Annotated in this window: 212 protein-coding genes, 1 tRNA gene, 4 pseudogenes and 2 riboswitches (1 of these 219 cut by a window edge); of the genes and pseudogenes, 104 read left to right on the top strand and 113 right to left on the bottom strand. The window is 66.6% G+C overall.

Features of this window, described 5'->3' with window-relative positions; translation table 11 throughout:
- From QF040_RS03480 to QF040_RS03430, 11 genes are all read left to right on the top strand, one after another.
- A protein-coding gene (locus QF040_RS03480) for an HlyD family efflux transporter periplasmic adaptor subunit (protein WP_429609863.1) crosses the window boundary here: on the top strand, positions 1–1,099 show its 3' portion. Its footprint begins 38 nt before the window's first position; only the last 1,099 of its 1,137 coding nucleotides appear in the window; the start codon falls outside the window, past its left edge; its stop codon occupies positions 1,097–1,099.
- A 22-nt stretch (positions 1,100–1,121) separates the two neighbouring features.
- Positions 1,122–2,453 carry a hypothetical protein gene (locus QF040_RS03475; RefSeq protein WP_429609862.1) on the top strand — a complete coding sequence of 444 codons (1,332 nt, stop codon included), beginning with the start codon at positions 1,122–1,124 and terminating at the stop codon, positions 2,451–2,453.
- Complete coding sequence (locus QF040_RS03470) at positions 2,441–5,842, top strand: efflux transporter outer membrane subunit (RefSeq protein ID WP_429609861.1); 3,402 nt, start codon at positions 2,441–2,443, stop codon at positions 5,840–5,842. Before QF040_RS03475 ends, QF040_RS03470 begins: the two co-directional genes overlap by 13 nt.
- Before the next feature lie 350 nt (positions 5,843–6,192).
- Positions 6,193–6,597, top strand: a complete 405-nt coding sequence (locus QF040_RS03465; RefSeq protein ID WP_429609860.1) for a type IV pilin protein — start codon at positions 6,193–6,195, stop codon at positions 6,595–6,597.
- Complete coding sequence (locus QF040_RS03460; RefSeq protein WP_429609859.1) at positions 6,591–7,163, top strand: type IV pilus modification PilV family protein; 573 nt, start codon at positions 6,591–6,593, stop codon at positions 7,161–7,163. Before QF040_RS03465 ends, QF040_RS03460 begins: the two co-directional genes overlap by 7 nt.
- Positions 7,160–8,299, top strand: a complete 1,140-nt coding sequence (locus QF040_RS03455; RefSeq protein WP_429609858.1) for a PilW family protein — start codon at positions 7,160–7,162, stop codon at positions 8,297–8,299. Before QF040_RS03460 ends, QF040_RS03455 begins: the two co-directional genes overlap by 4 nt.
- Positions 8,296–8,853 carry a pilus assembly PilX family protein gene (locus tag QF040_RS03450; RefSeq protein WP_429609857.1) on the top strand — a complete coding sequence of 186 codons (558 nt, stop codon included), beginning with the start codon at positions 8,296–8,298 and terminating at the stop codon, positions 8,851–8,853. Before QF040_RS03455 ends, QF040_RS03450 begins: the two co-directional genes overlap by 4 nt.
- Before the next feature lie 47 nt (positions 8,854–8,900).
- Positions 8,901–11,978: a pilus assembly protein gene (locus QF040_RS03445; RefSeq protein ID WP_429609856.1), complete on the top strand. Its 3,078-nt coding sequence runs from the start codon at positions 8,901–8,903 to the stop codon at positions 11,976–11,978.
- A gap of 7 nt (positions 11,979–11,985) precedes the next feature.
- Positions 11,986–12,519: a GspH/FimT family pseudopilin gene (locus QF040_RS03440; RefSeq protein WP_429609855.1), complete on the top strand. Its 534-nt coding sequence runs from the start codon at positions 11,986–11,988 to the stop codon at positions 12,517–12,519.
- Between the two features lie 126 nt (positions 12,520–12,645).
- Positions 12,646–13,488 (top strand): DUF6502 family protein, encoded by an 843-nt coding sequence (locus tag QF040_RS03435; RefSeq protein WP_429609854.1) that lies wholly within the window; start codon positions 12,646–12,648, stop codon positions 13,486–13,488.
- The gene (locus QF040_RS03430) at positions 13,485–14,846 is read left to right on the top strand and encodes a DUF5666 domain-containing protein (protein ID WP_429609853.1); all 1,362 of its coding nucleotides are present in this window, start codon (positions 13,485–13,487) and stop codon (positions 14,844–14,846) included. The genes QF040_RS03435 and QF040_RS03430 overlap by 4 nt, the downstream gene beginning before the upstream one ends.
- Before the next feature lie 220 nt (positions 14,847–15,066).
- Here the strand turns inward: QF040_RS03430 and arr are convergent, their stop codons facing one another.
- Together arr and QF040_RS03420 are read right to left on the bottom strand one after the other, a co-directional pair.
- A complete protein-coding gene (gene arr, locus QF040_RS03425) occupies positions 15,067–15,462 on the bottom strand; it encodes an NAD(+)--rifampin ADP-ribosyltransferase (protein ID WP_429609852.1) in 396 nt (131 codons plus the stop codon).
- 297 nt (positions 15,463–15,759) lie between these two features.
- Positions 15,760–15,833: transfer RNA gene (locus QF040_RS03420), tRNA-Gly, on the bottom strand.
- Positions 15,834–16,054: 221 nt separating this feature from the next.
- Between QF040_RS03420 and QF040_RS03415 the strand changes: the two genes are divergently transcribed.
- A complete protein-coding gene (locus QF040_RS03415) occupies positions 16,055–16,588 on the top strand; it encodes an integrase arm-type DNA-binding domain-containing protein (protein WP_429609851.1) in 534 nt (177 codons plus the stop codon).
- Here QF040_RS03415 and QF040_RS03410 read toward each other — a convergent pair.
- Positions 16,585–17,031, bottom strand: a complete 447-nt coding sequence (locus tag QF040_RS03410) for a hypothetical protein (protein ID WP_429609850.1) — start codon at positions 17,029–17,031, stop codon at positions 16,585–16,587. The genes QF040_RS03415 and QF040_RS03410 overlap by 4 nt on opposite strands.
- A 71-nt stretch (positions 17,032–17,102) precedes the next feature.
- Here QF040_RS03410 and QF040_RS03405 point away from each other — a divergent pair, with 71 nt between their 5' ends.
- The 3 genes from QF040_RS03405 to QF040_RS03395 all read left to right on the top strand — a co-directional run bounded on the left by QF040_RS03405 (position 17,103) and on the right by QF040_RS03395 (position 19,506).
- Positions 17,103–17,336, top strand: a complete 234-nt coding sequence (locus QF040_RS03405; RefSeq protein ID WP_429609849.1) for a hypothetical protein — start codon at positions 17,103–17,105, stop codon at positions 17,334–17,336.
- A gap of 119 nt (positions 17,337–17,455) precedes the next feature.
- On the top strand, positions 17,456–18,526 hold the full coding sequence (locus QF040_RS03400; RefSeq protein WP_429609848.1) for a nucleoid-associated protein: 1,071 nt from the start codon (positions 17,456–17,458) through the stop codon (positions 18,524–18,526).
- Complete coding sequence (locus QF040_RS03395) at positions 18,523–19,506, top strand: GTP pyrophosphokinase (protein WP_429609847.1); 984 nt, start codon at positions 18,523–18,525, stop codon at positions 19,504–19,506. Before QF040_RS03400 ends, QF040_RS03395 begins: the two co-directional genes overlap by 4 nt.
- 40 nt (positions 19,507–19,546) lie before the next feature.
- Here QF040_RS03395 and QF040_RS03390 read toward each other — a convergent pair.
- Positions 19,547–19,958: pseudogene (locus QF040_RS03390) on the bottom strand (SOS response-associated peptidase family protein); the annotation flags it as partial.
- 1 nt (position 19,959) lies between these two features.
- On the opposite strand from QF040_RS03390, the gene QF040_RS03385 reads away from it, so the two are divergent.
- Positions 19,960–20,529, top strand: a complete 570-nt coding sequence (locus QF040_RS03385) for a DUF4113 domain-containing protein (protein WP_429614607.1) — start codon at positions 19,960–19,962, stop codon at positions 20,527–20,529.
- A gap of 142 nt (positions 20,530–20,671) precedes the next feature.
- Positions 20,672–21,457 carry a hypothetical protein gene (locus QF040_RS03380; protein ID WP_429609846.1) on the top strand — a complete coding sequence of 262 codons (786 nt, stop codon included), beginning with the start codon at positions 20,672–20,674 and terminating at the stop codon, positions 21,455–21,457.
- A gap of 74 nt (positions 21,458–21,531) precedes the next feature.
- Here the strand turns inward: QF040_RS03380 and QF040_RS03375 are convergent, their stop codons facing one another.
- Positions 21,532–22,116, bottom strand: coding sequence for a DUF2441 domain-containing protein (locus QF040_RS03375; protein WP_429609845.1), 585 nt, complete (start codon positions 22,114–22,116; stop codon positions 21,532–21,534).
- A gap of 348 nt (positions 22,117–22,464) precedes the next feature.
- Between QF040_RS03375 and QF040_RS03370 the strand changes: the two genes are divergently transcribed.
- Positions 22,465–22,764: a hypothetical protein gene (locus tag QF040_RS03370; RefSeq protein ID WP_429609844.1), complete on the top strand. Its 300-nt coding sequence runs from the start codon at positions 22,465–22,467 to the stop codon at positions 22,762–22,764.
- Positions 22,765–22,819: 55 nt separating this feature from the next.
- Here the strand turns inward: QF040_RS03370 and QF040_RS03365 are convergent, their stop codons facing one another.
- Genes QF040_RS03365 through nirB form a run of 4 tightly spaced genes read right to left on the bottom strand, consistent with a single transcriptional unit; the run spans position 22,820 to position 28,345 of the window.
- Positions 22,820–24,568 (bottom strand): protein kinase domain-containing protein, encoded by a 1,749-nt coding sequence (locus QF040_RS03365; RefSeq protein WP_429609843.1) that lies wholly within the window; start codon positions 24,566–24,568, stop codon positions 22,820–22,822.
- 22 nt (positions 24,569–24,590) lie between these two features.
- A complete protein-coding gene (locus QF040_RS03360) occupies positions 24,591–25,403 on the bottom strand; it encodes a formate/nitrite transporter family protein (protein ID WP_307600534.1) in 813 nt (270 codons plus the stop codon).
- Between the two features lie 50 nt (positions 25,404–25,453).
- Positions 25,454–25,795: a nitrite reductase small subunit NirD gene (gene nirD / locus QF040_RS03355; RefSeq protein WP_429609842.1), complete on the bottom strand. Its 342-nt coding sequence runs from the start codon at positions 25,793–25,795 to the stop codon at positions 25,454–25,456.
- A gap of 21 nt (positions 25,796–25,816) precedes the next feature.
- Entirely contained in the window at positions 25,817–28,345 is a 2,529-nt protein-coding gene (gene nirB, locus QF040_RS03350) for a nitrite reductase large subunit NirB (RefSeq protein WP_429609841.1), read from the bottom strand.
- Positions 28,346–28,768: 423 nt separating this feature from the next.
- Here nirB and QF040_RS03345 point away from each other — a divergent pair, with 423 nt between their 5' ends.
- Positions 28,769–29,185: a MarR family winged helix-turn-helix transcriptional regulator gene (locus QF040_RS03345; protein ID WP_307508077.1), complete on the top strand. Its 417-nt coding sequence runs from the start codon at positions 28,769–28,771 to the stop codon at positions 29,183–29,185.
- A gap of 62 nt (positions 29,186–29,247) precedes the next feature.
- On the opposite strand, the gene QF040_RS03340 is transcribed toward QF040_RS03345, so the two are convergent.
- From QF040_RS03340 to QF040_RS03295, 10 genes and pseudogenes are all read right to left on the bottom strand, one after another.
- The gene (locus QF040_RS03340; protein WP_429609840.1) at positions 29,248–30,144 is read right to left on the bottom strand and encodes an OmpA family protein; all 897 of its coding nucleotides are present in this window, start codon (positions 30,142–30,144) and stop codon (positions 29,248–29,250) included.
- Between the two features lie 31 nt (positions 30,145–30,175).
- Complete coding sequence (locus QF040_RS03335) at positions 30,176–36,262, bottom strand: ESPR-type extended signal peptide-containing protein (RefSeq protein WP_429609838.1); 6,087 nt, start codon at positions 36,260–36,262, stop codon at positions 30,176–30,178.
- 410 nt (positions 36,263–36,672) lie between these two features.
- Positions 36,673–37,524: an alpha/beta fold hydrolase gene (locus tag QF040_RS03330; protein ID WP_429609837.1), complete on the bottom strand. Its 852-nt coding sequence runs from the start codon at positions 37,522–37,524 to the stop codon at positions 36,673–36,675.
- Complete coding sequence (locus QF040_RS03325) at positions 37,521–38,198, bottom strand: SDR family oxidoreductase (RefSeq protein ID WP_429609836.1); 678 nt, start codon at positions 38,196–38,198, stop codon at positions 37,521–37,523. Before QF040_RS03325 ends, QF040_RS03330 begins: the two co-directional genes overlap by 4 nt.
- A gap of 37 nt (positions 38,199–38,235) precedes the next feature.
- Positions 38,236–39,237 (bottom strand): NADP-dependent oxidoreductase, encoded by a 1,002-nt coding sequence (locus QF040_RS03320; protein WP_429609835.1) that lies wholly within the window; start codon positions 39,235–39,237, stop codon positions 38,236–38,238.
- A 102-nt stretch (positions 39,238–39,339) separates the two neighbouring features.
- The gene (locus QF040_RS03315) at positions 39,340–39,945 is read right to left on the bottom strand and encodes a TetR/AcrR family transcriptional regulator (protein ID WP_429609834.1); all 606 of its coding nucleotides are present in this window, start codon (positions 39,943–39,945) and stop codon (positions 39,340–39,342) included.
- Between the two features lie 81 nt (positions 39,946–40,026).
- Positions 40,027–40,464, bottom strand: a complete 438-nt coding sequence (locus QF040_RS03310; RefSeq protein ID WP_013540892.1) for a CBS domain-containing protein — start codon at positions 40,462–40,464, stop codon at positions 40,027–40,029.
- A 46-nt stretch (positions 40,465–40,510) separates the two neighbouring features.
- Positions 40,511–41,566, bottom strand: a complete 1,056-nt coding sequence (locus QF040_RS03305) for a 2-oxoacid:ferredoxin oxidoreductase subunit beta (RefSeq protein WP_013540891.1) — start codon at positions 41,564–41,566, stop codon at positions 40,511–40,513.
- Positions 41,563–43,421 (bottom strand): annotated as a pseudogene (locus QF040_RS03300) (2-oxoacid:acceptor oxidoreductase subunit alpha). The gene QF040_RS03305 and the pseudogene QF040_RS03300 overlap by 4 nt, the downstream one beginning before the upstream one ends.
- Positions 43,418–45,223, bottom strand: coding sequence for an FAD-dependent oxidoreductase (locus QF040_RS03295; protein ID WP_429609833.1), 1,806 nt, complete (start codon positions 45,221–45,223; stop codon positions 43,418–43,420). Before QF040_RS03295 ends, QF040_RS03300 begins: the two are co-directional and overlap by 4 nt.
- A gap of 296 nt (positions 45,224–45,519) precedes the next feature.
- Here QF040_RS03295 and QF040_RS03290 point away from each other — a divergent pair, with 296 nt between their 5' ends.
- On the top strand, positions 45,520–47,301 hold the full coding sequence (locus QF040_RS03290) for a carboxylesterase/lipase family protein (RefSeq protein WP_429609832.1): 1,782 nt from the start codon (positions 45,520–45,522) through the stop codon (positions 47,299–47,301).
- Positions 47,302–47,321: 20 nt separating this feature from the next.
- Here the strand turns inward: QF040_RS03290 and QF040_RS03285 are convergent, their stop codons facing one another.
- From QF040_RS03285 to QF040_RS03270, 4 genes are read right to left on the bottom strand one after another with little or no spacing between them, the layout of a single operon-like run.
- Positions 47,322–47,939, bottom strand: a complete 618-nt coding sequence (locus QF040_RS03285) for a hypothetical protein (protein ID WP_429609831.1) — start codon at positions 47,937–47,939, stop codon at positions 47,322–47,324.
- Complete coding sequence (locus QF040_RS03280; RefSeq protein ID WP_429609830.1) at positions 47,939–48,922, bottom strand: Bug family tripartite tricarboxylate transporter substrate binding protein; 984 nt, start codon at positions 48,920–48,922, stop codon at positions 47,939–47,941. Before QF040_RS03280 ends, QF040_RS03285 begins: the two co-directional genes overlap by 1 nt.
- Positions 48,923–48,945: 23 nt before the next feature.
- Positions 48,946–49,803, bottom strand: a complete 858-nt coding sequence (locus tag QF040_RS03275) for an SDR family NAD(P)-dependent oxidoreductase (RefSeq protein WP_429609829.1) — start codon at positions 49,801–49,803, stop codon at positions 48,946–48,948.
- The gene (locus QF040_RS03270; RefSeq protein ID WP_429609828.1) at positions 49,800–50,663 is read right to left on the bottom strand and encodes an amidohydrolase family protein; all 864 of its coding nucleotides are present in this window, start codon (positions 50,661–50,663) and stop codon (positions 49,800–49,802) included. Before QF040_RS03270 ends, QF040_RS03275 begins: the two co-directional genes overlap by 4 nt.
- Before the next feature lie 89 nt (positions 50,664–50,752).
- Here QF040_RS03270 and QF040_RS03265 point away from each other — a divergent pair, with 89 nt between their 5' ends.
- Positions 50,753–51,652 carry a LysR family transcriptional regulator gene (locus tag QF040_RS03265; RefSeq protein ID WP_429609827.1) on the top strand — a complete coding sequence of 300 codons (900 nt, stop codon included), beginning with the start codon at positions 50,753–50,755 and terminating at the stop codon, positions 51,650–51,652.
- A 7-nt stretch (positions 51,653–51,659) separates the two neighbouring features.
- Here the strand turns inward: QF040_RS03265 and QF040_RS03260 are convergent, their stop codons facing one another.
- From QF040_RS03260 to QF040_RS03220, 9 genes are all read right to left on the bottom strand, one after another.
- Entirely contained in the window at positions 51,660–52,175 is a 516-nt protein-coding gene (locus QF040_RS03260; protein ID WP_429609826.1) for a carboxymuconolactone decarboxylase family protein, read from the bottom strand.
- A gap of 45 nt (positions 52,176–52,220) precedes the next feature.
- Positions 52,221–53,006: an SDR family NAD(P)-dependent oxidoreductase gene (locus QF040_RS03255; protein ID WP_429609825.1), complete on the bottom strand. Its 786-nt coding sequence runs from the start codon at positions 53,004–53,006 to the stop codon at positions 52,221–52,223.
- Between the two features lie 4 nt (positions 53,007–53,010).
- Positions 53,011–53,811, bottom strand: a complete 801-nt coding sequence (locus QF040_RS03250; RefSeq protein WP_429609824.1) for an SDR family NAD(P)-dependent oxidoreductase — start codon at positions 53,809–53,811, stop codon at positions 53,011–53,013.
- Positions 53,812–53,856: 45 nt separating this feature from the next.
- Positions 53,857–54,852 (bottom strand): Bug family tripartite tricarboxylate transporter substrate binding protein, encoded by a 996-nt coding sequence (locus tag QF040_RS03245; protein ID WP_429609823.1) that lies wholly within the window; start codon positions 54,850–54,852, stop codon positions 53,857–53,859.
- Between the two features lie 133 nt (positions 54,853–54,985).
- On the bottom strand, positions 54,986–55,870 hold the full coding sequence (locus QF040_RS03240; protein WP_429609822.1) for a LysR family transcriptional regulator: 885 nt from the start codon (positions 55,868–55,870) through the stop codon (positions 54,986–54,988).
- A gap of 56 nt (positions 55,871–55,926) precedes the next feature.
- Positions 55,927–56,895 carry a Bug family tripartite tricarboxylate transporter substrate binding protein gene (locus QF040_RS03235; RefSeq protein WP_429609821.1) on the bottom strand — a complete coding sequence of 323 codons (969 nt, stop codon included), beginning with the start codon at positions 56,893–56,895 and terminating at the stop codon, positions 55,927–55,929.
- Positions 56,896–56,965: 70 nt separating this feature from the next.
- Complete coding sequence (locus QF040_RS03230) at positions 56,966–57,958, bottom strand: hydroxymethylglutaryl-CoA lyase (protein WP_429609820.1); 993 nt, start codon at positions 57,956–57,958, stop codon at positions 56,966–56,968.
- Entirely contained in the window at positions 57,955–59,163 is a 1,209-nt protein-coding gene (locus QF040_RS03225) for a CaiB/BaiF CoA transferase family protein (protein ID WP_429609819.1), read from the bottom strand. Before QF040_RS03225 ends, QF040_RS03230 begins: the two co-directional genes overlap by 4 nt.
- 129 nt (positions 59,164–59,292) lie before the next feature.
- Complete coding sequence (locus QF040_RS03220) at positions 59,293–60,186, bottom strand: LysR substrate-binding domain-containing protein (protein WP_429609818.1); 894 nt, start codon at positions 60,184–60,186, stop codon at positions 59,293–59,295.
- An 86-nt stretch (positions 60,187–60,272) separates the two neighbouring features.
- Here QF040_RS03220 and QF040_RS03215 point away from each other — a divergent pair, with 86 nt between their 5' ends.
- Positions 60,273–60,557, top strand: a complete 285-nt coding sequence (locus QF040_RS03215) for a hypothetical protein (protein WP_429609817.1) — start codon at positions 60,273–60,275, stop codon at positions 60,555–60,557.
- Positions 60,558–60,575: 18 nt separating this feature from the next.
- Here QF040_RS03215 and QF040_RS03210 read toward each other — a convergent pair whose 3' ends face one another.
- Positions 60,576–61,274 carry a Crp/Fnr family transcriptional regulator gene (locus tag QF040_RS03210; protein ID WP_429609816.1) on the bottom strand — a complete coding sequence of 233 codons (699 nt, stop codon included), beginning with the start codon at positions 61,272–61,274 and terminating at the stop codon, positions 60,576–60,578.
- A 133-nt stretch (positions 61,275–61,407) separates the two neighbouring features.
- On the opposite strand from QF040_RS03210, the gene QF040_RS03205 reads away from it, so the two are divergent.
- Positions 61,408–63,651 carry a DUF6351 family protein gene (locus tag QF040_RS03205; RefSeq protein ID WP_429609815.1) on the top strand — a complete coding sequence of 748 codons (2,244 nt, stop codon included), beginning with the start codon at positions 61,408–61,410 and terminating at the stop codon, positions 63,649–63,651.
- On the opposite strand, the gene QF040_RS03200 is transcribed toward QF040_RS03205, so the two are convergent.
- The gene (locus tag QF040_RS03200) at positions 63,627–64,553 is read right to left on the bottom strand and encodes a LysR substrate-binding domain-containing protein (protein ID WP_429609814.1); all 927 of its coding nucleotides are present in this window, start codon (positions 64,551–64,553) and stop codon (positions 63,627–63,629) included. The genes QF040_RS03205 and QF040_RS03200 overlap by 25 nt on opposite strands.
- A 104-nt stretch (positions 64,554–64,657) precedes the next feature.
- On the opposite strand from QF040_RS03200, the gene QF040_RS03195 reads away from it, so the two are divergent.
- From QF040_RS03195 to QF040_RS03180, 4 genes are all read left to right on the top strand, one after another.
- The gene (locus QF040_RS03195) at positions 64,658–65,941 is read left to right on the top strand and encodes an SGNH/GDSL hydrolase family protein (RefSeq protein ID WP_429609813.1); all 1,284 of its coding nucleotides are present in this window, start codon (positions 64,658–64,660) and stop codon (positions 65,939–65,941) included.
- A 78-nt stretch (positions 65,942–66,019) separates the two neighbouring features.
- Positions 66,020–66,256, top strand: a complete 237-nt coding sequence (locus QF040_RS03190; RefSeq protein ID WP_429609812.1) for a hypothetical protein — start codon at positions 66,020–66,022, stop codon at positions 66,254–66,256.
- 38 nt (positions 66,257–66,294) lie between these two features.
- Complete coding sequence (gene thpR / locus QF040_RS03185; RefSeq protein WP_429609811.1) at positions 66,295–66,900, top strand: RNA 2',3'-cyclic phosphodiesterase; 606 nt, start codon at positions 66,295–66,297, stop codon at positions 66,898–66,900.
- 79 nt (positions 66,901–66,979) lie between these two features.
- Positions 66,980–67,993, top strand: coding sequence for a phosphotransferase enzyme family protein (locus QF040_RS03180; protein WP_429609810.1), 1,014 nt, complete (start codon positions 66,980–66,982; stop codon positions 67,991–67,993).
- Between the two features lie 21 nt (positions 67,994–68,014).
- Here QF040_RS03180 and QF040_RS03175 read toward each other — a convergent pair whose 3' ends face one another.
- The 5 genes and pseudogenes from QF040_RS03175 to imuA all read right to left on the bottom strand — a co-directional run bounded on the left by QF040_RS03175 (position 68,015) and on the right by imuA (position 74,576).
- Complete coding sequence (locus tag QF040_RS03175; protein ID WP_429609809.1) at positions 68,015–68,749, bottom strand: hypothetical protein; 735 nt, start codon at positions 68,747–68,749, stop codon at positions 68,015–68,017.
- Position 68,750: 1 nt separating this feature from the next.
- Positions 68,751–69,008 carry a hypothetical protein gene (locus QF040_RS03170; RefSeq protein WP_429609808.1) on the bottom strand — a complete coding sequence of 86 codons (258 nt, stop codon included), beginning with the start codon at positions 69,006–69,008 and terminating at the stop codon, positions 68,751–68,753.
- A gap of 78 nt (positions 69,009–69,086) precedes the next feature.
- Positions 69,087–72,459, bottom strand: a pseudogene (locus QF040_RS03165) (error-prone DNA polymerase).
- Positions 72,452–73,801 (bottom strand): Y-family DNA polymerase, encoded by a 1,350-nt coding sequence (locus tag QF040_RS03160; RefSeq protein WP_429609807.1) that lies wholly within the window; start codon positions 73,799–73,801, stop codon positions 72,452–72,454. The pseudogene QF040_RS03165 and the gene QF040_RS03160 overlap by 8 nt, the downstream one beginning before the upstream one ends.
- Positions 73,770–74,576: a translesion DNA synthesis-associated protein ImuA gene (gene imuA, locus QF040_RS03155; RefSeq protein ID WP_429609806.1), complete on the bottom strand. Its 807-nt coding sequence runs from the start codon at positions 74,574–74,576 to the stop codon at positions 73,770–73,772. The genes QF040_RS03160 and imuA overlap by 32 nt, the downstream gene beginning before the upstream one ends.
- A 109-nt stretch (positions 74,577–74,685) precedes the next feature.
- Between imuA and QF040_RS03150 the strand changes: the two genes are divergently transcribed.
- The gene (locus QF040_RS03150; RefSeq protein WP_429609805.1) at positions 74,686–75,816 is read left to right on the top strand and encodes an ABC transporter substrate-binding protein; all 1,131 of its coding nucleotides are present in this window, start codon (positions 74,686–74,688) and stop codon (positions 75,814–75,816) included.
- 80 nt (positions 75,817–75,896) lie between these two features.
- Complete coding sequence (locus QF040_RS03145; protein ID WP_429614606.1) at positions 75,897–76,817, top strand: aldo/keto reductase; 921 nt, start codon at positions 75,897–75,899, stop codon at positions 76,815–76,817.
- On the opposite strand, the gene QF040_RS03140 is transcribed toward QF040_RS03145, so the two are convergent.
- From QF040_RS03140 to QF040_RS03110, 7 genes are all read right to left on the bottom strand, one after another.
- On the bottom strand, positions 76,804–77,775 hold the full coding sequence (locus QF040_RS03140) for a Bug family tripartite tricarboxylate transporter substrate binding protein (protein WP_307685481.1): 972 nt from the start codon (positions 77,773–77,775) through the stop codon (positions 76,804–76,806). The genes QF040_RS03145 and QF040_RS03140 overlap by 14 nt on opposite strands.
- 23 nt (positions 77,776–77,798) lie before the next feature.
- Positions 77,799–78,926, bottom strand: a complete 1,128-nt coding sequence (locus QF040_RS03135; RefSeq protein ID WP_429609804.1) for a porin — start codon at positions 78,924–78,926, stop codon at positions 77,799–77,801.
- A 127-nt stretch (positions 78,927–79,053) separates the two neighbouring features.
- Positions 79,054–80,754, bottom strand: a complete 1,701-nt coding sequence (locus tag QF040_RS03130; protein ID WP_429609803.1) for a dihydroxy-acid dehydratase — start codon at positions 80,752–80,754, stop codon at positions 79,054–79,056.
- Positions 80,751–81,206, bottom strand: coding sequence for an aconitase X swivel domain-containing protein (locus QF040_RS03125; RefSeq protein ID WP_429609802.1), 456 nt, complete (start codon positions 81,204–81,206; stop codon positions 80,751–80,753). The genes QF040_RS03130 and QF040_RS03125 overlap by 4 nt, the downstream gene beginning before the upstream one ends.
- A gap of 130 nt (positions 81,207–81,336) precedes the next feature.
- Positions 81,337–82,632, bottom strand: a complete 1,296-nt coding sequence (locus tag QF040_RS03120) for an aconitase X (protein WP_429609801.1) — start codon at positions 82,630–82,632, stop codon at positions 81,337–81,339.
- Positions 82,633–82,686: 54 nt separating this feature from the next.
- The gene (locus tag QF040_RS03115; protein WP_429609800.1) at positions 82,687–83,532 is read right to left on the bottom strand and encodes an IclR family transcriptional regulator; all 846 of its coding nucleotides are present in this window, start codon (positions 83,530–83,532) and stop codon (positions 82,687–82,689) included.
- An 82-nt stretch (positions 83,533–83,614) separates the two neighbouring features.
- Positions 83,615–85,072, bottom strand: a complete 1,458-nt coding sequence (locus QF040_RS03110) for an FAD-dependent oxidoreductase (RefSeq protein WP_429609799.1) — start codon at positions 85,070–85,072, stop codon at positions 83,615–83,617.
- Positions 85,073–85,237: 165 nt separating this feature from the next.
- Between QF040_RS03110 and QF040_RS03105 the strand changes: the two genes are divergently transcribed.
- Positions 85,238–86,233, top strand: coding sequence for a Bug family tripartite tricarboxylate transporter substrate binding protein (locus QF040_RS03105; protein ID WP_429609798.1), 996 nt, complete (start codon positions 85,238–85,240; stop codon positions 86,231–86,233).
- Positions 86,230–87,234 (top strand): Bug family tripartite tricarboxylate transporter substrate binding protein, encoded by a 1,005-nt coding sequence (locus QF040_RS03100; RefSeq protein ID WP_429609797.1) that lies wholly within the window; start codon positions 86,230–86,232, stop codon positions 87,232–87,234. Before QF040_RS03105 ends, QF040_RS03100 begins: the two co-directional genes overlap by 4 nt.
- 19 nt (positions 87,235–87,253) lie before the next feature.
- Here QF040_RS03100 and QF040_RS03095 read toward each other — a convergent pair whose 3' ends face one another.
- Positions 87,254–88,126: an alpha/beta fold hydrolase gene (locus tag QF040_RS03095; protein ID WP_429609796.1), complete on the bottom strand. Its 873-nt coding sequence runs from the start codon at positions 88,124–88,126 to the stop codon at positions 87,254–87,256.
- Positions 88,127–88,171: 45 nt separating this feature from the next.
- Positions 88,172–88,999, bottom strand: coding sequence for a DODA-type extradiol aromatic ring-opening family dioxygenase (locus QF040_RS03090; RefSeq protein ID WP_429609795.1), 828 nt, complete (start codon positions 88,997–88,999; stop codon positions 88,172–88,174).
- 100 nt (positions 89,000–89,099) lie between these two features.
- Here QF040_RS03090 and QF040_RS03085 point away from each other — a divergent pair, with 100 nt between their 5' ends.
- The gene (locus QF040_RS03085) at positions 89,100–90,035 is read left to right on the top strand and encodes a LysR substrate-binding domain-containing protein (RefSeq protein WP_429609794.1); all 936 of its coding nucleotides are present in this window, start codon (positions 89,100–89,102) and stop codon (positions 90,033–90,035) included.
- Between the two features lie 71 nt (positions 90,036–90,106).
- Positions 90,107–91,963: an ABC transporter ATP-binding protein gene (locus tag QF040_RS03080; RefSeq protein ID WP_429609793.1), complete on the top strand. Its 1,857-nt coding sequence runs from the start codon at positions 90,107–90,109 to the stop codon at positions 91,961–91,963.
- A gap of 13 nt (positions 91,964–91,976) precedes the next feature.
- Here the strand turns inward: QF040_RS03080 and QF040_RS03075 are convergent, their stop codons facing one another.
- The gene (locus QF040_RS03075) at positions 91,977–92,405 is read right to left on the bottom strand and encodes a VOC family protein (protein ID WP_429614605.1); all 429 of its coding nucleotides are present in this window, start codon (positions 92,403–92,405) and stop codon (positions 91,977–91,979) included.
- A gap of 92 nt (positions 92,406–92,497) precedes the next feature.
- On the opposite strand from QF040_RS03075, the gene QF040_RS03070 reads away from it, so the two are divergent.
- Entirely contained in the window at positions 92,498–93,079 is a 582-nt protein-coding gene (locus QF040_RS03070) for a TetR/AcrR family transcriptional regulator (protein WP_429609792.1), read from the top strand.
- Positions 93,080–93,202: 123 nt separating this feature from the next.
- On the opposite strand, the gene tssF is transcribed toward QF040_RS03070, so the two are convergent.
- Entirely contained in the window at positions 93,203–95,083 is a 1,881-nt protein-coding gene (gene tssF, locus QF040_RS03065) for a type VI secretion system baseplate subunit TssF (RefSeq protein WP_429609791.1), read from the bottom strand.
- 73 nt (positions 95,084–95,156) lie between these two features.
- Positions 95,157–95,747, bottom strand: coding sequence for a type VI secretion system baseplate subunit TssE (gene tssE, locus QF040_RS03060; protein WP_429609790.1), 591 nt, complete (start codon positions 95,745–95,747; stop codon positions 95,157–95,159).
- Between the two features lie 439 nt (positions 95,748–96,186).
- Between tssE and QF040_RS03055 the strand changes: the two genes are divergently transcribed.
- From QF040_RS03055 to QF040_RS03030, 6 genes are all read left to right on the top strand, one after another.
- Positions 96,187–97,578, top strand: a complete 1,392-nt coding sequence (locus QF040_RS03055) for a DUF2868 domain-containing protein (protein WP_429609789.1) — start codon at positions 96,187–96,189, stop codon at positions 97,576–97,578.
- A complete protein-coding gene (locus QF040_RS03050) occupies positions 97,575–98,987 on the top strand; it encodes a GTPase/DUF3482 domain-containing protein (RefSeq protein ID WP_429609788.1) in 1,413 nt (470 codons plus the stop codon). The genes QF040_RS03055 and QF040_RS03050 overlap by 4 nt, the downstream gene beginning before the upstream one ends.
- A gap of 105 nt (positions 98,988–99,092) precedes the next feature.
- Positions 99,093–99,452, top strand: a complete 360-nt coding sequence (locus QF040_RS03045) for a hypothetical protein (protein WP_429609787.1) — start codon at positions 99,093–99,095, stop codon at positions 99,450–99,452.
- A gap of 168 nt (positions 99,453–99,620) precedes the next feature.
- Positions 99,621–100,052 carry a VOC family protein gene (locus tag QF040_RS03040; RefSeq protein ID WP_429609786.1) on the top strand — a complete coding sequence of 144 codons (432 nt, stop codon included), beginning with the start codon at positions 99,621–99,623 and terminating at the stop codon, positions 100,050–100,052.
- A gap of 8 nt (positions 100,053–100,060) precedes the next feature.
- Positions 100,061–100,960, top strand: a complete 900-nt coding sequence (locus tag QF040_RS03035) for an amino acid ABC transporter substrate-binding protein (RefSeq protein ID WP_429609785.1) — start codon at positions 100,061–100,063, stop codon at positions 100,958–100,960.
- Between the two features lie 99 nt (positions 100,961–101,059).
- Positions 101,060–101,443: a nuclear transport factor 2 family protein gene (locus QF040_RS03030; RefSeq protein ID WP_429609784.1), complete on the top strand. Its 384-nt coding sequence runs from the start codon at positions 101,060–101,062 to the stop codon at positions 101,441–101,443.
- Between the two features lie 145 nt (positions 101,444–101,588).
- Here QF040_RS03030 and QF040_RS03025 read toward each other — a convergent pair whose 3' ends face one another.
- Positions 101,589–102,593 (bottom strand): sialic acid TRAP transporter substrate-binding protein SiaP, encoded by a 1,005-nt coding sequence (locus QF040_RS03025; protein ID WP_429609783.1) that lies wholly within the window; start codon positions 102,591–102,593, stop codon positions 101,589–101,591.
- Between the two features lie 177 nt (positions 102,594–102,770).
- Between QF040_RS03025 and QF040_RS03020 the strand changes: the two genes are divergently transcribed.
- Positions 102,771–103,292, top strand: a complete 522-nt coding sequence (locus QF040_RS03020; RefSeq protein WP_429609782.1) for an O-acetyl-ADP-ribose deacetylase — start codon at positions 102,771–102,773, stop codon at positions 103,290–103,292.
- Between the two features lie 47 nt (positions 103,293–103,339).
- Positions 103,340–105,094, top strand: a complete 1,755-nt coding sequence (locus QF040_RS03015; protein WP_429609781.1) for an IlvD/Edd family dehydratase — start codon at positions 103,340–103,342, stop codon at positions 105,092–105,094.
- Here the strand turns inward: QF040_RS03015 and QF040_RS03010 are convergent.
- Positions 105,091–105,705, bottom strand: a complete 615-nt coding sequence (locus tag QF040_RS03010) for a DJ-1/PfpI family protein (protein WP_429609780.1) — start codon at positions 105,703–105,705, stop codon at positions 105,091–105,093. The two genes, QF040_RS03015 and QF040_RS03010, sit on opposite strands and share 4 nt — an antisense overlap.
- Before the next feature lie 61 nt (positions 105,706–105,766).
- Here QF040_RS03010 and QF040_RS03005 point away from each other — a divergent pair.
- The 3 genes and pseudogenes from QF040_RS03005 to trhA all read left to right on the top strand — a co-directional run bounded on the left by QF040_RS03005 (position 105,767) and on the right by trhA (position 109,296).
- Positions 105,767–107,103: pseudogene (locus QF040_RS03005) on the top strand (PLP-dependent aminotransferase family protein).
- Positions 107,104–107,192: 89 nt separating this feature from the next.
- A complete protein-coding gene (locus QF040_RS03000; RefSeq protein ID WP_429609779.1) occupies positions 107,193–108,635 on the top strand; it encodes a glycerophosphodiester phosphodiesterase family protein in 1,443 nt (480 codons plus the stop codon).
- Positions 108,636–108,663: 28 nt separating this feature from the next.
- Complete coding sequence (gene trhA / locus QF040_RS02995; protein ID WP_429609778.1) at positions 108,664–109,296, top strand: PAQR family membrane homeostasis protein TrhA; 633 nt, start codon at positions 108,664–108,666, stop codon at positions 109,294–109,296.
- Positions 109,297–109,308: 12 nt separating this feature from the next.
- Here the strand turns inward: trhA and bla are convergent, their stop codons facing one another.
- Positions 109,309–110,193 (bottom strand): class A beta-lactamase, encoded by an 885-nt coding sequence (gene bla, locus QF040_RS02990; protein ID WP_429609777.1) that lies wholly within the window; start codon positions 110,191–110,193, stop codon positions 109,309–109,311.
- A gap of 169 nt (positions 110,194–110,362) precedes the next feature.
- Between bla and QF040_RS02985 the strand changes: the two genes are divergently transcribed.
- Positions 110,363–110,701, top strand: coding sequence for an ArsR/SmtB family transcription factor (locus tag QF040_RS02985; protein WP_013540849.1), 339 nt, complete (start codon positions 110,363–110,365; stop codon positions 110,699–110,701).
- 33 nt (positions 110,702–110,734) lie between these two features.
- Complete coding sequence (locus QF040_RS02980; RefSeq protein ID WP_429609776.1) at positions 110,735–111,271, top strand: SRPBCC family protein; 537 nt, start codon at positions 110,735–110,737, stop codon at positions 111,269–111,271.
- A 14-nt stretch (positions 111,272–111,285) separates the two neighbouring features.
- On the opposite strand, the gene QF040_RS02975 is transcribed toward QF040_RS02980, so the two are convergent.
- A complete protein-coding gene (locus tag QF040_RS02975; RefSeq protein WP_429609775.1) occupies positions 111,286–111,519 on the bottom strand; it encodes a DUF3606 domain-containing protein in 234 nt (77 codons plus the stop codon).
- Between the two features lie 162 nt (positions 111,520–111,681).
- Between QF040_RS02975 and QF040_RS02970 the strand changes: the two genes are divergently transcribed.
- The 8 genes from QF040_RS02970 (at position 111,682) to QF040_RS02935 (ending at position 117,342) form a co-directional block, all read left to right on the top strand.
- Positions 111,682–112,422, top strand: a complete 741-nt coding sequence (locus tag QF040_RS02970) for a glutamine amidotransferase (RefSeq protein WP_429609774.1) — start codon at positions 111,682–111,684, stop codon at positions 112,420–112,422.
- Entirely contained in the window at positions 112,415–113,347 is a 933-nt protein-coding gene (locus QF040_RS02965) for an alpha/beta fold hydrolase (protein ID WP_429609773.1), read from the top strand. Before QF040_RS02970 ends, QF040_RS02965 begins: the two co-directional genes overlap by 8 nt.
- A 103-nt stretch (positions 113,348–113,450) precedes the next feature.
- Positions 113,451–114,089 (top strand): CDP-alcohol phosphatidyltransferase family protein, encoded by a 639-nt coding sequence (locus QF040_RS02960; RefSeq protein ID WP_307642770.1) that lies wholly within the window; start codon positions 113,451–113,453, stop codon positions 114,087–114,089.
- A 26-nt stretch (positions 114,090–114,115) separates the two neighbouring features.
- Positions 114,116–114,697, top strand: a complete 582-nt coding sequence (locus QF040_RS02955) for a glutathione S-transferase family protein (protein ID WP_429609772.1) — start codon at positions 114,116–114,118, stop codon at positions 114,695–114,697.
- Positions 114,698–114,718: 21 nt separating this feature from the next.
- Positions 114,719–115,366, top strand: a complete 648-nt coding sequence (locus QF040_RS02950) for a histidine phosphatase family protein (RefSeq protein ID WP_429609771.1) — start codon at positions 114,719–114,721, stop codon at positions 115,364–115,366.
- Between the two features lie 52 nt (positions 115,367–115,418).
- Positions 115,419–116,381 carry a DnaJ C-terminal domain-containing protein gene (locus QF040_RS02945; RefSeq protein WP_429609770.1) on the top strand — a complete coding sequence of 321 codons (963 nt, stop codon included), beginning with the start codon at positions 115,419–115,421 and terminating at the stop codon, positions 116,379–116,381.
- A gap of 2 nt (positions 116,382–116,383) precedes the next feature.
- Positions 116,384–116,701, top strand: a complete 318-nt coding sequence (locus QF040_RS02940; protein ID WP_429609769.1) for a chaperone modulator CbpM — start codon at positions 116,384–116,386, stop codon at positions 116,699–116,701.
- A gap of 119 nt (positions 116,702–116,820) precedes the next feature.
- Entirely contained in the window at positions 116,821–117,342 is a 522-nt protein-coding gene (locus tag QF040_RS02935) for a MerR family DNA-binding protein (protein ID WP_429609768.1), read from the top strand.
- Here QF040_RS02935 and QF040_RS02930 read toward each other — a convergent pair.
- The gene (locus QF040_RS02930; protein ID WP_429609767.1) at positions 117,296–119,041 is read right to left on the bottom strand and encodes a dipeptidase; all 1,746 of its coding nucleotides are present in this window, start codon (positions 119,039–119,041) and stop codon (positions 117,296–117,298) included. The two genes, QF040_RS02935 and QF040_RS02930, sit on opposite strands and share 47 nt — an antisense overlap.
- A 138-nt stretch (positions 119,042–119,179) precedes the next feature.
- Positions 119,180–120,931, bottom strand: coding sequence for a dipeptidase (locus QF040_RS02925; protein ID WP_429609766.1), 1,752 nt, complete (start codon positions 120,929–120,931; stop codon positions 119,180–119,182).
- Between the two features lie 60 nt (positions 120,932–120,991).
- Between QF040_RS02925 and QF040_RS02920 the strand changes: the two genes are divergently transcribed.
- Positions 120,992–121,576: a DNA-3-methyladenine glycosylase I gene (locus tag QF040_RS02920; protein WP_429609765.1), complete on the top strand. Its 585-nt coding sequence runs from the start codon at positions 120,992–120,994 to the stop codon at positions 121,574–121,576.
- Positions 121,577–121,671: 95 nt separating this feature from the next.
- On the opposite strand, the gene QF040_RS02915 is transcribed toward QF040_RS02920, so the two are convergent.
- Positions 121,672–122,022: an alpha/beta hydrolase gene (locus tag QF040_RS02915; protein ID WP_306877190.1), complete on the bottom strand. Its 351-nt coding sequence runs from the start codon at positions 122,020–122,022 to the stop codon at positions 121,672–121,674.
- 481 nt (positions 122,023–122,503) lie between these two features.
- Here QF040_RS02915 and QF040_RS02910 point away from each other — a divergent pair, with 481 nt between their 5' ends.
- Entirely contained in the window at positions 122,504–124,015 is a 1,512-nt protein-coding gene (locus QF040_RS02910) for a short-chain fatty acyl-CoA regulator family protein (RefSeq protein WP_429609764.1), read from the top strand.
- Here QF040_RS02910 and QF040_RS02905 read toward each other — a convergent pair.
- A complete protein-coding gene (locus tag QF040_RS02905) occupies positions 123,957–124,808 on the bottom strand; it encodes a hypothetical protein (protein ID WP_429609763.1) in 852 nt (283 codons plus the stop codon). The genes QF040_RS02910 and QF040_RS02905 overlap by 59 nt on opposite strands.
- Before the next feature lie 37 nt (positions 124,809–124,845).
- A complete protein-coding gene (gene metE, locus QF040_RS02900) occupies positions 124,846–127,191 on the bottom strand; it encodes a 5-methyltetrahydropteroyltriglutamate--homocysteine S-methyltransferase (RefSeq protein WP_429609762.1) in 2,346 nt (781 codons plus the stop codon).
- Positions 127,192–127,293: 102 nt separating this feature from the next.
- Here metE and QF040_RS02895 point away from each other — a divergent pair, with 102 nt between their 5' ends.
- On the top strand, positions 127,294–128,220 hold the full coding sequence (locus QF040_RS02895) for a LysR family transcriptional regulator (protein WP_429609761.1): 927 nt from the start codon (positions 127,294–127,296) through the stop codon (positions 128,218–128,220).
- Between the two features lie 25 nt (positions 128,221–128,245).
- Here QF040_RS02895 and QF040_RS02890 read toward each other — a convergent pair whose 3' ends face one another.
- From QF040_RS02890 to gcvA, 3 genes are read right to left on the bottom strand one after another with little or no spacing between them, the layout of a single operon-like run.
- Positions 128,246–128,989, bottom strand: coding sequence for a hypothetical protein (locus tag QF040_RS02890; protein WP_429609760.1), 744 nt, complete (start codon positions 128,987–128,989; stop codon positions 128,246–128,248).
- A 5-nt stretch (positions 128,990–128,994) separates the two neighbouring features.
- On the bottom strand, positions 128,995–129,663 hold the full coding sequence (locus tag QF040_RS02885; protein WP_429609759.1) for a DUF1345 domain-containing protein: 669 nt from the start codon (positions 129,661–129,663) through the stop codon (positions 128,995–128,997).
- Positions 129,664–129,686: 23 nt separating this feature from the next.
- Positions 129,687–130,679 carry a transcriptional regulator GcvA gene (gcvA, locus tag QF040_RS02880; RefSeq protein WP_429609758.1) on the bottom strand — a complete coding sequence of 331 codons (993 nt, stop codon included), beginning with the start codon at positions 130,677–130,679 and terminating at the stop codon, positions 129,687–129,689.
- A 137-nt stretch (positions 130,680–130,816) separates the two neighbouring features.
- Here gcvA and QF040_RS02875 point away from each other — a divergent pair, with 137 nt between their 5' ends.
- The gene (locus QF040_RS02875) at positions 130,817–132,133 is read left to right on the top strand and encodes an MCT family MFS transporter (protein WP_429609757.1); all 1,317 of its coding nucleotides are present in this window, start codon (positions 130,817–130,819) and stop codon (positions 132,131–132,133) included.
- A 150-nt stretch (positions 132,134–132,283) separates the two neighbouring features.
- Here QF040_RS02875 and mmsB read toward each other — a convergent pair whose 3' ends face one another.
- The 4 genes from mmsB to QF040_RS02855 are packed head-to-tail and all read right to left on the bottom strand — an operon-like array spanning position 132,284 to position 137,048.
- The gene (gene mmsB / locus QF040_RS02870; protein ID WP_429609756.1) at positions 132,284–133,180 is read right to left on the bottom strand and encodes a 3-hydroxyisobutyrate dehydrogenase; all 897 of its coding nucleotides are present in this window, start codon (positions 133,178–133,180) and stop codon (positions 132,284–132,286) included.
- Positions 133,181–133,215: 35 nt separating this feature from the next.
- On the bottom strand, positions 133,216–134,331 hold the full coding sequence (locus QF040_RS02865; protein WP_429609755.1) for an enoyl-CoA hydratase/isomerase family protein: 1,116 nt from the start codon (positions 134,329–134,331) through the stop codon (positions 133,216–133,218).
- Positions 134,332–134,359: 28 nt separating this feature from the next.
- Positions 134,360–135,514 (bottom strand): acyl-CoA dehydrogenase family protein, encoded by a 1,155-nt coding sequence (locus QF040_RS02860; RefSeq protein ID WP_429609754.1) that lies wholly within the window; start codon positions 135,512–135,514, stop codon positions 134,360–134,362.
- 10 nt (positions 135,515–135,524) lie between these two features.
- The gene (locus QF040_RS02855) at positions 135,525–137,048 is read right to left on the bottom strand and encodes a CoA-acylating methylmalonate-semialdehyde dehydrogenase (RefSeq protein WP_429609753.1); all 1,524 of its coding nucleotides are present in this window, start codon (positions 137,046–137,048) and stop codon (positions 135,525–135,527) included.
- Between the two features lie 181 nt (positions 137,049–137,229).
- On the opposite strand from QF040_RS02855, the gene QF040_RS02850 reads away from it, so the two are divergent.
- Entirely contained in the window at positions 137,230–138,189 is a 960-nt protein-coding gene (locus QF040_RS02850) for a LysR family transcriptional regulator (protein WP_429609752.1), read from the top strand.
- A gap of 20 nt (positions 138,190–138,209) precedes the next feature.
- On the top strand, positions 138,210–139,376 hold the full coding sequence (locus QF040_RS02845; RefSeq protein ID WP_429609751.1) for a pyridoxal phosphate-dependent aminotransferase: 1,167 nt from the start codon (positions 138,210–138,212) through the stop codon (positions 139,374–139,376).
- A gap of 12 nt (positions 139,377–139,388) precedes the next feature.
- Here the strand turns inward: QF040_RS02845 and QF040_RS02840 are convergent, their stop codons facing one another.
- From QF040_RS02840 to QF040_RS02830, 3 genes are all read right to left on the bottom strand, one after another.
- Positions 139,389–140,444 (bottom strand): DUF4241 domain-containing protein, encoded by a 1,056-nt coding sequence (locus tag QF040_RS02840; protein ID WP_429609750.1) that lies wholly within the window; start codon positions 140,442–140,444, stop codon positions 139,389–139,391.
- Positions 140,445–140,517: 73 nt separating this feature from the next.
- Positions 140,518–141,156 carry a 3-oxoacid CoA-transferase subunit B gene (locus QF040_RS02835; protein ID WP_013540817.1) on the bottom strand — a complete coding sequence of 213 codons (639 nt, stop codon included), beginning with the start codon at positions 141,154–141,156 and terminating at the stop codon, positions 140,518–140,520.
- A 1-nt stretch (position 141,157) separates the two neighbouring features.
- Entirely contained in the window at positions 141,158–141,964 is an 807-nt protein-coding gene (locus QF040_RS02830; protein ID WP_429609749.1) for a CoA transferase subunit A, read from the bottom strand.
- Positions 141,965–142,068: 104 nt separating this feature from the next.
- On the opposite strand from QF040_RS02830, the gene QF040_RS02825 reads away from it, so the two are divergent.
- The 3 genes from QF040_RS02825 (at position 142,069) to QF040_RS02815 (ending at position 143,850) form a co-directional block, all read left to right on the top strand.
- Positions 142,069–142,635, top strand: a complete 567-nt coding sequence (locus tag QF040_RS02825; RefSeq protein ID WP_013540815.1) for a LuxR C-terminal-related transcriptional regulator — start codon at positions 142,069–142,071, stop codon at positions 142,633–142,635.
- Positions 142,636–142,806: 171 nt separating this feature from the next.
- Entirely contained in the window at positions 142,807–143,580 is a 774-nt protein-coding gene (locus QF040_RS02820; protein WP_307508225.1) for an alpha/beta fold hydrolase, read from the top strand.
- Positions 143,581–143,703: 123 nt separating this feature from the next.
- The gene (locus QF040_RS02815) at positions 143,704–143,850 is read left to right on the top strand and encodes a hypothetical protein (RefSeq protein WP_176658197.1); all 147 of its coding nucleotides are present in this window, start codon (positions 143,704–143,706) and stop codon (positions 143,848–143,850) included.
- Between the two features lie 29 nt (positions 143,851–143,879).
- Here the strand turns inward: QF040_RS02815 and QF040_RS02810 are convergent, their stop codons facing one another.
- The 11 genes from QF040_RS02810 to QF040_RS02760 all read right to left on the bottom strand — a co-directional run bounded on the left by QF040_RS02810 (position 143,880) and on the right by QF040_RS02760 (position 156,100).
- Complete coding sequence (locus tag QF040_RS02810) at positions 143,880–144,260, bottom strand: VOC family protein (protein WP_429609748.1); 381 nt, start codon at positions 144,258–144,260, stop codon at positions 143,880–143,882.
- Positions 144,261–144,376: 116 nt separating this feature from the next.
- On the bottom strand, positions 144,377–145,150 hold the full coding sequence (locus QF040_RS02805) for a hypothetical protein (RefSeq protein WP_429609747.1): 774 nt from the start codon (positions 145,148–145,150) through the stop codon (positions 144,377–144,379).
- Positions 145,150–145,848: a phospholipase D-like domain-containing protein gene (locus tag QF040_RS02800; RefSeq protein ID WP_307600449.1), complete on the bottom strand. Its 699-nt coding sequence runs from the start codon at positions 145,846–145,848 to the stop codon at positions 145,150–145,152. Before QF040_RS02800 ends, QF040_RS02805 begins: the two co-directional genes overlap by 1 nt.
- Positions 145,848–151,112, bottom strand: coding sequence for a DNA repair ATPase (locus QF040_RS02795; RefSeq protein WP_429609746.1), 5,265 nt, complete (start codon positions 151,110–151,112; stop codon positions 145,848–145,850). Before QF040_RS02795 ends, QF040_RS02800 begins: the two co-directional genes overlap by 1 nt.
- Positions 151,113–151,124: 12 nt before the next feature.
- Positions 151,125–151,670, bottom strand: a complete 546-nt coding sequence (locus tag QF040_RS02790; RefSeq protein ID WP_429609745.1) for a zf-TFIIB domain-containing protein — start codon at positions 151,668–151,670, stop codon at positions 151,125–151,127.
- On the bottom strand, positions 151,667–153,853 hold the full coding sequence (locus QF040_RS02785; RefSeq protein WP_429609744.1) for a hypothetical protein: 2,187 nt from the start codon (positions 153,851–153,853) through the stop codon (positions 151,667–151,669). Before QF040_RS02785 ends, QF040_RS02790 begins: the two co-directional genes overlap by 4 nt.
- Before the next feature lie 52 nt (positions 153,854–153,905).
- Positions 153,906–154,550, bottom strand: coding sequence for a ubiquinone biosynthesis protein (locus tag QF040_RS02780; protein WP_429609743.1), 645 nt, complete (start codon positions 154,548–154,550; stop codon positions 153,906–153,908).
- A gap of 35 nt (positions 154,551–154,585) precedes the next feature.
- Complete coding sequence (locus tag QF040_RS02775) at positions 154,586–154,744, bottom strand: hypothetical protein (RefSeq protein WP_429609742.1); 159 nt, start codon at positions 154,742–154,744, stop codon at positions 154,586–154,588.
- Complete coding sequence (locus QF040_RS02770; protein WP_429609741.1) at positions 154,734–154,961, bottom strand: hypothetical protein; 228 nt, start codon at positions 154,959–154,961, stop codon at positions 154,734–154,736. The genes QF040_RS02775 and QF040_RS02770 overlap by 11 nt, the downstream gene beginning before the upstream one ends.
- A complete protein-coding gene (locus QF040_RS02765; protein WP_429609740.1) occupies positions 154,958–155,671 on the bottom strand; it encodes a PspA/IM30 family protein in 714 nt (237 codons plus the stop codon). The genes QF040_RS02770 and QF040_RS02765 overlap by 4 nt, the downstream gene beginning before the upstream one ends.
- Before the next feature lie 12 nt (positions 155,672–155,683).
- Entirely contained in the window at positions 155,684–156,100 is a 417-nt protein-coding gene (locus tag QF040_RS02760) for a YjfI family protein (protein ID WP_013540803.1), read from the bottom strand.
- Between the two features lie 140 nt (positions 156,101–156,240).
- Between QF040_RS02760 and QF040_RS02755 the strand changes: the two genes are divergently transcribed.
- Positions 156,241–156,672: a GNAT family N-acetyltransferase gene (locus tag QF040_RS02755; RefSeq protein ID WP_429609739.1), complete on the top strand. Its 432-nt coding sequence runs from the start codon at positions 156,241–156,243 to the stop codon at positions 156,670–156,672.
- Between the two features lie 33 nt (positions 156,673–156,705).
- Here the strand turns inward: QF040_RS02755 and QF040_RS02750 are convergent, their stop codons facing one another.
- The 3 genes from QF040_RS02750 to iolG are packed head-to-tail and all read right to left on the bottom strand — an operon-like array spanning position 156,706 to position 159,683.
- Positions 156,706–157,581, bottom strand: coding sequence for a MurR/RpiR family transcriptional regulator (locus QF040_RS02750; RefSeq protein WP_429609738.1), 876 nt, complete (start codon positions 157,579–157,581; stop codon positions 156,706–156,708).
- 46 nt (positions 157,582–157,627) lie between these two features.
- A complete protein-coding gene (locus tag QF040_RS02745) occupies positions 157,628–158,665 on the bottom strand; it encodes a Gfo/Idh/MocA family oxidoreductase (RefSeq protein WP_429609737.1) in 1,038 nt (345 codons plus the stop codon).
- 13 nt (positions 158,666–158,678) lie between these two features.
- The gene (gene iolG, locus QF040_RS02740; RefSeq protein ID WP_429609736.1) at positions 158,679–159,683 is read right to left on the bottom strand and encodes an inositol 2-dehydrogenase; all 1,005 of its coding nucleotides are present in this window, start codon (positions 159,681–159,683) and stop codon (positions 158,679–158,681) included.
- A 158-nt stretch (positions 159,684–159,841) separates the two neighbouring features.
- On the opposite strand from iolG, the gene QF040_RS02735 reads away from it, so the two are divergent.
- The 11 genes from QF040_RS02735 to QF040_RS02685 all read left to right on the top strand — a co-directional run bounded on the left by QF040_RS02735 (position 159,842) and on the right by QF040_RS02685 (position 174,374).
- Positions 159,842–160,825 carry a sugar ABC transporter substrate-binding protein gene (locus QF040_RS02735; RefSeq protein ID WP_429609735.1) on the top strand — a complete coding sequence of 328 codons (984 nt, stop codon included), beginning with the start codon at positions 159,842–159,844 and terminating at the stop codon, positions 160,823–160,825.
- Entirely contained in the window at positions 160,822–162,378 is a 1,557-nt protein-coding gene (locus tag QF040_RS02730) for a sugar ABC transporter ATP-binding protein (RefSeq protein WP_429609734.1), read from the top strand. Before QF040_RS02735 ends, QF040_RS02730 begins: the two co-directional genes overlap by 4 nt.
- Positions 162,379–162,423: 45 nt before the next feature.
- Positions 162,424–163,437 (top strand): ABC transporter permease, encoded by a 1,014-nt coding sequence (locus tag QF040_RS02725; protein WP_429609732.1) that lies wholly within the window; start codon positions 162,424–162,426, stop codon positions 163,435–163,437.
- A gap of 59 nt (positions 163,438–163,496) precedes the next feature.
- Positions 163,497–165,440 (top strand): bifunctional 5-dehydro-2-deoxygluconokinase/5-dehydro-2-deoxyphosphogluconate aldolase, encoded by a 1,944-nt coding sequence (locus tag QF040_RS02720; RefSeq protein WP_429609731.1) that lies wholly within the window; start codon positions 163,497–163,499, stop codon positions 165,438–165,440.
- Between the two features lie 70 nt (positions 165,441–165,510).
- Complete coding sequence (iolD, locus tag QF040_RS02715) at positions 165,511–167,373, top strand: 3D-(3,5/4)-trihydroxycyclohexane-1,2-dione acylhydrolase (decyclizing) (RefSeq protein ID WP_429609730.1); 1,863 nt, start codon at positions 165,511–165,513, stop codon at positions 167,371–167,373.
- A 24-nt stretch (positions 167,374–167,397) separates the two neighbouring features.
- Positions 167,398–168,324, top strand: coding sequence for a myo-inosose-2 dehydratase (iolE, locus tag QF040_RS02710; protein ID WP_429609729.1), 927 nt, complete (start codon positions 167,398–167,400; stop codon positions 168,322–168,324).
- Between the two features lies 1 nt (position 168,325).
- On the top strand, positions 168,326–169,168 hold the full coding sequence (iolB, locus tag QF040_RS02705) for a 5-deoxy-glucuronate isomerase (protein WP_429609728.1): 843 nt from the start codon (positions 168,326–168,328) through the stop codon (positions 169,166–169,168).
- A gap of 128 nt (positions 169,169–169,296) precedes the next feature.
- Positions 169,297–170,646: a carbohydrate porin gene (locus QF040_RS02700; protein WP_429609727.1), complete on the top strand. Its 1,350-nt coding sequence runs from the start codon at positions 169,297–169,299 to the stop codon at positions 170,644–170,646.
- Positions 170,647–170,752: 106 nt separating this feature from the next.
- Complete coding sequence (locus QF040_RS02695) at positions 170,753–171,604, top strand: class I SAM-dependent methyltransferase (protein WP_429609726.1); 852 nt, start codon at positions 170,753–170,755, stop codon at positions 171,602–171,604.
- A gap of 168 nt (positions 171,605–171,772) precedes the next feature.
- A complete protein-coding gene (locus QF040_RS02690; protein ID WP_429609725.1) occupies positions 171,773–173,371 on the top strand; it encodes a glucan biosynthesis protein in 1,599 nt (532 codons plus the stop codon).
- Positions 173,372–173,618: 247 nt separating this feature from the next.
- Positions 173,619–174,374: a glucose 1-dehydrogenase gene (locus tag QF040_RS02685; protein WP_429609724.1), complete on the top strand. Its 756-nt coding sequence runs from the start codon at positions 173,619–173,621 to the stop codon at positions 174,372–174,374.
- A 4-nt stretch (positions 174,375–174,378) separates the two neighbouring features.
- On the opposite strand, the gene QF040_RS02680 is transcribed toward QF040_RS02685, so the two are convergent.
- The gene (locus tag QF040_RS02680; protein ID WP_429609723.1) at positions 174,379–174,789 is read right to left on the bottom strand and encodes an FKBP-type peptidyl-prolyl cis-trans isomerase; all 411 of its coding nucleotides are present in this window, start codon (positions 174,787–174,789) and stop codon (positions 174,379–174,381) included.
- A gap of 145 nt (positions 174,790–174,934) precedes the next feature.
- Here QF040_RS02680 and eat point away from each other — a divergent pair, with 145 nt between their 5' ends.
- From eat to QF040_RS02640, 8 genes are all read left to right on the top strand, one after another.
- Complete coding sequence (gene eat, locus QF040_RS02675) at positions 174,935–176,356, top strand: ethanolamine permease (RefSeq protein WP_429609722.1); 1,422 nt, start codon at positions 174,935–174,937, stop codon at positions 176,354–176,356.
- A gap of 15 nt (positions 176,357–176,371) precedes the next feature.
- On the top strand, positions 176,372–177,766 hold the full coding sequence (locus QF040_RS02670) for an ethanolamine ammonia-lyase subunit EutB (protein ID WP_429609721.1): 1,395 nt from the start codon (positions 176,372–176,374) through the stop codon (positions 177,764–177,766).
- 55 nt (positions 177,767–177,821) lie between these two features.
- The gene (eutC, locus tag QF040_RS02665; protein WP_429609720.1) at positions 177,822–178,607 is read left to right on the top strand and encodes an ethanolamine ammonia-lyase subunit EutC; all 786 of its coding nucleotides are present in this window, start codon (positions 177,822–177,824) and stop codon (positions 178,605–178,607) included.
- Positions 178,608–178,676: 69 nt separating this feature from the next.
- Positions 178,677–179,024 (top strand): helix-turn-helix domain-containing protein, encoded by a 348-nt coding sequence (locus tag QF040_RS02660; protein WP_429609719.1) that lies wholly within the window; start codon positions 178,677–178,679, stop codon positions 179,022–179,024.
- On the top strand, positions 179,014–180,276 hold the full coding sequence (locus QF040_RS02655) for a type II toxin-antitoxin system HipA family toxin (RefSeq protein WP_429609718.1): 1,263 nt from the start codon (positions 179,014–179,016) through the stop codon (positions 180,274–180,276). Before QF040_RS02660 ends, QF040_RS02655 begins: the two co-directional genes overlap by 11 nt.
- Positions 180,277–180,444: 168 nt before the next feature.
- Positions 180,445–180,735: a DUF1330 domain-containing protein gene (locus tag QF040_RS02650; protein ID WP_306877244.1), complete on the top strand. Its 291-nt coding sequence runs from the start codon at positions 180,445–180,447 to the stop codon at positions 180,733–180,735.
- A 46-nt stretch (positions 180,736–180,781) separates the two neighbouring features.
- Complete coding sequence (locus QF040_RS02645) at positions 180,782–181,471, top strand: glutathione S-transferase family protein (protein ID WP_429609717.1); 690 nt, start codon at positions 180,782–180,784, stop codon at positions 181,469–181,471.
- On the top strand, positions 181,468–181,809 hold the full coding sequence (locus tag QF040_RS02640; protein WP_013540790.1) for a nuclear transport factor 2 family protein: 342 nt from the start codon (positions 181,468–181,470) through the stop codon (positions 181,807–181,809). The genes QF040_RS02645 and QF040_RS02640 overlap by 4 nt, the downstream gene beginning before the upstream one ends.
- A gap of 666 nt (positions 181,810–182,475) precedes the next feature.
- Here QF040_RS02640 and QF040_RS02635 read toward each other — a convergent pair.
- The 3 genes from QF040_RS02635 to QF040_RS02625 all read right to left on the bottom strand — a co-directional run bounded on the left by QF040_RS02635 (position 182,476) and on the right by QF040_RS02625 (position 183,589).
- Positions 182,476–182,760, bottom strand: a complete 285-nt coding sequence (locus QF040_RS02635; protein WP_429609716.1) for a hypothetical protein — start codon at positions 182,758–182,760, stop codon at positions 182,476–182,478.
- A gap of 49 nt (positions 182,761–182,809) precedes the next feature.
- A complete protein-coding gene (locus tag QF040_RS02630) occupies positions 182,810–183,220 on the bottom strand; it encodes an Imm70 family immunity protein (protein WP_429609715.1) in 411 nt (136 codons plus the stop codon).
- A gap of 99 nt (positions 183,221–183,319) precedes the next feature.
- On the bottom strand, positions 183,320–183,589 hold the full coding sequence (locus tag QF040_RS02625) for a hypothetical protein (protein WP_429609714.1): 270 nt from the start codon (positions 183,587–183,589) through the stop codon (positions 183,320–183,322).
- 443 nt (positions 183,590–184,032) lie between these two features.
- Between QF040_RS02625 and QF040_RS02620 the strand changes: the two genes are divergently transcribed.
- Entirely contained in the window at positions 184,033–185,295 is a 1,263-nt protein-coding gene (locus QF040_RS02620) for a haloacid dehalogenase-like hydrolase (RefSeq protein WP_429609713.1), read from the top strand.
- 67 nt (positions 185,296–185,362) lie between these two features.
- The gene (locus QF040_RS02615) at positions 185,363–185,941 is read left to right on the top strand and encodes a peroxidase-related enzyme (protein WP_042577136.1); all 579 of its coding nucleotides are present in this window, start codon (positions 185,363–185,365) and stop codon (positions 185,939–185,941) included.
- Between the two features lie 60 nt (positions 185,942–186,001).
- Here the strand turns inward: QF040_RS02615 and QF040_RS02610 are convergent, their stop codons facing one another.
- Genes QF040_RS02610 through QF040_RS02595 form a run of 4 tightly spaced genes read right to left on the bottom strand, consistent with a single transcriptional unit; the run spans position 186,002 to position 189,538 of the window.
- Positions 186,002–186,478, bottom strand: coding sequence for a hypothetical protein (locus QF040_RS02610; protein WP_429609712.1), 477 nt, complete (start codon positions 186,476–186,478; stop codon positions 186,002–186,004).
- Positions 186,465–188,216 (bottom strand): phosphoethanolamine transferase, encoded by a 1,752-nt coding sequence (locus tag QF040_RS02605; protein ID WP_429609711.1) that lies wholly within the window; start codon positions 188,214–188,216, stop codon positions 186,465–186,467. The genes QF040_RS02610 and QF040_RS02605 overlap by 14 nt, the downstream gene beginning before the upstream one ends.
- A gap of 46 nt (positions 188,217–188,262) precedes the next feature.
- Positions 188,263–188,847: a phosphatase PAP2 family protein gene (locus QF040_RS02600; RefSeq protein WP_429609710.1), complete on the bottom strand. Its 585-nt coding sequence runs from the start codon at positions 188,845–188,847 to the stop codon at positions 188,263–188,265.
- Positions 188,834–189,538, bottom strand: a complete 705-nt coding sequence (locus tag QF040_RS02595) for a phosphatase PAP2 family protein (protein ID WP_429609709.1) — start codon at positions 189,536–189,538, stop codon at positions 188,834–188,836. The genes QF040_RS02600 and QF040_RS02595 overlap by 14 nt, the downstream gene beginning before the upstream one ends.
- 145 nt (positions 189,539–189,683) lie before the next feature.
- On the opposite strand from QF040_RS02595, the gene QF040_RS02590 reads away from it, so the two are divergent.
- The gene (locus tag QF040_RS02590; RefSeq protein WP_013540781.1) at positions 189,684–190,358 is read left to right on the top strand and encodes a winged helix-turn-helix domain-containing protein; all 675 of its coding nucleotides are present in this window, start codon (positions 189,684–189,686) and stop codon (positions 190,356–190,358) included.
- Positions 190,355–191,710, top strand: a complete 1,356-nt coding sequence (locus QF040_RS02585) for a sensor histidine kinase (RefSeq protein ID WP_429609708.1) — start codon at positions 190,355–190,357, stop codon at positions 191,708–191,710. The genes QF040_RS02590 and QF040_RS02585 overlap by 4 nt, the downstream gene beginning before the upstream one ends.
- Here QF040_RS02585 and QF040_RS02580 read toward each other — a convergent pair.
- The 4 genes from QF040_RS02580 to QF040_RS02565 all read right to left on the bottom strand — a co-directional run bounded on the left by QF040_RS02580 (position 191,707) and on the right by QF040_RS02565 (position 194,543).
- Entirely contained in the window at positions 191,707–192,432 is a 726-nt protein-coding gene (locus tag QF040_RS02580; RefSeq protein ID WP_429609707.1) for a M949_RS01915 family surface polysaccharide biosynthesis protein, read from the bottom strand. The two genes, QF040_RS02585 and QF040_RS02580, sit on opposite strands and share 4 nt — an antisense overlap.
- A gap of 7 nt (positions 192,433–192,439) precedes the next feature.
- Positions 192,440–192,862: an acyl-CoA thioesterase gene (locus tag QF040_RS02575; RefSeq protein ID WP_429609706.1), complete on the bottom strand. Its 423-nt coding sequence runs from the start codon at positions 192,860–192,862 to the stop codon at positions 192,440–192,442.
- Positions 192,859–193,683, bottom strand: coding sequence for a DMT family transporter (locus QF040_RS02570; RefSeq protein WP_307600424.1), 825 nt, complete (start codon positions 193,681–193,683; stop codon positions 192,859–192,861). The genes QF040_RS02575 and QF040_RS02570 overlap by 4 nt, the downstream gene beginning before the upstream one ends.
- A 77-nt stretch (positions 193,684–193,760) precedes the next feature.
- Positions 193,761–194,543 (bottom strand): SDR family oxidoreductase, encoded by a 783-nt coding sequence (locus QF040_RS02565; RefSeq protein WP_429609705.1) that lies wholly within the window; start codon positions 194,541–194,543, stop codon positions 193,761–193,763.
- 106 nt (positions 194,544–194,649) lie between these two features.
- Here QF040_RS02565 and QF040_RS02560 point away from each other — a divergent pair, with 106 nt between their 5' ends.
- The 6 genes from QF040_RS02560 to QF040_RS02535 all read left to right on the top strand — a co-directional run bounded on the left by QF040_RS02560 (position 194,650) and on the right by QF040_RS02535 (position 200,737).
- A complete protein-coding gene (locus tag QF040_RS02560; RefSeq protein WP_307685549.1) occupies positions 194,650–196,347 on the top strand; it encodes an electron transfer flavoprotein-ubiquinone oxidoreductase in 1,698 nt (565 codons plus the stop codon).
- 171 nt (positions 196,348–196,518) lie between these two features.
- Positions 196,519–197,493 (top strand): TRAP transporter substrate-binding protein, encoded by a 975-nt coding sequence (locus QF040_RS02555; protein WP_429609704.1) that lies wholly within the window; start codon positions 196,519–196,521, stop codon positions 197,491–197,493.
- 163 nt (positions 197,494–197,656) lie between these two features.
- Positions 197,657–198,169: a TRAP transporter small permease gene (locus tag QF040_RS02550; protein ID WP_429609703.1), complete on the top strand. Its 513-nt coding sequence runs from the start codon at positions 197,657–197,659 to the stop codon at positions 198,167–198,169.
- A gap of 11 nt (positions 198,170–198,180) precedes the next feature.
- The gene (locus QF040_RS02545) at positions 198,181–199,473 is read left to right on the top strand and encodes a TRAP transporter large permease (RefSeq protein ID WP_429609702.1); all 1,293 of its coding nucleotides are present in this window, start codon (positions 198,181–198,183) and stop codon (positions 199,471–199,473) included.
- A 76-nt stretch (positions 199,474–199,549) separates the two neighbouring features.
- Positions 199,550–200,071, top strand: a complete 522-nt coding sequence (locus QF040_RS02540) for a YybH family protein (protein ID WP_429609701.1) — start codon at positions 199,550–199,552, stop codon at positions 200,069–200,071.
- A 117-nt stretch (positions 200,072–200,188) separates the two neighbouring features.
- Positions 200,189–200,737, top strand: coding sequence for a hypothetical protein (locus tag QF040_RS02535; RefSeq protein ID WP_429609700.1), 549 nt, complete (start codon positions 200,189–200,191; stop codon positions 200,735–200,737).
- Between the two features lie 258 nt (positions 200,738–200,995).
- Here QF040_RS02535 and QF040_RS02530 read toward each other — a convergent pair whose 3' ends face one another.
- Complete coding sequence (locus tag QF040_RS02530; protein ID WP_429609699.1) at positions 200,996–201,424, bottom strand: hypothetical protein; 429 nt, start codon at positions 201,422–201,424, stop codon at positions 200,996–200,998.
- Positions 201,425–201,605: 181 nt separating this feature from the next.
- Positions 201,606–201,680, top strand: a riboswitch (glycine riboswitch).
- 20 nt (positions 201,681–201,700) lie between these two features.
- Positions 201,701–201,808, top strand: a riboswitch (glycine riboswitch).
- Positions 201,809–201,855: 47 nt separating this feature from the next.
- Here QF040_RS02530 and gcvT point away from each other — a divergent pair.
- The 3 genes from gcvT (at position 201,856) to gcvP (ending at position 206,424) form a co-directional block, all read left to right on the top strand.
- Complete coding sequence (gcvT, locus tag QF040_RS02525; RefSeq protein WP_429609698.1) at positions 201,856–203,028, top strand: glycine cleavage system aminomethyltransferase GcvT; 1,173 nt, start codon at positions 201,856–201,858, stop codon at positions 203,026–203,028.
- Between the two features lie 62 nt (positions 203,029–203,090).
- On the top strand, positions 203,091–203,462 hold the full coding sequence (gene gcvH / locus QF040_RS02520) for a glycine cleavage system protein GcvH (protein ID WP_429609697.1): 372 nt from the start codon (positions 203,091–203,093) through the stop codon (positions 203,460–203,462).
- Between the two features lie 49 nt (positions 203,463–203,511).
- Positions 203,512–206,424 (top strand): aminomethyl-transferring glycine dehydrogenase, encoded by a 2,913-nt coding sequence (gene gcvP / locus QF040_RS02515; RefSeq protein ID WP_429609696.1) that lies wholly within the window; start codon positions 203,512–203,514, stop codon positions 206,422–206,424.
- Between the two features lie 38 nt (positions 206,425–206,462).
- On the opposite strand, the gene QF040_RS02510 is transcribed toward gcvP, so the two are convergent.
- The 4 genes from QF040_RS02510 to QF040_RS02495 form a co-directional block, all read right to left on the bottom strand.
- The gene (locus tag QF040_RS02510) at positions 206,463–206,711 is read right to left on the bottom strand and encodes a hypothetical protein (protein WP_013540765.1); all 249 of its coding nucleotides are present in this window, start codon (positions 206,709–206,711) and stop codon (positions 206,463–206,465) included.
- Positions 206,712–206,817: 106 nt separating this feature from the next.
- Positions 206,818–207,732, bottom strand: coding sequence for a DUF3014 domain-containing protein (locus QF040_RS02505; RefSeq protein ID WP_429609695.1), 915 nt, complete (start codon positions 207,730–207,732; stop codon positions 206,818–206,820).
- Positions 207,733–207,862: 130 nt separating this feature from the next.
- A complete protein-coding gene (locus QF040_RS02500) occupies positions 207,863–208,540 on the bottom strand; it encodes an alpha/beta hydrolase (protein WP_013540763.1) in 678 nt (225 codons plus the stop codon).
- Positions 208,541–208,552: 12 nt separating this feature from the next.
- Complete coding sequence (locus QF040_RS02495) at positions 208,553–209,608, bottom strand: NAD(P)H-dependent flavin oxidoreductase (RefSeq protein WP_429609694.1); 1,056 nt, start codon at positions 209,606–209,608, stop codon at positions 208,553–208,555.
- Positions 209,609–209,709: 101 nt separating this feature from the next.
- Between QF040_RS02495 and QF040_RS02490 the strand changes: the two genes are divergently transcribed.
- Complete coding sequence (locus QF040_RS02490) at positions 209,710–210,726, top strand: hypothetical protein (protein WP_429609693.1); 1,017 nt, start codon at positions 209,710–209,712, stop codon at positions 210,724–210,726.
- A 33-nt stretch (positions 210,727–210,759) separates the two neighbouring features.
- Here QF040_RS02490 and QF040_RS02485 read toward each other — a convergent pair whose 3' ends face one another.
- Together QF040_RS02485 and QF040_RS02480 are read right to left on the bottom strand one after the other, a co-directional pair.
- Entirely contained in the window at positions 210,760–211,044 is a 285-nt protein-coding gene (locus QF040_RS02485) for a hypothetical protein (RefSeq protein WP_429609692.1), read from the bottom strand.
- Complete coding sequence (locus tag QF040_RS02480) at positions 211,041–212,342, bottom strand: UDP-N-acetylglucosamine 1-carboxyvinyltransferase (protein ID WP_429609691.1); 1,302 nt, start codon at positions 212,340–212,342, stop codon at positions 211,041–211,043. Before QF040_RS02480 ends, QF040_RS02485 begins: the two co-directional genes overlap by 4 nt.
- 249 nt (positions 212,343–212,591) lie before the next feature.
- Between QF040_RS02480 and QF040_RS02475 the strand changes: the two genes are divergently transcribed.
- Positions 212,592–212,993 (top strand): RidA family protein, encoded by a 402-nt coding sequence (locus tag QF040_RS02475; RefSeq protein WP_429609690.1) that lies wholly within the window; start codon positions 212,592–212,594, stop codon positions 212,991–212,993.
- On the opposite strand, the gene QF040_RS02470 is transcribed toward QF040_RS02475, so the two are convergent.
- The gene (locus tag QF040_RS02470; protein ID WP_429609689.1) at positions 212,983–213,888 is read right to left on the bottom strand and encodes a LysR substrate-binding domain-containing protein; all 906 of its coding nucleotides are present in this window, start codon (positions 213,886–213,888) and stop codon (positions 212,983–212,985) included. The genes QF040_RS02475 and QF040_RS02470 overlap by 11 nt on opposite strands.
- Positions 213,889–214,010: 122 nt before the next feature.
- Between QF040_RS02470 and QF040_RS02465 the strand changes: the two genes are divergently transcribed.
- Together QF040_RS02465 and QF040_RS02460 are read left to right on the top strand one after the other, a co-directional pair.
- The gene (locus QF040_RS02465; RefSeq protein ID WP_429609688.1) at positions 214,011–214,994 is read left to right on the top strand and encodes a Bug family tripartite tricarboxylate transporter substrate binding protein; all 984 of its coding nucleotides are present in this window, start codon (positions 214,011–214,013) and stop codon (positions 214,992–214,994) included.
- 88 nt (positions 214,995–215,082) lie between these two features.
- Positions 215,083–216,063, top strand: a complete 981-nt coding sequence (locus tag QF040_RS02460) for a Bug family tripartite tricarboxylate transporter substrate binding protein (protein ID WP_429609687.1) — start codon at positions 215,083–215,085, stop codon at positions 216,061–216,063.
- Here QF040_RS02460 and QF040_RS02455 read toward each other — a convergent pair.
- From QF040_RS02455 to QF040_RS02440, 4 genes are all read right to left on the bottom strand, one after another.
- A complete protein-coding gene (locus tag QF040_RS02455; RefSeq protein WP_429609686.1) occupies positions 216,053–216,262 on the bottom strand; it encodes a hypothetical protein in 210 nt (69 codons plus the stop codon). The genes QF040_RS02460 and QF040_RS02455 overlap by 11 nt on opposite strands.
- Before the next feature lie 242 nt (positions 216,263–216,504).
- Positions 216,505–216,822: a hypothetical protein gene (locus QF040_RS02450; protein WP_429609685.1), complete on the bottom strand. Its 318-nt coding sequence runs from the start codon at positions 216,820–216,822 to the stop codon at positions 216,505–216,507.
- Between the two features lie 350 nt (positions 216,823–217,172).
- On the bottom strand, positions 217,173–217,763 hold the full coding sequence (locus QF040_RS02445) for a GNAT family N-acetyltransferase (RefSeq protein ID WP_429609684.1): 591 nt from the start codon (positions 217,761–217,763) through the stop codon (positions 217,173–217,175).
- Positions 217,764–217,828: 65 nt separating this feature from the next.
- The gene (locus tag QF040_RS02440) at positions 217,829–219,100 is read right to left on the bottom strand and encodes an acyl-CoA thioesterase/bile acid-CoA:amino acid N-acyltransferase family protein (protein ID WP_429609683.1); all 1,272 of its coding nucleotides are present in this window, start codon (positions 219,098–219,100) and stop codon (positions 217,829–217,831) included.
- Positions 219,101–219,326: 226 nt separating this feature from the next.
- Between QF040_RS02440 and QF040_RS02435 the strand changes: the two genes are divergently transcribed.
- Positions 219,327–219,911, top strand: a complete 585-nt coding sequence (locus QF040_RS02435) for a class I SAM-dependent methyltransferase (protein WP_429609682.1) — start codon at positions 219,327–219,329, stop codon at positions 219,909–219,911.
- Positions 219,912–219,942: 31 nt separating this feature from the next.
- On the opposite strand, the gene QF040_RS02430 is transcribed toward QF040_RS02435, so the two are convergent.
- From QF040_RS02430 to QF040_RS02420, 3 genes are read right to left on the bottom strand one after another with little or no spacing between them, the layout of a single operon-like run.
- Positions 219,943–220,398, bottom strand: a complete 456-nt coding sequence (locus QF040_RS02430; protein ID WP_429609681.1) for a GNAT family N-acetyltransferase — start codon at positions 220,396–220,398, stop codon at positions 219,943–219,945.
- Entirely contained in the window at positions 220,358–220,534 is a 177-nt protein-coding gene (locus tag QF040_RS02425; protein WP_429609680.1) for a hypothetical protein, read from the bottom strand. Before QF040_RS02425 ends, QF040_RS02430 begins: the two co-directional genes overlap by 41 nt.
- A gap of 57 nt (positions 220,535–220,591) precedes the next feature.
- On the bottom strand, positions 220,592–221,107 hold the full coding sequence (locus QF040_RS02420; RefSeq protein WP_429609679.1) for an N-acetyltransferase family protein: 516 nt from the start codon (positions 221,105–221,107) through the stop codon (positions 220,592–220,594).
- Between the two features lie 110 nt (positions 221,108–221,217).
- On the opposite strand from QF040_RS02420, the gene QF040_RS02415 reads away from it, so the two are divergent.
- Positions 221,218–222,888, top strand: coding sequence for an AAA family ATPase (locus tag QF040_RS02415; RefSeq protein WP_429609678.1), 1,671 nt, complete (start codon positions 221,218–221,220; stop codon positions 222,886–222,888).
- Positions 222,885–223,595 carry an alpha/beta hydrolase gene (locus tag QF040_RS02410; protein ID WP_429609677.1) on the top strand — a complete coding sequence of 237 codons (711 nt, stop codon included), beginning with the start codon at positions 222,885–222,887 and terminating at the stop codon, positions 223,593–223,595. The genes QF040_RS02415 and QF040_RS02410 overlap by 4 nt, the downstream gene beginning before the upstream one ends.
- Here the strand turns inward: QF040_RS02410 and QF040_RS02405 are convergent.
- Both QF040_RS02405 and QF040_RS02400 read right to left on the bottom strand, forming a co-directional pair.
- A complete protein-coding gene (locus QF040_RS02405; RefSeq protein ID WP_429609676.1) occupies positions 223,573–224,346 on the bottom strand; it encodes a tRNA-uridine aminocarboxypropyltransferase in 774 nt (257 codons plus the stop codon). The genes QF040_RS02410 and QF040_RS02405 overlap by 23 nt on opposite strands.
- Before the next feature lie 53 nt (positions 224,347–224,399).
- Positions 224,400–224,810, bottom strand: coding sequence for a cupin domain-containing protein (locus QF040_RS02400; protein ID WP_429609675.1), 411 nt, complete (start codon positions 224,808–224,810; stop codon positions 224,400–224,402).
- Positions 224,811–225,006: the final 196 nt, after the last annotated feature.

Below are 225,006 nucleotides of genomic sequence, written 5' to 3'. Positions count from 1 at the left end.
GGCCACGCGCGCCGTCCTGCAGGCGCCGGTCGGGCTCATTACGTCGCCGATCAGCGGCGTGGTCACGCAGATGGCGGTGCGCTCGCGCGACGCCGTGGCTCCCGGGACGCTGGTGGCGACGGTGCGCAATCCCACCGTCAGCCAGGAGATCCTCACCACGCTCACCACGCAGCGCCTTGCCTTGCAAAGCCAGCTGTCCCAGTTGAGCAACCAGTACAAGTCCGACAGCCAGGAGATGCGCGCCGTCGGTCAGCAGGCCCAGGTGCACCGGCAGGCCTCGCTCGCGCAGAGCTGGGAAGCCTGGGAAATCGCCCAGCGCCAACGCGAGGTGGCGCACAGCGTCGTGGCCGAGCAGGAGAACAAGGTGCGCACCAATGAGGCGCTGCTGAAGGAAGGCGCCATCAGCGAGCAGGTGATGAATGCGGCCGAAGCCCAGCTGAGCACCGCGCGCGCCAATGCGGCGGTGGCCGAGCAGGCGTTCGTCGGGCAGGCGCAGACAGTGGTGAGTGCGGGGCAAGGCGCCTTCGTGGGCACGGGGGGCAACAACCTGTTCCAGACGCTTGCGAGCCGGCGCGAGGCTCTGCGCAACAGCACCGAGCGCGCGCGCCAGGACGGCACCGCGATCTACCAGCAGCTCAAGCAGATCGCCCAGCTCGAAGCGGACGAGCGCCGCCGCGTCGACAAGCTTGCCGCCTACGAGGTCAAGGCGAGCCAGCCAGGCATGGTGCATACGGTGCTGGCGCCCGAAGGCGCGTACGTCACCGCGGGCGCGTCGCTGGTGCGCGTGACCGACTGCAGCCGGATCGGCGTTGTCGCCGTGTTTCCCGCGCGGCTGGCCAAACGCCTGAGCATCGGCTCGGTGCTCGACGTGACGGTGGCGGACAACGTCACGGTGCCGGCGCGCGTCGAGCAGTTGCTCCCCGTGGCTTCCGATGCGCTGCAGAGCACCTACAGCGTGCCCTTCCCCTATGCCGAGCAGGGCTCCATCTATGCCGTGGCGCGCATCGAGAACGCCGAGCCGCCGCAGTCCGCGGACGGCAGCCGACAGACCCTGTGCGTGCCCGGCAAGGTGGTGTCGGCCAGCCTGGCCAAGGCCTGAGCCGCAAGCAGGCGAGAACGCCATGCCGATCCCTGTTTCGCTCATCCGGGGCGCACGCTGCGCCGCTGCATCGGTCGCGCTGGTCGGCGCCGCGGCCGCCGCGCCTGCGCCCGGCGCCACGCAGCAGGCCCTGGCGCGCGACAGCTGCGAGGGGCTGCGCCGCGCCGTTGCGCACGACCAGGGAAGCGCGGCGTCGGGACCGCTGTTCCTGGCCAGCTACCGCCTGGCGAATGCGCCCGGCGAACCGCCGTTCGAGCCCGCGCTGGCGGACGCCGCCTTCACCTACGACAACGCGCTGGCCGGCATCGCGCTGCTGGCATGCGGCGAGGGTGCCGCCGCGCGGCGCATCGGCGACGCCGTGGTGCAGGCGGTGGCGCACGACCAGACCATGCCCGACGGGCGCGTGCGCAACGCCTACCGCGCCGGGCCGGTCACCGAGGAAAAGCCCGCGCTGCCCGGGCGCTGGGACGCGGGGCGCAAGCAGTGGATCGCCGATGCATACCAGGTCAGCACCGCCACCGGCAACGTGGCCTGGGCCGCGCTGCTGCTGCTGAACCTGCACAGCGCCGAGCCGACGCCCGCCTACCTGGCGACCGCGCGCCGGCTGCTGGGCTGGACCGAGCAGAACACGCGCGCAAGGAATGCGCCGAACGGCCCCGACGGCTACAACGGCGGGCGCCACGGCTGGGACAACGCGCAGCGCGCGCAGACCTGGAAGTCGACCGAGCACAACCTGGACATCGCCATGGCGGCGGCGTGGGCTGCGCGGGCCGTGCGCGCCGACGGCCAGCCCGACGCGGCCGAGCAAAGGCAGGCGCGCACCGCGCTCGATTTCGTACGCCGCATGTGGAACCCGTCGGAGCAGCGCTTCCACATCGGCACCAAGGAGGACGGCGCCACCGTCTCCACCGAAGGCTCGGGCCTGGACGCGCAGCTGTGGCCGGTGCTCGCAGCGCCCGAGGGCTCCTGCGCCTGGGTGCGCAGCCTCGACTGGGTGGAAAAGCACCACCGCTCCGGCGCGGGCTACGGCTTCTCGCGCGAGCCCGACGGCATCTGGACCGAAGGCAGCGCGCAGGCCGCGGCCACGCTGGTGGCCCGCAAGGGCGCGGCGCCCGAGGCGCTGTGGCAACTGCTCGCCTCGCAGCGCGCCGGCAACGGCCTGTACTACGCCACGCCGAGCGCGCGCATCTCCACCGGCCTGGCCATCGGCCCCGACTCGACCGGGGCCGATTTCTTCTACTACCGCTGGCCGCACCTGGGCGCGACCGCCTGGATCGCCCTGGCCGCCACGGGCTTCAACCCCTTCACCGGCAAGACCACTGCCTCGGGAGCCGTTCCATCATGTCCAGCCTGATCGCCACACCCGAATTCCAGCTCAACGCACTGGTCGCAGGGCTCGCCTTGCTCCTCATGACCTGGGCCCGCGTCGAGCGCACCACACACCGCGTGCTGTTCGGCGCGCTGACGGCACTGCTGCTGCTGCGCTATGCCGTCTGGCGCATCGTGGCCACGATGCCGCCCTCGGACCTGGGTTTCGAAACCCTCTTCGCCTGGGTGTTCCTGTGCTTCGAGCTGATGGCCATCGTCTACACGCTGATGTCGATCCACATGCTCATGCGGCGCCGCGACAACCAAGCGCAGGCCGACCGGGGCGAGGCCGCGCTGCGCGCACGCGGAGAGCAGGTGCCGGCCGTCGATGTCTTCATCTGCACCTACAACGAAGAGCTGGCCGTGCTCGAGAAAACCATCATCGCCGCGCAGGCCATCGACTACCCGCGGCTGAACGTCTGGGTGCTCGACGACACGCGGCGCGACTGGCTGCGCGACTACTGCGAGCGGCGCGGCGTGCACTACGCACGGCGGCCCGACAACAGCCATGCCAAGGCCGGCAACCTCAACAACGGGCTTCGCCTGTCCGCGGGCGTGACCGATGCGCCGTTCATCCTGGTGCTCGACGCCGACTTCGCGCCGCAGCGGCAGATCGTCTACCGCATGCTCGGTCTCTTCGAGGACAAGCGCGTGGGGCTGGTGCAGACGCCGCAGTTCTATTACAACGCCGACCCCATCCAGCACAACCTGCGCGCCACCGACAGCTGGGTCGACGAGCAGCGCGTGTTCTTCGACGTGCTGCAGCCCGCGAAGGACGCGGTCGATTCCGCCTTCTGCGTGGGCACCTCGTTCATCGTGCGGCGCGACGCGATCACCGAGGCGGGCGGGTTCCCCGTCGGCAGCGTGTGCGAGGACATCCACACCACCTACCTGCTGCTGCGGCGCGGCCGCATCACGCGCTGGCTGGGCGAGCGGCTGTCGAACGGGTTGTCGGCCGAGAGCATCGTCGACTACATCAACCAGCGCAGCCGCTGGTGCCTGGGCACGGTGCAGCTCGCGCTGCTGCCTGACGGCCCCCTGCGCGGCCGGGGCTACAGCCTGGCGGCGCGGCTGCATTTCCTGCACGGTCTCCTGCACTGGCTGGGCAAGCCCTTCATGGTGCTCATCCTGCTGGCGCCTGCGCTGTACTGGTATGCCGGCGTCTCGGTCTTCCACGCGACGCCGCAGGCCTTCGCGGCCTACGGCCTGCCGTCGCTCACGATGTTCTGGGCCTACAGCTACTGGATCAGCCAGCGGCGCTGCCTGCCTGTGTTCAGCGAGGTGAGCCAACTCGTCGCGGCGATGGCCGTGAGCGGCACGCTGGTGCGCGCGATGCTGAAGCCGTTCGGCCATCCGTTCAAGGTGACGGCCAAGGGGCTGGACCGCTCGCGCACGGTGGTGCACTGGCGGCTGGTGGCCGTTTTCGGTGGGCTGTTCGTGGCGCTGCAGGGCGCCGCCGCGATGGCGGCCCTCGGCGGCGCGGCGCTGACGCCGGGCGACGAACTCAACCTGATGTGGACCGGCATCGCGCTCGTGCTGTGCCTGGGAGCGCTCATGGCCTGCGTCGACCTGCCGCGGCCGCAGCAGGAAGAGCGCTTTCCCTGGCGCGAGCGGGCCCGCGTGCGAACGGCCGAGGGCGAAGGCGCGTCGCGCTTCATCAACATCGCGGCCGACGGCGCCTTGCTGGAACCTCGGGGACCGCTCAAGCGCCTGCGCGTCGGGCAGCCGCTGGAGGTCTGCATCGAACCCGTCGGCTGGCTGCCCGCCCGCCTCGCCGCGCGCGGCAAGGCCGGAGCCGAGCTGAGGTTTGCCGCCACCGAGACGCAGCGCGAACACCTCGTGCGCCATGTCTTCAATGTGCCGCCGAGCCATGTGGCCGTGCAGGTTCGGCCCTGGCAGGCGGCTTCGGCCCTGCTTGGCAGCGCAGGGTTCCGGGCGCCCGAAGCGGGATTTGCACGCCTGTCGCTGCGCCTGCTCCTCGTGGTGCTCGCTGCATGCGTCGTGCTGGTGACGACCGGATGCAATCTCACCCCGCCGCTCAAGGAGCCGGATCTGCCGGTGCCGTCGCAATGGCCCGCCGGCAATGCGTCGCAAGGCGCGCAGCCGGCCGATTGGCGCAACTTCGTGCAGGACGAAGAATTGCGCGGCCTGATTGCCGCGGCACTCGCGCAGAACCGCGACCTGCGTGTCTATGCCGCGAAGGCGCGGGAGGCGCGCGCCACCTATGCCGGCAGTCGCGCGTCGCTGTTCCCGCAGGTGGGCCTGTCGGCGCATGCGCAGCGGGCGCAGACCACGCCGCAAGGCTCGCTCAGCCCGGTCGGCAACCTGCCGTCCGACGGACGCGTGTCCAACAGCTTCGACGTCCAGGCGGGCGTGATGTCGTACGAGCTTGATTTCTTCGGCCGGCAGCAAAGCGCCGCGCAGCAAAGCGGCGCGCTCGCCTCGGCCGGCGACGAGGACTACGCGGCCGCCCGCATGAACCTGGTCGGCGAGGTATCGAACGCCTACCTCACGTTGCGTGCCGACCGCGCCTTGCTGGCGCTGGCAATGACCAACGAAGCCACGCTGAACGCCAACGCCGACATGATCGGACGCGCCCGCGCAGTCGGCGGCGCCGCGCAGCTCGATGTCTACAGAGTCCAGTCGCTGCTGCAGAACGCCCGCGTGCGACAGGAGGAATACCGCATGCGTGTCGCGCAGGATCTGCAATGGCTCAACGTGCTCGTCGGGCGTCCGGTGCCGCCCGAGACGGGCACCGCGCGGCCGTGGCCGGAGCGCTCCACGGCACAGGCCGCAGCCGGGTTGCCGTCCAGCCTGCTGCAGCGCCGGCCGGACCTGCGCGCGGCGTACGCGCGCGTCGAGGCCGCCAACTCCGGCGTCGGCGCGGCCAAGGCCGCCATGCTGCCGACCATTTCGCTGACTGCGCTGGCCGGCGGCGTCAGCAAGGAACTGTCGACGCTGCTCGACAGCGGCAACAGCAGTTGGGCCGGCGTGCTGGGCGTGTCGCTGCCGATCTTCGACTGGGGCCGCCGCTCCGCCAATGTCAGCGCCAGCCAGGAGCGGCTGGCGGCCGCGATGGCTTCGTACGAATCCGCGGCGCAGATGGCTTTTCGCGAGGTGGCCAACGCGCTGATCGCCGGCGACCACCTGCAGCCGCAGCTGGAGGCGCAAGAGGCACGCGTGCAGGTCCTGGAGAAGGTGGCCGGCATCTCGCGCACCCGCTTTCGCAGCGGCATGGAAGACTATTTCTCGAGCCAGGATGCGCAACGCGAGCTCTACACCGGGCAGCAGCAGCTCATCGAACTGCAGCTCAAGGCAGCGGTGAATGCGGTCAATCTGTACAAGGCACTGGGAGGGGGCTGGGACAGTGCGTAGAAGCGCGGCGCGGGCGCGATGGCGAGCGCCTTGGCAGCAGCAACCCCGGCGGTCCAGCTCTCCACGCGTCAGCCGGCTCCACGCGATCGACTGCGCATGAGGGAGACGCGGCGATCGCAGTGTCGCGAACCGTCGGAAACGGGGAAAGCGTGAGCTTGGAAACCGGCTCCAAGGCAAAGCGTCCGCCCTCAAGCGGCCAATTCGCGTGTTCAAAGTTCGTTGAAACGAGGCCAGGACCGGGCTGATCGGCCCTCCGGGTGATCCGTGCCCGCCACAAAAGTTGTTTAACTTTGTATTAATGTGATAAATTCACATTATTAACAATAAGAAACATCTCGGCACGACTTGTGATGACCAAGCCTTCGAACACACGCCCTCACGGCGGCTTCACGCTGATCGAATTGATGATCACGGTGGCGATCGTGGCCATCCTGGCCTCGATCGCGCTTCCCAGCTATCGGCAATACGTCATCCGGTCCAAGCGTTCGGCGGCGCAGGCACAGATGATGGACATCGCGAACCGGCAGCAGCAGTTCCTGCTGGCGAACCGCAACTACGCCGACAAGACCGCCCTCACCGCCAGCGGCTATACCCTGCCCTCCGATGTCGGCGTCAACTACAGCTATGACATCACCCTGTCCACCGGCGACGTTCCCGGCTACACGCTCACATTGACGCCGCAGGACGGCCAGGCGACCGACGGCCCGCTCACCCTCGGCAGCGACGGCGTCAAGACGCCGGCCGGCAAATGGTGAGCGCCTCGGCCGGAGCGCGCGCCGCGCGCCTGCAGCGCGGCGCCGGGCTGCTGGAAGTGCTGGTCGCGCTGATCGTGGTTTCCCTGGGCCTGTTCGGCCTCGTGGGACTGCAGGCCCGGCTGCAGGCGTCGGAGATGGAGTCGTACCAGCGCTCGCAGGCGCTGATCCTGTTGAACGACATGTCCAATCGCATCGCGATCAATCGCCGCGTGGCCGCCAGCTACGCCACCACGGATGCGCTGGGCAGCGGGGGCGCGTGTCCCTCGGCCACCGGAACGCGCCAGCAGGTGGATGCCGCCGAATGGTGCAACGCGCTCAAGGGTGCCGCCGAGACCTCGGGCGGCAGCCAGCTCGGCACGGTGATCGGCGGCCGCGGCTGCGTGCAGGACATGGGCAACAACGAATACCTTGTGACGGTCGCCTGGCAAGGACTGATCCCGATCAGCGCGCCGCCCGACGGAGTGCCCTGCGGCAAGAACCTGTACGACGCGGCCGGCACCCGCTGCGTGAACGACCTGTGCCGAAGGACGGTCACCACGCTCGTGCGCATCGGGGCCCTGTCATGACGCGCCGGCGCAGTTCGCCGCGCACCCAGCAGCGCGGCCTCACCCTGATCGAACTGATGGTGTCGATCACCATCACGCTCATCGTGACGGCCGCACTGATCGCGCTGTTCCTGAACGTGAACAACACCCAGCGGGAAATGGAGCGCGTGAGCCGGCAGGTCGAGAGCGGACGGCTCAGCATCTTCCTGCTGGAGAACGAACTCGCGCATGCCGGCTTCTGGGAGAACTACATGCCCCAGTTCGACGACCTCACGGTCAACGGTGTTCCGGAAAACGTGCCCACCGGCACGCCGCCCGATCCATGCCTTGCCTATTCGGCGGCCAACTGGACCGACGACTACAAGCGCAAGCTGCTCGACGTGCCCGTGCAGAGCTACGAGACCGTGCCCGCCAGTTGCGTCGACCTGCTCAAGAACAAGAAGGCCAACACCGACGTGCTCGTGGTGCGCCACGCCGAGACCTGCCTGCCCGGCGCGCCGAACTGCGATGCGGACACCCTGGGTGCGCTGTATTTCCAGTCGTCGCTGTGCGGCACGCAGAAGTCTTCGTCGTTCGACCTGTCCACGGCCGGCTTCGGGAACATGCTGGGCAAGGACTGCACGACCCCGTCGCCCAAGCGCAAGCTCATTGCCGACATCTACTACGTGCGCGACTACGCCGACACCGTCGGCGACGGTGTGCCGACGCTCGCCCGCTCTCGTTTCGACCTCGCCGCCGGCGTGCTGGCGCAGCAGCCGCCGGTGCCGCTGATCGAGGGCGTGGAGGGATTCAGGGTCGAACTCGGGCTCGACACCATCGGCAAGACCAGCGTCGCCGCGAACTATGCCGCCGCCATCGACTGGGCCGACCCGGCCAACAAGCTGACCCCGGCCAATCGCGGCGACGGCAGCCCCGATGGCGACTTCGTGCATTGCAGCGTCGCGGCGCCCTGCAGCGCCGACCAGTTGGTCAACGTGGTGGCCGTGAAGCTCCACGTACTCGCGCGCAGCCCCGAGGTGTCGCCGGGCCACAACGACACGCGCACCTACAAGCTGGGCGCGGCCACGCTGGGCCCTTTCAACGACCACTACAAGCGCCATGCCTTCATCACGACCGTGCGGCTCACCAACGTGACCGGCCGGAGGGAAACCCCATGAACCGCACCCCGCGAACCGCGCGCCGGCAAAGGGGCATGGCGCTGATCATCGGAATGATCATGCTGGTGCTCATCACGCTCGCCGTCACCACGGCGTTCAACGTGAGCAGCTCCAACCTGAAATCGGTGGGCAACCTGCAGACCCGCAACGAGGCCGTGGCCGCGGCCAACCGCGCCATCGAGGAAGTGGCCAGCAGCCTGCTGGTGCCCAATTCGGACGGCAGCCCTTCGATGACGCCGCCCCAGCAGACCGTCAGCCTGGTGGACATCAACAACGACGGCATCACCGACTACACGGTGGTCGTCGCGCCGCCGGTGTGCGTGCGCGCCACCAAGGCCATCGACACCGCCGGCGGCACGGTGATCGGCCCGAGCGGCATCACCGGCGGCGCTTCCAGCACCGGCTCGGGGCTCTCCACGCTGCCCGACCAATACAACTCGGTGTGGGACATCAGCACCACGGTGACCGATGCCACCACCGGCGCGGCGACCGCGGTGCGCCAGGGCGTGCGCGCGCTGCTGAACAAGGCGCAGTTCGAAGCCCTGTGCCCCTGAACGGCACGCCCCACCCGAATCACTGGACGACGAACGGATCGATCACCATGACAAAGAAATTCTTCGCGCCGCTGTGCGCCGCCGCTGCCTTGCTGGCCCTGTCGCCCGGCGCGGCGCTGGCGGAGGACATCGATCTCTTCGTGGGCTACAACCAGGCCGCCACGCAGGCGCCCAACGTCCTGTTCGTGCTGGACAACACGGCCAACTGGAACCAGCCGTTCACTGCCGAGATCGCCGCGCTCGCCAGCGCCTTCGAAAGCCTGCCGGCCAACAAGTTCAAGGTCGGGCTGATGATGTTCACCGAGAGCGGCGGCGGCAATTCCAATTCCGACGGCGGGTATGTACGGGCCGCGGTGCGCACGCTGGACAACGGCACCAAGGTCACGTACGCCGACCTCATCCGGAGCCTGGACAAGCTGGGCGACAAATCCAATGGCGGCAAGGCCGGCAAGACCATGGCCGAGGTCTACCGCTACCTGGCCAGCGCCGCACCGATCGCCGGCAACAACAAGCTGAAGGCCGACTACAGCGGCAGCGTCTATGGCACCGCCGCATCGAAGGCCGTGTATGCATTGCCGCGCAACGCGCTCAACGCCATCAACAGCACCACCTACGTGGGGCCGAGCACCGAGAACTGCGTCAAGACCTTCGTCATCTACATCAGCAACGGCGCGGCGCAGGACAACAGCAGCGACAGCCAGACCTCCTCCGACGCCCTGCGCGCCGCGGGCGGCAGCACCACCCCGATCGTGCTGAACCCGAGCGGCTCGCAGGACAACACGGCCGACGAATGGGCGAGGTTCCTGCAGACCAGCATGGGCGTGAATGTCTACACCATCGAGGCGGCCAAGGCGAGCGGCGGCCAGGGCCCGGGCTGGACGGCGCTGCTCAACAGCATGGCCAAGGAGAGCCAGGGCGAGTACTACGACATCTCGGCCGAGCCGGACCTGGGCGCCGCCCTGAAGGGTGCGCTGGACGACGTCTTCAGCAAGATCCAGTCGGTCAACAGCGTGTTCTCCTCCGTGAGCCTGCCGGTGAGCGTGAACACGCAGGGCACCTACCTGAACCAGGTGTTCGTCGGCATGTTCCGTCCCGACCAGAATGCGCTGCCGCGCTGGAACGGAAATCTGAAGCAGTACAAGCTCGGCCTGGACAAAAACAACCAGCTGATCCTGCAGGATGCCGCGGACGTCAACGCGGTGAACAACCAGACCGGCTTCGTGGCGCCCTGCGTCCGCAGCTTCTGGACCCCGCTGCCTAGCAACACCGACACCTACTGGAGCTTCCGCAAGTCGGGCGACTGCCTGGGCAAGGAAGCGGCCGACAGCCCGGACGGCAACGTGGTCGAGAAAGGCGCGCAAGGCTACATGCTGCGCCACCTTGCGGTGGCCAGCCGCAACATGAAGACGTGCACGGACGGCGCCTGCACGGCGCTCGCCAGTTTTGCCGATGGCAACGCCGCCATCACGCAGGCTGCCCTGGGCGTGCAGAGCACCACCGACCGCACCAACCTGATCAACTGGGTGCGCGGCGCCGACAACAAGGGCGACGAGCGGGTCGACACGAACGACAACCCGCTCACCTCCACCGCGATGCGCGCCTCCGTGCATGGCGACGTCGTGCACTCCCGGCCGGTGGCGGTCAACTACGGCACCGACGCGCAGCCGCAGGTGGTGGTTTTCTATGGCGGCAACGACGGGGTGCTGCGGGCGATCAACGGCAACCGGTCCGCGGCCATCGGCTCGGCGGCGGCGGGCGACGAGCTGTGGTCCTTCGTGCCGCCGGAGTTCTACGGCAGCTTGAAGCGCCTGTACGACAACAGCACGCGCATCAACTTCCCCGGACTGCCGACGACCACCGGCAGCCTCGCGCCCAAGCCGTACGGCATGGACGGCGCCGTCGCCGCCTACAGGCAGAACAGCACCGCCTGGCTCTATGCGAGCATGCGCCGCGGCGGGCGGCAGATCTATGCGTTCGACGTGTCGAACCCCGCGGCCCCGAGCCTCAAGTGGCGCAAGGGCTGCCCCAACCAGGACAACGACACCGGCTGCGACACCGGCATGCAGGGCATCGGCCAGACCTGGTCGGCACCGAAGGTCGTGAAGGCGTCGGGCTATGGCGGCGGCAACAGTCCGATCCTGATGTTCGGCGGCGGCTACGACAAGTGCGAGGACGTCGATGCCTCCGCGGCCGCCCAGGCCTGCGGCAGCGGCACCAAGGGCAACCGCATCTATGTGCTGGACGCGGACACCGGTGCGCAGCTCAACACCACCTTCACCACCGATCGCGCCGTGGCCGGCGAAGTGACCGTGATTGCCGACGCCGAGGGCGTGGCACGTTTCGCCTATGCGGCGGACCTGGGCGGCAACGTGTACCGCATCACCATCGGCAATGCGGCGCCGGGAAGCTGGCGCATGACCAAGATCGCGTCGCTCGGCTGCGACACCGTCTCGACCTGCACGCCCAACCGCAAGTTCATGTTCGGGCCCGACGTGGTCGAGGACAACGGCGTGTTCGTCGTCCTGCTGGGCTCGGGCGACCGGGAGAAGCCACTGCGCTACTACAACGCGGCGCTCGGTGTGGCCAACCGCTTCTACATGCTGGTCGACAAGCCCTCGGATTCGGATGCCTGGCTGGCCTCGGAATCGGCAAACTGCGGCAACACGGCCGTGCTGTGCCAGGCTTCGCTGGCGGCCATCACCGGCACCGCCACGCCGACGGCCAGCGACCTCGCCAACAAGAAGGGCTGGTACCTGGCACTCGCCCCCGGCGAGCAGGTGGTGACCTCCTCGGTGACGGCCTACGGCGTGACCACGTTCAACACCCACACGCCCACCGACCCGAACGTGCGGCAGTCGTGCCGCGCCGACCTCGGCACGGCCAACGTCTACAACGTGTCCTATGCCAATGCGGCGCCGCAGGGCACCAGCGGCCGCTTCCAGAACGTGGTGGGCGGCGGGCTGGCGCCCTCGCCTGTGGTGGGCCGCGTGCAACTGGACGACGGCAGCATGCGCGACGTGGTGATCGGCGCCAATCCCGATTCGTTCCTGAGCCCGAAGGGCGCCACGCCCAAGTCGGCGTTCAAGCAGCCCAAGGGCCGGGTGTACTGGTTCATCCAGAAATAGGCCCGCCGTGATCCGCCAACCTGTCCCTCCATGCCGGCGCCGCCGTGCGCCTCGGCCGGGCGGCTTCACGCTGGTCGAGCTGATGGTGACCCTGAGCGTGCTGGTGGTGCTGATCGCAATCGCGGTGCCCTCGTTCGACGGCGTGCGCCTGTCCAGCCGGCTCAATGCCTATGCCACCGCGCTGGTCGCGGGCGGCCAGCTCGCGCGCAGCGAAGCCATCAAGCGCAATGTGCCGGTGACGCTGTGCGTCTCGGCGGACGGCGCGAGCTGCGGCACCACGGGCCAGTGGGAAACGGGCTGGATCGTCCTCGCCGGCACCACGGTGCTGCTCCAGCAGCCCGCGGCCGCCGGCGGCTACCAACTGCGCGACGGCGGCGGTGCGAGCGCCCTCGTCTTCCAGCCGACCGGCGTGGGCGCCACCCCGGCCGGTATTACGATCTGTCGCGCCTCGCCCACAGGCAGCCAGGCCCGCTTGGTTAGCATCAGTGCCACCGGCCGCACTGCCGTCAAGCGCCTGAGCGATGGCACTTGCGCGAGTTAGCCCGCCAGACCGTCGCCTTGCGGCTTTGCCCAAGCGCGGTTCGGGCCCGCGGGAGGTTGACGGTCGTCGCCGGCATTGCATCCACTCCTTCTCGAATCACGCTTTCAGGAACAGACACGTAGCTTCATGGAACACCGGCTGGACTGGGCCCTCGCCGCCTGCGCTCGCATCCTTCGACCTGTGGTCAGGCTCGCGCTCGCAATGGGGGTCAAGCATCCGCACCTGGAAGAGCTGCTGCGCGACCTGCTGATCGAGGAAGCCCAGCGCTCCTGGCGCACGCAAGGCGTGCCCAGTCCCAACCTGAGCCAGTTGTCCGTCACGACCGGCCTGAACCGCAAGGCCGTGACGGCCAAGGTGCGGGCCACCGTCGATCCGCTGCCCCACACCGAGCTGTCGGCCGCCGCCAAGACCTTCACGCTGTGGCTGCAGATGCTCACCGAAAACGCGGCGCTCCGGCGCCTGCCCGTCACGGCCGGCCAGGCAGGGCCGTCGTTCGAGGCGGTGGCCCGCATGAGCAGCCGCGGCAACGTTCACCACCGGACCATCCTGGACGAACTGATCCGGCTGAACATGGTGGCCGAGAGCGACGGCGTGGCCGAACTCCTCACCGACGGATTCGTGCCGGTGCAGGACCTGCAGTCGATGCTGGCCTTCCTCGGCGACAACGGCCGCGACCACCTGCTGGCGGCCGTCTCCAACACCCTCGGCGAGCAGCCGCGGATGCTGGAACGCGCGGTGTACGCGCGCGGCCTGACGCTGCAGGAGTGCGAACAGATCCACACCCTGGTGCGCGAACGCTGGTCGGCACTGCACCACGAGCTTGCGCAGCAAATGACGCAGGCCGTCGACCACGCCCCGGCGGGCGCCAAGGGGCGCATCCGGGTCGGCATCTATACCTACTACGAAGACGAGAGCGCCGAGAGCGCGCCGCCCTCGGCTGTTTCCGCGAAAGGCGAGCACACATCATGAACACGACAACGACACCCCGAAGATTCATGCTGGGCTTGATATCGGCCGGCTTCATCGCCCTGCTGCTGTCCTGCGGAGGCGGTGGAGGCGGCGGCGGCGGTTCGGTCGCGGGGGCCGGCATCGGCGCCGGAGCCGCTGGCAGCGGCGCGGGCGATGCCGGCGCAGGCACAGGCACTGGTGGCGATTCCGGTACAGCCGGCAACGGCGGCACCGGAGACGCCGGCGGCGGCTCCGGGGACACCGCCAGCAATGGCAACACCGACGGCTCCGGCGTCGGTTCGGGCGGCACCGGCGCGACCGCGGCCGCGGCCGGCGTCGGCACGGCGGACGGCCTGGGCAGCATCATCCTGAACGGCCTGCGCTACAACACCGACACCGCCGCCATCACGGTGGAAGACGCCCCCGAACTGCAGATCGGCATGACCGCACGGGTGGCCGGCAAGGTCGATCCGGACTTCACCAGCGGCATCGCGGCCCAGGTCGTGTCCGCGGCCGAACTGCGGGGCACCGTCTCGGCCATCGATGTCGCCGGGGGCAGCTTCGCCGTGATGGGCATCAGCGTCAGCATCGACGCGGCCACGGTCTGGGCCGATGCGAGCGGGCTGGCGAGCGTGGTCGACGGCAGCCTGATCCAGGTGTGGGGCCTGCCCGGCGCGCCAGGCACCCTCCGCGCGACCCGCGTGCAGATCTCGCCCACCCTGACCGACCCGTTGGTCACCGGCTCCGTGCAGAACCTCGATGCCCTGCGCAAGACCTTCACGCTGGGCCAGCTGACGGTGAACTACGGCGCCGCCGGCTTCACGGGCATCGACCCCTCGGCGCTGGCCAATGGCGTCATCGTCCGGGCCCGCGGCAACGCCGCGCCGGTGGCCGGGGTGTTCCAGGCGGCCAAGGTCGAGGGCTGGTACGCCATTCCGGTGAGCGAGGGCATCGCGGTGCAGGTGGCGGGCGTCATCACCGATTTCGCCTCGCTCGGCGCCTTCGACGTGCTGGGCACGCCCGTGGACGCCACCAATTCGCTGATCAACGGCGGCCCGGACTCGTCCCTCGGCAACGGCGTGAAGGTGGAGGTCGACGGCTTCATGTCCGGTGGCGTGCTGGTCGCCAAGAAGCTGCGCATCCGCAATGTCCCGGGGACGGGCGGTCCGGCGTCGTTCACGCTGATCGGCGCCATCGGCACCTACCAATCCCCTGCCGACTTCCGGGTGCGCGGCCAACCGGTGAACGCCAGCGGACCAGGCACGGTCTTCAAGAACGGCACCGTCGCGAACCTGGGCGACGGCCAGCGCGTAACGATCGTGGGAGACCGCATCGTCGATGGCGTCTTGATCGCACACGAGGTGACGTTCAATCCCTGAGGCGGAGGGGCGTCCCGCCATCAACGCCTACGGACGCCTCCACGCACTGGATCGCAACCTGGCCGGCAAGGTGTACGAGCAAGAACTCAAGGGCTTTGCTGCTGCTATCCCGTCGTAGGCTTGCTGCGTGCGTCATCGCACGCGCTGCCATGGACTCGATCGCCATGCTGTTCGACGAGGTCTTCCAGCAGCAGGCGTCCAGCGCGGCGAAAGGCCAAATTCAGTTAATGATCTCTCCCATGCCTGTGCGCACGCGCTCCTTGAGCTGCCGGATGTACTCCGCATCGAAGAGCTCCCAGGTCTTCAGTTCGCCGACGATCCGAAGCGGCTCCCGACTGCGGTACGAACGTGTGGGATTGCCCGGAAACTTCTTGTCGGTGACGTTGGGGTCGTCCTCGAAGGCGCCAGTCGGTTCGACGATGTAGACGCGGCCACGGCCGTCGCCCTTCGCCATTTCAGCGGCGAGGCCGGCGCCCTTTGGCCAGGCGGTGAAGTAGATGTGGTTCATCACGACCCGGCCGTCGTAATTGGAGCGGAAGCCTGCGGTGAGCAGGTCGCCCACCTGGAGATCCGCTCGCGTGCCGTGGAAGTAAGGACCGGTGTCCAGGACAGTCATCGCCCGTCGCTCCTCTGCGGTAAGAAAAGGCCGCGGAGTTTACTAGCGGCGTTTACACACAAGAAGGCCCGCAGGATCGCCGCGCTCAACGTCGCGGAAGCGATGGCACCGACGGAAGCCCTGATCGCCTACACAGCAGGAAGGTGAATCGGCCCGGTGCGGAGGTGGCGCCTTCTCCGGGTCACGCGCCCGGCAAATGGCGACATGAGAGTCGAGGCGTCTTGGATTTGTGGTGGAGCGGGTAGTTGGGTAACCCCCTAATCAACCGGCTGCAAACCCGCATGGCATATAGAAAACTGGAGCGGGTGAAGGGAATCGAACCCTCGTATGAAGCTTGGGAAGCTGCCGTTCTGCCATTGAACTACACCCGCATTTGGCAACTCGTTGATGTTCAACGAGTTTTTCACCCAAGTGCCTGATCTACAGAGGGAAATCAGCCTTTCGGCCTCCGTTGGGCCCAAATGCACCCAACCGCACCCCTATATTCTTTGCACATAAGCGTAGGTTTGGGCGTAGGTTTTATGTGAAACCGTGCCGGGCCTACACGTCGAGCACATGCCTGCGCGCCGACGACAGCCCGGAGTATAGGTCCATGTTCTTTGACGTCCGCGCCGCCAAGCTGCTCAAGCCTGGCGAGCACCTCGTGGTCGACGGTTGCGACGGCCTCCGGCTGGTGGCATCCGTCTCGAAACAGACGTGGACCTACCGCTACAAGTCGCCGGCCAGCGGGCTCATGAAGCAAACGCCCATCGGGCCGTATCCGGCCATGAACGCGCCCGAGGCCGCGGCGATCTGGGATTCGCTGCGCAAGCTGCGCGCCGAAGGCATCGATCCGAAAGAGCACCAGCGCCAGAAGCGCAAGCCGGTGGCACCGGCCGCCGCCGATGTGTTCACCGTGCGCAAGCTGGTGCAGGACTACATCACCAACCACATCGAGCAGGAGCGCGCCACAGCCGCGCGCCGCGCGCTCGAGCGGCTGCTGGACGAAGAGCCGACGTTCGCCGAGACCCCTGCAGCGGCCGTGACCCGCTCCACCTGCTTTGACCTTTGGAAGCCCGAAAAGCTACGCCGATGTCCGCCCAGAAGCTACGCTCAATGCTTGGAGCCGCTTGGACGCGAGCACTAGACGCCGGCCGCATCGACCAGGACGTGCCGAAATAGTGGCCGACGCTCATGAAGGGGAAGCTCAAAAGCAAGGGCAAGATCGTCGGCGGAGAGCATCAGGGCCAGCAGCGGCGCGTACTGCGCGTCGACGAAATTGGCGAGCTGCTGAACTGGCTGCCGAACATGCACGAGCTGGGTCGCGACGTAACCGCGATGTACCTGTGGACCGAGACCCGCGGAGTCGAAATCTGCAGCATGCGGCCGGAGTTCATCACGGAAGAGACCGACGGCTGGTGGTGGACGGTGCTGAAGTCGCACACCAAGAACGCGCGCTTTGCCAATGCCGTCGATCTGCGCGTGCCGCTCGCCGGCCGGGCTTTGGAGATCGTGCTGCGCCGGTGCACGGCCGTCGGCAAGTCGGGCTTGCTGTTTGAGGACGCCCGCGGCGAGCAGTACACGCAGCACGACTTCTCGCCCTACATCTCCGGCCTGCAGCCCTACTCCGCCAAGGTCGGGCGCGCGAGGGCGGAGGGCTCGTGCTGCCGGTCACAAACTGGACGCCGCACAACCTGCGCCGCACCAGCCGAACGATGCTGGCCGCGCTCGGTTGCCCGAAAGAGATCGGCGAGGCAATCCTCGGTCACCTGCCGCCGACCATCGAGGGCACGTACAACTCGCACACCTACGACGCGGAGCGGCGCCTGTGGCTTACCAGGCTTGCCAAGCACCTAGAGCGCTTGTCTCGTGAAGCGAAGTCTCCCAGGGCCTGAGCGTCGGGGTCAAGTTGACTCAACCTCATCACTGTATAAAAATACAGTAACCGATAAGGGCAAGCACTCCTGGGCAAGAAACTACATTCCGTGACACTTTGACTCTTTCGGAGGAGTTCATGGATTTGCAGTTCTTGACCATTAATCGGGCGGTTCTTTTTGACATTCCACCCGACCTTCCAAACAAAAGCCCAGGTGTGCCCGTTGGTGGACAGGCACTCGTCGGACTATCTGCGTCTGCAAAGACGATGGTCACAAAGCGGCTTGCGAGTGCACTTGGCAAAAACGCAAATGGAATGGAAATATCGGTTACCAATTCGGCGGCGGGAAGTTTTTTCCAAATTGCCTGCAGTGCCCTTGACGGCAACGATACGAATTTCTTGAATCAGTCAAATACCCTTGCATCGATGCTTGCAGTCGCACAAAACAACAAGCATCTTGCCCATTGCAAGTTGATGGTAATGCAGGGAACAGTAACGGCTGGGCAGCTTCCCTTTTTAGTTGCCGTAAAGGCCGAACTCCAAGATGGCTTGGCTGATCGAAGCACAGTCGGCGCCCAACCATCGCTACAGCATTTAAAAGATATTTTCATGACCGAAAGTCAGCGGTTATTCAAAATTGGCTATCTATATAGAACAGTTGCACAGGCTTCGGTCAATAATTCGATATATCACCCAAATGAGCACGTGGTCCATTTATTCGACCACCTAATGACCTCAACCGAGACGCGAAACGCAGCGTTTTATTTTTACAATGGTTTTTTGGGGTGTAACACCGCAAGTTCTGCAAAGGCCAGAACCCGCGATTTTTATGAGAACACCCTCACATTCATAAAAGATTGTGGATTGCCTCCAGATAAAAGACTTGATCTTATCGAAGCCCTTCGTGCGGACTTAAGAAGTAACTCCAATACACTTAACGTGATTGACTTCGCCAACAGCCATATGACCCCACCAGTCAAATCTGCATACGAGACTTTCATGATTCAGCACAAGGGTTTTCCAAATCACGCAGTTCAAAAAGATCTTGAATACGTTCAGACAAAGCTCAAACGACGCAGAAAAATAACCTTTTCTTCTGGAATCTCGCTGTCGAGCCCTCCAGAGCTTATGACTAGCATTACAGTGACCCCAAATACCGACGGTTCGACAACTGTTCAAGTACCAGGTACTGTGGAAGCGCGTGAATGAACGCAGAAGGCTTCGGTCAACATCTCGACAACCTACGGCCAGCTCTGAAGGAGTACGGCAAGTTTGTTGTCGAACGCATTACTTCGTATTTGAAGTCCAATATCACACCACAAGAATATAACCAGCTTTTTAAAGTACCCCCGAGTGCGCGAGTTAAAGACACCGCTTCCGCTGTCGAGAAAGTTGCCAGAAAAAAATATCAGGACCCCGTGGGGCAGATGACGGACGTAATAGGCTCGCGTTTTGTAGTTTTAATGCAGGCAGATCTAGAAATCATTGAAAAATCTGTACTTAACTGCAATGCGTGGACGGCACGCAAAGACAGAACGCCGCTTTTTGAAATCGAAGAAAATCCAGAAGTATTTGAATATCAGTCGATACACTTCATCGTCAAGCTGAATGAAGAATTAAAAATTAATGATCTAACGATTCCTCGGGACACGCCTTGCGAAATTCAGATCCGCACACTGATGCAGCACGCGTACGCTGAGTTTGTTCATGATCGGGTTTACAAAGGCGAAAAAAAGATCCCATCGAATGTGCGAAGATTAGTCGCCCGAGCAATGGCAATGCTTGAAACGACTGATGAAATTTTTACAGAGGCCGCTGCTGAGTTGGCATCGTTAAATTTGGATATCGATGCGTGGCACAGCGAAGCGACTGCGATATATCTTGCGCACTGCGGCAGTATTACATCTAAAGTTAGCACGGAGGAGTCGCGGCTCTTCTACGAAACCTTCCATTTTCTACTCAGCGCAGCCAATAAGAATGATGTACGTGCGCTATTTAGCGCATACGCTTCCAAAATAATAGAACTGAAGGAAGAGCAGAACATATTTAGCCATCCCATTGTTGTCCCGTTGCTTTGGCTCTTGAAAAATCACGACCAAGAGACTGCGGCAAAGTGGTGGTTGGGAAAATATCGAAATGATTTAGAAACTGTAGCCGCTGTTCTTGGCATCGGTTTGATCGGGAAGTAATTGCGAGAAAGGCGTTCACTCAGTCGCAAGCGATCTACAGCTACCCTGAACACTCGCCCCACGCTGCCATCCTGTGTTCGTAGTACGGCCGCTCGTTGATAGCGTCGTCCAAGATCTCGTCTAGCTCGTCAAGCGTGCGTTCCTGCGGCGTCAGCCAGGCCACGGCGTTCTCGGGGCGCAGTTGAATGATGCAGCGGTCGTGCCCGGCGTCCGCAACCTCCGGCGGCGGCTCATCCGTCACTGCTGCGAACGACCACAAATCACCCTCGTGTGCGCCCACAGGTGGCGTCCAGTGTGAGTAGAGGCATGCGATCAGCATGTCCTGTTTCGGACGTGGCCGAAACTCAAGGACCACGTTTTCTTCCTTCTCGCCCAGCCGCAAACTCGCGGTGCTCCATGTTGTGGCGCTTCACGTTCTCATAGAACGCATTGACGATCAACGGCGACCTGCTGGTGGTCAACGCACCAGCGCCGAAGAAGGAGATCGCATGCACGAGGCCGTTCGGCCACCCTGTGCGCGAGCTGCCGCCGTTGATCGAAGCAGTGAGCGAGTTCGCGGCGCGTGCCGCGGAGAAGCTGCGCCGCCAGGGCGGCCTGGCCGGCATGGTGCTGGTATTCGCCCCCACGTCGCCGTTTCGGCCTGGTGCTCGTTTCGCGCGCTCGCTGACCGTGCCGCTGCGCCGGCCAACGTGCGACACGGCCGCCATCACCAAGGCGGCGGTGCTGGGCCTCGAATGTCTCTTTGAGCCAGGCTACGACCTTACGAAAGCCGGGGTGAAGCTGCTTGAGCTCAGCGACAGCAGCGTGCTGCAGGGCGAGCTGGATCTCGAGGACGAGGCGGGCCGTGAGCGCGGCAAACTCATGCAGGCCGTGGACGTTGTCAACGACCGCTACGGCAAGGGGACCCTGCGGATTGCAAGCACAGGCACAGCTGGCGATCGGCGCGAGTGGGCAATGAGGCAACTGCGCCGGACTCTTCAATACACGACCGACTGGCGGCAGGTTCCAACCGCGAGGGCGTAGTGATCGCCACTGCAACGACTGCAGGGCCGCCGGCCTCGATTGAAAATCGCCTGTATTCTCATACTGTATCAATGCACAGTAGTTGAAGGACGGCTATCTATACTTTGCCGAAGAGACATTTCGTCTCATCCGAGGAGGCAACATGGGCATGGCAAAGCAGCAATGGATGGAGCAGCAAGAGGACGAGCACGCAGAGCGTCGCGCTGAATGGATTCGAGATCAGCTTGGGGATGATGACGCTGACGAGAACCACCCAGAGTGGCGCCAGCTGCAGGATGACTACGATAACAACAGCTATCTCTACGGGGCGCATGATGACTATGACGACGACTGGGACGTCAAGGGCAAGAGCCGCATACAACTTTTTCAAGAAAGCATGGATGCCGTGCGGGATATCGTAGCGACGACTGTTTCCCGGAAGTCCCGCAGCCCGTTGCTGGTAATGCTTCATGCGCATGTGGTTACGGCGGTTGAGGCTTACTTGTCCTCCACGTTTATCGACAAGACGCTTTCTTCGGCCGCCCATCTTCGCAAGCTGGTCGAGACTGACCCAGAGTTCGCGGAACGCAAATTTTCAATGCAGGAAATTTTTGCGAAGCGAGAGAGCTTGGCTAAGGATATCGGCACCTACCTTCGGACCCTGATTTTTCACGATTTGCGAAAGATCAAACCGATGTACAAATCGGTGCTCGAGATCGACTTCGGCGACATTTCGTGGCTCTTCAAAGCCATCCTCATTCGACACGATTGCGTGCATCGCGCAGGCTACGACAAGGACGGTCAGCCGGCCGCTCTTGCTGAGCACACGATCACTGAACTGGTGGACAACAGTTGGGCACTGGTTTCCAGCGTTGAGCAGCAAATAGCGCGCCTTCCGATAGATCCTCAATCGAGCAATAACCCGCTTCATCGGTACAGCAAGTTTTGAGGTTTGCTCTCCCCAACGTATCAGCCCACATTGGCGGGCCATTTTTTTGTCCGCTGTGTCAGCGAGCCTTCGGATCAACCGACAATGCCGACCACGGACATACGTCCTTCGAGCAGGTATTCAGTTTCCTGATCGGGATGGGGCATCCCCCTCCAATAGCGCTTTGCCGACTCACGCAACTCTAAAATTGACGATGTGTCGAACGGCAAATGTCCGCCATCGGCGCGATGGATCGCACCATCAATCTCGACGCAAACAATCTGAATCAGGCCACTCTTTTCCACCCTGTGCTGCCAGAACTTGGCTTGCACCAAATTGTCAGAGAGCCAGATCCCCCGGGTGCGCGACGGCAAATCGGCGAATTCTGCTCGCCGGACATTCTCAAATTCCATCTCTCTGATGAGCTGAGTGGAAGCTTGCAGGACGGCATGCATGTCCTTGTGAAGAACCTCAGGGGGGACTTCCTTGGGCTCCGAACTGCGCAGCCACTCAAGCAATCTTAGAGGCGGACGGTAGTACCCGATCCCCTTGTGAATATTTTGCGTCACCGCCTCGTAGAAGGGGTTACAGGAAAGACTGGATGTGCTGATCGTGTCGCCGACACGAAGCAGCTGCTTGTTTGCGGGGGGATAACCACTGTCAACGTGAAAATATTGCATGGTCGCTATTCTCCCGGCGCTCCACCGTCACAGGTCAAGCTCAACGCTTCGATTCATTGGCAGATAAGTCGAAGGATATCCGTAGAAACGCGTAATAAATTCACTCTGTGAAAAGCGCGCCGTGCCAGCACTGGCGCAACTCCGCAACCTCTCGACCTGGTCGTAAAAACAACTACCCGAAGCGCGCGGGCTCGGTGGGGGTTAGACCGCGCGCCGGCGGGTGCAGGCGGCCCGCCAGCCGCGTGCCGGCCTCGGTCGATGAGGGAGAGGCCGTCGAGGGCGAGCCGCCGCCTCCGATTGGCCTCGGGTGCGTCGGTTTCAGTAAATCGAAACCCTTGGAGGTCATTGATGACCCACGTTCCCCCGTCCCCCGAACCCTTCGACACCAACAGCGCCGCATTGCTCGCGCTGCGGGCCTGCGACGACATCGACAGCCTGCACGACGTGCGGCTCGCCTATGCGTGCATCGAGAAGCTCGTCGATCCGCAGCTTGCGATCGACTCGGAAGATGTCTACCCCATCCGCACCGAACTGAGCGCGCTGATGCGGCTGGTGAACGAGGAGTTGCAGCGCCGCATCGAGACGACCGAGGCCACGATGCAGTCGCTGCGTCTGGCGGTGGACAAAGTCAACGCGGCGCCGTGCTGAGGTCTCCGATCGTCGGCTTGGCGTCCCTGCGATCCGTGCACTGAACCCCGCAACCTCACCGCCCCAGGATCAACACCCCGAGCAGCACCATCGACACGATGGCCAGCAACGCCGTGGTCGCCTGCCAGAAGCGCACCGGGTGCCGCTCGATCAGCGGCGGCAGGCGCACACGCAGAAACTCCTGCCCCGGCGCGCGGAGGTCGTGCGCAAGCTCAGACACGGCCTCCTGCCGCTTGAGCGGATTCGGGTTCAGCGCCTTCTGCAGCACCGCATCGACCCACTCGGGCAGGTCGGGCCGCAGGTGGCGCACCGGCACATAACGCAGCCGATTCACATCGGCGGGCGACCGAACCCGCGAGACCTGCAGCCCGTACGGCAACTGGCCCGTGAGCATCTGGTAGACGATCACCGCCATCGAGAACAGGTCGGACCGCGCGCTGCCGCCATGGCCGGTGAAGTATTCGGGCGCCGTGTACTGCAGCGTGCCGGTGATCGCAAGCGGACGCCCCTCGCCCGCCCCATCGGCAAGCCCCGCCACATGCGTCGTCGCGAGGTCGATGATGCGCACGGTGCCGGTGCGGTCGATCATCACGTTCTCGGGGCGCACGTCCTGGTGCAGCATCTCCTTGCCGTGCAGCGCCTGCAGCCCGCTTGCCAGTTGCTCGGCGATGCGGCGCACGCTGTCGAGCGACGGCTTGGGGTTGTCGACCATCCACTGCGCGAGCGTCTGGCCATCGACGTATTCCATGGCGACGTACAGGTGGCCGCGCGTGCGCTCGATGGCGCTGGCCTTGAGCACATGCACGTTGTCGATGCGCCGCGCCACCCACTCTTCGAGCACGAAGCGGTCGAGGTATTCCGGGTCGTCGCGCAGATCGACCGAGGGCAGCTTCAGCACCACCTGCTGCCCGCTCGCGTCGTCCACCGCGAGGTGCACATGGCTGCGCGAGCTCACATGGAGTTCGCGCACGAGCGTGAAGCCTTCGAAGCCGGTGCGGGGCGCGAGCGGCGGCGCGATGGCGAGGCCTTCGCGCTGCAGGGGCAGCGGCGCGGCGTCGGCCGGCGGCAGTTCGTCGATGCGCACGAGCTGCACCGTGCAGTCGTCGTCGCTGCCGCGGGCCTGCGCGGCCTCAACCAGCAGGCGCGCGGCCGCGTCGAAATCTTCGCCGCATCGCGCGATTGCGTCGTGCACGGCAGCGGCGTCGAGGTGCGTGTAGGCGCCGTCGGTGGCCAGCAGGTAGACCTCGCCCAGCTCCGCCTCCCAGCAGCGGTAGTCGATCTCCACGTTCGGCCCCGCGCCGAGTGCGCGCCCGAGGTACGACTCGACCGAGGACAGGTGCACACGGTGGTCTTCGGTGAGCTGCTCCAGCCCGTTCGGATGCAGGCGATGGATGCGCGCGTCGCCCACGTGCAGCATGTGCACGTCGCGGCCTTTGAAGATGAGCGCGCTGAAGGTGCAGACGTAGCCGCTGTCCTTGTCGAAGCGCGCGTCGCTGCGCATGGTCTGCGCGTGCAGCCACGAGTTGGTGGCGCTCAGCACGCGCTGGGCCGCGCGGCGCACCGACCACGCATCGGAGGTCGCGTAGTAGTCGTCGAGAAAACCCCGCACCGCCGCCGCGCTCGCCACCTGGCTCACGCGGCTGGAGCCGATGCCATCGGCGAGCGCCACCGCGATGCCTTTGGACATGCGCAGCGTTCCCTCGGGCAGCATCGCGCCGTGGAAGTCCTGGTTGACTGCGCCGGGCTTGGCCAGCGAGTGCTGGCCGAGCGTCACGCGCAGCGCCTTGTGCGTGGGCATCAGCATCGAGGCGATGCGTGACTGGGTATCAGCCGGCCTTGCGCTTGGGCGCCGTCTTGTAGTGCGTCGAGTACAGCGTCAGCCCCACGAAGGTCAGGCCACCGACGAGGTTGCCGATGACGGTGGGAATCTCGTTCCAGATCAGGTAGTCCATCAGCGTGAACTTGCCGCCGAGCAAGAGACCGGTGGGGAACAGGAACATGTTGACGATCGAGTGTTCGAAGCCCATGTAGAAGAACACCATCACGGGCATCCACATGCCGATGGCCTTGCCCGACACGGTGGTGGACATCATGGCCGCGACCACGCCGGTGGAGACCATCCAGTTGCACATCACGCCGCGGATGAACAGCGTCAGCATGCCGGCGGCGCCGTGCGCGGCATAACCGACGGTGCGGCCTTCGCCGATGTGGCCGAGCTTCTCGCCGATGGCGTTGGGCGCCTCGCTGAAACCGAAGGTGAAGATGATCGCCATGAACACCGCCACCGTGAGCGCGCCCGCGAAGTTGCCGACGAACACCAGGCTCCAGTTGCGCATGACGCCGCCCCAGGTGGCGCCGGGGCGCTTGTCGAGAACGGCCAGCGGCGCGAGCGTGAACACGCCCGTCAGCAGGTCGAAGCCCAGCAGGTACAGCATGATGAAACCGACCGGGAACAGCATCGCGCCGACCAGCGCATTGCCGGTGTTCACGGTGATGGAGACGGCAAACGCCGCGGCGAGCGCCAGGATCGCGCCGGCCATGTAGGAGCGGATGAGCGTGTCGCGGGTGGACATCAGCAGCTTGGATTCGCCGGCATCGACCATCTTGGTCACGAACTCGGCGGGGGCTAGGTAGGCCATCAGGGTTCCTTGAAGAAGCGAGGAAGAGAAAAAGATCGAAGACGCGCGGCTCAGCCCAGCGCGACCAGCACGCGGCCTTCGTGAACGCGCACCGCATGCGCGCGCACCGAGTACTCGGGCGCTTCCAGGCACTCGCCATTGCGCAGGTCGAAGTGGTTCTTGTAGAGCGGCGAGGCGACGACGATGCGGTCGCCCAGGCTGCCCACCAGCCCGCGCGAGAGCACGCTGGCGCCGGCCTTCGGGTCGACGTTGTCGATGGCGTACAGGGCCTGCTCCCGGCCCACGCTGAAGATCGCGACATGCACGCCGTCGACCAGCGCGCAGACGCCGGTGTCGGGAAGGATGTCGGTGGCCGCGCATACGGCGGTCCATTGGAGGGTGTCGGTGGTCATCGTGGAGATCCTCGGTTTTCGTCAGACGGTTTCGGCGTCGGCTTCGGTACTGCGCTCTTCGGCGCGGGCCGGGCGGATCTGGCCGCGTTCCTTCACGAACACGATGTGCTCATCGGGCTTCTCGCTGTTGACGAAGGAGCGGAAGCGCTGGCGGGTGGCGGGGTCGTTCACCGCGGTTTTCCATTCGCACTGGTAGGTGTCGACCACGTTCTGCATCTGCACTTCGAGTTCACCGGCGATGCCCAGGGTGTCCTGCAACAGCACGCCCTTGAGGTAGTCGAGCCCGCCTTCGAGGTTCTCGCGCCAGGTGCTGGTGCGCTGCAGGCGGTCGGCCGTGCGCACGTAGAACATCAGGAAGCGGTCGATCAGCTGGATCAGCTGCGCCTTGGTGAGGTCGGAGGCGAACAGCTCGGCGTGGCGCGGCTTCATGCCTCCGTTGCCGCAGACGTAGAGGTTCCAGCCCTTCTCGGTGGCGATGATGCCGACGTCCTTGCCCTGCGCCTCGGCGCATTCGCGGGTGCAGCCCGACACGCCGAACTTGATCTTGTGCGGCGCGCGCAGGCCCTTGTAGCGGTTCTCCAGCTCTACCGCCAGGCCCACGCTGTCGTCCACGCCGTAGCGGCACCAGGTGGAGCCCACGCAGCTTTTCACCGTGCGCAGCGACTTGCCGTAGGCATGGCCCGATTCGAAGCCGGCGGCGATGAGTTCTTCCCAGATCGAGGGCAGTTGCTCGACGCGCGCGCCGAACATGTCCACGCGGGCGCCGCCGGTGACCTTGGTGTAGAGGCCGTACTTCTTGGCGACCTGCCCCACGGCGATGAGCCCATCGGGCGTGACCTCGCCGCCCGGCATGCGCGGCACGACCGAATAGGTGCCGTCCTTCTGGATGTTGCCGAGGAAGTAGTCGTTGCTGTCCTGCAGGCTCGCGAGGTTCTTCTTGAGCACGAACTCGTTCCAGCACGAGGCGAAGATGCTCGCCGCCGTGGGCTTGCAGATGTCGCAGCCCAGGCCCTTGCCGTGCTTGGCGAGCAGGTCTTCGAAGCTGCGGATCTCGCCCACGCGGATCAGGTGATAGAGCTCCTGGCGCGAGTACGCGAAGTGTTCGCACAGGTGGTTGTTCACGGCCATGCCGCGCTTGGCCATCTCCACCTTCATCACCTGACCCACCAGCGCCACGCAGCCGCCGCAGGTGGCGCCGGCCTTGGTGCAGGCCTTCATCTCGGCGACGGTGCAGGCGCCCTCGCCCACGGCCGCGCAGATCTGGCCCTTGGTCACGTTGTTGCAGGAGCAGATCTGGGCCGTGTCGGGCAATGCATCCACGCCGAGGCCGGGCCGTGCCTTGCCGTCGCTCGCGGGCAGGATCAGAAACTCGGGGTCCGCCGGCAGCGCGATGCCGTTGAGCGCCATCTGCAGCAGCGTGCCGTACTCGGCCGCATCGCCGACCAGCACCGCGCCCAGCAGTTGCTTGCCGTCTTCGCTCACCACGATCTTCTTGTAGATCTGCTTGTGCTCGTTGATGTACTGGTAGGCGCGCGAGTGCGGCGTCTTGCCGTGTGCGTCGCCGATGCTGGCGACGTCCACGCCCATGAGCTTGAGCTTGGTGCTCATGTCCGCGCCGGTGAAGGCGGCGTCCTGCTGGCCGGCGATGTGTTTCGCCGCAACGCGGGCCATGTCGTAGCCGGGCGCCACGAGCCCGAAGGTCTGCTCGTTCCACGAGGCACACTCGCCGATGGCGTAGATGTCGTGGTCGCTGGTGCGGCAGTGGCTGTCGATCGCCACGCCGCCGCGCGGGCCGATGGCCAGCACCGACTGACGGGCCAGCTCGTCGCGCGGGCGGATGCCGGCGGAGAACACGATCATGTCGGTCTCCAGGTAGGTGCCGTCGGCGAACACCATGCGGTGCCGCGCGGCGGCGCCGTCGGTGATCTCCACCGTGTTGCGGCCCGTGTGCACATGCAGGCCCAGCGCCTCGATGCTGCCGCGCAGCGCGCGGCCGCCGCCTTCGTCGACCTGCACGGCCATGAGGCGCGGCGCGAACTCGACCACATGCGTCTCCAGGCCCATGTCGCGCAGCGCCTTGGCGCATTCCAGGCCCAGCAGGCCGCCGCCGACGACCACACCGCTCTTGGAGCGGGCGCCGCATTCCTTCATCGCCTCCAGGTCTTCGATGGTGCGGTAGACGAAGCAGTTCGGTCGGTCGCGACCGGGCACGGCCGGCACAAACGGCGAGGAGCCGGTGGCCAGCACGAGCTTGTCGTAGGCCACCACTTCGCCGTCGGCCGTGGTGAGCGTGTTGTTGCGGCGCTCGATGGCCACCGCCTTGGCCGCGAGGCGCAGCGTGAAGCCGCTGCGCTCGAAGAAGCCGGGCTCCACCAGCGAGAGGTCTTCGGCGGTCTTGCCCGCGAAGAATTCGGAAAGATGCACCCGGTCGTAGGCCGCGCGGGGCTCTTCGCAGAACACCGTGACCTCTGCGTCGGCAACGCCGAGTTCGTGAAGCTGCTCTAGAAACTTGTGGCCCACCATGCCGTGGCCAATGACTGCGATTTTCATGTCGGATCCTGCGTTCGGTGCAGCCGGCCATGCGTCAGTCCGCCATGAACCCCGTCGGGAAGACGGCAGTCAGGCGAGCCCCCGCAAGGGACGGATGCGAATCGGGTTGGAACGGACGTACTGCCGGCCTTCGTTGAACAAAGGCTTGCAGTGCGCTCGGGTCCGCCGTCGTTAGCGGAGGCACTGTGAGTGCCGCGGCGGCGTTGCCGCGGAACAGTGCAAGACCCTGCGCAACATCCGTGCCAGGTGATTCAGCCGTTTGCGGGAGCGCATCGCACCAAATGCGGCGCTCACGGGCCGTGGGGCGCGGCGACGTGCGCTGTTGTGGCGCATGCGTCGCCCCGTTTGGTGCAGCCGAGGAGCCGGAGCGCCCGGGCTCGCGCTGCTACATTGCCGTCCGTTCGCACATCACTTGGAAATGCAATGGCCAGCCAGCGCAAAAGCATCGGAAAGCAGCACTTCGAGGCGCTCTCCGATTTCAGATTCAGACTTCGCAGCTTCCTGCGCTTCAGCGAAGACGCCGCGCGGGAGGAAGGCATCACGGTGCTGCAGTACCAGTTGATGCTTCACACGCAGGGATTTGCGGGCCGCGAATGGGCCACGGTCAGCGAGATCGCCGAGCGCCTGCAGGCCCAGCCGCACGGCGTGGTCGCACTCGTGTCGCGCTGCGAGGAAGCGGGCTTGGTCAAGCGCAAGCCCAGCAGCACCGACCGGCGGCAGGTCGAGGTGCACCTGCTGCCCGCGGGGCGCAAGAAGCTGGAGACGCTGGCGGCCCTGCACAAGGATCAGGTGGCCAAGCTCGCGGAAGTCGTGGCGCTCGTGAACAAGGACGGCGGCTAGCAGGAAAAGAAGAAGGCGACGGACCGGCCCTTCTCAAAGGACGCGGCCCGTCGCAAAGGCAGTCAACGTCCTGTAGAGACCTCGATCTCGACGCGCCGGTTCGGCGCCAGGCAGTCGATCAGTGCCGCGCGGCTGGCCTGCGCGCACTGCACCTTCGGCTCCGATTCGCCCCTGCCCTGCACCTGCACGCTCTGCGCCGGCACGCCGGCCTGCACGAGGTAGTCGCGCACGGTCGTTGCGCGCGCCAGCGAGAGCGCCTGGTTGTAGGTTTCGCTGCCGAGCCGGTCGGTATGGCCCGTCACCCGGACCGCACCCACCGGAGTCGGGCTGGCCTTGACGTCGCTCGCCAGCGCATCGAGCCTGCGCCGGCCGTCGGGCAACAGATCGGCCAGCGAACGTCCATCGAAGCGGAAGAGCCCATCGGCGCCGAGCGTCGTCGTTCTTGCGGGCGCCGGCGCAGGCTGGATGACCGCGACGGGCCGCGCCGCTGCGGGCGCCGGCCTGAGCAGATCGGCGCAGCCCGGCCCCTTCCAGTACGTGCCGTTGACCAGCACATCCGCATTGAAGCGCACCATGTATTGGCAGGTGATGTATTCAGGCCCCGCCCCGGTGCGGAAGTGAAAGATGTAGTTCCACTCGCGCACCCCGGCGAGCCCTTCGCTGAAGTGCGGAAAGCCCAGCAGCTCGCGCACCTGGTCCTTGCCCATGCCGGTGCGCATGGTGCGCAGGGCTTCCAGGTTCGGGAAGGCGCCCTGCTGCCATGTAGCCGAACCGGGTGCGGGAAAGTCCTCGTCCTTCGGCGGCGGCGGGTTCTCCGAAGCGGCGCGGGCCTGCATTTCGGGCGTGATGGTGTAGCTCGTTGCGCAGCCGCCTGCCAGCAGTGCGGCAAGGCAGAGCGCGGCGAGCGGCGTGGTGCGCATCGCGACGGAGGTCCTGGCTTGAGAAAGCTTGTTGTTCATGGTGATGTCGTCCAGTTCTTCTCGATGGCGATCAGTTGAAGACCCATTCCGCGCCGACGGTCGCGCCCACCCCGGCACGGCTGGTCGCCACGCCGCCGGTGATGCTCCAGGCGTTGTTCTCGGCGGTGCGCCGGAAGCTGATGCCCACCGCGTTCTCGCCCTTGAACGAACCCGCGCCGATGCGCATCACCGTTTTGCCGGGCACGTAGCTGCCGGGCATCTGCAGCGCCATGGCCGCGGCCACGCCGGCATAGGCGTTCTTCTCGACGCCGTCGATGCGGTCGTTGACCGCGTTGATGCGGTTGTTCAGGCCGCCGCCGAGCGCGTTCAACTGGTTCACGTTGACCGCGTCGGTGCCCGCCACGCCCGGCGCCACGTTGTGCACCGTGACCGGCCCGGTGGCATTGCTGCCGCCCATGCTCACGCTGTTGTAGTTGACCGAGCCATCGGGGTTGCTGTCGTACTTGACCGTCGACTGGTCGATCGCCGCCACCGTGCCCTGCACGCCCCGCAGCTGCGAGACGTTGACCGCGTCGCTGTCGGCCGTGCCCGCGGCCACGCCGGTGATCTGGCGGAACTGTCCGCTCGCCGCGTTGCCCACCGAGACGGCCGCCAGCGTGCTGGTGGTCGCGCCGATGGCGATGCGTTGCGCGTCGGTCGCCGTCGGCGGCACGTAGCCCGCCACACCGGCCGCCGTCGAGGCCACCGAGCCCGCGCCCAGTGCCACGCCACCCGCCTGCGTCACGCTGCTTCCCGCGCCCATCGCCACGCCCTGGACGCCGGCCGCCGAAGCGCCCGTGCCCATTGCGATCGAATCGGCCAGGTGCGACGTTGCGCCCTGCCCGACCGCGATGCCGCCCGGTGCGCTCTGCTGCACCACGGCCCCGTTGCCGATACCCACGCCGTTGTTGCCGTTGACCACCGTCTGCGGCCCGACCGCCACCGACTCCGCGCCGACCGCGAGCGAATCCGCCGCGCTGGAGTTGGCATGGAAGTACTTGATCGGCGTGACGGCGAAGGACTGCAATGCACCGCTGAGCTGCCGCACCGTGACCGCGTCCTGCGCCTGCGTGCCGTCCGCCACGTTGGTGATCTGGCGGTAGGTGGTGGCGCTGCCCACCGACACCGCGCCCAGCAGCGTGCGGTCGGCGGTGTTGAAGGGGATCAGCGCGCTGCCAGCGGGGATGTTGCCGCTGCTGCTTGCGATCGCCCGGTCGGACACCGCGCCCGAGCCGATGGCCACGGCGCCGTTGACGGTCGCGCTGGCGTCCTTGCCCGATGCGATGGCGTCGGCCCCCGTGGCACCGAGGTTGTCCTCGTTGCCGCCGCCGGTCGAGTTGACGCTGTAGTACCTGATCTTGTTGGCCGTGACCGTGGTGCTCAGGTTCTCGATCGACTGGTTGGTGGCGAAGAGCTGCGAGCCGTTGATCGCGTCGGTCGAGCTGCCGGAGATCCGGCCGGCCGCCACATTGGTGAGCGTGCGTTCGCCACCCACCGTGCCGACGCTGACCGTGCCGATCGGCGAGACGCCCTGGAAGTTGTAGGTCGTGCCGTTGATCGTCGTGCTCGATGTGCCCACCGCGGTCGCCGTGACCGAACCTGCACCGAGCGCCACACTGTTGGCGGTGCCGGCTGTCGCACCCAGGCCCATCGCGACGCTGGAGTTCCCTGCGGCGGTCGCGTTCTTGCCGGATGCGATGGCGTCGGTGCCCGTGGCGCCGAGGTTGTCCTCGTTGCCGCCGCCCGTCGAGTTGACGCTGTAGTACCTGGTCTTGTTGGTGGTGACCGTGGTGCTCAGGTCCTCGATCGACTGGTTGGTGGCGAAGAGCTGCGAGCCGTTGATCGCGTCGGTCGAGTTGCCGGCGATCCGACCCGCCGCGACGTTCGTGATCGTGCGCTCCGCGCCCCCCGAACCGACGCTGACCGTGCCCACCGGGGCGACGCCCTGGAAGTTGTAGGTCACGCCGTTGATCGTCGTGCTGGCGGTTCCGACAGCCGCGGCTGTGGACGAGCCCGCACCCAGCGCCACGCTGTTGGCCGTGCCGGCCGTCGCGCCCAGGCCGATGGACACCGCCGAAGCACCGGCCGCTGTCGCGTTCTTGCCGGACGCGATGGCGTCGGCGCCGGTCGCGCCGTCGTTGGCTTCGTTGCCGCCGCCGGTCGAGTTGACGCTGTAGTACTTCGTCTTGCTGCCGGCCACTGTCGTGTTCAGTTGGTCGATATTCACGCCGTCGGTGCCTGCGACGCCAGGTGCCACGTTGGTGATCACCTTGCCGCCCGCATCGATGCCGGTCACGGTCACGCTCGGACCGCCCACGATGGTCAGGCCACCGTTGTCGATCTTCGTGTTGCCTGTGGTCACCGAGTTGAAGATCGGATCGGCGACGACATCGACCTTGATCTGGTTGCCCGTGCGTGTGACGGTCGTGTTGCTGCCGTCAGCGAAGTCCGCAGTCCCCCCCGGGGCGATGTTCTGCGGTGTCGCTTCGCCATTGGCGCTCAGGTTCCAGCCTTTGCCCGCTGTCGTCGCGACGTCGGCGATCGACTGGTTGGTGGCGAACAACTGCGAACCGTTGATGGCGTCGGTCGAGGTGCCGGAGATCCGGCCGGCAGCGACGTTCGTGATCGTGCGTTCGCCGCCCACCGAGCCGACGCTGACCGTACCCACCGGCGCCACGCCCTGGAAGTTGTAGACCGTGCCGTTGATCGTCGTGCTCGCGGTTCCCACCGGCGTTGCCGTGACCGAACCCGAGCCCAGTGCCACGCTGTTGGCCGTTCCCGCTGTCGCACCCAGGCCCATCGCGACGCTGGAGTTCCCTGCGGCCGTGGCGTTCTTGCCCGAGGCGATGGCATCGGTGCCAGTGGCCCCGTTGTTGGTCTCGTTGCCGCCACCGGCGGAATTGACGCTGTAGTACTTGGTCTTGCTGCCAGCCACAGTGGTGTTCAGCTGATCAACATTCACGCCGTCAGTGCCTGCAACGCCCGGCGCCACGTTGGTGATCTGCGTACCACCGGCATTGATGCCGGTGGTTGTGACGCTCGGACCGCCCACGATGGTCAGGCCGCCGTTATCGATCTTGGTGTTGCCCGTGGTCACCGAGTTGAAGGTCGGATCGGCCACCACATCGACCCGGATCTGGTTGCCCGTGCGCGTGACCGTCGTGTTGCTGCCATCAGCGAAGTCGGCTGTACCGCCCGGAGCAATGTTCTGCGGCGTGGCTTCGCCGTTGGCGCTCAGGTTCCACCCCTTGCCCGCCGTCGTTGCCACATCGGTAATGGCCGCGTTGGTGGCGAACAGCTGCGAGCCGTTGATGGCGTCGGTTGAGTTGCCTGCGATTCGGCCAGCAGCAACGTTGGTGATCGTGCGCTCGGCGCCTCCCGAACCCACGCTGACCGTGCCCACGGGCGCAACGCCCTGGAAGTTGTAGACCGTGCCGTTGATCGTCGTGCTGGCGGTTCCCACCGCAGTCGCCGTCGAGGAGCCCGCGCCCAATGCCACGCTGTTGGCCGTACCGGCCGTGGCGCCCAGGCCCATCGCGACACTGGAGGCTCCTGCGGCCGCGGCGTTCTTGCCAGACGCGATCGCATCCGCACCGGTGGCGCCGTCGTTGGCTTCGTTGCCGCCGCCCGTGGAGTTGACGCTGTAGTACTTGGTCTTGCTGCCAGCCACTGTGGTGTTCAACTGATCGACGTTCACGCCATCGGTGCCTGCAACGCCCGGCGCCACGTTCGTGATCTGCGTGCCGCCAGCATTGATGCCAGTGGTCGTCACGCTCGGTCCGCCCACGATGGTCAGGCCGCCGTTGTCGATCTTCGTGTTGCCGGTCGTCACCGAATTGAAGACCGGATCTGCAGACACATCGACCCGGATCTGGTTGCCTGTGCGCGTGACGGTTGTATTGCTGCCGTTGGCAAAGTCCGCCGTCCCACCCGGCGCGATGTTCTGCGGCGTCGCCTCGCCATTGGCGCTCAGGTTCCAACCCTTGCCCGCCGTCGCCGCCACATCCTCGATGGCCGAGTTGGTCGCGAACAGCTGCGAGCCATTGATCGCATCGGTCGACGTCCCGGAAATCCGCCCTGCCGCCACATTGGTGATCGTGCGCTCCGCGCCTCCCGCGCCCACGCTCACCGTGCTCGTCGGCGCGATGCCCTGGAAGTTGTAGAGCTTGCCGTTGATCGTCGCGCTCGGCGTGCCGACCGCCGTGGCCGTGACCGAGCCGGAGCCCAGTGCGACATCGCCCGCGTTGTTGGCCACTGCCGTGTCGCCGAACGCCACCGCGCCCGCGGCCAGCGCCTTGCTCGTGCTGCCGATCGCGACGCTGCCCTGGCCGACCACCGTGTTCTGGAAGCCGATGCCGACCGCGCCCTGCGCCGCCGTGCCGGGGACGCTCACGTCCTGCCCGCCACCGCCGACCTTGTTGGTGTTGCCCATCGCCACCGAGCCGTTGCCGGTGGCGGTGTTGTCCTTGCCGTTCGCGATCGCGCCATCGCCGGTGGCGGTGTTCGGATCGCCGATGGCCACCGCTCCGTTGCCGTTGGCGACGTTGCCGGAACCGATGGCCACCGCCTTGCCGCCGGTGGCGGTGGAGCCGTTGCCGATGGAGACGGCATCGGCGGAATCGGCGGTGGCATTGGTGCCCATCGCGATCGCGTTGAGCGCCGAGGCCTTGGCGCTGTTGCCGATCGCGACCGCCTGGGCGGCGGATGCGAGGGCGAGCGCGCCCACGGCGGTCGCGTTCTGGCCGCTTGCCGACGTGCCGAAGCCCAGCGCGGTGGATCGCGTGAGCGTCGCCGCGGCGTTGTTGCCCACCGCGACCGCGCCGTCGGCCGCGGCGCTGGCGCCCGACCCCGCCGCGACCGAGCCGACGCCGGCCGACACCGCCTGGTTGCCCATGGCCAGCGAGAAATCCGCCGACGCGTTGGACAGGTTGCCGAACGCGGCCGAGCTGGTTCCTGCAGCGTTGGCCCGGGTGCCGATGGCTGCGGCATCGGCGCCGCTTGCACTGACGCCCCAACCGCCGGCAAACGCCCGGCCACCGCTGGCGCTCGAGCTGACGCCGAGCGCCGTGGAGTTTCCTCCCGAAGCGTTGGCAAAGGTGCCCAAGGCGCTGTCCCCGGCCCCGGTGGCCGTGGCGGAAGCGCCCAGCGCAACCGTATTGATGTTGCCCGCAACCGTACCGGTCCCCAGCGCCATGGCAGAGGTGGCCGATGCCGCGGCGTTCGGGCCGACAGCCACCGAGCTCGCCCCGGTCGCCTTGCTCTGGAAGCCCACGGCGGTGGCGTTGCCGTTCGACGCGGTCACGTCCGTGCCGATGGCAATCGCGCCCACGCCCGTTGCTCCCGTTCCCGCCGCGGTGCGCGAGCCGATGTAGACCGAGTTCAATTGGTTCGCGATCGACTGGAAACCGACGGCAACGGCGTTCTGGGCACTTGCAGTGGCGGTATTGCCCTGCGCCACGGCATCCAGGCCGGATGCAGTGGCCTTGTATCCGAGAGCGAGGCTGCGCAATCCGGTCGCACTGGAGGCGGCGCCGACAGCAGTAGCGAGGTCTCCACTGGCGAGAGCAAAACTGCCAACCGCAATGGCGTTGCCGCCGCTCGCGGTCACGTCCGTGCCGATGCCGATGGCGCCACCGGCCAACGCGCCGGTCGTGGGACCCGTGCGTGCACCCAGGTAGATGGAATTGATGGCCGAGGAAAATGCCCCGAAGCCCAACGAGATGGAGTTCTGCCCGGCGCTGTGGGCGGAGTACCCGACTGCGAGGCCCCCCAGAACATCGCTCACGGCGAGCGAACCCAGCGCCGTGGCACCAATGCCCGATGCCTTGGAGCTCAGGCCCATGCACGAGGCGGTGCCGGCGTACGCGTTGTAGGGCGCCACGCTGCAATCCACCACCTGCGCCTCGGCGAAAGATGTCCACCCGATGCCGCTGAGGGCGATCAGCGCGGTCGCGAGTCGCGGTCGCAGCCGTCGCGCCGGACGCGCTGCAAGCACGCCCCCCGGCGCGGATAGCGCCACGTGACTGCCGGCGCGTTTTCCGCGGGCGTGGGAAACCTCCGATGCCGCAACCCAGGCACCAAGGGACTCATTCCAGAGCGAGCGGTAAGTTCTATTCATGGGATCCATCCATCCGTTGAAAAACCATTGAATGGCAGGCGCCATTCCGCTCCCTGGGTATTTTTTTGAAATTAAGTTTTGAAATTAATCTTAATAAATGAATGGGTCAGCGCAATGGGACTTGTCGCATTTTGGAGTCATCTTGTCGAATTGATTTGAATTTTCAATTGACCATGAAACTCGAATAGTAATATTAAGTTACTAATTGAATAAACTTCTTACCATATTCAATCGCAGGCTTCAATGTAGTTATTATTTCTAATCATTGTTTTGGCATCAATCTATATCAAAATCGTGATCACTCACGGGAGAACCACTCATTCAAGCGGCTCCTCAGTTACCGCTCAATTGTGAAAATAGTACTTATTCGGCCGCAAATAAATATCAATAAAACACACAAATCCAATTGATCAACGGGAAAGAAACGTCAGTGCCCTCTGCACGAAGTCGGTGTGAAACTGGAATACCGCGCCATGTCCAGCATCGGGATAAATGACGAGTTCGCTGTTTGGCAGGCGCCTTGCCAATTCATGCGTATTGCTGCTCGGCACCATGCGGTCTCCGTCGCCATTGGCGACCAGAACGGGGTGGTGAATCCCGGAAAGATCTACAAACTTTTTTCTGCCCCACCGGCGCAGGGCTTTCAATTGCGCCTGCAGCGCCGCCACCGTGATGGCCTTGTCGCGGTTGTCCGAGCGCTCTGTCAGGCGCTGGAGAAACGCCTTGCCCGCGCGGATGCCGTCGGGCGTGCGGGTGAAGAACAGGAACTGCTTGGGGTCCCGCCCGGTGACGAGGCCCCTGAACATGTCGAAGTACGTCACCCGGGCCACTTTGGCGATACCTTCGCCGCCCGCCGGCCCCGTTCCCGTGAGGATCATCCGGCGCACGAGCTCAGGCGCCATGCGCACGATTTCCTGGGCCACCATGCCGCCCATCGAGAAGCCGAAGAGATCGACCGGCCCGAGCCCCAGGGCCTGGATGAAAGTGATCGCGTCGCGGGCCATGTCTTCGATCGACGCCGCCGGGGCGCCGCTCGATGCGCCGACGCCCCGGTTGTCGAAAGCAATCACGCGATGCCGTGCAGCGAAGCCGTCGACGACGCGCGGGTCCCAGTTGTCCAGCACGGCGGCCAGGTGGATGAGGAACACCACCGGTGGTCCAGGGTTCTGCGTGCCCAGCTCACGGTAGGCGAACCGCACGCCACCTGCGGTGACCGTGCGCGTCGGCACGTTCTTCCAGGTCACCGGTGGCTCCTGCTTCATGACACCACCAAGCCGCGCTTGACCTGCTGCGTGATTTCGTCGGCAAGCACTTCGTCCTGGCCGGCTTCGAGGCCGTCGAGCGCACGGCGGACGATGTCCTCGGGGCTGGTCTTGGGCACGTCGAAGCTGCTGGTCATGTCGGTGTCGACGTAAGCCATGTGCAGCCCCAGCACCTGGGTCTTCTGCGGTGCGAGTTCGCTGCGCAGTGCGTTGGTGAGCGACCAGGCCGCGGACTTGCTCGCCGAGTACGCGGCCAGATCGCCGCCGTTCACCCACGAGGCGACCGACAGCACATTGAGCAATCCGCCGCCGCCGTTGGCCGCGAGCGCCGGCGCAAAGGCCTTGCTCATGCGCAGCACGGCAAAGAAGTTGGTCTCGAAAATGCGGCGCGCAACCTCTTCGCTGTCCGGCGCCAGGAAGCCTCCGGCCTGCGCGATGCCGGCGTTGTTGATGACCAGCGTCACGTCGGAGGCGAGCGCCGCGGCGGCAGCCACCTCATCGGGCTTGTTGACATCGAGCCGCAGCGGCTCGACGCCTGCCTGCGTGATGGTGGCGGGATCGCGTGCACCGGCGTAGACCTTGCGGGCGCCGCGGGCGAGCAATTCGCGCGTGAATGCGAGGCCGATACCGCGGTTGGCACCGGTGACGAGGACGACTGCGTTTTCGATCTTCATGAAATATCTCCAGGGGGTTGCGGGTTGAAAAACAGGTTCACTTGAGCTTGATGACGACCTTGCCCTTGGCACGGCCGGCTTCGACATAGGCGAGGGCCTCGTTGGTCGAGGCGAACGGAAAGATGCGATCGATCACCGGCCGGATGGCGCCGGCCTCGAGGAGCCGGGTGATCTCGCGCAGCTGGCCGCCGTCCGCCCGCATGAAGAGGAACGAATAGCCCACGCCGCGCGCGCGCGCCCGGCGCCGGATGCCGGCGCTCAGCAGCCGCATGACCAGCCTTACGAAACCCGGTGCCGCGATCGACTTGCCGAATTCGGGATCGGGCGGCCCCGAGATGGAGATGAGCTTTCCGCCGCGCTGGAGCACGCGGAGGGACTTCTCGAGCGTCTTGCCGTCCTGGCTGTTCAGCACGACGTCGCAGCCGCGGAGGATGTCTTCGAAATCCTGCTTGCGGTAATCGACGACGACGTCCGCGCCCAGTCGCTTGACGAACTCGACGTTGGACGTGCCCGTCGTGGTGGCGACGGTGGCGCCCAGGTGCTTCGCGAGCTGGATCGCAAAGCTTCCCACGCCGCCGGAGCCCGCCTGGATGAAGACCTGCTGCCCCTTCTTGAGCCCGGCCTTCTCCACCAGCGCCTGCCATGCGGTGAGGCCGACCAGCGGGATGGAGGCGGCCTCTTCCATCGTGAGGTTCGCGGGCTTGAGCGCGAGCGAGGCTTCCTTCACCGGCACGAACTCCGCGAAGGTGCCGATGCGGAAATCGTCGGTCCGCGCATAGACCTCGTCGCCCACCTTGAACTGCCGCACCTGCGGCCCGGTCTTGACCACGACGCCGGCCACGTCGTGCCCCAGCACGAGCGGCAGGCGGTACGGCAGGATGAGCTTGAACTCGCCGTCCCTGATCTTGGCGTCCAGCAGGTTCACGCCCGCGGCGTGGACCTCGACCAGGACCTCGTCGTCGCGCAGGCTGGGCATCGGCATGTCTGCCGATCGCAGCGCGCCTTTCTTGCCGTATCGATCGAGAACAAAGGCCTTCATGGTGTTGTTTCCTTGGGGTTGGCGGGAGCAAAAATCGAATTTGGCATGATGCTCATCATATTTAAGGGCGAGCGAATGGGCGGCATTCGTCGGGGGGTGAAATCAGGCGTCGGCGGGAAGCAGCCGCTGCAGCGCGGTCTCGAGCAGGCGCTCGGACAGCGCGGGCTCGTCGACCGCGCGAGCGAGCGTCAAGGCGCCGACCATGGTGGAGATCGCCACGAGCGCCTGCTCGTGGGCGGCGGGCTGTCCCCAATCGGGCAACTGGCGGGCGACCAGATCGACCATCGCCTTGATGTGCCGCGTCGTCGCGCTGCGCACTTCGGGCGCCTGCCGCGGGGTTTCCGAGCCCAGCGCGGCCAGGGGGCAGCCGATGTCCGGATGCTCCAGGTGCTCTTTCGAGAGATAGGCGCGAAGCATGCGTTCCAGAGCCTTGCCGGTGGGCACGCTGGCCGCGGCATCTGTTGCCGCGACGGCCGCCTCCGCGCACGCACGAACGGCGGCTTCCGCCAGCATGGCTTCGCGCGACGGGAAGTGGGCGTAGAACGCGCCGTGCGTCAGGCCCGCCTCTTTCATGATGTCGGCGACGCCGGTGCCGTCGTAGCCGCTGCGGCGGATGGCCTTGGCAGCCACGGCCACGATGCGTTCGTGCGAAGCCTCCTTGGCGGCTGTCCTGGCGTTGATTTTTGCGTTTGACATGACGCGCATCATATCAAATGAGCTCAACACGCGCAAGGCAGCCGTCGGCTGCCCCTTCTCACCCCTCACCCCTCACCCCTCACCCCTCACCCCTCACCCCAGCGCGTCGTTCACCTGCTCGTTGAATTCCGTCTGGCTGAGCGCCGTGCCGATTTCCCGCGGCAGCGCATCGCGCACCGAGAACACGCCCAGGATCTTCGCCCCCGCAACCAGCGGCAGGTGGCGAAACCCGCGCTCCAGCATCAGCACGACCGCATCGGACACCAGCGTCTCGGGCGGCACGCAGATCGGGTTGGGCGTCATCACCTCGCGCACCGGCGTGCGGTCAGGGTCGAGGCCCTTGGCGAGCACGCGGGTCATCAGGTCGCGCTCGGTGAGGATGCCCAGCAGCGTGTCGGGCAGCTCCATCACGAGCACGCTGCCGCAGTTGGCGCGCGTCATCACGCAGGCGGCGTCGCGCACGCTGGCCTGCGGGCCCAGGCTGACGACGTGCTTGCGCGTGACGGATTGGAAAACGGTGCGCTCGGCCATGGTGCGCCCTCCAGAAGGTGAGGAAGATGGTGCCGCCGGCGCTTGCTCAGCGCAAGGAGGCGTTCAGCTTTTCCAGCGCGGTCGCGCCGGGGCACAGCGCGTCGGCTTCCAGCGTGTTGAGCGGGCGCTCGCAGGTGTTGAGCGCCGTGTGCAGGTCGGTGGCGAGCGGGTCGACGTAGAGCAGCCCGGTCACCACCTCGCCCATCTCGTGGTGGCGCTGCATGTAGGCCATCGCGGCGTAGCGGTCGCCGGGGTTGTAGTCGGGGTGCAGGCTGCGCAGGCGCAGCAGCGTGCCGTCATGCTGGCGCACATCCATCACCTCGCCGGGGCCGATGTCGGCGGTGATTTCTTCCCGCCCGCTGATGAAGTCGATGCGGCTCACCGCCTCGTTGTGCTCGCGAACGTAGTCGTAGCTCTTGGTGCTGCCCGGGTGGTTGTTGAAGGCGACGCACGGGCTGATCACGTCGATGAAGGCCGAGCCGCCGTGGCTGATCGCGCCCTTGATGAGCGGCACCAGCTGCGCCTTGTTGCCCGAGAAGCCGCGCCCCACGTAGCTCGCGCCCAGTTGCAGCGCCAGCGCAACCAGGTCCACCGGGCTGTCGGTGTTGACCACGCCCTTCTTGCTCTTGGAGCCCTGGTCGGCCGTGGCCGAGAACTGGCCCTTGGTGAGGCCGTAGACGCCGTTGTTCTCCACGATGTAGGCCATGCGCACGCCGCGCCGCATCGCATGCGCGAACTGGCCGAGGCCGATGGAGGCCGAGTCGCCATCGCCCGAGACGCCCAGGTACAGCAGGTCGCGGTTGGCGAGGTTGGCGCCCGTCAACACGCTGGGCATGCGGCCGTGCACGGTGTTGAAGCCGTGCGAGGCGCCGAGGAAATAGTCGGGCGTCTTCGAGCTGCAGCCAATGCCCGAGAGCTTGGCCACGCGGTGCGGCTCAATGTCCAGCTCCCAGCAGGCCTCGATGATCGCGGCGGAAATCGAGTCGTGGCCGCAGCCCGCGCACAGCGTGGAAATCTTCCCCTCGTAGTCGCGCCGCTTGTAGCCCACCTTGTTGGTGGCCAGCGTCGGGTGATGCAGCCGTGGCTTGGCGAGGTAGGTCATGCGGACTCCTTCATGTCGGCGGCAGAGGCCGGCTGCGTCTTTCGCACATGCGCTGCGATGGCCTGGCCGATGAAGCGCGCGGTGATCGGCGTGCCGTCGAAATGCAGCACGCGCACCAGCCGGGCCGGATCGAACTCCAACTCGTTGACCAGCAGGCTGCGCATCTGCGCATCGCGGTTCTGCTCGACCACGAACACCTGCCGGTGCGCCGCCAGGAACTGCGACACGCTCTCGGGAAACGGAAACGCGCGCAGCCGCATCGCATCGAGGTGGATGCCCTCTTCCTCCAGCGCCTCGAGCGCCTCGTGCATCGAAGGGCTGGTCGATCCGAAATAGATCACGCCCAGGTCGGTCTTCTCTGCAGCAGGCCGCAGCACCGGCTGCGGCACCAGCGTGGCCGCGGTGGCGAACTTCTTCAGGAGCCGCTCGACGTTGTAGATGTAGTCCGGCCCGCGCTCCGAGTACCGCGCGTAGGCATCGCGCGTGGTGCCGCGGGTGAAGTAGCTGCCCTTGCTCGGGTGCGTGCCCGGCAGCGTGCGCCAGGGAACGCCGTCGCCGTCCACGTCCTTGTAGCGGCCGAAGTCGCGGCCCGCCTCCAGCTCTTCGGCGGTCATGACCTTGCCGCGGTCGTAGGCCTTGGCGTCGTCCCATTCGAAGGGCTCGCACAGGCGCTGGTTCATGCCGATGTCCAGGTCTGTCATGAGGAACACCGGCGTCTGCAAGCGGTCGGCCAAGTCGAGCGCAGCGGCCGCATGCTCGAAGCACTCGTGCGGGTCTTCGGGGAACAGCAGCACGTGCTTGGTGTCGCCGTGCGAGGCGTAGGCGCACGAGAGGATGTCGGCCTGCTGCGTGCGCGTCGGCATGCCCGTCGACGGGCCGCCGCGCTGCACGTTGATGAGCGTGACCGGGATCTCCGCGAAGTACGCGAGGCCGATGAACTCGGTCATCAGCGAAATGCCCGGCCCCGAGGTCGGCGTGAAGGCGCGCGCGCCATTCCATCCGGCACCGACCACCATGCCGATGGAGGCCAGCTCGTCTTCGGCCTGCACGATGGCGAAGCGGTGCTGGCCGGTGGCGGGGTCCACGCGGAACTTGGTGCAGTACTTCTGGAACGCCTCGGCCACCGAGGACGACGGCGTGATCGGGTACCAGGCCGCGACCGTCGCGCCGCCGTACACGCAGCCCAGCGCCGCCGCGCTGTTGCCGTCCACGAAGATGCGGTTGCCCACGCGATCGCGGCGCGCCGCACCTGGATGCCGAGCGGTTCGCGCAAATGCTCGCGCGCGAAGTCGCAACCCAGGTGCAGCGCCTGCACGTTGGAGGCCAGCAGCTTTTCCTTGCCCTTGTACTGCTCGCCGAAGAGCTTCTCGACCACCTCGGGCTCGATGCCCAGCAGGATGGCGAGCGCGCCGACGTAGACGATGTTCTTGAAGAGCTGCCGCTGACGCGGGTCTTGATAGACCGCGTTGCAGATCTCGGTGAGCGGCATGCCGATCACGCGGATGTCGTCGCGAAACTTCGAGGGCGGCAGCGGCCGCGTGCTGTCGTAGAAGAGATAGCCGCCGGGCTCCAGTTCGGCCACATCGGCGTCCCAGGTCTGCGGATTCATCGCCACCATCATGTCGGTGCCGCCGCGTCGCCCGAGGTGGCCGGCTTCGGTCACGCGCACCTCGTACCAGGTCGGCAGGCCCTGGATGTTGCTCGGGAAGATGTTGCGCGGACTCACCGGCACGCCCATGCGCAGGATCGCCTTGGCGAAGAGCTCGTTGGCCGAGGCCGAGCCCGAGCCGTTGACGTTCGCGAACTTGATGACGAAGTCGTTGATGCCTTCGATCGGCGGAACGGTCGCGCTCATGCCGCCACCCCCTGCCCCTGCCCCGCCGGCGTCATCTTCAGCAGGAACTTCTGCATGTCCCACGCGCCCGTCGGGCAGCGCTCGGCGCACAGGCCGCAGTGCAGGCAGACGTCTTCGTCCTTCACCATCACGCGGCCGGTCTTGAGGCCGCCGGACACGTACAGGTCCTGCGTCAGGTTCAGCGCCGGCGCCTTGAGACGGGGCCGCAGCTCGGCCTCCTCGCCGTTGTCGATGAAGTTGATGCAGTCCATCGGGCAGATGTCCACGCAGGCATCGCATTCGATGCAGGCGGCCTCGGTGAACACGGTCTGCACATCGCAATTGAGGCAGCGCTCGGCCTCCTTGAAGGCGGTGGCGGCATCGAAGCCCAGCTCCACCTCCACGCGGATGCTCGCGAGCGCCGTCTCGGCCTTGGCCCACGGCACCTTGTAGCGCAGGTCGTTGGAGGTGTCGTTGTCGTAGCTCCACTCGTGGATGCCCATCTTCTGCGACACCAGGTTGGTCATAGGCGCGGGGCGCACGTACACCGGTTCGGCGCGCAGCAGCTTGTCGATCGACACAGCGGCCTCATGGCCGTGGGCCACGGCCGTGATGATGTTCTTCGGGCCAAATGCCGCATCGCCGCCGAAGAACACATTGGGCACGGTGGACTGGAAGGTGTTCTTGTCGAGCGTTGGCAAACCCCACTTGTCGAAGGCGATGCCGCTGTCGCGCTCGATCCACGGGAAGGCGTTTTCCTGGCCTACCGCGACCAGCACTTCGTCGCATTCGAAGAAAGTGTCCGGCTCGCCGGTCGGCACCAGCGAGCGGCGGCCCTTGTCGTCGTACTCGGCGCGGACCACCTCGAAGGTCATGCCCTTGAGTTGGCCCTGCTCGTGCACGAAGGCCTTGGGCACGTGGAAGTTGACGATCGGAATGCCCTCGTGCTGCGCGTCTTCCTTCTCCCACGGCGAGGCCTTCATTTCCTCGAAGCCGCTGCGCACGATGACCTTCACGTCGGTGCCGCCCAGGCGCCGCGCCGAGCGGCAGCAGTCCATCGCCGTGTTGCCGCCACCCAGCACGATCACGCGCTCGCCGATGCTCGTGATGTGGCCGAAGGACACGGAGTTGAGCCAGTCGATGCCGATGTGGATGCTGGCCGCCGCGTCCTTCCGGCCCGGCACGTCGAGGTCGCGCCCGCGCGGTGCGCCGCAGCCGACGAAGATCGCGTCCCACCCCTCGGCCATCAGCGCCTTCATCGAGTCGATGCGCTCGCCGCCGCGGAACTCGACGCCCAGGTCGAGCACGTAGCCCGTCTCCTCGTCGATCACCGATTCGGGCAGCCGAAAGCGCGGGATCTGCGTGCGGATGAAGCCGCCGGCCTTGGCCTCGCCGTCGAACACCGTCACCTCGTAGCCCAGCGGCGCAAGGTCGCGCGCCACGGTGAGCGAGGCCGGCCCCGCGCCGATGCAGGCGACGCGCTTGCCGTTCTTCGCCTCGGGCTTGGGCATGCGCTCGCGCACGTCTTCCTTCATGTCGGCCGCCACGCGCTTGAGCCTGCAGATCGCCACCGGCTCGGGCGCGCTGGCGTTGCTTTCCTCCACCCGTCCGCGCCGGCAGGCCGGCTCGCAGGGCCGGTCGCACGTTCGCCCGAGGATGCCGGGGAAGACGTTCGACGCCCAGTTGATCATGTACGCATCGCCGTAGCGGCGCTGCGCGATCATGCGGATGTATTCAGGGACGGGGGTGTGCGCCGGACAGGCGTACTGGCAATCGACGACCTTGTGGAAATAGGCCGGGTTGGCAATGTCGGTTCGCTGCAATGCGTTTCTCCTGACAGTCGCCCTGGCCCCGAAGGGGCCGGCTTGTGGGGTTTGGCGCAGTATGCGCCGCACAGGCGGCTGCACCGCCTTGGTGAAATCCCGCAGCAGCGCTCACATGGCACTCACATGGCGCTCACATAGAACCCGCCCGAACGATGTGCGCGCGCCACATTGGAATCGGCTTGCGCGCTGCCCAGACTGTGGTCGCCCACCGGGCCTGCATGCAGGCCGGCGGGTCAAAGACGGCCGGCAGCCTGCCTGGCGGCCATGACAACAGAGACAAACGGAGACTCCACATGATTCGCCACTTGCGCGCCGGCACCGCCTGCGCCGTCCTTGCCCTGCTGCAGTTGAGCGCCTGCGGGGGCGGGGGAAGCAACAACCCCGTGTTCACGCCCTTCCCTCCGCCCACGGCGACCGCCCCGCCGCCTTCCGAGCCGCCCCCGGCCGCGGCCTCGCCGCTGCAGCGCACCACCGTCTACGGCAGCGTGCTGGGCACCGACGATTCCGCGACGAACGGCACCTACAACTGGAAGGGCGTGCCTTTCGCCAAGCCGCCGGTCGGTGCGCTTCGCTGGAAGGCGCCGGTCGATCCGGAGCCCTGGACCGCGGTCAAGACGACGCAGAAGCTCGGCAACGCCTGCGTGCAGACCGGGCGCCTCTACGGTCCGGGCCAGAACAACCAGTACGACGCGACCATCGGCACGTCGATCGGCAAGACCACCGGCTCCGAGGACTGCCTGTACCTCAACATTTGGGCGCCCTCGACAGCCAAGGCGACCGACAAGCTGCCCGTCATCGTCTTCGTCTACGGCGGCAGCAACATCACCGGCTACACGGGCGATCCGGTGTACGACGGCGCCGCGCTCGCGAAGAAGGCCAATGCGGTCGTGGTCACGGTGAACTACCGCCTCGGCATCATGGGTTTCCTCGCCTCGCCGCAGCTCAAGACGGGCGCCGATGCGAACGACGACTCCGGCAACTACGCGATCCTGGACCTCATCAAGGGCATGAAGTTCGTCAACGCGAACATCGCGAACTTCGGCGGCGACCCGGGCAACGTCACGCTGATGGGCCAGTCGGCCGGCGCCGTGAACATCTACGCGCTGATGGTTTCGCCGCTGGTGGCCAACGCCAAGCCGGCGCTGTTCCAGCGGCTGGTTCCGCTGAGCGGCGGCGTCGCGACCGCCACGACCAAGCCGAACCAGGTCAATGCGCTGCTGAGCGCCCTGCTCGTGGCCGACGGCACCGTGGCGGACGACGCGGCCGCGGCGGCCTACATCGCCCGGCAGAGCAACGCCGATCTGGCCGCGTACCTCCGGTCCAAGAGCGCGGACACTCTGCTGCAGACGGTGCTCAAGAAGCTGGCGCCGCTGGGTCTCTCGGCCTCCAACCCGCTGAACGACGGCACGGTGGTCCCGGTCGATCCGATCGCGGCGATCAACGCGGGGCAGTTCCTGAAGGTGCCGGTGCTGGCCGGCTACACGCGCGACGAGACCAAGCTCTTCCCGCAGAACCTGGCCACCTCGCCCGCGTTCGGCGGCATCAGCGGCCGGCTCCTGGACGACCCCACGGTGTTCTCGATGGCCTACAGCTACGACCCGAACGCCGCGCCCACCACCTCGCTGGAGCAATGGATTCCCGGGCAGTACCTGCCCGTCACGACACCGGTGACCGGCTTCAACGCGAGAACCGACCTGTACAACCAGTACTTCTTCATCGCGCTGCGCAAGCAGATCTTTCCGGTGCTGCAGGCGCAGAACGTGCCGCTGTGGTGGTACCAGTTCAACTGGGACAAGTCGCCGGCGCCGTTCAACGACATCTTCGGCGCCGCCCACACCTTCGACCTGCCGTTCGTGTTCGGCAACTTCGGCCCGTCGCTCTATTCGAAGTTCGCGAACTCCAAGGCAAACGAGCCGGGCCGGCTGGAGCTTTCGGACGCGATGATGAAGAGCCTCGCGGCGTTCGCCCGCGGCGGTGACCCGAACAACGCGGCGCTGGGTGTCAACTGGCCACAGTACCCGGCGATGCTGAACTTCGATGCCTCGCTGACGGCCAAGGCGATCACGGTGCAGTAGCAGCTGCGGCGCGCACGGCGCTACGGCGCCTCTGCGACCACGCGGAACATGGTCCGCTTCGTGTTCGTGAAGTGCGGGCGCGCGATGCCGCTCCACGCGGTGGCGCGCACCGCGAGCCACGGCGGCGAGCCCAGCACGTCTTCGTGCAGCAGGTCGTAGCAGGCCAGCGACAGCGGCCCGGCGCCGCGATTCAGGAAGCGCATCGCCCGCACGCAGCCGGGCACTGCCGCAAGGCCGGGCATGTGCTCGGTGTCGTACCAGCGCGAGATCTCGTCGAGCCAGCCCGTCTCGGGGTCGGTTTCGACGACATAGTGAAAGCGCGGGCGCTCGCCGGTGGAGGCGCCCGCGATAGCGAGCATCGGCTCCAGCGGAGATGCGATCACATCGCTCGCCCAATCGCACTGCGCCTGGAATGCAGCAGCGATCCCGTTGCCGTCGGCCACTTTGGTTGCATGCGACTTCAGGTAGACGTAGGCCTCGGATCCATCGAGGCTCGCTGCCGCGCGATGCAGCGCCAGCGCGGTGCCGTTGCCCGTGCAGAACGCGCGAACGTCGGCATCGATGTGCAAGGCCGCATCGGGCGCCGTGCGCATCTGGAGGAGAACGAAACGGGGTGCGGTGTCTTCTTGCATCGACATCAATCGGGCTTGATCTTCTTGGCGCGCACCACGGCGCCCCACTTGGCGCTGTCGCGCGCCAGCAGCGCGCTCAATTCGGCCGGGCTCGAGGGCGCGGGCTCGGCGCCCGACGCCATGAGCCGGCTCTTCACGCCTTCGTTGCCGAGCGCGCGCCGCACCGCCTGGTTCATCGCATCTGCCACGCCGGCCGGTGTGCCCTTGGCCGCGAACAGCGCATACCAGTTGTCCGAATCGACGCCGGGAATGCCCATCTCCAGGAAGGTCTTGACCTCGGGCAGCAGCGGATGGCGCTTGGAAGCGGCGATGCCGATGGGCTTGAGCTTGCGGCCGGTGATGAACGGCAGCAGCCCCGGGATGTCGCCGAAGAAGCCGTCCACATGCCCCGCGAGCACATCGGTGATGGCCGGCGCGGCGCCTTTGTAGGGCACGTGCAGCAACGGTGTCTTCGCGGCGTCCGAGAGCAGTTCCATCGCCAGGTGCGGCACGCTGCCGGTGCCCGACGAGGCGAGCGTCAGCGGCTGCTTGCTCTTCTTCGCGGCGGCCACGAACTCGGCGCCGGTGTTGTAGGGCGCGTTGGCGCCGACCACCAGCACCTCGACGTTGCGCACCACCAGCGAGATGGGCACGAGGTCCTTCGCCGGGTCGTACACCAGCTTCTCGTACAGCGAGGGATTGATCGCCACCGCACCCACGCTGGTGAGCCACAGCGTCTGCGCATCGGGCGCCGAACGCGACACGTACTCGGCCGCGATGCCGCCGTTGGCGCCCGCCCTGTTCTCGACGATGACCTGGTGGCCGGTTTCCTTGCCGAGCTGTTCGGCGATGGCGCGAGCGACGAAATCGACGGGGCCGCCGGGCGGGAATGCGACCACGATGCGCGTGATCTTGTCCTGCTGCGCGTGGGCGGGAAGGCCCACGGCCACAAGCGCGGCGGCGGCCAAACCCTGCAGGCAGCGGCGCCGATGAACGAGCACGTTCTTCATCCTGTGTCTCCTGTTTTTTTGAATCAGTCGCAGCGCACGGACATCCCGCCGTCCACCACGATCTCGGTGCCCGTGACGAAGCGCGCCTCGTCCGAAGCGAGAAAGAGCGCCGCCGCGGCGGTGTCGCGGCCGTCGCCCATGAAGGGCAGCGGAATGCGCGCCTGGCGCTGCTTCAGCAGCGCCTCGACGTCGCCGCCCGCGCGCTGGCCAGCCAGCCGCGTCTCGACCATCGGCGTGTGAAGCTGCCCCGGCACCACCGTGTTCACGCGGATGCCCTGTCCCGCGTACTGCACCGCGAGCACGCGCGTGAACTGCATCACCGCCGCCTTGGTGGAGGCATAGGCGATCTGCGCGGAACCCGTCCAGCGCGTGGCCGAGGTCGATGCCAGGTTGACGATGGCGCCGCTGCCCTGCGCCAGCATGTGCGGCAGCACGTGCTTGCAAGTGAGGAACACGCTTTTGAGGTTGTGGTCGACCTGCGCGTCCCACACTTCCTCGGACATCTCGACCGGACCGCCCTTGGCGGAGCCGCCCACGTTGTTGACCAGCACGTCGATGCGGCCGAAGCGTTCGATGCACTGCGCGACCATCGCCTCGATTGACGCGGCCCGCGTCACGTCACAAGCGGCTGTCGCGAACACGCCGCCGGCTTTAGCGATGAGTTCGGCGGTCTCGCCCATTCGCTCGATGTCGCGGTCCACGCCGAACACCTGCGCGCCTTCTTGCGCAAAGCGCACCGCGATCGCGCGGCCATTGCCCCAGCCGGTGCCGACCGAGCCCGCGCCGGTGACGAGCGTGACCTTGCCTTCGAGGCGGCGCGCGGTGGGTTGGAAGAAATCTGCTGATGCTTTTGCTGTTGCTGTTGCTGCTGTAGTGGTCATGCGTCGAACCGGTAGAAGTCGAGGGGATTGCGCACCAGGATCTGCTCGCGCAGCGCGGCGTCCGGCGCGATCTGCGCCAGTGCATCGACGAGCACGCCGTCGTCCGGCACGTGGTGATGGTTGGGATGCGGCCAGTCGCTGCCCCACAGGCAGCGCTCGGGGAACTCACGGGCCAGCCGATGCGCGAGCGCGATGCCGGCGGCGTAGTCCGCGCCGGCCGAGATGCGGTCGACGCCGCTCAGCTTCACGCGAAAGAGCGGGTTGCGCAGCAGCGCGCGCAGCGCCGCGAAATCGGCATGGTCCGCGCCGAGCGAGGCATCGACGCGCCCCATGTGGTCGATGACCACCGGCACCGCGCTGCGCGCGAGTGGCGCGGCCAGCGCATGCACCAGGCTGCTCTCGAAATGCACCTGCAGGTGCATGCCCAGCGGCGCAAGCCGGCGCGTGAAGGCGACGATGTCGTCCACGCCGGCGGAAGCGCCCAGGTGCTTCATGAAGTTGAAGCGCACGCCGCGAAACCCCGCTGCAGCCAGGCGCGCGAGTTCGGCATCGGCCACGCGGAGCGGCACCAGCGCCACGCCCAGGTAGCGCCCGCCGCCCGCGGCGATTGCGTCCTCGATCACGCGGTTGTCGAAGCCGTGCACCAGCGATTGCACGATCACGCAGCGGTCGATGCCCAGCTGCTTGTGCAAGGCGAAGAGCGCTTCCTTCGGTGCGTCGGCGGGCGTCCAGTTCAGCGTTTCGGCAAAGGGAAATTGCGCAGCCGGTCCGAAGATGTGCACATGCGCGTCGCAGGCACCCGGCGGCAATCGGAGGTGCGGCGCCGAGGGCCGTGGGTTGTAGGTCAGAGTGGTTGTCATGTCGTTGTCTCTCGATGAATTGTCTGGCGCTGCCTGTGGCGCTATCTCTGCTTTTGGCGGATATCAGCTATCCATAAAATGCATGCCCCATGGACCTCACGCGCCTCCACTATTTCGTCGCCGTCGTCGAGGCGGGCAGCCTCAGCCGGGGCGCGGCCTCGCTGCACATGTCGCAGCCGGCGCTGAGCCGGCAGATTCTTCTGCTCGAAGAAGAAGCCGGCCAGCCCCTGCTGGTGCGCACCGGCCGCGGGGTCGAGGCCACCGAGTCGGGCCTCGCGCTCCTCACCCATGCGCGCGCGATCCTGGAGATGGCCGAGCGGGCGCGCGCGGACATGCAGGAGCGCCGCGCCAGTCCCCACGGCCGCGTCGTGGTGGGCCTGCCGCCGCGCGTGGCGCACGTGCTCGCGGCCGACCTGGTGGAGCGCTTTCGCGCGAAGTTTCCCGATGCGGTCATCAGCGTGGTCGAGGGCTTGAGCATTCGCCTGCGCGAGTGGCTGGTCGCGGGCAAGCTCGACCTCGCGATCCTGTTCGATCCGCCGCCCTCGCCCCAGATGCACGAGGAAACGCTGGCGCGCGAGCCGCTGATCGTGATCGGCCCCGAGCCGCTGCCGCGCCGCATGAAGCTGGCCGACGTGGCCGCGCTGCCGCTGGTGATGCCCAGCGGCCCCAATGCGCTGCGCCATCTGCTCGAGCGCGAAACCAAGCCACGCGGCATGCCGCTGTCGATCGTCGCGGAGGTCGATTCGGTGCAGACGGTGCTGTCGCTGGTGGCGCGCGGCGTGTCGTACACGGTGCTGCCGCAGAGCGCCGTGCGGTTGTGGACGTACGACAAGCCGCTGCATCGCGCGGCCATCCATGCACCGGCCATCCGCAACCGCATCGTGCTCGCCATTCCTAAGGCCCGGCCTGCGACACGACCGAGCCGCTGGGCCGCGCAGGTGCTGCGCGAGCTGGCACTGGAGCACTACGGAAGCACGAAGGCCGAATGATGAAAAGTCAGTGCCCGATCTCGAGCGCCACGAGAAAGCGCGACACCATGTTGTACGCGCCGACCGTGACCATCGCATCCACCACCTGCTGCGGCGTGAAGCGCGCGCTGACGCGCTGGTAAAGCGCGGCCGGCACCTCGATGCTGTTCGTCATCGCATCGGTCAGCTCGATCAGCAGCGCCTCGTCGGCCGACAGGCCCGGGCCGATGGCCGCAGGGTCCGACAGCGCATCGACCGCCGCCTGCGAGGCGCCCGCCTGCAGCGCGATCGGCACGTGCGCGTCGTACTCGTAGCGCGCGCGGTTGAGCACCGCGACCCGCAGGATGACCAGCTCGCGCGCCGCCTCGGGCAGGCTGTTGTGCCGGCGCACGGCTGTCAGCAACTGCTCCCAGCCATGCGCCATCGGCGGGCTGTTGAGCAGCACCTGGTAGAGCGGCGAGACGCGGCCGCGCTGCTTTGCGATTTCCGCTTCGAGCGTGGCGAGTTCGGGACGGCTTCCGGGTTCAACGGGAGAGATTCGCATGATGGATTTGTTCTGGAGATGAGAAGAAGAAAGGATGTGGCGCGCTCAGATCATCGGCGTCGCTGCGCCGTCCATCGCGATGGTGGCGCCGGTCACGTAACTTGCGCGGTCCGAGGCCAGAAAGACCACCATGTCGGCGATCTCCCGCGGCTCGGCGGGCCGGCCGATGGGGAGCGTGGCGCCCGGTACGGCCGGCGCGGGCCGGCCTTCGAGCATGGCCAAACGCGCTTCGGCTTCCTGCCGCTGGCGCAGCCGCTCCGTCGCCACCTGGCCCGGATTGAGCGCGTTGATCCGCACGCCCTGCCGCGCATACGCAGCCGCCATGCCGGCGCTCGCAAGCAACAGCGCGGCATTGGCGGCACCGCCCGCCAGATGCGTCGGGTTGGCGACCTTGCCGCCCGCGCCTACGATATTGACCACGCTGCCCGCGCCGCGCGCGGCCATGCGCTGCACGGCCGGCGTCATGACATGGATGTAGCTGAAGAACTTGGCCTGCATCGCGTCGCTCCAGGCCGCGGCATCGAGTTCACCGGGCGGCCTGCGCCTGGCGGCACCGGCGCAGTTGACCAGCACATCGAGCGGACCCGACGCGGCCTCGATTGCATCGAGCGCGGCGAGCGCCGATGCGGGATCGCGCAGGTCGGCGGCGTGCCAGGCGATGCGGCCTTCCGTCTTCTCCAGCGACAGCGCGGCTTCGCGCAGCGCGGTGTCGTCGCGCGACAGCATCGTTACCTTCGCGCCTTCGGCCAGAAAGGCCTGCACGCACGCAAAGCCGATGCCGCGGCTGGCGCCCGTCACGAGCACGTGGCGCCCGGCAAGTCCGAGGTCCACGCGCTCAGCCCCGCTTCTCGAGCAGCCCGCCGTCGACCGGCAGGATCACGCCCGTGATGTAGCGCGCCTCGTCGGAGGCGAGGAACAGCGCCGCGTTGGCGACGTCCCACGCGGTGCCCATGCGGCCCATCGGCACCAGTGCTTCACGCTCCGCGCGGATCACGTCGCGCGAGACGCCCCGCTCCTGGGCGCGGCGCTCGATGGCCATGGGCGTGTCGATCAGGCCCGGCAGGATCACGTTGGCGCGGATGCCGTGGCGCGCGTTCTCCATCGCGATGTGCTGCGTCATCGTGTTGACTGCGCCCTTGCTGGTCTTGTAGGTGATGCTCGGCCGCGCCGCCAGCGACGAGGTCGAGGAGATGTTGACGATGCAGCCCGACTGCCGCTCGATCATGTGCGGCAGCACATGCTTGCAGGTCATGAACATGCCCTTGAGGTTCATCGCCATGATGTTGTCCCACGCGTCGGCGTCCATCTCGACCGTCTTGCGGTCGCCCTTGGAGCGGCCTACGTTGTTGTGCAGGATGTCGATGCGGCCATGGCGCTCGATGCACGCGGCCGCGATCGCGGCGCAATCGGCTTCGCGCGTGATGTCCGCGCGCAGCACCGAGGCCTGGCCGCCGAGTGCGGCGACGGCGTCGCGGGTGCTCGCGGCCCACTCTTCGTTGATGTCCACCAGCAGCAGCGTCGCACCCTCTTGCGCAAAACGCTCGGCGGTCGCGCGGCCGTTGCCCACCGTGTCGCCCGGTTGCTGTCCCGCGCCCACGATGATGGCGATCTTGCCTTCCAGTCTTCCTGTGCCCATGTCGGTCCTGTTGTTCCTGTGTGCGTGTGTGATTCGTTGCGGCGCTCAATCGATCGTGATGTGGCCGTCGATGACGACCTTGCGCCAGCGCGCTTCTTCCGCGCGCATGAACTTCGTCATTTCCTGCGGCGAGTTGACTGCCACGGTCAGGCCTTCGCTCGCGAGCCGCTCGCGGTAGGCCGGCGCCTCGGCGGCCTTGCGCAGCGCCGTGTTCAGGCGCTCGAGCACGGCAGGCGGCGTGCCGCCCGGCGCGAAGATCGCGTACCAGACCTCGGCGCTGTAGCCCGGAATCGTCTCCGCAATGGCCGGTACGTTCTTGTAGGCGGCCGTGCGCTGCGGCGAAGTCACCGCCACCGCGCGCATCTTTCCGCTCTCGACGAACTTGGCGACGCCGCCGGCCGTGGCGAACACCATGTCGATCTGCCCGCCGAGCAGGTCGGTGTAGGCCGGCCCCGCGCCGCGATACGGCACATGCGTGATGTCGACCTGCGCCATGTTCTTGAACAGCTCGCCAGCCAGGTGCACGGCCGAGCCGTTGCCCGAGGAGCCGTAGTTCAGCTTGCCCGGGTTGGCCTTGGCGGCCTTGATGACGTCGGCAATCGTCTTGTAGGGACTGTTCGGCCGCGTGACCAGCACGTTGGGGCCGTGGCAGATAAGGCCGACTTCGGTGAAGCCCTTCTCGGTGTCGTAGGGCAGGCTCTTCACCAGCGAGGCATTGATCGCGAGCGCCGAGGTGGTCAGCAGCAGCGTGTAGCCGTCGGCGGGCGACTTGGAGACGATGTCCGAGCCGATCACGGTGCCGGCGCCTGCGCGGTTGTCGATGATGACCGGCTGGCCCAGCTCGACCGCGAGCGCCTGACCGAGCACGCGGCCGACCACGTCGGTGCCGCCGCCGGCGGTGAAGGGAATCACGACGCGCAACGGCCGCGAGGGAAAGGCATCGGCGGCGCGAGCGGCCGTGCCGATGAAGAGGGCCGGTGCGCCGGCGAGGGCCGTGGCCATGCGCAGCACGGCGCGGCGCTGCAGGCTGGGGAAATTCAAGATGGCGTCTCCTTGTTCTGTCTGGCGATGCTCCTCGTGAAGAAGAAGCATCGCGGCGAACAGGAAGTCTAGGAACGCGGGCGCGCCCTGCTTTGACGATTCGGCAAAGCTCCTTTTCCGGCGCCTGTCGGCTTCAGCCTCGGCCGGAGAGCAGGTGCGCGAGAAATTCCTGCGCCGCCGGCGACAGCGCCGCGCGGTCGCCAACGCACACCCACAGCTGCCGGTGCGCCCAGTCGTCCTCCAGCGGCAGCACGACGAGCCCCATGCGCGCCTCGTAGTTACGCGCGATGCCGACCGGGACGATCGCGAGGCCGAGGCCTTCCCGCACCAGCTCGCAGCGGGCCTCGGGGTTGGACACCTGCGCGCGCACCCGCAGCGGACGCGAAAGCGCGGGCGCGATCAGCTGCATGAACTCCTCCACGCTGTGGCGCGGGAAGTAGCCGAGGAAGTCGTAATCGAGCGCGTCTTCGAGCCCCAGCGTTTCCCGCCGGGAAAGCGGATGGCCCACGGGCACGACCAGCCCGACGCGGTCGGTGCGGTAGGGCATCGACACCACGCCGGCCGCCGGATGGGCCGCGTGGTAGACGCCGATGTCCGCCTCGCCGTCGGCCACGATGCGCGGCACGTCGTAGCTGAAGGCCTCCATCAGATCGACCCGCGAGCCCGGCGCCTTGCGCGAGAAGCTGCTGATTTCCGAAGGCAGGAACTGCTGCACCGCCGACGAATTGGCGACCAGCCGGATCTTGGGCACGCCGCTGGCCGAATACGCACCGAGCGATGTCTGCACCTGCGCGAGCGTGCGCAGGATCGCCTTGGCCTGTTGATAGAGCATCGCGCCCGCCGGTGTGGCCTCCACGCCCCGGCCGTGGCGGCGCAGGAGGCGCGTGCCCAGTTGGCGCTCGAGCTCGGTGATGCGCTTGCTCGCCGCCGAGGTGACGACATGCACCCGATCGGCCGCACGCGAAAGGCTTTTCTCCTCGATGGCGGCCACGAGGATTTCGAGTGAGGCGATGTCCATCGGCCGATTTTCGGCCATCGGCGGCTTCGGCAGCTTCGGCCCCCGAGAGTTGAGATCTACTCCGCCTCGATCTTCGCGGCCTCCACCACCTTGCCCCAGCGCACGAACTCGGCCTTGCTGAAGTCGGTGAGCTGCTTGGCGTCCATGTAGTCGGCCGTCGCGCCCAGTTCGGCCGCCTTCTGCTGGAACGCAGGCGTCGCCACGATCTTCGAGATCTCGGCGTTGAGCCGGTCGATGACGGGCTGCGGCGTCTTGGCCGGCGCAAACACCGCGAACCACGAGGTCGCATCGAGGTTCGGCAGCCCCACCTCGGCAGCCGTCGGCACGCCCGGCAGCGAGGCCACGCGCGTCTTGCCAGTCACCGCGATGGCGCGCAGCTTGCCCGACTGGATGAAGGGCATGAAGGGCGGCGGCGTGCCGAAGGTCATGTCGACCTGGCCGCCCAGCAGGTCCTGCAGCGCCGGGCCCGTGCCCTTGTAGGGAATGTGCGTGATGCGGATGCCGGCCTGCTGCTCGAGCATGGCGCCGGTCACGTGCTGCAGCGAGCCAGGGCCCGACGATGCGAAGGTGAGCTTGCCCGGGTGCGCCTTGGCATAGGCGATCAGCTCGGCCATGTTCTTGACCGGCACGTCCGCGCGCACCACCACCACCTGCGGCGCACTCAGCACGTTGGCTACCGCGCGCAGGTCTTCGGGCGCCCATTGCTTCTGCTTCAGGACGTGCGGGGAGATGACGTGGTAGCCCGAGTACTGCATGAGCAGCGTCTGGCCATCGGGCTCGGCGCGCTTGACCTGCACCGCGGCGATCACGCCGCTCGCGCCCGACTTGTTGTCCACGATGACCGACTGGCCCAGTGCCTTGCCGAGCGGATCGGCCAGCATGCGCCCCGCGATGTCGGTGGTGCCGCCGGCTGCGGCGCCCACGACCATCGTGACGGGGCGCGTGGGGTAGGTCTGCGCGAAGGCACTGCTGCTGCCGATCAACGCTGCGAAAGCGGTCAGCGCGCAGAGGCTGCGGCGTGACATGGATGAAGGAATCGGATGCTGTTTCATATCTTTGTCTCCTGGTTTTCTGTGAAGTTCGAAATCGATGGAATCAGTGCTCGCGCGCCAGGGCCCGTGCACGCGTGGCCTCGAAATCGGCCGGTGCCGGATGCAGGTCGAGCCGGCGCCCGGCCTTTGCGATCTGGCTCGGCGTGTCGTGTCCGATGAGCGCCGGCAGGCGGCGCGCGGCGGCCATCAGCGCCGGCGTGTCGATGCCGGTGTCGTAGCCCATGAGTTCGAGCGCATGCGCGATGTCCTCGCTGCACACGTTGCCCGAGGCCCCCGGCGCATAGGGGCAGCCGCCGAGGCCGCCGATCGAGGCATCGAAGCAGCGCGCGCCCGCGTCGATGGAGGCGAGCACGTTCGCCAGACCCATGCCGCGCGTGTTGTGGAAGTGCAGGGTCAGGCCGGTGGCGGGCCAGCGCGCGATGAACTCGCGCACCATGCGCGCGACCTGCCCCGGGTAGGCCATGCCCGTGGTGTCGCACAGCGTGATGCCCGTCGCGCCGATCTCGTCGACGAAGCGCCCGCACCATGCGAACACATCGCCCTCCGCCAGGTCGCCTTCGATCGGGCAGCCGAAGCTGCACGACAGCGACACATTCACCGCCACGCCGGCCTGCCGCGCGAGCCCCGCCACCTCGGCAAGGCCCCGCAGCGACTGCTCGCGCGTCATGCGCAGGTTGGCGAGGTTGTGGCTCTCGCTGGCCGACATCACGAGGTTCATCTCGTTGGCCTCGGCATCGATGGCGCGCTCGGCGCCGCGCACGTTGGGCACGAGCGCGCTGTAGACCACGCCCGGCACGCGTTCGATCTCGCGCAGCACGATCTCTGCATCCGACAGCGCAGGAATCGCCTTCGGCGACACGAAGGCCGTGACCTCTATCTTCGCCATGCCCGCGCGCGAAAGCGCGTTGACCAGTGCGATCTTGTCCTCGGTCGGCACGAAGGCCGCTTCGGCCTGCAGGCCGTCGCGCGTGCCGACCTCGTACATCCTGATGCGCCGCGAGGCGCCGTTCCAGACTGCGTTGTCCGCGTTGTTCATGCAACCACCTTTCTGCCGCGCAAGGCGGCGATGTCATCGGCGCTGAAGCCGAGTTCGTCGAGCACCGAATCCGTGTCGTCGCCGAGGCCGGGCGCCGAAGAGCGCACCGTGCCCGGCGTGCCCATGAGCTTGGGCACCACGCCGGGCACCTCGATGTCGTGGCCGTCGCGCGTGCGTTGCTGCAGCAGCATGTCGCGCGCGCGGTAGTGCGGGTCTTCGCAGATGTCCCTGGCGGTGTAGACCTTGCCGGCGGGCACGCGCGCCGCGCCGAGCACATCGAGCACCTCGGCCAAGGAACGCACCAGCGTCCATGCCTCGATGGCGCGGTCGAGTTCTTCCACGCGCGCCACGCGGCCCGCGTTGTCGGCGAGCGCCGCATCGGTGCCGAGGTCGTCGCGGCCGATGGTCTGCATCAGCCGCTTGAAGATGCTGTCGCCGTTGCCCGCGATCAGCACGAATCCGTCGCTGCAGCGGTAGGCGTTCGACGGCGCGATGCCGGGCAACGCGCTGCCCGCGGGTTCGCGCACCGCACCGAAGGCGCTGTACTCGGGCACGAGGCTCTCCATGACGTTGAACACCGCCTCGTTGAGCGCGACGTCGATCACCTGCCCCCTGCCGCCATTCACCTTGCGGTGATAGAGCGCGGTGAGCACGCCGATGGTGCCGTGCAGCGCGGCCAGCGTGTCGCCGATGGAGATGCCGCAGCGCACCGGCACATTCCCCGGCTCGCCGGTGAGGTGGCGGAGCCCCCCCATCGCCTCGCCGATGGCGCCGAAGCCCGGCAGGTCGCGGTAGGGGCCGGTCTGCCCGTAGCCCGAGATGCGCAGCATCACGAGGCCGGGGTTGAGTGCCGAGAGCACGTCGTAGCCCATGCCCCAGCCTTCGAGCGTGCCGGGGCGGAAGTTCTCGATCAGCACGTCGGCCTCGGCGATGAGCTTGCGCGCGATGTCCTGGCCTTCGCTGCTGCGCAGGTCCAGCGCGATGGAGCGCTTGTTGCGCGACTGCACCTGCCACCAGACCGAGGTGCCCTCCTGGATCAGCCGCCAGTTGCGCAGCGGATCGCCGCTGCCGGGCGGTTCGATCTTGACGACGTCGGCACCGAATTCGCCGAGCGTCTTGCCGGCGAAAGGGCCGGCGATGAGCTGGCCCATCTCGATGACGCGCACGCCTTGCAGGGCGCCGGGGGTGGGAAGTGTGGAAGCCATGTGTTGTTGTCTCCGAGGGGATGCAGGCGGGGTGCTGCATCCGATGCCCGGATTCTGGGCAGCCGGCCTCGAAGAAGGAACGACAAAGGTTCGCAGCCAGCTTTCGCGGATCGCGAAAGCTGGAAGGGGTTAACCCGCGCAGAGGTGGTCGATGAGGGTTCGCACGTGGCGCGGCACCGCGCCGGCGTCACGCAGGCCAATCACGAGATGCCGGCGGGTCCAGTCGTCTTCCAGCGTGATCTCGCGCAGGTTCATCGAGCGCAGGTGCGGCTGGATCGCCTCGCGCGGCAGCACCGCCACGCCCATGCCCGCGGCGACCATCTGGCACATCGCATCGAAGCTGCGCACCTGGATGCGCAGCTTGAGCCGCCGCCCCAGCGTTTCGCTGGCCGCCTGCAGGCGCTGCGCGAGCGAGGTGGCGCCCGAGAGGGTCACGAAGTCGAAGTCGCAGGCCTCTTCGAAACGCACGCTCTTGCGGCGTGCGAGCGGGTGGCCGCGCGGCACCACCAGCACCAGGCGGTCTTCGCGGTAGTTCACGATGTCCAGGCCCAGCGTGGGCGTGCGGTCGGCAAAGATGCCGACGTCGGCGCGGCCGTCGAGCACGGCCAGCACGATCTCGCTGCTGTTCTGCTCTTCGAGCTCGATGCGGATGCCGGGGTTGGCCGCCACGAAGCTCGCGAGCTCGCGCGGCAGGAACTGCGTCACGGCCGAGGTGTTGACCCACAGGCGCACCACGCCCACCACGCCCGAGGCGTAGTCGGACAGGTCGGCCGCGAGCTGGTCGACGTCGTTCAGGATGCGGTGCGCATGCCGGTGCAGCGCGTCGCCTGCCACGGTGAGCGTGACGCCGCGCGAATGTCGCTCGAAGAGTTCGGTACCCACTGCGGCTTCGAGATCGGAGATGCGCTTGCTGGCCGCGCCCACCGCCAGGTGCGCAAGTTCGGCGCCCTTGCTGATGCTGCCGGTGCGCACCACGAGGTTGAAGAGCGAGAGCGAGACGAGGTCGAGGCGATGCAGGTTCACGGCGCGGCGAGGGTGGGTCGAAAGGAATGGCCGCGATTGTGCGCGCCGTCACGTGCGGTCACGGTCATCACGTAGCATCGCGCCCCATGAGCTACACCGTGACCCTGATCGATTTCCCCGACGCGCCGAGCGACGTCATCGCCACCGCCGAGACCCGCTTTCGCCGCGAACTCGACAAGCTGCTGGGCGACGAGGTCGAGCCGGCGCTGAAGGCATTCGAGAACGCCAGCGAATCCAGCGCCGACGAACTCACCAAGGACGAAATCGCGCTGGCCGGGCGCTGGGCCAAGGCCTACGACGCGGCGAAGACGGCGGGATTTCGTGCGCTCGGCGAGGCGGACGAGGCGTACTTCGAAGTCCGCGCCGAGTGATGCTGCGCTGGCACCGATTCAGGCGCACCGCACGGGCGGCGCGCCGGTGTCGTTGGCCTTGTAGTTGACCAGCCCGCCCAGGTCGAGCACGGTCAATCCGCGCTTTTCCAGACGGATGAGCTGCAGTGCCTGCAGGCGCTGCAGCGCCACGTTCACACGCTGCCGCGACACGTTCGCCAAGAGGCCGATCTCGACCTGCCCCACTTCCAGGAAGCGCGGGGCATCGGGGTACAGGTCGGGGTTGAAAAGACTCGCCAGGCAATTCGCGACGCGCGCATCGGTGTCGAGCAGCCGCTCGTGTTCCAGCGCGCCGATGAACAGGCTCAGCCGCGCGTTCAGCAGGTCCTGCAGGTAATGGTTGAACGGCACGCTGGTGCCGCGCAGCCATTCGAAGGTGCGGCGCGGCATCAGCGCCACCCGCGTGGGCCGCAGCGCAAACACGTCGTAGCGGCGCGCCTCGTGCTTGAAGAGCGAGCCCTCGCCGAACCACACGCCGTGCGAGACGCCGGTGAGCGTGGAGACACGTCCTTCTTCGGACGCCACCGACATCTTGGCGAAGCCGTCGATGAGCCCCATCCAGTGCTCGACGCGTTGCCCGGCCCGCGCGATGCAGGCGCCGCGCGCGAACTGCCGCTCCTGCATGCTGCCCAGCACATGCTCGAGGTCGGCGGGCGAAAGGCCGGTTGCCCATCGCGACTTGCGCACCATGTCTTCCATCGGTTGCGCAGTCGAGGCCGGTGCGGAATCAGGGATTACCTTTAGCGATTGGCGCCTCATGTGTCGTCGCGACGACCGCAGCGTGGAACGTCCATTCTTAATCTTCCAGAACACATAACAGAAGGAGACTTCCATGCTCGCAACACCTCGCCGCCCGCACAAGCGGGTTTCTCCGTGGCCCCGTGTCCAGGTTGCCGCCGCAGGCATCGCGATGGCCGGCGCACTGCTCGTTGCAGGCTGCGGCGGCGGGTCCGACGGCGGCTCGGTGTTTCCGTTCATTCCCGGCGTGAGCCCCCCGCCCGCGGCACAGACGCCGGCCGCGTTCCAGATCAAGACGCTCTCTTCCGCGCCCGACATGATCAGCGGCGGCGACACGCTGGTCGAAATCACCGCGCCCGTGGGTGTTGCGCTCGACAAGGTGCGCGTGAGCCTGAACGGAAAAGACGTGACCTCGCAGGCGCCGGTGGTCAACAGCACGACGCGCGTGCTGCGCGGCCTCGTCACCGGCCTCACGACCGATGCGGCCAGCACCACGGGCAGCATCAACACGCTGGTGGTGAGCAACGCCGATGTTGCAGCGCAGCGCACCGAGGCCAAGCTGGTCAACTACCCGATCACCGGGCCGATCCTCTCGGGTCCGCACATCTCGCCGTACGAATGCCGCACCGTGCAGAACGGCCTGGGCGCCGCGCTCGACGCCAACTGCTCGGCCACCACGCAGGTGGTCTGGTATTACCGCACCAAGACCAACACCTTCAAGCCGCTGGCCGACCCCACCGGCCCGCGCCCGGCCGACCTCGCCGAGACCACCACCAATGATGGCGTCACCGTGCCCTACATCGTGCGTGTGGAGTCGGGCACGATCAACCGCGGCGTGTACCGGCTCGCGGTGCTCGATAACCCGGCGAAGGATTCGCCCGCGGTCTGGAAGCCCGGCACGGGATGGAACAAGAAGCTCGTCGCCTACTTCGACTGCTGCGGCTCGGCCCAGTACAACCAGGGCGTGCATCCCATCGAGTCGATCCTCGGTGACGTCGGCCACATCCAGCTCTCGCGCGGCTTTGCTTTCATGAATTCGACCGAGCTGTGGAACAACCAGCATGCGAACCCGCACCTGCAGGGCGAGACGCTGATGATGATGAAGGAGCACGTCATCGAGGAATTCGGCGAGGGGCCCAAGTGGACCGCCGGCTTCGGCGGCTCGGGCGGCGCGATCCAGCAGTACCTGATCGCTCAGCTCTATCCGGGCCTGCTCGACGGTATCCAGCCGATCGTGTCGTTCCCCGAGACGCTGATGCCCGAGGTGATGGAGTGCCGCCTCCTGAACAACGTCTACAAGCTCGACACCGCCACCTGGACGACGGCCAAGCAGAACGCGGTGAATGGCTTCAACACGAACACCTGCCTGTCATGGGACGCGGCCTTCGCGAGCATCATCAAGTCGGACAACGCGGCGGGCTGCGGGTTCACCGACCCGGCCAATGTGGCGAACATCTTCAATCGCGCGAGCAACCCGACAGGCATTCGCTGCGACCTCTTCCAGACCAATGTGAACCTGCTGGGCAAGCGCCCCGGCACGCAGGAGGCGCGCCGGCCGCTCGACAACATCGGCCTGCAGTACGGCCTGGCGGCGCTGAACAGCGGCGCGATTTCGGTGAAGGAGTTCCTCGACCTGAACGAGAAGGTCGGCGGCTTCGACGGCGACGGCAACACGCAGGCCGCGCGCTCCGAAGCCGATTCCGATGCGCTCAAGCTCACCTATGCCGGCGGCTTCAAGAACAGCTTCAGGGGGCCGGGCCTTGCGAACATTCCGATCATCACGCAGCGCGGCAACGCCGATGCGGTGGGCGACATCCACGACACGACGCAGGACCTGATCATCCGGGCCCGCCTGCAACGTGCCAACGGCCGCAGCGACAACCAGATCATCTGGACGCTGGGTTCCACCTCGGGCTACGACTACATGAGCGGCTCCATCGACCTCATGAACAAGTGGCTGGACAACATGGCCGCTGACCCGGCGCCCGCCTCGACCGACAAGGTGGTGCGCAACAAGCCCGCAGGCGCCAACGACGCCTGCTGGAACAAGACCGGCACGCGCATCGACGAGCCCGCATCGATGGACCCGGCAGCCAGTTGCAATGCGGTGTACCCGCGCTTCACCACGCCGCGCCTCGTGGCCGGCTCGCCGCTGGTGAACGACGTGCTCAAGTGCCAGCTCAAGCCGGTCAATGCGGCCGACTACTCGGTGACGATCGCCGGCGCCGACCTCGCGCGGCTGCAGACGATCTTCCCGAGCGGCGTGTGCGACTGGAGCAAGCCCGGCGCAGGCCAGGAGCCGCTGCGCGGCACCTACCTGCGCTTGCCGCTCAACTGAGTCGGCTTGCGCAGTGCGCCTGGCAGTTGCGCCACGCGCTCTGCCAGGAAGTCCACCAGCACGCGCACGCGCAGCGGCTGGTGGCGGCGCGGGGCATAGAGCAGGTGCACCTCCTGCGCCGGCCCCGTGTGGCGCGCGAGCACGCGCACGAGGCTGCCATCGGCCAGATGGCCGGCCACCATCCATGTCGGTTGCAGCGAGATGCCTGCGCCGCCGAGCACGCTGTCGAGCATGGCCACCGCGTTGTTCACGCGCAAGCGGCTGCGCACCGGAACAGTCGCCGCGCCTTCCGGTCCCTCCAGCAGAACGCCATCGTTGCCGGATGCGTAGCGGATGTAGTCGTGCGAGAGCAGGTCCTTCGGGGTGCGAGGCTTGCCGCGCGCGGCGATGTAGTCGGGTGATGCAACGAGCACGCGGGGCCATGAACCGAGATGCTTCGCAACAAGGTCCGGCGGCAACGCGCCGCCCACGCGCAGCGAGACGTCGATGCGCTCCTCGCGCGGATCGACGAAGCGGTCGTCGAGCACCAGTTCGAGTTCGATGTCGGGGTACAGCCGCAGGAACTCCACCGCCATCGCGTTGAGGTGCCGCTGGCCCATGGTGACCGGCGCGCTCACACGCAGCAGGCCTTGCGGCTGCTGCACCTGCTCGCGCGCATCGGCGACCGCATCGCCGTAGTCCTCCAGTACGCGGCGGGCGCGCTCGTGAAAGCGCTGCCCTTCCTCGGTGAGGCTCAGGCCGGTGGCGGCGCGGCGCAACAGCCGAACACCCAGCGACCGCTCCAGCCCCGCGACCAGCTTGCTGATGGTGGGCTGCGTGGTGTCGAGCGCGCGGGCGGCGCCCGAGAGGCTGCCGAGTTCGACGCTGTGCACGAAGGCCGAGAGCGCGCGCAAGGTGTCCATGGTGTATTCGATTCGGGAATGCGTTGGATGCAATTTTGCCATCTACCCATCCGAACTTGCATGGAAGAAAGTCAGGCCCTCGCTTCACTTTCAAGGACACGAACATGCATGCATCCACCTTCGGATCGATCCTCAAGCACGGCGCCGCGGCGTTGACCCTCGCGGGCATCACGGCCGTATCGGCCGCGCAGACCACGCCGTCCGCACGCACGTACTGGAGCCCCAGCTGGATGGCCAGCACCCAGCCGATCTGGGGCGGCGATTTCGTGCTGCCGAGCGGCCTGCCCTTCCAGTTCAACCGGCAGACCATTCGCCAGGTGGCACGGCTGAGCATCGGCGGCGCGAAGCTGCGCGTGGTGATCAGCAACGAAGGCGGCACGGCGCCGCTGTACATCGGTGCGGCGCGCGTGGCGCGGCATGCCGAAGGCTCGGCCATCGTCGAAGGCACCGACCGCGCCGTGCGCTTCGGCGGACAGGCCGAGGTGACCGTGCCGCCCGGCGCGCGGCTGGTCAGCGACCCGGTCGACCTGCCGCTGCCCGCGCTCAGCGAGGTCGCGGTGTCGCTCTATCTGCCGAAGCCCAGCCAGCCCGCGGGCTTTCATTTCGATGCGCGCGAGACGGCGTACGTCGCCAGTGGCGACCTGACCGGCGCCGCGCAGATGCCCGCTGCGGCATCGCAATGGAGTACGCGCGTCTACTTCAGCGGCCTCATCGTCGAGACGCCCACGCCGCCGGCCACCATCGTCGCGCTGGGCGATTCGATCACCGACGGGAACGGTTCCACGCCCGGCGCCAACACGCGATGGCCCGATGCGCTGGCCGAGCGCCTGGCGCCGCGCGGCGTCGGCGTGCTGAACGCCGGCATCTCCGGCGGCCGGTTGATGAGGGATGGCATGGGCCGCGCCGGCCTCGAGCGCGCGGGGCGCGACGCGTTCGCGCAGCCGGGCGTGCGCGCCGTGATCGTGCTGCTGGGCACCAACGACATCGGCTGGCCCGGCGGCCCCTTCGCACCGCAGGAGCCGGCGATGCGCGCGGAAGAATTGATCCAGGGATTCCGCCAACTGATTGCGATGGCACGCGCCCACAACGTGCGCATCGTGGCCGGCACGATCACGCCCAACGAACGCGGGCTGGAGGGCACGGCGCTCGAAGGCCATCACTCGCCCGAAAAGGACAAGGTGCGCCAGGCCGTGAACCGCTGGATTCGCGAAAGCGGCGCGTTCGATGCGGTGGTCGATTTCGATGCGCTGGTGCGCGATCCGGCCCGGCCGATCCGCCTGAAGGCGGCGATGGATTCGGGCGACCATTTGCATCCGGGCGACGCCGGCTACAAGGCGATGGCGGCGGCCATCGACCTCGACGCGCTGCTCGGCAGCGACCCTCGATAGGCTGCAAATATACTGTACATAGATACAGTGTTTTCTCTAGAATAGATCGTCTCCAAGAGCAACATTCGAGGCGACTCCATGACCACCGCCAATCCGCCTGCGCCCTCCGCGCAGGTTCTTTTTTTCTCCTCTTCTCTCGCCCGGCGGCACCCGATGCAGCCGCGCCAACGTGCAGGCCGCATCTCGACCTGGCCCTTTCGCGTGGTCCGGGAACAGGGCCTCGGTGACAGCAGCAATGAAATGGATGACGTTCGCGTTCAGGCGGCGCGCGTCATCCGGACGACGGCCGAGCATTGGTGGCCGCCGGAATCCTGAATCCGCCTTTTCATCCTTCTTTCTCCAGGAGAACTGCAATGGACGATTTCAACCGTGGCGACCATCTTCCGGACGACCCGGAACCCGACTGGGACTCCTCCCCTTTCGAGCGGCAACGGCACCTTCTCATCGCGCTCTTTCCCGAGCCCGAGGTGCAGGCCGCCATCGAAACCCACCGCAAGGACTGGATCTGGCCCAAGGGCCACTACTTTCCGCGCACCCCGCGTCTGCACCTGACGCTCCACTGTTTCAGCGACCAGCCCAAGGCTGTCGAAAAGCGCCTCCGCGAAGCGCTCGCCCAGGTCCGGGTGCAGCCCATGGATCTCGTGCTGGACAGCTCACGCACATGGCGCAACGACATCGCGGTGCTGCAGCCCGCCGAGCACGGCGCCTTGCGCACGCTGCATGCGGACATCGGCCGTGCGGTACGGCAGGCGGGCATCTCCACGGAAACGCCGACCTTCACGCCGCACATCACCATCGCCCGGCGAACCGAAGGCGCGGCCTATCCGATGACCCTGCCGCCGATCCCGTGGCGCGTGAGGAAATTCCTGCTCGTGCGCTCGTTCACTTCGCATCCGGTCGAGCACCAGGTGCTGGCCACCTACGAAGCTGACGAAGACAACGAAGAAGACGGCGTCTGACACAGGGAAGTCAGCTTTCGTGGCCTTATCGGGTGAGACAATTTTCGGCGCCCATCGAACGAACGCCCATCATCCCTGCATGCTGACACCACCCGATATCGCCCACGACGCCATTCACAAGTGCCTCGCCGAAAACTACGGCCTCCAGGCGACAGACGCTGAATTCCTTCCGCTGGGCGCTGACGTTCACTCCGCGGTCTTCCGTGTACAGGCGAACGACGGCGCGGCGTATTTCCTGAAGCTGCGCAGCGGCGATTTCGACAAGACGGCCGTTGCCGTGCCGGCCTTTCTCCATCACGACAAAGGCATCGCTGCGGTGATAGCGCCGTTGCCGACAACGGACCGTCAACTCAGCGTGCAGCGCCAAGGCTTCGACTGGATGCTCTATCCCTTCTTCGAAGGCCAGAACGGATTCGAACGCGCCCTGACAACCGCGCAGTGGACCGCTCTCGGCGCGGCACTGGGCGCCATTCATCGCACCGAATTGCCGCCCGCCCTGCTCGCAGGCATCCCCAAGGAAACCTACGCGCACCGCTGGCGCGAAGGCGTCAGGCGCTATCAGCGCCGCTTCATCAACGGCTTCGTGGGCGACGCCATCGTCCAGCGCTTCCACGCTTTCTGGGCGCAGCATGACGAGGAGATCGACACGCTGGTCTATCGCAGCGAGCAGCTCGCATCGATCCTGCTGGAGAAGGCGCTGCCGCAGGTCGTGTGCCACGCCGACATCCACGCGGGCAATGTGCTGCTGGGCGATGGCGACCGGCTGGCCATCGTCGACTGGGACACGCTCGTCCTCGCGCCGAAGGAGCGCGACCTGATGTTCGTCGGCGGCGGTGTCGGTCACGTGTGGAACCAGCCGCAGGAAGAGGCGCCGTTCTACCGAGGCTACGGCGCCGCGGAGATCGATGCGGTCGCCCTCGCCTACTACCGCCACGAGCGCATCGTGCGCGACATCCTGGAAATCAGCGACCAGGTCTTCGATGCGTCCGCAAGCACCGAAGACCGCGAAGAAGCCAAGCGCCAGATGGCGAGCCAGTTCCAGCCCGGCGACGTGGTCGCCATTGCGCACCAGAGCTACGAAGCGGTCACCTGATCGCGCTGGCGGGCTGATCCGCTAGATCAGCATGTCCTGCACATCCTCGTCGAAGCCCGAAATCGGCTGCGCCTTGGCCAGCGCCAGCCAGACTGCGAACGGCATGCGCTCGATCGGCCGATGCACCGCGGCCCGCGCCACCACGAGGCGCTCGCCTTCGAGCACCAGCACGCCGCACTCGGCCGGAATCTCCTCGGGCGTGGCGATGCAGCGGCCGCGCGCGTCGTTGCCCAGCACGTACCAGCACTCGCCGCCCAGATCGAGATAAGCCGCGCGCTTGTCGGGCTTGCGCAGGTCGCCCAGCAGATCGGCGCGGCTGACCTTCACCTCGTGGACGATCGGGTGCGCATAGGCCTCGACGCTGGTGTTGCGGATCGAAAACACATCGGGCCGCGCCATGCACCAGCGCGGCTTTCCGCCCTCTTCGAGCGGCGGCAGGCGCGCGCGCAGGCCGAGGCCGCGCCATGCGATGCGGCCGCCGCGCGTCATCTCGCGCGCCACGCGTTCGACCAGCGCCTCGTGCGGCGTCAGCGCCGCGCGGTTGATGGTGAGCGTGGTCGCTATGCGGGCAATGCCGGCGTCGGTCACGCGCAGGGTCTCGTGGCCATGCGATGTGCGCACGCGTTCGAGGAATCCGCCGGCCAGCAGCTCGACCTCGATGGCGTCGCAGCACGGCCAGCCAGCCGAGCGGTAGATCTCGCGCAGGCGCCGCGCGTGGAGCTTGCCGAAAGGCACCGTGGCAGTCGCGTCCGCCATTTCAGCCATTGCCGTTGCTGTTGCTGTTGCTGTTGCTGTTGCTGTTGCTCCCGCCGGTCTGCATCGGCGGAGGCTCCACCACCGGCGGTGGAAATCCCGGGTCGGTGACCGGCGGCACGACCGGCGGCGGATCGCCCTCGGGAGGTGGTGGTGGAGGTGGTACGGGAATCGGCACGTCGGGCGCGGGCGGCGGCGGACCGATCGGCATGGCGACGAGGGGGTCACGGTCGGGGGCTAGTGCGATTGCGAGTGCGGACATGGGGAACAGGTTAGCGAAAAGTCGTGGGAGGCGCGAGGCGTGGAACGATCGGTTGCATCCGTCGCATTGCGCGCTCGATCAATGGAAATCCCGGCTGATGTTGCTCTGCGCAAGCCGGCCCATGAGCGGCGTCAAATCCTTGAAGCCGGTGGCGACCAGATGCTGCACCTTGCCGCCGCTGTCGTCGTCGCGCTGCCAGGTGCCCTGCACCGCGAGCAGGTGCGATTTCAGCAGCGGCTCGCGCCAGGCGTCGATGACATGGCTCCAGACGATCACGTTGACGTTGCCGGTCTCGTCCTCCAGCGTGACGAAGATGGTGCCGTTGGCCGTTCCGGGCCGCTGCCGGCCCTTGACGATGCCGCAGGCGCGCACGGTGCGGCCGGTGGGCTGCGCGCGCAACTCCTCCGCGCTCATGAGCTTCATGCGCGAAAGGCACGGGCGCAGCAGCGCGAGCGGATGGCGGCGCAGCGTGAGGCCGAGCGATGCGTAGTCGCCGACGATCTCCTCGCCCTCGGGCGCCGCGGGCAGCAGCAGCACCTGCTCGTTGATCGGCACGCCCTTGAGCAAGGCCGGCGAGCGTCGCTGCGCCGTGGCGTCCCACACCTGCTGGCGGCGATGGCCCGAGAGCGACATCAGCGCATCGGCCGCGGCGAGCGCGGCCATGTCCTTGCCGTCGAGTTCGGCGCGCAGGGCGAGGTCTTCGGTGCTGGTGAAGGGCGATTGAGCGCGCGCTTTCAGCAGGCGTTCGACACCTTCCTTGGAGAGGCCTGAAATGCGGTTCAGCCCGAGCCGCACCCGCGGGCTGGTTCTCGTTGCCCAGGCGCTGGGCGTAGCGCGCGTCGGTGCCTGGCGGCATGCGCGGCGCATCGGGCGCGCGGGCCTCGAGCGTGGTGTCGAAATCGCTGTGCGTGACATCAACCGGCCGCACCTCGACGCCGTGCCTGCGCGCGTCCTGCACGAGTTGCGAAGGGCTGTAGAAGCCCATGGGTTGCGAGTCGAGCAATGCGGCGAGGAAGCAGGCGGGTTCGTAGTTCTTCAGCCAGCTGCTCACGGTGACCAGCAGCGCGAAACTCGCGGCGTGGCTCTCGGGGAAACCGTAGTCGCCGAAGCCGAGGATCTGTTTGAAGATGGCTTCGGCGAATTCGAGCTTGTAGCCGTTGTCCGTCATGCCTTTGACGAGCTTCTCCTGAAATTCTTCGAGGCCGCCCTTGCGCTTCCACGCCGCCATCGCGCGACGCAGTTGATCGGCCTCGTCGGCCGTGAACTTGGCCGCGATCATGGCGATCTGCATCACCTGCTCCTGAAAGATCGGGATGCCGAGGGTCCGCGCCAGCGCAGGTTTGAGATCGTCGTTTTCGTAGACGATCGGCAAACCCTTGCGTACTCGCTCACGCTGCTTGAGATATGGATGCACCATGCCCCCCTGAATAGGCCCTGGCCGCACGATCGCTACCTCAATCACAAGGTCGTCATAAGTACGCGGCTTCAGGCGCGGCAGCATCGACATTTGCGCCCTGCTCTCAATCTGAAACACGCCGATAGTGTCGGCATCGCAGATCATGTCAAACACCTTCGGATCGTTGTTGGGGATCTGATGCATCTGCACCATCGAGCCCCGCCACCGGTTCATGTGATCGAGCCCGCGGCGGATGGCGCTAAGCATGCCAAGTGCGAGAACATCAACCTTGAGCATTCCCATGGCTTCGAGGTCGTCTTTTTCCCACTGGATAACTGAGCGGTTTTCCATTGAGGCTTTCTCGACCGGTACTAACCGCGTGAGCCGGGTGTGCGTAAGAACGAAGCCTCCTACGTGCTGGCTCAGGTGACGTGGGAAGCCTTTGAGCCGCTGCGTCATCTCTATCCACTGTTCGAGCTTGAGTTCGTCTTCCCGCACGCCTGCACGTTTGCATGCCGCATTCAACTGCTCGCCGAGCACGGCATCGTCGAACCAGTAGTGGTCCTTGGCGAATTCATCGATTAATCGTTCATCGATACCAATGGCCTTGCCCACGTCGCGCAAGGCGCTGCGGGATCGATAGCAGATGACGACGGCGGCAATGGCAGCGCGCTCGCGGCCATATCTGTCGTAGATGTACTGGATGACCTCCTCACGCCGCTGGTGCTCGAAGTCGACATCGATGTCGGGCGGCTCATTGCGTTCACGGCTAAGAAATCGCTCGAACAGCAGCGTTCCTTTGTCGGGGTTGATGGCGGTAATGCCAAGGCAAAAGCAGACTGCCGAGTTGGCCGACGAGCCACGCCCCTGACAAAGAATGCCTTTCGATTTGGCAAAGCTGACAATGTTTTCCACTGTGAGGAAGAACATCTCGTACTTGAGTTGAATGATGAGAGCCAACTCTTTATGGACCTGCTGGCAGACGCTTTGCGGAATTCCCGAGGCATATCTTTCAAGCGGATATTTTTCGAGCGCGCCCTCCCACGTCTTGCGCACCAGCGTCTGGGCCGGCGTCTCGCCGTTGCCTACGCTTTCGAGCGGGTACTCGTAGCTCTTGCGAATTTCTTGCGGATCGAACCTGCATCGCTCGGCCACCACCAGCGTGTTCTCCAGCATTCCGGGCAAATAGAGCCCGGCCAGTTGCATGCGTAGCCGCAGATGCCGCTCGGCATTCGACTGCAGTGCAAAGCCGCATTCAGCGACTGTCTTTCCTTCGCGCACGGCCGTCAGCACGTCGTGCACCGACTTGCGGCCACGCCCGTGCATGTGTACGTCACCAGCTGCTACGAGTGGCACGCCGGCTTGTTCGCCGGCTTGCATCAGCGCGACGAACCAGAGGTCGTCGTCGAGTTCATTGAACATTTCCACGGCCAGCCACAAGTTGCCACCGTACAAGGCCTTTGCGGCTGCCAGGTCCTCCTGCAGCGTGGCCATCTCGATGCCTGCGCCAGGCTCGCGGTGCGGCACGAAAAGAATCTGGCAGTCCTGCAGTGAAGCCACATCGCTGCCCTCCCAGCTCACGCGGTACTTCCCTTTGGGCAGCTCGGTATTACGCGCAGCCGTGATGAATTCACAGAGGTTGCCCCAGCCTTGTGCGCCGTTCGCGATCACTACGAGCCTGAAGCGCTCGAAACGGAATTCGCTGCCGAAGAGCAGCCGGAATCCAGGGTTGCGCGGAATCTTCGGCTCGTCGGGATGTTTGCGCTCATACGCCTCCAGCTTGGAGGGCAGGTCTCGCAAGGCCACATACGCACGCACGATTCCGGCCACAGAGCATTCGTCTGTGATGGCTAGCGCGTCGTAGCCGAGTTGATAGGCGCGTTCCACCAACTCCTCTGGGGTCGAGGCGCCGCGCTGGAAACTGAAGTTCGTGAGGCAATGCAACTCGGCATAACGCGGCAGCACCGAGGTTGGCCGTACCCGCAACGGAACCGGCAGCGCATGCACCTTGGCAGGCTGGCGCTTGCGCTCTTCCTTGGCACTCAGGTCAGGCATAGAACCCCTGCAGGTACCAGCGCACTTCGCCTGAAGAAAACAGCGCCGAATGCCGCTCGCGAAAGATCCACACCAGCCCGGCTTCGGGGCTTTCGGCCACGTAGTAGTCGCGCATCGCCGGCTGGCCGCCGTCTTCCTTGCCGCCCCACCAGCCGGCCTCGACGCGCTGCGGGCCGACCAGCTTGCTCAGCGGGCCGCGATAGCACGGGCGCTCGCCGTCCATCTCGAGCAACACGGGTTCGGGCAGCAGCCACGGCGGATAGATCGCATCGGGCTGCGAGGCTGCGGCTTTCGCTTCCTTGCGCGCCTTGCCGGGCGCGGCCTTGTCCTTCTGCAACGCGGGCCGCCATGCCTGCTTGCGCTCGGGCCGGTGATCGGCCTCGGCGCAGGGCACCACCACCTGATGCGCGCCGAGCCGCACGCTCAGGCGCTCGACCATCTCGTGCAGCTTGTCGCCCTTGCGGTTGTCCTCGGGCAGAAAACTCGTGCTGGCGCCGGCCCACGGATCGGTTTCAAGCGTGCGGAGCCTGAGCCAGCTCGCGGGCGCCGCGAGCGTGGTGAGGGCGAGCTTTTCGGACAGCAGGCGGCGCAGGTGCGCGAGGTCCTGCGTGGGCTCGGCGGTGCGCACGGTGACCTGCTGGTGCGGCGGCAGGTTCACACCGTTGAAGCGCTTGAGGTCGAGCGTCCACTGCAGCTCGAGCGCGCGGGCGCCACGCTGGCGGGCGCGCAGCCAGATCTGCAGCGCCGAAAGCAAACGGTTGGCCGCCCACATGAGTTCGGGCGCGGTCTCGGCGAGCGCGGGCAGCTCCAGCTTCTGCTCGAACACATCGGGCAGCGTGAGCCAGTCGTGGCCCTCGGGGCGCAGGCCCCAGGCGGTGTCGAGCGCTGTGCGCAGCTCGGTGCCGAAGCGCCGCGTGAGGCCGCCGCGCGGCAAGGCGGCCACCTCGCCCCAGGTGCGGCAACCCAGGCGCGCGAGCAGGTCGAGGTGCGGGCGGGCGGCGGTGAGCGTGTCCAGCGGCAGGCCGGCCGGCATGTCCTTCGGGCGCTCTTCCTGCCGTTCGAACAGCCGCAGCCGCGCAAGCGCGATCAGGCTCGTGGCGCCCTGCGCGCCGAGCATGCGCACATCGGGCGCGGGGTTCGCGGCGACCAGCTGGCGCATCAGTTGCAGCCGCCCGCCCCAGAGGCGCTCGCAGGCCGAGACTTCGAGCATGAGCGCCTCGTCCTGCCAGGCGACGTGCGGCGTGTATTCCAGCGCCCACCAGCCCAGCGCTTCGGGCGTGGGCAACTGCGGTGCGTCGGGCGCGTCGGCGTCAAGCGACCACCGCAATGCGATCCAGTGCATTGGGGCCTCCTTTCCACGCGTCGATGCGGACCACGGTTGCGGACGTTGCCGTGTCGCCAACCGGCACCGTGCCCTGCTGCTGCAGGCGCAGCTTGCGGCGCAACCGGGCGGCGGCGAGCAGCGCCGTCATGCGCTCGTTGCGCGCCGGCAGCATCACCGGCGCGGCCAGCGGCGGACCGCGGCGCTTGAGGATGTGCAACTCGATCTGCGAAGAATCCGCGGCGCAGCTTTCCACCTGAAGACGAAGCCGTGCGGGCGAAGCGCCCCGCGCGGCCGACTCGGGCCGGCACACGAAGAGCATCACGTCATGCTGCGCGGCGGCCAGTTGCAGCCGCCGCAGTTCGCCCACGCGCGCCTGCGGCAGCCACGCCACCACGGCGGCCACGTCCGCGCAGCGCAGCGCCTGCTCGCAGGCCCACAGGCGCGCGGGTGGCGCATCGCTCTTGATCCACATCAGCGCCTCCACCGGCAGGCCCTGCGCCGCGAGCGACGGCCCGCAGGGCTCGTAGGGCGCGCCGATCAGCACGACCGGCCCGCCGCGCGCCTCCACAGCCTGCGCCAGCGCGGGCAGCAGCAGCCGCCAGACATGCGCTTCGGGCGCGCTTTGCAGCAGCTCCGTCATCGCGCCGACCGGCCAGCCGCCGCCGGGCAACTCGGCGTCGAGCGCGGCATGGCCGGTGGCGACGACCTGCGCGTCGGCCAGGCCGAGTTCGTCGGCATGCCAGACGCCACGGCCCGCGGCGGCGGAAAAGGAGTCGAGGAAAGGAAGGCCCATGATCGGAGTTTTAACTGTATTTTTATACAGTATTTCCTGAGCCGCAACCGGAGATCGATTTACTCGGAGGACTTCGCCCCTTAAGATTAATTGTTAACAGTTTGTGACCATGACACACAAAAAGATTCAATTCCTGGCCTCGGCCTTTGCCGCCTTCGTTCTCGGACTGTCTGCTTCGGCGCATGCGCAGACCGGTAAACCCCTGCTGATCGGCCAGACCTTCGTGCAGACCGGCCCGCTGGCGTCGCTCTCGACCGAGCCGCTGGTCGGCATCCGTGCCATGTTCACCACGCTGAACGCGAACGGCGGCATCAACGGCCGGCCGGTCGAGTTGCGACAGCTCGACGACGCCTACGACCCCGCCAAGGGCGCCGAGAACGTCAAGACCTTCGCGAAGGACGGCGCCATCGGCGTGCTGATGCCCATCGGCACTTCGTCGGCGGTCGGCGCGATCAAGGCGGCCAACGAATTGAAGATCCCGGTCGTTGGCGCCTACACGGGCGCGGGCCCGGTGGTGAAATTCAACGACTACAGCTTCCCGGTGCGCATCAGCTTCGACGAGGAATACAGCCGCATCGTGAACCACCTGTTCACCATCGGCCTCTCGCGCATTGCCTTCGCGCACAACGACAACCCCGGCGCGCGCTCGGCGATGGAAAGCACGCAGAAGTTCATTGCCGAACGCGGCGACAAGATGGTGGGCAGCGTGGCGATCAAGAACGACGGCTCCGACGCGGCCGAGCGCGCGGCCGAGCTGGCCAAGCTCAAGCCCAAGGCGGTGGTGCTGTCGGCCACCAACGATGTGGCGGCCAAGTTCATCACGGCCTACCGCGCGGCGGGCGGCGAGACGGCCTTCTATTCGTTCTCCTTCCTCAACGGCCAGAAGCTCTTCCAGGACATCAAGAAGGACGCGGCCGGCGTTGTCATCTCGCAGGTCGTGCCCTACCCGTGGAACAGCGCGATGCCCGTCATCGCCGAGTACCAGGCGGCGATGAAGAAGATCGGCATGAACGAATTCGGCTACGCGAGCCTGGAGGGCTACGTCGCGGCCAAGGTCATGGTCGAGGGCCTGAAGCGCGCGGGCGCGAACCCCACGCCCGAGTCGCTGCAGAAGGGCCTGGAGTCGTTCAAGACGCTGGACATCGGCGGCATCGCCGTGTCGTACCGGCCCGGCGAGCACCGCGGACTGACCTTCTCCGAGCTGTCGATGCTCAAGGCCGACGGGCGCTACCTGCGCTGAGGGCTTCCGCCCGGCAGCATGGCGGGCGCAGAATTTCGTTCGTGACGACGCCCACCACGAACGAGCCCCACCTTCCCGCAGTGACGCGTGCGCAGCTGCTGCGGCTCGGTGCCGCCCTCTGCGCGGGCGCCGCGCTCCCCTCCTTCGCCCAGCAGCAACCAGGCAGGCCCGCGATGCAGATGACCACCCGTCCCATTCCCTCCACGAAGGAAGCCCTGCCGGTCGTCGGCTGCGGCACCTGGATCGGCTTCGACCAGCGCCCCGGCACCGACGAGTACAAGCGCCTGCCCGGCGTGCTCGAGGCGCTCTTCGCGGCCGGCGGCACGGTGATCGACAGCTCGCCGATGTACGGCCGTTCCGAGGAAACCACCGGCGAATTGCTGGCCGCCACCAAGCCCCCCACCAAGCCCTTTCTCGCCACCAAGGTCTGGACCTCGGGCCACGAGGCCGGCGTCGCGCAGATGGAGCAGTCGTTCGCGCGGCTGCGCACCAAACAGATCGACCTGATGCAGGTGCACAACCTCGTCGACTGGCGCACCCACCTCGCCACCCTGCGCGGCTGGAAGGAACAAGGCCGCGTGCGCTACATCGGCATCACGCACTACACCGCCTCGGCCTACGGCGAGGTCGAGGCCGTGCTGCGGGCCGAGAAGCTCGACTTCGTGCAGATCAACTATTCGCTCGACGCGCGCGATGCCGAACAGCGCCTGCTGCCGCTCGCGGCCGAGCGCGGCGTGGCGGTGATCGTCAACATGCCCTTCGGCGGCGGCGGACTGCTGCGGCGCCTGCGCGACAAGCCGTTGCCCGCCTGGGCCGGCGAGATCGGCTGCACGAGCTGGGCGCAGGTGCTGCTGAAGTTCGTGCTGAGCCATCCGGCCGTGACCTGCACGATTCCCGGCACGAGCCGCGCCGAGCACATGGCCGACAACGCCGCGGCCGGCAGAGGCACCTTCCCCGATGCGGCCTTCTGGCGCCGCGAAGCCGCCGCTATTCGAACTTGACGTTGTGCTCCCGCACCGTCGCGCCGAAGGCGTCGTACTGCGTGCGGAAGAATTCGGTGAACTTCGCGGGGCTCATGCCGTAGCCCTCGAAGCCCTGCTGCACCAGTTGCGCATGCACGTCGGGCCGCTTGAGCGTGTTCTGCAGTTCCTGCGAGAGCTTCTCCGTGATCTCCTTCGGCAAGCCCGGCGGCCCGAAGAAGCCGGCCCACGGCGTGATCGTGAGCTTGCCCAGCCCCAGCTCGCCGCCCGTCGGCACATCGGGCAGCAGGCCGCTGCGCTGCGGCAGCAGCGTGACCAGCGCGCGGATGCGCCCCTCCTTCACGAAGCCCGGCGCCAGCGTGCCGGTGGTGAACATCATGTGGATCTGTCCGCCCAGGAGGTCGGTCATGGCCTGCATGTCGCCCTTGTAGCGCGCGTTGACCACCTTGCGGTCGCCCAGCAACTGCAGCATTGCCAGCTCCGAGGCGCTGTTGCTCGATGCCGAGTTGTAGGCGCCGGGCTTGGCGGCCACCATCGCCAGCAGCTCGTTGACGCTTTTTGCCGGCAGGCTCGACGGCACCACGAGGAACATCGAGAACTGCCCGGCCGAGCTGATCGGCGTGAAGGCCTTGAACGGGTCGTAGGGCGAGGTCGGCCGCAGCGTGGGCGCGGCCACCATCGCGGTGTTGGTGCCCATCAGCAGCGTGTAGCCATCGGGCTTGGCCGATGAAGTGGCCTGCGCCGCGAGCACGCCGTCGGCGCCCGGGCGGTTCTCCACGATCACCTGCTGGCCGAGCTGTTTGGACAAGCCCTCCGCAATGATCCGCGTGAGCGCATCGGCGCCGCCGCCGGGCGCGAAGCCGACGATCAGCCGCAGCGGCTTGTTCGGATAGGCATCGGCGCCCCAGGCCGCCGTGCCGGGCAGCACCGTCGTTGTGAGGGCGGCAACGGCCGCAAGGGCCAGGTCTCTGCGTCGCATGAAAGGCTCCTTTTCAAAAGAGATCAGAAGAGATGCCGCACACCGAACTCCCACCCCGACGAGCGCTTGCCACCGGCGGGCGCCACGCCGCCGCTCACCACGTAGCGCGCCTGCCCGCTGTTCATCAGCCGCGCGTAGGTGCCGTAGAGCGCGGTGCGCTTGGAGAGGTTGTGCACATAGCCGATGCCGAACTGGCGCGCATCGTCGCGGTTGCGCGGCATGCCGTTGGCGTTGCGCAGGCTCTCGTCGCTGCGGTCGTCCAGGTAGGCGTAGCTCAGGCGGATGCGGCCGACCTCGAAGGCCGGGATGTGCGCGCCGATCTCGGCGGTGTTCTTGCGCACCGTGCCGGTCGCGAGCTTCACCGTCACCTTGTTGTAGAGCGCGAAGAACTTCGCGAAGCCCGCATCCCAGGTGCCGCCGATGTTGGCGTGCGTGTAGTTGCCGATGGTGGAGGTGGCATTGAAGTGCGTGCGCGTCACGGCCGCCGCGATGTCGAACGCGCCCGAGGCAAAACCGAAACGCGCGCCGCCGAAGTTGCCGTCGTCGCGGTTCGGCGCGGTGGAGTCGTTCTCGCCGGTGCCGATCATCGCCATGCCGTAGAAGCCGCCCAGCTTGGCCGGCAGCCAGTAGCTCACCGTGTTGCTGCCGGTGATGGCCGTGGGCAGCGGCCCGGTGCCCGCGCCCGCGAAGGTGAGGTTGCCCGCGCGCGCCACGCCGTTGGCGTTGAAGGGGTCGAAGTAGATGCTGTTGTAGTGCGTCGGAATGAAGTCGTGGCCCAGCCGCACTTCGCCCAGCGAATCGTGCGAGAGGCTCACGAAGGACATGCGGTCGAAGGTGATCGGCCCCGCGGTGCCGGCGCCGCTCGGCTGGTTGTTGGTGTTGCTTGGCCTGCCGGTGCCGAGATCGGGATTCAGGCTGCCTTCGAGCCAGAAGCCCGCGCGCAGGCCGCCGCCCAGATCCTCGGAGCCGCGAAAGCCGATGCGGCTGGTCGAGAGCCCGCCGTTCGACAGCGCCTTGACCGAGCCGCCGCCCTCGCCCTTCGTGTACTGCACGCCCAGATCCACCACGCCGAACAGCGTGACGCTGGATTGCGCATGCGCCACACCGCTGCTGGCGAGACCGATGGCCGACCACATCAAAAGTCTCTTCATGGTTTCTTGTCTCCTGCTCTTTTTTGGGTTGAAAACTCTGGGATCACTCGGAAATCGCGCGCAGGGCTGCGCCACCGGGTGCGCGTGGGAGTGCGCACCGGTTGGCGAAGCCGGGGTCTGAAAAGATCTAGCTGGCGGGTTGCGGGCGCTCGGTGCGCACGAGCACGGCCCCCTTGGACAGCGGGCTCACGTTGCGCCGGTACTGCTGCAGCCAACCCGTGTCGAAGGCCGGTGGCGGCGCCTGCCAGTCGGCGCGGCGGACGGCGAGCTCTTCATCGGTCAATGCGATGTCGAGGCGGCGCGCGTCCAGGTCGATGGTGATCACATCGCCGTCGCGCACGAGGCCGAGCGGCCCGCCGAGCGCGGCTTCGGGCGACACCTCGGCCACCACGAGGCCCTTGCACACGAGGCCCGAGAGATGCCCGTCGGTCAGCAGCGCGACCTGGTCGCCCAGGCCCGCGCCATCGACCGCGAAGACCACGCGCGATGCGCCCCCGCCCATGGCCGGGCCGCCGCACGCACCGGCGCCGCGCATCACGACCACCTGGCCGGGCACGATCTCGTGGTTCTTCAGTGCGGCAATGGCGGCGTCCGAAGTCCAGAAGCACACGGCCGGGCCGGTGAAGCGCCGCACCTTGCGCTCGGCGATGCCGGTCTTGATGAGGCCCGACTCGGGCGCGAGATTGCCGCGCAGCAGCACGATGGCCGGCAGCGGCGCGACCGGGCGGTCGATGGGGCGGATCACCTCGGCATCCCTCACTTCGGCATCGCGCAGGTTGTCGGCGACGGTGCCGCCCGTGACCGTGAGCGCGCCCGTGTCGAGCAGCGGCGCGAGCTGCTTCATCAGCGCGCGGCAGCCGCCCGCCGCTTCGAAGGCCTCGATCGAATGCTCGCCGATGGGCCGCACGCCGGCCAGCACCGGCGTCGTGGGGCCGAGGCTTTCGAAGAGGCCGTACACATCGACGCCGCACTCGCCTTCGGTCGCCACTGCCTGCAGGTGCTTGGCCGTGTTGAGCGAAGCGCCGATGGACAGCACCGCGCGAACCGCGTTGGCAAAAGCGCCGGGCGAGAGGATGTCGCGCGGCTTCAGGTCGTCCAGCACCATCTGCACGATGCGCGTGCCGGCCGCGCGCACGTCGGCCATCATCTTCGGGCTCAGCGCGGCGACCGGCGCGCTGCCGGGCAAGGCCATGCCGAGCGCCTCGCAAACGATGTGCATCGAGTTCGCCGTGCCCAGGCCCGAGCACACGCCCGGCCCACGGATCGCCTCGCGGCTCATGCCCACGAGTTCTTCCACCGGCAGGTTGCCCGTCACGGCGTGCATCGCGCCGATGAACACCTCCTCGATGTCCATGTGCTTGCCGCGGTACTCGCCGCTGGGCTGGTAGCCGCAGGGCACGAGCAGCGTCGGAATGTTGAGCCGCGCCGCCGCCATGAGTTGCCCCGGCACCGTCTTGTCGCACGAGGTGAGGCAGACCATGCCGTCGAGCTGCGCGCCTTCGACCGCCACTTCGATGTCGTTGGTCACGAGGTCCCGCGCGCCGAGCATGTAGGCGCCGCGCGCGCCCGCGCCGGTGATGAAGTCGCTGGGTGCCGCGGTGCGGATCTCGAACGGCACGCCGCCCGCCGCGCGGATCGCGGTCTTGATCTCCGCCGCCACCTTGTCGAGGTGGCTGAAACACGCGGCCAGCTCCGAGGAGCTGTTGACGATGGCGATCTTGGGCTTCTCGCAATCCTCTTCGGGGATGCCGAGCGCGCGCCAGTGCGCATTGCGCACCGACCAGAGATAGGAGCCGCGCGGGAAGTTGCTGCGCAGGGGGCGGGTCATGGGCGGTCTCCGATATCTTTTTTCTTGGTGATCTCGATCACGCCGCGGTCGGCATCCACGCGCACCCAGTCGCCGGTCTCGATGCAGGCGAGCGGGTCGCGCTCGAAGTCGGTCATCGAGGGCGAGTGCGTGACCACGGCGCCCAGCGCCATCTTGGTCGTCATCTCGTTGAACAGGAATGCGGCGGGCGCCGAGTTCATGAGCCGCGTCATGTGGAACATCGCCGACCAGCCCGATGAGCCCTTGGCGCCCGGGAACACCAGCACCTTGCCGGCGAAGCTCTGGCCGCGCAGCTCGTGGCGCGTTTCGATGACGGTGCCGGTGCGCGGATCGATGCCGCCCCAGCCCGAGATGCGGTCGCGCGTGACCAGCGCCTCGCCTTCCGCGACGCCGCCCACGACCTTGCGGCCGCGGATGACGAGGGTGGATGTGTTGTCTGCGATCGCGCTCATGGTTTTGCTCCTTCCCCTTTCGGGGGAAGGTTGGGATGGGGGCTGGCAGAGCGCTCGATGGGTGCGCCGCATGCCCCCACCCCTGCCCTCCCCCGGAAGGGGAGGGAGAAAGACAACGCAAGCGTGAAGCTCATTGCATTCCCCCGTTCCAGCGGCCGGTGCAGGCCGCATCGATGCACTCCGCCGTGCTGCCGAACCACGCCTGCACGCCGAGGATGGCGGGCAGGTAGTGCGCCTGCTTGGCGGAATCGAGCGCCACGGTCTTCGTGCCCTTGGGCACGGCGCGGCTCATGGCCGAGCAGCTGTCGGTCATGAGGATGCCGCCCGCGTCCTCGATGATCTTGGTGTAGCCGTTGCGGTCGGCCAGCGACTTGATGGCGCGCGGCGTGAAGATCCACAGCTCGCAATCGGGATGCACCTTGCGCCCTTCGATGAGCTGCGCGGCTTCCCAGATCTGCTCGATGGTGTAGTGCGGGCAGCCCAGCATCACGTACTGCACTTCCGCGTCCTTGCCGGTGACGTTGATCTTCTCGTAGGTGGCGCGGCGCTCGGCCTCGCCGTAGCGCAGCACCTCGACGGGCGCCCTGCCGCCGAGCGCCTGTTCCAGCGTCAGCGCCTCGGGCGTGATGCCGGCAATGTGATACATCTCCACGCCGCCCGACGACGACGCAGCCGCGCCGAAGTGCTTGAGCCTCGGCAGGTTCGGCACGCGGCCGATGCCTCGCTTGCTGTGCACCACCGGCACGCGCTCCTGCACGTGCTCGCCGATGTAGTAGCCGAGCAGGCCCCAGTCCTGCACCGACTCGACCTCGATGTCGAGCTCGACCACATGCGTGGCGCGGCGGTTCTCGTCGAGGTGATAGCCCCAGTACGGAATGCGCCCGGTGAGCATCGCCGCGCCCGTGCTCTCGCGGCCTTCGGTGTTGGTGCGCGCGCCGAGCACCGAATTGCAATACACCACCGCCGACGATTCCATCCACGCGCAGTGCTCGCCGCGCGTCGGGATGTTGCCGACCTGGTAGGGCGTGCAGGTGTTCATGATCTGCGCGCCGAGGCCGGCCGCGTGGCGCTCGCTGCGGTTGTAGAACTGCACGATCTCCTCGCTCACGCCCATGCGCTCGGGCTGGCCGGGGTCGAAGCCCAGTTGCAGGTGGCTGGTGAAGACCTTGAACTTGGGAATCTCGACCGTCTCCTGGCTGTCGAGGCTGAATTCGGAGAACACCGCGTCCATGCCGCCGCCCTTGGCAAGCGCGAAGTCGCGCTGGAAGGGCGTGGTCGAGGTGATGGTGGCGCAGACGTTGCGCGTCTCGACCAGTCGCTCGGCGCCGAGGGCTTCGCCGTAGCGCATCAGGAGGTCCATCGCCTTCTGCACGGCCGGTCCGTCGCGGCCGTCGTACATGGCTTTTTCTTCGTTGCTCAGGTGCATGACCTGTGTCTCCGTTCTTCTGTCGTCGTGGGGAATGAAACCCCGGCCGGGTTGCTAACCCGGCAAGGGCGTGGGCACATGCCCGCCGATGTCGCGCGCGATCGTGAGCGCGATGTCGTGCAGGCGCGGTGCGAGTTCGTTGCGCAATCTGTCTTCGGTGAACACGAAGGCGGCGCCGCCGCCGTTCAGCGCCATCACCTCGCCGTCGGGGCCGATGAGCGGCACCGACACCGAGTTGATCTCGCGGTGGAATTCGCCCAGCGAGAGGCAGTAGCCGAGGCGCCTGGCTTCGGCGATGGCGCGCGTCATCGGCGCGGCAATGCCGTCCCATTCGGGGCCGCGCAAGAGGCGCATCGAATCGACCAGCTGGTTGCGCTGCGCGTCGGGCAGTGCCGAGAGATACGCGCGGCCGAGCGCCGAGTTCGGCAGCGGTGCACGCGAACCCACATCGAGCCGCGCAGACAGCATCGACGAGCGCGGGCGGCAGGCTTCGATCAGCACCATCTCCATGCCGTCGCGCACCGCGAGGTAGACGGAGGCGCCCACCTCCTCGGCCATTGCCTGCATGCTGGGCCGCGCGGCGGCGCGCACGTCGAGGCTGCCGAGGAACACGCGCGAGAGCGACACCACGCCGGGCCCGAGCATGAAGCGGTCGGGCGCCTGCGCTGGCTTGAGCATGCCCAGCGACAGCAGCGTCGCGACCAGCCGGTTGACCGTGGGGCGCGGAATGCCGGTGATGCGCGCCACGTCGGCATGGCCGAGCACCGGACGCTCTTCGCTGAAGCAGCGCAGCACCGAGATGCCACGCTCCAGCGCGCTCACGGTGTCGGAGCGCTCGCCGCGCGTATCTGCGGTCGCGTCGGCGGAGGAAAGAGAGCTGTCGTTTTTGTCGTTGGACATGGAGGGACCCTTTGAACGCTTTGCAAGACTCTGCAATGTAGAGGCTGGCGAAAGCGGATCGGCCGGGTTCATGGCGAAGGGATCAAACGCTGGCCTCGGCCGCGACGGATGCCGCGCCCTGCCCGGCTGCTTCGCCGCCAGCACGCAGGTACACGCCCTGCGCCAGCAATTCGGACTGCAGCGCGGCTACATCGATGAAGCGCGGCGCGATGCCGCCGCGCGACGCCAGCGCCGCTGCCACACCCGCCGCCTGTCCGGTGATCCAGCACTGCGGAATCTCGCGCATGAAGCCGTGCGAGTTGCGGTCGCACGAGATGTGGCGGCCACAGGCCAGGAGGCCGTCGAGCTGCTGCGGCACCAGCGCGCCATAAGGAATGGAGATGTTCGGGAATTTCGGCGACACCGCGGGCGACACGCCGATCTCGTCCCCGAGCGCCACGCCGTCGGGCCATTGGCTGCGCAGCACCGCGCCCACGCCCGAGAGGCGCCGCGCATGGCGTACGCCGATCTGCGGCGCGCTCAGCATCAGGTAGGCGTCTTCGAAGCCGGGCGCATGCGCCTTGAAGTAATCGAGGTGCGCGGCCATCGCGCGGTGCGAACGCACTTCCACGGCCGTGAGGTCGTCCACGTCGAGCGCCGAATAGCCCGACTGGCGCGGCCCCATGAAGAGCGCCACGTCGTTGCGCCACGAGACGAAGGGCCGCTCGAACAGGCCGCACACCTCGCGCCCGCGCGCCATGAAGGCGGTGAAGGCCTCGGGCTGTCCGGCCTTGAATTCGATCCAGCGGTTCATGTCCACGCCGCCGAAGAGCCAGGAGGTGTTCATGCAGTGGTGCACGTCGGCTTCTTCGATGTCGTTCACGTAGGCCGCGCCGGCACGGGCGAACAGGTCGCCGTCGCCGGTGGCATCGACCACCACGTCGGCCATGATGGCCATGCGGCCTTCCTTGCTCTCGAAGACCACGCCCTTCACCGCGCCGTCCTGCACGATCGGAATCGCGGCCCACGAGTGGTAGATGAGCTTGACCTTGCGCTCCAGCACGATCTCCTGCGAGAGCAGCTTAAGCCGCTCGGGGTCGATGGTGGGCGACCAGGTGACGACGCCGTGATACGCGGCCGTGCGCTGCGACCAGTGCGCGGCCTTGGCCGTGTCCTGCGAGCCCCAGTCCTCGCGCTGCGGACCGGCAATGGCGTCGGCGGGCAGGCGATCGAACAGCTCTTCGGCGAAGCCGCGGATCACCAGCTTGCCTTCCCAGTCGGTCATGCGGTCGATCCAGATCACGAGGCCACCGGTCGACAAACCGCCCAGGTGGTTGTAGCGCTCGAGCAGCGCCACGTCGGCGCCCGCGCGGGCCGCTGCTGCGGCGGCCGCGGTACCCGAAGGCCCGCCGCCGACCACCAGCACGCCGCAGCGGTGATAGACCGGAATGTTCTTGCCGGGCTCGGCCCAGCTGCCGTGGTCAGGGCGCTTGACGCGGCTGTCGCGGTCGAAGATGTCGGAGGACAGGATGCGCTCGTCGGTGCGGACGACAGTTTTCATGGATGAATATCTTGGATGGGCTGTTTCGTCGTATTTTGATTTCAATGTTCATTTTGTCAAGCACAAAAGGTTGGAAAAGCTGTTTGTTCGGGGTATTCCCTAGTTAATCTGGATTTTTATGATTTTCTAAATCAATATAAGAAGAACATTCCAACGGAGACATCGATGAAGAAACACAACGGCAGCCGCCGTGCATTCGGCGCGGCCCTCAGCGCCGCGGCCCTGCTGGGCCTGGCGCCGCTGGCCATGGCGCAGGACTTTCCCTCGCGCGGCAAACCGATCCGCATCGTCGTGGGCTTCACCGCCGGCGGCGGCACCGACGCGCAAGCGCGCATCGTGGCGCAGAAGCTCGGCGAGGTGCTGGGCACCAGCGTGATCGTGGACAACCGCCCCGGCGCGAGCACCATGCTCGCGGCCAACGAGGTGTCGCGCGCGCTGCCCGACGGCTACACGCTGCTGTACGCGCCCTCTTCCACGATGGCGCAGAACCCGCACACCTTCGCGCAGGTGCCCTACGACCCGTTCAAGGACTTCACCGCGATCTCGATGGGCGGGCGCGGACCGCTGGTGCTGTCGGTCAGCACCACGGTGCCGGCCAACAACGTGAAGGAGCTCGTGGCGTACGTGAAGGCGAACCCCGGCAAGGTGAGCTACGCCTCGTTCGGCGCGGGCACCTCGTCGCACATCTACGGAGAAGCTTTCGTGAAGAAGACCGGCGTCGATGCGGTGCACATCCCCTACAAGGGCGGCTCGGACGCGGCGAAAGACCTGATCGGCGGCCGCGTGCAGTACATGTTCGACTCGGCCTCGTCGGCGGTCATCACCTCGGCCTCGGGCAAGGTGAAGATCCTGGCCATCGCGTCGAACGCGCGCATCTCGGCGCTGCCCGATGTGCCCACCTTCGCCGAGCAGGGCATCGCGGGCCTGGACCTGCCGAGCTGGCTCGGCTTCTACGGGCCGGCGCACATGCCCGCGCCGGTGGTCGCCAAGCTCAATGCCGCGCTCACGCAGGTGCTGGCGATGCCGCAGGTGCGCGAGTTCTATCGCACGGGCGGCTACGAAGCGGGCGCGACGACGCCGGAAGAATTCGCCGGCATCACCCGCACGACCTACGACCGCTGGGGCGCGATGGTGCAGCAGGTAGGCTTGGCCAAGCAATGAGCCCTTCGTCTTTCATCACCCGACGCCGCCTGACCACGTGGCTCGCTCTGGGCGCGGCCGCCCTGCCGCTGTCTTCATTCGCAGCCTCGCCCGCGGCCTTTCCGGAAAAGGGCCGCAGCATCCGCATCGTGCTCGGCCTCGCGGCGGGCGGCGCCTCCGATGCGCAGGCGCGCTTCGTCGCCAACAAGCTCGGTGAGGTGCTGCAGACGCCGGTCATCGTGGAGAACCGGCCGGGCGCGAGCTTCATCCTCGCGACCGAAGAAGTGATCCGCGCGGCGCCCGACGGCTACACCTTCATGTACGCGCCCTCTTCCGTGGTGGCGCAGAACCCACAGACGCTGGCGCAGGTGCGCTACGACCCGTTCAAGGACCTGACGCCGATATCGCTCGGCGCGCGCGGCCCGCTGGTGCTGACGGTGCACACCAGCGTGCCGGCGCGCAACGTGCAGGAGCTGATCGCCTACATCAAGGCCAACCCCGGGAAGATGAGCTACGCCTCGTTCGGCACCGGCACCTCGTCGCACATCTATGGCGAAGCCTTCGCGCGGCAGGCCGGCCTCGACGTCGTGCACGTGCCCTACAAGGGCGGCGCCGATGCGGCGAAGGACTTCCTCGCGGGCCGCGTGCAGTACTACTTCGACGCGGCGCCCAATGCCATCCAGAACACGGCCACCGGCAAGGTGCGCATGCTGGCGGTGGCGGCGCCCAAGCGGAGCGCGATGCTGCCCGACGTGCCGACGATGACCGAGCAAGGCGTGAGCGGCGTCGACATGGCGAGCTGGCTCGGCTTCTACGGACCGGCGCGCATGCCGGCGCCGGTGGTTGCCAAGCTCAACGCCGCACTCGCGCAGGTGCTGGCGATGCCGGCCACGCGCGACTTCTTCCGCCAGGGTGCGTACGAAGCTGAATCGTCGACCCCGCAGCAGTTGGCCGACCTGACGCGCACGACCTACGACCAGTGGGCCGAGACAATCCGCAAGCTCGGTCTCACGAAGCAGTAACCAGCCGCGGCTGCGAAGTTCAGCCGAAGAAGTTCGAGAGCCGCGCGTTGGTCTCGGCGGCGCGCTCGTACTGCACCCAGTGCCCCGCGCCGTCGATCACAACGCCTTCGCGATTCGGTCCTTCGCTCGCGAGCTGCGCGACCAGCGGACGCGGATCGGCCGTGACGTCGTACTCGCCCCAGAGCAGCAGCGTCGGCAGGCCCAGCGTGTCGAGCGCCTTGCGGAGTCCACCGGCTTGCGACACCTCCTTGCTGCGAAAGCGCGTGCCGTGGCACGAGATGTCGTGAATCTCGAAGGCCAGCGGATCGATGGCCGCGGTGTCGTGCAGCATCAGCGCGCCGAGGTTGTGCAAGAGCGCGGCGCGCTCGGCCTCGCGATCGGGGGCGGCGCGCCAGTTGATCATCTGCGCCGTCATGCGGCGCAGCGTGCCGTGGCCGCCGCTGCCCAGCAGCGCGAGCTTGCGGACCGCGCCGCGCTGCACCGCGAAGCGCGCGGCGGTGAGGCCGCCGAACGAGAAGCCACCCAGGTCGATCGGCGTGCCCGCGCCGACAAGCGCATCGAGCGTGCCGCCGAGCGCCTTGAGCAACGGCAGCAGCGAGTCTTCGCCGGGTGCCACGCGCGGCAGCGCATCGGAATCGTGGAAGCCCGGCATGTCGGGCAGGAGCAGCGTGCGTTCGGCAGAGAGTGCTTCGGCATTGCGCAGCCAGTGCATCCAGCTGCCGTGGCCGCCGTGCAGCAGCACGATGGGCGGTTTCGTCGTGTCGGTGCCGAAGCGGCGCCAGCGCACATGCACGTCTTCGTGAACGGAGTCGTGGTGAATGGAGAGCGCGTCGATGCGCGCGATTTCGTTGCGCGCTGCAAGCGCTTCTGGGCTGTCGGGGGTCAGAGGCATCGCGCGATTTTGCCGCGCGCCCCTTTCACGCTGCAGCGCGCAGGATTAGCCGAAGCGGTAGCTCGATACCACGAGCCCGCCCATGAAAGCGTCCTCGTGGTACACGCGCTCGCCGGCATCGCCCTCGGCCGCGCCGACCGCGACCATCAGCGGAATCAGGTGCTCCTCGCGCGGATGCGCCATGCGCGCGGCGGGCGCCGCTTCCCAGTTCTGCAGGTGCGCGGCGCGTTCGGCCGGCGCGCCCTTCACCACCGCCGCATCGAGCCAGTCGTCGAAGGCCTTCGAGACACCGTGCGCCTGCGGGCCGAAGTTGCGCAGGTTGTGATAGCTCAAGCCGCTGCCGACGATCAGCACGTCCTCGTCGCGCAGCGGCGCGAGTGCGCGGCCCAGCGCGAGGTGCTCCGCCGGATCGAGCCCGCGCCGCAGCGACAGTTGCACCACCGGCACATCGGCTTTCGGATAGATCGCTGCCATCGGCGAGAACATGCCGTGGTCGTAGCCGCGCTCGGGGTCGATCTGTACCGGCAGGCCGGCCGCAGCGATGAGCGACTGCACGCGCAGTGCGAGTTCCGGCGAGCCGGGCGCGTCGTAGTGCACTTCGTAGGTGTGGGGCGGGAAGCCGCCGTAGTCGTAAATCATGGGCGGCTTCGCGCTGCCCTGCACCGTGAAGGCCGTGGCCTCCCAGTGCGCCGACACCATGAGGATCGCCTTGGGCATGCGGCCGATCTGGCGCGGCATGTCCGCCAGCGAGGCGGCCAGCTGGTCGTAGGTGGCGCCCATCTCCTTCTTCATCCATGGCCACGGGCCGCCGCCGTGGGAGATGAAGTACGTCGGGAGGCGCGAGGTGGGCGATGTGGTGTTGTCGTGGGTCAAGTCGATGCTCCTTCAAAGCGTTGGATCGACTGTAGACATTTCCTCCAAGGAAATCGACCAGCTACGATGCATCGAATCATTTCCCCATAGGAAACCATCGATGGACCGCATGACCAGCCTGCGCGTGTTTCGAGAGGTCGTCGAGGCCGGCAGCTTCACGGCCGCGGCCGGGCGGCTCGCGATGTCGCCGCCCATGGCGAGCAAGCATGTGGCGCAGCTCGAGAAGTCGCTCGGCGCGCGGCTCCTGCACCGCTCCAGCCGCCACCTGAGCCTGACCGAAGCCGGCACCGCCTGGTACGAGCAGAGCCGCCGCGCGCTCGACCTGCTCGATGCGGCCGAAGCCGCCATCGGCCAGACCAGCGAGGCGCCGCGCGGCCAGCTCAAGGTGAGTGCGCCGGTGTGGTGTGCCACGCCGCGTTTCGCGCGCGTGCTCGCCGATTACCGCGAGCGCTTTCCGGAAGTGCTGGTCGACATGCACCTGGAGAACCGCAAGGTCGACCTCGCGGCCGATGGCTACGACCTCGCGTTGCGCGCCACGCAGGAGCCCTCGCCCGCGTTGATCGCGCGGCCGCTGTGCCGCGTGCCTTTTCACCTCGCGGGCACGCCCGATTACCTGAAGCGCATGGGCGGCTGCCCCGCGCTGCCCGCCGACCTGTCTCGGCTCGGCGCGATCGTGCCGAGCTATGTGAACCTGGACAACCTCGCGCTCAAGGGGCCGGGCGGGCGGATGCTGCCGCTGCGCCTCACGCCGGCGATGCGCTCGGACGACACCACACTCACGCTGCACGCGGTGCACGCGGGCATGGGCATCGCGTTCATGCCGCTATGGCTCATCGACGACGACCTTGCGGCGGGCCGCCTCGTGCGGCTGCTGCCGGACTACGAGGCCCAGCCCGTCACGCTCTTCGCGGTCTACACCAGCCGGCAGTACATGGCGCCCAAGCTGCGTACTTTCATCGACTTCCTGGGCGAGCGGCTCGGCGCGCTGGAACCAAAGGCAACGCCACAGGCCGCCGCGAAACCGCGCAAGAAATAGGCAACGCACCTTTTCAGGGCAAGGTCATGCCGGCGCGGCTAAAGTCCACGGCTCTCTGGGAGATCGTGTCCTTGTTCCGCTTCTTCGAAAAACTCCTTCACCCCTACCCCGCCGCCGAACCGCCGTTGCCGCCTCAAGGCTTCTTCGCCTTCCTGTGGGCCTGCACGCACGGCGTGCGCGGCAAGATCGCCGCGATGGCGGTGCTCACGGCCGTCATGTCGATCTTCGAGGCGGCGCTGTTCGCGATCCTCGGGCGCGTGGTCGACTGGCTCGGCGGCCAGGTGCCCTCGCGGCTGTGGGCCGAGCGCGGCGATGCGCTGATGTGGATGGCCGCGGTGCTGGTGGTCAGCATCTTGGTGGTCGCGCTGCAGACCATCGTGAAGCACCAGACGCTCGCGGTGAACCTGCCGATGCGCCTGCGCTGGAACTTCCACCGGCTGATGCTGGGCCAGAGCATGGCCTTCTACTCGGACGAGTTCGCGGGCCGCATCACGGCCAAGGTGATGCAGACCGCGCTCGCGGTGCGCGACACCATCTTCGTGCTGGCCGACGTCCTGGTGGCCATGGGCGTGTATGTCGCGACCATGATCATCCTGGTGGGCGTGCTCGATGCGCAGCTGGTGTGGCCCTTCGTCATCTGGCTCGCGCTCTACATCGGCGCGCTCGCGTACTTCGTGCCGCGCCTCGGCAAAGTCGGCAAGGCGCAGGCCGATGCGCGCGCGCTCATGACCGGCCGCGTGACCGACGCCTACACCAACATCGCGACCGTCAAGCTCTTCTCGTACACGCAGCGCGAGGCGGGCTTCGCGCGCGATGCGATGCGCGAATTCATGAAGACCGGCTACGGCCAGATGCGCCTGGTGAGCGCCTTCGAAATCGTCAACCACACATTGAGCATGGGCCTCACCGCCGGCATGGCGGGCACGGCGCTGTGGCTCTGGTCGAACGGCACGGTCGGCGTGGGCGCGGTGGCCGCGGCCACCGCGATGGCGCTGCGGCTGCAGGGCATGTCGCACTGGATCATGTGGGAGATGACCAGCCTGTTCGAGAACATCGGCACGGTGCAGGACGGCATGAAGACGCTGTCGCGCCCGCGCACCGTGCTCGATGCAACCGATGCCGCGGTGCTCGACGTGCCGCGCGGCGAAGTGCGCTTCGAGAACGCGAGCTTCCGCTACGCCGATGCGGGCCGCCGCGTCATCGACAGCCTGAACCTCACGGTGAAGCCCGGCGAGAAGATCGGCCTGGTCGGCCGTTCGGGTGCCGGCAAGTCGACGCTGGTGAACCTGCTGCTGCGCTTTCACGACCTGGAGAGCGGCCGCATCCTCATCGACGGGCAGGACATCGCACACGTCACGCAGGATTCGCTGCGCAGCCACATCGGCATGGTCACGCAGGACACCTCGCTGATGCACCGCTCGGTGGCCGACAACATCGCCTACGGCCGGCCCGATGCGGCGCATGCGCAGATCGAGGCGGCGGCCAAACGCGCCGAGGCGCACGACTTCATCCAGACGCTGGGTGATGCGAGCGGCCGGCGCGGCTACGAGGCGCACGTGGGCGAGCGCGGCGTGAAGCTCTCGGGCGGCCAGCGGCAACGCGTGGCCATTGCGCGCGTGATGCTGAAGGACGCGCCAATCCTCCTGCTCGACGAGGCGACCAGCGCGCTCGACTCCGAAGTGGAAGCCGCGATCCAGCAGAGCCTCTACACGCTGATGGAAGGCAAGACCGTGATCGCGATCGCGCACCGGCTCTCGACCATCGCGGCGATGGACCGGCTGATCGTGCTCGACGAAGGCCGCGTGGTGGAAGAAGGCGACCACCGCACGCTGATGGCGCAGGGTGGTTTGTATGCGCGGCTGTGGGCGCACCAGAGCGGCGGGTTCCTGGGCGATTCGCTCGAGGAAGACGAGGCGCTCAGGGCCTGATTGCGGATCGCACTCAGGTCGGCAAGGCGCCGGCCTCGTACTGCGCCGCGAACTCCCCGCTCGGCGGGATCGGCTTGATGATGTCGATCAGCACCCCGTTCGGGTCGCGCGTGATGAAGTGGCGCTGACCGAAGGACTCGTCGCGCAGCGGCAGAAGGATCGGCAGGCCCTCCGTCTTCAGCCGGTCGTGCACCGCGTCGGGGTCGTCCACCTCGAAGTTCAGCAGCAGCCCGCCCACCACCTGGCCGCGCGCCGCCGCGGGAATGGTCTCGTGGCGGCCGTCGAGCACGGCCAGGTTCACCGACGGCTCGCCTTCCAGCTGCAGATGCACATACCAGTCGCTGGTGAAGAGCGGCACGAAACCGAAATGCGATTGGTAGAAGGCGGCGGTGCCGGCCACGTCCCCGGTCATGACGACGGGGTAGTAGCTCGTGACTTTCATGGGAAGCATGGGACAGGTCCTTTCATAAAACATACAGACTGTACGTACGTTAAATACTAACCTACAGACAGCCTGCATGTAAATTACCCGCCATGGCCACCAACCGCGAACGCACCGAAAGCACCCAGCTCGCCCTGATCGAAGCCGCCCGCGCGCTCTTCGTCAGCAAGGGCTACGGCGACACCTCCACCCCCGAAATCGCATCGGCCGCGGGCATCACGCGCGGCGCGCTGTACCACCACTTCGCGGACAAGCGCGACCTGTTCCGGCAGGTGCTGGCGCGCGAGGCGATGGCGGTCGCCGCCGACATCGAAGCCGCCGCCCCCGAGCAACTGGGCCCGCGCGAGGCGCTGATCCAGGGCAGCGAGGCTTACCTGGACGCCATGACCGTGCCCGGCCGCACGCGGCTCCTGCTGGTCGACGGCCCCGCTGTGCTGGGCATGGCCGAGGCCATGGCGATCGACGATGCCAACGCGGCGCAGTCGCTGCGCGAGGGCCTGAAACGCGCCGGCATGGGGCGCGGCGAAGTCTCGGTCGATGCGCTGTCGCAGTTGCTGTCGGCCGCCTTCGACCGCGCGGCGCTGGAGATCGATGCGGGCGCCGACGCCAAGGAGGTTCGCACCGCCATGCGATGGCTGGTCGAGCAGGCGCTGGGGCCTGTCAAGAAACGCTGACCAGCCCTTATCCCGAATTGGCGACCAATCCATAAAACCGTTCACGCTGAGCTTGTCGAAGCCTCGCGCGGGGCTTCGACAAGCTCAGCGTGAACGGTTTTATCTTTTCGAACGCGCTGGGTATCAGACGATCCCCCGCCCACCCATGCGCACAGGCCACTTGGCCACCGTGCCGCGCTGCATCGATTCGAGCGTCGTCTGCGTGAACACGTTGATGCTCACGTGCCGCGCGAGGTAGTGCTCCAGCACCAGCCCCAGCAGATATGGGCTCGTGCCCGAGAAGCCTTCTTCGTCCACGCTCAAGGTGCACTGCACGCCGCGCCCGTAGATCAACGGCCCCGAGCCCGGCAGGCGCCGCGTCACCGGCTCGATGCGCGAGCCCACGAGGCTGTCGATCTGCCGGCGCAGCACATCGCTGTCGGCCGACACGAACAGCCGCAGCATGTCGCGCAGCGCCTGCGCGCCCTCGCGGTGCGGCATGTCGGCGAGAGGCAGGTGGTTGAAGCCGAGCTGGCGGATCAGCCGCCACGCGATTTCGCGCTGCGCGAACGGCGACTTCGGAATGCTCGGCGGGCGGATCAGGCCCACCGCCGAGACCGGGATCGAATCGGACACCGCGAGGTCGGAATGCCCGTTGCGCGGTACGAGGCATGGCAGGTCGCGGTTCGTGAGCATCGCCTTCACCGACAGGTAGCGAAGGCTCTCCGGATACGGCGCCTCGTGCTGGTCGACCAGCGACAGAAACACCTCGGTGCCGATGTAGGGCGTGCGCGTGCCGTACTTGCGCGATGTGTCGGAGGCGAGCCGCTGCTCGCGGCGCACCGAGAAGTAGCGGCCGTGGTTGCTTTCGTCTTCATTGAGCGTCTGGTAGAGCGGGCGGAACTCCAGCTCGGCCGTGGTCTGCGCCTGCTGGCCCGCGATGCGCTGGACCGAATAGACCTCGAAATCGAGCGGCCGCGAGCGGTCGGGCACCAGGTGGAACTCGGGCTGCGCCGCATTGAGTTCGACGCGATCGGTGCGCCGCTCAAAGAGGTTGACCACCGGCGTGCTGAAGAGCGCGAACTGCCCGGCATCGACCAGCGCACCCAACGCGCCCGGCGGCTTGCTCAGCAGCACGAGGATTTCAACCTCCTTGCCCTGCGCCCGCGCAAGCCCCGGCGCCAGTTGGGTCAGCGTGAAGAAGTAGAAGCGCTCGGGGCACGCGAAGTATTCGTGTAGCAGGTTGTGGCCATGGAAGGTGTTCCACGCCAGCGGCAACAGCCCCTGCCCCGGCGCCAGTCCTTCGTGCACCAGCGCCCCGTCGGTCACCACGTGCGGCCGCTCCATCAGCTTGCCCGGTTCGCCGACGAAGGTGGCGACCGCCGAGGTGTGCAGCAACTCGAACAGATGCGAGGCCACGTGCTCGTTGCCGCGCAGGTAGATGGGCAGCCGGTCGAGCCCGACCAGCGCGCCGAAACCCATCTCGCCCACGGTGCGGAGGCGCAGGCGCAGCGCGCCCGTCACTTGCACATGCGGCGGCAGGTAGCGCTCCAGCGCGGGAATGTCGGGCGGCGCGCCGGTGAGCTTCGCATCGACGATCTCGATAGGCCACAGCGTCACGTCCTGGCTGGAGCGGAACTCGCACGGCGTTTCCTCGCCCGCCGGCACGCGCGCATGGAAGGCCGTGCCGCGCGGCACCACGAAGCCGCGCGTGAAGTCGCCCTCCTTCACGCTCGGGTGCAGCTGCGCCACCGCCATCGACGGCGTGGGACTCAGGTAGTTGGGGTAAAGCACTTCGAGCAGCCGCTGCGTGAAGCGCGGGAACTCCGCGTCCAGCTTGATCTGCATGCGCGCCGAGAGAAAGCTGAACGACTCGATCAGCCGCTCCACATACGGGTCGGCCACCTCGATGCCGTGCATGCCCAGGCGCTTCGCGATCTTGGGGTGCGAGGCAGCGAACTCGCTAGCGGCCTCGCGCATGTAGACCAGTTCCTTGTTGTAGTAGTCGAGCAGTTGCGGGTCCATGGCGGTGTGTTCTCCCTGAATGAAGTTGTTGGTGGTGATGCGGTGTGGTGTGGTGTGGCGTGGTGATGAAGGCTCAGCGCGCCGAAGAGATCACGCGCATGCGGTTGGTCTCCAGATCGACCGCGCTCTGCACGGTGAAGGCCAGCGGATAAGGCCGAAGGTGAATCAGCGCGCGAATCTCGAACAGCAGCACGTTGTATTCACCCGCCGCGCCGCCCTCCTTCATCAGCGGCACGACCGTCACCGTTTCGGGAATCAGGCGCGGCTCGTAGTCCTGGATGGCGCGGCGGATGATGCGTTCGATGTCCGCCCACCGGCGCTCCGACAGGTAGCTGCCCGCCAGCGGCGGCACGCCGAAGTTGATGGTCGAGGACGCCGCTTCGGCATGCCGCGTGCGGTCGATCAGGTCTTCGGCGTTGGTGGTGTTGAGCAGGTAGGCCAGGTCGCGCTGCACGATGTCGCGCATCTGCGCGGGGGTCACGGCGTACTCGGAAGGCAGCTCGCTGGTGCGGCTCGGGGCCTCGTCGCGCAGGCGGTCGAACAGCGTGGGGAGCAATTGCGCGTTGGGATGCACCGCCGGGGCATCGGCCGGCCGGAGCGAGCGGGCCCCGGGGTGTGCGGGATGAGAGCCGGTGAAGGGAGAAGACTGCTCGGCAGGTCGCATGGCTGGGCCTTTCTGGAAGGGCCAGAGTCTTGCGTGGATGCGGACGGCGCATTGCAAACAATGGTCACATCTGCCCGCACGCGCTGACAAAGCCGCGCAAAGCGGGGATTTGTCGTCAGCGGCGCGCTTTGCGAGTCCTACAGGACAGGCCGCCCCTCGCCGACATCACCCATCGCGCCGAAGTCCCATCCTTGATTCATCCCAATCAACGAGGAGCCCTCGCGTGAATTCCATCATCTACATCGTCGGTCTGGTCGTGGTCGTTGTTGCCGTGCTGTCGTTCTTCGGCTTGCGCTGAGAACGCATCGCGCTTTTTCGACCTGACATCCCGTGGAGAACGGGGCCGCATGCGGCCCCGTTTCTCATGGGCGCTCACAGGGCGGCGGGCATAATTCCCGCGCCCCGGCACTCCGCAGGGCATATCAGCGAAGGGACCCTGTTGACCAACACCGCATTGCGCGAACCTGCCTTTCCGGATGCGGTGATCACCGAGGCGATCCGATGGACCGAAGAGACCGGTCCGCTCGACGACGCGCAGGCCCTGCGCATCGCCGCCTCGCATGCAAGCGACGGCCACGCCCGCATCACCGAACGCGCCCTGCACCTGGGCGAACGCATCGGACTTCCATCTGAAATGGCACGCGCCCGCCACTGGGCGCCCTGGGTGCTGCTCGGGCTCGTGGGGCTGATCGTTGTCGCGGGGCTGGGCCTCGCGGGCAACGTGGTCGGCGGCGGCGAGCGGCACATCAACGTGATCGTTGCGCTCGTGAGCCTGCTGGGCCTGCACGCGCTCACGCTGCTGCTCTGGCTCATCGGCCTGTGGCTGCCGGCGGGATCGTTCGGCACCGCCTCGCTCGGCTGGATCTGGCTGTCGCTCACCGCGCGCGTGGCGGGCGGCAAGCGCGGACAGGCGCCGCTGCTGCTGCGCGCAACCACGGGGCTGCTGACTCGCGCCCGGCTGCTGCCCTGGGCCTTCGGGCTCGTGAGCCACGGCATCTGGTCGCTGTCGTTCGCCGTGGTGCTGGCAGCGATGCTGTTCGCGCTGGCCTTCCGCAGCTACACGCTGAGCTGGGAGACGACGATCCTCGATCCGGCCTTCTTCGTGCGCGCGGTGCAGATGCTCGGCTGGGCGCCTTCGCAGCTCGGTTTTCCGGTGCCCGATGCGGCCACGGTTCTTTCGGCCGCGCCGGGCGCCGCGGGCCAGCGCACCTGGGCGATGTGGCTGACCGGCTGCATCGTCGTCTACGGGTTGCTGCCGCGCCTCGCGCTGGTGCTGTTGAGCGCCGCTGTCTGGCGCAGCCGCCGCAAGGCGCTGCAGCCCGACTGGAGCGAGCCGTACTACCGCAAGCTGCTCGCGCGCTTCGCCGCCCTCGCGCCGGCCGCCATCGTCGATGCCGATCCGGGGCGCATGCGCGGCGCCGCTCCCGCCCGGCTGGCGCCTTCCGAACTGCAGGATGCGCTCTTCGTCATCGGCTTCGAACTGCCGCCCGACATGCCGTGGCCCCCAGCCGCCCTGCCGACTGACGCCACCCAGGTGCTGCGCATCGACGGCAGTGCCCCCGCCCGCCGCACGCTGCTCGATCAGCTCGCGCAAGCCCGCCCGCGCGCCGTGCTGCTGGTGTGCCACGCCGCATCGAGCCCCGACCGCGGCACCGAACGGTTCCTCCGCGAAGTGCTCGCGCATTGCGGCGAATGCCGGCTCTGGCTGGCGGACGCAAACGGCGCAGGCGCAGCCGGCCGTTGGATCGACTGGCTGCGCGACACGGGCCTCGAACGCATCGCCGCCAGCGACAGTCTCGACACCGCCTTGCAAGGACTGCGCGCCCCATGACGCAAGAAGCCGCCATCCGCATCGCCGTCGTCGGCCACACCAACGCGGGCAAGACCTCGCTGCTGCGCACGCTCACGCGGCGCGTCAACTTCGGCGAAGTGTCGCAGCGCCCCGGCACCACGCGCCATGTCGAATCGGTCGACCTCGATGTGAACGGCGAGGCGGCGGTGCGCTTCTTCGACACGCCAGGCCTCGAAGACGCGGTGGCGCTGCGCGAACACCTCGCGGGCTTCGACGCAGGAGCCACGCCGCCCGAGCGCATCCGCCGGTTCCTGCAAGGCCCCGAAGCCCACGGCGTGTTCGAGCAGGAAGCCAAGGTGCTGCGCACCATGCTCGACATCGACGCGGCCTTTCTCGTCATCGACGTGCGCGAGCCGGTGCTGCCGAAGTTCCGCGACGAGATCGAGCTGCTCAACTCCTGTGCGCGGCCCGTGCTGCCGGTGCTGAACTTCGTGCGTGATGCGGCCAGCCGCGAGGCGGCGTGGAAAGAACTGCTGTCGGCCTACGGCCTGCATGTGCAGGTGCGCTTCGATGCGGCCGCGCCTTTCGTCGGCGCCGAGCGCGACCTCTACAACGACCTTGCCACGCTGCTGCGCGAGCGCCGCGACCAATTGCGTGGCGTGGCCGATTTCCTCGATACCGAAGCCGCCGAGCGCCGCCGCTCCGCCTGCACGCGCATCGCTGCGCTGTTGGTCGATGCGGCCGCGATCCGTCGCACGGTGTCAGCCACGGAATTTTCCGACGCGGCGCGGCGCGAAGCGCTCGTCGCGGCTCTTCGCAAGACCGTGTTCGACAAGGCCCAGCGCTGCACCGACGACCTGCTCGCGCTCTACGGCTTTCGCCAGGGCGATGCCGACGAAGCGCCGCTGCAGGCCATCGAGGGCCGCTGGACGCTCGACTTCTTCAGCCCCGAAGCGATGAAGGACGCGGGCCTGCGCCTCGGCAAGGGCGCTGTCATCGGCGCCGCTGTGGGGGTGGTGGCTGATCTCGCCGTGGCGGGCATCTCGCTCGGCGCAGGCGCGGCATTGGGCGGCGCCATCGGGGGCGCGGTGTCGCAGGGCTGGGGCCCACTCGGCCGCAAGCTCGCCAACAAGTTGCGCGACGTGCACGAGGTCACTGTGGAAGACGGCGTGCTCTTCACGCTGGTCGCCTGGCAGCTCAAGCTCACGCAGGCACTGGAGCAGCGCGGACATGCGGCGACGCAGCGCATCAGCGCGGAGACGCCCGAGGACGGCGATGCGCCCACGCGCGCCGCGGCCGCCGCGGTGCGCGGCGCGCAACCCGCGCGCAACCACCCCGAGTGGGAATCGACCGGCATTGCGACGCGCAGCTTCTGGCGCCCCTCGCCGCAGCGCGAAGCGCTGGTTGCCGACCTGTCGCGCGCCCTGCTCCCCGCCTTCGAAGCCTGACGCCGGGCTTCGCTTGCAGCCGGCGTTGGCCGGCTCCTACGCACGGACCGCTGCAAACGGCCGAGCTTTCCAACGATGTTCACCGGCACATCGAAAGGAGACCCCATGGCCGTCGAATGCAAGCTGTTGTCCACCCCGCTGATCGGGCGCATCTGGGAGGGCCGCACCCCCATCGCGCGGGCGGACGAATACCTGCGCTACAGCGTCGAGCACGGCATCGCCGAGATCGCGAAGAAGCCCGACTGCCTCGGCGTGCAGTACTTCCGCAAGCTGAACGGCAACGTGGCGGAGTTCCGCACCGTGTCGTTCTGGCGCTCGATCGATGAGATGCAGGCGATGCACGCCACGCGCGGCGATCCGCTGCGCGTGGCGCCGCTGGCGCGCGACCCCGAGTTCCTGCTGGAACTGCCCGAATTTGTCGACATCGTCGAGGTGCACGTCAATTCATTCGGCGGCGGCCGCTGAGGAAGCCCGCCGCTGCGGGCACGAGGTCGTCGTCCCATGAGTTGCGCTGCTCTGGGCTGGCTGTCGAAACATCACGAATGGTGGGGCTCAGCGAAGATATATATCGCTTTCGGTTATGCATCTTCGTTCTTAAAGTTGCGTCATTCCAACTTCAACCCACGACGCACCATGATCGAAGCAGCGCAACGCATTCCATTCCATCTCGCTTTCCCGGTGCGGGACATTGCCGAGGCCAGAGCCTTTTACGGCGATCTGCTGGAGTGTCCCGAAGGGCGGAGCGCTCCGGAGTGGGTCGATTTCGATTTCTATGGCCACCAGATCGTTGCTCATCTGGCGCCTGACGAGTGCGGCCACAAAAGCAGCAGTGCCGTCGACGGCCATCAGGTGCCGGTTCGTCATTTCGGCGCAATCGTGCCCATGGACAGATGGCAGGCCATGGCTGACAAGTTGGTCACGCAAAAGACCGCATTCGTGATCGAGCCCTACATCCGGTTCAAAGGCGAGCCGGGAGAGCAGGCCACGATGTTTTTCCTGGACCCCTCGGGCAATGCCATCGAGATGAAGTCTTTCGCGGACCTGAGCTCGCTCTTTGCGAAATGAGGGTCCTTATGAAAACTCGAAATTTGCTCAGCGCGGCGACGGCCATTGCCTTGGTATTGTTTGGCGCCTCGGCTGCCGCCGAGACGGATACCTTGAAGAAGCTCAAGGACACCGATGTGATCACGATGGGTGTGCGCGATGGTTCCGGCGCGATTTCGTTCACCACGGGCCCCGGCAAATACACCGGCTTCCATGTCGAAATCTGCGAACGCGTCATCGCCGACATCAAGAAGTCGGCGCAGCTCGACAAGCTGGAAGTGCGATACCAGTTGGTGACGCCGCAGAACCGCATCCCGCTTGTCCAGAACGGCACAGTCGATATCGAATGCGGCACGACGACCAACAACGCCGCACGGCAAAAAGAAGTTGCCTTCGCGCCTACGCTCTATGTCGAGGGGGTTCGCATCGCAGTCAAAGCCAATTCGCCCATCAAGTCGACGACCCAGCTTGCCGGCAAGACAGTCGCCGCCACGTCCGGAAGCACATCGGTCCAGTTGGTGCGAAAGCTCAAGAGCGACGCGACCGAGTTGATGGCCAAGGACAACAGCGAGGGATTTCTGTTGCTGGAGACCGGCCGGGCCGACGCGTTTGTCGCGGATGGGCAGATCCTCGCGACATTGATATCCAAGAGCAAGGAACCCGCTCAATACAGATTGCTCGACCAGGTCCTGAGCACCGAGCCCATTGCGATCATGTTGCCCAAGGGCGATACGGCTTTCAAGAAAGCCGTCGATCAAAGCATCGTGACGATGGCCAGAAGCGGCGAGGTCGCACGCATCTACGACAAATGGTTCATGAAGCCGATCCCGCCTCAGAACGCCATCGTCGGACTGCCTGCGACGGAAATAACCAAAGCAGCCTGGGCGAATCCGACCGACAAGCCGATGGAAGCGTACGAGGTGCGGTAGTGAGCAGCATCGCTCGCTTCATGCGTCAGGCGATTCATCCATCCATCCCGGCTTTTTTCAGCTTTCCAAAAACTCTTTTCAACGACCGGAAGCGACCCCATGAGCAAGCCCACCTACGTACCGGAATACCAATCCATTGTCGAAGTGCTGAACAAGTACAACGAAGGCTGCAAGCAGGCCAAGAGCAGCATCATGAAGCCGGCCTTCAGTGACAAGGCGACGATGTTCAGCGTCGGTGGCGACGGCAAGCTGGCCGGCGGCGCAATCCAAGCCTTGTTCGACGGCATCGACAGCGGATTTCGCCCATCGCCCGAAGCCCAAGGTGCCATCGTCAGGGTCGACATCGTCGGCACCGCTGCAAGCGCGCGCATCGACACCAACGATGTCTCGGGCTTTTGCTTTACCGACTTCTTTCATCTTCTGAAAGTCGAAGGCAGATGGACGGTGGTCAGCAAGATCTTTCACACCCATGTGGCGCCTTGACCCTTTATCTGAGCAGGCTTGGTGACCTGTTCGCCCCCTAAGGGAGTCACCTCTCCAGCAGGTCTTCGAGCATCAGCGGCAGCCGGCGCAGCCGCTTCCGGCCGCGCCGCACGCCTCGGCGTTGTGCGTTGGCTCTGGTAGCCGCTCAGTTCGCGCCGCCGCCGCCGAGCGCCTGCAGCTTCGCGTAGTCACCCGGCCGCGCACCGAACTGCTCGGGCGTCGAGCGCTTGGCGATGCGCTCGAGGAACGCCTGCCGGTTGACCGGCGAGACCGTCATGCCCTTGCCGCGCAGGAACTGCTCGTCTTCGAGCTCGCCGGCGATCACGCCGACGTTGGTCCACTTGGCGGTTTCCACCAACGTCTTCTCGACCATCGCCTGCTGCGCCGGCGTCAGCTTCGCCCACGCGGCCTTGCCGATGACGATGCCCAGGGTGTCGTAGATGTGCCCGGTCAGTTGCACGTATTTCTGCACCTCGTAGAGGCGCTTGTCCTTCACCGTGCCCAGCGGGTTCTCTTGCGCTTCGACCTCGCCCTTCTTGAGCGAGCCGTAGAGGCTCATGAAGGGCAGCGTGATGGGCTTGGCATCGAGCGCGGTGGCGAAGAGCTGGTAAGCCGAGGCGTCGGGCACGTACAGGCGCAGGTCGCGAAAGTCCTCGGGCTTCTGCAACGGCTTGCTCGACGTCACCTGCCGCGCGCCGTAATACACCGGCGCGACCATGTGGTTGCCGCTCTTCTCGTCGTAGCCCTTCATCAGCTCCGCGAGCAGCGGGCTCGCGAGGTACTTGCGCATGTGGGCGAGGTCCTTGAAGGCGAAGGGGTAGCTCCCGAGGCGCAGCGGCGGATAGACATCGGCCAGCGTGGCCTGCCCGACGTAGGCGATCTGCATGGAATCGTTGGCGAGCATCAGGGCGAAGTCGCCCTCCTGCCCCAGCTTGGACGAGGGCACCACCTCGATCTTGATCCTGCCCTCGGACTGCTCGCCGATCTTGCGTGCCGCCAGCTCCGCCTGCTGGTGAAAGATGCTGCCGGGCTCGAAGACATGGCCCCATTTCAGTTGCAGCACCTGCGCCTGGGCGGCCACGCTCGCGACAACGCCACCCAATGCCATCAGCAGGACGCCCGCCCGGCGCCACGGCAAGAAGCTTTTCATGAACTCTCCCTCGGTTTGAGAAGGTCAACACAGTGCAAATTGCGCGCCAGAGCACCGGTCGGCCGCCGGAACGAGTCCGGCGTACGGATCGTAAGGATTTGAAACAAAAGTGGTAACCGGGGTTTGCCCGACTGCGGGCATACGATGGTGTCCCCACCCGTATTCAGAAGTCGAGCCATGCCAGCTGCATTGCGCGCCCTGCGCGCCGACATCACCACGCTGCAGGTCGACGCCGTCGTCAATGCGGCGAACTCGTCGCTGCTCGGCGGCGGTGGCGTCGATGGCGCGATCCACCGCGCCGCGGGACCGGACCTCGTGCACGAATGCCGCCTGCTGGGCGGCTGCAAGACGGGTGACGCCAAGCTGACCCAGGGCCATCGCCTGCCGGCCAGACACATCATTCACACGGTCGGGCCGGTGTGGCGCGGCGGCACTTCGGGCGAGCCCGAACTGCTCGCGTCCTGCTATGGCCGTTCGATGGCGATCGCGCGCGAACGCGGCATGCAGACGATCGCGTTTCCGAGCATCAGCACCGGCATCTACGGCTATCCCATCGATCTCGCGGCCCGCATCGCGGTCAATACCGTGCGCCAAGCGGCTGACGGCATTCCGTCGTTGCGAGAAGCCATCTTCTGCTGCTTTTCGCCGGCCGATCTGGCGGTGTACGAGGCTGCGCTGGCCGAATCGCCTCCTGGTTGAGAACTGCCGTCATCCGGTCCCGCACCTGCAACTCGAGAAAACCCGCCATGTCCGACTCCCCTTTCGAACCCGACGACAACGCTCCCGACAGCAACGCAGGCATGCGCAAGGGCCTGACCAGCTACGGCGACCGCGGCTTCTCGCTCTTCTTGCGCAAGGCCTTCATCAAGGGCGCGGGCTTCACCGACGCGGCGCTCGACCGCCCCGTGATCGGCATCGCCAACACCGGCAGCGCCTACAACCCGTGCCACGGCAATGCGCCGCAACTGATCGAGGCGGTCAAGCGCGGCGTGATGCTCGCGGGTGGATTGCCGATGGACTTTCCGACGATCTCGGTGCACGAGAGCTTTGCCGCGCCGACCAGCATGTACCTGCGCAACCTGATGTCGATGGACACCGAGGAGATGGTGCGCGCCCAGCCCATGGATGCCGTGGTGCTCATCGGCGGCTGCGACAAGACCGTGCCCGCGCAGCTCATGGGTGCGGCGTCCGCGGGGCTGCCGTCGATCCAACTCATCACCGGCTCGATGCTCACCGGCAGCCACCGCGGCGAGCGCGTGGGCGCCTGCACCGACTGCCGCCGCTACTGGGGCAAGTACCGCGCGGGCGAGATCGACATCGAGGAAACGGCCGACGTCAACAACCAGCTCGTGGCCAGCGTGGGCACCTGCTCGGTGATGGGCACGGCCAGCACCATGGCCTGCATCGCCGAGGCGCTGGGCATGACGATGCCGGGCGGCGCGTCGCCACCGGCGGTGACCGCAGACCGCATCCGCATCGCCGAACAGACCGGCGCGCAGGCGGTGCAGATCGCGCGCGACCGGCTCACCATCGACAAGGTGCTGACGCCCGCCGCCTTCGAAAACGCGATGCGCGTGCTGCTGGCCATCGGCGGCTCGACCAACGGCATCGTGCACCTCGCGGCCATCGCGGGGCGCATGGGCCTGGACATCGACCTGCACGCCCTCGACCGCATGGGCCGCGAGACGCCGGTGCTGCTCGACCTGAAGCCTTCGGGCCAGCACTACATGGAAGACTTCCACGCCGCGGGCGGCATGGCGGCGCTGCTGCGCGAGCTGAAGCCGCTGCTGCATCTGGATGCGCTCACGGTCACGGGCCGCACGCTCGGCGAGGAAATCGAATGCGCCGGCCCGGGCTTCAAGCAGGACGTGGTGCGGCCCGCGAGCCAGCCGATCTATCCGCAGGGCGGCATCGCGGTGCTGTGGGGCAACCTCGCGCCGGGCGGCGCGATCATCAAGCAGTCGGCTGCGGACCCGAAGCTCATGGAACACGAAGGCCGCGCGGTGGTGTTCGAGAACGCCGAGGACCTGGTGACGCGCATCGACAGCGACGAACTCGATGTGACGGCCGACGACGTGCTGGTGCTCAAGAACATCGGCCCCAAGGGCGCGCCCGGCATGCCCGAAGCCGGCTACATCCCCATTCCGCGCAAGCTCGCGCGGGCCGGCGTGAAGGACATCGTGCGCATCTCCGACGGTCGCATGAGCGGCACGGCCTTCGGCACCATCGTGCTGCACGTCACGCCCGAGTCGGCCATTGGCGGGCCGCTGGCTTATGTGCGGAGCGGCGACCGCATCCGGCTCAGTGTGGCGAATCGCGAAATTTCGCTGCTGGTGTCCGATGACGAGCTCGCGCGCCGCGCGAAGGAAACGGTGGTGGTCGAGCCGACTGCCGACCGGGGCTACAAGAAGCTCTTCCTGCAGACGGTGACGCAGGCAGACAAGGGCGTGGACTTCGACTTCCTGCGCGCGCCGAACACGGTGGGCAAGGTCCCGCGCTAGGCAGCGGGGGCGGTCTCCAGGAACGGCGTGATGTTGCGCATCGCGCGCTCGACGTAGTCTTCTTTTTCTCCGACGGGCGCGACGTAGTGCATCGCGCTGCGGGCCTCCTCGATGCTCACCAGCCGGGCGATGACCCAGGCCGCGAGGTACTGCGACGCGAGGCAACCGCCGGCCGTCGCCACATTGCCGTTGGCGACGAAGGCCTGGTTCAGCACGGTAACGCCCGCGGCCTGGACCCATGGCTTGGTCGTCAGGTCCGTGCAGGCCGGCACGCCATCGAGCAGACCGAGCTTCGCCAACACCAGCGCGCCGGAGCACTGCGCGCCCAGCAGTTGCCGCGACGGGTCGAGCTGCAGCTGTGCCATCAAGCCCGCATCGGCGACGACCTCGCGCGTCTGCATGCCGCTGCCAACGATGACCGCATCGGCCTCGCTGGCTTCGCGCAGCGAGGCCTGCGCTTCGAGCACCACGCCGTTCATCGAACGCACGCGCGCGCTCGGGCTCGCGATCGACACGCGCCAGCCCGGCGTCTTGATGCGGTTGAGGATGCCGAGCGCGATGAGCGAATCAAGCTCGTTGAAGCCTTCGAAGGTGAGGATGGCGATGTGCATGAGCCGCATCGTAGGCAGGTCGATCAATACAATCAAAAAATTGTCATGGATACATTGCCGCATGCCTCAAGCCCGCTACAAGCAGTTGGTCGATGCGCTCGCCGCGCAGATTCGCGACGGCAGCCTGCCGCCCGGCACGCGACTGCCGACACTGCGCAAACTCGCAGCGCAAAAAGGTCTGGCGCTCGTCACCGCAAGCCGCGTCTATGCCGAGCTGCAGGCGATGGGCCTCGTCAGCGGCGAGACCGGCCGCGGCACCTTCGTGCGCGAAAGCCTGCTGCCCCGGGGCCTTGGCATCGACCAGCACGCCACGGCCTCGGGCGTGGTCGACCTGAACTTCAACTACCCGTCGCTGCCAGGCCAGGCCGAGATGCTGCGCGCGGGCCTGCGCCAGCTCGCCGCCTCGGGTGACCTCGAAGCGCTGCTGCGCTACCAGCCGCACGGCGGGCGCCCGCATGAACGCGCGATCGTCGCCGGGCATCTCGCATCGCGTGGCCTCTCCGTGAATGCGGAGCAGGTGATGCTCGTGAGCGGCGCCCAGCACGGCCTTGCAACGACCGTCATGGCGCTGCTGCAACCGGGCGACGTGGTCGCGACCGACGCGCTCACCTACCCGGGCTTCAAGGTGCTGGCCGAAGCGCACCGCCTGGAGCTCGCGCCGATTCCCGCGGCCGGCCACGGCCCCGATCTCGACGCGCTGGAGCGGCTGTGCAAGAGCCGTCGGGTCCGCGCCATTTATGCGATGCCGACGCTGCACAACCCGCTCGGCTGGGTGATGGGCGCGAGCCGGCGGCGGCAGCTGGTGGCGATTGCCCGCCGGCACGGGCTGCTCATCATCGAGGACGCGGCCTACGCCTTTCTCGCCGAAGACGCGCCTGCGCCGCTGGCCGCGCTGGCACCGGAATCGACGGTCTATGTCTCGGGCATTTCCAAGAGCATCGCGACCGGGCTGCGCGTCGGTTTCGTCGCCGCGCCCGCTGAATGGGTGCCCGCGATCGAGCGCGCGATTCGCGCCACCACTTGGAACACGCCCAGCGTGATGACGGCCATCGCCTGCGGCTGGCTCGAGGACGGCACCGTCACGCGCCTGGAGGCGGAGAGAAACGCGGCGATGCGATGGCGCGGCAGGCGATTGCCGCCGACGTCTTCGCCGGCATGCGGTGCGTGCGCCACCCGTCGTCCTATTTCGTGTGGCTGTCGCTGGCGGAAGAGGTGCGCGCCGATCAAGTGGCCCAGGCACTCATGCGCGACGGGATCTCGGTGTCGACGGCCGAGCCTTTCGCGACCTCCGCGCAGGTGCCGCATGCCATACGCCTCGCGCTGGGATCGGTCGGGCTGGACACGCTGCGCGACGCGCTGGCGCAGGTCAGGCGCACGATCGACGCGCACACCATCTGAGGCGCGGGCCTCTGGTGGTCACCGTGCCGTCACGGGCCAAACCTAGCATCCGCGGGCTTTCGTCTCTTCAAAAACACTCGAAAACCAATATGACAAAGAACGTTCCTGCGCCCGCTCCCCGCCCGCTGCGCGCAGCCCTCGTGGCCCTCGGCGGCAGTCTCGCCATCGCAGCCTGCGGCGGCGGCGGCGGCAACAACGGCCCGGTGTTCCCGATCATTCCCCCGGCGCCGGCACCTGCACCCGCTCCGGCACCCGCGCCCCAGCCTTCGCCGCTGGGCACGCTGGACGGCTCCGTGCCCCTGGTCATCGGCCACCGCGGCCTGCCGGGCCTGTTCCCCGAGGAAACGCAGAAGGCGTACGAAGCAGCGGCCGATGCCGGCGCCGACTCGCTCGAAACCGACCTGCACCTCACCAAGGACTGCGTGCTCGTCGCGCGCCACAACCCCTGGCTCAGCGACAACACCAACATCGCTGAAGTTGCCAAGACCAACGCCACCGTGGCAGGCCGCAAGCGCACCGTGCCCGGCGTGCTGGTCGATGTGAAGTACCCGCCCGTGCCAGAGAACGGCCCGCCGCAGTACCTGAGCGACCTGACCGATCCGAAGGATCCGAAGTCCGTGCTCAAGTCGCTCATCGTCGACGGCGAGGACCACACCAACGACTGGTCGATCACCGACTTCACCATGGCCGAGCTCAAGCAGTGGCTTGGCGGCACCACCTACGACGCGGCCGACCAGCGCCCCGCCGAGCTCAACGGCAAGCTGCCGATCCTGAGCTTCCAGGAAGTGATCGACATCGCCAAGGCGAAGTCGAAGTCCACCGGCCGCGCGCTCACCGTGTACCCGGAAACCAAGAACCCGATCTGGAACAACGCGCAGGCCATCGCCAACGGCTGCGGCCCCGCCGGCAGCCACCCGCTCGAGGACGCACTGCTCAAGGCCATGAACTTCAACGGCCTCAACAGCAAGGACGCGCCGATCTTCGTGCAGAGCTTCGAGCCCGAGAGCCTGAAGTACCTGCGCTCCGCTGGCCTGAAAGCCCGTGCGGTACAGCTCGTCGACGGCAACGCGATCGACTTCAAGACCGGCGAGATGATCTACGTCACCAACGACGTCTACACCTTCGTCGACGGCCGGCCCTACAGCTGGACGCTGGCGGGCAATCCGAAGTGGTTCGGCGAAATGCTCACGCCCGCAGGCCTTGCCGAGGTGAAGACCTACGCCGATGGCATCGGCCCCTGGAAGCCGCAAGTCATGGCGCACACCATCGTGCCTTTCGTCGCAGGCAAGGGCCTGGCCGATGTGAACACCATCAAGCCCACGAGCCTGATCGCGGACGCCCACAAGGCCGGCCTTTTCGTTCACAGCTACACCTTCCGCAACGAGGCCAAGTACCTCGCAGGCGTCTACAAGGGCGACCCGGTGGCCGAGTACCTCGCGTATTTCCGCGCGGGCATCGACGGCGTGTTCTCGGACTTCGCCAACACGGCGTTCGCGGCACGCCAGGCCTATCTGAAGGAAACCGGCCGCTGAGGCCGGGGCCGGACGGCAGGCGGCACGCATGTATCACGGCGAACGACTCAACGGATACAGCCACCTGCTGGGCCTGGTGCTCGCACTGCCCGCGGCCGCGCTGCTGCTGGCCAAGACCGTGCCGACCGGCGACCCCGCGCGCATCGTGGGGGCGCTGGTCTTTTCGCTTTCGGCCGTGGCGCTGTATGCGGCCTCGACGCTGTTCCACAGCACGCGCGGTCGCTTGAAGCGCGTGTGGGAGCGGGCCGATCACTGCGCCATCTACCTGCTGATCGCGGGCACGTACACGCCCTTCGCGCTCGTCACGCTGCAGGGCTTCTGGGGCTGGCTGCTGCTTGCGACGATCTGGGGGGCTGCGCTCTACGGCATCTGGCGCGAGCTGCGACCACCCAAACACAGCGATGCCGATGCGCCGCAGAAGCCGCCGCTCGCGCTGTACATCGGCATGGGCTGGCTCGGCGTGCTCGCGGCCGTGCCGCTGGCGGCACGCCTCGAAGGCGGCGGGCTCGCGTGGCTGCTGATCGGCGGCGTGCTGTACACCGCCGGCACCGTGTTCTATCGCAACAGCTTCGGGCTGCGGCATGCGCACGGGGCGTGGCACCTGTTCGTGCTGGCGGGGACGGCGAGCCACTATGTGGCGGTCGGGTGGTTCGTGCTGTAGCGGCTGGGTGGGTCAGGCCAACGCCCCCACCGCAATTCTTGTCGCCGATGCCACGACATCGTTGCGTCCCTTCGCATCCTTCTCCGGAAACGTCAGATACACCGCCAGCACCAACGGCGCACCGGCCGGCGGCCACAGCACGCCGACGTCGTTCGTCGTGCCGTAGGAGCCCGAACCTGTCTTGTCGCCCACCTTCCAGCCCGCCGGCACGCCAGCCAGGAAGCGTTCGGTGCTGGTGGTGTTGCCCAGCAGCCAGCTCTTGAGTTGCTCGCGCTGCGCTGCGCCGAGTGCGTTGCCCAGCACAAGCCGCTCGACGCTGGCCGCCATGGCTGCGGGCGTGGTGGTGTCGCGCAGGTCGCCCGGGATGGCGGTGTTGAGTTCGGTCTCCCAGCGCTCGAGGCTGAAGACATCGTCACCGGCAGAACGCGCGAAGGTTGTTACCGCAACCGGACCACCCAGCATCTTCATCAGCAGGTTGGCTGCGCCGTTGTCGCTGTACTGAACCGTGGCGGCACACAGCTCGGCCACCGTCATGCCGGTTGCGACGTTCTTTTCGGTGATGGGCGAGTAAGTGACCAGATCTCCCTTGGTGTAGTTGACGCGCCGGGTAAGAAAGCCGCTCTCCTTCGCGCTGCGCCCGAGAGCGGCAGCGGCCAGCACGAGCTTGAAGGTGCTGCAGAGCGGAAAGCGCTCGTCCGCGCGGTGCTGCACGCGCGCCCCTGTGGCGGTGTTGAAGCCGACGACGCCGAGCCGGCCGCCCGATGCGCTTTCGAGCGCGGCAAGTTGCGCGAACGCATCCTGCTGCGCTCCCTTGGCGGACCACGCGGTGCAGGCGCTCGCAAGCGGGAGGACGGAAGCGGCGAGCAGGAGGGTGCGACGATGTACGAGAGGATTCATGGGTTGTCTGGTGAGTGATTGGAACGAGCTTTCATCGTAGGAGCGCAATCGTGTGAACCCAAGGGCGCCGCCGCTCATTCGCGTCTCGCGTGTATCGGGTGTAACGGCCCGATATCCATATTTAACTTAGTGGTTGAATGATTTGGCGAATCCATCTATATTCAACTTCATGGTTGAACTAGATGACGAACGGCTCGACGCCGTATTCCACGCCCTCGCCGACGGCACGCGCCGCACCATGCTGCAGTTGCTGGCTCAAGGCGACTGCAGCGTGGGCGAACTCGGCGCGCCGTTCCACATGTCTTTCGCGGGGGCCTCCAAACACGTGAAGACACTGGAGCGCGCGGGCCTGGTCTCGCGCACCGTGCTCGGCCGGGCGCATGTCTGTCGGCTCGAACCGGCGGCGCTGGCGACGGCCGACGCGTGGCTGCGCCACTACGAAGGCTTCTGGAACACCCATCTCGACGCGCTGGCGGAGGAGCTGCGGCGCGACACATCCGGCAAGTAGCAAGCGAACGAACCCTCAAGGAGCACAGATCCCATGACTCTCAAGCACAGCCTCGGTACACAGACAGCCCCCGCCACCCTGCGCGTGGAGCGCATCCTGCCCGCGCCCGTCGAGCGCGTGTGGGCCTACCTCGTCGACCCCGAGAAGCGCAGAACCTGGCTGGCCGGCGGCTCCATGGCCGCAGCGCCGGGCGGTGTCTTCGAACTGCGCTTCCAGCACACCGAACTCTCGGGCGAAGAAGCGCCCGAGCACTACGCGGCTTATCGCAAGACGCACATCCAGAAATCGCGCGTGGTGCGCATCGAGCCGCCCAAACTCCTGACGATCACTTGGGGCAGCGAGAGCGTCACCGCCTCCGAAGTCACCTTCGAACTCTCGCCGAAGGGCGACGGCACGCAGCTCGTGCTCACGCACCGTCGCCTGCCGGACCGCAAGGAAACGGTGAGCGTCGCGAGCGGCTGGCATGCGCACCTGGAGGTGCTCGACGACGTGCTGCACGAGCGCAAGCCGCAGGGGTTCTGGACGAATCTCTCCGAACTGGAGGCGGCCTACGAAGCGCACGTGCGCTGAAGCCGGGCACCGCGTCAACTCGCGTCGTCGACCTTGTCCGCGTTCGTGGCGCTTCGGCTGCCCTTGAGGTACAGCTCCACGTCGGCGGCCTTGTCGCCGACGGCTGCGATCGCTTCGGCCAGTTGCGCTTCGGTCACGTCGAATTCGCGGGTCCAGCGGGCGACCTGGCCCGCGTCGCCGCGGTCGATACGGGGCGTCGCCGCGGACGCGTCGTTGCCTTGGGTGGTCGTGGTCGGGTTGTTTGCCATGGGTCTCCTTGGTTGAACTTGAATGAAACAGGCCGAGCCCAGTTTTTTGGCCAACCGCGGCGCACACACGCGGGCACAGCGCGCATCGGCGGGTCGGACAAGGTCCAGTCCATCGTTGCAGGCGGTAGCGCTCGCGGGCCGGGCTGCGGCATCATCCCGGCCATGGACAACCACTGCCCTCACCCGCTCGTCATCGTCAAGCTCGGCGACACCCATGCAAGGCTGCGCGAACGCCGCGGCGACTTCGAGCACTGGATCGCCGATGGCCTCGATTCGCAGACCCTTCCCCTCCTCGTGATCGATCCGCGCCGCGGGGACACGCTGCCTGAACCCGGCGCGGTGTCGGGCGTGGTGATCACCGGCTCGCATGCCATGGTGTCGCACCGCGAGCCCTGGAGCGAGCGCACCGCCGAATGGCTCGCGCAAGTCGTGGCGCACGGCACGCCCGTGCTCGGCATCTGCTACGGCCACCAATTGCTCGCGCACGCGCTCGGCGGCGAGGCGGGCGACCATCCGCAGGGCATCGAGATCGGCACTGTGACCGTCACGCTCGACGAAGCCGCCGCCACCGATCCGCTGCTGCAGGGCTTGCCGGCCGAATTCCCGGCGCATGTGGTGCACCTGCAGAGCGCGCTGCGCCTGCCCGAAGGCGCCGTGCGGCTGGCCGGCAACGCGCACGAGCCGGTGCAGGCGTTCCGCGTCGGCACGAATGCCTGGGGCGTGCAGTTCCACCCCGAGTTCGACGCCGAGACGATGCGCGGCTACGTCGACATGCTGGCCGACGATCTGAAGGCCCGCGGCACCGACCCCACCGCGCTGCGCGACCGCGTGGCCGAAACCCCCACGGCCGCCGCGCTGCTCGGACGCTTCGCGCGCATCGCCGAAGCGCATCGCCATGCCTGACACGTCCGCCATGCCCTTCGCGCAGTTCGCCTCGGCCGAGATCGACACCGGCGAAACGATGTTGTTCACGCGCTGGGCCGGCACCGGCCCGCCGCTCCTGCTGCTGCACGGCTTTCCGCAGACCCATTTGATGTGGCGCGACGTCGCGCCGCTTCTGGCAAGCGATTTCACCGTGGTCTGCGCCGACCTGCGGGGCTACGGCGCCAGCGGCTGCCCGGAGCCCGCGCCCGACCATTCGACCTACGCGAAGCGGGCCATGGCGAAGGACCTCGTGGGCCTGATGCAGAAGCTCGGGTTTGCGCAGTTCATGGTGGCCGGCCACGACCGCGGCGGCCGCGTGGCGTACCGACTCGCGCTCGATCACCCGGCGCACGCCACGGCGCTCGCCCTGCTCGACATCCTCCCGACGAAGACGGTCTGGGACCGGATCGACGAAAGGTTCGCCCTCGGCTACTGGCCCTGGACGCTGCTGGCGCAGGACGCCCCGTTTCCGGAGCGCCTGCTCGCAGCCGCACCCGAGGCCGTGATCGACCAGGCGCTCGGCGGCTGGGGTTCTCCGGCCAGCGTCTTTCCCGAGGACGTGCGCAAGGCCTACGCCGACGCCCTGCGCGAGCCGCGCCATGCGCACGCGATCTGCGAGGAATACCGGGCCGCCGCGACGCTCGACCGGCAGCACGACCAGGCCGACGAGGACAGCGGCCGCCGCATCGCCTGCCCGGTGCTCGCGCTGTGGGCGGCCGGCGGCGCGCTGGACACCTGGTACGCCGACGAGGGCGGCCCGCTTGCCCTCTGGCGCCGCTGGGCCGACGACGTCCGCGGCGGCCCGGTCGAGGGCGGGCATTTCTTTCCTGAAGAAGCACCGGGGCGGACGGCCGGGACGCTTGCGCACTTTTTTCTGAACACCCAGGCGACGCCATCCGCCTAGGCTTTCAGACGGGACACGGCGTCGGAGCGCGACTACAAAGTGCGCCGCGCGCTTCGGTTAAGGTGCGGCTCACCCGTCCTCCGGCGTTCTTTTCAGCCCCTCCATGACCACACCTTCTCCCGCCCCGGCCCGCAAGCATTTCTCGATGATCCGCGGCTTCCACCTGGCCGACGTGTTCACGCTCGGCAATGCGGCCTGCGGCGTCGGCGCGGTGTTCCTGGCGATGGCCTATATGGCGAGCCAGTCGCTCGCGCAGTTCTACTGGGCGGCCGCGCTTGCGCCGGCTGCGTTCATCTTCGACGTGTTCGACGGCCGCATCGCGCGCTGGCGTCAGACGCATTCAGCACTCGGCCGCGAACTCGACTCGCTGGCCGACGTGATCTCGTTCGGCGTCGCGCCCGCCGCCTTGGGCTTCGCGGCGGGCCTGAACGGCGGGTGGGACTGCATCCTCCTCATCTATTTCGTGTGCTGCGGCGTGAGCCGGCTCGCGCGCTACAACGTCACGGCCGAGGCGCTGTCCGAAGGCGCGGACAAGGTGAAGTATTTCGAGGGCACGCCGATCCCGACCAGCGTGGTGCTGGTGGGCGTGCTGGCGTATGTGGCGTCGCAGGGCCACATCGGCAGTGCCGTCTGGGGCGGCGCCTGGGCCATCGGCCCGTGGCTGCTGCATCCGCTCGCGCTGCTGTTCGGGCTCTCGGGCACGCTGATGATCAGCAAGACGCTGCGCATTCCCAAGTTCTGATTCCGTCGAGCCGAAGGAGAACGTCCATGACCATGCAGCTGTATTTCGACCCGCAAAGCCGTTCGCAAGTCGCCAAGTGGATGCTCGACGAGGCCGGGGTCGACTACGAGATCGTGACCACGCTCATCAAGGACAAGGCGCACAAGCGCCCCGGGTACCTGAAGATCAATCCGTCCGGCAAGCTGCCCGCGCTGGTCGACGGCCGCACGCGCATCTTCGAGAACGCGGCCATCTGCATGTACATCGCCGAGAAGTTTCCCGGCAAGCGGCTCGCGCCTTCCATCGGCACGGCCGAGCGTGGCCGCTACCTCTCGTTGATGGTCTATTCGACCGCGCAGTTCGAACCCGCCATGGGCGACAGCCTGATGAAGATCCACAGCAACAACAGCGCGCGCGGCTGGACGAATTTCGAAGAAGCCAAGAATGCGGTCGAACGCGAACTCGGCGACGGCCCGTATCTCTTCGGCGCGCAGTTCACCGCGGCGGACGTGATGATCGGTTCGTGCCTCATCTGGCACCGCGCCTTCGGCGGCAAGCTGAACCGGCCGAAGCTGGACGCCTACATCGACCGCCTGCAGGCGCGCCCCAAGGGCATGAAGTTCGGCTGAAATCCGATGAACATCCACCGCATGTCACAACCCACGCCCTCCCCCCACACCGCCGCCGGCGGCCTCGATGCCCTGGTGCGAATCGCCGCCACCCAGCCGCTCGCGCCCGATTGCGATCACTTCTACTTCCTGCGCCACGGCCAGACCGGGCGCAATGCGCTGCGCATCTTCCAGGCGGTCGACGAGCCATTGAGCGAGCTCGGCCTGCAGCAGGCGGCGCATGCGGCCGAGCTGCTGGCGGGCGAGCCGATCCGCACCATCGTCTGCAGCGATGCGCGGCGCGCCTTCGACACCGCGCACACGGTCGCGTCGGCCCTGCGGCTCACGCCGACCGCACAGGCCGAGTTGCGCGAACGCAATTTCGGCGCGCTGATCGGCACCTCGTCGGCCAACATCGACTGGGCCTGCGAACCCGAAGGCGGCGAGACGCTCACCCAGTTCGTCGCCCGCAAACGCGCCGCGCTCGACGCGGCCCTGAAGCAACCCGCGCCCGTGCTGGTGGTCGCGCACGGCGGCACGCTGTACGCACTGGCCGCGCTGCTCGGCGTGCCGATCGACGCCACCGTGCTCGGCAACGCGCAGCCATTGCGTTTTTCGCGCAGCGGCCCCACATGGGCCATAACGCCGCTGCTGCGGCACGTCGACGGCGCGTCGTCCGCGCTGGCCTGAAACCCACAGGCACCGGCCGCCCGCCACGCCGTCCATCGAAACCATCACCACCATGGAATTCAAGGACTACTACAGCGCACTGGGCATCGAGCGCACCGCGTCGGACGACGAGGTGCGCAAGGCCTACCGCAGGCTCGCCCGCAAGTACCACCCCGACGTCAGCAAGGAGCCCGACGCCGAGAAGCGCATGCGCGACATCAATGAGGCCAAGGACGTGCTGGGCGACAAGGAAAAGCGTGCCGCCTACGACGCGCTGGCCGACCGCGTCGCGCGCGGCGGCAGCCCCGAGGGCGACTTCCAGCCGCCGCCGGGCTGGGACTCGGGCTTCGAGTTCCACCGCGGCCCGCGCCAGGGTCCGGCCGACCATGCGGACTTCAGCGATTTCTTCTCGTCGCTGTTCGGCGAGGCCGAGCGCCGCGGCGCCGCGCGACAGAACTACCGCGCGCGCGGCGAAGACCACCACGCGGCCATCGAGATCGCGCTGGAAGACGCGCTCAACGGCGCCGAGCGCGAGATCACGCTGCGAGCACAGACCATCGATGCGCAAGGCCACCCGCAGTGGGAGAACCGCACGCTGAGCGTGAAGATTCCGCCGGGCGTGCACCCCGGCCAGTTCATCCGCCTCGCCGGGCAAGGCATGCCTGGCCACGGCGGCGAAGCGGCCGGCAACCTCTACCTCGAAGTGCGCATCGCGCCGCACAAGCTCTACCGCGTGGAGGAGCGCGACATCTACATGACGCTGCCCGTCACGCCCACCGAGGCCGCGCTGGGCGCGCAGGTCGAGGTGCCGACACCGGGCGGTGGCGTGGTCGAGGTCACGGTGCCGCGCAATGCGCGCGGCGGCATGAAGCTGCGCCTGAAGGGCCGCGGCTTGAAGGGCAAGACGCCCGGCGACCTGTACCTGCTGATCGAGATCGCGCTGCCGCCCGCCGACAGCGACGCCGCGCGCGCGGCCTACAAGCAGCTCGCGGAGGCGGCCTCTTCGTTCAACCCGCGCCAGCACCTGGGAGTCTGAGCATGGCGACTGTTTCCATCACAACCGCAACCGCCATCAGCGCCTCGCAACCGCTCGCGCTGAACGAACTGGCCCATGCCGTGGGCGTCGATGCCGCCTGGGTGGTGCAACTGGTCGAGGTCGGCATCGTGCAGGTCACCACCGTCGACGCGCCGCCCGAGCGCTGGCAGTTCTCCAGCACCGACCTGCAATGCGCGCTCGAGGCGCGCCGGCTGGAGCGCGACTTCGGCGTGGGCCTCGATGCGGCCGCGCTGATCCTCGATCTGCAGCACGAAGTGCGGCGGCTCAAGGCCGCGCTGCAGGCACACGGGCTGCGATAGGCCGACAGGCCGCCCTGCGCGGCGCATGGCCCTCACGCCTCCAAGGGAAAACAGCCCGCAGGCTTGACCTTGACACCATGCCAAGCCGAAGACTTCGGGCCTCTTCAACAGGAGGCTGCATGAACCCTTGCGACAACACGCCGGAAGCCGAGCGGCATTTCGACATCGAAGCGGCGCTGGCCCACGCCGGCGTCTCGGAACGGCTGCTGCATCAATGCGAAGCGCGCGGCCTGATCGATGGCGCAGCCCACACCGGCGCAACCACTCTCCGGTACACGTCAGAGCACATCAGCGTGCTGCGCTTCGCGCGCCGGGCGCTCGCACTGGGCTTCGGCATGAACGAAATCGCCGCGCTGCTGGCCCTCTGGCGGAACGAGCACCGCACGAGCGCCGAGGTCAAGCACCTGGCGCTGAGCCAGGCCGAGGCGCTGGCATCGCGCATCGAGGAGCTCGAGGCGACGAAGCGCGTGCTCGAACGCCTCGCGAACCTGTGCCGGGGCGATCACCAGCCGGCCTGCCCCATCCTCGACGAGCTGCTGGAGCTCAAGGGCTTCGCCTCGCAGTGGCACGGCGAGGCGAAGAAGCCGCCGCGGGTTACTGCATCTGCTGCAGGTTGCCGATGCGCACCAGCATCTCGGTGAACATCTGCAGGTCGGCGTTGAGGTCGGGCACTTCCTTGTATTCCTTGGCGTTGTGTCCCGTGTACTTCTTGCCGGGCATGCCGGGGCCGAAGCTGATCGCGTTGGGCATCTGCTTGGCCGTGGTGGCGCCGGCCGCGGAAACGGGCTTGGCTTCGAGGCCGGTGGTGTCGCCGTAGATGTCGAGCAGCGTCGCGAGCCAGCGGCCCGACGGATCGCGCGCCATCCAGTTGCCCTGGTCGTACTTGATCTCGACCTTGGCCTTGTTGGACGCGGCCCATTCGTTGATCTTGGCTTCCACCTGTGCCTTCAGTTCCTCGGGCGTGCGGCCGCGCGGCATGCGCGTGTTGACGGCCATGACCACGCGGCCATCGGCGCCGGTGCGAATCAGGTTGGGCGAGAACGTCAGCGGGCCCATGAAGTCGTCCTTGTAGCCCACGCCCATCTTCTCGCCGAGGTAGCCGGTGCCGTAGAGATCGTCGATGTACTTGATCGCCTTCAGAAACTGGTTGTCGGCCAGCGCAACGCCCGACTCCTGCAGGAACAGGCCCAGGCGCGGCAGCGGGTTCACGCCGTTCTGGGGCTCCGAGCCGTGGGCCGAGGTGCCGGTGACCTTGATGTCGATGCTGTCGCCGTTGTCGCTCTTCCGCGTGACCGCGATCGCGAACTTGCCTTGCGGTTCGTACTTCTGCAGGAAGGCCGCCTTCGCTGCTTCGAGCTTGGCTTGAACGGACGCAAGATCGCCGCCCTTGAGCGTAGCCGTGGCCGTCTGCGAGATCGCATTGACCGCGGCAGCCGCGCCCATGTCGGTGATCGCGGTGACGGTGCCATCGGTTTTTTCAGCGGGGAAGAACACGCTCAGCGAGCCCGCGCCCTTCTCGGCCACGACGGCCGGGTAGCCGCTGTCGAGCACGATGTTGTATTCGGGCAGCTGGGTCTTGCCGCGGTAGTACTCCATCGCATCGCCGCCGGTTTCCTCGGTGGTCTCGATCATCAGGCGCATGGTGCGCTGGATCGGGATGCCGCTTTCCTTCACCGTCTTCATGGCGTAGAGCACGGCCGCGATCGAGCCCTTGTCGTCGATGGTGCCGCGGCCGTAGAGGCGATCGCCCACGCGCTGCATAGTGAAGGGATCGAGCTTGGTGCCGTCGTCGAGCACCCACTCGGAGAGCACCGCGGGCACCACGTCCGAATGCGTGAGGATGCCGAACTCTTCGGTGCCCTTGCCCTTCAGGCTGACTTCGAAGATGCGGTTGTCGACGTTGCGATATGCGAGCCCGAAGCTCTTCGCCGTCTTCTCGACCAGCTTGCCGAAATCGATGATGGCGGGGTTCTCGTGCGGGGGAATCTGCACATTGCGCGCAGTCGGCAGCGCGACCATGGCGCCGAGGCTCGCGATCACCGCCTTCTGGTTCTGCAGGCGATTGTAGAGGCCGAGCAGGCGCCCGATGTTGGTGAGGTCGTCGCCGGTCAGCGTCGCCTTCTTGCGGTAGGCGGCCACGGCGGGTTTCAACGCGGGATTGGCCTTCTCGGCCTGGCTGAGGAAAGCGTTGAAACTGGATGCGGTCTTGCCGCCTTGCCACGCCGCGGCCAACTGGTCGAGCGCGGGTTTCTTGAGCGTTTCTGCAAAGGCCGGTGCGGTGAGGCCTGCTGCCATCAAGCCCATGGTAAGGACCGACAACGAGACGCGAAATTGCTGCATGAAGGTGACTCCCTGTTCACGAAAAATGGAGCCTTCGACGATAACCCGCGCCATGCTTTCGGCACGCCGCATCGCGCTACGAAGAAACGTAGCGGATGCCGCGCAAGGTGCAGCTTTAGGTTTGCAGACTGCCCTGGGTCACTGCATCTGCTGCAGGTTGCCGATGCGCACCAGCATCTCGGTGAACATCTGCATGTCGGCATCGAGGTCCGGCACTTCCTTGTATTCCTTGGCGTTGTGCGCGGTGTATTTCTTGCCCGGCATCGCGGGGCCGAAGTTGATCGCGTTGGGCATCAGCTTGGCCGTCGTGCTGCCTGCGGTGGGCACGGGCTTGGCTTCGAGGCCTGTGGTGCTGCCGTAGATGTCGAGCAGCGTCGAGAGCCATGCGCCCTTGGGGTCGCGGGCCATCCAGTTGCCTTGGTCGTAGCTGACGTCGAGCTTCACCTGGTTCGCCGCGGCCCACGCGTTGACCTTGGCAGCCACCTGCGCCTTCAATTCTTCGGGTGTGCGGCCGCGCGGCATGCGCACGTTGGTCGTCATCTCGAGCCTGCCGTCGGTGCCGATCCGGATAAGGTTGGGCGAGAAGGTCAGCGGGCCCATGAAGTCGTCCTTGTAGCCAAGGCCCATCTTCTCGCCGAGGTAGCCGGTGCCGTAGAGCGCATCGATGTACTTCACGGCCTTCAGGTAGTGGTTGGCGGCGAGTGGCGCACCCGATTCCTGCAGGAAGAGCGCAAGGCGCGGCAGCGGGTTCACGCCCTCTTCGGGACGCGAGCCGTGCGCCGACGTGCCGGTGACCTTGATGTCGATGCTGTCGCCGTTGTCGCTCTTGCGCGAGATGTCGATGGCGAACTTGCCGCCCTGCGGTTCGTACTTCTGGAGGAAGGCGGCCTTGGCCGCTTCGAGCTTCGCGGCCACTGCGGCGAGGTCGCCGCCCTTCAACGTCGCGGTCGCGGTCTGCGAGATCGCATTGGCGGATGCCGCGCCGCTCATCGCGGTGATCGCAGTTGTCGATGCGGCGTCCATTGTCTCCGCGGGGAAAAACACCTTGAGCGCCCCCGATCCCTTCTCCGCAACGACCGCGGGGTACTTGCTGTCGAGCACGATGTTGTAGGCCGGCAGCTGCGTCTTGCTGCGGTAGTACACCATCGCATCGCCGCCGGTTTCCTCGGTGGTCTCGATCATCAGGCGGATGCTGCGGTCGATGGGCAGGCCGCTGTCCTTCACGGCCTTCATCGCGTAGAGCACGGCGGCGATGGAGCCCTTGTCGTCAATGGTGCCGCGGCCGTAGAGGAAGTCGCCCACGCGGGTCATCGTGAAGGGATCGAGCTTCGTGCCGTCGTCGAGCCCCCATTCGGAGAGCACCGCGGGCACCACGTCGGCATGCGTGAGGATGCCGAACTCCTCGCTGCCCCTGCCCTTGAGGCTGACCTCGAAGATGCGGTTGTCGACGTTGCGGAAGGCCAAGCCGAAGTCCTTCGCCATCTTCTCCACGAGCTTGCCGAACTCGATGATCTGCGGGCTTTCGTGCGGCGGCACCTGCACGTTGCGCACTGTGGGAATCGCCACCATCGTGCCGATGCTCGCGATCACGGCCTGCTGGTTCTGCAGGCGGTTGTAGAGACCGAGCAGGCGCGCGGTGTTGGTGAGGTCGTCGCCGGCCAGCATCGACTTCTTGCGGTAGGCGGCCACGGCGGGTTTCAACTCGGGATGGGTTCTCTCGGCCTGGATGAGGAAGGCATTGAAATCGGCGGGCGCCTTGCCGCTGCTTTTCCACGCCGCGGCCAGTTGGTCGAGCGCCGGTTTCTGGAGCGTTTCGGCGAAGGCCGGTGCACCGAGACCGAGCGCGATGCCCAATGAAAGGGCCGACAATGAAAATCGAAATTTCTGCATCAGGGTGACTCCCTCATTCTGAAACCATCTCCCGACGATAGCCGAGCGACACATCGAACAATGAACAGCACCGCCACCACTGCCGCCACCAGGATCCGTTGCGCCTGGGCCCAGACCGACCCGCTCTTGGGCGACTACCACGACGCCGAATGGGGCGTGCCCGAATACGACAGCCGCGCGCTGTGGGAAAAGCTGATGCTCGACGGCTTTCAGGCCGGCCTTGCCTGGATCACGATCCTGCGCAAGCGCGATGCGTTCCGCAAGGCCTTCGAGGGCTTCGTGCCCGAGAAGGTCGCCAAGTTCACCGCCGACGATGTCGAGCGGCTGATGCAGGACGCGGGCATCGTGCGTGCGCGGGCCAAGATCGAGGCCACCATCGGCAACGCACGCGCCTACCTTGCGATGCAGGCGGCGGGCGAGGATTTCTCGGCGTTCATCTGGGGCATGGCCGGCGGCAAGCCGATCGTCAACAAGACCGGCAAGGTGCCGACGCAGACGCCGCTGTCGGAAGAGATTTCGAAGGCACTCAAGAAGCGCGGCTTCAAGTTCGTCGGGCCGGTGATCGTCTATGCGTGGATGCAGGCGACCGGCATCGTGGACGACCATGCGCCGGACTGCCACCGGCACGGATCGAAGAAGAAATAAACAAACAGACACCCAATGAAAAAACCGGACCGCGCTTTCGCACGGTCCGGTTTTCTTTTTGGCTTGTGACCTGAAGCGGCTTGCGCCGCAACGGATTACAGGCCGGCTTGACGCGTGAAGGTCAGGCCCTTCGCTTGGGCGGGGATCACGCTGCCAGCGAAGGTTTCGGGGCGCAGGTTCTGGCCCGGTGCATGTGCTGCGGCAACAGCTTGGGCGCGAACAGTGGCGCGGTCGGTGGTCGAAGCGGTCAGCGTCGGAGCGACGGTGGACGAAGCAGCATCACTGTATTCGTTGCCGGCGCGGGCGGCAGCAGCAGCTTGGGGCGCCACATCGGCGCGGCTGTAGCCGGAGGTCAGGGGTTGCACGCCTTCATAGGTTTCTGCATGGGCGCCAGCGGCGGCGAGCAGGGAGAGAGCGGCGGCGGCGAGGATGTTCGAGGTCTTCATTTCAATTTCCTTCTTGATTGGGCTTTGGATACCCTGAAGTTTGCACCACGATTCCAAGGGAAAACCCTACTCAATCGAATCGCAGTGTTCATGAAACTGAAACAATGACCGGGAACTTTGTGACGAGGCTAAGTCAAGTGCCCGTTCTGCCGCTGAAAACCCGGCTAGTTTGCGTACTTTTCATTTAGTTCGTCAAGCAAGGCTTGTGGCACCGAGGTGCTACGCCTTACAGGTCAGTGCACGTTGCATGCCAGCCACCACCCGGCGTGGCTCGTCTTCCTTATGTCCGTCGCCTTCTCACCCCGCCGAGATGCGCTGCGTCCACGTGCCAGCGAACTCCTTCAGCCTTGCCGCTCGTGAATTCGCAATTTACGCAGGAACGCACTCATAATTAACTCTCTCATTGGCGAATGATTGCGAATGCAGCGCACAAGATTTGCGAATTTTGCAAATCACCGGACCTCGAAGAACGGATAGAACGATGAAGAAAACCTTCATGGGCGTGCGGCTGCGCAGCCTCCGCGAAGAGCGCGGCCTGAGCCAGCTCGCGCTCGCACAGCAACTGGGCCTGTCGCCCAGCTACCTCAACCAGATCGAGCAGAACCAGCGCCCCCTCACCGTGCCGGTGCTGCTGCGCCTGCATGCCACGTTGGGCGTCGACATCCAGGCCTTCTCGGAAGACGAAGAGGCGCGCCTCGTCGCGAGCCTGCGCGAAGCCTTGGCCGACAACCCGGGCGGCGATGCCGTCGCGCTCGCCGAGTTGCGCGAGGTCGCCACGCAGATGCCCGCGGTGGGCCGCGCGCTGGTCGCGCTGCATCAGCGGCACCGCGATGCGATGGAGCGCCTCGAAGCATTGGCCGGCGAACTCGGCGACGGCCGCGGCGACCTCGCGCGCATGCCGCAGGCGCGACCGATGCCCTTCGAGGAAGTGCGCGATTTCTTCTTCGCGCACCAGAACCACATCGCCCCGCTCGACAACGCTGCCGAAGCCTTCTCCGTGCAATGGCGCCTGCGCGAGGGCAACCCCGGCGACCGGCTCGCGCACCGCCTGCTCGAGACACACGGCGTGCAGGTGATCCCGGCCGAAGACGACGAAGGCGGCGCGCAACGCCGCTTCGATCCGGCCACGCGCGTGCTCAGGCTTTCCCGCTACCTGGAGCCAGGCCAGCACGCCTTTCAGCTCGCGACGCAACTGGCCTTTCTCGAGGTCGGCGACGTGATCGACAAGCTGGTCGCCGAGGCGCCGCTGTCGAGCGACACCGCGCGTTCGCTCGCACGCATCGGCCTCGCGAACTACTTCGCCGCCGCATTGCTGCTGCCCTATGGCGTGTTCCTCGAAGCGGCCGAGCAATTGCGCTACGACATCGACCAGCTCGCGCGTCGCTTCGGTGTCGGCTTCGAGACGATCTGCCACCGGCTGAGTTCGCTGCAGCGGCCCGAGGCGCGCGGCGTGCCCTTCTTCCTCATCCGTGTCGACCGCGCCGGCAACATCTCGAAGCGCCAGTCGGCCACGCATTTCCACTTCTCCAAGACCGGCGGCACCTGCCCGCTGTGGAACGTGTACGAGGCTTTCGCCCAACCGGGCCGCGTGCTGACGCAGCTCGCGCGCATGCCCGATGGCCGCGCCTACCTCTGGATCGCGCGCACCGTGTCGCACGGCTTTCGCGGCTACGGCTCGCCCAACAAGACCTTCTCGATCGGCCTCGGCTGCGACATCAGCCACGCCACGCGGCTCGTCTACTCCAAGGGCATGGACCTGCGCGATCCCGAGGTGCCGACGCCCATCGGCGCGGGTTGCAAGGTGTGCGAGCGCGAGGCCTGCCCGCAGCGCGCCTTTCCGTTCGTGGGCCGGCCGCTCGATGTGGACGAGAACCAGAGCCGCTTCATGCCCTATGCCGCGGCGCCCGACAAATACGGCGCCGCGCGGGCCGCCCTCAAGAGCGGGGCCAGCCGCGCACCAGCGTCCGGATCGCCACGGCGCCGCTCCCCTTGACCTCGGCGCGGTAGCTGCCCACCAGCGCTTCGCGCTCGGCCGCGGCCTGCGGGTCGTTGCGCCAGGCGAGCAAGGCCGCCACGTCCGCATCGGGCAATGCCGCGAGCAGCGCCTGCGTGACCTGCTTCTCGAACTCGCGCGCCACCGTCAGCAGGTTGCGCGGACGCGGCGAGGTGATGCCGCGCGACCACAGCGTGTCGACGGCCATGTCGAGCGTGCGATCGGGCAGCGAGGTGAACTGGCCAGCATTGCCGCGAGCCAGTTGCTTCACGACCGAACTTAGCAGCAACTGGCTGGAGAAATCGACTTCGCGCGTATCGGCCACGGCCATGCGCTCGAGCAACTCGGTGCGCACCGGGTCGGCCGGCTTCGCGCGCTCGCGATTGAAGAACTCGACCTTGGCCGCGTCGTCCATCGCAGCGTAGTCGGCGCGCAGCTTGGCGAACCGGGCCACTGCCTCGAGAACCTGCGGGCTCGGCGCAGCGCCGCCCTTGCCGGCAGTGGCGACCTCCTGCTGGATTGCAGCCACGGAAGCCTTGACGTCGAAGGACCGCGATGCGGCCGTGTCCAGCGCCGCGAGCGCCTTGTCGGCGATGGCCTGGTCCGGCGGGTCCAGCAGTTGCCGCGCATCGCGCGACACGGCGCCCGGCGCATACGCGGCCTGGTAGCGCGCCTGCACGCCTTCGAACTGCATCAGGGCCTGGGCGCGGTCCTGCGCCCAGGCCATGGCCGGCACGAGCAGCAGCGAAAGGACGAAGGCAAGACGTTTGGCTACGAGGGAAGAGACAGTCATGACGCCATTATTGGCGCGCGTCACGACCTCCCCTGCCTCAAGCCGCCGCCAGTTCCTTGCGCAGCAGCTTCGCAGCCGTGACCATGTTCGACAAGGCCGCCTCGGTCTCCGGCCAGCCGCGGGTCTTCAGGCCGCAGTCGGGGTTGATCCAGAGGTTCTCGTGCGGCATCACGACCGCGGCCTTGCGCATGAGGCGCACGATCTCGTCCACCGAAGGCACGCGCGGCGAGTGGATGTCGTACACGCCCGGGCCGATCTCGTTCGGGTAGCGGAAGCCCCCGGAATTGTTCTCGCCGCCGAAGCCGCGCAGCAGTTCCATGTCGGAGCGGCTGGTCTCGATGGTGATCACGTCGGCGTCCATCGCCGCGATCTCCGGCAGGATGTCGTTGAATTCCGAATAGCACATGTGCGTGTGAATCTGCGTCTCGTCGCGCACGCCCGAGGCGCTGATGCGGAAGGCGCGCGTGGCCGACTTCAGGTACGCGGGCCAGCCCGCGCGGCGCAGCGGCAGGCCTTCGCGGATCGCGGGCTCGTCGATCTGGATGATGCCGATGCCCGCGCCTTCGAGGTCCACCACCTCGTCGCGGATCGCCCAGGCGATCTGTTCACAGGTCGTGGCGCGTGGCTGGTCGTCGCGCACAAAGGACCACTGCAGGATCGTGACCGGGCCGGTCAGCATGCCCTTCATCGGCAGCTTGGTGAGGCTCTGCGCGTAGGCGGTCCATTCGACTGTCATCGCGGCAGGGCGCGCCACGTCGCCGAAGATCACCGGCGGCTTCACGCAGCGCGACCCGTACGACTGCACCCAGCCGTTGGCGGTGAAGGCGAAGCCGTCGAGTTGCTCGCCGAAGTACTCGACCATGTCGTTGCGCTCTGCCTCGCCATGCACCAGCACGTCGATGCCCAGCTCTTCCTGCTTGCGAACGGCCAGTGCGATCTCGGCGCGCATCTTCTCGCGGTAGCCGGCCGCATCGAGCTCGCCGCGCTTGAAGGCGGCGCGTGCGGCGCGGATGTCGGAGGTCTGCGGGAACGAACCGATGGTGGTGGTCGGCAGCGCGGGCAGGGCGAAACGTGTGCGCTGCACCGACTGGCGCTGCGGAAAGACCGAAGTACGTGCATCGTCGCCGGCCACGCTGCGCGCGAGGCGCAGCGCCACGTCGGCACGGTGCACGCGCGGGCTGCTGCGGCGAGCAGCGACGGCTGCGCGAGCAGTCTTGAGTTCGTTTGCGACGGACACTTCACCGCCATCGAGCACCGCGCGCAGCACGCGCAGCTCATCGAGCTTCTCGACGGCGAAGGCGAGCCACGACTTGAGTTCGGCATCGAGCTTGGTCTCGGCTGCGAGGCTGAACGGCACATGCAGCAGCGAGCACGACGGCGCGATCCACAGTTCGCCGCGGTTCTTTTCGACCACTGGGCGCAGCGTGGCGAGCGCTGCATCGGGGTCGGTGCGCCAGATGTTGCGGCCATCGACGATGCCCACCGACAGCACCTTGTGCGCCGGGAGCCAGTCGGCCACGCCGGTCAACTCCTGCGGCGAACGCACCGCGTCCACATGCAGCCCGGCGACCGGCAGCTGGCAGGCCAGGCGCAGGTTGTCGGAGAGCGGCGAGAAGTACGTGGCCAGCAGCAGCTTGGGTGCGCTGCGCGCGAGCTGCCAGTAGGCGCGCTCGAAGGCGTTGCGCCAGGCATCGGGCAGGTCCAGGCCGAGGATGGGCTCGTCGATCTGCACCCACTCCACACCCTGCTGCTTCAGGCGCGTGAGCACCTGTTCGTACACGGGCAGCAGCACGTCGAGCAGCGAGAAGCGGTCGAAGCCGGCCTCTTTCTCCTTGCCCAGGTACAGGAAGCTCAGCGGTCCGAGCAGCACGGCCTTGACTGCATGCCCGGCCTGCTGCGCCTGCGCCACTTCGTCGAAGAGCCGCGTGGAGGCCAGCTTGAACTGCGTGGCCGCGTTGAACTCGGGCACGAGGTAGTGGTAGTTGGTGTCGAACCACTTGGTCATCTCCAGCGCGAAGGTGCCTTCGGTGCCGTGCTTGCAGCTCTCGCCGTGCACATGGCCGGCTTCATCCTCCACGCCGCGCGCCATCTTGAAGTAGCGCGACAGCTCGGGCTCGTCGCCGAAGAAGTTGAAGCGCGCCGGCTCGCAACCGAGCAGTTGGATGTGATTGGCCACGTGGTCGTAGTAGGCGAAGTCGCCGACGGTCACGTAGTCGAGCCCCGCATCGCGCTGGGCCTGCCAGTGACGTGCACGCAGTTCCTCGCCGACGGCTTCGAGCGCGGTGCGGTGGATCTCGCCGCGCCAGTGCTTTTCGAGTGCGAACTTCAGTTCGCGGTTGGCGCCCATGCGCGGAAAGCCGAGGGTGTGGGTACGGGTGGTCATTGCAGGTAATCCGGTCGCTTGAATCTTGAGAATCCGCAATGTTCGGTGTTTGGGGTCTATGATTCAAACGAAACCTTTTGCCCATTCACCTGAATTTCATTCATGTTGCAGTCGATCCTGGAGATACGCCATCTGCGCACGCTCATCGCGTTGCGCGACACCGGCAGCCTGGTGCGCGCGGCGCAGTTGCTCAACCTCACGCAGTCGGCGTTGTCGCACCAGATCAAGCTGCTCGAAGACCGCTACGGCGCGCAGCTCTTCGAGCGCAAGTCGGTGCCGCCGCAGTTCAGCACCACGGGACTTCGGCTGCTGCAGTTGGCAGACACCGCGCTGCCGCTGATCGAGGAAGCCGAGCGCGATGTGGCGCGCCTCGCGCTCGGGCGCAGTGGCCAGTTGCGCATCGTGGTCGAGTGCCACACCTGCTTCGACTGGCTGATGCCCGCGATGGACGCCTTCCGCCAGCGCTGGCCCGAAATCGAACTGGACATCGTCTCGGGCTTCCATCCCGACCCGATCGCGCTGGTGATGCAGAACCGCGCCGAGGTGGCCATCGTTTCCGAAGAAGACCCGGATGAAACGGTCGACTACCACGCGCTCTTCCGCTTCGAGATCGTCGCGCTGCTCGCCAACGACCACGCGCTCACGGCCAAGGCGCACCTCACGGCCAGGCACTTCGCCGACCAGACGCTCATCACCTACCCCGTGCCCGACGAGATGCTCGACATCGTTCGGCAGGTGCTCGCGCCCGCCGGCGTGGAGCCCGCGCACCGGCGCACGACCGAGCTCACCGTGGCGATGCTGCAGCTGGTGGCGAGCGGGCGCGGCGTCGCGACCCTGCCGCTGTGGGCGGTGCAGAACTACCTGGACCGCGGCTACGTCACGGCGCGCCGCGTCGGCAGCAAGGGGCTCACGGGTCGGCTCTACATGGCTTGCACGCAGGGCACGTCCGACCAGCCGTGGCTCGCCGATTTCGTGCGCATCACGCGCGAGAGTTGCTTCAAGAGCCTGCCGGGCATCGAGTTGCTGTAGCGGCTTCCTCGCCTGCGAGAAAACCTCAGAACCGCGTGCCCACCGACATCCGCACCATGTTCTGCGCCGTGAAATTCACCTTGGGGTCGTAGGCGGCGCGAACGAACCAGCGCGGCCAGTCGTAGGTGACGGTCAGGCCTGCGCGGCGAATGAACTGTCCGTCCACCGTGCCCTGCTTGGCCAGCAGGTCCACGGTCAGGCGCTGCCGCTCGGGCAGCGGCACCCGGTAGACGAGGTGCACGTCCTGCTGGTCGGGGTTCAGCCGGTTGTCGCGGATCAGCGAGAGCGACAGCGCCGTGCCGTCCGGCCACTTGTAGCCGCCGTACACGGTGTACGAATCGTTGGGGTCGAAATTCAGGTTGGCGTAGTTGCGAAGGTTGGTGCGGCCCAGGCCCGTGCCGACGAACCAGCTGTCGCCCGTTTCCACCGCGAGGCTGCCGCCTACGAATCCGCCGGAAGCCGCCTGCAGCGAGGGCAGCACGCGCACCGGGCCGAGCGTGAACGTGTGGTCCCAACCCGCGCGGGGCTGCGCGAAATCCAACACCGGCGAACGAAACCAGCCGATCCAGACATTGCCATCGCCGTAGGTGTAGCGCAGGTTCATGTCCAGCCCCGGCCCCGAAGGCAAGCCGCCGCCGGACACGCGGTACGCGCCGACGGTGAGCTTGAACGGAAGCTCGGCCGCGCCATCGTCTGCCCGGGCCGCGGACGACAGACCTAGAACCGCGAGGGCCGCGAAGAAACAGCTCGATCGGCGACGGAATGGCATGGCGCTCAGAACATGCTCGCGCCGATGTTGATGAGCAACGCGAGCACCGTCGTGTTGAAGAGGTACGCCAGGATGCAGTGGACCGAGCCGATGCGGCGCATGGGCTTGGAGACGAACGCCACATCCGCGGTCTGCCCCGAGGTGCCGATCACCGCGGAAAAGTAGAAGAAGTCGCCGTAGCCCGGCGGCTCGTCGTCCGGGAACTGGATACCCGCCTTCTGCCCGCGGCACGCCGCGGCGTAGTAGTCGTGCGCGTAGTGGAGCGTGAACATCACTTGCGTGAAGGCCCACGACGACACCACCGTGAGGCCGGCCAGCGCGATGTGCGCGATCTTCTCGAGCCCGTGCATGTCCTTGACCACCACCAGCTCGCCACCGATGGCCGCCAGGCTCGCAATGGCCGAGACCACCACCAGCACGAGGATCACCATCTGCCCGTCGTCCTGCAGTTGCGCGCGGTAGCGCATGTGGTTCTGCGACGACCGGTTCATCATGACCGCCGCGAGCAGCACATAGAGGCAGGCGCCGGTGTTCCAGGCGATCAGGAGGCGTGTGACGAGGTGGGCATCGACGGAAGGAAGCAGGAACCCCACGGCCATGGCGATGGCCGCGGCAATGAAGAGCCGGGGCCTTGCGGCGATCTGGCGGACGAATCGGTGGCGGGGAAGTTTCATGGGCATCGGGCATGCCCCTGCTGTCAGGATGACGGCGAAGAGGCCAACCCTTCGAATGTCGGCGAAGCTCTCTTGCGGGGACCTGACGCACGTCGCTTTCCGGCACCGGCAGCAGCACCGGTCGCGGGTGCGCCTTGCGCCACTTCCAGCAGCCAACCGCGAAAGGCCGCGACCTTGGGGTGGTCGTGGCTGTCTTCCGGGTACACGAGGTAATAGGCGAAGTCCTCGAGCCAGCTCACATCCGAAAGCTGCACGAGCCGGCCCTGCGCAAGATCTTCGGCCACGACCGCGGCGGGCAGCAATGCCGCGCCCTGCCCCGTGAGCACCGCCTTCAACAGCAGGCCCGAATCGTCGAAGGAGGGACCGCGCGCCGCGCCCGCGGCCTCGATGCCCTGTGCCTCGAACCACAGCGCCCAGGCCTTGCGCTCGGCATCGTTCACGCGCGGCCAGCGCGTCAGGTCGGCCGGCGCCGCCGGCATGCCGAGCTGCTTGACCAATGCGGGCGCCGCCACGGGAACGATCTCCACCGTCAACACGCGCTGGCTGCTCAAGCCCGCATAGCGGCCGAGGCCGTGGCGAATGGCGGCATCCACGCCGTCGCGCGAGAAGTTGGCCAGCGCGCTGCTGCTCACCACCTGCAGGTCGATGTCGGGATGCGCATCCTGGAAGCCCTTGAGACGCGGCACCAGCCACGCGGAAGCGAAGAACGGGGTGGCGCTCACGGTGAGGATGCCCGCGTCCTCGGGCATGGCGATGCGGCGTGTGGCGTCGCTGATCTGCCGGAAGGCATTGCGCACCGGCGGCAGGTAGGCACGGCCGGCATCGGTGAGGAAGACGCCACGGTTCACGCGGCGAAAGAGCGCAACGCCCAGATGCAGCTCCAGCGCCTTGATCAACTGGCTCACCGCGCCGGGGGTCACGCACAGCTCGTCCGCCGCGTTCTTGACCGAGAGGTGCCGGGCCGTCGCCTCGAAGGCGCGCAGCGCGTTGAGCGGTGGAAGCTGGTGCTTTTTCATTTAGTTAATCTGATTCGAAGTCTTCAGAAAATCTGGCTTGTCGCAGATCGCTCCAGAGATGAATATTGGCACGATCAATCGATCTTCGTTAGATATCCTGAGAAATAGGGCCCCCGCTCCGCTGGACCGGGAAGAACATGGAGACCCCCCTCTTGAATCGTTCATCCCCCTCGCCGCGCGCGCGCCTCTTCCGCGGCTGGCTCGTGGTCGCGGGCGCCTTCGCCGTGACCCTCGTGGGCTTCGGCAGCGCCTACACCTTCAGCGCCTTTCTCGAATCGCTGCAGCGCGACTTCGGCGCCTCGCGCGGCTCGGTGTCGCTGGTGTTCTCGCTCGCGGGCTTTCTCTACTTCGGGCTCGGCGTCATCAGCGGCCCGCTTGCCGACCGATGGGGTTCGCGGCGGCTCGCGGTCGCGGGCATGGTGCTGGTCGGGTTGGGCCTCGCCCTCGCGGGGCAGGCGCAGAGCCTGACGCAGATCTACCTTGCCTACGGGCTCGGCGTGGGCCTGGGCGTCGGCGCGTCGTATGTGCCGGTGCTCGGCGCGGTGCAGCGCTGGTTCGTCAAGCGGCGCGGATTCGCATCGGGGCTGGCGGTCAGCGGCATCGGCGTGGGCACGCTGGTGATGCCGCCGCTGGCGTCGTTCCTCATCGAAGGCATCGGGTGGCGCCACACCTATCTGGCGCTCGGCGCGCTCGCCGTGGTGGTGGGCGTGGGCATGGCGCTCCTGATCGAGAACGACCCGCGCGACCGCGGGCTCGGGCCCGACGGCGATCCGCCGCAGCCGCAGGCGTCATCGGCCAAGCCCGCAGGCGCGACGGTGCGGGAGGCGGTGACATCGCGGCGCTTCGCCGGCCTCTTCGCGGCCTGCCTCATCAGTTCCTTCGGCCTGTTCGTGCCCTTCGTCCACCTCGTGCCGTACGCGCTCGACCACGGCATGCCCTCGACTTCCGCAGTGCTGCTGCTGGGCGCCATCGGCGTCGGCAGCACGGCGGGCCGCTTCTTCCTCGGCGGGCTGGCCGACCGCATCGGCCGCCAACTCGCGCTGCCGCTGATGTCGGCGGGCATGGCGCTGTCACTCGTGGTGTGGGCAGTGTCCGGCGGGTTCTGGGGGCTGGCCGTGTTCGCGTTCGCCTACGGCGTGTTCTACGGCGGCTTCGTCGCGCTGCTGCCGGCGCTGGTGATGGACTACTTCGGCGGACGCAACATCAGCGCGATCATCGGCGTGCTCTACACCAGCGTGGCCGTGGGCACGCTGGTCGGGCCGAGCGCGGCGGGTTTTGCATTCGACATCAGCCGCAGCTACCTGCTGCCGATCGTCGCCAGCACCGGCGCGAACCTCGTCGCGGCCGGCATCCTGCTGGCGATGGCCCGGCGCGATGTGTCGGTAAAACCGGCCGCGGCCGGCGCAGCGCGGGGTACAGTCGGGAATGAACCCACAACCGCCCGCCGCCCCTAGCCCCGCTCCCGCGGCTGCCCCCGAAGTCGTGACCGAAGCCCAGGCGTTCACGCGTGCCTGGATGGTCTTTGTCGTGCTGGTCGCGGTGGTGCTCGGCGTGCTGTGGGCCGTGAAGGCCCATTTCGGCTGAGCGCCGGAAACAGGCAGCCTTCAGGAAGCCTTCTGCACCAGCTTCAGCACGCTGGAGAAATCCAGCGCGCCATGGCCCGCGAGGCTGTGCGCCGCATACAGGCTGCGTGCGAGACCACCTAGCGGCGTGGCAGCACGAACCGCCGCCGCGTTCTCCTGGGCGAGGCCCAGGTCCTTGAGCATCAGGTCGGTGCCGAAGCCGCCCGCGTAGTTCTTCGAAGCCGGCGATGTCTCCATCACGCCCGGCATCGGGTTGTACTTTTCGAGCGCCCAGTTGCCGCCCGAGCTGCGGCGCATGATTTCGGAGAGCACCTTCGGGTCGAGCCCGTTCGCCACGCCGAGCGCCAGCGCCTCGGAGGTGCCGATCATCAGGATGCCGAGCAGCATGTTGTTGCAGATCTTCGCGGTCTGCCCCGCGCCCGCTGCGCCGGCGTGGAAGATGTTGGCGCCCATCTTCTCCAGCACCGGCCGCGCGCGCTCCAGGTCTTTGGTTTCACCGCCGACCATGAAGGTCAGCGTGCCGGCGATCGCGCCGCCGGTGCCGCCCGACACAGGCGCATCGATCATCGCAACGCCCTTGGCGGCGGCCGCTTCGGCCACCTTGCGCGACGTGGCGGCGGCGATGGTGCTGCTGTCGATCACGAGCGTGCCGTCCTTGATGCTTTCCAGCAGGCCGGGCTTGCCCGCGCCGCCGAGGAACAGGCCTTCGACATGCGCGCTGGCCGGCAGCATGCTGATGACGACTTCGGCATCGGCCACGGTCTCGGCGGCCGACTTGGCAATTGGCAGCCCCTCGGCGCCGAACTTCTTGCAGGCCTCGGCCGAGAGATCAAATGCGCTGAGCGTGTGGCCCGCCTTGAGCAGGTTCATGGCCATCGGGCCGCCCATGTTGCCGAGGCCGATGAATGCGATCTTCATGATGTGTTGTCTCCGTTGTCTTTTATGAATGAGCGTCAGACCAGCGAGGCCAGCTCCGCTGGCATTTCGCCGCGCGGCCGCAGGTGGTCTTCGATGAAGGCGGGCGTGATCTCTTCGATGGTGGCGGGCGACCACTTGGGATTGCGGTCCTTGTCGATCAGCACTGCGCGGATGCCTTCGGCGAAATCCTTGTGCGCGCAGAAGCCGAGCGACGCCCAGTATTCGAGCCGGAACACCTCGGCCAGCGACATGCGGTGCACGCGCTGCCAGAGCTCGAAGCTCAGCGCGGCCGAGCTCGGCGCGCCCTTCACGAAGGTCTTGGAGGCGGACTGCAGCCAAGGGTCGTCGCTCTGCAGGTTGCGCAGGCGGTTGGCGATGTCGAGCAGGTCGTCGCCGGCCATCAGCGCGTTGATGGTGTCGTAGTGCTCACGAACCTTCGACGCCGGCAGCTCGGCGCCTTCGCCGGCCTTCGCAAGGATGCGCGACAGCGTGGCGCGGTCGGCCTTGCCCTCGCCCGCCCACGATGCGGCGGTGATTGCGTCGAGCACCTCGCTCTTGCGCTCCTGCGGCACCAGAACATCGGCCGGCCCACAGAAGATCGCATCGGCGGCGTTGAGATTCGCGGCTGTCAGCGCCAGGAACAACCCGGTGCGACCCGGCGTCCGGCGCAGGAACCAGCTCCCGCCCACATCGGGGTACAGGCCGATGGCGATCTCGGGCATCGCGATGCGGCTCTGCGTCGTCACCACGCGGTGCGAGCAGCCCGACATCAGGCCCACGCCCCCGCCCATCACGATGCCGTGGCCCCAGCAGAGGAAGGGCTTGGGAAAGGTGTGGATCAGGTAGTCGAGCTCGTACTCTTCGCGGAAGAAGTCTTCGGCGTAGGTGTTGCGTGCGGGGCCGCATTCCATCAGCGTCTGGTAGAGCTGGCGCAGGTCGCCGCCCGCGCAGAAGGCCTTCTCGCCAGCGGCCTGCAACAGCACGCCGACGATGCCGTCGTCTTTCGCCCATTCGCGCAGCTTGGGCGTGAGCAGGCGGACCATGTCCACGGAAAGCGCATTGAGCGACGCGGGGGCGTTGAGCGTGGCGGTGGCGAAACGCTTGCCGCCGGCGGTCTTGATTTCGTCGAAAAGAACTACGGAGTCGGTCATTGTCTTGAGGGGTTCTGGGTGCGGGGCATCAGCGGATATCGCTGTCCCCTTCCAGCAATTTTCGCGCAACGATCACGCGCATGATTTCGTTGGTGCCTTCCAGGATCTGGTGCACGCGGGTGTCGCGCACCAGGCGCTCCAGCGGAAACTCGCTGAGGTAGCCGTAGCCGCCGTGCAGCTGCAGCGCGTCGTTGCACACATTGAAGCCCGAATCGGTCGCGAAGCGCTTGGCCATCGCGCAGTAGGTGCTGGCGTCGGCATGGCCCGCGTCGAGCTTCGATGCGGCGAGCCGCACCATCTGCCGCGCCGCGACCAGTTCGGTCGCCATGTCGGCCAGCTTGAACTGCAATGCCTGGAAGCTCGCGATCGGCTTGCCGAACTGCTGGCGCTCATGCAGGTAGCGGCGCGCCGCATCGAGCGCGCCCTGCGCCGCGCCCACCGAGCAGGTCGCGATGTTGATGCGCCCGCCGTCGAGCCCCTTCATCGCGATGCGAAAGCCCTCGCCTTCCTTGCCCAAGAGGTTTTCGGCCGGGATGCGCACGTTGTCGAAGTTGATGGTGCGCGTGGGCTGGCTGTTCCAGCCCATCTTGTGTTCCTTCTTGCCGTAGCTCACGCCAGGTGCGTCGGCCGGCACCGCGAAGGCGGAGATGCCACTGGCACCCGCACCGCCGGTGCGCGCCATGAGCACCAGCACGTCGGTGGAACCGGCGCCCGAGATGAACGCCTTGCCGCCGTTGATGACGTACTCCGCACCCTGCAACTCGGCGCGTGTCTTCAGCGAACCCGCATCCGACCCGGCACCCGGCTCGGTGAGGCAGTACGAAGCCAGCTTGCGCCCGCTTGTGAGATCTTCGCCCCACTGCTGAGCCACCGCATCGGTCGCCCAGGTGCCGAGCATCCAGGTCGCCATGTTGTGGATCGTGATGAAGGCCGTGGTCGACGGATCGACCGCGGCCATCTCCTCGAACACCAGCGCCGAATCGAGCCGCGGCAGGCCAAGGCCGCCGACGCGCTCGGGCGCATAGAGCCCGCAGAAGCCCAGCTCGCCGGCCTTGGCAATGGCCTCCTTCGGGAAGATCGCTTCCGCATCCCACTGCGCGGCATGCGGCGCGAATTCGGCCTGCGCGAAATCGCGCGCCGAATCGGCGAAGGCGCGCTGCTCTTCAGAAAGCTCGAAGTCCATGGACCCGGGCTTACTTCAGCGAGATCGTGGTGTTGACGCCGTGCGAGACGGTGCTGTCGTCGAACCAGCGTGCCGTCACCGTCTTGGTCTGCGTGTAGAACATGATGACCTGCTTGCCGTACGGGCCGAGGTCGCCGAGCTTCGAGGCGCGCGAACCGGTGAACGAGAACATCGGCACCGGCACCGGAATCGGCACGTTGATGCCGACCTGCCCCACGTCGATGTCTTCCTGGAAGCGACGGGCGGCAGCGCCCGACTGCGTGAAGATCGCCGTGCCGTTGCCGTTCGGGTTGCTGTTGATCAACTCGATGGCTTCGTCGATGGTCTCGGCATCGGCAATGCACAGCACCGGGCCGAACACTTCCTGGTCATAGATCGTCATGCCGGGCTTCACGCCGGTGAAGATCGTCGGACCGACGAAGTTGCCCTTCTCGTAACCGGGCACGGTGGGCTTGCGGCCATCGAGCACCAGCTCGGCGCCATCGGCCAGGCCACGTTCGATGAGGTGGTTGACGCGGTCGTACGCAGCGCACGAAACCAGCGGGCCCACGTCCACGCCCTTCTCGGTGCCGGCGCCGATCTTCAGCGTCTTGGCCTTGGCGATCAGCTCGGGCACCCAGTTGCGGGCTTCGCCCACCAGCACCGCCACCGACACCGCCATGCAGCGTTGGCCGGCTGCACCGAAGCTTGCACCGGCCAATGCATTGAGCGTCTGCTCCTTGTTCGCGTCGGGCATCACGATCGCGTGGTTCTTCGCGCCCATCATGCATTGCGCGCGCTTGCCTGCCAGCGTGGCGCGGTTGTAGACGTGCGTGCCGACCTTGGTCGAGCCGACGAAGCTGATCGCCTTGATGTCCCTGTGGTCGCAGATGCCGTTGACGATGGCCTCGCCGCCATGCACCACGTTCAGCACGCCTGGCGGAATGCCTGCTTCGAGTGCCAGTTCGCACAGGCGCATGGTGACCATCGGGTCTTGTTCGGAAGGCTTGAGCACGAAGGTGTTGCCCGTGACGATGGCCATCGGGAACATCCACAGCGGGATCATCGCGGGGAAGTTGAACGGCGTGATGCCGGCGCACACGCCCAGCGGTTGCAGCAGCGTGTAGGTGTCGACGCCGTTGGCCACGTTGTTGGCCAGTTCGCCCAGTTGCAGGTTGCCGATGTTCGATGCGTGCTCGACCACTTCGAGGCCGCGGAACACGTCGCCCTCGGCATCCGGCAATGTCTTGCCCTGCTCGGCCGTGAGGATCGCGGCCAGCTCGCCCATGTTCTCGCGAATGAGCTGCTGCAGCTTCAGGAAGATGCGGGCGCGCGCGCCGATGGGGGTCTTGCGCCAGGTCTTGAAAGCTTCCTTGGCGGAAGCCACGGCGGCATCGAGCTCGGCCTGCGTCGCGAAGGGCACGCGGGCCAGCACCTGCTGCGTGGCCGGGTTGACGATGTCGCGCCATTCGGTGGTCTTGGATTCGACGAGCTTGCCGCCGATCAAGAGCTTGACGGTGGCGATCTGAGTCGAAGGGGTAGTCGTGGCGTCCATGGGTTTTGTCTCCTGTGAATCTCTGCGAAATCTTAAAAAGGCGATGCCGGGCAAGCCGGTGCAGCCCGCATCCTAGCTTTGCAGATTTGCCATGACAATAGACAAATATGCGCCACGGCTTTGCAAAAATGCAGACCCTTCATGCAAGCGGACGCACGCAAATACGAGGACAAGCACGCACATGGACTGGGACAACCTGCGCTACTTCCTGGAACTGGCCCGTTCCGGCACGCTGATGAGCGCGGCACGCCGGCTCGAGGTGGACCACACCACGGTCGCCCGGCGCATCCAGTCGCTCGAAAAGGAAGTCGGCGCCCCGCTCTTTTCGCGCGAAGCGGGCGGCCACCGGCTCACCGAAGCGGGCCGCCGGCTGCAGCCGCAGGTCGAGGCGATGGAAAGCGCCTTCCAGGCCGTCGAGAGCACCGCACCGGCCTCGCAGGAAGGCTTGTCGGGCCTTGTGCGCATCGGCGCAACTGAAGGCTTCGGCACGGTGGTGCTGGCGCCGCAGCTCGCGCTCTTCGCGCTGCAGCACCCCAAGCTCACCATCGACCTGCTCGCGATGCCGCGGCTGGTGCACCTGTCGCGCCGCGAGGCCGACATCGTGATCTCGCTGGAGCGCCCGGCACGCGGGCCGGTGGTGGTCACCAAGCTCACGGACTACACGCTTCGGCTCTATGCGTCCAGGCAGTACCTCGCGGCGCACAAGCCGATCAAGACGCGCGAGGACCTGCGCGGCCACACCTTCATCAGCTATGTGGACGACCTGCTGTTCAGCAAGGAGCTGCAGTACCTCGATGAATTGCATCGTCCCGATGCCTTTGCGCTTCGCAGCACGAGCGTGCTGGCGCAGCACAGGGCGGTGGTGGCGGGAGCGGGGATTGCTGTGTTGCCGGCCTTCATCGCAGAGAAAGACAGCGCGCTGAAGCCGGTGCTGCGGGGGCAAGCGAACTTCACGCGCACGTTCTGGATGTCGATGCCTGCGGAGACCAAGCATCTCGTGCGAATGCAAGCCGTATGGAACTTCCTGCGCGAGGCGGCAGAGGCGCAGCAATCGCTGCTGCTGCCGCAGAATGCGGAAAAATCGGAAGACCCGGTGGGCGCGCCGCAACGGCCGCTGCGTCCGCGCAAGCCGGCCCTGTAGCTACCCCCAAGGAGACACGCATGCCCCGTCACCGCCCCGCACGGCTCGAACACATCGCAGGCATCGGCGTCGACCGCATGGGCGCCATCGCCGACGATGCGGACGGCCCGCCCTTTCTCAGGCTGGAAAACCTCGACGTCGACATTCCGCCCGACGCCGAAGCGGTTGCGCGCACCGTGCGCGCGGCTTCGGAAGATTCGGACAACAGCTACCTGCCCTTCGTCGGTCAATCGCGGTTGCGCGAGGTTGCCGCGCGGCATGTGTCGGCGCTCTCGGGCGTTGACTACAACGCACACAATTGCGTGATCTCCGCGGGCGGGCTCTCGGGCATTCTCAATGCGCTGCTCGCGACGGTCGAGGTGGGCGACGAGGTGCTGGTGACCGATCCGACCTATGCGGGCCTGCTCAATCGCATCCGGCTGGCGGGTGGAACGCCGAAGTACGTGCCCTTTGTCTTCACGCCCGGCGGCGAATGGAAGCTCGACCGCACGGCGCTGCAAGCCGCCATCGGACCTCGTGTTCGGGTGATGCTGCTGATGTCGCCGTCGATGCCGTCCGGCGGCTATTTCGACGAGGACGACTGGCGCGCCATCGCCGCGCTGTGCGTGCAGCACGACCTGACCCTGATCCTCGACACGGCCATGGAGCGCTTGCTCTACGACGGCCGCAAGGTGATTCACCCGGCCGGCCTTCCCGGCATGGCCGAGCGCACGATCACCGTGGGTTCGTCGGCCAAGGAGCTGCGCATGATCGGCTGGCGCGTGGGCTGGACCGTCGCGCCCGAGAGCTACATGCCCGATCTGGTCGCCGTGTCGCTCGCCAATGTCGTCGTGCCGGTGGGCATCGCGCAGGACGCGGTGGCCACGGCGCTGGAACAGTCGGCGCGGACGCTCGCGCCCTATGTGGCTGAGCTGGAACGCAGGCGCGACACCGTGCTGGATGAACTCAAGGGCCTGCCCGTCGGCATTCCGGCCGGCGGCTGGTCACTGCTGCTGCGAACGAGCGATTTCGGGATCGATGGGCAGACGCTCTCCGAGCGCCTTCTGAAAGCACGCGTCTGCGCGACCGCAATGAAGGGCTGGGGCGAGACACACGGCGCGCAGTACCTGCGCTTCGTGTTCTCCAACGAGCCGGTCGAGCGGCTGCGCGGCCTCGGCGACAAGGTGCGGGCCGCGCTGGGCGCCTGAGCGCTTGATAGCTCAGGAAAAAAGACGCTTCAGGAACCCCGGCTTGCGCACCGGTGCCGCGGCTTTTTCCAGCAGGTCGATCAGCCCTTCGACGCGCGGCTTCTTGAGCATCCGCGCGTAGTCGATGTAGCTCTCTTCCTTGTCCATGCGGTAGAACCGCGGCGGCATCGGCAGGCCTTGCACGCCCGTGAGCAGCACGCGCAGCGCGTCGATCTGGTTCATGCGGATCGCGCTCGTGATCGCGGTTTCGCCGAACGAAGGAATGATCTCGTTGGGCTTCGCGAGCCCGGTGTCCAGCAGCGTCTTGATCGCCGCGGCATCGCCTTCGACCGCCGCCGCACCCAGCGCTTCGAGCGCCGTGAGCTTTTCCGGCGAAAGGCTCGCTTGGTAAGCATCGCTGCGCTTGTCGTCTTCGTCGCGCGCGTCGCCGCCGGTCATCGTCATGAAGTCGGTCACGAGCGCCACGGGTTCGCCGGATGCGTCGAGCGCCCAGAAGCTCGGGTAGCTGCCGTCACCCCAGCCGGAGCGAAAGATCACCATGTTGCTCGCCGAACCCGGCCCGAGCGGACAGTGGTCGACGACATCGGTATCGCCCATCTCGCCGGCGAGCACGTCGTCGTAGTAGTTGCTGTAGTCGGGATCGGCGGCTTCGCGCTTGTCGCGCTCGGCCATGGCGATGGCGGCGTCGGGGTCCATGAAACAGCCGAGGCCGGCGTCGACCGGGTAACCGTAGAACTCGTCGTCGCCCAGCGTGTCGAGCGACTCCCCTTCCATCAGCGCCATCTGCCAGTTCAGGTCTGCGGCGCGCAGGCTGCCGCGGTCACGCAGCCACAGCACGGCCAGCGCATGTTGGCCCTTGTCGTGCAGCACTTCGACGGGGAACGCGCCGCGCGCCTGCAGCTCGCGCGCAAAGGGCTGGCGTTCGGGCTGCACCAACGGATCGCACGCCACGATGCGGCCGCTCGTGATGTTCACGGCGCCGCAAGGCTGACGCTGCAGATGCACGGCGCGCAGCGCTTCGTCGTCGAGAAAGATGGTGCGAAGGTTGTCGATGTCGAGATAAGCCATGCGCGCAGTTTCTCATCCCGCCATGACGAAAGGCCGCAAAAGCGGCCCTTGTCGGTGTCGGATGCGAGTGCCTTTACTGGATCAGCTTGGCACCCGTCTTCGCCTGCAGCGCATCGAAGCTCACGCCGGGCGCGAGCTCGACCACCTTCAGGCCTTCGGGCACGACGTCCATCACCGCGAGGTCGGTGATGATGCGATCGACAACGCCCACGCCGGTCAGCGGCAGCGTGCATTTCTCGAGGATCTTGAAGTCCTCTGTGCCGTCCTTCTTCTTCGCGACGTGCTCCATCAACACGATCACGCGCTTGACGCCCGCCACGAGGTCCATCGCGCCGCCCATGCCCTTGACCATCTTGCCGGGGATCATCCAGTTGGCGAGGTCGCCTTCGGTGCTCACCTGCATCGCGCCGAGGATCGACAGGTTGATCTTGCCGCCGCGGATCATCGCGAAGCTGTCGTGGCTGCCGAAGATGGCCGAGCCGGGGATGGTGGTCACGGTCTGCTTGCCAGCGTTGATGAGGTCGGCGTCGACGTTGTCTTCAGTGGGGAAGGCGCCGATGCCCAGCATGCCGTTCTCGCTCTGCAGCCAGACTTCCTTGGTGCCGGTGTGGTTCGCCACCAGCGTCGGGATGCCGATGCCGAGGTTGACGTAGAAGCCGTCTTCGAGTTCTTGCGCGGCACGGGCCGCCATCTGGTCTTGGGTCCAGGGCATCTCAGGCTCCTTTGGTGTCGTTCTTGATGGGCGCGGGCACTTCGCTGCCGGCAGCGGCCTGGGCGATCGCGGCCTGGGCCTCGACCTTGGCGGCGGCCGCATCGACTGGCGCCGCGGCGCTCACGGTGCGCTTCTCGATGCGCTTCTCGGGATTGCTGTTGAGCACGATGCGGTGCACGTAGATGCCCGGCAGATGGATGTCGTCGGGGGCCAGCTCGCCGACTTCGACGATCTTCTCGACTTCGACGATGCAGATCTTGCCCGCCATCGCGGCGGCAGGGTTGAAGTTGCGCGCCGTGAGACGGAAGCGCAGGTTGCCCGATTTGTCGGCCACGGCGGCCTTCACCAGCGCCACGTCGGGCACCAGCGAGCGTTCCATGACGTAGGTTTCGCCGTCGAACTCGCGCAGCTCCTTGCCTTCGGCCACTTGCGTGCCCACGCCGGTCTTGGTGAAGAAGGCCGGAATGCCCGCACCGCCCGCGCGCAGCTTTTCGGCCAGCGTGCCCTGCGGCGTGAATTCGAGGGCCAGTTCGCCCGCGAGGTACTGGCGCTCGAACTCCTTGTTCTCGCCCACGTACGACGCGATCATCTTCTTGATCTGGCGCGTCTCCAGCAGCTTGCCGAGGCCGAAACCGTCGACGCCCGCGTTGTTCGAGATGACGGTGAGGTTCTGCGCGCCGGAGTCCTTCAGCGCCTCGATCAGCGCTTCGGGAATGCCGCACAGGCCGAAGCCGCCGACCGCGAGCATCTGCCCGTCGGCCACGACCCCCTTGAGTGCCGCGTCTGCGGAGGGATAAATCTTGTTCACTCGGGCTCCTTGATGGAATGGTGAGAGTGGGTGGGTGATTGGGTGGGAAGCCGTCAACGATACTACGTACCCGCATACGTAGTATTTCGTAATGGTGACCCCCGATGCCCGAGATCGATTACCGGCTGGCTTTTGAACATGCGCCCGTCGGCATGGTCGTTTCGAGCAACCGCACCATCGTGGCGTGCAACCTGCGCGTGTGCGAGATCTTCGGCGCAACGCCCTCCGCCTTGGTGGGGCATTCGTTCAGCATCCTCTACCCCAGCGTGGCCGAGTTCGAGCGCATCGGCAAGCGCATGGAACCCTTTCTGAACGCCAGCGGCCACTACGCCGACAACCGCATGATGAAGCGCCTGGGCGGCCTGCACGGCGCCATCGCCGGCGAGACCTTCTGGTGCCACGTCACCGGCCACGCGATGAACCGCGCCGCGCCGCACGAGGCCGGCATCTGGACCTTCGAGGACCTGGGCTCGAGACGCGCGGTGAAGGCCGAGCTCACGCCGCGCGAGCGCGAGGTGGCGGCCCAGGTGATGCAGGGGCTGACCTCCAAGGAGATCGGCAAGGCGCTGGGCATCAGCCACCGCACGGTCGAGCTGCACAGGGCGCGGCTGATGCGCAAGTACGCGGCGGCGACCACCGCGGAGCTGGTTCAGAAGCTCATCGCGGGCTGACTCTGCGCGACAAGCCGGACCCGCGCGTCCGGGCCTCATGTTTCGTCTGTAATCCGCGCCCGCTTCATCTGCATCGAAGTGCGGGCGGACGCAATTCGCGCGGAACGTGCGGCTCCGAAAGTACGGGACATCAGTTTCCTTACCTCACTCCCTGCACAAGGACCCAGCCCCATGAACCGCCGCTCTTTCTCCGCCGCCATCGTCGCAGGCGTTGCCGCCTCCACCCTCTCCACCCGCGGCCTCGCGCAGACGCTGGCACCGGGCGTGCGCAACGTGGTGCTGGTGCATGGCGCCTACGCCGACGGCTCGTGCTGGTCCGACGTGATCGGGCGGCTGCAGCAGGCAGGCCTGAAGGCCACCGCGGTGCAGAACCCGCTGACCTCGCTGGCGGACGACGTGGAGGCCACGCGGCGCATCCTGGCATTGCAGGACGGCCCGACGGTGCTGGTCGGCCACTCGTGGGCCGGCACGGTGATCAGCGAAGCCGGTGTCGACCCCAAGGTGTCGGCGCTGGTCTACGTGGCCGCGCGTGCCCCCGATGCCGGCGAGGACTACGGCGCGCTCGCCGCCAAGTTCCCCACGCCGCCCGCCACCGCCGGCCTGGTCAAGGCGAACGGCTTTGCGCAACTGGGCGAAGAGGCGTTCCTGCGCGACTTCGCGGGCGATCTCGATCCGGCCAAGGCACGTGTGCTGTACGCGGTGCAGGGCCGCATCTCCGACACGCTGTTCGCCTCGCGCACCACGCAGGCCGCATGGCGTACCAAGCCCTCGTGGTACGCCGTGTCGACCCAGGACCGCACCACCTCGCCCGAGCTGGAGCGCTTTCTCGCCAAGCGGATGAAGGCGAAGACGATCGAGATCGAATCCAGCCATCTCTCACTGATTTCACACCCCGACCGGATCGCCAACCTGATCCTGGAGGCAGCGGGAAGTTCCAGGCCGTGACCCGTGGATCGTTGCGAAAACGGAAACGCCGCGTCGACAAAAGCCCCGTGCCGCGTCCCATTCGGAGGTCTATCTTTGAACCCATGCGAACAAGCCGTTCGCAGCCACTCAGGAGTATTTGATATGTCCACAGCACTTCATTCCGAAAAGAACCTCCTTCAGCAAACGAAGCTGTCGGTCGCCCAGGTCCACGCCATTGCCACGCACCGCCTGCCGGTGACCTTGACGCTGGCCGCGATCATCCTGTCGGTGCTCGGCGTCAAGGCGTAGCCGCGGCATGGCGCCGTCGAGTCCGGACTTCAGGGCGCGAGTTCTGAAATCTCGATGAGGTTCAGGTCGGGGTCACGCACATAGACCGAACGGATGCGCGAGGTCGCGCCCGTGCGCATGACGGGGCCTTCGATGATCGCCACGCCCTTCTCGCCCAGGCGCTCGATGACCGCTTCGAGCGGCACGCTGGCGATGAAGCACAGGTCCAGCGAACCGGGTGTGGGCACGTCGGCCTTCGGCTCGAACTCGTGCCCCTTCACATGCAGGTTGATCTTCTGGTTGCCGAAACGAAAGGCCTTGCGGCCGGCGCCGAAAGTCTCCAGCGTCATGCCCAGCGCGTGGACGTAGAAGCGCACGCAGGCCTCTTCGTTCGCGGTCGTGAGCACCAGGTGATCCAGGTGGTCGATCATGGAAGTCTTTCTGCTTGTGCGAAAGCAGGCGACTCTAGAAGCAGATCGCGATGAAGAGAAGTGCCCATTCGGCAGCGGGACCTCGCGAATCACGAAGGCCCGCCCCTCTGTTCGCCCTATTTCTTCTTCAGCGTGGACGCCGGCTTTGCAACGACCGGCGGCGCCGCTGGCGCCTTGACCCAGCCGCGCAGCATCACGCCCAGGCAGATGCCGGCCGCGAAGATCACCCAGTACACCCAGGCCGGCAGGTTCTCCGCGCCGCTGTGCAGGTTCATGCCGAAGGCGGCGCCGATCGCCATCAGCGGAAAGGTGAGCGCGGCGATGGTGTTGAGCTTGTGCTGCGCGCGGCTCACCTCGATACCCGCACGCGCCTGTTCTTCGGCCGCGTGCGCGAGGCGGTAGTCCAGCGACATGCGGGTGTCGGCCAGCAGCAACTCCATGCCGCGCGTGATCTCGACCGCCAGGTCGCGCAGGTCGATGAGCATCAGGTCGTCCTTGGCGGCTTCGCGGGCCGCCTGCAGGGTGGCCTGCATGTTCATCGCGGCGCGCGTGAGCGGAATCAGCGGGCCGAGGATCTGGAACAGCTCCTCCGCCGTCTCCGCCGACTGGTGCCGGATCTCGAAGGTGCTGAACGCCGCGCGATAGCTCTCCAGCAGCTTGGCGAGCGCCCGTTCGCCGGGGTTGTTGCCCTTGTGCAGCCACGCCCCATCGGGCTTGCGCAGGAACACAGCGGGCTTGCGCTCGGCGCCGGAGCCGGCGGGCGGCTCGTGCAGGATCACCATCAGGTGGCCCTGCTCGTGGATGACGCGCTGCGCGCCGTAGGTCGTGCCGCCCAGCCGCTGCTGCATTTCGGGAGGCAGCTCCCAGTCGTAGTCGATTCGTCTCGCCATCAGTCGGCCTGCAGTTCTTTCCACAAGGTGTCGAATTCGTCCGCGAAGCGGCGAACGAGCGAAGGGTCGTTGCTGAGGATCACGTTCTCCTCGTTGTATTCGCAGGCGCTGCGCGTCCAGTTGTAGCTGCCGTTGATGAGACGCGCGCCGTCGAAGATGGCGAACTTGTGGTGCATGTGCGCCTCGGTGCGGTCCACCGCCACCGGAATACCGGCCGCGCGCAATTGCCCGACATCGCTGCCGCGGTCGAACTCCTTGTCGTTGTCGGTGATGAAGCGCACCGCAACGCCGCGCCGTTGCGCAGCCAGCACCTCGGCGGTGATGCGGTCGTCCGAGAGCGTGAAGACGCACAGGTCGATCGAGCGCTTCGCTGCCTTCAATTGCTGGTTGATCGCCTGCAGGCAAGCCGTACCAGGGCTGAAGAAGGCCTGCGAGTGCACCGCGACCGCATCGGGCGAGCGGCCGGTGTCGATCGAGCGGACCACGCCTTCGAGCCACTTGAGCAGCGACAGCTGCTCGGGGTCGGCGGTGCGCGCGCGCACCAGGTCGAAGGCGCGGTTGCGCAGTTGGCGCAGCCCGTCTTCGGGCGGCGAGGCTTCGCGCAACGTATGGACCAGCACCCGGCGCTCGTCGTCGCTCAGGCGCGCGTCGGCCATGGTGGCGTCGAGTTGGGCGAGCAGTTCGGGCAGTGCGGACATCAGTGATCCTTGTCTGGTTTGGGTGGAGGCATGCGCTTCGGTGCCGCGCGGCTCGCCTGCACTTCAGCGGCGAGCCGCTCCATGTCCTGCTTGATCGACCGGTCGAGTTCGAGCCGGCGCTCGGTGGCGGTCACCAGCGGCAGGATCAGTTCGCGGTAGGTCACGGCGATCTGGAGCATGGCGTCGGCCAGGCGCTGGCTTTCGCTCGGGCCTTCTGCGACAGGCTGGGGCTCCGGCTTGAGCGCATCGACCGCGCGCGCCACGTCGAGCATGCTGCTCGCGATGCGCTGGCTGCCGTCCACGTCTGCTCCGCCGAGCTTGCGCTGCCGCACGAACTCTTCGCAGATGGCTTTCCAGCGCGCGCTTTCTTCCGGCGTCGGGCTGCCCAGCAATTGCGCGAGGCGCAGCAGGTTTTCTTCCGCGCCGGTAGTCAGCGTCTGCGCTTCGCCGCGGTAGTGGTCACGAAGCAGCGCATCGAGCTCCTCGTCGCGCATCAGCGGCGTGATCTTGCCCGCGAGCTTGGTCATGTTGCGGTAGCTGCCCTGCAGCTTGAAGGGCGGCGCGACGCGGTAGCTCTCCTGCTGCGCGGCCGATTCGATGTACGCGAGGTTGACCTTCAGCAGCAGGTCGCGCGCACGGAACAGACGCTGCAGCAACGCCTTGATTTCCTCCAGCTCAACCGCGCTGTACGCGTGCGAAAGCGCGCTGCTCGGCACATCGTGGCCCTGCGCCATCTTCACCAGCAACTGCACGTCTTTCGGGTCGCGCGAGGCCAGCGGCATCAGCGTAGGGTTGGAGGTCAGGCTGTTCTCGATGTAGGAGAGCGCAAACGCTGCCTCGCGGCCCGAGAGCACGTCGCCCAGGTTGTAGATGTCCGCGCGATTGGCCAGCATGTCCGGGATCTTGAACACGTCGCCCGACTCGGTGTACGGATTGCCCGCCATCACGATCGCGAAGCGCTTGCCGCGCATGTCGTAGCTGCGTGGCTCGTCGTTCCACACGCCCTCGATGCGGCGCGTGCCGTCGGCCAGCGCAATGAACTTCTGCAGGAACTCGGGGCTCGTGTGCTGGATGTCGTCCAGGTACAGCATCACGTTGCTGCCCATCGCGAGGCCGAGGTTGAGTTTTTCCAGCTCCTGCTTTGCCGCACTGTTGGGCGCATTGGCCGGGTCGATGGCCGTTACGCCGTGGCCGAGCGCCGGACAGTTGATGCGCACGAAGATGAGGCCGAGCCGGTCCGCCACGTACTCCATCAGCGTCGTCTTGCCGTAGCCAGGCGGCGAGATCAGCAGCAGCAAACCCATGCGGTCGGTGCGGCTGCCCTCGCCCGCCGAGCCGATCTGCTTGGCGAGGTTGTCGCCAATGATGGGCAGGTAGAGCTCGTCGATCAGTTGATTGCGAACGAACGTCGAGAGCGGCTTGGCCTGGAACTGGCCGAGCTTCAGCCGCGCCTTCTCGCGCTCGAGCAGCTCGTGGCGCAGGCCGTGCAGCGCCTCGTAGCCCGGCACCGCGTGCATGGTGTGGAACAGGAAGCGGCGCCAGAAGTCGTTGAGGTTCAGCGTGATGCGACCTTCGGCCACGCGCGGATGCTCGCCACGCAGGCCTTCGACCGTGCGGTCAAGCGCCGCGTTGACACGGGTGCGCGACAACGGAATGGCCAGCACGCTGGCCGCGTCGTCGACCCAGTCGATCGACTGCGGCGCCTGGTGCACGGCATAGGCGCGCACCCAGTCGCGCGCGAGCCGCCAGCGTTCCGCGGGCGGTGCGGCGTCGAGGTCGTGCTGCCAGGCATCGCGCCGGCCGCCGCGCTCCAACTCGCGCAGCAGCGCGGCCGCCAAGTCTTCGCCCGCGCCCGAGACGGACCAGGCTTCGCCGCCGCGCTCGCCGGCCAGCTCGCGCACGAGGTAGGCAGCCGCCTGGTCGCAAAGCGTGGACACGCGGCCCTTGTGGGCCTCGCGCTCTTCGTCGCCCGCGGTCTCGGCCAGCGGCAGCATGTCGGGGACCACGTCGTGCGCGAAGTGCTTCAGCGCGCGCGAGGTGTCGGCTTCGAGCTGCTCCAGCGCATCGCGCCGGCCGAACAGGGCCTGCATCTGCATCGCAGCCCGCGCGCGGCGCAGCAGCGATTCGCGATGAGCGATCAGGTGCCCGTGCTGCCAATAGAGCAAGGCCAGCGCGCGTTCGGTCGGGCCCCAGGCGAGCAAGCCGGCCTGGTCCTGCATCGCGACGAGCGCACCCAAGAGGCGCAGGGCATCGTCGTCGTGGATGCCCTTCTGGTAGCCCTCCTGATACCGCGCGGCAGCGAAGCGGCGGACCATGTCGAGCAACTGCGGATGCAGCGGGTCTTCGGCCAGCAGCGTGAGCACCTCGGCCCAAGTGCGCTCGGCCTTGCCGTCGAGCAATGCCTCCAACAACCGGCCGGCGAGGTATTCGGCACGCGACAGCTCCGGCGTTTCGGACACCAGCGACTGGTTCCAGTAACGCTGCAGCGGCAGCAGGCGCGGCTCGTTCACCGGGCTCTGGTAGTCGGTGCCCGTCACCTGGTAGGCCATGCCTTCGTCGCGGGCCACCAGCGTCAGGTCGACCGGCTGGCGATGCACGGTGAAGGCGTGACGGCCCAGGCGCAGCGTGTCGCCGCCCTCGCTCACCAGTTCGCGCTTGTCGCGGATCGAGCGCAACGCCTGGTCGCGCGCGGTCTTCAGGCGCGTGTCGAGTTCGTCGGCCGGCACCGCGGCGCCTAACGTGCGCAGGTCGGCGATCAACGTGTGCAGCTTGCCGATCATCGGATCGGCCGCGAAGTAGCTGTGCACCTGCGTCAGGTCGGCCAACTGCGCGATGCGGCGCGGAATGCCGTCGAGGATGCGCCCCGCCGCATCGACCACGCCCTGGGCGCGGCGCTGGCGGGCTTCCACCAGGCTCTGACGGCGCGCGGAGAGCGCTTCGTACACGGTCTCGCGCTTCTCGGCGATGTCGGCGAGGAAGTCTTCCTGCTCGGCGAAGCGGCCCTCGATCTCTTCGAGCTGGGCCAGCAGGCGCGTGAGCGCGTCGTCGCATTTCTCAGGTGTGTCGGCGAACTCCAGCGCGTTTTCCACCGCCTGGCTGAAGAGCTTGAACTGCGCGCCGAACTCGGCACGCGCCTCGGTCGCGCCCAGCGACTTGCGCCGCGCACGCGCATCGGCGCGCATGCGATTGATGTCGGCGTAGATCAGCGAGATGCGGTCAAGGATGGACGTGCGGATCACCGCGTCGCCGCCCGGCAGGCTGCCCAGCTGCTCGGTCAGCAGATCGAGGCCCGCGGCCTGCTCGTCGAGCGTGGCGAGCATCTGCCCGAGCGCAGGCGACGTCGCCAGGTTCGGCAGGTCGAGCGCGAGCTTGTCGAGCGCCTGGCGCTGGCCGTTGAAGGCGGTGTCGGCCGCCAGGAACTGCATCGCGCGTTCGCCGATGCGCTGCTGCTCGACCTCGAGCGCGGCATCCATCGCGGCGATGCGCGGCAGGTCGGCGTAGCGCAGCTCCTTGAGCATCTGCAGCGCGCCGCGCCGTTCGCGCAGGCGAGCGAGCGCCTTCACGAAATCGTCAGGCGCACGCCAGATGGTGCTGGCGATGTCGACCAGCAGCGCATGCTGTGCGTCTTCGGCACGGGCGAGTGCACGCGCGGTTTCGCGCCGGATGGTGTCGACCTTTTCGAATTCGGCGAGCGTGCTGCGCGCCACGTCGGCAATGCTGCGCAGCTCGGCCATGAGGCCGGCGGCTTCGGGCGCGTCGAGCCAGAAGTAGGCGTCGCTCACGCGGGTGCACTGGCGGATCAGGTCTTCGTAGGCGGCGCGCGTGGGCGCCTGCTCGCGCACCGCGCGGGCGATGCCCATGAGGTCGCTCACGCCGCGCACCAGCTCGGCGTTGCCGATCTTGCCGAAGAAGCCGGTGGCGGGCGGCTGCGCGGTCACATGTTCTTCGCTGGCGAACGGCGTCTGCCAGAGCTGCATCGGGTGGACGCGCGTCGGCTCGCCGTCGTCGCCGTTGAACACCAGGATGCGGCCGTCCGCAAAGCGCGCGTAGCCGTTGGCGATGATCGGCGTGGCGAGCTTCTTTTCGATCAGGTTGTAGTTGAAGAGCGCATAGCGCCCGGGCTTCGGGTCGTAGAAGACATAGGCCACGTCCTCGCCGTTGGGCGAGCGCAGCATGCGCTTGAAGCGCAGATGCTCGACCACCTCGGCCGGCAGATCGAAACGCTTGTACTCGCCCGACTGCAGGTAGTAGCCGCCCGGAAAAATGATCCCGTGGTCTTCGGGCAACTGCACGCACGAGCCGCCGATGGCGTCGATGCGCTCGACCTGCTGCGTGCGGATGTTGAACACCAGGTAGCGCGTGACCTGCTCGCGGTAGGGCTTCACGCGCAGCAATATCAGCATGCCGAGCTTGGCCCAGGCAATTTCGGCGTCGGTGAGCGACTGGCTTTTGTCCTCCACCGGTTCGCTGTAGATGCCGAGGCCCGTTTCGGTGTTGTTCTCGATCTTGATCGTGAGGTCGCCGCCCAGCGTTTCGACGAACACCGTGTCCAGCACGTTCACATGCGGGTGCTTGCCGCCCACGTGGTCTTCGCGCGTGGCAACGGTCCACTCGAAATCGTGGCTCGCGGGCAGCGCGATGTCGCGCTCGCCGCGGTTATCGATGTAGTGGATGCCGCCGTCGCGCTCGATGGCCCAGCGGAATACGCGCACGTCGTGCAGCTGCTGGCCGATCTGGAACGAGGCGAGCAGCTTGTCCTGCGTCACGCGCAGTTGCAGCAGCGTGGCCTGCTTGTAGTAGGCGTAGAGCTCGCGGAAGTCGGAGGCGAAGCGCGTGTCTTCGAGGAAAGTGCCGGCCAGCGGCACCGGCTGCAGCTCGTCGTTCTCGGTGGCAGCTTCGCCCGGCGCTGCGAGCCGGTAGAGGCCGAACACGTCGCCCACGGCCGTTTCCTTGCGAAGACCGATGAAGACGTTGTAGCCGAACAAGAGCAGGTCGCCGATGCGCACGATGTCGCGCGCCACGGCGTTGTTCTCGGTGCGCGCGCGGGTGCGCAAAATCAGCGTCTGGTCGGAGCGGCCGAACTCGGCCAGGCGTTGCTCGTTGAGCGCCTGCGTCTTCTTCAGCAGGCCCTCGCCCTGGGTTTCGAGCCGCTTCTTCAGCAGGTCGTAGCTGCCGCTGCCCGACACCAGTGCTTCGGTCTGGTCGACCTGATCGGTCGAGACCTGGGCGCCGAGCGGCGCCCCCGTTTCTTCAGTGGATTGCATGGATCGGCGGGGTCAGTCCGCGCGCAGCAGTGCGAGCAGTTCGTCGCGGTGAGGCTGGGTGTCGAGCCAGGCGCGGATGCGGTCCAGCTCGTCGATGCAGTCATCGCCGTAGCGGCGGCGCAGCGCGACGAGACGGGCTTCGCGCACCTCTTCGGTCTGCAGCCGACGCTGGTAGCCGTCGGACAGCAGTTCATCGAGCCGGCCCGCGAGGCCACGGCTCACGATGGCGCGCCACTCGCCCGCATCGAACCACAGGTTCTGGCAGGCCACGCAGCGGTCGATGCGGAAATCGGGGCCCGCGCTCACACGCAGGCGCTGCATCAACCGGTCGCATTCGGGGCAGTGCCGCACGGCGGCAACGTCGAACACCTCGATGACTTCATCGTCGACCGCATGCGGCACGCGCTCAGGGTCGGCGGACTTCCAGGCGCGCCAGTCGTCCATGGCCATCACCATGCCGTTGCAATCGCCGCATTGCACGCCCAGCAGCGCTTCGGCCAGCGCCACGGGCTGCATCGCCGCGCGCCCGGCGCAACTGCACTTCAGGTTCGGATTCATTGCACGTTCCCGTTCAATGGACGGAAGGTGGAGATCAGGTTCTGCAGCGCCGACTTCTGGGTATCGGTGCCGTCGGCGGCAATGCGGCTCATCAGCGAGGCAACGCTGAGGTTCTGGATCTCGCCCGACGAATTGCCCAAGGCGCCGACGATGTCGCGCAGGTCTTTCACCACGTCGCGTTCGCCCGAGAGCTGGTCCTTGAAGGCCACCTGCACCGCCTGGCTCTTGGAGATGACGCCGTCGATGCCCTTGCCCACCGAGAGCGAGCGCACGAAGCTGTCGAAGTAGTCGCCCGAGCCGCCCACGATGTCGATCTTGGCGTTGGCGAGCGCGGTGCCCAGCACATCGGCCTGCTCCTTGGCGATGGAGGTTTGCGCGTCGATGCCCTTCATCGTCTCGATGTGCGACTTTTCCAGGCGCATGCGGAACTCTTCGTGGTCGCGGGTTTCCGGGCTCATCGACTTCATCGCCTCGAACTTCTCGTGCAGGCCCTTCGCCTCGGCGTTGAAGCGGGCTTCGATCACTTGTGCATCGGCCTGGCCGGACTTGAGCGTGGCTTCGGCATCGGCCGTGCGCACGGTCACATCTGCAAGGCCGAGCTTTTCCTTGCCCGAGGCTTCTGCGTCGAACTTGGCCCGCATGCCGGCGGCTTCGGCCTGCGAGCGCGCCTCGATCACCTGCGCGTCGGCCTGGCCGGCCTTGAGGATGGCGTCGGCATCGGCCTGGCGCACATGCACGTCGGCGAGGCCGAGCTTTTCCTTGCCTGAAGCTTCGGCCTCGAACGTGGCCAGGCGTGCCTGCGCGGTGGCGATCTCGACCTTGGCAGCCGCCAGGCCCGGCGCGGCGGAGAGCGCTTCCATGCCTTCGGCTTCGCGCTTCTTCGATTCGGCATCGCGCTCGGCCACCTTGAGCTTGGCGTCGGCCAGCGTCAGCTCTTCGGCCGCCTTGTGGCGTGCGCGCTTTTCCTGCGTTTCGGCGGCCTTCACGTCGATCACCATCTTCTCGTCGGCCTGGCCCTCGGCCATGATCACGACCGACTTCTTGGTGCGCTCGGCCTCGGCGACCACGCGCAGTTCCTTGATGGCTTCTTCCTGCTCGGCCACGGTGCGCTCGACCACGATGCGCTCGCGGATCACGTCGGCAATCGCCTTCTTCTGCACTTCGACGGCCTTGTCCTTCTCGATGCGCTGCAGCGTCACTTCCTTCTCGCGGTCGACGATTTCCAGGTCGCGGGCGCGCGTGACCTTTTCTTCCTCGATGGCGACCGCGCGCTTGCGGTTGTTCTCGGCCACTTCCTTTTCGCGCTGCACGTTTTCCTGCTGCACGGCCACGGTCTGCTCCGAGAGCAGGCGCGCGGTTTCGGACTTGGTGCGCTCTTCGGACTGGATCTTGGAAGTTTCGGCTTCCTCGCGGGCTCGCACGCTGGCGATCTCGCGGTGCTGGCGCGAGGTGGCGTCGGCCTGCTGGCGCTCGAGTTCGAGCAGCGCTTCCTGCGTCTCGACGTTCTTCTTCTTGATCTGCATTTCCTCGTTGCGGCGCAGTTCGTTGGTGCGCACATGCTCGACCGCCGTGAGTTCGGTGATCTTCTTGATGCCCTGCGCATCGAGGATGTTGTTGGCGTCCAGCTCCGACAGCGGCGTCTGTTCGAGGTAGTCGATGGCCGCGTCCTCGAGCACATAGCCCGAAAGGTCGTTGCCGATCTGGCTGATGATCTGGTCGCGGAAGCCGTCGCGCGCCTGGTAGAGGTCGACGAAGTCCATCGACTTGCCCACGGTCTTGAGCGCTTCGGAGAACTTGGCGGAGAACAGCTCTTCGAGCGTCTCGTGGTTGGAGGCCCGCGCACAGCCGATGCCTTGCGCCACCTTGAGCACGTCATCGGCGGTCTTGTTGACGCGCACGAAGAACTTCACCTTGATGTCCGCGCGGATGTTGTCGCGGCAGATGAGCCCTTCGTTGCCCGAGCGGTCGATCTCGATGGTCTTGACCGAGATGTCCATCAGCTCGGCCTTGTGGATGATCGGGTAGACCATGCGCCCGGTGAAGGTCACCTCGGGCTCGGCGCGCAGCGTGTTCACGATGAGTGCATGGCCCTGCTCGATCTTTCGATAGAACTTGGCGAACATCGCGAACAGGCCGAGGATGACCACGGCCAGAATGACCACGGCAAAGATGATGGGCTCCATTTTTTCTCCAGAATTGCTTTGAGAGCGGACGAACAGTAAGGGGTGCGCGCGGTCAGACGATGTCTTCGTGCGCCGCGATGAGGTAGCGGCCGGCCACCTCGTCGTATTCGAGGATCAGCGCGTGCGATCCGCGCTGGAGGGTGTTGGGCGTGGGCGCCCAGACGCGGATATTCAGGCTGGCGCCGCGGCGCGAGATTTCGGCGCGGCCGTCCTTCTCGTTCACCACGCCGGTGACCACGCGGCAGGCCTGGCCGACCAGCGCCGCGTTGCTCACGGCCGTGTGGCTCACGAAGAGCCCGCGCAGCGGCCGGATGGCGACGGCAGTGACGGGAATGGCGATGACCATGCTGACCACCAGCAGCACCGTGCCGGCCACGAGCTTGAGCAGCATCGTCGGCACCAGCGGCAGCAGCCACTCGCCGCCCAGGCACGAGACGGTCCATGCAACGAGCACCAGCAGGCTCACCGCCACCGAGAACGGCACGCCGTTGAGGCCGAAGGCGACGACGTAGCTCGCAAGCTGGCCGACATCGCTCGTGTCCCCATCGGCATGCGTCTGCACGTCGACATCGATGCCGCTGCCTTCGATGTCGACCATGCCGAGCACCGCGAGCACCCAATAGATCAACACGACGCCCAGCAGCACCGTGTAGATCGCGGTGGGGTAGCCCACCACCGCATCCATGAAATTGCCCATTGATCCCTCCCGCGTGCGGGTTGTTGTTCGTTGTTCTACTTGCGGCCCGGCTTCCCTGTGCCGGCGCCCTTCTTTCCACCACCACTGCCACTGCTACTTGCAAATGCAATCAGGTCGCGCGTGGCCCTCTCCTTGATGGCCAGGCGGTCGTCGGCGGCGAGCCCGTAGCGCTTCGCCAGGAATTCATAGTCCACCCCACTGAGCGAGACCGTCAGGCGCGGGCGCTTGGGCCTGGACGTGGTCGCCAGGCCCAGCACCCTGGCGGATCTGGTCGGAGGTGGACACATGCTGCTCGAAAGCCGCCTTGCGCACCGCCTCCAGCACGGTCTCCTCCACGTCGAACGCCACCTGGACGGCGCGTATCGCCTCGTCCGAGCCTTGCCAGCGAACCGGCTTGACCCGCACGTTCATTCGGAAGCGGCGCCGCCCGGGCTGGCCTGGCGGGCGCGGATGCGTTCCATCACCTTGCCAGTGCGGTCGGCATCGCTGCCGATGCCCGCGGCGGCCAGCTTTTTCTCGAGCGCCTGGTGGCCCAGTTCGTTCTCGAGCGCCTGGCTGGCCGTCATGCGGTCGGCCAGGTCTTCGTGGCGGGCGCGGATGCGTTCGAGCGATTCGCGCGCATTGGCCAGCCGCGAACCGCCGCTGCCGATGTTCTCGGAGATCGACTGCGTGGCGCGGTAGACGCTCTCGGTGGTCTTGGCGATGCCGATCTCGCGCTCGTGCTCGCGGATGCGCGCCTCCGCCGACTTGATCAGCTCCTTCAACTTGGAGACCTGCAGCGCGTAGGAGGCGTGGGCCTTGGCCTGCTCCTCGAGCTCCTGCTCGATGGTGCCGACCTTGGCCGCCACGTCGAGCGCGAGGCCCTCCTGCGTCTTGTTGAGCGCTTCGATCGCGAGGCCTTCGTAGCGCGTGATCTCCTTCTTCAGGCGCTCGATCTCGCGGGCCGACTGCATCTCCTTGGCCATCACGCCGGTGAGGTCGCCCTTGGCCTTCTCGATGCTGTGCTTGGCGTCGATGATTTCCTGCTCGTAGATGCGCGTGGCGTTGCTGTCGACCACGCTCTCGCCGATCTCGCGCGCGCTGCCGCGCAGCAGGGTGACAAGCTTCTTGATGACGGTCATGTGGATCTCCGCTTAATTCAGGAATTCGGACAGGGCGTCCAAGGCATCGATCGCGTTGTCGCTGAGCACCGCCACCTCGCGCGCGACGTCTTCCACGCGCGCATTGCGCCCGAGCGCACCGGTGAGCACATAGCGGCCATCGACGCGGCCGAACGACGACAGGGGCACGGAGGGGTTGAGGTCGAGCAGCGATTCGAGCAGCTCGGTGCGGCGCTCGGGCTTCACTTCATCTTCGGTCCAGAGGTAGCAGATGCAGATGATCTGCATGTCGGAACTGGTAATAAAGATAGGCAGCTCATCGCGCCCCTCGATGCTCACCTGGACCACGGGCGTGCTGCCCGGAATGGGTTGCAGCTGCACCGGCAGCCCTCCCATTGCGGCACCGGCCAGCGCATCGAGGCCCCTGAGTTGATCGAGCAGTGATTGCATACCTCTCCTTGTGGTTGGAACCGTTGGAAGCGCGCGGTGCTTCGATGGATTCACTATAGGTGTGCCGACATAACATGTCAAAAATTTTCTTTTCGCCATTCCATGACTTTCGGCACTGGCGTGCTTCATAGAATCCGCCGATGAGCAGCCCGACACCTCCTGTCATCTCGACCGCCACGCAAGAAGAAGTCCGAAGCGGCGTGCTCGGCCGGCACCTGCGGCAGTTCAATTACGGCTTCGTCGGCGAGTACCCCGAGTCGCAGCCGGTATGGCTCAACGCCAAGGACGCGAACGGAGAACTGGTCGGGGGATTGCGCGCCTACGTCTTCCTGTATTGGCTGCGCATCGACTCTCTCTGGGTCGCGGAGTCCGCGCGTGGCCAGAAGCTGGGCGCACGGCTGCTCGCCGAAGCCGAAGCGCGCGCCAAAACACTGGGCGCACACAGCGCGGCGCTCGAAACCTTCGAATGGCAGGCGCGAGGCTTCTACGTGAAGCAGGGCTACGAGGAATACGGACGCATCGACGACTATGTCAAAGGCTTCTATCTCGCCTCGATGAAGAAGAAGCTCTGAGGCCGGTCACGCCGTCCAAGCACGACGCCAGCGTCAGTGCCCTTCCCCCGCACGCTCGGCATCCGGCCCCCGGTTCAATTCGAGGCGATAGGCCAGCGCGATGAAGAGGCTCTGCGCCAGGCCGATCGTGCTGGTGAGCGAGCGAAACCCGAAGGTGGTGCTTTCCTGCACGAACAGTGCGGCCTGCGCCAGCTCCGACAGCGGGCTCAACCGGCTGTCGGTGATCGCGATGATGCGGGCCCCGCGCGCCTGTGCGCTGCGCAAGACATCCAGCGTCTCCGGCGCATAAGGCGGAAACGACACCGCCAGCAGCACATCGCCCTGACGCAATGAGCGCAGCTGGCCCTCCTGCATACCGCCGAGGCCATCGACCAGCAAGATGCGCTTGTCCGTGTGCTGCAGCGCGTAGTCCAGATATGCCGCGACCGGGAACGAACGGCGCATGCCCAGGAGCCAGATCGACTCCGCCTCGGCCAGCAGCTCGACCGCCTTGTCCAGGTCGCTTTGCGCCAGCGTGTTGATGAGCTCCTGGATGCCGCCGATGCTGCCCTTCAGGAACTCCTGCGCGATGTCGACGCTGATCAGCGGCGCGCCGGTCTGGATCACGTCGCGGATGCGCGCCTGGTAGTTGCGGTCCGGTGCCAGTTGCTGGGCAATGGCTTCGCGAAACAGCTTCTGCATCTCGGTGAAGCCCGAGAAGCCGAAATGCTTGGCAAAGCGCACGACGGCCGAAGGCTGCACGCCGCAGGCGGCGGCCACGTCCTGGATGCCTTCGAGGCCGAGGCGGCCGTGGTGCGCCTCGATGTACTTTCCGATCAGCTTCAGCTGCTTGCTCAAGCCCTTGTATTCGCTTTCCAGGGCTTTGAGAAACTGCTCGACGGAAGTTGCGGAAGGGGCTGCGGTGGTCATGCGGTCAGGATACCAAGCGCATCCGCCCGTGGCCTGTCTTTCGCGTTCAAAGCATCTCGACCTGGCCGCTGCGCAGCGACCGGGTGATCGCCAGGCCGATGCGCGTGGCCTCGGTGGCATCCGACAGCGTCAGGTCCAGCGCCGCTTCGCCGCGGCAGGCGGCGACGAAGGCGTTCATCTCGTGCACGAAGGCATCGCCGAAGCGCTCGAAGAAATCGGCCGTCGAGGCATGCCGCACGCCGTGGCTGTCGCTGGTGACCACGCGGTCGCGCTCGGCGCCGTGGCCGATCAGGAGCTTGCCGCCAGTGCCGATGACTTCGGTCTGCGTCTCGTGGCCGTGCGCGAAGGTGCGCGAGGCATAGAACACCGCGCGCCCGCCGCCTTCGAAGTCCACCATGGCCAGGCCGTTGTCCACGTCCGCATGCTCGGCGAGGCCGGGATGCATGGCGATGGTGCCGGTGGCGAAGGCGCGCACCGCGCGCGGGTTGCCGAGCATCCAGCGCGCCAGGTCGATGTCGTGGACGCTGCAATCCATGAAGATGCCGCCGGACTGCGCCGCGTACCGCACGAAGAAGCCCGAGGGGTCGTTCATGTCGCAGGTCTGCGAGCGCACGAGAAAGGGCCGGCCGATTGCGCCCTGGCGCATGTCGTCGTGCGCACGGCGGTAGCTGGCGTCGAAGCGGCGCACGAAACCGACCATCGCCACGCGGTCCGGATGGCGCGCGGCCACGGCTTCGACGCGCTCGCAGTCGGCCACGTCCAGCGCCAGCGGCTTCTCCACGAAGACGTGCTTGCCCGCCTCGAGCGCCGCGATGGTCTGCTGCGCATGCAGGGCGGTGGGCGTGACGAGCACGATCGCATCGACGTCCGGCGCGTGGATCATGCGGTCGAAGTCGCTCGTGGTCTGCTCGATGTCCAGTTCGGTGCGAGCTTCTTCGAGCTCCGAAGGAACGGGGCTGCAGGCCCAGACCAGACGTGCGTTGCGGATGCGGAAGGCGAGGTTCTCGGCATGGCGGCGTCCGAGCCGGCCGAGGCCGGCGATGCCGATGCGAAGCGGGGGTGTGCGGGAGGTGGTGTCGCTCATCCAAGTGCTCCGGTCATGCTTCGAAGGTCACGGGCTGGCCGCGCTCGAAAGACAGCGCTGCCGCATCGGCCAGTTTCTGCGCGGCCACGCCGTCGTGCACCGAAGTGCGGAACGCGCCGCCGCTTTGCAGCCGTTCGAAGAAGTGCGCCAGCTCAAGCCGGTACGCGGCGCGATAACGCTCCAGGAAGAAGGCCTCGGGGTTGTCGGTCTTCACGCCGGTGGCATCCACGCACACGACTTCTGTCGGCCGGTGGTTCCCAGCCGCCAGCAGGCCTTTCGAACCCAGCACCTCGAAGCGCTGGTCGTAGCCGTACGCCGCGCGCCGCGAGGTGTTGATCTGGCACAGCCGGCCAGAGCGCGTTCGGATGCTCACGATGGCCGTGTCGATGTCCCCTGCCCCGGCAATGGCCGGATCGGTGAGGCACGAGCCGGTGGCGCTCAGCCACACGGCTTCGTCGCGGCCGTCGTCGGCCAGGAGCCAGCGGAACACGTCGAAGTCGTGGATCAGCATGTCGCGAAAGATGCCGCCCGACTGCTGCAGGTATTCGACCGGCGGAGCACCGGGGTCGCGGCTGGTGACGATCAGCACTTCGGGCACGCCGATCTCGCCATCGTCCAGGCGCGACTTGAGCGCATTGAAGGTGGGATCGAAACGGCGCTGGAACCCGATCATGCAAGCCACGCCGGCCTGCCGCACCGCCGCCGCGCAGGCCTCGGCGCGCGCCACCGACAGGTCCACCGGCTTCTCGCAAAAGATGTGCTTGCCGGCCTGCGCTGCACGAACGATCAGGTCGCTGTGCGTGGTGGTCGGCGAGGCGATGACGACGGCGTCGACTGCCGGATCGGCGAGCGCCTGCTCGATCGATGCCGCCTGCGCGCCGAGCGCCTGCGCGAGAGACGCCGCGCTCTGCGATGCCGGATCGCTGATATAGCGCAACTGCACGCCAGGCAGCGCGGCAAGGTTGGAAGCGTGGATCTGGCCGATGCGGCCGGCGCCGAAGACGGCAACTTGTTTCATGGTCACGGAGGTAGAGAGAACGAGTGATGCGGAGCCTCATTGTCTGGAAGCCTCACCTGAAATAGAACAGGGTTTCCACTTATGAAATAAATAGAAAAACATTTGCAATACGGATTCTGCTTTTCTAAGATCGCCTCCAGCAAACAAGGAGACATCTCATGACCCGCACATTCCGAACATCCCGAACGCATCTGGGCAAGGCCCTCTACGCCGCGGCGACGCTGGCCACCGCATCGCTCGCACTGCACGCTTCGCCCGCAATGGCGGACAACGAACGCGTCGCCGCGCTCTTTCACAACATGGCCGAACCGTTCTTCGTGTTCATGAACCGCGAACTGCAGGACGAGGCGAAGAAGCTGAAGGTCAAGCTCAGCGTGGTGGACGGCCAGGCGAGTTCGCCCAAGCAAAGCTCCGATGTTTCAGTGGCCATCACGCAGGGCGTGGACGGCATCATCATTGCGCCGACCGACGCCCGGGCAATGACGCCCGCGCTCAACGAAGTGCTCGCCGACAAGATCCCGGTCGTGACGGTGGACCGCCGCGTCGACAGCGCGAAGAGCCCCATTCCCCACGTCGGCGCCGACAACGTGGCGGGCGGCCGCATGATGGCTGAGTGGGTGGTGAAGAACTTCCCCGACGGCGCCAACATCGTCTTCCTGACCGGCCAGCCCGGCAGCAGCTCGGGCATCGATCGCGCCAAGGGCGTGCACGACGCCTTCACCAAGGCAGGCCCCAAGTACAAGATCGTCGCCGAGCAAACCGCCAACTGGGCGCGCGACCAGGGGCTGACGGTCACGCAGAACATCCTCACCTCGCTGGCGGGCAATCCGCCGCAGGTGATCCTCTCGGCCAACGACGACATGGCGCTCGGCGCCGTGGAGGCGATCCAGTCGGCCGGCCTCGCGAAAGAGGGCATCAAGGTGCTGGGCTACGACGCATCGCCCGATGCGCTGAAGAAGGTGCGCGACGGCGAGATGGCAGTCACCGTCGAGCAAAGCCCCGGCAGGCAGATCCGCACGGCGCTGCAACTCCTGGTGGGCAACATCCGCAACAAGACCGAGATCAAGTCGGTCGGCATCGAGCCGATCCTCATCACCAAGGGCAACATCTCCGACGCGGCGCGGGCCGGCGAGCTCAAGTGACCACCGACCACCACCTGCTCAGGGCGAGGGGCATCCGCAAATCCTTTCCCGGCGTCAAGGCGCTGGACGGGGTGCAGCTCGATGTGGTCGCAGGCGAAGTGCATGCGCTGCTCGGCGAGAACGGCGCGGGCAAGTCGACGCTGCTGAAGATCCTGGCGGGTGCGCAGCCGGCCGACGAAGGCACGATCGAATTCGAGGGCCGCGCCCTCTCGCCCGCCGACCCGCCGATGCTGCGCCAGCGCACCGGCATCGTCACGATCTACCAGGAGTTCAACCTGCTGCCGGCGCTGTCGGTGGCCGAGAACATGTACATCGGCCGGGAGCCCCTGCGCCACGGGCTGATCCACTGGTCGCGGCTGTACGAAGACGCGGGCAAGGTGATTCGCGACCTGGGCATCGACCTCGATCCGCGCGACGAGGTGCGCTCCTTGAGCGTCGCGAAGCAGCAGATGGTGGAGATCGCCAAGGCCATGACCGTCAAGGCGCGGCTGATCGTGATGGACGAGCCGACCGCCGCACTGAGTGGGCGCGAGGTCGACCAGTTGCTGGACATCGTCCGCGACCTGAAATCGCGGGGCCTGGGCATCATCTACGTCTCGCACAAGCTCAATGAGGTCAAGGCCATCTGCGACCGCTTCACGGTGTTTCGCGACGGCCGCTATGTGACGACCGGCGCCGTGGCCGACGCCACCGTGAACGACCTGGTACGCCACATGGTCGGGCGCGAAGTGGTGGGCGTGAAGCGGCAAACATCCAGCGTGCTTGGCGAGGTGGTGCTCAAGGTCGAGGGCGTGAGCCGGCTGAAGGCCGTCTCGGGCACCAGCGCGACGGCGCTGTCGGACATGTCGGTCCATGTGCACGCGGGCGAGATCGTCGGCTTCGCCGGACTCGTCGGCGCGGGCCGCACGGAGATGGCACGCGTCATCTTCGGCGCCGACCCTTGCGACAGCGGCACGGTGCGCGTGCTCAACAAGCAGGTGGTGCTGCGCTCGCCGCGAGACGGCATCGACGCCGGCATCGTGCTCGTGCCCGAAGACCGCAAGCAGCAAGGCTGTTTTCTCTCGCACTCGATCCGCCACAACATGACGCTGCCCAGCCTCGGGCGCCTCAGCAAGATGGGCTGGTTCGTCGACGAGGCGGCCGAGACCCGGATGATCGAGGAGTACCGCCGCAAGCTCTCGATCAAGATGTCCAGCGACAAGGTGAGCATCGGCACCCTGTCGGGCGGCAACCAGCAGAAGGTGCTGCTCGCGCGCTGCATGGCGCTGAACCCCAAGGTGCTGATCGTGGACGAGCCCACGCGCGGCATCGACGTCGGCGCCAAGGCCGAGGTGCACCAGGTGCTGTTCGACATGGCTGCGCAAGGCGTGGCGGTGATCGTCATCTCGTCCGAGCTCCCCGAAGTCATGGCCGTGAGCGACCGCATCGTGACCTTCATGAACGGCGTCATCACCGGCTCCACGCCGGGCAGCGAGGCGACCGAGGAACAGCTGATGAACCTCATGGCCCTGGGCGCCCGGCGCTCCGAGGCCGAGCTGGCCCTGGCGGCATGAACTCCCAGCGAGCCCCGCAATGAACCCGATCAAGGAGAGAAAACAATGACATCCACCGCCGCCACGGCGCCCAATCCCAAAGAGCCCAAGGAACGCAAGTACGACCTCGTCGGCTTTCTCGAGAAGTACGGCGTGCTGCTGTTCCTCGTGCTGCTGATCGTGCTCTTCGCCTCGCAGAACCCGCGCTTCATCTCGATGCGCAACATCTCCAACATCCTCACCGAGGTGTCGATCTACGGAATCATCGCGGTCGGCATGACCTGCGTGATCCTCACGGGCGGCGTCGACCTGGCCGTCGGTTCGCTGCTGGCCTTCTCGGCCATGTGCGCGGCCTCGGTCGTGGTGATGCTGGGCGACACCTTCCCGGTGAGCTGGCTCGCGGCGCTGGTCATCGCCTGCGCGGTCGGCACGGCGGCGGGCTACCTGCAGGGCAAGACCATCACCAAGCTCAACGTGCCGCCCTTCATCGTCACGCTGGGCGGCATGACGATCTGGCGCGGCGCCACACTGATCCTGAACGACGGCGGACCGATCAGCGGCTTCGACGAAGGCTTTCGCTGGTGGGGACGCGGCGACGTGCTGGGCATTCCGGTGCCGGTGATCGCCTTCGCGCTGGTCTCGGCGGCCGGCTACATCACGCTGCGCTATTCGCGCTACGGGCGCGCCATCTACGCCGTAGGCGGCAACCCCGAAGCGGCCCGTCTCTCGGGCCTGGACGTCAATCGCATCGTCGTCAGCGTGTACGTGGTGGTGGGCCTTCTGGCCGGCCTCAGCGGCTTCCTGCTGGCGGCGCGGCTGGGCTCCGCCGAGGCGGTGGCCGGCATCTCCTACGAGCTGCGGGTGATCGCGGCCGTGGTCATCGGCGGCACCAGCCTCTTCGGCGGACTGGGCGGCGTGGGCGGCACGATCATCGGATCGATCCTGCTGGGCGTGCTGCTCAACGGGCTGGTGATGCTGAACGTGTCCGCGTATTACCAGCAGGTGGTGATCGGCGTGATCATCGTCATCGCGGTCGCCTTCGACACCTACGCCAAGTCCCGCCGCAGCGGCAAGCACTGAACGGCAACAGACAAACAAGTCAGACAAACAGTCAGACAGACAACCTCAGAAAAGAACGCATGCACACACTGAAGATTCCCGCAGGACGCCGCCACGACCTGGCATGCCTCGGCCGGCTCGCGGTCGACCTGTACGCACAGCAGATCGGCAGCCGGCTCGAAGACGCCACCAGCTTCTCGCGCTACCTGGGCGGCTCGTCCGCCAACATCGCCTTCGGCGCGGCGCGCCTGGGCCTGCGCGCCGCCATGGTCTCGCGCGTGGGCGACGAGCAGATGGGCCGCTTCCTGGTCGAGGCGCTGCAGCGCGAGGGCTGCGATGTATCGCAGGTCCAGGTCGATGCGCAGCGCCTCACCGCGCTGGTGCTGCTCGGCATCAAGGACCGCGACACCTTCCCCCTGCTCTTCTACCGCGAGAACTGCGCCGACATGGCGCTGGACGCCGCACAGATCGACGGCGACTTCATCGCGCAATGCCGCGCCCTGCTGATCACCGGCACGCACCTGAGCACGCCGACGGTGCAGGCCGCCTCCGTCGCCGCGCTCGACCATGCGGCCAGGCACGGCGTGCTTCGCGTGCTCGACATCGACTACCGCCCCGTGCTGTGGGGCCTCACCAAGCGCGGCGAAGGCGCCAACCGCTTCATTCCCGATGCCGCGGTGACCGAGCGGCTGCAAGCCATGCTGCCGCGCTTCGACTTGCTGATCGGCACGGAGGAAGAGTTCTTCATCGCCGGCGGCGTGCCCGGCGACCTGATGGCCTCGCTGCGGGCGGTGCGCGGCGTGACGAAGGCGGCCATGGTGGTCAAGCTCGGCGCGGCCGGCTGCTGCTTCATTCCCGGCGCCGTGCCCGAGCGCATCGAAGACGCGCCCACCGTCGTCGGCGAACGCGTCGAGGTGCTCAACGTGCTCGGCGCGGGCGATGCTTTCGCCGCCGGGCTGCTCACCGGTCTGCTGCGAGGCCAAGGCTTCGAAGAAGCCGCGCGGCTGGCGAATGCCTGCGGCGCGATCGTCGTCTCGCGCCACGCCTGCTCGGCCGCGATGCCGACCCCGGCCGAGCTGGACCACTGGTTCGGCGGCAGCCGCAACCCGAAGGTCGATGCCGATGCGCAACTGGCCCACCTGCACCGGACCACGCCCGCGCGCAAGCAGTGGCCGTCGCCGGCCGTGCTGGCCTTCGACCACCGCGCCCAGTTCGCCGACCTGGCGCGCGAAGCGGGCACCGATGAATGCCGCCTGCCGCGGCTCAAGCAATTGCTGGTCGAGGCCACCGCGCGTGTGGAGCAAAGCCATGCGCTGCAGGGCCGCGTCGGCGTGCTGATCGATGGCAGCTACGGCAGCGACGCGCTCTCCGCCGCCACCGGGCGCGGCTGGTGGGTCGGACGGCCGGTGGAGCTGCCGCTCTCGCGCCCACTGCGTTTCGACGGCACGCTGTCCATCGGCTCGCAACTGGCGCAGTGGCCCATCGAGCAGACGGTCAAGTGCCTCGTCTACTACCACCCCGACGATCCGGCCCCGCTGCGGCTGGAGCAAGAAACCCGAATCGGCGAGCTGTGGGAGGCCACGCGTGCGAGCGGCCACGATCTGCTGCTCGAGCTGATTCCGCCCGCCGACAAGCTGCCCGCCGAAGACACCGACGCCGCGCGCGACACGGTTGTGCTGCGCTCCATCGAGCGGCTCTACAACCTGGGCTTCAGGCCCGAGTGGTGGAAGCTCTCGCCCATGGCCCCGGCCGCCTGGGACCGGCTCGCACAACTGGTCGCCGAGCGCGATCCGCAATGCCGCGGCGTGGTGATCCTCGGGCTCAACCAGCCGCTCGCACAGTTGGTGCGCGGTTTTGCCGAGGCCACCAACCCGATCGTCAAGGGCTTCATGATCGGCCGCACGCTGTGGATCGCGCCGGGCCTGCGGTGGCTGCGGCAGGAGATCGACGACGACGCGCTGGTGAAGGAAGTGGCGGGCAACTTTGCCGAGCTGGTCGAGGCATGGGACGGATCGCATTCATGACGCAACAACGCGCTCCTGCCTGTTGTCCCCTCTCCCAGAGCGAGAGGGAGCAAGAACGAGATCAACCGGAATGAAAAACACCCAACGCATCACCATGGCACAGGCGCTGGTGCGCCACCTGTCCGCGCTGCGAGTCGAAATGGCCGACGGCACGCTCGCGCCCTATGTCGGTGGCGTGTTCTCGATCTTCGGGCACGGCAACGTTGCCGGGCTGGGCGAAGCGCTCGCAGCCGAACGCCACGCACTGCCGACCCTGCGCGCGCACAACGAACAAGGCATGGCCAACGCCGCCGTGGCCTATGCCAAGGCGCAGTTCCGCCAGCGGATCATGGCGGTCACGACCTCCATCGGCCCCGGCGCGACCAACCTCGTCACCGCTGCCGCGCTGGCCCATGTCAATCGCCTGCCGGTGCTGCTGCTGCCCGGCGACGTTTTCGCCTCGCGTGCGCCGGACCCGGTGCTGCAGCAGCTCGAAGATTTTTCGCACGGCGACCTGAGCGTCAACGATTGCCTGCGCCCGGTCACGCGCTACTTCGATCGCATCCTGCGGCCGGAGCAGATCCTCAGGGCCCTGCCGCGCGCGATCCAGACCATGATCGATCCGGCCAGTTCCGGCCCCGTGTGCCTGGCGCTGCCGCAGGACGTGCAGACCGAAGCCTTCGACTGCCCCGAGCACTTCCTGCACCCCGAAACCCTCCGCTTCAGGCGCCTGCCGCCTGATCGCGCCGAACTGGCGCGCGCCACCCACCTCCTGCGCGCGGCACAGCGGCCGCTGATCGTCGTCGGCGGCGGCGTGCTCTACAGCCAGGCCTGGGATGCACTGCGCGCCTTCGCCGAAACGCACGGCATACCCGTGGCCGAGAGCCAGGCCGGCAAGGGCAGCATGCCCTGGGACCATCCACTCAACCCCGGCGCCATCGGTGTCACCGGTTCGCCGGCCGCCAACGCCCTGGCGCGCGAGGCCGACCTGGTGTTCGCCGTCGGCACCCGGCTTCAGGACTTCACCACCGGCTCGAACAGCCTGCTGGGCCACGTGCCGATGCTGGGCCTGAACGTGCAGGCCTTCGACGCCACCAAGCGCGGCTGCACTTCGCTCGTGGCCGATGCACGCGCGGGCCTCGAACAGCTGCAGGCCGCGCTGGCCGGCTGGCAGGCCGCGCCGCAATGGACGGCGCGCGCCCGCGACCTCGCGGCCGGCTGGGTGACGCGCGTGACCGAGCTGACCACGAGCGCACCGCAGGGCGAGCTGCCCTACGACGCCGAGGTGATCGGCGCGGTGCGCGACTCGGCGGCCGATTCGCCGGCCAACGACATCGTCGTGTGCGCCGCGGGCACGCTGCCCGCCGAGCTGCACAAGCTCTGGCGCGCGGGCGCGCCCGGTGGCTATCACATGGAGTACGGCTACTCCACCATGGGCTACGAGATCGCCGGCGGCCTGGGCGTGAAGCTCGCGCGGCCGGAAAAAGAAGTGATCGTCATGGTGGGCGACGGCTCCTACATGATGATGAATTCGGAGATCGCCACCTCGGTGCTGCTGGGCCGCAAGCTCATCGTCGTGGTGCTCGACAACCGGGGCTACGGCTGCATCCACCGGCTGCAGCGCGCAAGCGGATCGCCGCAGTTCAACAACATGCTGGACGACTGCATTCCCGAAGGCGGCAACGCCTCGGCCATCGACTTCGCGGGGCATGCGCGCAGCATGGGCGCACAGGCGGTGCATGTGGAAGACATCGCCGAGCTTCGCAAGTCGCTTCACGCGGCACGCGCCGCCAGCGGCACGCAGGTGATCGTGATCGACACCACCGCCGAACGCACCACCGCCGACGGCGGCTGCTGGTGGGAGGTGGCGATTCCCGAGGTCTCGGCGCGCGCCGAAGTCAACGAAGCCCGCGCGCGCTACGAAGCCGCCAAGCACGATCAAAAACTTTTCTGAATTCCCACGGGAGAAAAACACACCATGAATACCTGGAACGTCCGCATCGGCATCAACCCCCTGTCGTGGATGAACGACGACCTGCCCGCGCTCGGCGCCGCCACGCCGCTGTCCACCGCACTGCGCGAAGGCGCCGAGATCGGCTACGCCGGCTTCGAGCTGGGCAACAAGTTTCCGAGCGAGCCCGCGGCGCTGAAGGCCACGCTGGCCGAGTACGGGCTGGCCTGCGTCTCGGGCTGGTATTCGGGCCACCTGGCCGAAGACACGGTCGATGCCGAGATCGACCGCTGCGCCGCCCACATGGAAAAGCTGCGCTTCAACGGCTGCAAGGTCGTGGTCTACGGCGAGGTCGCCGGCTCCATCCAGGGCCGCATGGACACGCCGCTCTCGAAGCGCCCGCGCTTTGCGGGCGAAGCGCAGTGGGCCGCCTATGCCGCGCGCCTGAACGCATTCGGCGAGCACCTGAAGGCGAAGTACGGCATCACGCTGGCCTATCACCATCACATGGGTGCGTATGTCGAATCGCCGCAGGACGTCGACACGCTGATGGCCCTCACCGATCCGGCCTGCGTGTCGCTGCTGTTCGACACCGGCCATGCCTACTACGGTGGCGCGGGCGATCCGGCGGCGCTGCTGCGCAAGCACGTCGGCCGCGTCGCGCATGTGCATTGCAAGGACGTGCGCGCCGGCGTGATCCGCCAGACGCGCAACGAGAGCCTGTCGTTCCTCGATGGCGTGCTCAACGGCACCTTCACCGTGCCGGGCGATGGCGATCTCGATTTCGAGGCGGTGCTCTCGGCGCTGCACGAGGCCGGCTACGAAGGTTGGCTCGTGGTCGAGGCCGAGCAGGACCCCGCCGTCGCGCCCAGCTATGCGTACGCGAAGAAGGGCTACGAAACCCTGCGCGGCATCGTCGACAGGATCGGCGCCGCGCAGGCGGAGGTGCTCTGACATGGCACTCAGCGCCCTCCTCGTGAAAGCCGCGGCCGAAGGTCGCACCGTGGTCGAAGTGACGCCCGAGCGCGCCGGCTGGGCGCACGTCGGCTTCAAGGTGCTGCGCCTGAAAAAGGGCGAGACCGAATTCCTTGCCACCGGAGACCGCGAACTCTGCCTGGTGGTGCTGACCGGCACGGTCGACATCGAGGTGGACGGGCAGCGCTACACGCAACTGGGCACGCGCAACAGCGTGTTCGATCCCGTCTCGCCCGCGGCTGTGTATGTGCCGGGCCACGCCGCCGTCGGCATCGACGCGAGTCGCGATGCCGAGGTGGCGCTGTGCACCGCGCCGGCCGGCAGCCAGAAGCGCGAAGCGGTCGTGATCGACTCCGGCGCGATGAAGCGCTCGGTGCGCGGCAAAGGCAGCAACACGCGCCATGTCTGCGACATCCTGCCGCACGACGATCCGCGCGCTGCGCACCTCCTGGTGGTGGAGGTGATCACGCCGGCGGGCAACGCTTCCAGCTATCCGCCGCACAAGCACGACCGCGACGCGCTGCCCGAGGAAACGCTGCTCGAGGAAACCTACTACCACCGGCTGAACCCGCCGCAGGGCTTCGCCTTCCAGCGCGTCTACACCGACGACCGCAGCCTCGATGAATCCATGGCCGTGGAGAACCACGACACGGTGATGGTGCCGCGCGGCTATCACCCGGTGGTCGCGCCGCACGGCTACGACCTCTACTACCTCAACGTGATGGCCGGCCCCGGCCGTTACTGGGTGTTCAAGAACGATCCGGCGCACGAGTGGATGCTGCAGCCGGACATGCAGGACCGGCTGGCCGCCAAGCGCAGCTAGCGTCCGCCCCTCCCCTTCTGCAACTGCATCGATCGACACCGGCCCAACGGCCGGTGGGGGGATGCCTTTGCCTGAAGACATCGTGCGACTTCCCTTCCACCCACCACCGAAGAACCGAGGAGACTTTCATGAGAACAAAACCGAACCGCCTGTCTGCCGCCGTCCTGATGCTGTCGGCCAGCCTCTGCATCCAGGCGCAAGCCCAGCAAACCGAGGAGCCCCCGCAGGCCGAAGCCAAGGACCCCACCAAGGAGTTCGTCAAGAAGATCAACGACGCCACCGGCCTGGAGTTCTGGGGCTACGGCCGCGGCGGCTTCTACAGCACCGGCAAGGGCAATCTCAAGGGCGGCTATTCGCTCGGCGGCGACCTGCAGAAGTACCGCCTGGGCAATGAAGGCGACAACTACCTGGAGTTCGGCATCGGCAAGCGCTTCGACATGGGCGAGGGCATCCAGTGGGGCGTGTTCTACATGCCCACCGTCTACAACGGCAAGAGCGGCACCGCGCAGGCGTACTTCTCCCTGACCGGCATCTTCGGCAACGCCGCCACCCTCTGGGCCGGCCAGCGCTACCACCGCGTGCAGGACGTGCACATCGTGGACAAGTGGGTGGTGGAAGACGGCGACAACTACGGCGCAGGCATCGACGACGTTCCGCTCTGGGGCATCGGCCGGCTGAACGTGGCCTTGCACACCGCCGACTCGGTGGACAACAAGAGCGGCAACCCCAACAACGCCAAGCGCATCAATGTGCAGTGGCGCGACATTCCGACGAACCCGGGCGGCAAGCTGACGGTGACCGGTGGCCTGATCTCGGGCGACTTCGCCAAGGGCCGCGATGGCGGCGCGCTGGGGCTCATGCACATCCAGAAGAACCTGCTGCCGGGCCTGAACAACACCTTCATCGTGCAGGCATCGACGGGCCATGCCTCCCTCAGCGGCAAGTTCTACAACCTGGACAACAGCACCACGACCACGGGCCTGTTGCTGCCGCCGGGCTTCGGGCTGGAGAACACACTGCTCTTCGCCCCGCTGGTGGAGCGCACGGTGATCACGCCGCAGGCGGGCGCCAAGCAGCGGCGCATTCTGGATTCGGTGGATTTCCAGTTTGGGCGCTTCGGCGGCCAGGGCCTCGTCGGCTACCAGACCACGCGTCCGGACAACGGCCCGGAGACCAAGGACTTCTCGCTGGGCGGGCGCGTCTCCTACGGCATCGCCAAGTACACGAAGCTTTTGGCCGAGCTCTCGACCACGCGCCGCAGCACCGACGACCAGCCGCGCCAGACGCTGAACAAGGGCACGATCGCGGTGGCGTTCTCGCCGAACACCGATTTCTGGACCCGGCCCGAGTTCCGCATCTACGCCACGCGCGCCAGCTGGAACAAGGCGGCGGGCGATGCGAACACCAGCAGCTTCGGGGCCGATGGCCGGAGACACGCAACGACCTTCGGCATCCAGATGGAAGCCTGGTGGGAGTGATGGTGGGAGGGAGGCCGCGCGCCGACCCCGCAGGCTGAACGAAAGACTGACTTGCCCGGGCGTGCGGGAGCCGCCAGACTTTGCGCATGACCCCGCTCCCGCATCCATGACGACCAGCAAGCTCGCACAGCGCCTGTCGGCCGTCCCTTCCACCTTGCGCATTCCCCTGGCCGCGCGCGCATCCGGCGATGCCATCTTTCCGCAGGTGGCCGTGCGCGACGCCTACGCCGCGGCCATCCTCGAGAAGATCCGCGACGACGGCCATGCCCTGCCCGAAGACCGGGCGACCATCTACGGCATCCTCGCGCGCACCCGGCGCTTTCGCAGCCTCGCGCAGGATTTTCTGAAGCGGCATCCCGGCGCCCGCGTGGTGAACATGGGCTGCGGCCTCAGCCACTACTTCCAGTGGCTGGACGACGACAAGTCGCACATGACCGATGCCGACCTCCCCGAAGTGCTCGCGCTGCGCCGCGAGCTGATTCCCGAGACCCATCCGCGCCACGACGTGCGCGAACTCGACCTGACCTCACCCGACTGGTGGGACCAACTCGGCCTGCCGAAAAAGCGAAAAGCACAGCCCGTCTTCCTCTTCACCGAAGGCGTGCTCATGTACCTGAAGCCCGACACGGTGCAGGCGGTGCTCGCCACTTTCGGCGAGCGAGCCCCCCCGGGCTCGGTGCTGGCCTTCGATGCGATGTGCTGGATCGCCACCGGCCGCGCCCGCAACCATCCCTCGGTGCGGCCGACGGGTGCCGAATTTCTCTGGGGCCTTCGCCGCCCCGCCGACCTGACCGAACCGCATCCGCGCCTGCGTCTGGACGGCACCTACCGCGTGATGGAGGGCCTGGGCCTCGCCTACACGGTGCTCGGCCCGATGTTCAGGATGGTCTTCGGCGTGCCGCTCTATGCGGTGTATGCGTTGAGCGCCGTGGACCCGATCGAAGTGGCCGATACATAAACGCACAATTTTCCCAATCGCCGGCTTTGTCCGGCCTGCGTTGCGCGGATTGGCTGACGCGGTCGTCCAGTGCCATGCGGCAAGCTACCGAGTGTCTTCATCGCGCAAAATCCTTTGCGCATCGCTCCGCCTCCCCCTTCCCAAAGATTCGAAACCCTCAAGAAACACATGCTTGATCGCCGATCCTTCCTTGCCGCAGGTGGTGCCGCCGCCGCACTCGCCGCCCTTGGACTGCCCGAAGAGGCGCTGGCCGCCAACGGCCTGCAACTGAGCCAGCCGTCGCCCTTCTCGTTCGACCGGCTCGTCGCACAGGCCAAGCGCCTCGCCGCGCAGCCCTACGTCGCCGCGGCGCCGCTCGCACCCGACGTGCTCGAGAAGATCGACTACGACGCCCACGGCAAGATCAAGTTCGACCCCGCCAACGCCCTCTTCCGCGAAGGCCCTGGCGCATTCCCCGTCACCTTCTTTCACCTCGGCCGCTTCTTCCAGACACCGGTGCGCATGCACGTGCTGGAGAACTCCGACGGCGATGCCTTCGCACGCGAGGTGCTCTACAGCCCCGACTACTTCTCGATGCCACCGGACAGCCCCGCGCGCGCGCTGCCGCCCGGTGCGGGCTTCGCGGGCTTTCGCCTGCAGGAAAGCCGCCTGGGCGACCAGGGCAAGCTCGACTGGCAGAAGAACGACTGGGTCGCCTTTCTCGGCGCTTCGTACTTCCGCGCGATCGGCGAGCTGTACCAGTACGGCCTGTCGGCACGCGGCCTCGCGCTCGACGTGGCGGTGCCCGGCAAGCCCGAGGAATTCCCCACCTTCACCCGCTTCTATTTCGAGACGCCGGCCGCGAACAACACCACCTCGATGACGGTCTACGCCCTCCTCGAAGGACCGAGCGTCACCGGCGTCTTCAAGTTCGTGATGCAGCGCGGCAAGGCGGTGATCATGGACATCGATTCACGCATGTTCCTTCGCCGCGACGTGGCGCGCCTGGGCCTCGTGCCGCTCACCTCGATGTACTGGTACTCCGAGACCATCAAGCCCACCGCCATCGACTGGCGCCCCGAGGTGCACGACTCCGACGGCCTTGCGATCTGGAACGGCGCGGGCGAGCGCATCTGGCGCCCGCTCAACAACCCGACACAGACCCGCGCTTCCGCTTTCGCCGATACCAAGCCGCGCGGCTTCGGCCTCTTGCAGCGCGACCGTTCGTTCGATCACTACCAGGACGGCGTGGGCTACGAGAAGCGCCCGAGCCTCTGGATCGAGCCGCTGGGCGACTGGGGCGAAGGCTCGGTGCAGCTCATCGAGATTCCGACCGACGACGAGATCCACGACAACGTCGTCGCCTTCTGGGTGCCCAAGGCCGATGCCAAGGCCGGCGCGAGCTACAGCCTGCAATACCGGCTGCACTGGACCGACCAGGAGCCCTTTCCCTCGCCGCTCGCGCGCTGCGTGGCCACGCGCATCGGACGTGGCGGCCAACCGGGCCAGCCGCGGCCGCAGGGCGTGCGCAAGTTCATGGTCGAGTTCATCGGCCAGCCGCTCACCACCGTGCCCTTCGGCGTGAAGCCCGAACTGGTGCTGACGGCGCCGCGCGGCAAGTTCTCGTATGTGTTCGCAGAAGCCGTTCCCAATGGCGTGCCCGGCCACTGGCGTGCGCAGTTCGACTTCACGCCCGAAGGCACGGAGCCGATCGACATGCGGCTCTACCTGAAGAACGGCGACCAGACGTTGACGGAGACCTGGCTGTACCAATACCAGCCGGGTTGAACTTCTTCAGCGCGCCACGCGTGCGTTAGGCGTGGGTTGTGGGACGCGAAGCGCTCCACCGCCCATCCACCAACACGCGCAGCTCACCCGGGCGAAGGCACGCATGGCAGTGACGCTGCCCATCGCCGGATTGTTGGTGAATTGGAAATAGACAAGTCTCTCGAGGCATCTTGGTACCGGCCGGGTTCGCACCCAAACTCGCTTCCCTCGTCAACGCTGCCGTGCAGCAAACCCCAAGGAAGAAGCCATGTCCCAACCCAAGCTCAACGACAAGATCGCCCTCGTCACCGGCGGCACCAGCGGCATCGGCCTGGCCACGGCGCAGCGCTTCGTGGCCGAAGGCGCCCACGTATTCATCACGGGCCGCCGCCAGGCGGAACTCGACGCGGCCGTGAAAACCATCGGCCGCAACGTGACCGGCGTGCTCGGCGATGTCTCGAAACTCGCCGACCTCGACAAGCTCTACGCCACCATCAAGGAACAGAAAGGCCGGCTCGATGTGCTGTTCGCCAACGCCGGTGGTGGCAGCCTCTTGCCGCTGGGCCAGATCACCGAAGAGCACTTCGACAAGACCTTCGGCACCAACGTGCGCGGCCTGCTCTTCACGGTGCAGAAGGCACTGCCGCTGATGGCCAAGGGTTCATCGATCGTTCTCAACGCATCCATCACCAGCATCAAGGGCAACCCGGCCTTCAGCGTCTACAGCGCCACCAAGGCGGCGGTGCGCAGCTTCGCGCGCGGCTGGGCAGTGGACCTGAAGGATGCCGGCATCCGCGTCAACGCGGTCAGCCCCGGCGTGGTGCCGACCCCGGCCTATGAGCTGCTGGGCCTCACGCCGGAACAGGTGAAGGGCTTCATCGAAGGGCAGGCACAGAACATTCCACTGGGCCGGGTCGGCACGCCCGACGAAATCGCCAAGGCGGTGGTGTTCCTCGCCTCCGACGACAGCAGCTTCGTGAACGGCACGGAGCTGTTTGTCGACGGCGGCATGGCGCAGATCTAGTCGATCAGCGCTTGGCGACCGACACCAGCTCGACTTCGAAGTTCAGCGTGGCGTTCGGCGGAATCACGCCGCCCGCGCCGCGCGAACCGTAGGCAATCGACGGCGGGCAGGTCAGCTTGGCCTTGCCGCCCGGCTTCATCTTCTGCACGCCTTCGGTCCAGCATGGGATCACGCCGTTGAGCGGGAACTCGGTGGGTTCGCCGCGCTTGTAGGAGCTGTCGAATTCCTTGCCGGTGTCGGGGAAGGTGCCGCGGTAGTGCACCTTGACCGTGTCGGTGGCCGCGGGCGAAGCGCCGGTGCCTTCCTTGAGCGACTGATAAATGAGGCCGCTGGGCGTGGTCACGGGCGCGGATTGCGCGAACGCTGCGGGAATGGCGAAGACGGACACGAGAGCGGCACAGAGATAAGACTTCACGAAACACCTCGGGGATTGAAAGGCCCTGATTATGGCCAGCGCCATGTCCTGCCGGCTCCCGTCGATGTAGCGCGATGTACGTAGTGGAACGACCCTTGCTTTGCTGAATGCGCACTGTCAACATTCACGAAGAGAGGAAGCCTCCATGCACTCCACCGAAGCCGCCCCGGTCGCATCGACTGCCCAGGGCACGGGTCATCTGAAAAAGGTACTCGGCCCCATCCAGCTGTGGGGCATCGCAGTGGGCCTCGTCATCTCCGGTGAGTACTTTGGTTGGAGCTACGGCTGGAACACCGCCGGCACGCTCGGCTTCCTGGTCGCCACGCTGCTGGTGGCCACGATGTACACCACCTTCATCTTCAGCTTCACCGAACTCTCCACGGCCATTCCGCATGCAGGCGGGCCCTTCGCCTATGCGCGGCGCGCGTTCGGTCCCAACGGCGGCTTCGTGGCGGGCTTTGCCACGCTGGTCGAATTCGTCTTCGCGCCGCCGGCCATCGCGCTGGCCATCGGCGCCTACCTCAATGTGCAGTTTCCGGGCATCAACCCGAAGTGGTTCGCGCTCGGGGCCTATGTGATCTTCATCGCGCTCAACTGGGTCGGCGTGGGCATCGCGGCGGCTTTCGAGCTCTTCGTGACGGTGCTCGCCATCTTCGAGCTGCTGGTGTTCATGGGCGTGGTCACGCCGGGGTGGACGCTGGCCAACTTCGTGGCCAACGGCTGGGCCGGCGGCAACGTGCTCAATGGCGCGGCGATCTCGGGCATCTTCGCGTCGATTCCGTTCGCGATCTGGTTCTTTCTCGCCATCGAAGGCGCGGCCATGGCGGCCGAAGAGGCGCGCGATCCGCACCGCACCATTCCCATCGCCTACACCACGGGCATCGTCACGCTGGTGGTGCTGGCCTTCGGCGTGATGATCTTCGCGGGCGGCGTGGGCGACTGGCGCAAGCTCGCCAACATCAACGACCCGCTGCCGCAGGCCATGAAGGCGGTGGTGGGCGACAACAGCGGCTGGCTGCACATGCTGGTGTGGATCGGGCTCTTCGGGCTCATCGCGTCCTTCCACGGAATCATCATGGGCTACTCGCGGCAGATCTTCGCGTTGGCACGCGCCGGTTATCTGCCGGCCTACTTCGCGGGCCTGAGCCCGCGCTTCAACACGCCCCACCGCGCCCTGCTGGCCGGCGGCGTCATCGGCGTGATCGCGATCTTCAGCGACGAGTGGGTGCAGTTCGGCGGGCAAACGCTCACCGCCAACATCGTGACGATGGCGGTGCTCGGCGCGATCGTGATGTACCTCATCTCGATGGCCGCGCTCTTCAAGCTGCGCAGGAGCGAACCGAACCTGCTGCGCACCTACCGCGCGCCCTTCTACCCTGTGTTCCCCGCGATCGCGCTCGGCCTGGGCGTGGTGTGCCTGGGTGCGATGGTGTGGTTCAACCTCATGCTGACGGTGCTGTTCCTGGTGCTGATGGCGGCGGCCTACGGCTACTTCCTTCTGACCTCCTCGCAGCGCAAGGCGGCGGCGCCCGACGAGATGCTGTCTTCCACCGCCACCAACGCCTGAGCCCTCGCCTGAACGATGCGCTACCGCACCACCATCGCAGAACAGGTCTTCAGCTTCGACGACCTGAAGCAGGTCATGGCCTTTGCCAGCCCCGCGCGCTCGGGCGACTACCTCGCGGGCGTGGGCGCCGCCACCGCGCAGCAGCGCATGGCCGCGCGCCATGTGCTGGCCGAGACGCCGCTCAAGCAGTTCCTGACCGAAGCGCTCATTCCCTACGAGAGCGACAACATCACGCGGCTCATCATCGACGGCCACGATGCACAGGCTTTCGCGCCGGTGTCGCACCTCACGGTCGGCGACTTCCGCAACTGGCTGCTGTCGGACGAAGCCACGACCGCCACGCTCACCGCGCTCGCGCCCGGCCTCACGCCCGAGATGGTCGCGGCCGTGTCCAAGCTCATGCGCAACCAGGACCTGGTGTCTGTTGCCAAGAAGTGCAGCGTGGTCACGCGGTTTCGCAACACCATCGGGCTGCCGGGGCATCTGTCGGTGCGGCTGCAGCCCAATCACCCGACCGACGACCTGCGCGGCGTGGCCGCGTCCACGCTCGACGGCCTGCTCTACGGTGCGGGCGATGCGGTGATCGGCCTCAACCCGGCCTCCGACAGCATGCCGGTGCTGGGCCAGCTGCTGCACATGCTGGACGAGGTGATCCAGCGCTTCGAGATTCCCACGCAAAGCTGCGTGCTCACGCATGTGACGAACACGCTCAAGCTTGCCGAAGCGGGCGCGCCGGTGGACCTGGTGTTCCAGTCGATCGCGGGCACCGAGAAGGCGAACCTCTCGTTCGGCGTGACGCCCGAACTGCTCGACGAGGCCTATGCCGCGGCGCTCGCATTGAAGCGCGGCACCGTCGGCGACAACGTCATGTACTTCGAGACGGGCCAGGGCAGCGCCCTCTCGGCCAACGCCAACTTCGGGGTCGACCAGCAGACCTGCGAGGTGCGCGCCTATGCGCTGGCGCGGCGCTACAAGCCCTTTCTCATCAACACGGTGGTCGGCTTCATCGGGCCGGAGTACCTGTACGACGGCAAGCAGATCATCCGCGCGGGCCTGGAAGATCACTTCTGCGGCAAGCTGCTCGGCCTGCCCATCGGTTGCGACATCTGCTACACGAACCATGCCGAGGCCGACCAGGACGACATGGACACCCTGCTCGTGCTGCTGGGCACCGCGGGCATCAACTTCATCATGGGCATTCCGGGGGCGGACGACGTGATGCTCAACTACCAGAGCACCTCGTTCCATGACGCGCTGTTCCTGCGCCAGACGCTGGGCCTCAAGCGCGCGCCCGAGTTCGAGGCGTGGCTGCAGCGCATGCAGATCACCGATGCGGCGGGGCAGCTTGCGCCGCCCTCTTCCAACCGCCTGCTGGCTGACATGAGCGGGCTCAAGGCGCTTACGTCATGAGCCGCCGGGCCGCTCCCAAGGCGAATGCCGCAGTGCGAAGCACGCAGGTCAATCCATGAGCGATGCCGTCACACCGAACCCCTGGGCGCAATGGCGCTCGGCCACACCCGCACGCCTCGCACTCGGGCGCGCCGGCGCCGGCATGCCGACCGACGAGACGCTGCGCTTCGGCTGGGCGCACGCGATGGCGCGCGATGCAATCCATGCGGCGCTCGATGTCGATGCGCTCGAAGCCACGCTGAGCGCACAACATTGGGAAGTCGCCCGCGCCCGCAGCCGTGCGGCGGACCGCACCACGTATCTCCGCCGCCCCGACCTCGGCCGCCAGCTCGATGAGGAGGACGACGGCCGCCTGCGCGCCATCGGGCGCTACGGCTGCGATGTCTGCGTCGTCATCGGCGATGGGCTTTCATCGCTCGCGGTCGCGCGCCATGCCGCGCCGCTGCTCGCCGCGCTGCGCTCGCAGTTGCCGGCCGACACGCGCTTCTCGCCCGTGGTCATCGCCACGCAGGCGCGCGTGGCACTGGCCGACGAGGTGGGCGAGCTGTTCGGCGCGATGCTCTCGGTGATGCTGATCGGCGAGCGGCCGGGCCTGAGTTCGCCCGACAGCCTCGGCATCTACCTGACCCATTCGCCCAAGCGCGGGCTGAACGATGCGGCACGCAACTGCATCTCCAACGTGCGGCCCGAAGGCCTGCCCTACGAAGCCGCCGCGTTCAAGCTGGCGTGGCTGATGCGCGAATCGCTGCGACGGGGGCTGACCGGCGTGGCGCTCAAGGACGAGAGCGATCTTGCGGTGCTGGAGCAGCGCGATGCGCGACGACCGGGCCTGCCCGGATAAGGCCGCCCTTCCCTTAACGATGAATACGCAATAAAATGACTCTTAAGCCGTTTAATAGTCATTTTATTGATGTCGAAAAGCAGCCACAGCCTCTCGGCCCTGCCCTCGCAAACCATCGCGCCTCTTGAAAGGCTGGGCCTGCGCCTGCGCGCGCACAGGGTCCAGCGCGAATGGACGATCGCCGAAATGGCCGAGCGCCTGCTGTGCTCGCCCAACACACTGCGCGCGCTCGAATCCGGCAAGCCCGGCACCAGCATCGGCCTGCTGGCCCATGCGCTGTGGCTCTTCGGCGAGATCGATTCGATCGACGGTGTGGCCCCGGCACCCACCGGTCTGGCGGCGAAGCGCCGCGTCCGCAAGTCGGCCGCGCAACAAGGCACGGCAGGCGTGATCGCGGAGAACGAACGTGACTTCTGACGACGCCGCCAATGCCGATGCCGAGCGCCGCATCTACGTCGGCCTCGCGCACCACACCGGCGAGCGGGTGCAGCCGGCCGGCCTGATGAAGCTCGTTCGCCGTGGCGTGGTGGAGTCCGGCGAATTCGCCTACGGCAGGCGCTATCTCGAAGACCCGGCCGCCGCGCCGCTCAACCCCGAGCAGCTGCCGCTGCGCGATGCCGCCTTCGTGCTGCCCGAGCGCCGCCTCCGCGAAGGCGGCGCCATGCCGCTCACGCTGCGCGACGCACTGCCCGACAGCTGGGGCCGCAAGGTGCTCGAAATACGCCAGGGCAGGCCCCTGCCCGACATCGATGCATTGCTGCTCACCAACGAGGACCGCATCGGCGCGATGGTGTTCGCCGAAGCCCTGCCCATCGAGAGCGAGAAGCCGCCCTCGGCGCTCCTGTCGCTGGAAGAACTTGCCGAAGCGTCCCGGCGCGTAGAAGCCGGCATGGAGATCGGACCCGACATGCACCGGCTCCTGCGGGGTGGCAGCCTGGGCGGCGCGCGCCCCAAGGCCGCCTTCGTGCATGAAGGCCGGCGCTTCATCGCCAAGTTCGCATCGCGCGGCGACGACCACGACGTGGAAGTGATCGAAGCCGCCACGCTCTGGCTGGCCGACGCCTGCGGCATCGAGGTTCCGCCCTTCCTGCTCCAACCCCTCGCGCTGGGGCATGCCTTGCTGGTCGAACGCTTCGACCGCGCGGGCCCGGTGACCGACGAGCGGCGCTTTCATTACCTCTCGGCTTCGGCATTGCTCGACGTGCCCTATGAATCCAGCCGAGGCAGCTACGTCGAGCTCGCGCAGCTGCTGCGCCGCATCTCGCGGCGGCCGCAGGAAGACCTGTCCGAACTGTTCCGCCGGCTGGTGTTCAACCTGGCGGTGGGCAACAGCGACGATCACGTCAAGAACCATGGCGCGCTGCGTGGCGAAGACGGGCTGTGGCGCCTCGCCCCTGCCTTCGACCTCGTGATGCAGCTGGGCGGACACACGGGTTACCAGGAGCTGGCCATTCTTCCGGGGCAGCACGCATCGAGCCTTGCGCTGGTACGCGAGGCGGCGCGCCACTTCGGCCTGACGACTGCGGCGGCCGACGAAATCATCCTTGCCATTGGCGAGACAGTCGCCGTTCATGCGGCAGCCAGCGTGGCGTCTGCCGGTGGCGATCTGGCGCTCGTGCGACGCGTGGCCGCCTTCATCGAGCAGCAGGCCGGGCGCATTGCCGCCTAGGCGCCCGCGCTCGACTGCACTCGACTGCCAAAGGGCAGCAGCACAGATAGACTTTGATTCCCCTGCCCCGGACAGGTCGAACGCAGGCGCCGAAGATCCGGTCCGCGGATCGTTTTTCAGCGACGCGAATCACTTATTCATCCAGCAACAAGACAGAAAGAGATCGCCATGGCAAAAGCCTATTGGGTCAGTGCATACCGAGCCGTCAAGGACGCCGACAAACTCGCGGCCTACGCGAAACTGGCCGGCCCGGCGATCGCGGCCGGCGGCGGACGCTTTCTCGCGCGAGGCCTGCCCGCCAAGGTCTACGAGTACGGCTTGGCCGAACGCACCGTGCTGATCGAGTTCGACAGCGTCGAGCAAGCGACGGCCGTACACGACAGTCCCGACTACCAGGCCGCGCTCGCTGCGCTGGGCGACGGCGCCGAACGGGACCTGCGCATCGTCGAAGGGGTTTGAGCAACCCGGGGCGCGCTCACGCTCGCAAGGTCGAAGGACATTCACGATGACCATCACCATCACCGCCTTTGAACGGTCGCCCGACGGCGGCAAGGGCCTGGCACGCGACACGCGCGTGCGCTGGGCACTGGAGGAAGCCGGCCTGCCCTACGAGGTGCGCCTGGTGTCCATGCGCGCAATGAAGGAGGCAGCGCATCTGGCGCTGCATCCCTTCGGCCAGATTCCCACCTACGAGGAAGACGACCTCGCGCTGTTCGAGACCGGCGCCATCGTGCTGCACATCGCCGAGCGCCGCCCCGGCCTGCTTCCCGTCGATGCCAACGCAAGGGCGCGCGCGATCACATGGATGTTCGCGGCGCTCAACACGGTCGAGCCTCCCATCCTCGAACTCGTCACCGTCAAGTTCGTGGAAGGCGACCAGCCCTGGAAAGACGAGCGCATGCCCCTCGTGCACGACCGCGTGCGCGCCCGGCTCGCCCAGCTTGCCGCTCGCCTGGGCGATGCCGACTGGCTGGACGGCGACTTCAGCGCGGGCGACCTGCTGATGGCGTCGGTGCTGCTGCGGGCGAGACCGTCCGGCCTGCTGGACGAGTTTCCCAACCTGGCCGCCTATGTCGCTCGCGGGGAAGCGCGGCCGGCCTACCAGCGGGCGTTTGCTGCGCAGTTGGCGATCAACGCTGCGCCTTTGCCGGCAAGTCGGGAGACCTCGGCGACGGGCACTACAGTGCTCCCATGACCAGCACAACCCTGCTCCCTTCCGACCTTCAAGCCGCCATGCGCGCACGTGACGACGCCTTCTACGCCGTCGATTCGGCACAGTGGGGCAAGTACACCGCGAGCGACTTCACGACTGTCCAGCAGAACGGCCAGTTCATGTCTCGGGCCGAACGAATCGGCAATCTTCAGACGCAGAAGCAGCGGCCCTATGTGCTGCGCGAACGCGAGCAACACGAGCAGCAAGGCGACCTTGTGGTCACTCGCTTCTTCAGCGGCGGACTATGGGTAATGGAAGTCTGGAAACGCATGGACGGTGCGTGGGTCACCGTCATGACGCAAGCCACGACGGCGGCCTGACCAAGCATTGTTGAAAAATCGCCTTTGTCCGGCAAACGTCATGCATCAAACCAATGAGCGCGCATGCTGCTCAGAAATTCGTGAGTGATAGGAACTCCAGCGGCGGAGCCTACGACAGAGTCAATGCCGCATTTTGGACATATGGCAGTCCGACCTTCATCGACCCACTCAACGATGGTCGCAGGTGGAAATGAGGCCATGCAATAGAAGCAGCCACAGATCTCGCTCGCTTCGATTTGACGTCTGTGATTGCTGCTGAAAGTGTGGGCCGTGATGACATCCATCTATCTTCAATCTTTCAGGAACTGAGGCCCGCGAAAATCCGCCCCTGGCCATTTCCTCATGACGTTCCCACTACCCTGGTGCTTCGCCCTTGGCTATTCGGAGGCAATCTTGCAGGCGCTGGATGAGGGTCTCCATTTCTTGTTCCCCCAGCTCAAGCGGATCACCATGCGAGCCGACTGCGATGAGGCAGACAGTGGATTCATCGACTCAAACATCGAGGCGTTCTTGGGCTTCGGAAACAGGCTGCTCGTTCAACGGCACAGTGGACCCTTGCTCATAGGTTGACCAGGAAATTTCGGCATCCATCTTGAAGCGGCATTCAGGGGCCGGCTGAATCTCAGCAGTTCCGCGGAGATGTCGGCGACTGGCTGACTTCAGAAGTTACCGAGGCGCGTGGATCGTATCGTGCTTCGCAATCGTCACGCTCTCCTCAAGGCGCTCCATCTGCAAGTGGCTCGGGCCAAACGCAACAGCAGTTACCGTCACCGCTTGCTGGCGCGTCGCCGCTTCGATCACCTGAATTTCAATCTGAAGTTCCTCGCCTTCCACCTCGACTGTTTTTGAAGTGGGTCCAGCGCTGGCATGCGCCGCAAGCCTCGACCAGGGCAACAGGCGGAACGCCTCCAACTCCCTTGCAAGTACTGCATAGGCGCTCCCACGCTTCATGACACTCCTCCCAAAGCTTGTTGATTAGCTGCTCCGCCGACTGCCACCATCACTGCAAAACCGCATCTCGCCGCTCCTCGGCAGAAGCCACTAACGCTCGCTCCAGAACATCGAACATCCCACGTCCCGCACTCGTCACGAAGTAGTTGCCCAAGCTCGTGATGTGCGATGCGATGTTGCTCCCCCACGGCGGCCTCGCCTGGCGGTTCTCGATGTCCCAGACCACAGCCGAGGGCGGCAACTTGTCCAGCGCGGCTTTGGCCAGTCGCAGTTCATCGAGCGCGGGCAGCGCATTCTCGTGAGGCAAGCGCCCCTGATAAAGCTCGTTCATCAAATGCGGAAACCGGCTTCCCCAACCGTCAGGTTCGCAATGCGCACTGATGGTCGAGAAGAACGAGTGCACGAACGACGGCGCGCCGAGTTCATTCGTGATGGATCCGACTGTCACTCCCACTGCCATCAGTGCTGCTCCTTGTGAACTGGGCGCCGCCCGATGCGTCGCCTTGCATGACTGCTGTCCGGTCGGGCGGATTCTGCCCTGCAGCTGGCTGCGTGGCCGCTACGGGCCGGTCGCAAGCGCCTCGCGCCGCGCTTTCTCGCTCAACTGGAACAACGCCGCCGCCTTTCGCGCGAGGTCGGAGGCGAGCCAGAGCACGTTGTCCAGGTGCGAAGGCCCGCTGCCGCTGCACCAATCGATGTCTTCGCCGTGGCAGATCCACAGCAGGGCCTCAAGTTGTGCGAGCGTGTTTTCGAGGAGGTCCGTCGGGTCCTGGTCGTTCCCGGTGGGAGATACCGGCGTGCGAGGCCGGGCTATAGTCTTGGTAGCCATTTTTGTGCGGTCCTTTTGAGGTTGTTGCACGTCTTTGGTTAGACGGCTGGGGTGTTTGCGCACCCCGGCCGTCGCCTTTTGATATCTCGCATTTGCATCGGTGCTTGCACACCGACAACCCGCCGCGAGGCGAAGCGGTTCTTCATTTATCTATTCATTCAGCTTGTGTTGTGCGTTGCGCCTTGCTGCGCCCCTTGGTGGGGTGCTGGGTGACAGGGGGCATTCACTTTAGAGAAGAGCGCGTGCTGCGGGGCCGATGCGTGGTGCATGAAGTCCCCGTTCGCGCGCACAAATACAACTTCCGACGGGCGACGAAGGCATGTGCCGGCCGCGCACAGCAAACAGCTGGCACGGCTGATGCGTAGGTCGATGTCGAAGCGTCACGGGCGTTGCCTACGCTCGGCGCTTCTCATCCATCGACAACGCACCACCACAGGGAACGCATGCAACGCCGCCTTGCCCTCCTCACCCCGCTCGCCGCCGCGCTGGTCGCCACCGGCTGCGCGAGCCTCTCGCCAGCCATGGGCCTCTCGCCCGCCCACTGGGACGCCTTCAACCGCGCGCAGATCGAAGGCCTGATCGCCAGCCTCGGCAAGGGCAGCCCGGGCTACAACGCCGCCAAGCCGCCCTACGTGGTATTCGACTGGGACAACACCAGCGTCTTCCTCGACATCGAGGAAGCCTCGCTCATCTACCAGTTGGAGAACCTCGCATTCGGCGCCACGCCCGCGCAGCTCGAAGTGGCGCTGCGCAAGAACATTCCGAAGAAAGACTTTTTGCCCGCGCACAACAACGCGGCGGGCAAGCCGGTCAACATCGACCTCGTGGTGCCCGACATCGTGGCCAGCTACACCTGGCTCTACCAGAACAGCAGCACCCTCAAGGGCAGCAAGCCGCTGGCGGCCGTGAAGCTCGATCCGAACTACATCGCCTTCACCACCAAGGTGCGCTACCTGTACGAAGCCATCGGCGACACCTTCGACCACGACACGGCCTACCCGTGGGTCACCTACCTCTTCGTCGGCATGACCGAAGCGCAGGTGCGCAAGCTCACGGCCGACACGGTGGCGTGGCAGTTGAAGGAGCCGGTCGCGAAGGTGAAGTGGACCTCGCCGGCTGCGCTTCCGGGCAAGGCGGGCGTGGTCTCGGTGAGCTGGAAGAACGGCCTCCGGCTGCAGCCCGAGATGCAGGAGCTGTACGCCGCATTCCGCAACGCGGGCTTCGATGTGTGGGTGTGCTCGGCCTCGTTCGTCGACGTGATCAAGGAGATCTCTTCGAACCCCGCCTTCGGCTACAACAACCCGCCCGACCGCGTGCTCGCGATGGAGCTGGAGCGCGACGCCAACGGCGTGATCCAGCCCGAATTCCGCCGCGGCTACGACCAGACGCAGGGCCCGGGCAAGACGAAGAACATCCAGCGCTTTCTCGTCAGCAAATACGGCTACGGCCCGAGCTTCATCGCCGGCGACAGCGAAGGTGACCAGAACATGATGGCCGACTTCGCCGACACGAAGAAGGTGCTGATCGTCAACCGCCTGCGCGATCCGAAGACCGACATCGGCAAGTTCTCGGCGATGGCGGTGCAGAACTACGGCAAGCCTGACACGCGCTATCTGCTGCAAGGCCGCGACGACAACACAGGCCAGTGGGTGGCGTCGCAGTTGCACACACCGCTGGGTGCCACGCAGGGCAAGGCACTCAAATAGACAGACGCAGGCAGGCGGCGGTCACCTGCCTATGATCCTGGCATCGAACGACACCAGGAGACAAGCCATGGCTGCCCGCTACCCCCTCGCCGAACTCAAGGACCTGCCCGAAGACATCCGCACCGCGATCCTCGCCGTGCAGGAAAAGGCCGGCTTCGTGCCCAACGTGTTCCTCGGCCTTGCACGCCGCCCGGCCGAGTGGCGCGCGTTCTTCGCGTACCACGACGCGCTGATGCTCAAGGAAGAAGGCTCGCTCACCAAGGGCGACCGCGAGATGATCGTCACCACCACCAGCGCGGCCAACCAGTGCCTCTACTGCGTGGTGGCGCACGGCGCGCTGCTGCGCATCTACGAGAAAAAGCCGCTGGTGGCCGACCAGGTGGCGGTGAACTACCGCAAGGCCGACATCACGCCGCGCCAGCGCGCGATGCTCGACTTTGCGATGAAGGTCTGCGACCGCTCGCACGAGATCGACGACAGCGACTTCCCGCCGCTGCACGCCCACGGCTTCGACGACGAGGACATCTGGGACATCGCGGCCATCACCGCCTTCTTCGGCCTGAGCAACCGGCTCGCGAGCTTCAGCGGCATGCAGCCGAACAACGAGTTCTTCCTGATGGGGCGGCTGCCGCGCGAGAAGAAGTGATGGCCTGCGTCCGATAGGGCGCGATCCGTTCCTTTTCGGTTCTTGTCGAAAACAATCCGTTCACGCTGAGCCTGTCGAAGCGCAGCGCAAGGCTTCGACAAGCTCAGCCCGAACGGTCCGGGAGACGTCGCCCACCACAACACCGTTCGCCCTGAGCTTGTCGAAGGGCCTTCCACTGCACATCCTGGATTCGACAAGCTCGGCCCGAACGGTCCGGGAGACGTCGCCCACCACAACACCGTTCGCCCTGAGCTTGTCGAAGGTCCTTCCACTCCACATCCTGGCTTCGACAAGCTCGGCCCGAACGGTCCGGGAGACGTCGCCCACCACAACACCGTTCGCCCTGAGCTTGTCGAAGGGCCTTCCACTCCACATCCTGGCTTCGACAAGCTCAGCCCGAACGGTCCGGGAGACGTCGCCCACCACAACACCGTTCGCCCTGAGCTTGTCGAAGGGCCTTCCACTGCACATCCTGACTTCGACAAGCTCGGCCCGAACGGTTCTCGATCGATCGCGGTCCGCGTCAGGCCTTCGCACGGCAGGAGGCGAGCGCATCCAGCGCGGGCTTGTAGGTGGGCGTGTTCACGTCCATCAGGCCCAGCACCGTGTGATAGAGGTTGTCGTGCGTGAGGGGTGCATCGAGCCCCGCCTCCATGCACGAGCGCGAGAGCTTGCGGCGCTCGCTCATGCCTTCGCTGAACCAGGTGACCATCGGCACGTGCTTCTGCGCCTCGGGCGCAAAGCTGTATGGCACGCCGTGCAGGAAGAGGCCGTACTCGCCGAGCGATTCGCCGTGGTCGCTCACGTAGAGCATCGCCGGGTCGTATTGCTTCGACTGCGCCTTGAGCCAGTCGATGGTGTCGGCGAGAAAGCGGTCGGTCTGCACGATGGAGTTGTCGTAGACGTTCATCAGCTCGTTGTGCCCGCACTCGGCCAGCGCATTGGTCTTGCACTCGGGCGTGAAGCGTTTCACCTCGGGCGCCGAGCGCTTGTAGTAGGCCGGGCCGTGGCTGCCCATCTGGTGCATCACCAGCACCACGCCCTTGGCGCGGCGCTCGGCCGGCAGCGCGGCGATGCGCGCGTCCAGGTTCTTGAGCATCACTTCGTCGAGGCACTCGTCGCCATCGCACAGGGCCTTCTTGGTGGCCGCATCGAGCCCGTCGAAGGCTGACGCATTGGGAATGCGCGTGCACACGTCCTTGCAGCCGGCCTGGTTGTCGAGCCAGAGCACGGCCAGGCCCGAGGCCTGCAGCACATCGACGAGGTTCTCGTAATCGTCCTTGCGCGATTCGTAGCCTTGCTTGCCCAGCGGCGAGAACATGCACGGCACCGAAGCCAGCGTGTTGGTGCCGCACGAATGCACGTCGCGGTAACTCAGCACGTTGCGCTTGGCCAGCTCGGGCGTGGTGTCGCGTGCGTAGCCGTTCAGCGCGAAGTGATCGGCACGCGCCGTTTCGCCCACCACGACCACGAACATCGGCGGGCGCACCTGCGCTGCGTAGCTCGCGCCGAGCGTGGTGCCGGGGGTGATCGGAATGAGCTTGCCGCTGCGCTTGAACAGCGGCTTGATGAACACGGCGCCCGTCGAGTAGAGGCTCGCGATCGGGTTCATCATGTAGCGCAGGTGGATGTTGTTGCGCATCAGCGGCGCGAGCTGCCGGTTCATCGCCACGCCGGTCGCGAGCGCCACCACCACGGCCAGCAGCAGCAGGGCCGCGTTGCGCCAGAGCTTCGAGAGAAAGCCCATCGGCGCGATGCGCATGCGCCAGAGCATCAACCCCGCGGGCAAGGCGACGATCAGCACGTTGAACGCCATGCGCCAGCTCAGCAGGTCGCGCGCCTCGTTGGGGTCGGTCTGCAGCGCGTTGGCGATCATGGTCGGGTCCATGACGACGCGGTACTCGAGCATGTAGTGCTGCGTCACCGCGGCCAGCACGACCACCAGGAACCACAGCGGCTTCAGCCAGCGCGACCAGGCGGTGAGCGAAAGCATCGCCACAGTGCCGCACAGCGTGAGCAGGCTCATGGCGATGACCGTCGGCAGGTAGGTGCTCGGCGCCCCGCCGATGCGGGCCAGCTCGTTCCAGAGCGGCCAGTTGGTGGTCAGCACCAGGTACAGGCCCAGCCAGAGCATGACCAGCGCGGCCGATCGCGGGCGCGTGAGCCACTGGTCGACACGTTGCCAGAGCGCCCCGGGCGGGGAAAGCTGTTGCGCAGAAGCCTCGAAAAGAGGTGCGCTGTGCACGGGTGCAGGCTCGGTACGCGAAAAAGACATGCAGCGAATGTAGGGACGCTGCCTGAAAGGAGCCTGAACCGGGCGTTCAGTCCGCGTTCAGACTCGTCCGTCGTGCACGCGCAAGCCGGCGGCGGGCCGGCATTCTGGCGAGGGCCAGGCTCAGTGGGCGGCTCACGCCGCGCTCGACAATGATCGACACCAGCGCCGCAAGGAGCACGGCCGCCGCAATGTCCGATGGAAAGTGCAGCCCCAGGTAGAGGCGGCTCCAGGCCACCACAGCCGCCGCCGCGAGCGCCGCCAGCATGGGGGCACGGTGCGGCAGGCACCACAGCGAGAAGGCGGCGGCGAAGGTGCCGGCCGCATGCAGGCTCGGAAAGCCGGGCCGCATGCCCTGCGGCTCCCACTGGATGCCCAGCCCGAAGAACGCGGGTCTCGGAAACGGCAGCGCCGAGCGGAACACGTTCACGATGACCCACGTCGCGATCACGCTCACCAGCGCGGTGAAAAGCGCATAGCGCCAGCGCTTGTCGAACATCGCGCTCGCGATGATCGTCACGGCCAGCAGGGCCGGCAGCACTTCGGAGGCGAAACGGGCGAACTCGATGAGCCACAGCGGCGCCGAAGCGTCCGCGTTGAGCCAGCCGAACAGGGCGAAATCAAGAGCTTGCATGAAGGGGTGTCGCTGGTTCGAGCGGGCTTTGGTTCCGGCGGGTCACCGCCAGATCGATGGCGAATCCGACAACCCAGCAGACCCAGGCAGTCCAGAGCGTGTGGCTCATGTAGTGGGCGCCGCGCAGCTGCTGCGCGAAGCCCAGCACCAGGCCGGCCACCACCGCCACGCCCAGCCAGATGAACGCCGCGCGGGCGGACGCCCGGCGCAGCACGAAATAGCCGCCGACGTAGGCGAATGCGGCCGACGCGTGCCCGGCCGGGAAGCACCCGCCGGGACCGCCGTCGCCCACGCCCCACGACCAGTGCGACACGTAGTGCGCGACGCCGCCGAACTCATTCAGGTCCCAGGGGCAGCTGGTGTCGCTGAAATGCTTGATGGCACTGACGGCCAGCACCGAGGCCAGCACGGTCACCGCCAACTGCACCCGGTCGCGCGTGGGAAGCTTCCGCAGGATGCCCAGCGGCCAGCGGATGGCCACGAACAGGCCGATCACCAGCAGCCAGCTCAGGTTTCTGGCGCCCTCGTGCATCACATGGACCAGGAAGGGGTTCTCGCGCCACGGAAAGCCCATGGGCGTGCCGGCCATGCGCGCCAGCAGCAGGTCGCCGTGGGAGGCATCCCAGATCATCAGCAAGGCCAGTGCGAGCAAGGTCAGGGCTCCGAGACGGAGATTCGCGGTACGTGTCATTGAAAGAACCAGGCCTCGACAAAAACTGGCGCGAGCCTACGTTCGCGAAATGAACCCAGTCTGAAGCGACCTGAACGAATGCTGACGCGGCCCCCCTCGACCGCCCTGCGGCGATAGACTTCGTGTTTTTTCAGAGACACACCGCGTGCGCATATTGCTTGTCGAAGATGACACTTCCTTGGCAGACGCCGTGTGCAGCTATCTGCTGGCCAAGGCTTTCGTCGTCGACGTGGCGCCCAGCCTCGCCGAGGCACGCGGCGCCCTGCTCTCGGTGCAGTACGCGGCGGTGCTGCTCGACCTGCACCTGGGCGATGGCGACGGCCTCTCGCTGCTGCCGCAGGTGCGCGCGCTGCGCGAGCCCCCCATCGTCATCGTGCTCACGGCCCGCGACCAGGTCACCGACCGCATCCGCGGGCTCGACGCGGGCGCCGACGACTACCTCATCAAGCCTTACGACCCCGCCGAACTGCTGGCACGGCTGCGCGCCGTCGAACGCCGGCGCAGCGCCAACACATCGCCCGTTCTGCACTTCGGCACGCTGGAGATCGACCTGGCCCACGACCGCGTGCGCAAGGACGGCACCCCCGTCGTACTCACGCAAAAGGAATGGGCCCTGCTGCGCGTGATGGCCACGCGCCCCGAGCGCATCCACACGCGCGAGAACCTCGCCGACGCGCTCTACGGCTTCGGCGACGAGGCCGACAGCAACACGCTCGAGGTCTTCATCAGCCGCCTGCGCCGCAAGCTCGGCAAGAGCCACATCCAGACGCTGCGCGGCCTCGGCTACCGGCTGTCGTTCTCGGCGGACGACGAGGAATGAGCGCCGGCTTGATCACAAACGGTCGCGACTCGCTGGCCGGGCGCCTCACGCGCACCCTCATCCTGTGGGTCGGCGGCGTGTGGCTCTTGTGCGTGCTGGCCGTGGTCTGGTATGTGGACCGCGAGATCAACCACAACTTCGACAACGAGCTGGTCGAGGTGTCGCACCGCATGTTCGACATGGCCGTGCAGGAACTCGACAAGCTGCAGCACAGGGGCGAGGCACTGCCCGCCACGCCGCTGGTCGCGCCCAAGCAGCTGTTCGCCGAAGACGCGGTGATGTACCAGGTGGTCGACATCCACGAGCACGTGCTGCTGCGTTCGGCCGAGACGCCCATCGACACCTTCGATGTGCCGCTCGCCCCTGGTTTTGCCAACAACCCGACCTGGCGCATCTACACCGTGCGCCATCCGACGCTCGGCCTCTACTTCCAGGTGGCCGACCCGCTCGACGAGCGCCGCCACGCGCTCAACCGCACGCTGTTCGGCCTGATCATTCCGCTCGGCGCGGTGCTGCCGCTGCTGGCGCTGGTGCTGCGCAACGTGGCGCGCACCGAGCTGCGCGTGCTGCAGCAACTCGCCGGCGAGATCGAAAAGCGCAGCGGCACCGACCTGCGGCCGATCACGCTGCCGGGGTTGCCGCAGGAGCTGCGCTCGGTGGGCGACCACGTCAACAGCCTGCTGGAGCGCCTCGCGCAATCGCTCGACGTGGAGCGCGCGCTCGCCGCCAACGCGGCCCACGAGCTGCGCACGCCGCTGGCTGCCGCGCGCCTGCGGCTGCAGACCGCGCTCGACCACGACCTGAAACGCGAAGACGTGCAGGGCGCGCTCCAGGCGCTGCAGATGCTGAGCCACCGCACCGAGAAGCTGCTGCAGCTCTCGCGCGCGGAATCGGGTGCGTCGCTCACGCGCGCGCGGGTCGACCTGGTCCAGCTCGCGGGCACCGTGGCGCAGGAGTTCTGGCAAGACCCGCTGAACAACGAGCGCCTGAAGCTCAAGGTGCCCGACAGCGCGGCACCGGTGGCGTTCGGCGATGTCGATGCACTCGCGATCGCGCTGCGCAACCTGGTCGAGAACGCACTGCGCTACGGCGGCGGCGGGCGCGTGGTGATCGAAGTGGCGGCACCGTGCACGCTGGTGGTGAGGGACTTCGGCGCCGGTGTGAACGCAGCGCAGTTGAAGACGCTGCAGCAGCGCCACGTGCGGCACGGCTCGGACCGCGCGGGCTACGGACTGGGGCTGTCGATCGTGGGCACGATCGTGGAGAAGCACAACGCGAAGCTGGAGTTGGCGTCGCCGCCGGTGGGGGCAGCGCAAGGGTTCGAGGCGCGGATCGTGTTGCGGCCTGCCTAGCGCGCTTTCGCCTTCTTCGGCACAAAGTCATTGCCGTTGTCGAAGCCGAACTGTCCAGCCTCGTACATGCGCGCCATCTTCTTGACCAGGTGCTCGCGCACAGCCTTCGGCAAGGCGAAGAACTCGGCGTTGGCCCTGGTGCTTCGGTCGCCGTCCAGGTCGCCGGTGATGGCGTGGATCACCACCTTGCGGCCCTGGTGGAACGCAACGATCTTGATGGCACCCGAGAAATCATCGGTGTCGAAACTGTTCCCACCGATCGGTGCAAAGAAGCGATAGACCAGGATGGGATCGATCAGCCCGTCGGCATCGATATCTGCAAACTCCGAGAGCTTCGACCTGAAGTTGATGCCGGCGTCGTCCTTGCCCGCGAAGTCGCGGATCGACCATTGCCGCGTCAATGCGCCATCGCTTCCCACCTTGAAGAGCGTGGCCTGGATGGTGGAGGACAGCGTCTCCTTCGTGAACGGCAGGTCCTGCTTCTCGGCGAGCACCAGCGCATAGCTGCCGGACTTGTCGGTATAGCAATAGCGCTTGAACACCGGCAGTTCGACGCTGGCTTTCTTCACTGCATCGGCGCTCAGGAACGGCGCGTCGGCAGGGCATGCGTTCTTTTCGGCCTGGGCCTGGGCCTGGGCATGGGCATGGGCATGGGCATGGGCATGGGCATGGCTCGCGGCGAGCAGTGCGCACGCGGCAAGCGCCAGTACCTTGTGTTTCATCGCACGCTTACTCACTAACGATTTCGCGCAGCCACTCCGGCAACGCCAACGCCTTCTGCTTCGGAAAATCCACCCAGATCGTCGTCGCCCCGCCCGCCGCGCAGATCACATCGGGCGCCTCTTCGCGCGCCATCGTGCCCCAGCTCTCGAAGGTGGTGCGGCCCGGGTCGCTCACGTACATCTTCAGCAGCACGTTGCCCGGGTATTCGATCTGCCGGTAGAAGTTGCAGAAGGCATTGACGATCACCATGCCTTCGCCGCCGGGCTCGGGCTCGAAGCCGATCGAGCGCATCCAGTCGATGCGCGCGGTTTCGAGATAGCGGAAGTAAGTGCCGTTGTTCAGGTGGCCCATGGCGTCCATGTCGCCCCAGCGGATGGGGATGGACATTTCATACACGAGCTTCTTCTTTTCGGGGATTTCGATTCTCATCGGTGCGCCTTGATGGATGCGAGGATGCCCAGCACGAACAGCAGCGCCGCCACCCACTCGGTGGCCTGCGGCCAGCGGCCGTCCCAGACGAAGGAATAGAGCAAGGCGAACAGCGTCTCGCTCACGATCAGTTGGCCGCACAGGCTCGCAGAGAGGCGCTGGCTGGCGATGTTCCAGAGGATGGTCGCGAGCCACGACGAACCGAAGCCGCCCGCCAATGCGATCCAGACGAAGAGCATGCCGTCGGGCTGCGCCTTCAGCGTGGCCATGTCGCTTCCCGCCACCAGCCACAGCAGCAAGGCCCCAAGGCCTGTCGAGATGCCGAGCCAGTTGGCCCAGTCGGTCGCGTTGAGTTCGGTGTGGCGCTGCAGCCATTTCGCGTTGAGGAGGCCGTAGATCGTCCAGCTCACCATCGCGCCGAGGGCCAGCGCAATACCCCAGCCGAAGCGCACCCCACCCTCGCGATGCTGCGTCGACCAAGCGCCCCAGATCATCAGCGCGATGCCCGCACCCGTGAGCACGAGGCCCGGCAGTAGCGCGCGCATGCGCAGTCCCGCGGGCCGGCCGAGCAGCATCATCCAGACGGGAATCGTGCCGATGATGAGGCTGGGCACCTCGGTGCCGGCCGCCACGATGCCGAAGGCCAGCAGCAAGTAGTAGCCGCTGAAGCCCAGCACGCTGAGCCCGAGCGCCGCGAGCGCCTGCCGCCCGTTGGGCCAGCGTACAGCCGCCGGCCGCGCGAACACTGCCAACGCCGACACAGCACCAAACACCGCGAAGCGCGCTGCGGTGATGTCGACCATGCCGAAGTGCCCCACCATCCGCGGCGCCACGAACACCAGGCCCCAGAGCGCGCCAGCGCCCAGCCCGGCAGCAATGCCGATCCAAGCCCTCGGAGTCAGACCGCGAACCCGTCGTCGGCCGCGATGACGGCGCCGTTCACGAAATGGCTCTGGCCACTGGCCAGCAGCACGATCAGGCCGTCGAGGTCTTCGGCCTTGCCCACGCGCTTGCGCGGCAGGATGCTGACCAGTTTGGCGCCGGCCTCGGTGGCCCAGAGCGCTTCGTTGAGTTCGGTGGCGATGTAGCCCGGGCACAGCGCGTTCACGTTGATGCCGAAGCGGCCCCACTCGAGCGCCATGGCCTTGGTCATCTGCACCAGCGCGGCCTTGCTCATGCCGTAGGCGCCGATGTTGGCCACCGACTTGAGCGCGGACACCGAGGCGATGTTGATGATGCGCCCGCCGATGTAGGTGCCGGGCGCCGATCCGTCGGCGCGCGCCAGCATGCGCTTGCCGACTTCCTGCGCGACGAAGAAGGCACCCTTGAGGTTGGTGTCGAAGATGAAGTCGTAGTCGTCGGGCGTCACGTCCTGCAGCCGCTGGCGAACGTTCACGCCGGAGTTGTTGACCAGGATGTCGATCGGGCCGACCTCGGTCTCGGCACGCGCGACGGCGGCCTTGATGCTGCCGTGGTCGGTCACGTCGAGTTCGACCACGTGGGCGTCGCCGCCCTCGCCTTCGATGCGGGCGCGCAGTTCCTTGAGTTTTTCGACCCGGCGGCTGGCCAGGACGACCGCGGCGCCGGCACGCGCCAGCGTTTTTGCGAACTGGGCGCCGAGGCCGCTGGAGGCGCCGGTGACGAAGGCCACGCGGCCCGAGAGATCGATGCTGTAAGCCATGGAAAACAGGTCCTGGTGAGTCGCGGAGGTGACGGGTTGCGCTCCCCCTAAAATGTTTCGCGCCCTCGTAGCGTCCGAGCCTCAAAACATTATCGACCAGACCCACATGACCCACGACGAAATCCTTGCCCAGTTCGGCCCTCGCGAAGCCATGGAATACGACGTGGTCGTGGTCGGTGGCGGCCCGGCGGGCCTCTCGACCGCGATCCGCCTGAAGCAGCTGGCCGCCCAGCACGAAAAAGAGATTTCGGTCGTGGTGCTCGAGAAGGGCTCCGAGCCCGGCGCGCACATCCTTTCGGGCGCCATCATGGACCCGCGCGCGCTCAACGAACTGCTGCCCGACTGGAAGCAATTGGGCGCCCCGCTGAACCAGCCCGTCACCGACGACGCGATGGTGTTCCTCGGTGAGAAGTCGGGCCTGCGCACCCCCAATGCCTTCCTGCCGGCCTGCTTCCAGAACCACGGCAACTACATCATCAGCCTGGGTGCCTTCACCAAGTGGCTGGCGCAACAGGCCGAGAACCTGGGCGTCGAAATCTTCCCCGGTTTCCCGGCCGCCGAGGTGCTCTACAACGAGAACGGCTCGGTGCGCGGCGTGGCCACCGGCAACATGGGCGTCGGCAAGGACGGCGAGCCGACCGAGAACTTCCAGCTCGGCATGGAGCTCCTGGGCAAGTACACGGTGTTTGCCGAAGGCGCGCGCGGCCACCTGGGCCGCCAGCTCATCGCCAAGTTCAAGCTCGACGAAGGAAAGGACCCGCAGACCTACGGCCTGGGCGTGAAGGAAGTGTGGGAAATCGACCCCAAGCGCCATCAGCCCGGCTTCGTGCTGCACACGGCCGGCTGGCCGATGAAGAGCGACACCTACGGCGGTGCCTTCCTCTATCACATGGAGGACAACAAGGTCACGATGGGCTTCATCACGGGTCTCGACTACAGCAACCCGTACCTCAGCCCCTTCGAGGAAATGCAGCGCTGGAAGCTGCACCCCAATGTGCGCTGGTACCTGGAAGGCGACGAGGCCAAGGGCATCAAGCCGGCCAAGCGCATCGGCTACGGCGCGCGCGCCATCACCGCCGGCGGCCTGCAGTCGCTGCCCAAGACGGTGTTCCCGGGCGGCGCGCTGGTCGGCTGCGAAGCCGGCTACCTGAACGTGAGCCGCATCAAGGGCAGCCACGCGGCCATCAAGACCGGCATGCTGTGCGCCGAAGCCGCCTTTGACGCGGTGCAGGCCGGCCGCCAGCACGACGAACTCACGGCCTATCCGGCCGCGTTCGAGAAGAGCTGGCTCTACACGGAGCTGAAGAAGGCGCGCAACTTCAAGGCCTGGTTCAAGAAGGGCCTGGGCGTCGCCACACTCATGAACGGCATCGAGCAATGGCTGCTGAAGGGCAACATCCCCTGGACCCTGCGCCGCACCAAGCCCGACCACCTGTACCTGAAGCCCGCGGCCGAGTGCAAGCCCATCGTGTATCCGAAGCCGGACGGCAAGCTCACCTTCGACCGGCTCTCCAGCGTGTTCATCAGCAACACCAACCATGAAGAGCAGCAGCCGGCCCACCTGACGCTCAAGGATGCGACGGTGCCGGTCAACATCAACCTCGAGAAGTTCGCCGGCCCCGAGAGCCGCTACTGCCCGGCCGGCGTCTACGAGTTCGTCGGCACCGAAGACGGCAAGCAGCGTCTGCAGATCAACGCGCAGAACTGCGTGCACTGCAAGACCTGCGACATCAAGGACCCGACGCAGAACATCGTGTGGGTCACGCCCGAAGGCGGCGGCGGGCCGAACTACGTGGGCATGTAAGACGCCTAGCCTCTTTGGGTGCTTTTCAGGGAGCCCTCTTCGGAGGGCTTTTCTGTTTCTGGCGGGGTGTGCGTCCGTGAAACTCCCGACATGCGCAAGCCCTCGCTTGCGGCATAGTCGAATGCGCCTGACGCATTCCTGACCCCTGACCACATTCCCCCCGGAGACACCATGAAACTCGGCCACATTGCCGCCGCCTGCCTTTCGCTCGCCCTGGGCACATCCGCCCTCGCACAACAACCGACGGTGCTGAAGATCGGCTATGCGACGTCCAAGGAGTCGCACTACGGCGTCGGGTCCACGGTGTTCTGCGACGAGGTCGAGAAGGGCACGCAAGGCCGCTTCAAGTGCCAGCATTTCGCCAACTCGGCGCTGGGCGGCGAGCGCGAGCAGATCGAGGCGATCCAGCTGGGCACGCAGGATCTGGTGAACACCTCGACCGGCCCCGTGGGCAACTTCGTGCCCGAGGTCAAGATCGTCGACATCCCCTTCCTCTTTCGCGACTACGACCATGCGCGCAAGGTGATGGACGGCCCGATCGGCCAGGACATCCTCACCAAGTTCCCGAGCAAGGGCATCATCGCGCTGGCCTGGACGGAGAACGGCTTTCGCCACATGACGAACAGCAAGCGGGACATCGTCAAGCCCACCGATGCCGCGGGCCTGAAGATGCGCACGATGGAAAACAAGGTGCACATGGACGGCTACCGCACCTTCGGCATCCTGCCGACGCCGATGGCCTTCCCCGAACTCTTCGGCGCGCTGCAGCAGGGCACGGTCGATGGGCAGGAGAACCCGATTCCGGTGATCCTCGCGTCCAAGTTCTCGCAGGTGCAAAAGCACCTGTCGCTCACGGGACACGTGTACTCGCCCGCCTTGCTGCTGCTCTCGCCGAAGGTGTGGAACAAGCTCTCTGATGCCGACAAGAAAGTCTTCGTCGACGCGGCCAGAAAGGCTTCCGTGGCCCAGCGCAAGAAGGTCAACGACGACGAGAACAACGGCATTGCCCAGCTCGAGAAAGACGGCATGAAGGTCACCAAGACCGTCGACGGAGCCGCCTTCCGCGAAGCCCTGAAGCCGGCCTATGCGGGCTACGCCAAGGAGTTCGGCGCCGACAACATCAAGAAGATCACGGACGTCCAGTAAGCCTCGCGCGCCAGACCCCAACCGTTCACGCTGAATCCCCCACCGTTCACGCTGAGCCTGTCGAAGCGCCGCGCAGGGCTTCGACAAGCTCAGCCCGAACGGTTGTTTGTCTTGGCTCGAACGGTTTTTTGCTTTGCTTTCCGCTAGAACCGAGAACAACAACGTGCAAGCCTTCGAGCGCTACTTTCTCGCCGCCAACCGCTGGGCGCTGATCCTTCTGCTGGCCGCCATGTCGGTCATCATCTTCACCAACGTCGTGATGCGCTACACCACCAGCAATTCGCTCGAGTGGGCCGAAGAGGTGTCGCGCCACATGATGATCTGGCTCACATTCCTCGGCGCCGGGCCGGTGCTGCGCTACGGCGGCCACATTGCGGTGGAGAACCTGCAGGATGCGCTGCCGCGCGCGGGCGCCATCGCGGTGCGCGCCTTCGTCGCCGCGCTGCTGTTCGCCTTCTTCGGCTTCATGGTCTGGTACGGGTGGCTCTACATGCAGCGCACGATGTTCCAGCTCACGGCCGTGACGCAGATTCCATTCGCCTACATCTACAGCGCGATGCTGTTCGGCGGCATCCTGCTGATCGTGCACTGGCTGCTGGTGGTGCGGGGCTACGTGATGAATCGTGAGTTCGCGTCCGATGCGCACTTCGATGCCAACGCCTCGGCGTCGCTGTAAGGAGAACGACCATGGATGCCAGCATCGTTCTCATCGTCTCGGCCTGCATTTTCCTGGCCATCGGCGTGCCCGTGGCCTTTGCGCTCGGCCTCTCGACCGTCACCACGCTCATCCTCGCGGAGAACTATCCGCTGATGGTGCTGCTGAAGGAAACCTTCACCGGCATCGACAGCTTTCCGCTGATGGCCGTGCCGTTCTTCATCCTGGCGGCCGAGCTCATGAGCGGCGGCTCGCTCACCGAGGTGCTGCTGCGTTTCGCGGGCCAGTTCGTCGGCCACCGGCGCGGGGGCCTGGGCTACACCAACGTGGTGTCGCTCACCTTCTTCTCGGGCATCTCGGGCTCGGCGCTGGCCGATGCGGCGGGGCCGGGGTCGATGCTCATCAAGATGATGGACAAGGCCGGCTACGACCGCTCGTATGCGGCGGCGCTCACTGCCTCCACGGCCATCGTCGGGCCGATCATTCCGCCCTCGATCATCATGATCATCTACGCGCTGCAGGACGAGACGGTCTCGGTCGGCACGCTGTTCGCGGCCGGCATCCTGCCGGGCATCCTGATCGCGGTGGCGATGTGCATCGTGAACTTCTATGTATCGAAGAAGCGCAACTACAAGGGCGACGGGCAAACGCCGCCGCTGCGCGAAATTCTCATCACGACCTGGAAGGCGATACCCGCGATCCTCTTGCCGGTGGTGATCCTCGGCGGCATGCGCGCGGGCTGGTTCACGCCGACCGAAGCCTCGGTGGTGGCGGTGTTCTATGCGCTGGTGTGCGGCAAGTTCATCTACCGCACGCTCGAGTGGAAGATGCTGCCCGACATCCTTTCGCGCTCCGCCCTGCTGTCGGCCTCGGTGCTGATCATCATCGGCCTGTCGGCCTCGTTCGCATGGGTGCTGACCATCGAGGGCATTCCGCAGCAGATGGCCGAATGGCTCATCAGCATGAACCTCTCGCCGTGGATGTTCCTCATCATCGTCAACGTGTTCCTGCTGCTGTTCGGCATCTTCATCGAACCGCTGCCGGGCGTGATGGTGCTGGCGCCGATCCTCGCGCCCGTGGCGATCAAGCTGGGCGTGGACCCGGTGCATTTCGCGATGATCGTGATCTTCAACCTCACGCTCGGGATGATCACGCCGCCGGTGGGCGGGCTCTTGTTCGTGACCTGCAACGTGTCGAAGGTGCCGATGTCGGCGCTGGTGAAGGAGCTGGTGCCGTTCCTCTGGGCGCATGGCGCGGTGCTGATGATCCTGACCTTCGTGCCGGCGCTCAGCACCTGGCTGCCGCGGGCGCTCGGGTTCAAGTAGCGGCGCCGCTGCCTCTGCAGCGGTTCGCTGCCAGAATCGGCGCCACGCCAACAACCGACAACCGAGGGAACCGCCCATGAACCGACTCGCCACCTGCCTGCTCGCCGCAGGGCTGCTGTCCACGGCCGCACTGGCTGCCACGCCCGCCGCCACCCCGGCGGCAAAACCACCAGCACCTGCCGCATCGGCTACGGCCGCTGCAGCGGCAACCCCGGCGCCGGCTGCGCCAGCGGCCGCTCCCGCGCAAGCGCCCAGCGCGGGCATCGCCGAAATCGAAACCGCCGTGCGCGCCTGGGCCGACGCCTGGTCCGCACGCGACGTGGACCGCTACCTCGCCGCCTACACCCCTGACTTCACACCGGCCAGGAAGCAGGACAAGAAGCAGTGGGAAGCCGAGCGGCGCACCCGCATTTCGAACAAGTCGAAGATCAGCGTGACCGTCGACGACCTCGTCATCAGCGTCAACGGCCAGACCGCCAGCGCGCGCTTCAAGCAGGTCTACAGCGCCGACAAGCTCAAGAGCACCGACCGCAAGACGCTGGAACTGCAGCGCGTGGGCGACAAGTGGCTGATCCGCAAGGAAAGCACCGGCGCCTAAGACTTGAGCGTCCGACGGCGCGGCGGCGGTGATCTCCCTGTAAGCCGAACAGGTTCATGAAGATGTCACCGCTCGCAACGATGCTGCAGCCTTCGATCTTCGAAAGCTGTGGCCGCCATGTTTCCCACCAAGACCGACAAGGCACGCGACGAACTCCAGGGCGGGCAGCGCACGCTCAACCAGCGTGAACGCGCCCTGCTGCTGATGGCCGACGGCCGGCGCTCGCTGACCGACTTCAGCCCGCTGTTCGCGAACCGCACCGAGGCGGAGCAGGCGATCCAGGCGCTGGTGAGCAAGGGCTATCTGCAGGATGCGCAGGCGGTGGCCGCTGCTGCGGCGGCTGCGGCTGTACCAACCCCGATGCCGGTGCCCGCGGCCGACCCGATCCGCATCGCCACCTCGGCCGACACCTTCGACGGCAAGCGCTCACTGGCCACCACGCGGATGTTTTTGTTCGACATCTGCGAGCGCATGTTCGTGCGGCGCGACCCCAAGTTCGCCCTGCAGATGCGCGACGCCCTGCGCGAGGCCCGCGACCGCGAGGCGATGCTGACCATTGCCGCGCTCATGCTCAGTGAAATCGAGAAGACGGCCGGCGCCGAGCGGGCCGAATCGCTGCGGGAGCGCATCGAGCGGCTGCTGCCGCCCGCGGAAGTGGTGCATTGAAGTCCACCGTGACCCATTTCAGGCAGTCGTGAATATCTCGCGGTATCGGTCATTGTTCGAGACATTGGCCTCGCTCATTTGATTCCGCATATCCAAGGCCAGGGCGCCAATTCCAATTCGGTTCGGCGTATTGAATTCGACGCGGCAATGTCCACCGCTTTTGCATTTCCATTCAGATCATTTTTGAAAAATGCTGAACCGCCTCGACGATTCCGGCAATCGCCGGCGTGAGGCTGCAAAACCTGGCCCTGAATCGCATCAACCGTTATTGACCAAGTCGCCGCCTATAGCGAGCTTTTCATAAGCCTTGACCTTGTCCGGCGCGCCTTCGAGCGCGGCAATGAGCCACGGCGGTTGGCGGCCCTTTGTTCCCCCAGTCCAGGTCGCGCTGGAATTGGGATCCTTGTACACGGTGCCCTTCACATAGGCCTTGGCTTCCGATGCCTGGCTGCCATTGGGTGAACGCGTGCGTTTTGCTCCCGATTTGTCGTAAGGGTCCAGCGCGGCCTTGCCCTCCGGGATGCTGAAACCGGCTGCCTCGAGCTTCTTCGCATAGGCATCGGCCAGCACCTTCAATTCTTCTCCACGCTTGGCCTGCAATGCCAGCTCCAGTTGGGCCCGTTCATCGTCCATTTCCTGGATGCGCTTCTGGATATCCGCGAAGCTCATATTCCTGGCATCTGTCATTCTTTGCGTTCCTTTGGGGGTGTGTTGGTGTGCCCAATATGCTAGTGCCAAAAGAAGAGGCCAACCAGACGGATTTATCCAAGCCTTGGTGCGGTTCTGCTGCTCCACGCCGATGCCCAGAATCCCGCGCCGACGCCGTTGAGTTTCGAAGTCGTGCGATTCGTCCACTACACTCGGCGGGGTCAGGAGAGAGCCCCGCACGACGGGGCCGCCGAAGGCGCAGGGGATCCCCGAACGCTCAGGCAAAAGGACTGACAAGGCGCCGGTTCACACCGGCGTTTCCTTGCTGGAGAGAGGCCATCGCACCATGTGCACCGGCCCACCGAAGGAGCAAACCCCGATCGTGGGGCGAATCTCTCAGGTAAAGCGGACAGCAGGGGTGGCCCGTGGCATTGCAGCCATGGATTTCGACTGCCCCTTTGGAGTGCCCCGTGGCTGCTTCTTCCGCTCCCGATACCCAACTTCTCAAGACGCCGCTGTACGACCTGCACGTGGAGCTCGGCGCCCGCATGGTGCCCTTCGCGGGCTATTCGATGCCGGTCCAGTACCCGGCCGGCCTCATGGCCGAGCACAAGCACACGCGCGATGCGGCCGGCCTGTTCGACATTTCCCACATGGGCCAGCTGCGCCTCGTCGGCCCCGACGCAGCGGCCGCCTTCGAAACCCTGATGCCCGTCGACGTGATCGACCTGCCCGCCGGCAAACAGCGCTACGGCCTCTTGCTGAACGACGACGGCGGCATCCTCGACGACCTGATGTTCTTCAACGAAGGCCACGGCTCGATCTTCGTGATCGTGAACGGCGCCTGCAAGGTGGCGGACATCGCGCACATCCAGCAGAAGATCGGCGCGCGCTGCGAGGTGCAGCCCCTGCCCGACCACGCGTTGCTCGCGCTGCAGGGCCCGCAGGCCGCGGCCACGCTGGCGCGCCTGTCACCCGGCATCCAGCGTTTCGTGTTCATGACGGGCGGTGCGGTGCAGATCGGCGGCATCCCCGCCTTCGTCACGCGCAGCGGCTACACGGGCGAAGACGGTTTCGAGATTTCCGTGGCCGGCAAGGACGCCGACGCCCTCGCCCGCCTGCTGCTGGCCCAGCCCGAGGTCAAGCCCATCGGCCTCGGCGCCCGCAACTCGCTGCGGCTCGAAGCGGGCCTTTGCCTCTACGGCAACGACATCGACACCACCACCACGCCCGTCGAGGCGTCGCTCAACTGGGCAATGCAGAAGGTGCGCCGTGCGGGCGGTGCGCGCGAAGGCGGTTTCCCGGGCGCGGCAAAGATCCTCGCCCAACTCGCAGCCGCGACCGTCGGCGCCGCAGGCCACACCGACCACGACACCCTCAAACGCAAGCGCGTCGGCCTCGTCGCGCTGGAGCGCATTCCGGTGCGCGACGGCACGCTGCTGCAATCCTTCGAAGGCCAGGACATCGGCATCGTCACCAGCGGCCTGCTCGGCCCGACGGCCGACCGCTGCATCGCGATGGGCTACGTGGCCACGGCGTTCTCCGAGCCCGGCACGCGCGTGCAGGCCATCGTGCGCGGCAAGCCGGTGCCGATGGAAGTCTCGACCATGCCCTTTGTGCCGACCCGCTACTACCGAGGCTGATCGCGGCTGACCGCGGCTAGGCTCTGCATCCCGATTCAATTTTTTCCACGAGGAGTTTTCCCATGAGCATCAAGTACACCAAGGACCACGAGTGGGTCTCGGCCGAAGGCGGCGCCGTCACCGTCGGCATCACCGTGCATGCGCAGGACGCGCTGGGCGATGTCGTGTTCGTCGACCTGCCCGAAGTCGGCAAGACCTTCGCGCAGGGCGAAGTCGCCGGCGTCGTCGAATCGGTGAAGGCCGCGGCCGATGTGTTCATGCCCGTCTCGGGCGAGATCACCGAAGTGAACGAAGCGCTGCGCGCCGACCCGTCGCTCGCCAACAGCGACCCGCTGGCCAGCGGCTGGTTCTTCAAGGTCAAGCTGAGCGAGCCCGCGCAGCTCGACGCCCTGCTCGACGCCGCCACCTACGACAAGTTCGCCGCCGAATCCTGATCCCCCGCGTTCCCCCGCCTTTTCTTCTTCTCCTCGAGCCTTCACCGCCATGCCGATTCCCGCCCTTCCCTCTTTGCAAGAACTAGAGAACGCCGAAGAATTTCTCGCCCGCCACATCGGCATCGATGCGGCGGACGAGGCGCGCATGCTGCCGGTGATCGGCTCGGAAACGCGGGCGGAGCTCATCGACGGCATCGTGCCCGCGGCCATCCGTCGTGCGAAGCCGATGCGCCTGCCGGCCCCGGTGACCGAGGCCGAGGCGCTGGCCGAGCTGAAGGCGATGGCGTCGAAGAACAAGGTGTTCAAGAGCTTCATCGGCCAGGGCTACTACGGCACGCACACGCCGGGCGTGATCTTGCGCAACGTGCTGGAGAACCCCGCCTGGTACACCGCCTACACGCCCTACCAGGCCGAGATTTCGCAGGGCCGCATGGAAGCCCTGCTCAACTTCCAGACGATGGTGTGCGACCTCACGGGCATTGCCATCGCCAACGCGTCGATGCTCGACGAAGCCACGGCCGCGGCCGAGGCGATGACGCTCGCCAAGCGCAGCGTGAAAAGCAAGAGCAACGTGTTCCTGGTCTCTGGCGACTGCCATCCGCAGACCATCGAAGTCATCAGGACGCGCGCCGCGCCGCTGGGCATCGAGGTCAAGGTCAGCACCGTTTCCGAGACGCTGCCGCACCTGATGGCGAGCTGCGAGTTCTTCGGCGTGCTCGCGCAGTACCCCGCCACCACCGGCCATGTGCACGACCTGCGCCCGCTCGCGGGCCATGCCCACCAATGCGACGCCGCGTTCTGCGTGGCCGCCGACCTGCTGGCGCTCACGCTGCTCGCGCCCCCCGGCGAATGGGATGCCGACATCGTCTGCGGCACCACGCAGCGCTTCGGCATGCCGCTGTGCAACGGCGGTCCGCACGCCGCTTACCTCGCCTGCCGCGATTCGTTCAAGCGCTCGCTGCCGGGCCGCCTGGTCGGCGTGAGCGTCGACACGCACGGCCAGCCCGCGTACCGCCTCGCGCTGCAGACGCGCGAGCAGCACATCCGCCGCGAGAAGGCCACTTCCAACATCTGCACCGCGCAGGTGCTGCCGGCCGTCGTGGCCAGCATGTACGCCGTGTACCACGGACCCGATGGCCTCGTCCGCATCGCGCAGCGCGTGGCGGCGCTCACCGCCATCCTTGCGCAAGGCCTCACGCAGATGGGCCGCGCGCCGGTCAATGAATTCGCCTTCGATTCGCTCACGATCCGCACCGGCGACGACACGCCGAAGATCATCGAGCGCGCCACCGCCGCGGGCGTCAACCTGCGCCAGCGGCTGCAGCAGCACCTGGGCATTTCGCTCGACGAAACCACGACGCGCGCCGACATCGAAACGCTCTGGGCCCTGTTCGTGCCCGCGGGCACCGCGATGCCGCGCTTCGACGACCTCGCCAACACCGCGCCGCGCCTGCCCGAAGACCTGCGCCGCACCAGCGCTTTTCTCACGCACCCGGTGTTCAACACGCACAAGAGCGAGACCGCGATGCTGCGCTACATCCGCAGCCTCTCGGACAAGGACCTCGCGCTCGACCGCAGCATGATCCCGCTCGGGAGCTGCACGATGAAGCTCAACGCAACCAGCGAGATGATCCCGATCACCTGGCCCGAGTTCGCGAACATCCATCCCTTCGCGCCCGCCGAGCAGCAGCTGGGCTATGCGCAGCTCGACGCGCAACTGCGCGCGTGGCTCTGCGAAGCGACCGGCTACGCGGGCATCAGCCTGCAGCCCAATGCGGGATCGCAGGGCGAGTACGCGGGCCTCCTGGCCATCAAGTCCTTCCATGAAGCCAAGGGCCAGGGCCACCGCAACATCTGCCTGATTCCCTCGTCGGCGCACGGCACCAACCCCGCAAGCGCGCAAATGGTGGGCTTGCAGGTGGTGGTGACGGCCTGCGATGCGCAGGGCAACGTCGACATGGACGACTTGAAGCGCGCCTGCGAGAAGCACAGCGATAAGCTGGCCGCCGTGATGATCACCTACCCCAGCACGCACGGCGTGTTCGAGACGCGCGTGAAGGAACTCTGCGAGCTCGTGCATGAACACGGCGGCCGCGTGTACGTCGATGGCGCCAACATGAACGCACTGGTCGGCGTGGCTGCACCCGGAGAATTTGGCGGCGACGTGAGCCACCTGAACCTGCACAAGACCTTCTGCATTCCGCACGGCGGTGGCGGCCCGGGCGTGGGCCCTGTGTGCGTGGTCGAAGACCTCGTGCCGTACCTGCCGGGCCATGCGACGGCCGGCGTCGCATCGAACGGCGTGGGTGCCGTATCGGCCGCGCCTCTGGGCAATGCGGCGGTGCTGCCGATCAGCTGGATGTACTGCCGCATGATGGGCGCCAAGGGCCTGCAGGCCGCGACCGAAACGGCGATCCTGAGCGCCAACTACATCAGCGCGCGCCTGAAGGACCACTACCCCACGCTGTACGCGAGCCCCAACGGCCACGTCGCGCACGAGTGCATCCTCGATCTGCGTCCGCTGAAGGACACCAGCGGCGTCACCGCCGAAGACGTGGCCAAGCGCCTCATCGACTACGGCTTCCACGCCCCCACGCTGAGCTTCCCCGTGCCCGGCACGCTGATGGTGGAGCCCACCGAGAGCGAGCCGCTGGCCGAGCTCGACCGCTTCATCGACGCGATGATCGCGATCCGCGGCGAGATCCGCCGCATCGAAGAAGGCGTGTGGCCCAAGGAAGACAACCCGCTCAAGCACGCACCGCACACCGCGGCCAGCCTGCTGGGCACCGAATGGTCGCACCCGTATTCGCGCGAGCTCGGCGCGTTCCCGCTGGCCGAACTCAAGCTCGCGAAGTACTGGCCGCCGATCGGCCGCGTGGACAACGTGTATGGCGATCGCAACCTGTTCTGCAGTTGCGTGCCGGTGGGCGAGTACGAGGAAACCGAAGCGGCGCGAGGCTGAACGCGCGGGCGCCGCGGCGCCCTGTCCGTCTCAGCGCCTCAGCCTTCGCGGCGGTACATCGCCCACTTCACCGTGAGGATGTCCGCGGCGATCTTGGCGGCGTTGACCCCGGCATAGGTTCCGGAGGGATCGAATTCGAAGGCCTCCTGGTAGCGCTTGACCTGCGCATAGTCGCGGTCGAAGGTCATCGGCCCCATCAGCTCGGCGGGGTTGATGCCCGTGGGCAACGCCAGGAATTTCTCGGGATCGGTGGCACTCTGGTAGAGGTCGACGCTCAGCAGGCTCATACGGTGTCCTCGAAATTTTTGAAGGTCGGGCCATCATCTGCGGCATCCCGGCCGATCGCAATCGGCCTGCGCCTACATGGCGCGCGGCCTCGGTTCGAGCCCTGCCTCAGGGTTGCTTCTTCTTCGCCAGCTCGCCCGTGGCGATCTGCTGGCGGAAGCCGCGCAGGCTGGCCTTCACCTTGCGCTCGTTCTCCGGCCCCATGCGCACCATGATCTTCTGGCCGGAGGACATGGCCTCCAGCTTCGGATCGACGTACTCGTAGCGCACCCACGGGCGCTGCGAGGGCACGTCGCCCTTCACCTCGACCAGCCGCACCTGCACCGGGCCGCTGGGCTCGGGTGCCTGCAAAAGGTGGTCGATCACCGCAATGAGCCGGTCGTTGAAATAGCGCCCTGGAAAACCGAGCTCTTCGTACGCCTTCTGGAACAGCGGATAGAGCTTGGCGTACACCGTCGCCGCCTTGGCCGGATCGACCGTTTCCGCGAGCAGCACGATGCCGTTGTAGCGCGCCGCGTTGTTCGCCGCGATGGTCTGCGTGCCGCCCTGCGGCCCGTCGGTGATGAAGCGCTGCCCCGTAGGCTGCACCGGCCACGCGCTGGCGGGCGCCTGCTCGCGCGCGAGGTTGTCGACCGTGGCGACGAAGCGCCGCACGATGCCGTCGGAGCGCAGGTAGTCGGAAGCGTTCTTGCCCCCGAGGAGTTCGGCCAGCGCCTTCATCACACGCGAATCGGATTCGGCGAGCGCCGGCAAGGCGGCATCGGGCGGTGCGAGCGCTTCGATGGGGTTCTGCGGGCCGGTGGGCTCGGTGGCCGCAGGTGCCGGCGCGGGTCCGTCGTTCGGCGCGGTGGCCACCGGCGTGGGCTCGGGCGGCTTCTGCTGTTGCTGGTACCAGCGCCAGCCGAAGAACGCGGCCACCAGCACCACGAGGCCGATGGCGACGATCATGCCGATCGGCGTTTCGCGGCGGGGCCTGAAGTCGGGGGCGTCGTCCCTGGAGCCTGGGGAGTCGTTGTCGGTCATGGCGGCACTTTCCTTTTGCTGAAGGCTGTGTGATGCAGGAGACCGGTCGATGTTGCATCAATCGGCACCGCATCACGCCACAAGCTCGTAACGCCTTGTGACGCAACCGCCCTCGCGGTGACAACTCGGCTCAGGCTGCGCTGGCCGGCGCGCTCAGCGACTGCAGCCACGCGATCGAGCCCTGCAGCTCGGCCGGCCGGATCTCGTGCGCGCCCGGAAAGTCCGAGCCCGACAACGCCAGCGGCAGCGTGCGCGCCAGCTCGCGCGTGGCCGCCGCGGCGGCCGGCGGAATCACGTTGTCGGCGCTGCCGTGGCTCACCCACAGCGCCTTGCCCTCGAAAGCCTCGGCGGGCGCGATGTGCGGCGCCACCTGCGCGAGCAGCCGGCTGTGCCACACCATCGCGGCGCGCAGCTTCGCGGGTTGCGTGAGCAGCAGCGACAGCGCCATGATCCCGCCCTGGCTGAAGCCGCCCACCACGATGCGCTCGGGCGGCACGCCCAGTTGCTGCGCGGCCGAATCGATCATCTCGCCGACCAGGAAGCGGCTCTCGCGCTCCTGCTCTTCGTCGATGCGGCGCTCGCCGTTCGGCAGCACCTCGAACTCGAACCACGCATAGGCATCGGGCGACAGCACGTACGGCGCGCGCAGGCTCAGCACATGGAACTGCGGCGGCATCAGGCGCGCAAGGCCGAACAGGTCCTGCTCGTTGCTGCCGACGCCGTGCATCAGCACCAGCAGCCAGGGCTCGCGCACGTTGGCCTGTGCGCTGTGTTCGAGAAACTTGAGGGGCAGGTGGAGTTGGGTCATGAATGCAATGGATCAGCGGGATGCTTGAAGAAAACCTTCGGCCAGCGCGCGCGTCACTTCGGCGGCCGGCACCTCGCGGCAGCCGGTGGCGTTCTGCCCCGACCACAGCGGAGAAAAGTCGCCGCTGCCCTTCGCCTCGGCCTTGGCGCGCAGCGGCGCGATGCCCGAGGTGGCGAGCGGAAATTCGGGTGCGGCCGCGCCGATGGGCCCCAGCTCGCGCATCACGCGATTGACGATGCCGCGCGCCGGCCGGCCGGTGAAGAGATTGGTGAGCGCGGTGTGGCGCGCCGCTTCGCTCTTGAGCGCCGCGCGATGGATCGCGCTCGTCGTGGCTTCGGGCGTCAGCATGTAGGCGGTGCCGACCTGCACGCCCGCCGCGCCCAGCGCCATCGCCGCGGCCACCCCATTCGCATCGGCGATGCCGCCGGCCGCGATCACCGGCACCTTCAGCGCGCGCACCAGCTGCGGCAGCAGCGCGAAGGTGCCCAGCTGCTTCGTGAGGTCATGCGAGAGAAAGTGCCCGCGGTGCCCGCCCGCCTCGAGCCCCTGCGCGATGACCGCATCGGCGCCATGCGCTTCGAGCCACAGTGCCTCTTCGACCGTCGTGGCAGAGGCCAGCACCTTCGCGCCCCAGCCATGCACCCGCGCGAGCAGTTCGGCGGGCGGCAGCCCGAAATGAAAGCTCACCACCGGCGGCTTGAACTCGGCCAGCAGATCGGCCACGTCGGCGCTGAAGGGATTGCGCCCCGGGCCGGTCGGGATGCTCGCCGCATCGATGCCGTGCTCCGCGTAGTACGGCGCCAGCGCGGCGCGCCAGGTGGCCTCGCGCTCGGTGCTCGGCACAGGCGGCGTGTGGCAGAAGAAGTTGACGTTGCAGGGCTTGTCGGTGCCGGCACGGATCGCCGCGAGTTCGCTGCGCATCACCTCGGGGCTCAGCATGGCGCAGGGCAGGGAGCCGAGCCCACCCGCGTTGCTCACCGCAATGGCCATCGCGCTGACCTGGATGCCGGCCATCGGCGCCTGGATGAGGGGGAGTTCGGTGCCCAGGATCTTCTGCAGCGTCGTCATTCGAATGCTCCTTCTGTGTCGAATGCCGGCGATTGTCTCGCCAAGCCGCAGGGCGCTCTGGCCGCGGGGTCATCGCGGCATGGCTTGGCACAATCGCGCGCATGCCCAGCCCGAGCCTCCCCCTGCCCCGCCCGTCGAAGCCGCTGCAGCGCGCCGTCGTTGTCGCGCTCGCCACTGCCGGGCTCTTCGTGCTCGGCGGCTGTCCGCAGAAAGAAGCCCCCGTTGTCACCGCCGACGCGCAGGCGGACGAAGCCGCAGTGGCCGTGGCAACCGCCGAGGCCGTTGCCCCCGCAGCACCACCAGTGCCTCGCCCCACCGCATCGGCCACGCTCAAGCGAGCCGAACTCATGGCGCTGGTATTTCCCGACTCCCAAGGCCCCGGCGCCGCGCCCAGACAGCCCGACACCGTCTCGCTGCCCGAGAGAGCCAACCAGGGCAATACAGTGCCCGGCAGCGAGGCCGAGCAACAGGCGCATGTGTCGCCGCGCGAAGTGGTGCGGCTCGACGATACGCACGCCGTCATGCTGACCGAGACCGTGCCGCTCGACGACCGAGGCCAGCCGATGAACGGCCACGTGAACGGCGCATGGCTCGTCGCCTACTTCTTCGAGCAGGGCGCGGACGGCTGGAAACTCGCGAGCCGCAACGACGCCGTCGACTACCTCGGCTTCATGGGCAACCTGGGCACCACCAAGGTCGAGCGCATCGCGCCCCAGCGCTTTGCACTGACCATCGCCCACGGCAGTTGCTGGCAGGGCTACTGCGGGCAATGGCTGTCGGTGTATGGGCTCGAAGCAGGCCAGGTGCGCGTGCTCGCATCGGGCATTCCGCTGTCGGCAACGAACGCAGGCGTTCACGAGTCCTGCGAGAAAGTGCGCGACGCCGGGAAGCCGGATGAACTGCCGCCAAGCGGCGGGTGCTTCGACATCGGCGGCACGCCAACCTTCGCGCTCGGCACCGACGACGCGCCGGGCGAGATGCGCATCGCCTTCAAGGGCGAGCGCATGGCCGGCGGCAAGAGCCGCCGCGTGGCCACCATCGACAGCACGCTGGTCTATGCCTGGCGCAAGGGCGCCTACGTGCTCACCGAAGGACGCAACCCGGTGCCGTCGTTCTGACGGACGGGATCGGCATCCGGAGGCCCCGACCGCCTACGGGCGTGCCGCTGCCCTCGACCGGTCGCGTGCCCAGGCACGCAACGCCAGCCACGCCATGCCGCCGAACAGCACGGCAAAAACGGCCAGCGGCATCACGCCGTTCCATGCGGCGCCCACCACCAGCAAGTCCTTGAGCGCGAGCAGCGGAAGCAGCGGAAAAACAAGCAGCACCGCGACCGCGGGCACATGCGCATGCGACGGAAAAAAGACGGCCAACACCACCGCCATCGCGAAGCTCGCCACCAGGTAGGCCAGCAGCAGCCTGAGCGCGAGCTTCACTCCTCGCTCGTCCACTCCACCTGCACGCCCAGGCTGCGCAGGTTCTCCACGAAGCGCGGATGCGCGCGGCGGATCGGCGTCGCGTTGCGGATCTCCGAGCGCCCTTCGATGCTCGCCGCCACCATGAAAAGCGCGATTGCCACGCGGATGATGTACGGGCTTTCGACCACCGCCGGCGTCAGCGGATTGCCGCCGAAGGTGATGAGCCGGTGAGGGTCCGACGAGAACACGTGCGCGCCGAATTTCGAGAGCTCGCCGGTCCAGCCCAGCGCGCCGTCGTACACCTTGTTCCAGAACATCGCATTGCCCTGCGCGCGCACGCCCAGTGCAATGAAAATCGGCAGCAGGTCCACGGGAAAGTAAGGCCACGGCGCCGCCTCCACCTTGGTGAGCACGTTGCTCGTGAACGGCGTCTGCACCTTCAGCGGCCCGGTGCGGATGGCGCGCGACCAGCCGTCCGCATGCTCGATGCGCACGCCGAACTTCGCGAAGGTGCGGTCCAGCAGCGGAAAGTTGGCGGGCGCGCTGTTGCGCACGATCACGTCGCCGTCGGTGATGGCGCCGAGCGCGAGAAAGGTGGTGATCTCGTGGAAATCTTCGTCGAAGCGGAACTCGCCGCCGGTGAGCGCGCCGCCGCCGTGCACCGTCACGCGCGAGGTGCCGATGCCCTCGATGCGCACGCCGATCATCGCCATGAAGCGGCAGAACTCCTGCACATGCGGTTCCGACGCGGCATTGGTGAGCGTCGAGGTGCCATCGGCCGCGGCCGCGCAGAGCACGAAGTTCTCGGTGGTGGTGACCGAGGCGTAGTCGAGCCAATGGTCGGTCGGCGTCAGGCGCCCGTCGCTGTGCACGAGCAGCGAGCCCTCGGTGCGCTCCACCTGGCCGCCGAAGCGCTGAAACACCTCCACGTGCGGATCGATCTCGCGCACGCCCAGCGTGCAGCCCTTGACGTTGTCTTCGAGCCGCGCCACGCCGAAGCGCGCGAGCAGCGGCGGCACCAGCATGATCGACGAGCGCATCTCTTCGGGGAGGCGATGCAGCGCCGCGTCGAACGCGGTTTCGCGGTGGTGCAGTTCGAGCGTGCCGCTCGCGTGGTCCATCTGCACGTCGCTGCCGAGGGTGCGGAAGATGTCCAGGATCTTGCGCACGTCGGTGATGTCGGGCACGCCGAGCAGCCGCAGCGGCTCGTTGGTGAGCAAGGTGGCGCAGAGCACCGGCAGCACGGCGTTCTTGTTGGCGGAGGGGGTGATGCGGCCGCGAAGCGGCGTGCCGCCGTGCACGATGAGGTTGGACATGGAGGTGCGGGGGAACGGAAAGCGGGAGGGAATCGAGGGAAAGGTCGCGGAACGTCCGCAACCGGGTGCCGGGACTTTACCGTCGGCGGATGGCGCTCACGGACGGGGAAGTTGTAAGAACTTGCCGGGGCTGACAGCGCCGGGCGAGCAATTGTCCATGTGTGTGAACAGTCATGCCATGAATAGCGGCTGTCGGTTTAGCTCGCAAATCCATACCATTCAGGTCATTGGACAACCGAAAGGATTGAAATGAGCAAACCCGAATTTTTCATCACCCCCGGATATGGAAAGCAATTTCTCGACAGATTGCATTACTCGCAAGCCGTCAAGATCGGCAATCGCGTGGAAACCTCAGGCCAAGGCGGTTGGAGCGACGATCTTCAATTCCCCAAATCGCTTGAAGACGAAATTGTGCAGGCATTCAAGAATGTCGAGCGGACGTTGGCAACTGCCGGTGCGGGCTGGGAGCACGTCGTTCATGTCAATTCATACCATGTCGGCGGATTTCCGCCGGAGGTCAATGAAACGATGGCCAAGCTTTATCGCCAATACATGCCGGACCACGCGCCCATCTGGACGGAATTGGATGTCGCGTCCCTAGCGCATCCCGACATGCATATCGAAATTCGCGTGACCGCGATTATTCCGTGATGGGCAGATCAACTCCGAATTTCTGAACCACCCAATCGGCGAACGCCTTCAATTTGGCATTCTGGTGCCGATTGGGCGGATAAAGAATATGAAAAGGCATGGGGGGCCTTGACCAATCTTCCAGAACTGCCACCAATTCACCCGAATCCAGATAAGGTTGGACAATGCGCCTGAAATGCTGCCCAACGCCCAGGCCCGCCAGCAGCATTTCCTTCAGGCCATTGCCTTCGTTGGTCGAGAAGACGCAATTGCCGATTTCGAATCGCTCGGCGCCGCGCTCGAAAATCAAAAGCTCCGGCTTTCCTGTCGAAAAGAAATAACACGCGGCAGCGTGATTCAATTCAAGATCGTCTGGGGAAGAGGGAATTCCCTTGCGATCCAGATAAGCCGGCGCGGCGCAGGTGACATATTGAAGTTCGGTCACCCTTCGCCCAACCATTGCCATATCGTCGAGCCTGCCGGCACGGATTACGCAATCCACGCCCTCTTCCACGATATTCAATGGCCGATCGCTGATTCCGACTGCGACGGTAATTTCTGGATATTCGCGATGGAATTCCGGCAATTCCGGAATAAGCAGGCTGTTGGCGAATACCGCCGGCGCATCGATTCTCAGATGCCCGCTCGGCTTGACCTTTTTACCCCGCACCGCGCTTTCGACCGAATCCATTTCGGCGATCCAGCGCACGGCGTGCCCGTAATACTCGAGACCGTCCGATGTGGGGGTCACCGCGCGCGTGGTCCGCTGCATCAATTTGATGTTCAGGTGCTTTTCAAGATCGGTAATCAATTTGCTGACCGTCGAGCGCGGAAGCGCCAATTGATCCGCGGTGCGGCTGAAGGAACCGGTGTCCACCACTCGTACGAAAGCCCGCATTGCCAGGAGTTGGTTCATTGGAATCCATTCATTCGAGGCGGATAAAAGGCAACTCCATTGTCTATGCTTGTGTGCAATGGCGGCAAGAAGCAGCCACCGCCGAGGAGGCGTCGGCACGGAAACTGCAGCGCGCCTTGACCATGCCTTCCATCACCCGCCCCCTTCTCGCAGCGCTTGGCGCCGTCGCATTCCTCACTGTGTCCGCGCCCTCCCTGGCCCAGGACGCCTACCCCAACCGCCCCGTCAAAGTCATCGTCGCGCTGCCGGCCGGCGGTAGCGTGGACATGGTGGCGCGGCTGGTGAGCCAGCAGCTTGCGGCCGACCTGGGCCAGCCCTTCGTGGTCGACAACAAGGCCGGCGCCTCCGGCCAGATCGGCACGCCGCTGGTCGCGCGTGCGGCGCCCGACGGCTACACGCTCATGGTGTCGCCCGCCTCGTTCCTCACCACCAACAAGAGCATCTTCAAGACGCTGCCCTACAACCCCGAGGCCGACTTCGCGCCCGTCACCAAGCTGGTCAACCAGGCCATGGTGCTGGTGGTGCGCGACAAGGCGCGCTTCGCGAGCGTTGCCGACGTGCTGGCCGCGGCGAAGGCCAACCCGGGCAAGCTGACCTACGCGTCCTCGGGCGACGGCAGCCCGCAGCACCTGGCGGGCCTCATGTTCGAGAGCCGCACCGGCACGCGGCTGCTGCACATCCCCTACAAGGGCGGCGCGCCGGCCATCACCGACCTCATCGGCGGCGTCGTGGACATGGTGTTCGCCCCGCTCCCCGAAGCGCTGCCGCACATCCGCGGCGGCAAGCTGCACGCGGTCGGCGTGCTGAGCGAGAAGCGCGCGGTGTCCGCGCCCGAGATTCCGACGCTGCGCGAAGGCGGCGTGGAAGGCGTGGTGCTGTCGGCATGGATCGGCCTGCTGGCCCCGGCGAAGACGCCGCGGCCGATCCTGGAGCGGCTGGACAAGTCCGTGAAGGCACTGCTGATGCGGGGCGATGCACGGGCGCGACTGCTGGAGGTGGGGATGGAGCCCGCGCCGGACGATGCCAAGCCGCTGGGCCAGGTCATTGCGGAGGAGATCCGGGTGCACGCGGAGTTGGTGAAGGCTGCGGGGCTGGTGCCGCAGTAGGGGTGCGCGCCGAGCGTGAAGGACGCGCGCTCGCTATTGCGAACATTGACCGGCACCTGCACGGGCATAGCTCTTGCGTCGGCCGGTCATGTCTTCCATCGCTTCCCCCTCACGCCGACGCGCGCTCCAATCCCTGGCTGCCGGGGCCGCATCGCTCGCGCTGCCGGCCTTTGCCCAATGGCCCGATAAACCGGTTCGTATCGTCGTCACCTTTCCGGCCGGTGGCTCGAGCGACATCCTCGCCCGCGTCATGGCCGAGCAACTCGGCAAGAAGCTCGGCCAGGCCTTCGTGGTCGACAACAGGCCGGGCGCAGGCGGCACCATCGGCGGCGCGCAGGTCGCGGCCGCGCCGGCCGACGGCTACACGCTCATGCTGTCGAACACGACGCCCATCGCGCTCGGGCCGTTCGCACTCGAAAAGCAACCCTACGACCCCGTTGTGGCTTTCACGCATATCGCCTACCTGGGCTCGGCACCGCTGGTGATCATGGCCAGCAAGCCAGCGGGCATTGCAAGCTATGCGCAGCTCGATGCCCGTGCGCGCAAGGAGGGGCTGCTGAACTTCGGCTCCGGAGGCCCCGGCTCGGTCGGCCACATCCATGGCGAGTTGATCCGCAAGACGACAGGCATTCCCATGGTTCATGTGCCCTACCGCGGCGGTGCACCGATGACGACGGACCTGATCGCGAATGTGATTCCGGTCGCCATCGACGTCGTCACCGCGTATGTGCCGTTTTTCAGAAGCGGCCAGTTGGTTCCGCTGGCGGTGACGGGCAACGCACGGTCGCCGCTCATCCCCGAAACGCCGACCGTCGCCGAGCTGGGTCAGCCACAACTGGTGCTCGAGAACTTCTTTGGCCTGAGCGCGCCGGCAGGCCTGCCGCCCGATATCGTCGCCAGGCTCAACGCCGCATGCAACGAGATCCTGGTCATGCCGCAGGTGTCGAGCAAGCTGCTCGAACTGGGCATCGTCGGAAAGCCTGGACCGGTCGATCGCTTCGAAGAGCTGGTCAAGGCGCAAGTGGGCATTCTTGGCTCGACGGTCAGGGGCGCGAGCATCAGGCTCTGACGTCCGGCGCGCTGCGGCTGGCGACTGCCGGATTGGCCACCAGTACGGTGCAAGCAGCAGCCAGGCTCAGCAACGCACGCCAATGTTTGGCCACGCCTTTGCGGAACATCGGTCGTTGGATCGCCCTCGTGCGCGCGGCCCGGCGCAACGACTCGAGTTCGCAGTTGCACAAATCGAAGAGGTGGGATGTGTTTTTCATCGGAACGAAGGAAGCAATTGACAAGGGCGTTGTTAACAATCGCGTGCGCAGCTTACAAACCGGAGTCGCCACGCTGTATGCCATTTCGTATCACGCGCATCGGGCAGTTATCTAAACGGCGAACTTGTTGATCGTAGAAATAGTTGCTTGACTCTGAAGCGGCTCCAGGGTTCTTAATCCCTTTGCGCGCAATTTTGCAAACGCACCAAATCCAAACAGGGACCAATCAAATGACCATCTGCTCACAACACTCCGGCGAACACTCTCATCAGCATGGCCCGTCTTGCGGCCACACCGCCATCACGCACGGCGACCATGTCGACTATCTGCATGACGGTCACTTGCACCACATGCACGTCGGCCACGTTGACGAGCACACCCTCGAAGTCACGGCCACGAACCCCGACCAATGCACGCCGAACCATCGCTGCGCGGGTCATGAGGCAGGGCATGTTCACGGTCCCGATTGCGGCCACGAAGCCGTGCCGCATGGCGATCACGTCGACTACCTGGTTGACGGTCACCTTCACCATCCACACGGGGATCATTGCGATGATCACGGGCCCGTGAAGCTTGCCTAAGTCGCTTCTTCCCGATTGATCCGTGCCCGCCTCGTGCGGGCTTTTTCTTGCCCTGTGTCGTCGATGCAGCAGAGGCTGCACAGCGCCTCGGAGTGACTGGCTCTTTCTTGGGCTCGCCCATTGGCGGCCCAAAAAAGAAAAGCGGCAAGTGCACCGAGAAAGGTGAGGGCCAGCCCGACGGCTTGTGTGATCTGGATCTTTGGGTTCATAGCGCTTGGCGAGCAAGGTTGCAGAGTCTAGAACCGCTTTTTGTCGCGGCAATTGCCGGCGTGATCAATTGCACAGAGATGAAAGATTTGATCAGGTTCTTAATTCATTCATCTCCAGCTCTATGGCTGTTCGCCGCTCGAATACTCATGACGCAGCAACGAGAGTTGCACCAGGTCGTGATACTCGCCCCACCAGAAGCCGGCCTGCCGCTGGAGTCCTTCTTCGACGAAGCCCAGTCGCCGCAGAAGCTTCAGCGAAGCGGCGTTTTTCGGATGAACCTGCGCTTCGATGCGATTCAACGCCATCGACTCGAACCCCCAAGCCAGAGCAGCAACTAGCGCCTCGGTCATCAGGCCATTGCCCCACGCGTCGCGCGCGAGTTCGTAGCCTACGGTGCAGCTTTTCCAGTTCCTGTTCCAGCGGAACAAGCCGCATGTGCCGATGAGCCGGCGGTCCTGGTTGCGTTCGATCGCCCATCTGGTTCCCAGGACCGGTGGTTGCCGCCAGCCCGCGAAGGTCTGCACCATCTTCTCGGCTTCCGCCAGGCTCGCGATCGGATCGTTGCCGAACCAGCGCATGGCCTCACGGTCACCGTGGATGGCGAGCAATGAGGCTGCGTCGGTCGGGACGATCTCACGCAACGTGAGGCGGGCGGTTGTCAGGGATGGGAAGGTCTCGGCTGGTGCGTCTGCGGTATTGGCGTTCGTCATGGCAGGTTGCTCCCGATTTTTTGTTTGATCGACACGACGGCTTCTGCCGTCATTCACGGTGGCATCTACAAGTTGTTCCGCAAGAACGCGAGCATCTTCCGCCAGGAATCCTCACGCGCACGGGCCGTGCCGACTGGCGAGCCGCCGAGGTCTTGGTCTTCACCCGATACAGGATGCTTGAATCGTGTCGACATCGTGGAGACATTCGGCCAGCCCAGGCTGTGGCCGGCGTCGGGATAAGACAAGTGTTCGACAGGGTGATTGAACCCTTCCCGCTTGAAGCGAGTCATTGCAAATTCGCTCAATGGCGCAGAGGGCCAGATCTTGTCGTCCTGTGCGCTGATCAACAGCACGGGTCCGTTGATGTTCTCCACGCGGATGGAAGTTGCTTCCACGACCGCCTCATCCCGAAGCGGAATGAAATACCAATCAAAGCTGTCGGGGTCGACGCGGCCTTGCGAAACGGCGAGGTTCCACTCTTCGAGGGGCATGACATCGGCATGCGGCACGTCCTTGCCATCCATCGTCCAGGCCGAGTGCCCGCTCGGAGGATAGGCGGGCCAGACGATGCCGCTTGCGACGTACGCCACCACGGCTCGGATGGAGGGAAAGGTCGACGCCAACAGAAGCGCCAATTCCCCGCCTCTGGACGCGCCACTCACGGCGATCCGATCGGGGTCGACCTTTTCCTGCCGTGCCAGCCATCCAAGCGCATTGTCGAAATACTCCAGAGGAATCCGGTCCAGCGTGGGCGGCAGTCCCTCGATGCCGAAGTAAGCCAGGGCCAACGCAACGTAGCCATGCGACGCCAACAGCGCGGCCATTTCCGCTGACCATTGCACGCCCCCGCCGGACCCGCCCACGACCAGAACCGCGGGATGGCGGCCCGGTGCTTTCGGCTCGAACAAACTGCCCACGACTCCCGCCTCGCGTACCTTGCGCATTGCTACGGACTCGTCGAAGTAACGTCTTCGGAATGCATGCGTGACAGGCTCCGCCGATTCGCTCTCGATGACAAGCAAGACGGCCATGGGGTCGTCCGCGCACTGACTCGAAACCGGCACCGCGGACGCTGGTTGCGATGAGCGGGACCAGAACAATCCCATCGCGTCTACGCCCGTGTAGTCACCGGACACGGGGACATCACGTCTCAGGTCCACATCGCCCGTGGTTGCTGCGTGAAAGCTCGCTTGAGAGGCGAGCACAGTGCCTGCGGCACCAGCGCTCAGCGCCCGCAGTGTTATCTGCTGCCCGGGGGTCAATCCGTGCACTGTGATGTGCAAGGCTTCGTCCAACAGGCATTCAGCAGGGAGTGGGCCGAAGGAGATGGAAGGCATTGGGATTGTTGTGCCGGTGTGCAGATGTCTGATTTCTCTGCTGTGGATGAAGGGCTTTTCTTTGCCGGATTCTGCCGCACCATTCCCCAGCAAAGCGTCTTCTTACCCGACTCAATAGACTGTTCCCATGCCCCAACCCAACACCCCTTTCAGCGACGCATCCGCCCTTCGCGACTACGCCGAAAAGACCGCCCGCATCGTTCCCGGCCTGCACGACCTGCAGACGATGGCCGCCCTGCTCGTCGCAGAGCGCGCGCCCGAATCGGCCCACGTGCTGGTCATCGGTGCCGGCGGCGGCATGGAATTGACGGCGCTTGCACGGGCGCATCCGCAATGGCAATTTGTCGGCGTCGATCCGTCGCAACCCATGCTCGACCTGGCGGCGGCGGCGCTCGGCCCGCTTGCCGCGCGTGCCCAGTTGCACCTTGGCTATACCCACACGGCACCCGTCGGTCCATTCGATGCCGCGACGTGTCTCCTGACGATGCACTTCGTGCCCGTCGAAGAAAGAAGATCGACGCTGAAGGAAATCCATCGCCGCCTGAAGCCCGGTGCGCCGTTCGTCATGGCGCACCTCAGTTTTCCCCAGGCGGAGGAAGAGCGGGCGCTGTGGCTCTCGCGCTATGTAGCATTCGCCATCGCTTCGGGCGTCGAACCGGAGAACGCGCGCAAGGCCGCATCCACCATCGGTTCGACCCTGCCGTTGCTTGGCCCGGGGCAAGAGGAGGAGTTGCTTCGAGAGGCCGGCTTCACGAACGTTCGGCTGTTCTATGCCGGCATGGCTTTCAGGGGCTGGGTGGCGCAAGCCTGAGAAGACTTTCCGCAGCCCAGCGTCGGCCATCTCAGGCAAATGAGCGACGGTATTTGACGAGACCTTTCTTCTTCGAAGTGTCAAAGCCGCATCTTTCAAAAAACCGGTGGGCATCCGTTCGATCCATCGAACTCAGCAGCATGATCTTTGAACAATCGTTTGCCACGCAATAGGCTTCGGCCTCGCGCAGAAGCTCGGCACCAACTCCCTGATTTCGCACGATGGCATCGACAACGATGTTCTCGACGATCGCAAACGGTTGCCGGTTGAACATCACGTCTTCGCACAGCGAGACAAGCACCGTCCCGCATACCCGACCATCCATCTCCGCGACAAGAAGCGCCGCTCTCGGACTTTCGGACAGCTCCCGTATTCGCTCAGGCAACACACAGCGCGCCGTATCACCCACCAATTGGCCGTACAGCGCGTCGATGCGGGCGGCGTCATCAGGCGCCGCCCGCCGAACCTTCAAAGAGGAGATGGGCATCCGGGTTTCCTCCAAAATTAATGTCTGGCCTTGCCTTTGGTTCCGATTGATCGGCAATTGCCGATCGTGCAATCGCCGTCAACGAAGCCTGCTCGTAAGGGATCTCAGCGATGTTGACGTCGGCTTCGATGGTCATTTCTTGAGTTGATGGATGAATCGACGACACAGTTCCATTGAACGACCTGAGGCAGTTTCACGCCTGCCCAAGGAGCGCATCCCCACGAGCAAGCCCCTCGATTCGAGGTTCGCAGACTCTGTAGCCGAGCCTTTCCTCAACTCTCTCCGCGCCAAGGCTCTCGTAGAAGGAGATTCCCCTGGCGTTGGATGCCTTGACAGGCCAATCGATGCGGTAGCAACCGTTTTCCATCGCATGTCGCGCCACCCACGACATGAGAGCCCTGCCAGCACCGCCGCTTCTGTTCGTCGACCTCACATAGAGTTCTTTCAACTGGCAGTGCCTGCGCTTTTCTGGAGAAAAGTCGACGAGCGAATAGACCAATGAAATGGCGGCGAGGCCGATCACCACGCCGTCGCCATCGGATGCCACGACCAACCACTGGGTCGACCCTGGCGCCAGGAGGTTTCCAAGGAGATGCTCCCTCACGACCTCCCGGGAAACGGCGGCGCCTTCGTTGTAGTACGCATGCAGTTCGCACAGCAAATCAATCAGTGATTCGTGCTGGGCTTCGGAAACGATCTCAACGCGCATACGGTGTCCTTTAAGGCTGCTCGGTCCCGCAATCTTCCCGCAAGCTTGACCCAGGTCAAGCGCCGTCCCCTCCCCGCTGGCTAGCATCGAAGACAACACGAGGAGACACCGTGGAACTCGAGATACCGGAAATGCTGGCCGCTGTACTGCAGGGTCAGGTCGGCGCGCAGTCGCCGCTTGGTCTGCAGTTGGGTGGGTATGGCGCCGGCAGCGGCGTGCGCATCGTCTCCAGCCAGCATTTCGACGGCCACTCGCTCAACCTGCTCTTCCAACTCGGCATGGCCGCCGGTGCGCGCGACCTGGTGTTCCAGCTGCTCGCGCTGGACAACCTCAACGGCGAACCGTTCGCGCGGCCTCTTCCGAGCCTGGAGCTGATGGTCCCAGCGCTGATCGAATGGCTGCGCCGCGACCTCATCGACGGTTGGCTCTATCAGCGCGGCAAGGACGGCGCGCTGCTTCCCTGGCTGGTGCACACGGTGCGCCTGGTGAAGCCGACGGACGGCGAGGCCTATGTGCTGGTGGGCCTCCTGGCCAACACGCTGCAGGCGGCCGGCCGCGAGCCGCCCACCGAGCCTCGGCTGCGCTTCTCGGGCATGACCTGGGGCCTGAGCTTCTACGCGGAAGACCTGCCCGGCCGCACGCTGGCCGGCCTCTTCGCCGACCACGGCTTTCACAAGGAGTGCGCCGAGTTCAAGCGCGAGTACGACAAGCAGCTCGCATGCTTCACGCGGCTGCAGCCGCAGTTCGGCGCCCAGTTCAGCATCGACGGCTGCGTCTGGACGGCCGGCGAAGGCCCGCGGGCCGGCATGTCGTGCCACCGATTGCCCGAAGGCGCGACGGTGCGCTGTGTGAACGACGAAGAGCTGCTGCGGCGCCGCTTCGACCTGGCCGCCGACGCGCACTACTGGCGCGAGAGCGGCGTCGCCCACGGCTTCGACCACATCCCGCAGCACTGCTACCTGCACCTGTTTCACCTCGACTGGCATCGCAATGTCTGGGTCCATGCGCAGCATGTGCAGGCCTACACATATCAGCCCCAACTGCGCGAGCGGCTGGTGCTGCCGCAGGCGCACCGCGACCTGATCGACATCCTCACGGCCGACCGCAGCTTTCTCATGGAAGACGTGGTGCCCGGCAAGTCGGGCGGCACCACCATCCTGTGCAAGGGCGCGCCGGGCCTGGGCAAGACGCTCACGGCCGAGGTCTACGCCGAGGTGGTCGGCAAGCCGCTGTACCGCGTCCATTCGGGGCAGCTGGGCGTGACGGCCAACTCGGTCGAGGCCAGCCTCACGAAGATCCTGCAGCGCGCCGCGCGGTGGGACTGCGTGCTGCTGCTGGACGAGGCCGACGTGTACATCCGCCGCCGCGACAACGACCTGCAGCACAACGCGATCGTGGCGGAGTTTCTGCGCACGCTCGAATACTTCAGCGGCCTGCTCTTCATGACCACCAACCGCGACGGCGACATCGACGAGGCGATTTTGTCGCGCTGCATCGCGGTCATCGACTACCAGCCGCCGGGCCCCGACGACGCGCGGCGCCTCTGGTCCACGCTGTCGGCGCAACTGGGCGTGGAACTGCCGGGCGCGGTGATCGACCGGCTGGTGGCCGACTACGCCGGTGCGAGCGGGCGCGACATCAAGGAGCTGCTCAAGCTCACGAGCAAGTACTGCCGCCGGAAGGAACTGCCGCTGTCGACGCAGGCGTTCGCGCAATGCGCCGTGTTCCGCGGAATCGCCTGCGCTTCGCAAACCGGCGCGCGGACGAGGAACGACGAATGATCGATGCCGGCAGCCTGCTCGGCGGCGCGCTCACCGGCCGCCTGGCCTTCCGGCCGGGCGCCCTGCCCGCTTCAGACCCGCTGCCGCCGGGGCGCCACGGCCTCTCGTTCGCCGAAGGACGCGAGGCCGTGCTGGTGGTGCCCGAGGGGTTGCCGCTCGATGCACCGCTGCCGCTGCTGGTGATATTCCACGGCGCGGGCGGCGAGGCCAACCGGGTGCTGCCGCATCTCGTGGCCCATGCGCGGGCGCGCAAGTTTCTTCTGCTCGCGCCGCAATCGATGTACCCCACGTGGGACATCGTGGTCGGCGGGCACGGGCCCGATTTGGAGCGGCTCGACGGCGCGCTCTCGACGGTTGCTGGGCACTTTCGCATCGACCCCACACGCCTCGCGTTCGCGGGCTTCTCCGACGGCGGCAGCTACGCCCTCTCGCTCGGCGTGACCAACGGCGATGTGGCGAGCCATGTGATCGGCTTGTCGGCGGGCTTCATGAACGCTTTCACGCAGACCGGAAAGCCGCGGGTGTTTCTGGCACACGGCCGCGCCGACAGCCAGTTGCCCATCGAGACCAGTGCCCATCCGCATGCACGGCGGCTGCTGGAGAGCGGGCACGACCTGACGCTTCAGCCCTTCGATGGCGACCACGTCATCGTGCCGTGGGTGGTGGCGCGGGCGATCGAGTTCTTCATGGGACGGCAGGAACCGTAGCGCCCGCCTGCTCCTGGCGTTGCACCTCGCGCAGCCGCTGGTGCGCATCGCCATCCCACACGATGGGCTGCTGGTTCTTCGCACGCAGGTAGTGGTGCGTGAACACGGCCAGATAGGCCTCCAGCGTTTGCTCGGCGATGTGTTCGCCCACCAGGCTCATGCACAGGGCCGCCACTTCGCTCGTGCAGAAATGGTCGTCGCGCCCCGAGCGGCGCAGCTTGTATTGCGATATCTGCTCGGGCTCCAGGCTCAGCACCGGCAGCGCATCGAGGTACGGGCTTCTGCTGAACATCTTGCGGGCCTCGCCCCAGGTGCCGTCCAGCAGGATGAAGAGCGGGCGTTTCACTGTCGCACCATCCAGCGATTCGAGCGAAGGCGGCACGGTGTGCACCACGCGCTCGGGCGCCGCATATTGGCCGGGAAACACCACGTAGGGTTGCCACTGCGGGTCGGCCAGCAAGGCCAGCAGCGCGGGATCGGTCTCGGTGCGCGCCCAGCCGAAGGCGAAGGTGTCGGGCACCACATCGGCGATCAGCCAACCCGTGTTGCTCGGCTTGAGCGGCTCGATGTCCGCCATGAGCAGGCACACGCCCGCACGCGTGGCCACCGACGGGCGCAAGGCGCACATGCAGTGGCTGGGCAGCAGCCGGCAGCCCGCGCAGCGCTCGCGCTTGAAGCCGCCGCGGGCCAGAAAGGGCTTGGCGCTGCGCGCAAGGCGTGCGGCGCGAAGGAGAGAGACGGCGTGAGGCATGCGGCGATTGTCGACCCGAGGCCGGCCCGCACCGGATGCGCCTCCGCCGGGGCTCACTTGCTCACGACCAGCGGCTTCCCCTTTTCGACCAGATAGGTCGCGAGTTCCGCCGCGTTGCCGCTGCCGACGTTCTTCGCCGAGTGGACCGCGCCCGCCGGAATGAACAGCGAGTCGCCGACCTTGAGCGTGATCGGCGGCTGGCCCTCGAACTGATATTGCACCGTGCCTTCGAGCACATAGGCGATCTCTTCGCCGGGGTGCGAGTGAAAGCCGAAGGCAGCGCCCTGCGCGAAATCGACGCGCACCTGGATCGCTTCGCGGCCGGGATCGGCCAGGTCGTGCTTCAGCGATTGGGTGCGCCCGATGCCAGGAGGCTGCTGCGCGAATGCGAAATGCGGCGCCAGGGTGCTGCTGGCGACCAGCAGCATCGCGGCCATTGTTTGGAACTTGAACGTCTTCGTCATGAGAGTCTTTCGGTGTGGGGAGTGGATGACGAAGGCGATTCTTCGGGCGGCGTACCCCGCTCTCCGCGCACACCGTATGCGTGTGTATCCGGACATGCTTTCACGACAATAAATTTCACGATATGCCTGGATGTGCTCGACGCCGCGGCCCCTTGTTGCGGACGCAGTACGCGCCTAGCATGCAGGCCCATCCATC

Source organism: Variovorax sp. W2I14 (assembly GCF_050435205.1).
In the GTDB taxonomy this organism is placed as follows: Bacteria; Pseudomonadota; Gammaproteobacteria; order Burkholderiales; family Burkholderiaceae_C; genus Variovorax; species Variovorax paradoxus_C.
The sequence above is the reverse complement of the archived record's forward strand: the minus strand, read 5'-3'. Positions and strand labels throughout refer to the sequence as shown.

Bases quoted from the DNA above. Each gene is read 5' to 3' on its own strand.
- QF040_RS02505 (WP_429609695.1), bottom strand. From the start codon at position 207,732: ATGACCGACAACGACTCCCCAGGCTCCAGGGACGACGCCCCCGACTTC.
- QF040_RS03190 (WP_429609812.1), top strand. From the start codon at position 66,020: ATGACCACCGCCAATCCGCCTGCGCCCTCCGCGCAGGTTCTTTTTTTC.
- QF040_RS02695 (WP_429609726.1), top strand. From the start codon at position 170,753: ATGACGACCAGCAAGCTCGCACAGCGCCTGTCGGCCGTCCCTTCCACC.
- QF040_RS03180 (WP_429609810.1), top strand. From the start codon at position 66,980: ATGCTGACACCACCCGATATCGCCCACGACGCCATTCACAAGTGCCTC.
- tssE (WP_429609790.1), bottom strand. From the start codon at position 95,747: ATGCGACCTGCCGAGCAGTCTTCTCCCTTCACCGGCTCTCATCCCGCA.
- QF040_RS03260 (WP_429609826.1), bottom strand. From the start codon at position 52,175: ATGCGAATCTCTCCCGTTGAACCCGGAAGCCGTCCCGAACTCGCCACG.
- QF040_RS03330 (WP_429609837.1), bottom strand. From the start codon at position 37,524: ATGAAGCAGGAGCCACCGGTGACCTGGAAGAACGTGCCGACGCGCACG.
- QF040_RS03310 (WP_013540892.1), bottom strand. From the start codon at position 40,464: ATGGCCGAGCGCACCGTTTTCCAATCCGTCACGCGCAAGCACGTCGTC.
- iolG (WP_429609736.1), bottom strand. From the start codon at position 159,683: ATGAAACAAGTTGCCGTCTTCGGCGCCGGCCGCATCGGCCAGATCCAC.
- QF040_RS03040 (WP_429609786.1), top strand. From the start codon at position 99,621: ATGATCGAAGCAGCGCAACGCATTCCATTCCATCTCGCTTTCCCGGTG.
- QF040_RS03460 (WP_429609859.1), top strand. From the start codon at position 6,591: ATGGTGAGCGCCTCGGCCGGAGCGCGCGCCGCGCGCCTGCAGCGCGGC.
- QF040_RS02750 (WP_429609738.1), bottom strand. From the start codon at position 157,581: ATGACCACCGCAGCCCCTTCCGCAACTTCCGTCGAGCAGTTTCTCAAA.
- QF040_RS03320 (WP_429609835.1), bottom strand. From the start codon at position 39,237: ATGAAGGCCTTTGTTCTCGATCGATACGGCAAGAAAGGCGCGCTGCGA.
- QF040_RS02840 (WP_429609750.1), bottom strand. From the start codon at position 140,444: ATGGCTTATCTCGACATCGACAACCTTCGCACCATCTTTCTCGACGAC.
- QF040_RS02480 (WP_429609691.1), bottom strand. From the start codon at position 212,342: ATGTCCAACCTCATCGTGCACGGCGGCACGCCGCTTCGCGGCCGCATC.
- QF040_RS02495 (WP_429609694.1), bottom strand. From the start codon at position 209,608: ATGACGACGCTGCAGAAGATCCTGGGCACCGAACTCCCCCTCATCCAG.
- QF040_RS02650 (WP_306877244.1), top strand. From the start codon at position 180,445: ATGGCAAAAGCCTATTGGGTCAGTGCATACCGAGCCGTCAAGGACGCC.
- QF040_RS02635 (WP_429609716.1), bottom strand. From the start codon at position 182,760: ATGAAGCGTGGGAGCGCCTATGCAGTACTTGCAAGGGAGTTGGAGGCG.
- QF040_RS02815 (WP_176658197.1), top strand. From the start codon at position 143,704: ATGTCCACAGCACTTCATTCCGAAAAGAACCTCCTTCAGCAAACGAAG.
- QF040_RS03025 (WP_429609783.1), bottom strand. From the start codon at position 102,593: ATGAAAAGCTTCTTGCCGTGGCGCCGGGCGGGCGTCCTGCTGATGGCA.
- QF040_RS02780 (WP_429609743.1), bottom strand. From the start codon at position 154,550: ATGGGCAATTTCATGGATGCGGTGGTGGGCTACCCCACCGCGATCTAC.
- QF040_RS03110 (WP_429609799.1), bottom strand. From the start codon at position 85,072: ATGAAAACTGTCGTCCGCACCGACGAGCGCATCCTGTCCTCCGACATC.
- QF040_RS03465 (WP_429609860.1), top strand. From the start codon at position 6,193: ATGACCAAGCCTTCGAACACACGCCCTCACGGCGGCTTCACGCTGATC.
- tssF (WP_429609791.1), bottom strand. From the start codon at position 95,083: ATGGACCCGCAACTGCTCGACTACTACAACAAGGAACTGGTCTACATG.
- QF040_RS02965 (WP_429609773.1), top strand. From the start codon at position 112,415: ATGCCTGACACGTCCGCCATGCCCTTCGCGCAGTTCGCCTCGGCCGAG.
- QF040_RS03205 (WP_429609815.1), top strand. From the start codon at position 61,408: ATGCTCGCAACACCTCGCCGCCCGCACAAGCGGGTTTCTCCGTGGCCC.
- gcvA (WP_429609758.1), bottom strand. From the start codon at position 130,679: ATGAAAAAGCACCAGCTTCCACCGCTCAACGCGCTGCGCGCCTTCGAG.
- QF040_RS03160 (WP_429609807.1), bottom strand. From the start codon at position 73,801: ATGCACTGGATCGCATTGCGGTGGTCGCTTGACGCCGACGCGCCCGAC.
- QF040_RS03015 (WP_429609781.1), top strand. From the start codon at position 103,340: ATGTCCGACTCCCCTTTCGAACCCGACGACAACGCTCCCGACAGCAAC.
- QF040_RS03225 (WP_429609819.1), bottom strand. From the start codon at position 59,163: ATGGCTTCCACACTTCCCACCCCCGGCGCCCTGCAAGGCGTGCGCGTC.
- QF040_RS02540 (WP_429609701.1), top strand. From the start codon at position 199,550: ATGAACCGACTCGCCACCTGCCTGCTCGCCGCAGGGCTGCTGTCCACG.
- QF040_RS03290 (WP_429609832.1), top strand. From the start codon at position 45,520: ATGATTCGCCACTTGCGCGCCGGCACCGCCTGCGCCGTCCTTGCCCTG.
- QF040_RS02510 (WP_013540765.1), bottom strand. From the start codon at position 206,711: ATGAGCCTGCTGAGCGTCGACCTCTACCAGAGTGCCACCGATCCCGAG.
- QF040_RS02615 (WP_042577136.1), top strand. From the start codon at position 185,363: ATGGCTGCCCGCTACCCCCTCGCCGAACTCAAGGACCTGCCCGAAGAC.
- QF040_RS03235 (WP_429609821.1), bottom strand. From the start codon at position 56,895: ATGTCACGCCGCAGCCTCTGCGCGCTGACCGCTTTCGCAGCGTTGATC.
- QF040_RS02790 (WP_429609745.1), bottom strand. From the start codon at position 151,670: ATGAATCCGAACCTGAAGTGCAGTTGCGCCGGGCGCGCGGCGATGCAG.
- QF040_RS02835 (WP_013540817.1), bottom strand. From the start codon at position 141,156: ATGCCCTGGACCCAAGACCAGATGGCGGCCCGTGCCGCGCAAGAACTC.
- eat (WP_429609722.1), top strand. From the start codon at position 174,935: ATGCACTCCACCGAAGCCGCCCCGGTCGCATCGACTGCCCAGGGCACG.
- gcvP (WP_429609696.1), top strand. From the start codon at position 203,512: ATGCCGATTCCCGCCCTTCCCTCTTTGCAAGAACTAGAGAACGCCGAA.
- QF040_RS02855 (WP_429609753.1), bottom strand. From the start codon at position 137,048: ATGGACGCCACGACTACCCCTTCGACTCAGATCGCCACCGTCAAGCTC.
- QF040_RS02885 (WP_429609759.1), bottom strand. From the start codon at position 129,663: ATGAAACTTCCCCGCCACCGATTCGTCCGCCAGATCGCCGCAAGGCCC.
- QF040_RS03070 (WP_429609792.1), top strand. From the start codon at position 92,498: ATGGCCACCAACCGCGAACGCACCGAAAGCACCCAGCTCGCCCTGATC.
- QF040_RS03120 (WP_429609801.1), bottom strand. From the start codon at position 82,632: ATGCACCTGAGCAACGAAGAAAAAGCCATGTACGACGGCCGCGACGGA.
- QF040_RS02940 (WP_429609769.1), top strand. From the start codon at position 116,384: ATGGCGACTGTTTCCATCACAACCGCAACCGCCATCAGCGCCTCGCAA.
- QF040_RS02700 (WP_429609727.1), top strand. From the start codon at position 169,297: ATGAGAACAAAACCGAACCGCCTGTCTGCCGCCGTCCTGATGCTGTCG.
- QF040_RS02470 (WP_429609689.1), bottom strand. From the start codon at position 213,888: ATGAACCAACTCCTGGCAATGCGGGCTTTCGTACGAGTGGTGGACACC.
- QF040_RS03270 (WP_429609828.1), bottom strand. From the start codon at position 50,663: ATGACAACCACTCTGACCTACAACCCACGGCCCTCGGCGCCGCACCTC.
- thpR (WP_429609811.1), top strand. From the start codon at position 66,295: ATGGACGATTTCAACCGTGGCGACCATCTTCCGGACGACCCGGAACCC.
- QF040_RS03175 (WP_429609809.1), bottom strand. From the start codon at position 68,749: ATGGCGGACGCGACTGCCACGGTGCCTTTCGGCAAGCTCCACGCGCGG.
- QF040_RS02660 (WP_429609719.1), top strand. From the start codon at position 178,677: ATGTCGAAAAGCAGCCACAGCCTCTCGGCCCTGCCCTCGCAAACCATC.
- QF040_RS02625 (WP_429609714.1), bottom strand. From the start codon at position 183,589: ATGGCTACCAAGACTATAGCCCGGCCTCGCACGCCGGTATCTCCCACC.
- QF040_RS03275 (WP_429609829.1), bottom strand. From the start codon at position 49,803: ATGACCACTACAGCAGCAACAGCAACAGCAAAAGCATCAGCAGATTTC.
- QF040_RS02605 (WP_429609711.1), bottom strand. From the start codon at position 188,216: ATGTCTTTTTCGCGTACCGAGCCTGCACCCGTGCACAGCGCACCTCTT.
- metE (WP_429609762.1), bottom strand. From the start codon at position 127,191: ATGACCACCCGTACCCACACCCTCGGCTTTCCGCGCATGGGCGCCAAC.
- QF040_RS03140 (WP_307685481.1), bottom strand. From the start codon at position 77,775: ATGCGACGCAGAGACCTGGCCCTTGCGGCCGTTGCCGCCCTCACAACG.
- QF040_RS03130 (WP_429609803.1), bottom strand. From the start codon at position 80,754: ATGACCCGCCCCCTGCGCAGCAACTTCCCGCGCGGCTCCTATCTCTGG.
- QF040_RS02580 (WP_429609707.1), bottom strand. From the start codon at position 192,432: ATGAAACACAAGGTACTGGCGCTTGCCGCGTGCGCACTGCTCGCCGCG.
- QF040_RS02570 (WP_307600424.1), bottom strand. From the start codon at position 193,683: ATGGTGGGGCACTTCGGCATGGTCGACATCACCGCAGCGCGCTTCGCG.
- QF040_RS03450 (WP_429609857.1), top strand. From the start codon at position 8,296: ATGAACCGCACCCCGCGAACCGCGCGCCGGCAAAGGGGCATGGCGCTG.
- QF040_RS03170 (WP_429609808.1), bottom strand. From the start codon at position 69,008: ATGTCCGCACTCGCAATCGCACTAGCCCCCGACCGTGACCCCCTCGTC.
- QF040_RS03470 (WP_429609861.1), top strand. From the start codon at position 2,441: ATGTCCAGCCTGATCGCCACACCCGAATTCCAGCTCAACGCACTGGTC.
- QF040_RS02820 (WP_307508225.1), top strand. From the start codon at position 142,807: ATGAACCGCCGCTCTTTCTCCGCCGCCATCGTCGCAGGCGTTGCCGCC.
- QF040_RS02725 (WP_429609732.1), top strand. From the start codon at position 162,424: ATGACATCCACCGCCGCCACGGCGCCCAATCCCAAAGAGCCCAAGGAA.
- QF040_RS02640 (WP_013540790.1), top strand. From the start codon at position 181,468: ATGACCAGCACAACCCTGCTCCCTTCCGACCTTCAAGCCGCCATGCGC.
- QF040_RS03445 (WP_429609856.1), top strand. From the start codon at position 8,901: ATGACAAAGAAATTCTTCGCGCCGCTGTGCGCCGCCGCTGCCTTGCTG.
- QF040_RS03365 (WP_429609843.1), bottom strand. From the start codon at position 24,568: ATGCTGATGCCCACGCACAAGGCGCTGCGCGTGACGCTCGGCCAGCAC.
- QF040_RS02760 (WP_013540803.1), bottom strand. From the start codon at position 156,100: ATGCAATCACTGCTCGATCAACTCAGGGGCCTCGATGCGCTGGCCGGT.
- QF040_RS02585 (WP_429609708.1), top strand. From the start codon at position 190,355: ATGAGCGCCGGCTTGATCACAAACGGTCGCGACTCGCTGGCCGGGCGC.
- QF040_RS02905 (WP_429609763.1), bottom strand. From the start codon at position 124,808: ATGACTGTCTCTTCCCTCGTAGCCAAACGTCTTGCCTTCGTCCTTTCG.
- QF040_RS03030 (WP_429609784.1), top strand. From the start codon at position 101,060: ATGAGCAAGCCCACCTACGTACCGGAATACCAATCCATTGTCGAAGTG.
- QF040_RS03285 (WP_429609831.1), bottom strand. From the start codon at position 47,939: ATGTCGATGCAAGAAGACACCGCACCCCGTTTCGTTCTCCTCCAGATG.
- imuA (WP_429609806.1), bottom strand. From the start codon at position 74,576: ATGGGCCTTCCTTTCCTCGACTCCTTTTCCGCCGCCGCGGGCCGTGGC.
- QF040_RS02955 (WP_429609772.1), top strand. From the start codon at position 114,116: ATGACCATGCAGCTGTATTTCGACCCGCAAAGCCGTTCGCAAGTCGCC.
- QF040_RS02555 (WP_429609704.1), top strand. From the start codon at position 196,519: ATGAAACTCGGCCACATTGCCGCCGCCTGCCTTTCGCTCGCCCTGGGC.
- QF040_RS02410 (WP_429609677.1), top strand. From the start codon at position 222,885: ATGATCGATGCCGGCAGCCTGCTCGGCGGCGCGCTCACCGGCCGCCTG.
- QF040_RS03240 (WP_429609822.1), bottom strand. From the start codon at position 55,870: ATGGACATCGCCTCACTCGAAATCCTCGTGGCCGCCATCGAGGAGAAA.
- QF040_RS02400 (WP_429609675.1), bottom strand. From the start codon at position 224,810: ATGACGAAGACGTTCAAGTTCCAAACAATGGCCGCGATGCTGCTGGTC.
- QF040_RS02920 (WP_429609765.1), top strand. From the start codon at position 120,992: ATGAACAGCACCGCCACCACTGCCGCCACCAGGATCCGTTGCGCCTGG.
- QF040_RS02475 (WP_429609690.1), top strand. From the start codon at position 212,592: ATGAGCAAACCCGAATTTTTCATCACCCCCGGATATGGAAAGCAATTT.
- QF040_RS03200 (WP_429609814.1), bottom strand. From the start codon at position 64,553: ATGGACACCTTGCGCGCGCTCTCGGCCTTCGTGCACAGCGTCGAACTC.
- QF040_RS03195 (WP_429609813.1), top strand. From the start codon at position 64,658: ATGCATGCATCCACCTTCGGATCGATCCTCAAGCACGGCGCCGCGGCG.
- arr (WP_429609852.1), bottom strand. From the start codon at position 15,462: ATGACTGTCCTGGACACCGGTCCTTACTTCCACGGCACGCGAGCGGAT.
- QF040_RS02945 (WP_429609770.1), top strand. From the start codon at position 115,419: ATGGAATTCAAGGACTACTACAGCGCACTGGGCATCGAGCGCACCGCG.
- QF040_RS02620 (WP_429609713.1), top strand. From the start codon at position 184,033: ATGCAACGCCGCCTTGCCCTCCTCACCCCGCTCGCCGCCGCGCTGGTC.
- QF040_RS02805 (WP_429609747.1), bottom strand. From the start codon at position 145,150: ATGGCGAGACGAATCGACTACGACTGGGAGCTGCCTCCCGAAATGCAG.
- QF040_RS02860 (WP_429609754.1), bottom strand. From the start codon at position 135,514: ATGGACTTCGAGCTTTCTGAAGAGCAGCGCGCCTTCGCCGATTCGGCG.
- QF040_RS02800 (WP_307600449.1), bottom strand. From the start codon at position 145,848: ATGTCCGCACTGCCCGAACTGCTCGCCCAACTCGACGCCACCATGGCC.
- QF040_RS03100 (WP_429609797.1), top strand. From the start codon at position 86,230: ATGAGCCCTTCGTCTTTCATCACCCGACGCCGCCTGACCACGTGGCTC.
- QF040_RS03020 (WP_429609782.1), top strand. From the start codon at position 102,771: ATGCCAGCTGCATTGCGCGCCCTGCGCGCCGACATCACCACGCTGCAG.
- QF040_RS03250 (WP_429609824.1), bottom strand. From the start codon at position 53,811: ATGGGCACAGGAAGACTGGAAGGCAAGATCGCCATCATCGTGGGCGCG.
- QF040_RS02535 (WP_429609700.1), top strand. From the start codon at position 200,189: ATGTTTCCCACCAAGACCGACAAGGCACGCGACGAACTCCAGGGCGGG.
- QF040_RS02875 (WP_429609757.1), top strand. From the start codon at position 130,817: ATGGAGACCCCCCTCTTGAATCGTTCATCCCCCTCGCCGCGCGCGCGC.
- QF040_RS02435 (WP_429609682.1), top strand. From the start codon at position 219,327: ATGGCCGCCCTGCTCGTCGCAGAGCGCGCGCCCGAATCGGCCCACGTG.
- QF040_RS02850 (WP_429609752.1), top strand. From the start codon at position 137,230: ATGGACTGGGACAACCTGCGCTACTTCCTGGAACTGGCCCGTTCCGGC.
- trhA (WP_429609778.1), top strand. From the start codon at position 108,664: ATGTATCACGGCGAACGACTCAACGGATACAGCCACCTGCTGGGCCTG.
- QF040_RS03395 (WP_429609847.1), top strand. From the start codon at position 18,523: ATGAACGCAGAAGGCTTCGGTCAACATCTCGACAACCTACGGCCAGCT.
- QF040_RS02645 (WP_429609717.1), top strand. From the start codon at position 180,782: ATGACCATCACCATCACCGCCTTTGAACGGTCGCCCGACGGCGGCAAG.
- QF040_RS03045 (WP_429609787.1), top strand. From the start codon at position 99,093: ATGGCCGTCGAATGCAAGCTGTTGTCCACCCCGCTGATCGGGCGCATC.
- QF040_RS02595 (WP_429609709.1), bottom strand. From the start codon at position 189,538: ATGACACGTACCGCGAATCTCCGTCTCGGAGCCCTGACCTTGCTCGCA.
- QF040_RS02895 (WP_429609761.1), top strand. From the start codon at position 127,294: ATGTTGCAGTCGATCCTGGAGATACGCCATCTGCGCACGCTCATCGCG.
- QF040_RS03150 (WP_429609805.1), top strand. From the start codon at position 74,686: ATGACACACAAAAAGATTCAATTCCTGGCCTCGGCCTTTGCCGCCTTC.
- QF040_RS03345 (WP_307508077.1), top strand. From the start codon at position 28,769: ATGGCCAGCCAGCGCAAAAGCATCGGAAAGCAGCACTTCGAGGCGCTC.
- QF040_RS03035 (WP_429609785.1), top strand. From the start codon at position 100,061: ATGAAAACTCGAAATTTGCTCAGCGCGGCGACGGCCATTGCCTTGGTA.
- QF040_RS03325 (WP_429609836.1), bottom strand. From the start codon at position 38,198: ATGAAGATCGAAAACGCAGTCGTCCTCGTCACCGGTGCCAACCGCGGT.
- QF040_RS03370 (WP_429609844.1), top strand. From the start codon at position 22,465: ATGACCCACGTTCCCCCGTCCCCCGAACCCTTCGACACCAACAGCGCC.
- QF040_RS02810 (WP_429609748.1), bottom strand. From the start codon at position 144,260: ATGATCGACCACCTGGATCACCTGGTGCTCACGACCGCGAACGAAGAG.
- QF040_RS02910 (WP_429609764.1), top strand. From the start codon at position 122,504: ATGAAGAAAACCTTCATGGGCGTGCGGCTGCGCAGCCTCCGCGAAGAG.
- QF040_RS03230 (WP_429609820.1), bottom strand. From the start codon at position 57,958: ATGAACAACGCGGACAACGCAGTCTGGAACGGCGCCTCGCGGCGCATC.
- QF040_RS03400 (WP_429609848.1), top strand. From the start codon at position 17,456: ATGGATTTGCAGTTCTTGACCATTAATCGGGCGGTTCTTTTTGACATT.
- QF040_RS02890 (WP_429609760.1), bottom strand. From the start codon at position 128,989: ATGCCATTCCGTCGCCGATCGAGCTGTTTCTTCGCGGCCCTCGCGGTT.
- QF040_RS02845 (WP_429609751.1), top strand. From the start codon at position 138,210: ATGCCCCGTCACCGCCCCGCACGGCTCGAACACATCGCAGGCATCGGC.
- QF040_RS03265 (WP_429609827.1), top strand. From the start codon at position 50,753: ATGGACCTCACGCGCCTCCACTATTTCGTCGCCGTCGTCGAGGCGGGC.
- QF040_RS02405 (WP_429609676.1), bottom strand. From the start codon at position 224,346: ATGCCTCACGCCGTCTCTCTCCTTCGCGCCGCACGCCTTGCGCGCAGC.
- QF040_RS02530 (WP_429609699.1), bottom strand. From the start codon at position 201,424: ATGACAGATGCCAGGAATATGAGCTTCGCGGATATCCAGAAGCGCATC.
- QF040_RS02565 (WP_429609705.1), bottom strand. From the start codon at position 194,543: ATGGCTTACAGCATCGATCTCTCGGGCCGCGTGGCCTTCGTCACCGGC.
- QF040_RS02975 (WP_429609775.1), bottom strand. From the start codon at position 111,519: ATGGCAAACAACCCGACCACGACCACCCAAGGCAACGACGCGTCCGCG.
- QF040_RS02770 (WP_429609741.1), bottom strand. From the start codon at position 154,961: ATGAACGTGCGGGTCAAGCCGGTTCGCTGGCAAGGCTCGGACGAGGCG.
- QF040_RS03135 (WP_429609804.1), bottom strand. From the start codon at position 78,926: ATGAAGAGACTTTTGATGTGGTCGGCCATCGGTCTCGCCAGCAGCGGT.
- QF040_RS03050 (WP_429609788.1), top strand. From the start codon at position 97,575: ATGACGCAAGAAGCCGCCATCCGCATCGCCGTCGTCGGCCACACCAAC.
- eutC (WP_429609720.1), top strand. From the start codon at position 177,822: ATGAGCGATGCCGTCACACCGAACCCCTGGGCGCAATGGCGCTCGGCC.
- QF040_RS03360 (WP_307600534.1), bottom strand. From the start codon at position 25,403: ATGGCCTACCTAGCCCCCGCCGAGTTCGTGACCAAGATGGTCGATGCC.
- QF040_RS02980 (WP_429609776.1), top strand. From the start codon at position 110,735: ATGACTCTCAAGCACAGCCTCGGTACACAGACAGCCCCCGCCACCCTG.
- QF040_RS02865 (WP_429609755.1), bottom strand. From the start codon at position 134,331: ATGACCGACTCCGTAGTTCTTTTCGACGAAATCAAGACCGCCGGCGGC.
- QF040_RS02950 (WP_429609771.1), top strand. From the start codon at position 114,719: ATGTCACAACCCACGCCCTCCCCCCACACCGCCGCCGGCGGCCTCGAT.
- QF040_RS02425 (WP_429609680.1), bottom strand. From the start codon at position 220,534: ATGACCATCGAAGCCGACGTCAACATCGCTGAGATCCCTTACGAGCAG.
- QF040_RS02935 (WP_429609768.1), top strand. From the start codon at position 116,821: ATGAACCCTTGCGACAACACGCCGGAAGCCGAGCGGCATTTCGACATC.
- gcvH (WP_429609697.1), top strand. From the start codon at position 203,091: ATGAGCATCAAGTACACCAAGGACCACGAGTGGGTCTCGGCCGAAGGC.
- QF040_RS02765 (WP_429609740.1), bottom strand. From the start codon at position 155,671: ATGACCGTCATCAAGAAGCTTGTCACCCTGCTGCGCGGCAGCGCGCGC.
- QF040_RS02440 (WP_429609683.1), bottom strand. From the start codon at position 219,100: ATGCCTTCCATCTCCTTCGGCCCACTCCCTGCTGAATGCCTGTTGGAC.
- QF040_RS02915 (WP_306877190.1), bottom strand. From the start codon at position 122,022: ATGAAGACCTCGAACATCCTCGCCGCCGCCGCTCTCTCCCTGCTCGCC.
- QF040_RS03375 (WP_429609845.1), bottom strand. From the start codon at position 22,116: ATGCAATATTTTCACGTTGACAGTGGTTATCCCCCCGCAAACAAGCAG.
- QF040_RS02420 (WP_429609679.1), bottom strand. From the start codon at position 221,107: ATGCGCGTTGAGATCGTTTCCGAAGCCCAGCACGAATCACTGATTGAT.
- QF040_RS02960 (WP_307642770.1), top strand. From the start codon at position 113,451: ATGACCACACCTTCTCCCGCCCCGGCCCGCAAGCATTTCTCGATGATC.
- QF040_RS03215 (WP_429609817.1), top strand. From the start codon at position 60,273: ATGAGCTACACCGTGACCCTGATCGATTTCCCCGACGCGCCGAGCGAC.
- iolB (WP_429609728.1), top strand. From the start codon at position 168,326: ATGGCACTCAGCGCCCTCCTCGTGAAAGCCGCGGCCGAAGGTCGCACC.
- QF040_RS02490 (WP_429609693.1), top strand. From the start codon at position 209,710: ATGCCCAGCCCGAGCCTCCCCCTGCCCCGCCCGTCGAAGCCGCTGCAG.
- QF040_RS03210 (WP_429609816.1), bottom strand. From the start codon at position 61,274: ATGGAAGACATGGTGCGCAAGTCGCGATGGGCAACCGGCCTTTCGCCC.
- QF040_RS02670 (WP_429609721.1), top strand. From the start codon at position 176,372: ATGCGCTACCGCACCACCATCGCAGAACAGGTCTTCAGCTTCGACGAC.
- QF040_RS02755 (WP_429609739.1), top strand. From the start codon at position 156,241: ATGAGCAGCCCGACACCTCCTGTCATCTCGACCGCCACGCAAGAAGAA.
- QF040_RS03095 (WP_429609796.1), bottom strand. From the start codon at position 88,126: ATGCCTCTGACCCCCGACAGCCCAGAAGCGCTTGCAGCGCGCAACGAA.
- QF040_RS02500 (WP_013540763.1), bottom strand. From the start codon at position 208,540: ATGACCCAACTCCACCTGCCCCTCAAGTTTCTCGAACACAGCGCACAG.
- QF040_RS02445 (WP_429609684.1), bottom strand. From the start codon at position 217,763: ATGACGAACGCCAATACCGCAGACGCACCAGCCGAGACCTTCCCATCC.
- QF040_RS03415 (WP_429609851.1), top strand. From the start codon at position 16,055: ATGTTCTTTGACGTCCGCGCCGCCAAGCTGCTCAAGCCTGGCGAGCAC.
- QF040_RS03380 (WP_429609846.1), top strand. From the start codon at position 20,672: ATGGGCATGGCAAAGCAGCAATGGATGGAGCAGCAAGAGGACGAGCAC.
- QF040_RS02925 (WP_429609766.1), bottom strand. From the start codon at position 120,931: ATGCAGAAATTTCGATTTTCATTGTCGGCCCTTTCATTGGGCATCGCG.
- QF040_RS02690 (WP_429609725.1), top strand. From the start codon at position 171,773: ATGCTTGATCGCCGATCCTTCCTTGCCGCAGGTGGTGCCGCCGCCGCA.
- QF040_RS03335 (WP_429609838.1), bottom strand. From the start codon at position 36,262: ATGAATAGAACTTACCGCTCGCTCTGGAATGAGTCCCTTGGTGCCTGG.
- QF040_RS02785 (WP_429609744.1), bottom strand. From the start codon at position 153,853: ATGGAGCCCATCATCTTTGCCGTGGTCATTCTGGCCGTGGTCATCCTC.
- QF040_RS02745 (WP_429609737.1), bottom strand. From the start codon at position 158,665: ATGAGCGACACCACCTCCCGCACACCCCCGCTTCGCATCGGCATCGCC.
- QF040_RS03075 (WP_429614605.1), bottom strand. From the start codon at position 92,405: ATGAAAGTCACGAGCTACTACCCCGTCGTCATGACCGGGGACGTGGCC.
- QF040_RS02735 (WP_429609735.1), top strand. From the start codon at position 159,842: ATGACCCGCACATTCCGAACATCCCGAACGCATCTGGGCAAGGCCCTC.
- QF040_RS03105 (WP_429609798.1), top strand. From the start codon at position 85,238: ATGAAGAAACACAACGGCAGCCGCCGTGCATTCGGCGCGGCCCTCAGC.
- QF040_RS03435 (WP_429609854.1), top strand. From the start codon at position 12,646: ATGGAACACCGGCTGGACTGGGCCCTCGCCGCCTGCGCTCGCATCCTT.
- QF040_RS02685 (WP_429609724.1), top strand. From the start codon at position 173,619: ATGTCCCAACCCAAGCTCAACGACAAGATCGCCCTCGTCACCGGCGGC.
- QF040_RS02600 (WP_429609710.1), bottom strand. From the start codon at position 188,847: ATGCAAGCTCTTGATTTCGCCCTGTTCGGCTGGCTCAACGCGGACGCT.
- QF040_RS03125 (WP_429609802.1), bottom strand. From the start codon at position 81,206: ATGAGCGCGATCGCAGACAACACATCCACCCTCGTCATCCGCGGCCGC.
- QF040_RS02430 (WP_429609681.1), bottom strand. From the start codon at position 220,398: ATGCCCATCTCCTCTTTGAAGGTTCGGCGGGCGGCGCCTGATGACGCC.
- QF040_RS03115 (WP_429609800.1), bottom strand. From the start codon at position 83,532: ATGTCCAACGACAAAAACGACAGCTCTCTTTCCTCCGCCGACGCGACC.
- QF040_RS03430 (WP_429609853.1), top strand. From the start codon at position 13,485: ATGAACACGACAACGACACCCCGAAGATTCATGCTGGGCTTGATATCG.
- QF040_RS02930 (WP_429609767.1), bottom strand. From the start codon at position 119,041: ATGCAGCAATTTCGCGTCTCGTTGTCGGTCCTTACCATGGGCTTGATG.
- QF040_RS02825 (WP_013540815.1), top strand. From the start codon at position 142,069: ATGCCCGAGATCGATTACCGGCTGGCTTTTGAACATGCGCCCGTCGGC.
- iolD (WP_429609730.1), top strand. From the start codon at position 165,511: ATGAAAAACACCCAACGCATCACCATGGCACAGGCGCTGGTGCGCCAC.
- QF040_RS02795 (WP_429609746.1), bottom strand. From the start codon at position 151,112: ATGCAATCCACTGAAGAAACGGGGGCGCCGCTCGGCGCCCAGGTCTCG.
- QF040_RS02720 (WP_429609731.1), top strand. From the start codon at position 163,497: ATGCACACACTGAAGATTCCCGCAGGACGCCGCCACGACCTGGCATGC.
- QF040_RS02575 (WP_429609706.1), bottom strand. From the start codon at position 192,862: ATGAGAATCGAAATCCCCGAAAAGAAGAAGCTCGTGTATGAAATGTCC.
- nirD (WP_429609842.1), bottom strand. From the start codon at position 25,795: ATGACCACCGACACCCTCCAATGGACCGCCGTATGCGCGGCCACCGAC.
- bla (WP_429609777.1), bottom strand. From the start codon at position 110,193: ATGAATCCTCTCGTACATCGTCGCACCCTCCTGCTCGCCGCTTCCGTC.
- QF040_RS02455 (WP_429609686.1), bottom strand. From the start codon at position 216,262: ATGAAAAACACATCCCACCTCTTCGATTTGTGCAACTGCGAACTCGAG.
- QF040_RS03085 (WP_429609794.1), top strand. From the start codon at position 89,100: ATGGACCGCATGACCAGCCTGCGCGTGTTTCGAGAGGTCGTCGAGGCC.
- QF040_RS03280 (WP_429609830.1), bottom strand. From the start codon at position 48,922: ATGAAGAACGTGCTCGTTCATCGGCGCCGCTGCCTGCAGGGTTTGGCC.
- QF040_RS02465 (WP_429609688.1), top strand. From the start codon at position 214,011: ATGCCTTCCATCACCCGCCCCCTTCTCGCAGCGCTTGGCGCCGTCGCA.
- nirB (WP_429609841.1), bottom strand. From the start codon at position 28,345: ATGAAAATCGCAGTCATTGGCCACGGCATGGTGGGCCACAAGTTTCTA.
- QF040_RS03475 (WP_429609862.1), top strand. From the start codon at position 1,122: ATGCCGATCCCTGTTTCGCTCATCCGGGGCGCACGCTGCGCCGCTGCA.
- QF040_RS03010 (WP_429609780.1), bottom strand. From the start codon at position 105,705: ATGCACATCGCCATCCTCACCTTCGAAGGCTTCAACGAGCTTGATTCG.
- mmsB (WP_429609756.1), bottom strand. From the start codon at position 133,180: ATGAAGATCGCATTCATCGGCCTCGGCAACATGGGCGGCCCGATGGCC.
- QF040_RS02970 (WP_429609774.1), top strand. From the start codon at position 111,682: ATGGACAACCACTGCCCTCACCCGCTCGTCATCGTCAAGCTCGGCGAC.
- QF040_RS03340 (WP_429609840.1), bottom strand. From the start codon at position 30,144: ATGAACAACAAGCTTTCTCAAGCCAGGACCTCCGTCGCGATGCGCACC.
- QF040_RS03315 (WP_429609834.1), bottom strand. From the start codon at position 39,945: ATGATGCGCGTCATGTCAAACGCAAAAATCAACGCCAGGACAGCCGCC.
- QF040_RS02460 (WP_429609687.1), top strand. From the start codon at position 215,083: ATGTCTTCCATCGCTTCCCCCTCACGCCGACGCGCGCTCCAATCCCTG.
- QF040_RS03455 (WP_429609858.1), top strand. From the start codon at position 7,160: ATGACGCGCCGGCGCAGTTCGCCGCGCACCCAGCAGCGCGGCCTCACC.
- QF040_RS03305 (WP_013540891.1), bottom strand. From the start codon at position 41,566: ATGACCTACCTCGCCAAGCCACGGCTGCATCACCCGACGCTGGCCACC.
- iolE (WP_429609729.1), top strand. From the start codon at position 167,398: ATGAATACCTGGAACGTCCGCATCGGCATCAACCCCCTGTCGTGGATG.
- QF040_RS02985 (WP_013540849.1), top strand. From the start codon at position 110,363: ATGGTTGAACTAGATGACGAACGGCTCGACGCCGTATTCCACGCCCTC.
- QF040_RS03000 (WP_429609779.1), top strand. From the start codon at position 107,193: ATGACAAAGAACGTTCCTGCGCCCGCTCCCCGCCCGCTGCGCGCAGCC.
- QF040_RS02560 (WP_307685549.1), top strand. From the start codon at position 194,650: ATGACCCACGACGAAATCCTTGCCCAGTTCGGCCCTCGCGAAGCCATG.
- QF040_RS02630 (WP_429609715.1), bottom strand. From the start codon at position 183,220: ATGGCAGTGGGAGTGACAGTCGGATCCATCACGAATGAACTCGGCGCG.
- QF040_RS02545 (WP_429609702.1), top strand. From the start codon at position 198,181: ATGGATGCCAGCATCGTTCTCATCGTCTCGGCCTGCATTTTCCTGGCC.